Annotated in this window: 204 protein-coding genes, 2 tRNA genes, 1 other RNA gene and 1 pseudogene (1 of these 208 only partly in view); 96 read left to right on the top strand and 112 right to left on the bottom strand. The window is 64.3% G+C overall.

What is annotated here, in order from left to right; all coding sequences use genetic code 11:
* Together V6Z91_RS02610 and V6Z91_RS02605 are read right to left on the bottom strand one after the other, a co-directional pair.
* On the bottom strand, positions 1–1,426 hold the 5' portion of the coding sequence (locus V6Z91_RS02610) for a methyl-accepting chemotaxis protein (protein ID WP_338766333.1). 338 nt of this gene lie to the left of the window's left edge; only the first 1,426 of its 1,764 coding nucleotides appear in the window; its start codon is at positions 1,424–1,426; its stop codon lies off the left edge, out of view.
* Positions 1,427–1,659: 233 nt separating this feature from the next.
* A complete protein-coding gene (locus V6Z91_RS02605; RefSeq protein WP_338766330.1) occupies positions 1,660–3,252 on the bottom strand; it encodes an oligopeptide:H+ symporter in 1,593 nt (530 codons plus the stop codon).
* Between the two features lie 271 nt (positions 3,253–3,523).
* Between V6Z91_RS02605 and V6Z91_RS02600 the strand changes: the two genes are divergently transcribed.
* The 4 genes from V6Z91_RS02600 (at position 3,524) to V6Z91_RS02585 (ending at position 9,390) form a co-directional block, all read left to right on the top strand.
* Positions 3,524–5,143, top strand: a complete 1,620-nt coding sequence (locus tag V6Z91_RS02600) for an alpha-glucosidase family protein (RefSeq protein WP_338766328.1) — start codon at positions 3,524–3,526, stop codon at positions 5,141–5,143.
* Positions 5,144–5,288: 145 nt separating this feature from the next.
* Positions 5,289–7,154 carry a glucokinase gene (locus V6Z91_RS02595; protein WP_338766325.1) on the top strand — a complete coding sequence of 622 codons (1,866 nt, stop codon included), beginning with the start codon at positions 5,289–5,291 and terminating at the stop codon, positions 7,152–7,154.
* A 417-nt stretch (positions 7,155–7,571) separates the two neighbouring features.
* Complete coding sequence (locus tag V6Z91_RS02590) at positions 7,572–8,108, top strand: PadR family transcriptional regulator (RefSeq protein WP_338766323.1); 537 nt, start codon at positions 7,572–7,574, stop codon at positions 8,106–8,108.
* A 49-nt stretch (positions 8,109–8,157) separates the two neighbouring features.
* The gene (locus tag V6Z91_RS02585; RefSeq protein WP_338766321.1) at positions 8,158–9,390 is read left to right on the top strand and encodes an MFS transporter; all 1,233 of its coding nucleotides are present in this window, start codon (positions 8,158–8,160) and stop codon (positions 9,388–9,390) included.
* Here V6Z91_RS02585 and V6Z91_RS02580 read toward each other — a convergent pair.
* The 4 genes from V6Z91_RS02580 to V6Z91_RS02565 all read right to left on the bottom strand — a co-directional run bounded on the left by V6Z91_RS02580 (position 9,374) and on the right by V6Z91_RS02565 (position 13,084).
* Positions 9,374–10,015, bottom strand: a complete 642-nt coding sequence (locus tag V6Z91_RS02580; RefSeq protein ID WP_338766318.1) for a hypothetical protein — start codon at positions 10,013–10,015, stop codon at positions 9,374–9,376. The genes V6Z91_RS02585 and V6Z91_RS02580 overlap by 17 nt on opposite strands.
* A gap of 15 nt (positions 10,016–10,030) precedes the next feature.
* Positions 10,031–10,672 carry a glutathione S-transferase N-terminal domain-containing protein gene (locus tag V6Z91_RS02575; protein WP_338766316.1) on the bottom strand — a complete coding sequence of 214 codons (642 nt, stop codon included), beginning with the start codon at positions 10,670–10,672 and terminating at the stop codon, positions 10,031–10,033.
* A 33-nt stretch (positions 10,673–10,705) separates the two neighbouring features.
* The gene (locus V6Z91_RS02570; RefSeq protein ID WP_338766314.1) at positions 10,706–11,209 is read right to left on the bottom strand and encodes a hypothetical protein; all 504 of its coding nucleotides are present in this window, start codon (positions 11,207–11,209) and stop codon (positions 10,706–10,708) included.
* Positions 11,210–11,293: 84 nt separating this feature from the next.
* Complete coding sequence (locus V6Z91_RS02565) at positions 11,294–13,084, bottom strand: thiamine pyrophosphate-requiring protein (protein WP_338766312.1); 1,791 nt, start codon at positions 13,082–13,084, stop codon at positions 11,294–11,296.
* Between the two features lie 273 nt (positions 13,085–13,357).
* On the opposite strand from V6Z91_RS02565, the gene V6Z91_RS02560 reads away from it, so the two are divergent.
* On the top strand, positions 13,358–13,531 hold the full coding sequence (locus V6Z91_RS02560; protein WP_175424636.1) for a hypothetical protein: 174 nt from the start codon (positions 13,358–13,360) through the stop codon (positions 13,529–13,531).
* A 338-nt stretch (positions 13,532–13,869) separates the two neighbouring features.
* On the opposite strand, the gene groL is transcribed toward V6Z91_RS02560, so the two are convergent.
* Together groL and groES are read right to left on the bottom strand one after the other, a co-directional pair.
* Entirely contained in the window at positions 13,870–15,516 is a 1,647-nt protein-coding gene (groL, locus tag V6Z91_RS02555; RefSeq protein ID WP_338766308.1) for a chaperonin GroEL, read from the bottom strand.
* A 42-nt stretch (positions 15,517–15,558) separates the two neighbouring features.
* Positions 15,559–15,849, bottom strand: coding sequence for a co-chaperone GroES (gene groES / locus V6Z91_RS02550; protein WP_338766305.1), 291 nt, complete (start codon positions 15,847–15,849; stop codon positions 15,559–15,561).
* Positions 15,850–16,104: 255 nt separating this feature from the next.
* Here groES and V6Z91_RS02545 point away from each other — a divergent pair, with 255 nt between their 5' ends.
* The 6 genes from V6Z91_RS02545 (at position 16,105) to V6Z91_RS02520 (ending at position 18,087) form a co-directional block, all read left to right on the top strand.
* The gene (locus V6Z91_RS02545; RefSeq protein WP_338766303.1) at positions 16,105–16,314 is read left to right on the top strand and encodes a hypothetical protein; all 210 of its coding nucleotides are present in this window, start codon (positions 16,105–16,107) and stop codon (positions 16,312–16,314) included.
* Positions 16,315–16,469: 155 nt separating this feature from the next.
* Entirely contained in the window at positions 16,470–16,706 is a 237-nt protein-coding gene (locus V6Z91_RS02540; protein WP_338766302.1) for a hypothetical protein, read from the top strand.
* Entirely contained in the window at positions 16,703–17,014 is a 312-nt protein-coding gene (locus V6Z91_RS02535; protein ID WP_338766299.1) for a cell division protein ZapA, read from the top strand. Before V6Z91_RS02540 ends, V6Z91_RS02535 begins: the two co-directional genes overlap by 4 nt.
* A gap of 46 nt (positions 17,015–17,060) precedes the next feature.
* Positions 17,061–17,241, top strand: a non-coding RNA gene (ssrS, locus tag V6Z91_RS02530) — 6S RNA.
* Positions 17,242–17,350: 109 nt separating this feature from the next.
* Positions 17,351–17,815 carry an EVE domain-containing protein gene (locus tag V6Z91_RS02525; RefSeq protein WP_338766297.1) on the top strand — a complete coding sequence of 155 codons (465 nt, stop codon included), beginning with the start codon at positions 17,351–17,353 and terminating at the stop codon, positions 17,813–17,815.
* Positions 17,785–18,087 carry a TfoX/Sxy family protein gene (locus tag V6Z91_RS02520; protein ID WP_338766294.1) on the top strand — a complete coding sequence of 101 codons (303 nt, stop codon included), beginning with the start codon at positions 17,785–17,787 and terminating at the stop codon, positions 18,085–18,087. The genes V6Z91_RS02525 and V6Z91_RS02520 overlap by 31 nt, the downstream gene beginning before the upstream one ends.
* Before the next feature lie 7 nt (positions 18,088–18,094).
* Here V6Z91_RS02520 and lgt read toward each other — a convergent pair whose 3' ends face one another.
* Together lgt and V6Z91_RS02510 are read right to left on the bottom strand one after the other, a co-directional pair.
* The gene (lgt, locus tag V6Z91_RS02515; RefSeq protein ID WP_338766291.1) at positions 18,095–18,916 is read right to left on the bottom strand and encodes a prolipoprotein diacylglyceryl transferase; all 822 of its coding nucleotides are present in this window, start codon (positions 18,914–18,916) and stop codon (positions 18,095–18,097) included.
* Positions 18,916–19,812 carry a LysR family transcriptional regulator gene (locus V6Z91_RS02510; protein WP_338766288.1) on the bottom strand — a complete coding sequence of 299 codons (897 nt, stop codon included), beginning with the start codon at positions 19,810–19,812 and terminating at the stop codon, positions 18,916–18,918. Before V6Z91_RS02510 ends, lgt begins: the two co-directional genes overlap by 1 nt.
* Positions 19,813–19,943: 131 nt before the next feature.
* On the opposite strand from V6Z91_RS02510, the gene ilvD reads away from it, so the two are divergent.
* A complete protein-coding gene (gene ilvD / locus V6Z91_RS02505) occupies positions 19,944–21,806 on the top strand; it encodes a dihydroxy-acid dehydratase (protein ID WP_338766285.1) in 1,863 nt (620 codons plus the stop codon).
* A gap of 510 nt (positions 21,807–22,316) precedes the next feature.
* Positions 22,317–22,628 (top strand): c-type cytochrome, encoded by a 312-nt coding sequence (locus V6Z91_RS02500; protein WP_338766282.1) that lies wholly within the window; start codon positions 22,317–22,319, stop codon positions 22,626–22,628.
* Between the two features lie 45 nt (positions 22,629–22,673).
* Here V6Z91_RS02500 and V6Z91_RS02495 read toward each other — a convergent pair whose 3' ends face one another.
* The 6 genes from V6Z91_RS02495 to folD form a co-directional block, all read right to left on the bottom strand.
* Positions 22,674–23,804, bottom strand: a complete 1,131-nt coding sequence (locus V6Z91_RS02495) for a branched-chain amino acid ABC transporter substrate-binding protein (protein WP_338766279.1) — start codon at positions 23,802–23,804, stop codon at positions 22,674–22,676.
* A gap of 117 nt (positions 23,805–23,921) precedes the next feature.
* Positions 23,922–25,046, bottom strand: a complete 1,125-nt coding sequence (locus V6Z91_RS02490) for a branched-chain amino acid ABC transporter substrate-binding protein (protein WP_338766276.1) — start codon at positions 25,044–25,046, stop codon at positions 23,922–23,924.
* A gap of 150 nt (positions 25,047–25,196) precedes the next feature.
* A complete protein-coding gene (locus V6Z91_RS02485) occupies positions 25,197–25,637 on the bottom strand; it encodes a hypothetical protein (protein WP_338766273.1) in 441 nt (146 codons plus the stop codon).
* Positions 25,634–26,059: a DNA polymerase III subunit chi gene (locus tag V6Z91_RS02480; protein ID WP_338766270.1), complete on the bottom strand. Its 426-nt coding sequence runs from the start codon at positions 26,057–26,059 to the stop codon at positions 25,634–25,636. Before V6Z91_RS02480 ends, V6Z91_RS02485 begins: the two co-directional genes overlap by 4 nt.
* Positions 26,060–26,207: 148 nt before the next feature.
* Entirely contained in the window at positions 26,208–28,292 is a 2,085-nt protein-coding gene (locus tag V6Z91_RS02475; protein ID WP_338766267.1) for a M3 family metallopeptidase, read from the bottom strand.
* 41 nt (positions 28,293–28,333) lie between these two features.
* On the bottom strand, positions 28,334–29,179 hold the full coding sequence (gene folD, locus V6Z91_RS02470; protein ID WP_338766265.1) for a bifunctional methylenetetrahydrofolate dehydrogenase/methenyltetrahydrofolate cyclohydrolase FolD: 846 nt from the start codon (positions 29,177–29,179) through the stop codon (positions 28,334–28,336).
* A gap of 478 nt (positions 29,180–29,657) precedes the next feature.
* Here folD and aceE point away from each other — a divergent pair, with 478 nt between their 5' ends.
* The 4 genes from aceE to V6Z91_RS02450 all read left to right on the top strand — a co-directional run bounded on the left by aceE (position 29,658) and on the right by V6Z91_RS02450 (position 36,453).
* The gene (gene aceE / locus V6Z91_RS02465; RefSeq protein ID WP_338766262.1) at positions 29,658–32,354 is read left to right on the top strand and encodes a pyruvate dehydrogenase (acetyl-transferring), homodimeric type; all 2,697 of its coding nucleotides are present in this window, start codon (positions 29,658–29,660) and stop codon (positions 32,352–32,354) included.
* A 21-nt stretch (positions 32,355–32,375) separates the two neighbouring features.
* A complete protein-coding gene (gene aceF, locus V6Z91_RS02460) occupies positions 32,376–34,049 on the top strand; it encodes a dihydrolipoyllysine-residue acetyltransferase (protein WP_338766260.1) in 1,674 nt (557 codons plus the stop codon).
* Positions 34,050–34,061: 12 nt separating this feature from the next.
* The gene (lpdA, locus tag V6Z91_RS02455; protein ID WP_338766258.1) at positions 34,062–35,915 is read left to right on the top strand and encodes a dihydrolipoyl dehydrogenase; all 1,854 of its coding nucleotides are present in this window, start codon (positions 34,062–34,064) and stop codon (positions 35,913–35,915) included.
* Positions 35,916–36,075: 160 nt separating this feature from the next.
* Positions 36,076–36,453: a lysozyme inhibitor LprI family protein gene (locus V6Z91_RS02450; protein WP_338766255.1), complete on the top strand. Its 378-nt coding sequence runs from the start codon at positions 36,076–36,078 to the stop codon at positions 36,451–36,453.
* A 32-nt stretch (positions 36,454–36,485) separates the two neighbouring features.
* Here V6Z91_RS02450 and V6Z91_RS02445 read toward each other — a convergent pair whose 3' ends face one another.
* Positions 36,486–37,478, bottom strand: a complete 993-nt coding sequence (locus tag V6Z91_RS02445) for a helix-turn-helix domain-containing protein (protein WP_338766252.1) — start codon at positions 37,476–37,478, stop codon at positions 36,486–36,488.
* A gap of 80 nt (positions 37,479–37,558) precedes the next feature.
* On the opposite strand from V6Z91_RS02445, the gene V6Z91_RS02440 reads away from it, so the two are divergent.
* From V6Z91_RS02440 to V6Z91_RS02430, 3 genes are all read left to right on the top strand, one after another.
* Positions 37,559–37,867 carry a DUF1272 domain-containing protein gene (locus V6Z91_RS02440; protein ID WP_338766249.1) on the top strand — a complete coding sequence of 103 codons (309 nt, stop codon included), beginning with the start codon at positions 37,559–37,561 and terminating at the stop codon, positions 37,865–37,867.
* A gap of 368 nt (positions 37,868–38,235) precedes the next feature.
* The gene (locus tag V6Z91_RS02435) at positions 38,236–39,123 is read left to right on the top strand and encodes a hypothetical protein (RefSeq protein WP_338766246.1); all 888 of its coding nucleotides are present in this window, start codon (positions 38,236–38,238) and stop codon (positions 39,121–39,123) included.
* 145 nt (positions 39,124–39,268) lie between these two features.
* On the top strand, positions 39,269–39,961 hold the full coding sequence (locus V6Z91_RS02430; RefSeq protein ID WP_338766243.1) for a hypothetical protein: 693 nt from the start codon (positions 39,269–39,271) through the stop codon (positions 39,959–39,961).
* A gap of 23 nt (positions 39,962–39,984) precedes the next feature.
* On the opposite strand, the gene V6Z91_RS02425 is transcribed toward V6Z91_RS02430, so the two are convergent.
* From V6Z91_RS02425 to V6Z91_RS02410, 4 genes are all read right to left on the bottom strand, one after another.
* Positions 39,985–41,220, bottom strand: coding sequence for an MFS transporter (locus tag V6Z91_RS02425; protein ID WP_338772149.1), 1,236 nt, complete (start codon positions 41,218–41,220; stop codon positions 39,985–39,987).
* A 195-nt stretch (positions 41,221–41,415) separates the two neighbouring features.
* A complete protein-coding gene (locus V6Z91_RS02420) occupies positions 41,416–42,738 on the bottom strand; it encodes a GH1 family beta-glucosidase (RefSeq protein ID WP_338766240.1) in 1,323 nt (440 codons plus the stop codon).
* Between the two features lie 199 nt (positions 42,739–42,937).
* The gene (locus tag V6Z91_RS02415) at positions 42,938–43,117 is read right to left on the bottom strand and encodes a hypothetical protein (RefSeq protein ID WP_338766237.1); all 180 of its coding nucleotides are present in this window, start codon (positions 43,115–43,117) and stop codon (positions 42,938–42,940) included.
* A 127-nt stretch (positions 43,118–43,244) separates the two neighbouring features.
* Entirely contained in the window at positions 43,245–43,805 is a 561-nt protein-coding gene (locus tag V6Z91_RS02410; RefSeq protein WP_338766234.1) for a TetR/AcrR family transcriptional regulator, read from the bottom strand.
* Positions 43,806–44,064: 259 nt separating this feature from the next.
* On the opposite strand from V6Z91_RS02410, the gene V6Z91_RS02405 reads away from it, so the two are divergent.
* From V6Z91_RS02405 to V6Z91_RS02395, 3 genes are read left to right on the top strand one after another with little or no spacing between them, the layout of a single operon-like run.
* A complete protein-coding gene (locus V6Z91_RS02405) occupies positions 44,065–45,174 on the top strand; it encodes an HlyD family secretion protein (RefSeq protein ID WP_338766231.1) in 1,110 nt (369 codons plus the stop codon).
* Between the two features lie 28 nt (positions 45,175–45,202).
* Positions 45,203–46,795 carry a DHA2 family efflux MFS transporter permease subunit gene (locus V6Z91_RS02400; RefSeq protein WP_338772148.1) on the top strand — a complete coding sequence of 531 codons (1,593 nt, stop codon included), beginning with the start codon at positions 45,203–45,205 and terminating at the stop codon, positions 46,793–46,795.
* Positions 46,796–46,811: 16 nt separating this feature from the next.
* Positions 46,812–48,263, top strand: a complete 1,452-nt coding sequence (locus V6Z91_RS02395; protein WP_338766228.1) for an efflux transporter outer membrane subunit — start codon at positions 46,812–46,814, stop codon at positions 48,261–48,263.
* A 21-nt stretch (positions 48,264–48,284) separates the two neighbouring features.
* Here the strand turns inward: V6Z91_RS02395 and V6Z91_RS02390 are convergent, their stop codons facing one another.
* On the bottom strand, positions 48,285–49,199 hold the full coding sequence (locus V6Z91_RS02390) for a LysR family transcriptional regulator (RefSeq protein ID WP_338766225.1): 915 nt from the start codon (positions 49,197–49,199) through the stop codon (positions 48,285–48,287).
* Between the two features lie 97 nt (positions 49,200–49,296).
* Between V6Z91_RS02390 and V6Z91_RS02385 the strand changes: the two genes are divergently transcribed.
* Complete coding sequence (locus tag V6Z91_RS02385) at positions 49,297–49,932, top strand: NAD(P)H-dependent oxidoreductase (RefSeq protein WP_338766223.1); 636 nt, start codon at positions 49,297–49,299, stop codon at positions 49,930–49,932.
* A gap of 59 nt (positions 49,933–49,991) precedes the next feature.
* Here the strand turns inward: V6Z91_RS02385 and V6Z91_RS02380 are convergent, their stop codons facing one another.
* Entirely contained in the window at positions 49,992–50,900 is a 909-nt protein-coding gene (locus V6Z91_RS02380) for a LysR family transcriptional regulator (protein ID WP_338766221.1), read from the bottom strand.
* Positions 50,901–50,996: 96 nt separating this feature from the next.
* On the opposite strand from V6Z91_RS02380, the gene V6Z91_RS02375 reads away from it, so the two are divergent.
* From V6Z91_RS02375 to V6Z91_RS02350, 6 genes are all read left to right on the top strand, one after another.
* Positions 50,997–51,596 carry a short chain dehydrogenase gene (locus V6Z91_RS02375; RefSeq protein ID WP_338766218.1) on the top strand — a complete coding sequence of 200 codons (600 nt, stop codon included), beginning with the start codon at positions 50,997–50,999 and terminating at the stop codon, positions 51,594–51,596.
* Between the two features lie 225 nt (positions 51,597–51,821).
* Positions 51,822–53,525 carry a hypothetical protein gene (locus V6Z91_RS02370; RefSeq protein ID WP_338766216.1) on the top strand — a complete coding sequence of 568 codons (1,704 nt, stop codon included), beginning with the start codon at positions 51,822–51,824 and terminating at the stop codon, positions 53,523–53,525.
* A 158-nt stretch (positions 53,526–53,683) separates the two neighbouring features.
* The gene (locus tag V6Z91_RS02365; protein ID WP_338766214.1) at positions 53,684–55,408 is read left to right on the top strand and encodes a methyl-accepting chemotaxis protein; all 1,725 of its coding nucleotides are present in this window, start codon (positions 53,684–53,686) and stop codon (positions 55,406–55,408) included.
* A 126-nt stretch (positions 55,409–55,534) separates the two neighbouring features.
* Positions 55,535–56,236, top strand: coding sequence for a hypothetical protein (locus V6Z91_RS02360; protein WP_338766211.1), 702 nt, complete (start codon positions 55,535–55,537; stop codon positions 56,234–56,236).
* A gap of 100 nt (positions 56,237–56,336) precedes the next feature.
* Positions 56,337–57,242, top strand: a complete 906-nt coding sequence (locus V6Z91_RS02355; protein WP_338766208.1) for a BON domain-containing protein — start codon at positions 56,337–56,339, stop codon at positions 57,240–57,242.
* Positions 57,243–57,366: 124 nt separating this feature from the next.
* Positions 57,367–58,209, top strand: a complete 843-nt coding sequence (locus tag V6Z91_RS02350; protein ID WP_338766205.1) for a PhzF family phenazine biosynthesis protein — start codon at positions 57,367–57,369, stop codon at positions 58,207–58,209.
* A gap of 174 nt (positions 58,210–58,383) precedes the next feature.
* Here V6Z91_RS02350 and V6Z91_RS02345 read toward each other — a convergent pair whose 3' ends face one another.
* Positions 58,384–58,713, bottom strand: coding sequence for a multidrug efflux SMR transporter (locus V6Z91_RS02345; protein ID WP_338766202.1), 330 nt, complete (start codon positions 58,711–58,713; stop codon positions 58,384–58,386).
* Between the two features lie 138 nt (positions 58,714–58,851).
* Here V6Z91_RS02345 and V6Z91_RS02340 point away from each other — a divergent pair, with 138 nt between their 5' ends.
* Positions 58,852–59,994, top strand: coding sequence for an L-dopachrome tautomerase-related protein (locus V6Z91_RS02340; protein WP_338766199.1), 1,143 nt, complete (start codon positions 58,852–58,854; stop codon positions 59,992–59,994).
* A 7-nt stretch (positions 59,995–60,001) separates the two neighbouring features.
* Here the strand turns inward: V6Z91_RS02340 and V6Z91_RS02335 are convergent, their stop codons facing one another.
* Both V6Z91_RS02335 and V6Z91_RS02330 read right to left on the bottom strand, forming a co-directional pair.
* Positions 60,002–62,068, bottom strand: a complete 2,067-nt coding sequence (locus V6Z91_RS02335) for a TonB-dependent siderophore receptor (protein ID WP_338766197.1) — start codon at positions 62,066–62,068, stop codon at positions 60,002–60,004.
* A gap of 176 nt (positions 62,069–62,244) precedes the next feature.
* On the bottom strand, positions 62,245–62,952 hold the full coding sequence (locus tag V6Z91_RS02330) for a PEP-CTERM sorting domain-containing protein (protein ID WP_338766194.1): 708 nt from the start codon (positions 62,950–62,952) through the stop codon (positions 62,245–62,247).
* 386 nt (positions 62,953–63,338) lie between these two features.
* On the opposite strand from V6Z91_RS02330, the gene V6Z91_RS02325 reads away from it, so the two are divergent.
* Positions 63,339–64,466 (top strand): acyltransferase, encoded by a 1,128-nt coding sequence (locus V6Z91_RS02325; protein WP_338766191.1) that lies wholly within the window; start codon positions 63,339–63,341, stop codon positions 64,464–64,466.
* A 10-nt stretch (positions 64,467–64,476) separates the two neighbouring features.
* Here the strand turns inward: V6Z91_RS02325 and V6Z91_RS02320 are convergent, their stop codons facing one another.
* The 5 genes from V6Z91_RS02320 to V6Z91_RS02300 form a co-directional block, all read right to left on the bottom strand.
* Positions 64,477–65,589 carry a hypothetical protein gene (locus V6Z91_RS02320; protein WP_338766188.1) on the bottom strand — a complete coding sequence of 371 codons (1,113 nt, stop codon included), beginning with the start codon at positions 65,587–65,589 and terminating at the stop codon, positions 64,477–64,479.
* 101 nt (positions 65,590–65,690) lie between these two features.
* A tRNA-Lys gene (locus tag V6Z91_RS02315) sits at positions 65,691–65,766 on the bottom strand.
* Positions 65,767–65,853: 87 nt separating this feature from the next.
* Positions 65,854–67,623: a GspE/PulE family protein gene (locus V6Z91_RS02310; RefSeq protein WP_338766185.1), complete on the bottom strand. Its 1,770-nt coding sequence runs from the start codon at positions 67,621–67,623 to the stop codon at positions 65,854–65,856.
* 9 nt (positions 67,624–67,632) lie between these two features.
* Positions 67,633–68,481 (bottom strand): spermidine synthase, encoded by an 849-nt coding sequence (locus tag V6Z91_RS02305; RefSeq protein WP_338766182.1) that lies wholly within the window; start codon positions 68,479–68,481, stop codon positions 67,633–67,635.
* A gap of 108 nt (positions 68,482–68,589) precedes the next feature.
* On the bottom strand, positions 68,590–69,108 hold the full coding sequence (locus V6Z91_RS02300; protein ID WP_338766179.1) for a glycine zipper 2TM domain-containing protein: 519 nt from the start codon (positions 69,106–69,108) through the stop codon (positions 68,590–68,592).
* A gap of 445 nt (positions 69,109–69,553) precedes the next feature.
* Between V6Z91_RS02300 and V6Z91_RS02295 the strand changes: the two genes are divergently transcribed.
* From V6Z91_RS02295 to V6Z91_RS02275, 5 genes are all read left to right on the top strand, one after another.
* Positions 69,554–69,952: a barstar family protein gene (locus V6Z91_RS02295; protein WP_338766176.1), complete on the top strand. Its 399-nt coding sequence runs from the start codon at positions 69,554–69,556 to the stop codon at positions 69,950–69,952.
* Positions 69,953–70,010: 58 nt separating this feature from the next.
* Positions 70,011–70,646 carry a phosphoribosylglycinamide formyltransferase gene (gene purN, locus V6Z91_RS02290; protein ID WP_338766174.1) on the top strand — a complete coding sequence of 212 codons (636 nt, stop codon included), beginning with the start codon at positions 70,011–70,013 and terminating at the stop codon, positions 70,644–70,646.
* Between the two features lie 18 nt (positions 70,647–70,664).
* On the top strand, positions 70,665–71,963 hold the full coding sequence (locus V6Z91_RS02285; protein ID WP_338766172.1) for an RsmB/NOP family class I SAM-dependent RNA methyltransferase: 1,299 nt from the start codon (positions 70,665–70,667) through the stop codon (positions 71,961–71,963).
* Positions 71,963–73,279 (top strand): mechanosensitive ion channel domain-containing protein, encoded by a 1,317-nt coding sequence (locus V6Z91_RS02280; RefSeq protein ID WP_338766169.1) that lies wholly within the window; start codon positions 71,963–71,965, stop codon positions 73,277–73,279. Before V6Z91_RS02285 ends, V6Z91_RS02280 begins: the two co-directional genes overlap by 1 nt.
* A gap of 101 nt (positions 73,280–73,380) precedes the next feature.
* Complete coding sequence (locus tag V6Z91_RS02275; RefSeq protein WP_338766166.1) at positions 73,381–74,577, top strand: fatty acid desaturase; 1,197 nt, start codon at positions 73,381–73,383, stop codon at positions 74,575–74,577.
* Between the two features lie 382 nt (positions 74,578–74,959).
* On the opposite strand, the gene rpmG is transcribed toward V6Z91_RS02275, so the two are convergent.
* The 4 genes from rpmG to V6Z91_RS02255 form a co-directional block, all read right to left on the bottom strand.
* A complete protein-coding gene (gene rpmG / locus V6Z91_RS02270) occupies positions 74,960–75,127 on the bottom strand; it encodes a 50S ribosomal protein L33 (RefSeq protein WP_050411857.1) in 168 nt (55 codons plus the stop codon).
* A gap of 12 nt (positions 75,128–75,139) precedes the next feature.
* Positions 75,140–75,376: a 50S ribosomal protein L28 gene (rpmB, locus tag V6Z91_RS02265; protein ID WP_008451488.1), complete on the bottom strand. Its 237-nt coding sequence runs from the start codon at positions 75,374–75,376 to the stop codon at positions 75,140–75,142.
* 208 nt (positions 75,377–75,584) lie between these two features.
* Positions 75,585–76,259 carry a DNA repair protein RadC gene (gene radC, locus V6Z91_RS02260; protein WP_338766082.1) on the bottom strand — a complete coding sequence of 225 codons (675 nt, stop codon included), beginning with the start codon at positions 76,257–76,259 and terminating at the stop codon, positions 75,585–75,587.
* A gap of 110 nt (positions 76,260–76,369) precedes the next feature.
* Complete coding sequence (locus tag V6Z91_RS02255; protein ID WP_338766080.1) at positions 76,370–77,383, bottom strand: IS110 family transposase; 1,014 nt, start codon at positions 77,381–77,383, stop codon at positions 76,370–76,372.
* Between the two features lie 365 nt (positions 77,384–77,748).
* Between V6Z91_RS02255 and V6Z91_RS02250 the strand changes: the two genes are divergently transcribed.
* The 7 genes from V6Z91_RS02250 (at position 77,749) to V6Z91_RS02220 (ending at position 84,627) form a co-directional block, all read left to right on the top strand.
* Positions 77,749–78,192, top strand: coding sequence for an FKBP-type peptidyl-prolyl cis-trans isomerase (locus V6Z91_RS02250; RefSeq protein ID WP_338766078.1), 444 nt, complete (start codon positions 77,749–77,751; stop codon positions 78,190–78,192).
* A gap of 2 nt (positions 78,193–78,194) precedes the next feature.
* The gene (ispH, locus tag V6Z91_RS02245) at positions 78,195–79,127 is read left to right on the top strand and encodes a 4-hydroxy-3-methylbut-2-enyl diphosphate reductase (RefSeq protein WP_338766075.1); all 933 of its coding nucleotides are present in this window, start codon (positions 78,195–78,197) and stop codon (positions 79,125–79,127) included.
* A gap of 319 nt (positions 79,128–79,446) precedes the next feature.
* Positions 79,447–80,376: a branched-chain amino acid ABC transporter permease gene (locus V6Z91_RS02240; RefSeq protein WP_338766072.1), complete on the top strand. Its 930-nt coding sequence runs from the start codon at positions 79,447–79,449 to the stop codon at positions 80,374–80,376.
* Between the two features lie 11 nt (positions 80,377–80,387).
* Complete coding sequence (locus V6Z91_RS02235; protein ID WP_338766069.1) at positions 80,388–81,605, top strand: ABC transporter ATP-binding protein; 1,218 nt, start codon at positions 80,388–80,390, stop codon at positions 81,603–81,605.
* A gap of 9 nt (positions 81,606–81,614) precedes the next feature.
* Positions 81,615–82,385, top strand: a complete 771-nt coding sequence (locus V6Z91_RS02230) for an ABC transporter ATP-binding protein (protein WP_338766066.1) — start codon at positions 81,615–81,617, stop codon at positions 82,383–82,385.
* Positions 82,385–83,152 carry an ABC transporter ATP-binding protein gene (locus V6Z91_RS02225; RefSeq protein WP_338766063.1) on the top strand — a complete coding sequence of 256 codons (768 nt, stop codon included), beginning with the start codon at positions 82,385–82,387 and terminating at the stop codon, positions 83,150–83,152. Before V6Z91_RS02230 ends, V6Z91_RS02225 begins: the two co-directional genes overlap by 1 nt.
* Before the next feature lie 105 nt (positions 83,153–83,257).
* Positions 83,258–84,627 (top strand): IS3 family transposase gene (locus V6Z91_RS02220; protein WP_338766060.1). Its coding sequence is split into 2 segments (ribosomal slippage): positions 83,258–83,741 and positions 83,741–84,627, totalling 1,371 coding nucleotides; the frame shifts between segments, so codons are not numbered across the junction.
* A 100-nt stretch (positions 84,628–84,727) separates the two neighbouring features.
* On the opposite strand, the gene V6Z91_RS02215 is transcribed toward V6Z91_RS02220, so the two are convergent.
* Together V6Z91_RS02215 and V6Z91_RS02210 are read right to left on the bottom strand one after the other, a co-directional pair.
* Entirely contained in the window at positions 84,728–85,693 is a 966-nt protein-coding gene (locus tag V6Z91_RS02215) for a threo-3-hydroxy-L-aspartate ammonia-lyase (RefSeq protein WP_338766057.1), read from the bottom strand.
* 189 nt (positions 85,694–85,882) lie between these two features.
* Positions 85,883–86,464: a phasin family protein gene (locus tag V6Z91_RS02210; protein ID WP_338766055.1), complete on the bottom strand. Its 582-nt coding sequence runs from the start codon at positions 86,462–86,464 to the stop codon at positions 85,883–85,885.
* Positions 86,465–86,678: 214 nt separating this feature from the next.
* Here V6Z91_RS02210 and V6Z91_RS02205 point away from each other — a divergent pair, with 214 nt between their 5' ends.
* The 3 genes from V6Z91_RS02205 to V6Z91_RS02195 all read left to right on the top strand — a co-directional run bounded on the left by V6Z91_RS02205 (position 86,679) and on the right by V6Z91_RS02195 (position 89,614).
* On the top strand, positions 86,679–87,545 hold the full coding sequence (locus V6Z91_RS02205; RefSeq protein ID WP_338766052.1) for a DMT family transporter: 867 nt from the start codon (positions 86,679–86,681) through the stop codon (positions 87,543–87,545).
* A gap of 10 nt (positions 87,546–87,555) precedes the next feature.
* Positions 87,556–88,254: a nitroreductase gene (locus V6Z91_RS02200; protein WP_338766049.1), complete on the top strand. Its 699-nt coding sequence runs from the start codon at positions 87,556–87,558 to the stop codon at positions 88,252–88,254.
* 190 nt (positions 88,255–88,444) lie between these two features.
* Positions 88,445–89,614, top strand: coding sequence for a serine hydrolase (locus tag V6Z91_RS02195; protein ID WP_338766047.1), 1,170 nt, complete (start codon positions 88,445–88,447; stop codon positions 89,612–89,614).
* On the opposite strand, the gene V6Z91_RS02190 is transcribed toward V6Z91_RS02195, so the two are convergent.
* On the bottom strand, positions 89,593–90,375 hold the full coding sequence (locus V6Z91_RS02190) for an IclR family transcriptional regulator (RefSeq protein ID WP_338766045.1): 783 nt from the start codon (positions 90,373–90,375) through the stop codon (positions 89,593–89,595). The two genes, V6Z91_RS02195 and V6Z91_RS02190, sit on opposite strands and share 22 nt — an antisense overlap.
* 117 nt (positions 90,376–90,492) lie before the next feature.
* Here V6Z91_RS02190 and V6Z91_RS02185 point away from each other — a divergent pair, with 117 nt between their 5' ends.
* The 8 genes from V6Z91_RS02185 (at position 90,493) to V6Z91_RS02150 (ending at position 97,321) form a co-directional block, all read left to right on the top strand.
* Positions 90,493–90,879, top strand: coding sequence for a diacylglycerol kinase (locus V6Z91_RS02185; protein WP_338766042.1), 387 nt, complete (start codon positions 90,493–90,495; stop codon positions 90,877–90,879).
* A 99-nt stretch (positions 90,880–90,978) separates the two neighbouring features.
* Positions 90,979–91,986, top strand: coding sequence for a sulfate ABC transporter substrate-binding protein (locus V6Z91_RS02180; protein WP_338766039.1), 1,008 nt, complete (start codon positions 90,979–90,981; stop codon positions 91,984–91,986).
* An 18-nt stretch (positions 91,987–92,004) separates the two neighbouring features.
* The gene (locus tag V6Z91_RS02175; protein ID WP_338766037.1) at positions 92,005–92,562 is read left to right on the top strand and encodes an alpha/beta hydrolase; all 558 of its coding nucleotides are present in this window, start codon (positions 92,005–92,007) and stop codon (positions 92,560–92,562) included.
* 24 nt (positions 92,563–92,586) lie between these two features.
* Positions 92,587–93,225: a peroxiredoxin gene (locus V6Z91_RS02170; protein ID WP_338766035.1), complete on the top strand. Its 639-nt coding sequence runs from the start codon at positions 92,587–92,589 to the stop codon at positions 93,223–93,225.
* A gap of 391 nt (positions 93,226–93,616) precedes the next feature.
* Positions 93,617–94,423: a sulfate ABC transporter permease subunit CysT gene (gene cysT, locus V6Z91_RS02165; RefSeq protein ID WP_338772147.1), complete on the top strand. Its 807-nt coding sequence runs from the start codon at positions 93,617–93,619 to the stop codon at positions 94,421–94,423.
* Positions 94,424–94,426: 3 nt separating this feature from the next.
* Positions 94,427–95,302 carry a sulfate ABC transporter permease subunit CysW gene (cysW, locus tag V6Z91_RS02160; protein ID WP_338766033.1) on the top strand — a complete coding sequence of 292 codons (876 nt, stop codon included), beginning with the start codon at positions 94,427–94,429 and terminating at the stop codon, positions 95,300–95,302.
* Between the two features lie 16 nt (positions 95,303–95,318).
* Complete coding sequence (locus V6Z91_RS02155; RefSeq protein ID WP_338766030.1) at positions 95,319–96,392, top strand: sulfate ABC transporter ATP-binding protein; 1,074 nt, start codon at positions 95,319–95,321, stop codon at positions 96,390–96,392.
* The gene (locus V6Z91_RS02150; protein WP_338766027.1) at positions 96,389–97,321 is read left to right on the top strand and encodes a CysB family HTH-type transcriptional regulator; all 933 of its coding nucleotides are present in this window, start codon (positions 96,389–96,391) and stop codon (positions 97,319–97,321) included. The genes V6Z91_RS02155 and V6Z91_RS02150 overlap by 4 nt, the downstream gene beginning before the upstream one ends.
* A 66-nt stretch (positions 97,322–97,387) precedes the next feature.
* Here the strand turns inward: V6Z91_RS02150 and V6Z91_RS02145 are convergent, their stop codons facing one another.
* From V6Z91_RS02145 to V6Z91_RS02115, 7 genes are all read right to left on the bottom strand, one after another.
* Complete coding sequence (locus V6Z91_RS02145) at positions 97,388–97,684, bottom strand: hypothetical protein (RefSeq protein ID WP_338766024.1); 297 nt, start codon at positions 97,682–97,684, stop codon at positions 97,388–97,390.
* A gap of 278 nt (positions 97,685–97,962) precedes the next feature.
* Positions 97,963–100,344, bottom strand: a complete 2,382-nt coding sequence (locus V6Z91_RS02140; RefSeq protein ID WP_338766021.1) for a TonB-dependent receptor — start codon at positions 100,342–100,344, stop codon at positions 97,963–97,965.
* Positions 100,345–100,595: 251 nt separating this feature from the next.
* Positions 100,596–101,642: an aldo/keto reductase gene (locus tag V6Z91_RS02135; RefSeq protein ID WP_338766018.1), complete on the bottom strand. Its 1,047-nt coding sequence runs from the start codon at positions 101,640–101,642 to the stop codon at positions 100,596–100,598.
* Positions 101,643–101,660: 18 nt separating this feature from the next.
* The gene (locus V6Z91_RS02130; protein ID WP_338766015.1) at positions 101,661–102,704 is read right to left on the bottom strand and encodes a quinone-dependent dihydroorotate dehydrogenase; all 1,044 of its coding nucleotides are present in this window, start codon (positions 102,702–102,704) and stop codon (positions 101,661–101,663) included.
* A 65-nt stretch (positions 102,705–102,769) separates the two neighbouring features.
* On the bottom strand, positions 102,770–103,510 hold the full coding sequence (locus V6Z91_RS02125; protein ID WP_338766012.1) for an arginyltransferase: 741 nt from the start codon (positions 103,508–103,510) through the stop codon (positions 102,770–102,772).
* A 76-nt stretch (positions 103,511–103,586) separates the two neighbouring features.
* The gene (gene aat, locus V6Z91_RS02120) at positions 103,587–104,315 is read right to left on the bottom strand and encodes a leucyl/phenylalanyl-tRNA--protein transferase (protein ID WP_338766010.1); all 729 of its coding nucleotides are present in this window, start codon (positions 104,313–104,315) and stop codon (positions 103,587–103,589) included.
* On the bottom strand, positions 104,312–104,884 hold the full coding sequence (locus tag V6Z91_RS02115; RefSeq protein WP_338766008.1) for an NUDIX hydrolase: 573 nt from the start codon (positions 104,882–104,884) through the stop codon (positions 104,312–104,314). Before V6Z91_RS02115 ends, aat begins: the two co-directional genes overlap by 4 nt.
* A gap of 173 nt (positions 104,885–105,057) precedes the next feature.
* Between V6Z91_RS02115 and V6Z91_RS02110 the strand changes: the two genes are divergently transcribed.
* Together V6Z91_RS02110 and V6Z91_RS02105 are read left to right on the top strand one after the other, a co-directional pair.
* Positions 105,058–105,134, top strand: a tRNA-Met gene (locus tag V6Z91_RS02110).
* Positions 105,135–105,252: 118 nt separating this feature from the next.
* Complete coding sequence (locus V6Z91_RS02105; protein WP_338766006.1) at positions 105,253–105,933, top strand: hypothetical protein; 681 nt, start codon at positions 105,253–105,255, stop codon at positions 105,931–105,933.
* A 181-nt stretch (positions 105,934–106,114) separates the two neighbouring features.
* Here the strand turns inward: V6Z91_RS02105 and V6Z91_RS02100 are convergent, their stop codons facing one another.
* The 19 genes from V6Z91_RS02100 to V6Z91_RS02010 form a co-directional block, all read right to left on the bottom strand.
* Positions 106,115–107,125 (bottom strand): MerR family transcriptional regulator, encoded by a 1,011-nt coding sequence (locus tag V6Z91_RS02100; RefSeq protein ID WP_338766003.1) that lies wholly within the window; start codon positions 107,123–107,125, stop codon positions 106,115–106,117.
* A gap of 79 nt (positions 107,126–107,204) precedes the next feature.
* Positions 107,205–108,119 carry a DNA-3-methyladenine glycosylase 2 gene (locus tag V6Z91_RS02095; RefSeq protein WP_338766001.1) on the bottom strand — a complete coding sequence of 305 codons (915 nt, stop codon included), beginning with the start codon at positions 108,117–108,119 and terminating at the stop codon, positions 107,205–107,207.
* Positions 108,116–109,000, bottom strand: a complete 885-nt coding sequence (locus V6Z91_RS02090) for a DMT family transporter (RefSeq protein ID WP_338765999.1) — start codon at positions 108,998–109,000, stop codon at positions 108,116–108,118. Before V6Z91_RS02090 ends, V6Z91_RS02095 begins: the two co-directional genes overlap by 4 nt.
* A 250-nt stretch (positions 109,001–109,250) precedes the next feature.
* The gene (locus V6Z91_RS02085) at positions 109,251–110,285 is read right to left on the bottom strand and encodes an XdhC family protein (protein WP_338765997.1); all 1,035 of its coding nucleotides are present in this window, start codon (positions 110,283–110,285) and stop codon (positions 109,251–109,253) included.
* Positions 110,286–110,297: 12 nt separating this feature from the next.
* A complete protein-coding gene (locus V6Z91_RS02080) occupies positions 110,298–110,711 on the bottom strand; it encodes a surface-adhesin E family protein (protein WP_338765994.1) in 414 nt (137 codons plus the stop codon).
* Complete coding sequence (locus tag V6Z91_RS02075; protein ID WP_338765991.1) at positions 110,711–111,757, bottom strand: M48 family metalloprotease; 1,047 nt, start codon at positions 111,755–111,757, stop codon at positions 110,711–110,713. Before V6Z91_RS02075 ends, V6Z91_RS02080 begins: the two co-directional genes overlap by 1 nt.
* A gap of 199 nt (positions 111,758–111,956) precedes the next feature.
* Positions 111,957–112,406 carry a dUTP diphosphatase gene (dut, locus tag V6Z91_RS02070; protein ID WP_338765988.1) on the bottom strand — a complete coding sequence of 150 codons (450 nt, stop codon included), beginning with the start codon at positions 112,404–112,406 and terminating at the stop codon, positions 111,957–111,959.
* Positions 112,407–113,639 carry a bifunctional phosphopantothenoylcysteine decarboxylase/phosphopantothenate--cysteine ligase CoaBC gene (coaBC, locus tag V6Z91_RS02065; RefSeq protein WP_338765985.1) on the bottom strand — a complete coding sequence of 411 codons (1,233 nt, stop codon included), beginning with the start codon at positions 113,637–113,639 and terminating at the stop codon, positions 112,407–112,409. It lies immediately after the preceding gene.
* 28 nt (positions 113,640–113,667) lie between these two features.
* Positions 113,668–114,177 carry a signal peptidase II gene (gene lspA, locus V6Z91_RS02060; protein ID WP_338765983.1) on the bottom strand — a complete coding sequence of 170 codons (510 nt, stop codon included), beginning with the start codon at positions 114,175–114,177 and terminating at the stop codon, positions 113,668–113,670.
* Positions 114,178–114,431: 254 nt separating this feature from the next.
* Positions 114,432–117,308 carry an isoleucine--tRNA ligase gene (gene ileS / locus V6Z91_RS02055; protein WP_338765981.1) on the bottom strand — a complete coding sequence of 959 codons (2,877 nt, stop codon included), beginning with the start codon at positions 117,306–117,308 and terminating at the stop codon, positions 114,432–114,434.
* A gap of 70 nt (positions 117,309–117,378) precedes the next feature.
* Positions 117,379–118,350 (bottom strand): bifunctional riboflavin kinase/FAD synthetase, encoded by a 972-nt coding sequence (locus V6Z91_RS02050; RefSeq protein WP_338765978.1) that lies wholly within the window; start codon positions 118,348–118,350, stop codon positions 117,379–117,381.
* A 155-nt stretch (positions 118,351–118,505) separates the two neighbouring features.
* Complete coding sequence (locus V6Z91_RS02045) at positions 118,506–119,735, bottom strand: tetratricopeptide repeat protein (RefSeq protein ID WP_338765975.1); 1,230 nt, start codon at positions 119,733–119,735, stop codon at positions 118,506–118,508.
* Positions 119,736–119,911: 176 nt separating this feature from the next.
* Entirely contained in the window at positions 119,912–120,343 is a 432-nt protein-coding gene (locus V6Z91_RS02040) for a biopolymer transporter ExbD (protein ID WP_338765972.1), read from the bottom strand.
* 62 nt (positions 120,344–120,405) lie between these two features.
* Positions 120,406–120,834, bottom strand: coding sequence for a biopolymer transporter ExbD (locus V6Z91_RS02035; RefSeq protein WP_338765969.1), 429 nt, complete (start codon positions 120,832–120,834; stop codon positions 120,406–120,408).
* Between the two features lie 4 nt (positions 120,835–120,838).
* Positions 120,839–121,783: a MotA/TolQ/ExbB proton channel family protein gene (locus tag V6Z91_RS02030; RefSeq protein ID WP_338765966.1), complete on the bottom strand. Its 945-nt coding sequence runs from the start codon at positions 121,781–121,783 to the stop codon at positions 120,839–120,841.
* 84 nt (positions 121,784–121,867) lie between these two features.
* Positions 121,868–122,527, bottom strand: coding sequence for an energy transducer TonB (locus V6Z91_RS02025; RefSeq protein ID WP_338772146.1), 660 nt, complete (start codon positions 122,525–122,527; stop codon positions 121,868–121,870).
* Positions 122,528–123,392: 865 nt separating this feature from the next.
* Positions 123,393–124,925 (bottom strand): SpoVR family protein, encoded by a 1,533-nt coding sequence (locus tag V6Z91_RS02020; protein ID WP_338772145.1) that lies wholly within the window; start codon positions 124,923–124,925, stop codon positions 123,393–123,395.
* Positions 124,926–124,933: 8 nt separating this feature from the next.
* A complete protein-coding gene (locus V6Z91_RS02015; RefSeq protein WP_338765963.1) occupies positions 124,934–126,202 on the bottom strand; it encodes a YeaH/YhbH family protein in 1,269 nt (422 codons plus the stop codon).
* A gap of 162 nt (positions 126,203–126,364) precedes the next feature.
* Positions 126,365–128,287 carry a PrkA family serine protein kinase gene (locus V6Z91_RS02010; protein WP_338765960.1) on the bottom strand — a complete coding sequence of 641 codons (1,923 nt, stop codon included), beginning with the start codon at positions 128,285–128,287 and terminating at the stop codon, positions 126,365–126,367.
* Between the two features lie 574 nt (positions 128,288–128,861).
* On the opposite strand from V6Z91_RS02010, the gene V6Z91_RS02005 reads away from it, so the two are divergent.
* Entirely contained in the window at positions 128,862–129,875 is a 1,014-nt protein-coding gene (locus V6Z91_RS02005; protein ID WP_338765957.1) for an adenosine deaminase, read from the top strand.
* A gap of 231 nt (positions 129,876–130,106) precedes the next feature.
* On the top strand, positions 130,107–132,638 hold the full coding sequence (locus V6Z91_RS02000) for an FtsX-like permease family protein (protein ID WP_338765955.1): 2,532 nt from the start codon (positions 130,107–130,109) through the stop codon (positions 132,636–132,638).
* 160 nt (positions 132,639–132,798) lie between these two features.
* Here V6Z91_RS02000 and V6Z91_RS01995 read toward each other — a convergent pair whose 3' ends face one another.
* A complete protein-coding gene (locus V6Z91_RS01995) occupies positions 132,799–133,797 on the bottom strand; it encodes a response regulator (protein ID WP_338765953.1) in 999 nt (332 codons plus the stop codon).
* A complete protein-coding gene (locus tag V6Z91_RS01990; RefSeq protein ID WP_338765950.1) occupies positions 133,794–135,068 on the bottom strand; it encodes a HAMP domain-containing sensor histidine kinase in 1,275 nt (424 codons plus the stop codon). Before V6Z91_RS01990 ends, V6Z91_RS01995 begins: the two co-directional genes overlap by 4 nt.
* A 123-nt stretch (positions 135,069–135,191) precedes the next feature.
* Between V6Z91_RS01990 and V6Z91_RS01985 the strand changes: the two genes are divergently transcribed.
* From V6Z91_RS01985 to V6Z91_RS01975, 3 genes and pseudogenes are all read left to right on the top strand, one after another.
* Positions 135,192–135,593 (top strand): group II truncated hemoglobin, encoded by a 402-nt coding sequence (locus tag V6Z91_RS01985; protein WP_338772144.1) that lies wholly within the window; start codon positions 135,192–135,194, stop codon positions 135,591–135,593.
* A gap of 15 nt (positions 135,594–135,608) precedes the next feature.
* Complete coding sequence (gene rmuC / locus V6Z91_RS01980) at positions 135,609–136,868, top strand: DNA recombination protein RmuC (protein WP_338765947.1); 1,260 nt, start codon at positions 135,609–135,611, stop codon at positions 136,866–136,868.
* A gap of 10 nt (positions 136,869–136,878) precedes the next feature.
* A pseudogene (locus V6Z91_RS01975) lies at positions 136,879–138,429 on the top strand (acyl CoA:acetate/3-ketoacid CoA transferase); the annotation flags it as partial.
* Between the two features lie 48 nt (positions 138,430–138,477).
* Here V6Z91_RS01975 and V6Z91_RS01970 read toward each other — a convergent pair.
* The 5 genes from V6Z91_RS01970 to V6Z91_RS01950 all read right to left on the bottom strand — a co-directional run bounded on the left by V6Z91_RS01970 (position 138,478) and on the right by V6Z91_RS01950 (position 146,877).
* Entirely contained in the window at positions 138,478–138,882 is a 405-nt protein-coding gene (locus tag V6Z91_RS01970; protein ID WP_338765944.1) for a hypothetical protein, read from the bottom strand.
* A 297-nt stretch (positions 138,883–139,179) separates the two neighbouring features.
* Entirely contained in the window at positions 139,180–141,054 is a 1,875-nt protein-coding gene (glp, locus tag V6Z91_RS01965; RefSeq protein ID WP_338765941.1) for a gephyrin-like molybdotransferase Glp, read from the bottom strand.
* A gap of 1 nt (position 141,055) precedes the next feature.
* A complete protein-coding gene (gene moaA, locus V6Z91_RS01960; protein ID WP_338765939.1) occupies positions 141,056–142,168 on the bottom strand; it encodes a GTP 3',8-cyclase MoaA in 1,113 nt (370 codons plus the stop codon).
* Positions 142,169–142,208: 40 nt separating this feature from the next.
* The gene (gene chrA / locus V6Z91_RS01955; protein WP_338765937.1) at positions 142,209–143,540 is read right to left on the bottom strand and encodes a chromate efflux transporter; all 1,332 of its coding nucleotides are present in this window, start codon (positions 143,538–143,540) and stop codon (positions 142,209–142,211) included.
* Between the two features lie 46 nt (positions 143,541–143,586).
* Positions 143,587–146,877: an Rne/Rng family ribonuclease gene (locus V6Z91_RS01950; RefSeq protein WP_338765935.1), complete on the bottom strand. Its 3,291-nt coding sequence runs from the start codon at positions 146,875–146,877 to the stop codon at positions 143,587–143,589.
* A gap of 609 nt (positions 146,878–147,486) precedes the next feature.
* On the opposite strand from V6Z91_RS01950, the gene V6Z91_RS01945 reads away from it, so the two are divergent.
* The 4 genes from V6Z91_RS01945 to V6Z91_RS01930 are packed head-to-tail and all read left to right on the top strand — an operon-like array spanning position 147,487 to position 150,619.
* Positions 147,487–148,509: an RluA family pseudouridine synthase gene (locus tag V6Z91_RS01945; protein ID WP_338772143.1), complete on the top strand. Its 1,023-nt coding sequence runs from the start codon at positions 147,487–147,489 to the stop codon at positions 148,507–148,509.
* Between the two features lie 46 nt (positions 148,510–148,555).
* Positions 148,556–149,218, top strand: a complete 663-nt coding sequence (locus tag V6Z91_RS01940; RefSeq protein ID WP_338765933.1) for an HAD-IIIA family hydrolase — start codon at positions 148,556–148,558, stop codon at positions 149,216–149,218.
* Between the two features lie 25 nt (positions 149,219–149,243).
* Positions 149,244–149,618, top strand: a complete 375-nt coding sequence (locus tag V6Z91_RS01935) for a Rieske 2Fe-2S domain-containing protein (RefSeq protein ID WP_338765931.1) — start codon at positions 149,244–149,246, stop codon at positions 149,616–149,618.
* Entirely contained in the window at positions 149,615–150,619 is a 1,005-nt protein-coding gene (locus tag V6Z91_RS01930) for a S49 family peptidase (RefSeq protein ID WP_338765929.1), read from the top strand. The genes V6Z91_RS01935 and V6Z91_RS01930 overlap by 4 nt, the downstream gene beginning before the upstream one ends.
* Before the next feature lie 316 nt (positions 150,620–150,935).
* Here V6Z91_RS01930 and V6Z91_RS01925 read toward each other — a convergent pair whose 3' ends face one another.
* On the bottom strand, positions 150,936–151,151 hold the full coding sequence (locus V6Z91_RS01925) for a hypothetical protein (RefSeq protein ID WP_338765926.1): 216 nt from the start codon (positions 151,149–151,151) through the stop codon (positions 150,936–150,938).
* Positions 151,152–151,337: 186 nt separating this feature from the next.
* Between V6Z91_RS01925 and V6Z91_RS01920 the strand changes: the two genes are divergently transcribed.
* Together V6Z91_RS01920 and V6Z91_RS01915 are read left to right on the top strand one after the other, a co-directional pair.
* Positions 151,338–152,054: a 16S rRNA pseudouridine(516) synthase gene (locus V6Z91_RS01920; protein WP_338765924.1), complete on the top strand. Its 717-nt coding sequence runs from the start codon at positions 151,338–151,340 to the stop codon at positions 152,052–152,054.
* A gap of 79 nt (positions 152,055–152,133) precedes the next feature.
* Positions 152,134–153,135, top strand: a complete 1,002-nt coding sequence (locus V6Z91_RS01915) for a NosD domain-containing protein (protein WP_338765922.1) — start codon at positions 152,134–152,136, stop codon at positions 153,133–153,135.
* Positions 153,136–153,172: 37 nt separating this feature from the next.
* On the opposite strand, the gene V6Z91_RS01910 is transcribed toward V6Z91_RS01915, so the two are convergent.
* The 6 genes from V6Z91_RS01910 to V6Z91_RS01885 all read right to left on the bottom strand — a co-directional run bounded on the left by V6Z91_RS01910 (position 153,173) and on the right by V6Z91_RS01885 (position 164,943).
* On the bottom strand, positions 153,173–155,200 hold the full coding sequence (locus tag V6Z91_RS01910; RefSeq protein WP_338765920.1) for a glycosyltransferase: 2,028 nt from the start codon (positions 155,198–155,200) through the stop codon (positions 153,173–153,175).
* Between the two features lie 355 nt (positions 155,201–155,555).
* Positions 155,556–158,171, bottom strand: a complete 2,616-nt coding sequence (locus V6Z91_RS01905) for a rhamnan synthesis F family protein (protein WP_338765918.1) — start codon at positions 158,169–158,171, stop codon at positions 155,556–155,558.
* A 1-nt stretch (position 158,172) separates the two neighbouring features.
* Complete coding sequence (locus V6Z91_RS01900) at positions 158,173–159,267, bottom strand: glycosyltransferase (RefSeq protein WP_338765916.1); 1,095 nt, start codon at positions 159,265–159,267, stop codon at positions 158,173–158,175.
* A 205-nt stretch (positions 159,268–159,472) separates the two neighbouring features.
* Positions 159,473–161,842 carry a glycosyltransferase family 2 protein gene (locus tag V6Z91_RS01895; protein ID WP_338765913.1) on the bottom strand — a complete coding sequence of 790 codons (2,370 nt, stop codon included), beginning with the start codon at positions 161,840–161,842 and terminating at the stop codon, positions 159,473–159,475.
* A complete protein-coding gene (locus tag V6Z91_RS01890) occupies positions 161,823–163,877 on the bottom strand; it encodes a glycosyltransferase family 2 protein (protein WP_338765910.1) in 2,055 nt (684 codons plus the stop codon). Before V6Z91_RS01890 ends, V6Z91_RS01895 begins: the two co-directional genes overlap by 20 nt.
* Before the next feature lie 7 nt (positions 163,878–163,884).
* On the bottom strand, positions 163,885–164,943 hold the full coding sequence (locus V6Z91_RS01885) for a DUF4214 domain-containing protein (RefSeq protein ID WP_338765905.1): 1,059 nt from the start codon (positions 164,941–164,943) through the stop codon (positions 163,885–163,887).
* A 532-nt stretch (positions 164,944–165,475) separates the two neighbouring features.
* On the opposite strand from V6Z91_RS01885, the gene flhB reads away from it, so the two are divergent.
* The 8 genes from flhB to motD all read left to right on the top strand — a co-directional run bounded on the left by flhB (position 165,476) and on the right by motD (position 173,950).
* Complete coding sequence (gene flhB, locus V6Z91_RS01880) at positions 165,476–166,621, top strand: flagellar biosynthesis protein FlhB (RefSeq protein WP_338765903.1); 1,146 nt, start codon at positions 165,476–165,478, stop codon at positions 166,619–166,621.
* A 34-nt stretch (positions 166,622–166,655) separates the two neighbouring features.
* The gene (gene flhA / locus V6Z91_RS01875) at positions 166,656–168,806 is read left to right on the top strand and encodes a flagellar biosynthesis protein FlhA (RefSeq protein ID WP_338765901.1); all 2,151 of its coding nucleotides are present in this window, start codon (positions 166,656–166,658) and stop codon (positions 168,804–168,806) included.
* A 124-nt stretch (positions 168,807–168,930) separates the two neighbouring features.
* Positions 168,931–169,335, top strand: coding sequence for a hypothetical protein (locus V6Z91_RS01870; protein ID WP_338765898.1), 405 nt, complete (start codon positions 168,931–168,933; stop codon positions 169,333–169,335).
* Positions 169,298–170,710 carry a flagellar biosynthesis protein FlhF gene (gene flhF, locus V6Z91_RS01865; RefSeq protein ID WP_338765895.1) on the top strand — a complete coding sequence of 471 codons (1,413 nt, stop codon included), beginning with the start codon at positions 169,298–169,300 and terminating at the stop codon, positions 170,708–170,710. The genes V6Z91_RS01870 and flhF overlap by 38 nt, the downstream gene beginning before the upstream one ends.
* Positions 170,703–171,527, top strand: a complete 825-nt coding sequence (locus V6Z91_RS01860; protein WP_338765890.1) for an antiactivator of flagellar biosynthesis FleN protein — start codon at positions 170,703–170,705, stop codon at positions 171,525–171,527. The genes flhF and V6Z91_RS01860 overlap by 8 nt, the downstream gene beginning before the upstream one ends.
* Before the next feature lie 15 nt (positions 171,528–171,542).
* The gene (locus tag V6Z91_RS01855) at positions 171,543–172,274 is read left to right on the top strand and encodes an RNA polymerase sigma factor FliA (RefSeq protein WP_338765887.1); all 732 of its coding nucleotides are present in this window, start codon (positions 171,543–171,545) and stop codon (positions 172,272–172,274) included.
* Entirely contained in the window at positions 172,256–173,002 is a 747-nt protein-coding gene (locus tag V6Z91_RS01850; protein WP_338765884.1) for a flagellar motor protein, read from the top strand. Before V6Z91_RS01855 ends, V6Z91_RS01850 begins: the two co-directional genes overlap by 19 nt.
* 162 nt (positions 173,003–173,164) lie before the next feature.
* On the top strand, positions 173,165–173,950 hold the full coding sequence (gene motD / locus V6Z91_RS01845) for a flagellar motor protein MotD (RefSeq protein ID WP_338765881.1): 786 nt from the start codon (positions 173,165–173,167) through the stop codon (positions 173,948–173,950).
* Positions 173,951–174,098: 148 nt separating this feature from the next.
* Here the strand turns inward: motD and V6Z91_RS01840 are convergent, their stop codons facing one another.
* From V6Z91_RS01840 to flgA, 3 genes are all read right to left on the bottom strand, one after another.
* Entirely contained in the window at positions 174,099–174,566 is a 468-nt protein-coding gene (locus V6Z91_RS01840) for a flagellar protein FlgN (protein WP_338765878.1), read from the bottom strand.
* Positions 174,567–174,575: 9 nt separating this feature from the next.
* Positions 174,576–174,881 carry a flagellar biosynthesis anti-sigma factor FlgM gene (flgM, locus tag V6Z91_RS01835; RefSeq protein ID WP_338765875.1) on the bottom strand — a complete coding sequence of 102 codons (306 nt, stop codon included), beginning with the start codon at positions 174,879–174,881 and terminating at the stop codon, positions 174,576–174,578.
* 156 nt (positions 174,882–175,037) lie between these two features.
* The gene (flgA, locus tag V6Z91_RS01830; protein WP_338765872.1) at positions 175,038–175,739 is read right to left on the bottom strand and encodes a flagellar basal body P-ring formation chaperone FlgA; all 702 of its coding nucleotides are present in this window, start codon (positions 175,737–175,739) and stop codon (positions 175,038–175,040) included.
* 151 nt (positions 175,740–175,890) lie between these two features.
* On the opposite strand from flgA, the gene flgB reads away from it, so the two are divergent.
* From flgB to flgL, 11 genes are all read left to right on the top strand, one after another.
* A complete protein-coding gene (gene flgB / locus V6Z91_RS01825; RefSeq protein ID WP_338765869.1) occupies positions 175,891–176,307 on the top strand; it encodes a flagellar basal body rod protein FlgB in 417 nt (138 codons plus the stop codon).
* 22 nt (positions 176,308–176,329) lie between these two features.
* On the top strand, positions 176,330–176,734 hold the full coding sequence (gene flgC / locus V6Z91_RS01820) for a flagellar basal body rod protein FlgC (RefSeq protein WP_338765866.1): 405 nt from the start codon (positions 176,330–176,332) through the stop codon (positions 176,732–176,734).
* Between the two features lie 14 nt (positions 176,735–176,748).
* Positions 176,749–177,435: a flagellar hook assembly protein FlgD gene (locus tag V6Z91_RS01815; RefSeq protein ID WP_338765863.1), complete on the top strand. Its 687-nt coding sequence runs from the start codon at positions 176,749–176,751 to the stop codon at positions 177,433–177,435.
* Between the two features lie 41 nt (positions 177,436–177,476).
* Entirely contained in the window at positions 177,477–179,009 is a 1,533-nt protein-coding gene (locus tag V6Z91_RS01810) for a flagellar hook protein FlgE (protein ID WP_338765860.1), read from the top strand.
* A 28-nt stretch (positions 179,010–179,037) separates the two neighbouring features.
* Positions 179,038–179,781: a flagellar basal-body rod protein FlgF gene (gene flgF, locus V6Z91_RS01805; protein WP_338765857.1), complete on the top strand. Its 744-nt coding sequence runs from the start codon at positions 179,038–179,040 to the stop codon at positions 179,779–179,781.
* A 183-nt stretch (positions 179,782–179,964) separates the two neighbouring features.
* A complete protein-coding gene (flgG, locus tag V6Z91_RS01800; RefSeq protein ID WP_338765854.1) occupies positions 179,965–180,747 on the top strand; it encodes a flagellar basal-body rod protein FlgG in 783 nt (260 codons plus the stop codon).
* A gap of 20 nt (positions 180,748–180,767) precedes the next feature.
* The gene (locus V6Z91_RS01795) at positions 180,768–181,418 is read left to right on the top strand and encodes a flagellar basal body L-ring protein FlgH (protein ID WP_338765852.1); all 651 of its coding nucleotides are present in this window, start codon (positions 180,768–180,770) and stop codon (positions 181,416–181,418) included.
* A 1-nt stretch (position 181,419) separates the two neighbouring features.
* Positions 181,420–182,526, top strand: coding sequence for a flagellar basal body P-ring protein FlgI (locus V6Z91_RS01790; RefSeq protein WP_338765849.1), 1,107 nt, complete (start codon positions 181,420–181,422; stop codon positions 182,524–182,526).
* 18 nt (positions 182,527–182,544) lie between these two features.
* Positions 182,545–183,477 carry a flagellar assembly peptidoglycan hydrolase FlgJ gene (gene flgJ, locus V6Z91_RS01785; protein WP_338765846.1) on the top strand — a complete coding sequence of 311 codons (933 nt, stop codon included), beginning with the start codon at positions 182,545–182,547 and terminating at the stop codon, positions 183,475–183,477.
* Between the two features lie 92 nt (positions 183,478–183,569).
* Positions 183,570–185,477 (top strand): flagellar hook-associated protein FlgK, encoded by a 1,908-nt coding sequence (gene flgK / locus V6Z91_RS01780; RefSeq protein WP_338765843.1) that lies wholly within the window; start codon positions 183,570–183,572, stop codon positions 185,475–185,477.
* Between the two features lie 17 nt (positions 185,478–185,494).
* On the top strand, positions 185,495–186,718 hold the full coding sequence (flgL, locus tag V6Z91_RS01775) for a flagellar hook-associated protein FlgL (protein ID WP_338765841.1): 1,224 nt from the start codon (positions 185,495–185,497) through the stop codon (positions 186,716–186,718).
* Here flgL and fliR read toward each other — a convergent pair.
* The 13 genes from fliR to fliF form a co-directional block, all read right to left on the bottom strand.
* A complete protein-coding gene (gene fliR / locus V6Z91_RS01770) occupies positions 186,715–187,542 on the bottom strand; it encodes a flagellar biosynthetic protein FliR (RefSeq protein ID WP_338765839.1) in 828 nt (275 codons plus the stop codon). The genes flgL and fliR overlap by 4 nt on opposite strands.
* 9 nt (positions 187,543–187,551) lie before the next feature.
* Complete coding sequence (fliQ, locus tag V6Z91_RS01765; protein WP_338765836.1) at positions 187,552–187,821, bottom strand: flagellar biosynthesis protein FliQ; 270 nt, start codon at positions 187,819–187,821, stop codon at positions 187,552–187,554.
* Between the two features lie 8 nt (positions 187,822–187,829).
* Positions 187,830–188,585: a flagellar type III secretion system pore protein FliP gene (fliP, locus tag V6Z91_RS01760; protein ID WP_338765833.1), complete on the bottom strand. Its 756-nt coding sequence runs from the start codon at positions 188,583–188,585 to the stop codon at positions 187,830–187,832.
* Positions 188,575–189,240 (bottom strand): flagellar biosynthetic protein FliO, encoded by a 666-nt coding sequence (fliO, locus tag V6Z91_RS01755; RefSeq protein WP_338765830.1) that lies wholly within the window; start codon positions 189,238–189,240, stop codon positions 188,575–188,577. The genes fliP and fliO overlap by 11 nt, the downstream gene beginning before the upstream one ends.
* Entirely contained in the window at positions 189,237–189,653 is a 417-nt protein-coding gene (fliN, locus tag V6Z91_RS01750) for a flagellar motor switch protein FliN (RefSeq protein WP_145875257.1), read from the bottom strand. The genes fliO and fliN overlap by 4 nt, the downstream gene beginning before the upstream one ends.
* A 14-nt stretch (positions 189,654–189,667) precedes the next feature.
* Complete coding sequence (fliM, locus tag V6Z91_RS01745) at positions 189,668–190,651, bottom strand: flagellar motor switch protein FliM (protein ID WP_131144338.1); 984 nt, start codon at positions 190,649–190,651, stop codon at positions 189,668–189,670.
* Positions 190,652–190,687: 36 nt separating this feature from the next.
* A complete protein-coding gene (fliL, locus tag V6Z91_RS01740) occupies positions 190,688–191,206 on the bottom strand; it encodes a flagellar basal body-associated protein FliL (protein WP_338765816.1) in 519 nt (172 codons plus the stop codon).
* Between the two features lie 169 nt (positions 191,207–191,375).
* Positions 191,376–192,563 carry a flagellar hook-length control protein FliK gene (locus V6Z91_RS01735; protein WP_338765813.1) on the bottom strand — a complete coding sequence of 396 codons (1,188 nt, stop codon included), beginning with the start codon at positions 192,561–192,563 and terminating at the stop codon, positions 191,376–191,378.
* A 17-nt stretch (positions 192,564–192,580) separates the two neighbouring features.
* Entirely contained in the window at positions 192,581–193,021 is a 441-nt protein-coding gene (fliJ, locus tag V6Z91_RS01730) for a flagellar export protein FliJ (RefSeq protein ID WP_338765811.1), read from the bottom strand.
* A 34-nt stretch (positions 193,022–193,055) separates the two neighbouring features.
* Positions 193,056–194,465 carry a flagellar protein export ATPase FliI gene (gene fliI, locus V6Z91_RS01725; protein ID WP_338765808.1) on the bottom strand — a complete coding sequence of 470 codons (1,410 nt, stop codon included), beginning with the start codon at positions 194,463–194,465 and terminating at the stop codon, positions 193,056–193,058.
* Between the two features lie 240 nt (positions 194,466–194,705).
* Positions 194,706–195,473: a flagellar assembly protein FliH gene (locus tag V6Z91_RS01720; RefSeq protein ID WP_338765805.1), complete on the bottom strand. Its 768-nt coding sequence runs from the start codon at positions 195,471–195,473 to the stop codon at positions 194,706–194,708.
* 85 nt (positions 195,474–195,558) lie between these two features.
* On the bottom strand, positions 195,559–196,557 hold the full coding sequence (gene fliG / locus V6Z91_RS01715) for a flagellar motor switch protein FliG (RefSeq protein ID WP_338765802.1): 999 nt from the start codon (positions 196,555–196,557) through the stop codon (positions 195,559–195,561).
* Entirely contained in the window at positions 196,550–198,265 is a 1,716-nt protein-coding gene (gene fliF / locus V6Z91_RS01710; protein WP_338765800.1) for a flagellar basal-body MS-ring/collar protein FliF, read from the bottom strand. Before fliF ends, fliG begins: the two co-directional genes overlap by 8 nt.
* A 275-nt stretch (positions 198,266–198,540) precedes the next feature.
* On the opposite strand from fliF, the gene fliE reads away from it, so the two are divergent.
* Positions 198,541–198,882 (top strand): flagellar hook-basal body complex protein FliE, encoded by a 342-nt coding sequence (gene fliE, locus V6Z91_RS01705; protein WP_338765797.1) that lies wholly within the window; start codon positions 198,541–198,543, stop codon positions 198,880–198,882.
* Between the two features lie 191 nt (positions 198,883–199,073).
* Here fliE and V6Z91_RS01700 read toward each other — a convergent pair whose 3' ends face one another.
* From V6Z91_RS01700 to V6Z91_RS01635, 14 genes are all read right to left on the bottom strand, one after another.
* Entirely contained in the window at positions 199,074–199,832 is a 759-nt protein-coding gene (locus V6Z91_RS01700) for a flagellar regulator YcgR PilZN domain-containing protein (RefSeq protein WP_338765795.1), read from the bottom strand.
* Positions 199,832–200,188, bottom strand: coding sequence for an EscU/YscU/HrcU family type III secretion system export apparatus switch protein (locus V6Z91_RS01695; RefSeq protein ID WP_338765793.1), 357 nt, complete (start codon positions 200,186–200,188; stop codon positions 199,832–199,834). The genes V6Z91_RS01700 and V6Z91_RS01695 overlap by 1 nt, the downstream gene beginning before the upstream one ends.
* Positions 200,178–201,323 carry a flagellar hook-length control protein FliK gene (locus tag V6Z91_RS01690; protein ID WP_338765790.1) on the bottom strand — a complete coding sequence of 382 codons (1,146 nt, stop codon included), beginning with the start codon at positions 201,321–201,323 and terminating at the stop codon, positions 200,178–200,180. Before V6Z91_RS01690 ends, V6Z91_RS01695 begins: the two co-directional genes overlap by 11 nt.
* A 109-nt stretch (positions 201,324–201,432) precedes the next feature.
* Positions 201,433–201,765: a flagellar protein FliT gene (locus V6Z91_RS01685; RefSeq protein ID WP_338765789.1), complete on the bottom strand. Its 333-nt coding sequence runs from the start codon at positions 201,763–201,765 to the stop codon at positions 201,433–201,435.
* Positions 201,766–201,796: 31 nt separating this feature from the next.
* Positions 201,797–202,258, bottom strand: coding sequence for a flagellar export chaperone FliS (fliS, locus tag V6Z91_RS01680; protein WP_338765787.1), 462 nt, complete (start codon positions 202,256–202,258; stop codon positions 201,797–201,799).
* Between the two features lie 25 nt (positions 202,259–202,283).
* The gene (gene fliD / locus V6Z91_RS01675) at positions 202,284–204,938 is read right to left on the bottom strand and encodes a flagellar filament capping protein FliD (RefSeq protein ID WP_338765785.1); all 2,655 of its coding nucleotides are present in this window, start codon (positions 204,936–204,938) and stop codon (positions 202,284–202,286) included.
* A gap of 174 nt (positions 204,939–205,112) precedes the next feature.
* On the bottom strand, positions 205,113–205,481 hold the full coding sequence (locus V6Z91_RS01670; protein ID WP_338765782.1) for a flagellar protein FlaG: 369 nt from the start codon (positions 205,479–205,481) through the stop codon (positions 205,113–205,115).
* Positions 205,482–205,593: 112 nt separating this feature from the next.
* On the bottom strand, positions 205,594–207,048 hold the full coding sequence (locus V6Z91_RS01665; RefSeq protein WP_338765779.1) for a flagellin: 1,455 nt from the start codon (positions 207,046–207,048) through the stop codon (positions 205,594–205,596).
* A 479-nt stretch (positions 207,049–207,527) separates the two neighbouring features.
* Entirely contained in the window at positions 207,528–208,982 is a 1,455-nt protein-coding gene (locus tag V6Z91_RS01660; protein WP_338765776.1) for a flagellin, read from the bottom strand.
* Positions 208,983–209,294: 312 nt separating this feature from the next.
* Positions 209,295–210,749 (bottom strand): flagellin, encoded by a 1,455-nt coding sequence (locus V6Z91_RS01655; protein WP_338765774.1) that lies wholly within the window; start codon positions 210,747–210,749, stop codon positions 209,295–209,297.
* Entirely contained in the window at positions 210,700–210,981 is a 282-nt protein-coding gene (locus V6Z91_RS01650; protein ID WP_338765772.1) for a hypothetical protein, read from the bottom strand. The genes V6Z91_RS01655 and V6Z91_RS01650 overlap by 50 nt, the downstream gene beginning before the upstream one ends.
* Positions 210,982–211,001: 20 nt before the next feature.
* Positions 211,002–212,579 (bottom strand): GGDEF domain-containing protein, encoded by a 1,578-nt coding sequence (locus tag V6Z91_RS01645; RefSeq protein ID WP_338765770.1) that lies wholly within the window; start codon positions 212,577–212,579, stop codon positions 211,002–211,004.
* A 137-nt stretch (positions 212,580–212,716) separates the two neighbouring features.
* Positions 212,717–213,364 carry a response regulator transcription factor gene (locus V6Z91_RS01640; RefSeq protein ID WP_338765768.1) on the bottom strand — a complete coding sequence of 216 codons (648 nt, stop codon included), beginning with the start codon at positions 213,362–213,364 and terminating at the stop codon, positions 212,717–212,719.
* 12 nt (positions 213,365–213,376) lie between these two features.
* Positions 213,377–214,828, bottom strand: coding sequence for an ATP-binding protein (locus V6Z91_RS01635; protein WP_338765765.1), 1,452 nt, complete (start codon positions 214,826–214,828; stop codon positions 213,377–213,379).
* 53 nt (positions 214,829–214,881) lie between these two features.
* Between V6Z91_RS01635 and greB the strand changes: the two genes are divergently transcribed.
* From greB to V6Z91_RS01620, 3 genes are all read left to right on the top strand, one after another.
* Positions 214,882–215,442 (top strand): transcription elongation factor GreB, encoded by a 561-nt coding sequence (greB, locus tag V6Z91_RS01630; protein WP_338765763.1) that lies wholly within the window; start codon positions 214,882–214,884, stop codon positions 215,440–215,442.
* Positions 215,443–215,574: 132 nt separating this feature from the next.
* Complete coding sequence (locus V6Z91_RS01625) at positions 215,575–216,207, top strand: transposase (RefSeq protein ID WP_338765760.1); 633 nt, start codon at positions 215,575–215,577, stop codon at positions 216,205–216,207.
* 112 nt (positions 216,208–216,319) lie between these two features.
* Positions 216,320–217,345: an IS110 family transposase gene (locus V6Z91_RS01620; RefSeq protein ID WP_338760468.1), complete on the top strand. Its 1,026-nt coding sequence runs from the start codon at positions 216,320–216,322 to the stop codon at positions 217,343–217,345.
* 367 nt (positions 217,346–217,712) lie between these two features.
* On the opposite strand, the gene V6Z91_RS01615 is transcribed toward V6Z91_RS01620, so the two are convergent.
* The 4 genes from V6Z91_RS01615 to V6Z91_RS01600 all read right to left on the bottom strand — a co-directional run bounded on the left by V6Z91_RS01615 (position 217,713) and on the right by V6Z91_RS01600 (position 221,978).
* Positions 217,713–219,995, bottom strand: a complete 2,283-nt coding sequence (locus V6Z91_RS01615; protein WP_338765757.1) for a bifunctional (p)ppGpp synthetase/guanosine-3',5'-bis(diphosphate) 3'-pyrophosphohydrolase — start codon at positions 219,993–219,995, stop codon at positions 217,713–217,715.
* A 64-nt stretch (positions 219,996–220,059) separates the two neighbouring features.
* Positions 220,060–220,263 carry a DNA-directed RNA polymerase subunit omega gene (rpoZ, locus tag V6Z91_RS01610; RefSeq protein WP_107143459.1) on the bottom strand — a complete coding sequence of 68 codons (204 nt, stop codon included), beginning with the start codon at positions 220,261–220,263 and terminating at the stop codon, positions 220,060–220,062.
* A 110-nt stretch (positions 220,264–220,373) separates the two neighbouring features.
* The gene (gene gmk / locus V6Z91_RS01605; protein WP_338765745.1) at positions 220,374–221,015 is read right to left on the bottom strand and encodes a guanylate kinase; all 642 of its coding nucleotides are present in this window, start codon (positions 221,013–221,015) and stop codon (positions 220,374–220,376) included.
* Positions 221,016–221,087: 72 nt separating this feature from the next.
* Positions 221,088–221,978 carry a YicC/YloC family endoribonuclease gene (locus V6Z91_RS01600; RefSeq protein ID WP_338772142.1) on the bottom strand — a complete coding sequence of 297 codons (891 nt, stop codon included), beginning with the start codon at positions 221,976–221,978 and terminating at the stop codon, positions 221,088–221,090.
* 124 nt (positions 221,979–222,102) lie between these two features.
* Here V6Z91_RS01600 and V6Z91_RS01595 point away from each other — a divergent pair, with 124 nt between their 5' ends.
* The 5 genes from V6Z91_RS01595 to hemW all read left to right on the top strand — a co-directional run bounded on the left by V6Z91_RS01595 (position 222,103) and on the right by hemW (position 226,633).
* Positions 222,103–223,086: a serine/threonine-protein kinase gene (locus tag V6Z91_RS01595; RefSeq protein ID WP_338765742.1), complete on the top strand. Its 984-nt coding sequence runs from the start codon at positions 222,103–222,105 to the stop codon at positions 223,084–223,086.
* A gap of 4 nt (positions 223,087–223,090) precedes the next feature.
* Complete coding sequence (locus V6Z91_RS01590) at positions 223,091–223,981, top strand: PP2C family serine/threonine-protein phosphatase (RefSeq protein ID WP_338765739.1); 891 nt, start codon at positions 223,091–223,093, stop codon at positions 223,979–223,981.
* Between the two features lie 12 nt (positions 223,982–223,993).
* Entirely contained in the window at positions 223,994–224,728 is a 735-nt protein-coding gene (gene rph / locus V6Z91_RS01585) for a ribonuclease PH (RefSeq protein WP_338765736.1), read from the top strand.
* Between the two features lie 82 nt (positions 224,729–224,810).
* Entirely contained in the window at positions 224,811–225,395 is a 585-nt protein-coding gene (gene rdgB / locus V6Z91_RS01580; protein WP_338765733.1) for an RdgB/HAM1 family non-canonical purine NTP pyrophosphatase, read from the top strand.
* Positions 225,392–226,633: a radical SAM family heme chaperone HemW gene (gene hemW / locus V6Z91_RS01575; RefSeq protein WP_338765730.1), complete on the top strand. Its 1,242-nt coding sequence runs from the start codon at positions 225,392–225,394 to the stop codon at positions 226,631–226,633. The genes rdgB and hemW overlap by 4 nt, the downstream gene beginning before the upstream one ends.
* Positions 226,634–226,638: the final 5 nt, after the last annotated feature.

Here is a 226,638-nt window from a genome sequence, read left to right as displayed (position 1 = left end):
CCTGGTCGATGCCGGCGCTCTGCTCGCGGCTGGCGGCGGAGATTTCCGACATGATGTCCGTCACGCGCTGCACGCTGCCCACCACTTCGTTCATCGTGGCGCCGGCCTGGCCCACCAGCTGCGTACCCACGCCCACCTTTTCCACGGAGTCGTCGATCAGCGCCTTGATTTCCTTGGCGGCGGTGGCGGATCGGTGCGCCAGGTTGCGCACTTCGCCCGCGACCACGGCGAAGCCGCGGCCCTGTTCACCGGCACGCGCCGCCTCGACGGCCGCGTTCAGCGCCAGGATATTGGTCTGGAAGGCGATGCCGTCGATGACGGAAATGATGTCCACGATCTTCTTCGCGGAAGCATCGATCGCGCCCATCGTATCGACCACCTGCGCCACCACGGCGCCGCCCTGGGCGGCCACGGTGGAGGCCGAGGCGGCCATGGCGCTGGCCTGCTGCGCGTTCTCGGCGTTCTGGCGCACGGTCGACGTCAATTCTTCCATCGACGACGCGGTTTCCTCCAGCGAGCTGGCTTGCTCCTCGGTGCGCGAGGACAGGTCCTGGTTGCCGGCGGAAACTTCCGCGGCGGCCGTGGCGATCGTGTCGGTGCCGGTGCGCACTTCGCTCACGATGGCTGCCAGCTTGTCGCGCATATTGCGCATGGCGAACAACATGCTGCCGGTGTCGCCGGCCTTCACTGGCACGTCCACGGTCAGGTCGCCATCGGCGATGCGCGCGGCGATCGCGGCGGCGGCATCCGGTTCTCCGCCCAGTTGCTTGAGCAGCGTGCGGGTGATCATCCACGCCGCGGCAATGCTGACGGCGATCGCCACAGTGGCCAGGATCAGCATCAGGCGCACGGCGGTCTGGTAGGAGGCCTTCGCGGCATCGGCGTCTTCCTTGTTCGACTTCGTTTCCAGCTGGATCAGTTCGTTCATGGCCTTCTGCCATTCGATCTGCACCGGGCGCACCTTGTCCATCAGCAGGGCGGTGGTCGCCTCGGCCTGGTTCGCCAGGCCCAGCTTTTCCGCTTCCGCCATCAGCGGCAGCGCCGTCTTTTCCTGCTCCTTGATCCTGGCCAGCAGTGCCTTCTCCTCGGCCGTCGTGTCGGGCGCCTCGAATGCTTTCTCCAGCGCCGCCAGCCTGTCGGCATAGTTTTTTTCCAGCACGCGCAGACGTTCCGCCTCGGGCCGCATGCGTTCCATGTCGCTGAGCAGGCCGAGGTTACGCAGGATGATCGCGCGCTCCATCAGGCTGTCCTGGAGCGCCCCGATGTTCGAGATCTGTATATTGTTGACATCGGTGATGTTGTTGACGCGCCCCTGCATCTCGCGCATCTTCAGCAAGCCCGCGCCCACGATGATCAACAGCAGGGCGAGCACGATTGCATAGCCCAGCGCCAGCCGGGTGCCGACTTTCATATTTTTCAGATTCATGGTTGTCCGTTCGGTGTCGAGGACCGCGGGGGGAGGGCGATCGGAAGCCGGCGGCGCGAGGATTGGGCGGTTGCCGGCGGCACATGCTGTTAGTGCCGTTGGGCAATTATAGGGAACTCCGCCGCGAAAGGAACGAGTTTGTTGCGTGGATGCCGCAGGAAAGACACATATTGCGTGTCACGACAACCGATACTCGTGCGTGTGCAGCAAGTACCGGTGGCCCGGGTTGGCAATCAGGCCATGGCGGCCTGGGTTCGGTAGTTGTCGACCATCTTGTAGCGGCGCGCGTACAGGCCGAACACCACCGCCGTCAGCGCGGCGAAGCCGGCAAAGAAGAACATCTGAAACGCGACGACGGACAACCCCGTATCGCCGATGTGGCCCAGTACCGCGTCGTTCTTCACGCTCGCGTTCACGATCAGCACCCACAGGTTGCCGACAGTGACCGCCAGCGTCCAGAAACTCATGATCGATCCCTTCATCGACGCCGGCGCCTGGCTGTATGCGAATTCCAGGCCGGTGGCCGATACCAGCACCTCGCCCATCGTCAGCAGGGCATAGGGCAGCAGCTGCCAGAGGATCGACATCGGCGTGCCGGCATCCATCGAGACCTGGATCCAGCCGATCACCAGCCACGACACGGCGGAAAAGGCAATGCCCGCCGTCATGCGGCGCAACGCCGTCGGCTCGAAGCCCAGCTTGTTCAGCAACGGGAAGATCACCAGGTTGTTGAACGGGATCAGGAGCATCACGAGGGCCGGGTTCACGGCCTGCATCTGCGCCGGCAGCACCTGGAATTCCCAGCCGAACAGGTTCAGCACGGGGCTCGTCATCGAATTGGCTTGCACGATCCAGGTAGAAGCCTTCTGGTCGAACAGCGACCAGAACGGCGTGACCAGGGCGAACACGACGAGGATGCGCAGCACGGCGCGCACGCCTTCCACCGCTTCGTCGGGATGATGGCCGCGCGCGCGCTCCAGCTGCATCGCGGTGCCGATGCCGCCGAACGCCAGCAGCAGCACCAGCGCCGTGCAGGCGGCGATCACGAAGCCCCACGAGAACGACATCAGCAGCGAGACCACGGCACCGATTGCGCCGATGATCGCCACCACGAGGCCGGGCCGCCCCTGGCCGGGTTGCCTGGCCAGCAGCGCCGTGCGCGCCACCCGCGTCAGCGAGTGCGGGCTGGGCGGCGCCGGCGGCACGTGCACGTACTTCTTGTTCCCCAGCCAGAAGATCAGGGTGGCGAAGGCCATCAGAAGGCCCGGAATGCCGAAGGCGACCGCCGGCCCGTAGTTCTTCAGGAACAGCGGCATCAGCAGCGAGGCGAAGAAGGAGCCGAAGTTGATGATCCAGTAGAAGGCGTCGTAGACGACCTTCGCGCGCTTCTTGTTGGTCTGGTTGAACTGGTCGCCCACGAAGGCCGAGACGAGCGGCTTGATGCCGCCGGCACCCAGCGCGATGAGGAACAGGCCGGCATAGAAGCCCGTCAGGTTGTCCTCGAAGATCGCCAGGCAGGCGTGGCCCGCCACGTAGACGAGGCTGAGCCAGAAGATGGTGTTGTACTTGCCGAAGAAGCGGTCGGCCAGGAAGCCGCCCAGCAGGGGGAAGAAATACACGCCGATCACGAACGTGTGGAACACGTGCTTGGCCTCGCTCGTGCGGTCTTCCATCGGAATGAACAGCAGCAGGGTGCTGATCAGGAAAGGCGTCAGGATATTGCGCATGCCATAGAAGGAAAAGCGTTCGGCCCCTTCGTTGGCGATGATGTACGGTATCTGGCGCGGCAGCGGGCCGTTGCCCGCTTCGTGGGTGGCGTTTGCCATGGATAACCCTTCTTGAATTGTGGGATGGACGCGATGCTATGCCGAACAGGGCCGCGCTGGCAATGGGCCAAAGTGGACCGTGTCGATCGATCACTATTCAATCTGATGTAGTTTGACTACGGTTGAGTGATCGTACTTTTTGTCGATCGTTATCTAAGTCATTGTTTTATATGGTTGGCGCGCGACTACGTTGTGGCTCCGATCCGTTGAAGTATTTATACGCTTGCTGTATATTCTCTACAATAAGCCCGTCAACCTCATCGGAAAACCCATGACCAAGCCTACGTCCCCTACCTGGTGGCAGGAAGCCATCATCTATCAGGTGTACCCGCGCAGCTACCTCGACACGAATGGGGACGGCGTGGGCGACTTGAACGGCATTACCGACCGCCTCGACTATATTGCGCAACTGGGCGTGGACATCGTGTGGATCTCGCCGTTCTTCAAATCGCCGATGAAGGACTTCGGCTACGATATCGCCGACTATTGCGACGTGGACCCGATGTTCGGCACGCTGGCCGACTTCGACCGCCTGATCGCCAAGGCCCATTCAGTCGGCGTGAAGATCATGATCGACCAGGTGATGAGCCACTGCTCCGACCAGCACCCGTGGTTCGTGGAAAGCCGTTCGAGCCGCGACAACCCGAAGGCCGACTGGTTCGTGTGGTCCGACCCGCTGCCGGACGGGAATCCGCCGAACAACTGGCTGTCCATCTTCGGCGGCTCGGCATGGCAATGGGATTCGCGCCGCAAGCAGTACTACATGCACAACTTCCTCACCAGCCAGCCGGACCTGAACTTCCACAACCCGGAAGTGCAGCAGGCCATGCTGGACAGCCTGCGCTTCTGGCTGCAGCGCGGCGTGGATGGCGTGCGCCTGGACGCCGTCACCTTCCATTTCCACGACAAGGAACTGCGCAGCAACCCCGTCGCCACGGTGCGCGACACGGCGACGGTGACGGACGTGAACCCGTACGGCATGCAGGCCCACGTGTACGACAAGTGCCGCCCGGAGAACGTGGCGTTCCTGCGACGCGTGCGCCAGGTGCTCGACGAATTCGGCGCCGTGTCGATCGGCGAGGTGGGCGCGGACGACGCGCTGGCCTTCATGGCCGAATACACGGCCGGCGGCGACAAGCTGCACATGGCCTACAGCTTCAACCTGCTGACGGAAGACCATTCGGCACGCCATATCCGCACCCAGGTGGCGGAATTCAACCGCCGCGTGAAGGATGGCTGGGCTTCCTGGTCGGTGGGCAACCACGACGTGCCGCGCGTGGCCACGCGCTGGGGCAAGGGCAAGGACCCGGCACAGTTCGGCAAGCTGGCGCTGGCCATGCAGCTGTCGCTGAAGGGCACGCCCACGCTGTACCAGGGCGACGAGCTGTCGTTCACCGAGGCCGACGTGCCGTATGAACTGATCCAGGACCCGTACGGCATCACGTTCTGGCCCGAGTTCAAGGGGCGCGACGGCTGCCGCACGCCGATCGCCTGGACCGATGGCGATCATGGCGGCTTCACCACCGGCAAGCCATGGCTGCCGGTGGCGCCCGAGCACATTGCCGCGGCGGCTTCGGTGCAGGAAGGCGACCCGCAGTCGCCCTTGAACTTCGCACGGCGCATGATCGCCTGGCGCCGCACCATGCCGCAGCTCACGCGCGGCGACATCGAATTCCTGGACGCGCCGGAACCCGTGCTGGCCTTCCGCCGCACGCTGCCCGGCGAACGTGCCGTGCTGTGCGTGTTCAACCTGGGCGCGGAAGCGGTCACCTTCACGCTGCCGCAGGCGAAGGGGGCGCAAAAGCTGGAAGGGCCGGGGTTGCCGGGCGAGATCGAGGATGGCGTCGTCACGCTGCCCGTATCCGGCGGGTGGTACGGCTACGAAGCATGAAGCCGGGCCGGCGCTTTTTCGGCGCGCCGGTTTCAGGTATGCTGCGGCTCGCGCGCGAGTAGTGCCAAAGCGGTGCCAAAGCGGTGCCAAGGCGGCGCCGGGGCGGCGCCGGGGCGGCCGCAGCGACAAGCAAAAAGAGAGCGAGATGAGACAATTGGAAGTGGAACAGAAACTGGGGCGTGCCGCGTTTGCCGATGGCCCACGGCTGCTGGCCGACATCGGCGCCACGCACGCGCGCTTCGCACTGCAGACGGCGCCCGGCGAATACCAGGCGGTGCGGGTGCTGCAGTGCGACGACTACACCGGCATCGTTCCCCTCCTGCGCAGCTATCTCGCCGACCATCCGGACATCAACCTGAATCACGGCGCGCTGGCGCTAGCCAACCCGGTGCACGGCGACTACATACGGATGACGAACCGCGACTGGCAGTTCTCCACCGATGAAGTGCGCCGCGAACTGGGCCTGCATACGCTGCTGGTGGTGAACGACTTCACCGCGCTGGCGATGGCGATCCCCGGCTTGAAGCCCACGGACCTGATGCAGGTGGGCGGCGGCGCGCCGGCGGCCAATTCCGTCATCGGCGTGCTCGGCCCGGGCACGGGCCTGGGCTGCTCCGGCGTGATTCCCACCGTCGACGGTTTCGTCACGCTCGGCTCCGAAGGTGGCCACAACAACTTCGCCCCGGCGGACGAGCGCGAATACGCGATCCTGCAATACGCGTGGCAGACCTGGTCGCACGTGTCGAACGAACGCCTGATTTCCGGCCCCGGCATGGAGATCATCTACCGCGCGATCGCGCGGCGCAACGGCCTGCAGGTGCGCGACCTGACATCCCAGCAGATCATCGCCGGCGCCCTGAAGGATCGCGACGCGCTGTGCCTGGAAGTGCTCGAGTGCTTCTGCGCGATGCTGGGCGGCGCGGCGGCCAACCTGGCCGTCACGCTCGGTTCCTTCGGCGGCATCTTCATCGGCGGGGGCATCGTGCCGCGCATGGGCGAGTGGTTCAGGAGCTCGCCGTTCCGCGCCCGCTTCGAAGCGAAGGGGCGCTTCTCCTCGTACCTGGCGGAGATTCCCACGTATGTGATCACCACGCCGAATCCGGCTTTCTACGGCGTGGCCACGATCCTGTCGGAACACCTGCGCGGCCGCAGCGGCGCCAACACGCTGATGGAGCGCGTGCAGAACCTGCAGCGCGAGCTCACGCCGGCCGAGCAGCGCGTCGCGCAACTGGTGCTGGAACAACCTCGCCTCGTGCTGAACGAGCCGATCGCCGATATCGCGCGGCTGGCCGAGGTGTCGCAGCCGACCGTGATCCGCTTCTGCCGCTCGCTGGGCTTCACGGGCCTGGCGGACTTCAAGCTGAAATTCGCCAGCAGCCTGACGGGCGCGATCCCCGTGCGCCACAGCCAGGTGCGCAACAGCGACAGCACGCACGACCTGTCGGCCAAGGTGATCGACAATACCGTGTCGGCGATCCTGAAGTTCCGCGACCAGCTGGACGTGCGCGCGCTGGACCGTGCCATCGCCCTCGTGGCCAAGGCCAAGAAGGTGGAGTTCTACGCGATGGGCAATTCGCGCGTGGTGGGGCTCGACGGCCAGCACAAGTTCTTCCGCTTCCGCATTCCCACCGCCTCGTACGGCGACTCGCACCTGCTGTCGCTGGCGGCCGAGCTGCTGCAGCCGGGCGACGTGGTGATCGCCATCTCGAATTCGGGCCGCCTGCCGGAATTGCTGGACGCCGTCGACACGGCCCGCGCCGCCGGGGCCGACGTCATCGCCATCACGACGAGCCAGTCGCCGCTGGCGAAGAAGGCCAACGTGTGCCTGGCGGTGGACCACAGCGAGGACAGCACCACGTTCCTGTCGATGATCTCGCGCATCCTGCAACTGCTGCTGATCGACATCCTCACCGTGGGCATTTCGCTGGACGAGCAGAACAAGGCGCTGGTACTGGAAGGGAAGGGCGCCGCGAACGGGCAGCGCCTGCAGATCTCGCACCTCGACAGCTGATTTTTTTTCCGCTCCACGAAAAAACGCCGGGTCACCCCGGCGTTTTCATTTCCAGCCACGGCCTCAATAGCCGCGCCACGTCTTCTGCACCGGCGCGCGCCGCAGCATCCGCGCCTGCACCTTTTTCCATAGGAAGCCGGCTATGGCCATCATGATCATCTTGCGCATACATCCTCCTGTCGGTTGGTTTCATTGCACCACGGCATGGCTCGATGCGCCGCGGCGATGAGCCAACCATACCGCAAATAAAAAATTGTAAGCGCGGCAATAAGAGCGGCCGAGCCCATGTCCCTCTCGTGCCACGTCACTTGGTGCCAGGCACCGCGAGACACGAGCTCAGCCATGAAAAATTCTTCTTGCACTTCTCCGTAGAACGTTTACGATATATCTCAATACGATATATCTTAAGGAGTCCACATGTTTCACAAGTTCCAACATCACGTCTTCCACTCGCACGAACACCACCACCACCGCGGCGGCCAAGGCGGCCATGGGGCGGGTCGCGGGCCGCGCAGGTTCGATGCGGGTGCGATGCGCTACGTGGTGCTGCAATTGATCGCGGAAAAGCCGCGCCACGGCTATGAAATCATCAAGGAGCTGGAAGGCCGCGTCGGCGGCGGCTATGCGCCCAGCCCAGGGGCCATCTATCCGCTGATGGCGATGCTGTACGATATGGGGCACGTGTCGATCAGCACCGAGGGCAACAAGAAGCTGCATTCGATCACCCCGGAAGGGCAGGCCTTCCTGGACGAGAACCGCCAGATGGTCGACGCGTTGATGGGTCGGCTGTCCGAACCCGGTTCCGGCGGGCGCGACGATCTGCGTTCGCTGATGCATGAGCTCAAGCATGCCGTCATCGAAAAGGGCCGCGACCCGGCCGCGCCGGCGACGCGCGCCGAGCAGATTTCCGCGATCCTGCGCCGCGCGGCGGACGAGATTCGGCAATTGCCTTGACCGCATGGCGGGTGCTCGCCACCCGCCATCCCAACAAGAAGAAAAGCCTATGACCACGACCCTTCCCCCGGCGCGCGAGCGCCTTGTGCTGTGGCTGCTGGCGCTCACGCAATTCACCGTGATCATGGATTTCATGGTGATGATGCCGCTGTCGCCCCAGCTGATGCACGCGTTTTCCATCACCCCGGCGCAGTTTTCCGGCGCCGTCTCGGCCTATGCGTGGTGCGCCGGCGCGTCCGGCCTGCTGGCTGCGGCCTATATCGACCGCTTCGACAGGAAACGCCTGCTGTTGACGGTATTCATGCTGTTCAACCTGTCCAACCTGGCCTGCGCGCTGGCGCCCAGCTTCCAGGTGCTGGTGCTGTCGCGCGCCTTTGCCGGCCTGACCGGCGGCGTGCTGGGCGCGATCGGCATGGCCATCATCGGCGACCTGATTCCGCCGCAGCGGCGCGGTGCCGCCACCGGTGTCGTCATGACGTCGTTCAGCATAGCCGCCATCGCCGGCGTGCCGCTGGGCGTGGGCCTGGCCGCGCGCTATGGCTGGCAGTCGCCGTTCTTCCTGCTGGTCGTGTTTTCGCTGGCGATCTGGCTGCTGGCCGCGGGCGTGCTGCCGGCGCTGGGGACTCACCTGGGCCAGCGCGTGCCGCTGGCACGCGTGCTGCCGGACCTGGCGGCACTGCTGCGCGTGCCGGCGCACCTGCGCGCCTTCCTGCTGACGTTCCTGACCATGCTGTCCGGGATGTTGATCATTCCGTTCATCTCTCCGGTACTGGTGGGGAACCTGGGCGTTCATCCCGGCGACATCATGTGGATCTACCTGGCTGGCGGCCTGGCCACCTTCTTCACGTCGCGCCTGATCGGCACCTGGTCCGACCGCGCCGGCAAGCACCGCGTCTACCGCGTCACGGCGCTCTGGTCGATTTTGCCGATGCTGGGGATAACGCACCTGCCGCAACTGCCGTTGCTGGCATTGATCGCGCTGTTCCCATTCTTCATGGTCGCCATGTCCGGCCGCAACGTGCCGCTGCAGGCGTTGATGACGACGGTGCCGGAACCGCAGCGGCGGGGCGCCTTCCTCAGCGCGAACGCGGCGGTGGCGCAGATCGGCACCGGCCTCGGTGCGCTGCTGGGCGGATCGTGGCTGCACACGGATGGCGCCGGCCATATCGCCGGCTACGGCATCAACGGCTGGGTGGCGGCGGCGCTGGCGCTGTTCGCGTTCTGGTGGGCGGGGCAGGTGCAGCCGGTTCCGGCACCCGCGCCGGTCACGAACCCGGCTTGACGACGGCGTCGAGCAGGCGCTGCGCTTCCCTCAGCACGGGGGAAGCGACCTGGTCGCGGTCGATGTCGCCGAACGTGCCGTCGCGCACATGCAAGCCGTCCGCGGCCAGCAGCGACAGGCGGATACTGCCAAGCGTCGGCGCCGCCGCCCGGTTCTTGACGGTGCCGCGGGCGGCCAGCGGGATCGCCGCATGCACCAGCAGCTTGGCTTGCCGGGCGACGTCGTCCGGCGCGCCTTCGAAGACGGCCACGCGGCCAGTATGGTGGATGTAGCGCACGCTGCCGTCCGCATAGGCGGCCAGCACGTCCAGGCCGCCTTCGAGGGGCACCTCGACGACCACGCCCAGCAATTCGCGCGACGCGACGGGCTGGCCGGCGGCGCGCAGCCATTGCCAGGCCAGCAGCCGCACGCGGCTTTCCTCGGCGGGATCTTCGCCGATGGTCTGCACCACGCGCGGATCGGGTGCGGCGCCGAACAGCGAGGCTGTCTCCGGACCCTGCTTCACCAGTTGCGGATCGTCGCAGAACAGCATCTGGTACAACTGGTTCAGTTCGTCCTGCTGGTAGGGCAGGATTGGGGCGGCGTGCCGGCGCGACGTCAGCGCGGCGAGGAGTTTCTTGAACATGGCGTGATTGTACTGTTACTGCGCCTCGTCGAGCAGCCAGCCACGCAAGCCTTCGTGCCCGACGGCGCGGCGCCACGCGGGCCGGGCGGTGACGAGCCGTGCCAGCCGCTCCAGTTCCGGCCATTCGGTGGCCGGCTTCGGCATCGCGCGCGACCAGCGCAGGTACATGCATAGCTGGTAGTCGGCCGTGCTGAAATGTTCGCCCAGCAGGTATGGGCCATGCGCGGCCAGGTGCGAGGCGATGCGTTCGAAGCCTGCCTCGAGGGTGCGGCGGATCGGTGCGCGGCTTTGCTCGTCATGGGCATCGAGCCCCAGGTCCTGCGGGTAGAACCACAGCCGGAACGGGCCGCCGAGCGAGGTGGCGAGCGCCACGCTCCACTGCAGCCACGCGCCCCGGTCGGGCGCCCCGGGGGCGGGCGCCAGGCCGGCTTCCGGGTGGCGTTCGGTCAGCAGCATCAGGATGGCGGCCGATTCGCGGTGTGCCAGGCCGTCGATGTCCAGGGTGGGCACGGTGCCCTGCGGGTTCAGGCGCAGGTAGTCTTCCGTGCGGGGCACGTCGAGATCGACGTTCACCAGCCGATGGGGCGCGCCCGTGTCGTGCAGCGCGGCGTGCACGGCAAGGCTCGCCGCGCCAGGGGAGTAGTACAGGGTGTACATCGGTCTCGTTCTCCGTTCCGATCCAGGGGATGTTCAGCGGGCGGCCCGTTCCATCGGCCGTTGTTCGGTGCGCCAGCGTGCCAGCGGCAGCAGCGTTTGATCGTCCTCGACGAGGATCTCGCCATCGGCCGCGCCGACCAGGAAGCTTTGCCAGGTCACGGCGGCCTCGGGCCGGTTCTCCACGAAGCTCAGCTGGTGGTACTGCCTGCCGTCCACCGCGCGCAGCGCCGGGTCGAAGGGGATCACGGCGCCGCGCACCTTGCCGCCTGACGCGGTCTCGATCTGCCTTGCCCAGGCTTGCAGCTCGGGCAGTGCCATCAGGCGCGCCACGGCCTGGTCGCGGGTCAGCGCCTGCCTCGGCGCGGCAGGGGCCGAAGTGACAGGAGCGGCAGGAGCGGCAGGCGTGGTGGTGGCCGGCCGCGCCGGCGCATTGCCGGGCCCCACGTGCTGCGGATACAGGTACCACGCCCCGAATGCGGCGGCCAGCAGCCCGGCCAGGGCGCCGGCGAAGGCGGGGAGGTGGGAGGATTTGCTCATGCGGCGCTCTTGGTATCCATTCTGTCCATGTGGCGCCCATGGTAATCGAAAGCGCGGCGTGGCGGCGCCCTCGCCGGAGCGGGACTAGTCCTTCCTGGGCGGGAACCACGACTCCCATGTCTCCTTGATACTGGCGCGCACCGTCGCCAGCGCGTCCGGATCGCCCTTCAGCAGCGCCTTGAAGTAGGCGGCGGCCTGCTTGGCCGGCACGTCCGGCGGCAGCGGCGGCACGTGCGGGTCCGTCACCATTTCCAGCACGCAGGGGCGATCCGACGCGAGCGCCGCTTCCCAGCCGGCCGCCACCGCGTCCGGGCTGTCGATGCGGATACCTTTCAGGCCCAGGAGTTGCGCGTATTGCGCATACGGGAAATCGGGCATGACCTGCGAGCTTTCGAATTTCGGATTGCCACCCATCACGCGCTCTTCCCACGTGACGAGGTTCAGGTCGCGGTTGTTGAGCACCATGACGACGAGCTTGCCGTTGCCCCAGCGCGGCCAGTACTTGGCGATCGTGATCAAGCCATTGATGCCGTTCATCTGCATGGCGCCGTCGCCCACCAGCGCGATCACGTGCCGGTCCGGATACGCGAACTTGGCGGCGATCGCATACGGCACCGCGCAACCCATCGTGGCGAGGCCGCCGGAGACGCTGGTCATCATGCCGCGGCGGATCTTCACGTCGCGCGCGTACCAGTTGGTGGCCGAGCCGGAATCGCCGACCACGATGCACCCGTCCGGCAGCCGCGGCGACAGTTCCCAGAACACGCGTTGCGGGTTGATCGGGTTGGCGTCGTTCATGGCGCGGCCTTCCAGCACGCGCCACCAGCGCTCCACGTTGGCGCGGATATCGTCCTGCCACTGCCGGTCGGTCTTGCGCAGCAAGAGCGGGATCAAGGCGCGCAGCGTCTCGCGTGAATCGCCGATCAGGTTGAACTCCATGGGATAGCGCACGCTGGCGCGCCGGGCGTCGATGTCGATCTGCACGCCGCGCGCCTGGCCTTCCTTCGGCAGGTGCTCGCTGTAGGGGAAGTTCGAGCCGACCATCAGCAGCGTGTCGCATTCGCTCATCATGTCATGGCTGGGCTTCGTGCCGAGCAGGCCGATGGCGCCGGTGACGAACGGCAGGTCGTCCGGCACGGCGGCCTTGCCCAGCAGGGCCTTGGCGATGCCGGCGCCGAGGATGTCGGCCACCTCGATCAGTTCGTCGGTCGCGTGCAGGGCGCCGGCACCGGCGAGGATCGCTACCTTCTTGCCCTCGTTGAGGATGCGCGCGGCCTGCTCGAGCGCCTGCTGCGACGGCACGTGGCTGCGGGTGAGGGCACCGATGCCGGAGACCACGGTGCCATGCTCGCGCGGCGGCCTGGGCACCGCTTCCAGGTCCTGCACGTCGTTCGGGAAGATGATGCAGGTGACCGCGCGCTCTTCCTTGGCGATGCGGAAGGCGCGATCGATCAGGTGGCGCACCTGGGCCGGGTCGGTGGCCATGTGCACGTATTCGTGGGCCACGTCCTTGAACAGGGCGGGCAGGTCCACTTCCTGCTGGTAGTCGCTGCCGATGGACATGCGCTTTTGCTGGCCCACGATGGCGACCACGCCCTGGTGATCGAGCTTGGCGTCGTACAAGCCGTTCAGCAGGTGTACGGCGCCCGGGCCGGAGGTGGCCAGGCAGACGCCGACTTCGCCGGTGAATTTGGCGTGCGCGGTGGCCATGAAGGCGGCCATTTCCTCGTGCCGCACCTGGATGAATTCGATGGTTTCCTGCCGGCCGAAGGCGCCCATGATGCCGTTGATGCCGTCGCCGGGATAGCCGTACACGCGCCGCACACCCCATTCGCCCAGGCGTTGCAGGAGGAAGTCGCCTACCGTATCTGCCATGTCGCTCTCGCTCGTCTTGTCCAAACGGCATGATAAAACCGCGACCGCCGCGTTGGCGCACGCAAGCAGTGCAGTGCAGCACGCGCGCGGTTCCGGGCAGGATTTTTGGCGGTCTGTCGCCAGGGAAAAGGCCGCTTGATGCGGCGCAAAAGCGTATCGTGCAAGCGTCTGAAAACGTTGTTCAAGCGGGACGTTTCGCTTAAAAAAACAGCAGAGGGATCGAAAAGCGGGTGTATATTGAATCCACAACAACCACGGAACAGGAGACGCAAGATGGATATGGAACCGGACGACCGCACCGGGCGCTATGTTGGCTTCGGTATCAGCCTGGGTGCAGCGATCGGCTGCGCGATCGGTGTTGCAATGGGTAACTTCGCGATGGGCATTGGCCTCGGTGTCGGCGTCGGCAGCGCCGTCGGCGCGGGCCTGGCGCGACGTCGGCCCTGAGCATCACCACCTGCGATGTGCTTGGACGGCTGCTGCGGCAGCCGTTGTTGTTTGTGCCGGTCCCGACCAGCGAGTCAGGCGGGCATGAGTCCCCCGAAGCAGGAAAATGAGCAGGAAAATGGGGACGAGGAAAATGGGGACGCGAGGAAAATGGGGACGTACCCCATTTTCCAGGAAATATTGCTCAGAAAATGGGGGTGGAGCAGGGGTTTCGCGGAGCATGCTCCGCGCCCGCGGAACGGTAAGAGCCTGCGGGCTCCTACTCTCCGGACCATTCACCATAAAAAAGGCCGCTTCCGGGGAAGCAGCCTTTTCAGATGTATCGGCTAAGCCGGCAATTACATCATGCCGTCCATGCCACCCATGCCACCCATACCGCCCATGCCACCCATGCCGGCGGCAGGCTTGTCTTCCACCACTTCGGCGACCATGCAGTCGGTCGTCAGCATCAGGCCGGCGATCGATGCGGCGTTTTGCAGTGCCGAGCGGGTGACCTTGGCCGGATCCAGCACGCCCATTTCGACCATGTCGCCGTAGGTGCCGTTGGCGGCGTTGTAGCCGTAGTTGCCGGTGCCGGACAGCACGGCGTTCACGACCACGGACGACTCTTCACCGGCGTTCTGCACGATCATGCGCAGCGGCTCTTCCATCGCGCGCAGCACGATCTTGATGCCGGCTTCCTGGTCGGGGTTGTCGCCCTTGATGTTCAGGGAAGCGCGAGCGCGCAGCAGGGCAACACCACCGCCCGGCACGATGCCTTCTTCCACGGCAGCGCGGGTAGCGTGCAGTGCATCTTCCACGCGGGCCTTCTTCTCTTTCATCTCGACTTCGGTCGCGGCACCCACCTTGATCACGGCAACACCGCCGGCCAGCTTGGCCACGCGCTCTTGCAGCTTTTCACGGTCGTAGTCGGAGGTCGCTTCTTCGATCTGCACGCGGATCTGCTTGACCCGGCCTTCGATGCCAGCGGCTTCGCCGGCGCCGTCGATGACGATCGTGTTTTCCTTGCCCACTTCGATGCGCTTGGCCTGGCCCAGTTCGGCCAGCGTGACTTTTTCCAGCGTCAGGCCGACTTCCTCAGCCACCACCTGGCCGCCGGTCAGCACGGCGATGTCTTCCAGCATGGCCTTGCGACGGTCGCCGAAGCCAGGAGCCTTCACGGCGCAGGTCTTCAGGATGCCACGGATGTTGTTGACCACCAGGGTCGCCAGCGCTTCGCCTTCGATGTCTTCGGCGATGATCAGCAGCGGACGGCCAGCCTTGGCAACTTGCTCCAGCACCGGCAGCAGGTCGCGGATGTTCGAGATCTTCTTGTCGAACAGCAGCACGAACGGGTTTTCCAGGACGGCGACTTGCTTTTCCTGGTTGTTGATGAAGTACGGCGACAGGTAGCCGCGGTCGAACTGCATGCCTTCCACGATGTCCAGCTCGTCGTTCAGCGACTTGCCGTCTTCCACGGTGATCACGCCTTCCTTGCCCACTTTTTCCATTGCTTCAGCGATGCGCTCGCCGATCGAAGCATCGGAGTTCGCCGAGATCGCGCCAACCTGGGCGATTTCCTTCGAGGTGGTGCACGGCTTGGCGATGTTCTTCAGTTCCTCGACGGTGGCGGCCACGGCCTTGTCGATGCCGCGCTTCAGGTCCATCGGGTTCATGCCGGCGGCCACGAACTTCATGCCTTCGCGCACGATCGCTTGTGCCAGCACGGTCGCGGTGGTGGTGCCGTCACCGGCGTTGTCGGAGGTCTTCGATGCGACTTCCTTCACCATCTGCGCGCCCATGTTCATGAGCTTGTCTTTCAGTTCGATTTCCTTGGCGACCGAGACACCGTCCTTGGTCACGGTCGGGGCGCCGAACGAGCGCTCCAGCACCACGTTGCGGCCTTTCGGGCCCAGCGTTACCTTGACCGCGTTGGCCAGAATGTTCACGCCTTCAACCATCTTGGCGCGCGCTGCGTCGCCGAAAATCACTTCTTTAGCTGCCATGTAAAATTCTCCTGAATCTGTTCAAAAGGGGACGGCGTCGTATTACTTGTTGACGACGGCCAGGATGTCTTCTTCGCGCATCACCAGCAGTTCTTCGCCGTCAACCTTGACAGCCTGGCCGGAGTACTTGCCGAACAGAACTCGGTCGCCGACTTTCACTTCCAGTGCACGCACGGTGCCGTTGTCGGCAACCTTGCCGTTGCCCACTGCCAGCACTTCACCCTGGTCCGGCTTCTCGGCGGCGGCATCAGGGATGATCAGGCCCGACGCGGTCTTGGTTTCCTGGTCCAGGCGTTTGACGATGACGCGATCGTGCAAGGGGCGAAGGTTCATACAAAAACTCCTTATGTACAGTGAGGTTGTGATCTTTGTTAGCACTCTCGGCTAACGAGTGCCAACAATTATAGGGATGGTGATATTTGATTTCAAGAGAATTCATATTGGAAAAACGTCTAAGCGGCCGGCTTCGCGCAACAGGCGGTCGATCGGCCTCTTTGTGTTTTGACAAAGCCGCGCCGCAGGCGCAAACTGTCCGTTCGCATTCGTCGGCATTCGACACCCCAGCGGTCGGTTCGAACGCATGGCTCGATGTCGTTGGCGATGTCGGTTGCGATGTCGATTGCGATGTATTTCCGTGGTTACTCCAACCTTAGCGAGGCTGCGATGTTCCAGACGAAATTACCGAGAGACTTCCACGCGCCGGAGTGGGTGCGCGTGGCCATCAACGTGGCGGCCGGCGCGGCGCTCGGCGTGCTGTTCGGCGGCGCAATGTTGCTGGTCATCGGCGCGATCACCTAAGAGCGCTAACGTACATGCCGCCGCCCCCAAGCGGCCATCCCGGCTGTCGCCGCCATCGACCCGTGCGGCGACTTTGCCGGCCATTAAGATGTAATTAAGTGTAGAAGGTTGCCGATTCGGTTGACCCCGTTATCGCGCAGCCCTATAGTGGCGGGATGATTGCAGATTTCCAAGAACTTTCCGACAAGATCGAGCAGTTGGCCGAGCTGACGCAGTCATTGCGTCGCGAGAATGCGCAGCTGCGCCAAGCCAATGCGGCGCTTGTCGCTGAAAATCTCGGCCACCAGAAGCGGCTGGCCGAAGCGCATGCACGCGTGTCGGCGTTGCTGGAACATATCCCCCCGCTGGAGTCGGCGGACGCCAACCCCGAGAAAGAGGACCTCCAATCATGAGCAACGTGGACGTCAACATCCTGGGCTCGTCGTACCGCCTCGTCTGCAAGGACGGTGAAGAACGCGCGCTGCGCGAGGCCGCCGCGCTGCTGGACAAGAAAATGACCACCATTCGCGACACCGGCAAGGTGAAGGGCAACGACCGCATCGCCGTGATGGCCGCGCTGTCGATGGCGGCCGAGTTCCTGACGGCGAAGGCGCCGGCCGGGCCGCTGTCCGAAATCTCCCTGCTGGAGGTGCAGCACAAGATCGCCGCGATGCACCGCATCCTCGACAGTGCGCTGACCCCGCAGGAAAATCTCTTCTGACGCACGATAGGACTTTCCCTCGATCGGTTTGAGGAGTAAACTACGCGTCACCCTGCGGTGTTCGAGAAGTGCCATATATTCCTTGAACCATTTACACGCATAGGTTGCGGAAAATTGTTTGGCGGGAGTGAGCGTCGCTAGTCCGATGAACCCGAAGTTGAACTGACTGTGACCGCCTTGAACCGTAAGGTTCAGGATGCCGGCATGACGGCACAGGCGGGGCCTTATTCAATAGAGAAGCGGTTGCATGCATCGCAAGGTGCGCAACCGTTTTTTTTACGTCCGCACTTTACGTCCGCTTTTACGTCTGTCCATATCGAACGCGGGAGACAATCCATGCCGAAGCAATACTGGTTGATGAAGTCCGAACCCGATGACGTCAGTTTCGACGACGTGCTGGCGGCGCGGGACCAGACCACGTCGTGGTACGGCGTGCGCAACTACCAGGCCAGGAACTTCATTCGCGACGGCATGCAGGTCGGCGACGGCGTGCTGTTCTACCACTCCAGCTGCGCGGTGCCCGGCATCGCCGGTATCGCGGAAATCGCCAGCACGCCCTATCCCGATGCCACCCAGTTCGATCCGAAGAACCCGTACTACGATCCCAAGGCCACGCCGGAACACCCCCGCTGGATCGGCATCGACGTCAAGGCCGTGAAGAAGGGCCGCTACGTGGACCTGAAGCAATTGCGCAGCCACCCGGAATTGGAGAACATGCGCCTGCTGGCCAAGGGCAGCAGGCTTTCCGTGATGCCGGTGGAGCCGGCGGAATGGCGCTTCATCCTGAAGCTGATCGGGTGATGGACGAGGCGCCCGTCAGCAGCCTGCGCGGCCTGGGCCCGAAGTCCGGTGCGGTGCTGGCCCGCGTGGGCATCCACGGCGCGCGGCAGTTGCGCGAGCACGACCCGTTCGAAGTCTATCGACGCTTGAAGGAAGCGGTGCCGGGAACGTCGCTGAACATGCTGTATGCGCTCCTCGGGGCGATCGAGGGCCGGCACTGGCAGGACATCCAGCGCGAGCGCAGGACCGAGATCCTGCTGCGCCTGGAGCAAATGGGGCTGGCGCCCCGCTGATGCGGCCCTACGCCGCCGCCGGGGCCGTGCCCCGGACATTGCGGCGGTACGACCACACCAGCATGGCGATGGCCGCCACGATCATCGGCAGCGACAGCACCTGGCCGGAGGTGATGGGCAGGCCCAGCACGGTGGTTTCCCAGTCCGGCGTGCGGAAATACTCGGTGAAGAAGCGTGCGCACCCGTACAGCAGCGTGTACATGGCACCCACCGCCAGGCGCGGGCGGGCATGGCGCGCGAACAGCCACAGGATGATGAACACGAGGATGCCGTCCACCAGCATCTGGTAGATCGGCGAGGGGTGGCGCGGCAGCGCATCCACGTTCGGCCAGATCATCGCCCATGGCAGGTTCGGGTCCGCCACGGGGCGGCCCGGCAGTTCGGCGTTGATGAAGTTGCCCAGGCGGCCGGCGGCATACCCGAGCGGCACCATCGGCGCGATGAAGTCGTACACGTCCAGCAGGTTGCGCCGGGCCTTGCGGGCCCAGAACCACATGGCGACCAGCACGCCGAGGAAGCCGCCGTGGAAGCTCATGCCGCCGTGCCAGACCTTGAAGATCTCGATCGGATTGGCGAAGAAGTACTCGGGGCGGTAGAACAGCACTTCGCCCAGGCGGCCGCCGATCACCACGCCCAGCATGCCGTAGAACAGCATGTCGTCCAGGTCCTGGTTCTTCCAGCCCAGGGCGGCGATGTGCGGCTGCCTGATGCGCACGCGGCCCAGCACGATGAACAGCGTGAACGCCAGCACGTACATCAGGCCATACCAGTGAATCGCGACGGGGCCGATGTGGAGGGCGACGGGGTCGGGCATCGGGTGGATCAGCATTACAGTCTCTTTCTCATCAAATCCAGGAAGCCCTTGAGAACGGGCGAGGTATTGTCACGGCGCCAGGCCAGGCCGGTCTCCACGAGAGGCGTGGTCTGCGCCAGCGGCCGGTATTCTACTCCCGGGCGCCGCAGGTTGGAGACCGATTGTGGCACAAGTGCGATCCCCATGCCGGCCGAGACGAGGCTGACGATCGTCTGCATCTGGATCGCTTCCTGCCCGATCGTGGGCGTGATGCCGGCGGCGCGGAACACGGCCAGGATCGCGTCGTACAGGCCGGGCGAGATCGGGCGCGGGAAGATGATCAAAGGCAGCGGCGGCAGCGTGCGCAGGTTCGCCTCGTGCTTGCCGCGCAACTCCGGCAGGTCGGCCGGCGACGCGAGGATCAGCGGCTCGGTCAGTACGGGCAGGTATTCCAGCTCGGCCCGGGCTTTGTCCGGCAGCGGCGGGATCAAGAGGCCGGCGTCGACGCGGCCGTGCATCAGTTCCTCCAGTTGCAGGTCGGACGTTGCTTCCTGCAGCGTGATGTGCACCTGCGGAAAGGCGGCGCGATAGGCGCGCAGCGAAGGGGGCAGCACGCTGTAGTCGGCGGAGGAAACGAAGGCCAGCACCAGCTTGCCCGTGGCGCCCGAGGCGGCGCGCTTGACGAGGTCCGGCAACTCGCCGGCCTGCGCCAGCAGCCGCCGCGCTTCCGGCAGCAGCGCCTCGCCGGCCGCGGTGAGCGCCACGCCACGGCGGTTGCGGTCGAACAGCAGGGCGCCCAGCATGTCTTCCAGCGCGAGGATCGTTTGCGACAGCGGTGGTTGCGTCATGTGCAGGCGCCGGGCCGCGCGGCCGAAGTGCAATTCCTCGGCCACGGTGACGAAATAGCGCAGCTGGCGAAGTTCGATATTCATCCGTGTTCAGTGATAGCTATAGTGAATCACAGACCATTAAATCATATATTTGACAACTAAGGCGAGACGGCGCAAGCTGGTGCACTTTCACGCGTTACCGCGCCTTACCGAACAAGTCTGAGGAGACAGTCATGCCTACCTACCGTTCCTACACCACCACCCAGGGCCGCAACATGGCCGGCGCCCGCGCGCTGTGGCGCGCCACCGGCATGAAGGATGGCGATTTCACCAAGCCGATCATCGCCGTGGTGAACTCGTTCACGCAATTCGTGCCCGGCCACGTGCACCTGAAGGACCTGGGCCAACTGGTGGCCCGCGAGATCGAGGCGGCCGGCGGCGTGGCCAAGGAATTCAACACGATCGCCGTCGACGACGGCATCGCCATGGGCCACGGCGGCATGTTGTATTCGCTGCCGTCGCGCGACCTGATCGCCGATTCGGTCGAGTACATGGTCAACGCCCACTGCGCGGACGCGATGGTGTGCATCTCGAACTGCGACAAGATCACCCCGGGCATGCTGATGGCCGCGATGCGCCTGAACATCCCGGTGGTGTTCGTGTCCGGCGGGCCGATGGAAGCGGGCAAGGTGCTGAAGGTCGTCAACAACGACAAGAAGATCATCAAGCTGGACCTGGTGGACGCCATGATCAAGGCCGGCGACAGCACGGTGTCCGATGCCGACGTGGCGGAGATCGAGCGCTCGGCCTGCCCGACCTGCGGTTCCTGCTCCGGCATGTTTACCGCGAACTCGATGAACTGCCTGACCGAGGCGCTGGGCCTGTCGCTGCCGGGTAACGGCACGATCGTGGCCACGCACGCGGACCGCAAGGAACTGTTCCTGCGCGCCGGCCGCCTGATCGTGGAAATCACCAAGCGCCACTACGAAGAAGACGATTACTCGGTCCTGCCGCGCAACATCGCCAGCAAGGCGGCCTGGGAAAACGCCATGGCCCTGGATGTGTCGATGGGCGGTTCCACCAACACCGTGCTGCACCTGCTGGCCGCCGCGCACGAGGCCGAAGTGCATTTCACGATGGCCGACATCGACCGCATCTCGCGCAACGTGCCATGCCTGTGCAAGGTGGCGCCGATGACGGACAAGTACCACATCGAGGACGTGCACCGCGCCGGCGGCATCATCGCCATCCTGGGCGAGCTGGCACGCGCCGGCCTGCTCGACACGTCGCTGCCGACCGTGCACTCGAAGACGCTGGGCGAGGCGATCGAGAAATACGACATCAAGCGCAGCGATGATCAAGCTGTACATCAATTGTTCCGCGCCGCGCCGGGCGGCGTGCCCACGCAGGTGGCGTTCTCGCAATCGGAACGCTACGACACGGCCGACCTGGACCGCGCCACCGGCTGCATCCGCGACCGCGAGCACGCGTACTCGCAGGATGGCGGCCTGGCGGTCCTGTACGGGAACATCGCCGAGAAGGGCTGCATCGTGAAGACGGCCGGCGTGGATGAAAGCATCCTGAAATTCTCCGGCAAGGCGCGCGTGTTCGAAAGCCAGGACGCGGCGGTCGAAGGCATCCTGGGCGACACGGTGCATGCCGGCGACGTGGTCATCATCCGCTACGAAGGCCCGAAGGGCGGCCCGGGCATGCAGGAAATGCTGTACCCGACGTCGTACATCAAGTCCAAGGGTCTCGGTAAAGCGTGCGCGCTGTTCACGGACGGCCGCTTCTCCGGCGGTTCATCGGGTCTCGTGATCGGCCACGCCTCGCCGGAAGCGGCCGAGGGCGGCGCGATCGGCCTGGTGGAAGAGGGCGACATGATCGACATCGACATCCCGAACCGCACGATCAACCTGCGCGTGACGGCCGAGGAACTGGCGCACCGCCGGGCGAACATGGAAGAACGCGGCGCGGCCGCCTGGCAGCCGGTCAACCGCGTGCGCGCCGTCTCGCAGGCTCTGCGCGCCTACGCCGCGCTGACCACGTCCGCCGACCGCGGCGCCGTGCGCGACCTGTCCCAGCTGAAGCGGTGAAGCCATAGGGTGGCGGAGCAGTGCTCCGCCACACCCTCCCACTACTAGCGGTTGAGCTCGTGTCTCTCGGTGCCAGGCACCGAGGGACACGAGCTCGGCTGTAGCCTTATTTGCGTTTCGAGGCGCCGAAACGGCCGTCGACCCGGTCCTTCCGCCGCTTCGTGTCGACATCGTGCGCCTTGCGCTTGTCCAGCCCAGCATCGGTTCGACGAACTCGAACCAGATGAAGGCGGCCACCATCAGCCCCACGATCCACCACCACGACAGGTCGGAGAAACGCCAGACTTCGAAAAAGCGCAGGGCAGACAGTGCAAGAATGGCAAGGATGATGGGCATGGCGAACTCCGGTGACAGGCCATGGTACTTACATTAGTTACGTATGGCAACAATTTAGGGCCGCCGCCCGGGTCAACGGAATACCCGAGCGCTTCGTTGTGGCAATAGACGCTATACGTACCTGCTGATGGGAAAAGCGTTAGAATCACCAGCGGATTTTATTTGGAGAAATCGATGAAACGTTTCGTAATCGGTGCAATGGTAGTGGGCTCGGCTTTCGTGTCGCAGGCGGCAATGGCGAACGCAGACCTGGCGAAGGCAAAGAACTGCATGGCGTGCCACGCCGTTGCGAACAAGCTGGTGGGGCCGGCCTACAAGGATGTGGCCGCCAAGTACGCGGGCCAGAAGGATGCGGAAGCCAAGCTGGTGACCAAGATCATCAAGGGTGGTTCGGGTGTGTGGGGCGCGATCCCGATGCCTGCGAACCCGCAGGTGAGCGAGGCGGATGCGCGCACGCTCGCCAAATGGATCCTGGCGCAGAAATGATCTTCTGCGCAGCGATGTGAAAAACCGGGCAGTGCCCGGTTTTTTTTATTTCACGACCTCGATCAAGGTCTTCTTCCCACCACGGAAGGTGAACAAGGTCAGCGCGCCATCCTTGATGTCGCCGAACTGGTCGAAGGCGATCGTGCCGGTAATGCCCGGGTAGCTCACCTTCGCCAGGCTCGGCAGGTACTGCTTCGGATCGGCCGACTTGGCCGCCGCCATCGCGGTCGCCATCGCCATCACCGCGTCATACGAATACGGCGCGTAGATCTGCAATTCCTGGCCGTAGCGCTTGCGGTAGCGGCCGGCGAATTCTTCCATCTTCTTTTGCTGGGCCGGCGTCACGCCGCCTGCCTCCGCGCAGACGATCGAATCGTCGCCCGCCGTCGGGCCGGCCAGTTTCGGCATCGCTTCCGTGCAGATGCCGTCACCGCCCATCAGCTTCGTCTTGATGCCCAGTGCCTTCATCTGGCGCAGCAGCGGGCCGCCCACCGAATCCATGCCGCCGAAGAAGACCAGGTCGGGGTTCTTCGACTTGATGCTGGTGAGGATCGCGTTGAAGTCGGTGGCCTTGTCGTTGGTGAATTGCTTGTCGACGATCTGCGCGCCTTTTGCGCCCTTGACGAACTCGGTAGCCACGCCCATGCCGTAGGCGGTGCGGTCATCGATCACGGCGATGCGCTTCGCGCCCAGCTTCTCGACCGCGTACTTGCCCAGCGTGCCGCCCAGCTTCAGGTCGTTCGCCACCACGCGGAACGTGGTGTTGAACTTCTGCCGCGTGTAGACCGGGCTGGTGGCCGATGCCGAGATCTGCGGAATGCCGGCGTTGTAGTAGATGCGCGAGGCGGGGATCGAGGTGCCCGAGGTCTGGTGGCCGATCACGCCGTTGACCTTGCTGTCCGCCAGCTTTTGCGCGGCCGCCGTGGCCTGCTTCGGCTCGGCCGCGTCATCCTCGGCCATCAGCACGAATTTGACGGGCTTGCCGCCGATCTGGAAGCCCTTGGCGTTCAAGTCTTCCACGGCCATGCGCGCGCCGTTCGACGTGTCCGTGCCCAGGTGGGCGGACTGGCCCGACAGCGGGCCGACGTAGCCGATCTTGACCACTTCCTGCGCCATCGCGCCAGTCGATGCCGCCAGCGCGGCGCCAATGGCGAGGGAAATCAGCTTTTGTTGCATATGCGTTTTACTCCAATCCTTATGCGGCCATCATATATGAGCCGCTGAAAAAACAAAGGCCGTCCACCAGGGACGGCCGCGGGAGGTGTTGGACACCCCGTCTCCCGTTGTTATCGGTTATTTCACGACTTCCATCTTCGTCTTCTTGCCGCCCGTGTACGTGAACAGCGTGAGCGCGCCATCGTTGATGTCGCCGTACTGGTCGAACGTGATCAGGCCGGTCACGCCCTGGTACTTAACCTTCTTCAGGAATGGCAGGTACTGCTTCGGATCGCTCGAGCCGGCATCCTGCATCGCCTGGGCCAGGGTCATCACGGAGTCGTACACGTACGGTGCGTACAGCTGCACTTCCTGGTTGTACGCCTTCTTGTAGCGGGCCCGGAACTCGTCCATGTTCTTCTGCAGTTCCGGCGGCACGCCACCGGCTTCGGCGCAGGTGACCACGCCATCGGCCGCGGCCGTGCCGGCCAGGCGCGGCAGCGCGTCCGTGCAGACACCGTCGCCGCCCATGAACTTGGCCTTGATGCCCAGCGCCTTCATCTGGCGCAGCAGCGGGCCGCCGACCGCGTCCATGCCGCCGAAGAACACCAGGTCAGGGTTCTTCGCCTTGATGCTGGTGAGGATCGCGTTGAAGTCGGTGGCCTTGTCGTTGGTGAACTGCTTGTCCACGATCTGGGCACCCTTGGCGCCCTTGATGAACTCGGTTGCCACGCCCATGCCGTAGGCGGTGCGGTCGTCGATCACGGCGATCTTCTTGGCGCCCAGCTTCTCGACGGCATACTTGCCCAGCGTGCCGCCCAGCTTGGAATCGTTCGCCACCACGCGGAACGTGGTATTGAATTTCTGCTTCGTGTAGACGGGGTTCGTGGAAGCCGGCGACACCTGCGGAATCCCGGCATTGTAATAGATGCGCGAGGCCGGCACCGTGGTACCGGAGTTCAGGTGGCCCACCACGCCGTTGACCTTGGCATCGACGAGCTTCTGGGCCACGGTCGTGCCCTGTTTCGGGTCGGCGCCGTCGTCTTCCAGGACGAGCACGAACTTGACGGGCTTGCCGCCAATCTTGATGCCCTTCGCGTTCAGGTCATTGACCGCCATGTTCGCGCCGTTCTCGTTATCCTTGCCGAGGTGCGACTGGGGGCCGGAGACCGGGCCCACGTGGCCGATCTTGACAATCTCCTGCGCGCCCGCCGAGCCCGCGAAGGCGAGGGCGATGGCAACTGCGATGAACTTCGTCTGCATACTCGTCTCTCCAATGTAGGTAATGGATGTCTCGTGAACATCATCTGGCGAGAAGGTACAACAAATTTTTCAATTGGCAAAGACGCAAATGACGTTTGTTGCAGGGCGCACCGGGAGAGGGCGTCCATGCACCAGCCGGGGCTGGCTTTTTCACCCTTTTTGTGCCCGCAATGACGCCAGTTCCTCCTGCACCGCCGTCGTTACCACTTCGGCGACCGATTCGCCGAGGCCGGTGCGCAGTTCGGCGGCCAGGGTTTGCAGCACCCCCTCCAGGCGCTCGGCGACCAGCGCGTCCACGCGCGGCGCCAATTGCTGGAGGATACGGTCGGCAAGCGCCTGTTCGATGGCGGCCAGGTCGATGGCGGGCGCAGCGGGCACTGCTTCCTCCGGCTCGGCGGGAATGACAAGGTCGATTTCCGGGGGCGGCACGAGGACCGACACCGGGACCGCCGCCGCCGTGCCGGTGCGCCAGACGGCCGGCTTGCACGGCGCGGGCGCCGGCGTCGCGACGGGCACGGGGGCGGCAGGAACCTCCTGCAACACTTCGGTCAGCACGGGAATGCCGGCATCGAACGGCGCGGAGGTGCTCATGGCTTGCCCACGTTGAGGTGGGCGGGCTTGAAGTCCTGCCGTTTATAGGAGACGAAGCGGATGCGGCCGGCTGCCGCGTCGTCTTCGTCGGCGGCGACCACTTCGATCAGACGCGGGAAATTCTCGAACTGCGCCGGCGCGCGGCGCGCCAGGTTCACCAGCAGGTCGGCCTGCGGCAGCTCCACGTCGTCGCTGTCGGCCAGCACGATGGGCGTATCCGGCGCCAGCGGGTCGTTCGCGTGCACATGGGGCAGGAAATCGACATCCGACACGGCCCACAGCGCCGCATCGAAGCGGGCCAGCTGGGCGCTGTCTTCCGTCATCACGACGATGCGGTTCTTCGCGCCGTAGGCTTTCCGCACCAGGCGGCAGGCGTAGGCGATCTTGTCGGGGACGTTGGTGTGGAAATCGATGCGGGTCATGGCCGCTATTGTAGCGCGGCCAAGCGCGGCAAACCCGCGAGCCGAACCCCGGTGACAGGCACCGCCCGGTGACAGGCACCGGGTTTTTTGAAATGTTTCCGGAAAACCGGTGCCTGTCACCGGTGTTGCCGCTGTCGCGCTGTTGCGGTTATGCAGCCATGCCGCTGTGGCGCAGCAGGGCGTCGATCTGCGGCTCGCGCCCCCGGAACGCCGTGAACGACTCCAGCGCCGGCCGCGAACCGCCGACCGACAGGATCTCGTGCAGGAACTTGCGGCCCGTGTCCACTACGCGCTGGTCGGCGCCTTCCAGCCCGGCCGCTTCCTCGAAGGCCGCGTAGGCGTCGGCGGACAGCACCTCGGCCCACTTGTAGCTGTAGTAGCCGGCCGCGTAGCCGCCGGCGAAGATGTGGCCGAACGAGTTCTGGAAGCGGTTGAACGACGGCGGGACGATCACGGCGAAGCGCTTGCGCACGTCGTCGATCACGTCCTGCACCGAGCGGCCCGACTCCGGGTCGTAGTCGTAGTGCAGGTGCATGTCCAGCAGCGAGAATTCCACCTGGCGCAGCGTCTGCAGGCCGGACTGGAAGTTCTTCGCCGCCAGCATCTTGTCGTACAGCGCGCGCGGCAGCGGCTCGCCCGTCTTCACGTGCGCGGTCATGTGCGACAGTACGTTCCACTCCCAGCAGAAGTTTTCCATGAACTGCGACGGCAGTTCCACCGCATCCCATTCCACGCCGGCGATGCCGGACACGCCCAGTTCCTCGACCACCGTCAGCATGTGGTGCAGGCCATGGCCGAATTCGTGGAACAGCGTGATCACTTCATCGTGCGTGAACAGCGCGGGCTGCACCTTGCCGTCGATGACGGCCGGTTCCGTGAAGTTGCAGGTGAGGTAGGCGATCGGGGTCTGCAACTGGCCGCCTTCCACGCGGCGGCTACGCGCATCGTCCATCCACGCGCCGCTGTTCTTGCCCGGGCGGGCGTACAGGTCCAGGTAGAACTGGCCCACCAGGTCGCCATCGCGCTCGATGCGATAAAAGCGCACGTCCTGGTGCCACGTGGGCGCCTCGTCCGGCAGGATCATCACGCCGAACAGGTTCTGCACCAGCTTGAACAGGCCGTCGATCACTTTATGTTCGGGGAAGTACTGCTTCACTTCCTGCGCCGAGAATGCGTAGCGATGCTGCTGCAGTTTTTCGGAAGCATAGGGCAGGTCCCAGGCGTTCAATTCCGTGAGCCCCAGGTGCTCGGCCGCGAACGTGCGCAGTTCCTCCAGGTCCTTCTCGGCATACGGGCGGGCGCGCTTGGCGAGATCTTCCAGGAAGCCGATCACCTGCTCGGGGCTCTGCGCCATCTTCGGCACCAGCGACACCTCGGCGAAGTTCTTGTAGCCCAACAACTGCGCCTCTTCCGCGCGCAGCTTCAGGAGCGTGACGATGTTGGCGCTGTTATCCCACTTCTCACGCTCGGAAAATACGTCGCCCAGCTCGGATGCCTTGGTCGCGTTGGCGCGGTAGACCTTCTCGCGCAGCGCGCGGTTGTCCGCGAATTGCAGGATCGGGTAGTAGGACGGGAAGTGCAGCGTGAATTGCCAGCCCTGCTTGCCTTCCTTCTCCGCCAGCGATTTCGCGGCGTGCTTGACGTCGTCCGGCAGGCCGGCCAGTTCCGCCTCATCGGTGACGAGCAGTTTCCAGTCGTTCGTGGCATCGAGCACGTTTTCAGAGAAGCGCGTCGACGTGGCCGCATGTTCTTCCTGGATCGCCGCGAAGCGTTCCTTCTGCTCCGGCGGCAGCTCGGCGCCGCCCATCCGGAAGTCGCGGATCGCGTTTTCCACGATGCGCTTGCGTGCGGGGGACAGGGTGGCGAATTCCGGCGAGGCCTGCAGCGCCTTGTACTTGGCGAACAGCGCCTCGTTCTGCGCCAGCTCGGTCCAGAACTCGGTCACCTTCGGCAGGTTCTCGTTGTAGGCGGCGCGCAGTTCCGGCGTGTCCGCCACATTGTTCAGGTGACTGACGATGCCCCAGGCACGGCCGAGCAGCTCCGTGGCGTTTTCCAGCGGCGTCACGAAGTTGTGCCACGTCACCGGGTCCACTGGCGCTTCCAGCTGGGTTACCACTTCCCGGTTCTTCGCGAGCAGCTCGTCGATGGCCGGCGTCACGTGTTCCGGCCGGATCGCGTCGAAACGCGGCAGGCCGCCAAAGTCCAGCAGGGGGTTGTCAGTCGTCATCGTCATTCCTATGGTTGGCGAGCCGTGCCCGGCTCATTCAATACTATTCAGCCGCGTTCGGCCGATTCGATGGTGTTCATCAACAGCATCGTGATCGTCATCGGACCCACGCCGCCCGGTACCGGCGTAATGTGCGCGGCCACTTCCTTGATGGCGGCAAAATCCACGTCCCCGCACAACTTGCCATTATCGTCGCGATTCATGCCCACATCGATCACGATTGCGCCCGGCTTCACCATGTCGGCAGTCAGCGTGTTGCGGCGGCCGACGGCCGCCACGATCACGTCCGCCTGTTTTGTATACACGGACAGATCCGGGGTCGCGCTGTGACAGATGGTGACGGTGGCGTTGGCCTGCAAGAGCAGCAATGCCATCGGTTTGCCGACCGTGTTGCTGCGGCCGATTACCACGGCATGCTTGCCGCGCAGGTCGAAGCCGGTCGACTCGATCAGTTTCATGCAGCCGTACGGCGTGCAGGGACGGAAGCCGGCCAGGCCGGTCATCAGTTCACCGGCCGACAGCACGGAGTAGCCGTCCACGTCCTTCGACGTGGAAATCGCCTCGATGACCTTGTGCGGATTGATGTGCTTGGGCAGCGGCATCTGGACCAGGATGCCGTGGATAGCCGGGTCCTCGTTCAGGGCGGCGATACGGTCGAGCAGCGCCTGTTCGGTCAGGTCGGCGTCGTATTTTTCCAGCACGGAGTGGATGCCGACATCGCCGCAAGCCTTCACCTTGTTGCGCACATAGACCTGGCTGGCCGGGTCTTCGCCCACCAGGATCACGGCCAGGCCGGGTTGCCTGCCTTGGGCGGTCAGTGCGGCGGCGCGCGAAGCGATTTCGGCGCGCAGTTTTTGGGAGAGGGCGATTCCGTCGATCAGTTGGGCAGACATGGTGATTGGCTAATGGTGGGATGAAAGACCGACATTATAAAACGGCGGGAAAGGAGGCGGCTCTTCCCGGCGCCCCGCGTGATATGGGCAAAGGTGTTGCAAGTTTCCTACGCCAGCTGATCCGGCGCCGAGCGTCGAACCGGCGAGAAGGCGCTGGAAGTGTGACCGATGGTGCAGTGCGGCGCGGCTTCCCGATTCGTGCGAGCGCCGCGGCCCACCACTCTGCGGCGTACGCCATCGACTGCTCAATCCGATGATTTTTATCTCTTCATTAACACGCTGGTGCCAGCATTCATGCGGCATCGCAGCATTCCGTCATAGGGAAATTTCACATTATAAAATCCTCTTTCGTATTTTGAAAAAGCGGAATTTCACTGTTAGAATCCCCACACTTCGTAAAGTCTTGGTAAATAATCACCCCTCGCGTCCGCCACGATCGAAGATCGGTCCGGGCCAAATCACTTAGGAGACTAGATAGATGTCAGCTCAACTTGACCAGGTCACGGCCCAAACCGCCAACGATCCGGACGCACAGGAAACCAAGGAATGGCTCGAGGCGCTCGAGGCGGTCCTGGAAAATGAAGGACCGGACCGCGCGCACTACCTGATGGAACGCCTGGTCGACCTGGCCCGCCGCCGCGGCGCCCAGATCCCGTTCTCCGCCACCACCGCCTACGTCAATACCATCCCCGCCCACCTCGAAGCACACTGCCCCGGCAACCTCGAATACGAGGAGCGCCTGCGCTCGTGGATGCGCTGGAACGCGATGGCGATGGTCGTGAAGGCCAACCGCGCCGATGGCGACCTGGGCGGCCACCTGTCCTCGTTCGCCTCGCTGGCGAACATGCTGGGCATCGGCTTCAACCATTTCTGGAAAGCCCCGTCGGAAAACCACGGCGGCGACCTGCTGTACATCCAGGGCCACTCGTCGCCCGGCGTGTATGCGCGCGCCTTCCTGGAAGGCCGCCTGACCGAGGAGCACCTGCTGAACTTCCGCCGCGAAGTCGACGGCAAGGGCCTGTCGTCGTACCCGCACCCGAAACTGATGCCGGACTTCTGGCAGTTCCCGACCGTGTCGATGGGCCTGGGCCCGCTGATGGCGATCTACCAGGCGCGTTTCCTGAAGTACCTGCACGCGCGCGGCATCGCCAATACCGACGGCCGCAAGGTGTGGGCCTTCTGCGGCGACGGCGAAATGGATGAACCGGAATCGATGGGCGCGATCGGCATGGCCGCGCGCGAGATGCTGGACAACCTCGTCATCGTGGTCAACTGTAACCTGCAGCGCCTGGACGGCCCGGTGCGCGGCAACGGCAAGATCATCCAGGAACTGGAAGGCGAATTCCGCGGCGCCGGCTGGAACGTGGTCAAAGTCATCTGGGGCCCGGGCTGGGACGAACTGCTGGCCAAGGACAAGGAAGGCATCCTGCAGCGCGTGATGATGGAAACCGTCGACGGCGAATACCAGAACTACAAGGCCAAGGATGGCGCCTACGTGCGCAAGCACTTCTTCGGCAAGCATCCGAAGCTGCTGCAAATGGTCGCCAACATGAGCGACGACGATATCTGGCGCCTGACCCGCGGCGGCCACGACCCGCACAAGATCTACGCCGCCTTCAAGGTCGCCCAGGAAGCCCAGGGCAAGCCGACCGTGCTGCTGGTGAAGACCGTCAAGGGCTTCGGCATGGGCAAGTCGGGCGAGGCGCGCAACACGGCGCACCAGACCAAGAAGCTGGACGACCAGGCAATCCGCGAAATGCGCGACCGCTTCAACATCCCAATTCCGGACGACAAGCTGGCCGAGATTCCGTTCTTCAAGCCGTCCGACGACGCGCCCGAGATCAAGTACCTGCATGAGCGCCGCAAGGCACTGGGCGGCTACCTGCCGGCCCGCCGCGTGAAGGCCGACGAAACCCTGGTGGTGCCGCCGCTGGAGGCATTCAAGTCCGTGCTGGAACCGACCGCGGAAGGCCGCGAGATCTCCACCACGCAGTCGTTCGTGCGTATCATCACCGCGCTGCTGCGCGACCAGAGCCTGGGCCCGCGCGTCGTGCCGATCCTGGTCGACGAATCGCGTACCTTCGGCATGGAAGGCCTGTTCCGCCAGATCGGCATCTTCAACCAGCAGGGCCAGCTGTACGAGCCGGTGGATAAAGACCAGGTGATGTACTACCGCGAAGACAAGGCCGGCCAGATCCTGCAGGAAGGCATCAACGAAGCGGGCGGCATGAGCTCGTGGATCGCCGCGGCAACGTCGTACTCGACCAACAACCGCGTGATGCTGCCGTTCTTCACGTACTACTCGATGTTCGGCATGCAGCGCGTGGGCGACCTGGCCTGGGCCGCGGGCGACATGCGCGCCCGCGGCTTCCTGATGGGCGGTACCGCCGGCCGCACGACGCTGAACGGCGAAGGCCTGCAGCACGAAGATGGCCACAGCCACCTGTTCGCCGCGGCGATCCCGAACTGCCTGCCGTACGACCCGACCTTCGGCCACGAACTGGCGGTGATCGTGCATGACGGCCTGCGCCGCATGGTGACGGAACAGGAAGACGTGTTCTACTACATCACCATCATGAACGAGAACTACGCTCATCCAGGCCTGAAGCCGGGCCAGGAAGAGGGCATCCTGAAGGGCATGTACCTGCTGCAGGAAGGTTCCAAGGACGCCAAGGAGCGCGTGCAGCTGGTGGGCTCCGGCACGATCCTGCGCGAATCGATCTTCGCCGCCGAGCTGCTGGAGAAGGACTGGGGCATCGCCGCCGACGTGTGGTCCGCTCCGTCGCTGACCCTGGTGGCGCGCGACGGCCAGGACGCCGAGCGCTGGAACCTCGTGAACCCGACCAAGGAACAGCGCGTACCGTACGTGACCGGCCTGCTTCAGAACACGCAGGGTCCGATCATCGCCACGACCGACTACATGCGCCTGTACGCCGAGCAGATCCGCGCGTTCATGCCGAAGGGCCGCACCTACCGCGTGCTGGGCACCGATGGCTTCGGCCGTTCGGACAGCCGCGCCAAGCTGCGCGAGTTCTTCGAGGTGAACCGTTACTACATCACGGTGGCCGCGCTGCGTTCGCTGGCCGACGAAGGCAAGATCGACATCTCCGTCGTGGAGCAGGCGGTCGCCAAGTACGGCCTGAACCCGAACAAACCCAATCCGGTGACCCAATAACGAGAATACGGAGCAAACGCTATGAGCATTGTGGAAGTCAAAGTCCCGGATATCGGTGATTTCAAGGAAGTCGAAGTCATCGAGCTGATGGTGAAGGTCGGCGACACGATCAAGGTCGACCAGTCGCTGATCACCGTCGAATCGGACAAGGCGTCGATGGAGATTCCATCGTCCGCCGCCGGTGTCGTCAAGGAATTGAAAGTGAAGGTCGGCGACAAGGTGGCCGAAGGCACGCTGCTGTTGCTGCTGGAAGCGGACGGCGCGGCCGCCGCGCCGGCTTCGGCCGCTGCTGCTCCGGCCGCGGCACCTGCCGCCGCCGCGCCGGCACCAGCTCCCGCGCCCGCCCCGGCTCCGGCCGCGGCCGCCGGCCCGGTAGAGGTGAAGGTTCCCGACATCGGCGACTTCAAGGAAGTGGAAGTGATCGAAGTGATGGTCAAGGTCGGCGACACGATCAAGAAGGACCAGTCGCTGATCACCGTCGAATCGGACAAGGCATCGATGGAAATCCCGTCGTCGCAGGACGGCGTGGTAAAGGAAATCAAGGTCAAGGTCGGCGACAAGGTGGCCGAAGGCTCGCTGGTGCTGATCGTCGAATCGACGGGCGGCGCTGCCGCCGCTCCTGCTGCTGCCGCTGCCGCGCCGGCACCTGCTCCGGCGGCGGCCGCGGCACCTGCGCCCGCACCGGCTCCGGCCGCTGCGCCGGCATCGGCACCCGCTGCTGCTCAGGCAACAAGCGCGGCCAGCACCGGCGTCTCGGGCAAGCTGGCCCACGCCTCGCCGTCCGTGCGCAAGTTCGCCCGTGAACTGGGCGTGGATGTTTCGAAAGTGCCGGGCACTGGTCCGAAGAACCGCATCACCCAGCAGGACGTGCAGAACTACGTGAAAGGCGTGATCGCCGGCGCAGCCGCTGCCCCGACCGCCGCTCCCGCCGCCGCCGGTGGCGGCGCGGGCCTGAACCTGCTGCCGTGGCCGTCGCTGGACTTTTCCAAGTTCGGCGAGACGGAACTGCAGCCGCTGCCGCGCATCAAGAAGATCTCCGGCCCGAACCTGCACCGCAACTGGGTGATGATCCCGCACGTGACGCAGTTCGAGGATGCCGACATCACCGACCTGGAAGCGTTCCGCGTCGAGACCAACAACGCCAACGCGAAGAACAAGGATGCCGCCAAGCTGACCATGCTGGCCTTCGTGATCAAGGCATCGGTCGCCGCGCTCAAGAAGTACCCGGCGTTCAACTCCTCGCTCGATGCGAAGGGCGAGAACCTGATCCTGAAGAAGTACTACAACATCGGCTTCGCGGCCGATACGCCGCAAGGCCTGGTGGTGCCGGTGGTGAAGAACGCCGACCAGAAGAGCGTGTCGCAGATCGCCCGCGAAATGACGGAACTGTCGCTGGCGGCCCGCGAAGGCAAGCTGAAGCCGGCCGACATGCAGGGCGCCACGTTCACGATCTCGTCGCTGGGCGGCATCGGCGGCTCGCACTTCACGCCGATCGTGAATGCGCCGGAAGTGGCGATCCTGGGCCTGTCGAAAGCTTCGATGAAGCCCGTGTGGGACGGCAAGCAGTTCGCGCCGCGCCTGATGATGACGCTGTCGCTGTCGTACGATCACCGCGTGATCGACGGCGCGTCCGGTGCCCGCTTCGCTGTCTACCTGGCCGAAGTGCTGGGCGACATGCGCAAAGTGCTGCTGTAAGGAGCCCGCCACATGAGCATCGTTGAGGTAAAAGTACCGAATATCGGCGACTTCAAGGAAGTCGAAGTCATCGAGATCATCGTCAAGGCCGGCGACACGATCAAGGTCGACCAGTCGATCGCCACCGTGGAATCGGACAAGGCATCGATGGAGATCCCGTCCACGCACGCCGGCGTGGTGAAGGAATTGAAGATCAAGGTGGGCGACAAGGTGAGCGAAGGCTCGCTGCTGTTGTTGCTGGAAGAAACCGCCGGCGCTGCCGCTTCTGCACCGGCAGCGGCACCGGCTGGCGTTCCCGCATCGCCCGTGGCCCAGCCCGCCGAAAAGGGCGAGGCTCCCGGCCAGGCAGCCCCAGTGTACGGCGGCCCCGCCGTCGCGGCGCCCGCCTCGTCTCCCGCCTCGTCCGGCCCGGCGCCTGCCGCCGGCTCGTACTCCGGCAATGTCGACATCCAGTGCGACATGATGGTGCTGGGCGGCGGCCCCGGCGGCTACTCGGCCGCCTTCCGCGCCGCGGACCTGGGCTTGAACACCGTGATCGTCGAACGCTACGCCACGCTGGGCGGCGTGTGCCTGAACGTGGGGTGCATCCCGTCGAAAGCGCTGCTGCACCTGGCTGCCGTGATCGATGAAACGTCGCATATGGCCAAGCATGGCGTGAAGTTCGCCAAGCCCGAAGTCGACATCGACGAAGTGCGCAAGTACAAGGAAGGCGTGATCGGCAAGATGACCGGCGGCCTGGCCGGCATGGCCAAGGCGCGCAAGACCCAGGTCGTGCAAGGCGTGGGCCAGTTCGTCAGCCCGAACCACATCGAAGTGACGGGCCCGGACGGCACGAAGAAGGTCGTGCAGTTCAAGCAGGCGATCATCGCCGCCGGCTCCTCGGTCGTGAAGCTGCCGTTCATTCCGGAAGATCCGCGCATCGTCGATTCGACTGGCGCGCTGGAACTGCGCTTCATCCCGAAACGCATGCTGGTGATCGGCGGCGGCATCATCGGCCTGGAAATGGCCACCGTGTACTCCACGTTCGGTGCGCGCATCGACGTGGTCGAGATGATGGATGGCCTGATGCAGGGCGCCGACCGCGATGCCGTGAAGATCTGGCAGAAGTACAACGCGGCCCGCTTCGACAACATCATGACCAAGACGAAGACGGTGGGCGTGGAAGCGCTGCCCGAAGGGATCAAGGTCACGTTCGAAGCTGCCGAAGCCGGCGCCAAGGCACCGGAACCGCAGATCTACGACATGGTGCTGGTGGCCGTGGGCCGCAGCCCGAACGGCAAGAAGATCGCCGCCGACAAGGCCGGCGTGCAGGTGACCGACCGCGGCTTCATCAACGTCGACAGCCAGATGCGCACCAACGTGCCGCACATCTTCGCCATCGGCGACCTGGTGGGGCAGCCGATGCTGGCGCACAAGGCCGTGCACGAAGGCCACGTGGCCGCCGAAGCGGCCGTGGGGCAGAAGTCGCACTTCGATGCATCCGTGATTCCGTCCGTCGCCTACACCGATCCGGAAGTGGCATGGGTCGGCCTGACGGAAGACGAAGCGAAGGCCAAGGGCATCAAGGTCGAGAAGGGCCACTTCCCGTGGGCCGCCTCGGGCCGCGCCGTGGCCAACGGCCGCGACGAAGGCTTCACGAAAGTGCTGTTCGATGCGGAAACCCACCGCATCGTCGGCGGCACCATCGTGGGCACGCACGCGGGCGACATGATCGGCGAGATCGCGCTGGCGATCGAGATGGGCGCCGACGGCACCGACATCGGCAAGACGATCCACCCGCACCCGACCCTGGGCGAGTCGATCGGCATGGCCGCCGAAGTGTACGAAGGCGTGTGCACGGACTTGCCGCCGGTGCGCAAGCGCTGATCCTTCATCGCCGTTGCATCCCAACGCCACCTCCGGGTGGCGTTTTCACAACGGGGACTGTCCCCGAACTTTTACAACACATCCTGTTGTAAAAAATCGGGGACAGTCCCCGTTGTCATCAAACGACAATGCCCGCACTTCATTTACACAGGAGCCATGCATGAAGACCATCGCCATCGCAGCTGGAATGTTCTTGCTGACGGCGTCCACCGCCTGGGCCGTGGATTGCGCCAAGGCGGTCGCCACGCCCGACCTCAACGAATGTGCCGCCCAGGAGCAGAAGGCGGTCGAGGCCAGGCTGAACAGTACGTATCAGAAGGTGCTCAAGGCGCTCGAGGAGCGCGACGAGAACCATGTGGAAACGCGCAAGAAGTTTGTCGCGGCCCAGCGCGCATGGATCAGGTTCCGCGAAGCCGATTGCAGCGCCGCTTACCAGTACTACATCGACGGCTCCATGCGCAACCTCGTGCACATCGGCTGCATGCAGAAGCGCGCGGAGCAACGGATCAAGGAGCTGGACGCCTTCCTCGGACCGTAAGCGACAACGTGCCCATCCTCTGGCGCGGGGCCTCAGCCGAAGCGCGCCCGATAGTCGCCCGGCAGCACTCCCAGGCGCTGCGTGAACGCTCGCCGCAGGTTGTATTCGCTGCCGTGGCCGCTGCGCCGCGCGGCTTCCTTCACCGTCATCCGCGGCCGCTCCAGCAACTGGCACGCCGCTTCGAGCCGCAGCCGGGCCAGTAACTGCGCCGGCGTAACGTCGGCCTCCTGCCTCAGCCGGCGGTGCAGCGTGCGCACGGAGAGCGCGCAGGCCGCGGCCATCTGTTCCACGTCCAGTTCCTTCGCGAGCCGCGGCCGCAGCCATGCGGTCAGCTGCCCGGTGACGCCTTCGGGCACCGCCTGCGCCAGCAGCTCGGCGCTGAATTGCCGCTGCCCGCCCGGCCGTTTCAGGAACAGCACCATGCGCCTGGCGACCGCCAGCGCGGCGGCGCGGCCCAGGTCTTCCTCGACAAGGCTCAGCGCCAGGTCCATGCCGGCGCTGATGCCGGCGGAGGTGCGGAACTTGCCGTCGCGGACGTGGATGGCATCGTCCTGGACGTCGATCGAAGGGTGTTCGGCCCGCAATGCGTCGACATCCTGCCAGTGCGTGACGGCGCGGCGCCCGTCGAGCAGGCCGGCCCTCGCCAGCACGAATGCACCGGTACACACCGAGCAGCAACGCGCCACGTTCGCACTGGCGCCCGCGACCCAGCGCAGCACCGCCTCGCCATCGGCCGTTGCTGCCGACGGCAGTGCCGCGCCGCCGCCGCCCGCCACCACCAGCGTGCCGCCTGCCAGCGCGCGGCGCGGCAGCGGCGCGGCCAGCATCGCGACGCCGGCCGACGAGGCGATGGCGCCGCCGCCATGGGCGACCAGGTGGATGCGGTAGGGCTCGGGCAGGCCGGCGTCGCGCGCTTCGTCGTTGGCGCTGGCAAAGACCTGGATCGGCCCCGTGGCGTCGAGCAGCAAGAAGCCGGGGAATACCAGCAGCCAGATATCGATGGGTCGTCGGGGATCATTGCGCATGTGGCAGATATTCATCCTTCGTTGTCATTCCTGTCAATCGCGGCGGGCCCAGAATGCCGGTGATGAATGAAGGAGAAGCCATGCTCGAACTGCGACCCACCTGCGAACACTGCAACAAGGCACTGCCGCCCGACGCGACGGATGCGCGCATCTGTTCCTACGAATGCACGTTCTGCGCCGGGTGCGTCGACGGCCTGTTGCACAACGTTTGCCCGAACTGCGGCGGCGGCTTCGTGCCCCGGCCCGTGCGGCCGGCGCGCAACTGGAAGAACGCTAATTACCTCGGCAACGACCCCGCGCGCACGGCGCCGAAGTACCGGCCGGTGGATGCCGCCGCGCACGCGGTATTCGCGGCGGCGATCGCGGACATCGCGCCCGAGCGGCGGTGAGATACCGCCGCTACTGCGCGATTACGCCAGCTGGCAGTGGAAGCGCCCATCGGCGCAGGCGCAGGTGAGCCGGAAGCGCCCGCCGCTGTAATAAGCCGGATGGCGCTGGGACATTCCCAGCGTGCCCGTTGCAATGCTGTCGTGGAAAACCGCCAGTTTTGCCACCCTTCCAGTTTGGCAGCATCGACGCCCAGCTTCCCTAGGGCTACGGTCTTGCATTTGGATTTGCCAATGATATACTCCATGCTGGCGTGACCGCGCCTGCCTGTCCACCGAGGGTAAATCCACAGAGAAGGTCTTCAAACCATTTAATTTTTCTGCGCGCACGCGACAAGGTGGACGTCTAGTGCCATGCGCGGGAGAATACAATGAGCAAGACCCCTCTGACCCTGCTCGAGCGCAAGCTCCGTGAACAAGCCAAGAAGCTAGTGCGCGGTGGCGATGACTCCTGCTATATGCAAGTGTTGGATCGCCTGGCGAAGGAAAATCGCTTCCTCGGCAGTGATCAGCTTCGACGAATGGCGCAAGCTGAGCGCTGCGCATATTCCCTTGGCGGTGCCCAAATGCTGCCATGTCTTCCTGCCAGTGGCTGCGTTTACCGCATTAAGATCGGACAAAGTGTCTGGTCTCTCCATGTTTCGACCTCAGGTCCCCAGCTTTGGCTCGAGGACCGTCCTCCTGCATTTTTTTCGGACCGCTCGAATCGTTCTGATCTTGGATTGTTCCAGGTGCTTCTAAAAGCGAGTGAGATGTCTCGATATCAGGCCGGTTTTCCGGCGCACGGTTGGGTTGTGACACGTTATGGCTCTTATCGTCAACAAACCGCTGAGTTCTTTTCGGACGATGACGCAAGGTCGCTTTCCTACCACTTTGGAATCCCGATCGGGGGGAGCTTTCGCTACGGTGAACAACGTGAATTCTCCGAGCTATGTTTCCTTAAGAGCCCTGCATTTGCAGCACTCAGGGCCGCGATTCGAAGCGGCGCAGTTGCCCTGCCAGATCAGACACAATGGTCCTGTGGCCTTAGTCCTTTATGGGAACATCTGATCGCCATGGCGGACCACGATTTCCGGGATGTTGAACGCATGGCGGACTGGTACTTCAAGCATGCGTCCTATGAGCAAATCAGGAATATTGGTCAGGTCGCGCATTGGGGGCAAGTAACTGAATCGCAGCAAGGCTGGAACGGATCGTCTACCCCATTTGTCGAGTATTTCCGCACAGCTGTGCGGCAGCGCCGGGCGCCGAAAAATTAACTGCGGCCTGAGGCGCATTGAAGCGCGTGTGTACCGGCGCGCTTCTCCCACCTAAGGGGCGGCATTCGTGCGTTGCGGTGGCGGAGCAAGGGGTAACATGAGGCGCTCTACGTCTCCGCATGCTTTTCCATCCTGAAAGGCTCGCATGAACACGCGCTTCCTTGCAATACTGCTTGCCGGCCTTGTGCCGGTCCTTGCCTCGTTCGCCAACGATGCCGCCGCCCAGGCGTCCGTCGAGCAATCCCGGCAGTCAAGCCGCGCGCTGGTCACCAACCAGCCTTACAGTGCCATCCAGACAGTGACGGTGCGCCGCCTGCTGGAGGATGGCGACGAGTTCACTCGGCAGACCGTGACAAGGCTGTACCGCGACAGCGCGGGCAGGACGCGCCGCGACACACTCGACAGCGACGGTGAGCTCGATCACTCCATCATCAGCGGTGCCGACGGCGTACGCATCTTCCTCGATCATCGGAACGAACTGGCGCAGGAGCGCGAGGCGCGGCCCCAGCCGCTCATGCAGGACAACCTGACGCCAGCCTCGGCAGGCAAGGCGCCGACTGTGGTGGAGCAACTGGGCCAGCGCGACATCGAAGGCGTGGCGGCGACCGGCCGCATCGCCCGCACGCAGGTCGGCAGGGAAGGCGAGGACATCGAGGTGACCAACGAAACCTGGTACTCGGAAGAGATGGGGATGGCGCTGTACCGCAAGCACAGCGACCCGCGCTACGGCGACTCGATCATCGAAATATCGGACCTCGACCGCAGCGAACCCGACCCCGCCCTGTTCGAGGCGCCGGAAGATTACAAGCTGCTGACCTCGCACTTCCGCCGGAACTGACCGGCGCTCGCGCGAAGGAGACCTCAGCCCTCCTTGTGATGAAACGGCGCAAACCAGGTCACGAGGAACGACGGTATCGTGGCCGCCATCACGAACCAGAAATAATCCACATAGCCCAGCCATTGCTGCAGGTGGCCGGACACGGCGCCCGTGACCATCATGCACAGTCCCATCAGGCCGGTGCCGAACGCGTAATGGGTGGTGCTGTACTTGCCCGGCGCCAGCTGCTGCATCAGGTAGATCATGAAGCCCACCGAACCGAAGCCGTAAAAGAACTTCTCGATCGCCACGCCGGCGCTGATCGCCACCAGGTTGGTCGGCTGGTACATCGCCATCAAGAGGAAGGTCACGTTCGGGATATTGACGGCGCAGCACAGCAGGAACAGCGTGGGCTTCAGGCCGCGCCTGGCGACGAAGAAGCCGCCCAGCAGCGAGCCGACCAGCACCGCCACCAGCCCGTAGGTGCCGTACACGATGCCCAGTAGTTCATTGGACAGTCCCAGGCCGCCCTTGGCCACCGGGTCCACCATGAAGAACGGACCGATCTTTTCCAGCAGGCCGATCGACAGGCGGAACAGGAAGGCGAAGCCCACCATCAGCCACACGTCGCGTTTCTGGAAGAAGGTGACGAACGAGTCCCACAGGATATGCAGCGCCTGCCCGACGGAGGTGGGGGCGTTTTCCGCCTTCGAGCCTTCGGGCATCGTGCGCACGTGCCAGACGGCCATCACGATCGTGATGGCGGCCACGATGAAGAACACGATGCGCCAGCTGTCGATCCACGCCTCGCCGAACACCTTGGGGTCGTGGCCGAACACATTGGTGTGCAGCCAGCCGGACAGGTACACCATGCCGCCCGAAGCGACGATCGGCCCGATATTCCACGACAGGCTCTGGATACCGCAGTACAGCGACTGCGTGCGCGTATCGAGCGCCGTCACGTACACGCCGTCCGAGGCGATGTCCTGCGTGGCGCCGATGAACGACAGCACGATGAACAGGGCGATCATGATCGCCATGTAGCCGGGCAGCGACATCGCCAGCGCCACCAGGCCGAAGCCCACGCCGATCGTCAGCTGGGCGCACAGCACGAAGAACTTCTTGGTGCGGTACATTTCCACGAACGGGGCGAACAGCGGCTTGATCGTGTAGGCCAGGATCAGGTAGCTGGCATATTCGGCCGCCTTGCCGTTGTCCATGCCCAGATTCTTGAACATGATCGCGGTCACGCTGGTGAGCATCACGTAGGCCAGCGCCATCGTGAAGTAACCGGTCGGCACCCACAGCAGCGGGCTGGCCGTGCGCGCCGGTGCGGCGGTGCCGGCCGCGGGAACGGTGCCGGGCGTGGCGGCTTTCGTGTTCATGTCGTCTCCTGTCTTGGTCGTCACGATCGTGTTCATGATTGCGGCGGCTATGCTGCCGCCGTCAGGTGATGATAGCGCGAACAAACGTCCTTATCGGCGCTGCATGTCGATGAATTCGCGATACCACAGCGCGCTGTCCTTCGGGGTGCGCTTCTGCGTCGCGTAATCGACGTGGATGATGCCGAAGCGCTTGGCGTAACCGGAGTTCCACTCGAAGTTGTCGAGGAGGCTCCAGAGGAAGTAGCCGCGCACGTCCACGCCCTGGTCCATCGCCGCCTTCAGCGCGGCGAGGTGGCGCTCCACGAAGTCGATGCGCTTCGCGTCCGGTACGCGGCCGTCGACCACCTGGTGGTCGGGATTGGCCATGCCGTTTTCCGTGATGTAGATCGGCGGCAGGTCGTACTCGCCCTTCAGCTTCACCAGCAGCTCGGTCAGGCCCTGCGGGTAGATTTCCCAGCCCATGTCGGTGGTGCCCAGGGCGGCCGGCGCCTGGCGCGGCGGCGTTTCCGCGCTGGCGTAGGAGCGGAAGTAATAGTTCACGCCGAGGAAGTCGATCGGCTGGCGGATGATCTCGAGATCGCCTTCCTGCACTTCCGGTGCGTTGGCGCCATGGCCGCGCAGCGCGTACGCGGGGTAGTGGCCCTTGAAGATCGGGTCCATGAACCATTGCACCGAGCGCGCGTATTCCCATTCGGCCAGGTCGCGGTCGGCCTGGCTGTCGGTCGCCGGATCGGCGGTCCACTGGTTCAGCACGATGCCCAGTTGGGCGGAAGCGCCCACGGCGCGCATCGATTTCATTGCCAGGCCGTGCGACAGCAGCAGGTGGTGCGATACCTGCACGGATTGCTTTGCGTCCGCCACGCCCGGCGCGAACTGGGCGTTACCATAGCCCAGGTTCGCCGTGCACCACGGCTCATTGTGCGTTGCAATCGTTTTCACGCGATTGCCGAACCGGCGCGCCACTTCCGCCGCGTACTCGGCGAAGCGGTAGGCGGTTTCCCGGTTCAGCCAGCCGCCTTCGTCCTGCAAGCCCTGCGGCAGGTCCCAGTGGTACAGGGTCACGTGGGCCGCAATGTTCTTTTTGTCCAGCTCGTCCAACAAGCGTTCGTAGAACGCGAAGCCGGCCTCGTTCCAGGCACCCTTACCGGCCGGCTGCACGCGCGCCCATGCCATTGAGAAGCGGTAGGCGTCCACGTGCAGGTCCGCCATCAGTCCCACGTCTTCCGCGTAGCGGTGGTAATGATCGCAGGCGACGTCGCCGTTGGTGCCGTCGATCACCTTGCCTGGGGTGTGGCTGAACGTATCCCAGATGGACGGCCCCTTGCCATCGGCGGTCGCGGCGCCCTCGATCTGGAACGCGCTGGTGGCCACGCCCCAGGTGAACGAAGGCGGAAATTGCAGTTTGTCGGTCATTGTCTTAATCGGCTTGGAAGAGGTGGGAGCAGAAAGCATGAAAACGATTTCATGCACCGCTGGACATTAGACCGCAAGGAGATTTGGGTGTCAATTACAAAAAAGCTGCTCATGAACACGTTTTTCACCAATAAAAAAACCGGGGCAGTTTCCTGCCCCGGTCGGGTGTTTCACTGGCGGCCTGGCGGCCCCGCGTCGTTCAGCTCGCGATGAAGCGCGGCGGAATTTCCATGCCGGCACTGGCGGCTGCAGCGTAGGCGCGCAGCTCGTCGATGGCCAATTCGAGTTGTTCCTGGCTGGGATTGGCTTGGAAACCGCGGATGCGTTCATTCAGCGCGGCGACTTTCTGCGTCCATTCCAGCCTGTCGATCTTGCTCATACAGCCTCCCTGCAAATTATGTTCTTGAGGAATCTTCAGGAAACAGTATCCCTCAGCGATGGCACGGTCTCCGTGCGCCAGCGCACAGTGCGCCGGTCACTAAGGATGAGTTAGCATTGCCTTCCTGTCAAGCCTTCGCACCGTTGAGGAACAGGTCGACCCGCTGCTCGACCAGCAGGGCGTCGGCAGGGGCCGGCGCGTGGCAGGCGAACAGGAAACGCTTGAGCAAATCTCCCATCAGGCAGTTCAACAGGTGCACGGCCAGCTGGTCGGCAGGAATGTCGCGCAACTGGGTGCGCACGTCGGGCCGGGAAAAATAGCGCTGCAGGGCCTGCCGCGTCTGCTGGGGGCCAGATTCGAAGAAGGCTTCGGCCAGCTCGGGATCGTGGTGCGCCTCGGCGATCACCATGCCGTGCAGCTTGACGGCCACGCCGGACGACATCAGCTCATGCATCCGCAGGCCGAAATCGATGAGCACTTCGCGGATCGGGCGCTGGTTCGTCTCCAGGTCTTCCATCGTTTCGAAGTAGACGGCGCGGCCCGACTTGAGGATCTCGCGGAACAGGCCGCTCTTGCCGCCGAACTTCACATAGATCGTGCGCACGGCCACGCGGGCCCGGCGGGCGATCATGTCCAGGCTCACCTTCGAATAGCCTTTTTCCAGGAACAGCTCGGCGGCGGCGCTCATCAGCTCCTGGGTACGCGCCTCCGTCTCGCTGGCACGTGGGCGCCCGGCGCCGCGGTTGGCGAGAGGGCAGGGGGAATCAGCAGTAATTTGCTCGTCAGACATTGGGCGGGACATGATCAAGGCGGCAACTACGCCAGAGGCTAACAGATGGCAGCACTTTATTCCACCTAGAAATGAAATGCAACCGTTTCATTTCTTGACACCGAGATTGCTTTGAAGAATAATGCGCAGACTTCCTTTCATTTCTCGGAGCGTTTCCATGTCTAACCAGGCAGAACAAAAAGTGCTCGGCGCCGCGCCGCAAGCGGCCGCGCCGGCGAAGAAGCCGAATCCGCGCGTGCTGATCGTGGCCGGCCTGATCGCCGCGGCAGCCATCGGCGCGGGCGGCCGCATGTGGTACCGCAGCGCGCATTTCGTGGAAACGGAAAACGCGTACGTGGCCGGCCACGTGCATCCCGTGTCCGCGCGCATCGCCGGTACCGTCACCAGGGTGCTGATCGACGATAACCAGTATGTGAAGGCGGGCGCCGTGATCGCCGAGCTGGATCCTTCCGACCAGCGCGTGAAGGTCGAGCAGATCCGCGCCCAGATCGCCAGCGCCGAGACGCAGGTGCTGCAGGCCGACGCCGAGGTGGCGCAGGTGAATGCGCAGGCGAGCGCCGCCGCCGCGCAAGTGAAGCAGGCCGAGGCGCTGCTGGTGCGCGCGAAGCAGGACGCGGAGCGTTATGGCCAGCTGTTCACGAGCCAGATGAAGGCCGTGTCGAAGGCCGAGGTGGATGCGGCCAACGCCGCCCGTGCCAGCGCCGTCGCCGACGTGGCCGCGCGCAAGGATAGTGCCACCGCCGCCAAGGCGCAGATCGCCGCCGCCGCGTCCGCGCGCGACGTGCTGAAGGCGCAGATCGACGTGCTCAAGGCGCAGCTGAAGGAAGCCGAGCAGCAACTGTCGTACAACACCATCGTGGCGCCGGTGTCCGGCCGCGTGGGCAAGCGCAGCATCGAAGTGGGCCAGCGCGTCTCGCCGGGCCAGCAATTGGCGGCCCTGGTGCAGGACGATGTGTGGGTTACCGCCAACTTCAAGGAAACGCAGCTGGCCGACATGCATGTGGGCCAGCCGGTGCACATCAGCGTCGATGCGCTGCCGGGCAAGGAATTGACGGGCAAGGTGGACAGTTTCTCGCCCGCCTCGGGCAACCAGTTCGCCCTGCTGCCGGCCGATAACGCCACCGGCAACTTCACCAAGATCGTGCAACGCGTGCCCGTGAAGATCACGCTCAAGCCGGAAGACCAGAAGGCGCTGGCCGGCCGCCTCGTGCCCGGCATGTCCGTGATTGCCGAAGTGGCGATCGGCGAAACGGCGCAAGCTCACTGATCGCGGTGAACGTATGAGCACGCAGACTATGACCGGCAATCCCGCGGGCGCGCCAGCCATGGGCCAGGCGGCGGGTGCTGTCTCGGGCCGCACCTGGATCGCCGTGGCCGCCGGCATGCTGGGCGCGTTCATGGCGGTGCTGGATATCCAGATCACCAACTCCTCGCTGAAGGATATCCTCGGCTCGCTATCGGCCACGCAGGAAGAGGGTTCGTGGATCTCCACCGCCTACCTGGTGGCCGAGATCATCGTGATCCCGCTCACGGCCCTGCTGACGCGCGTGTTCTCGCTGCGCGGCTACATGATGGGTACCACCGGCCTGTTCCTCGTGTTCTCCACGCTGTGCGGCTTCGCCTGGAACCTGGAGAGCATGATCGCCTTCCGCATGGCGCAAGGCTTCACGGGGGGCGCGCTGATCCCGATGGCGATGACGCTGGTGATGACCAAGCTGCCGCCAGCCAAGCGCGCCGCGGGCATGGCCCTGTTTGGCCTGACCGCCACGCTGGCGCCGGCCATGGGCCCCACGCTGGGCGGCTACCTGTCCGAGCTGTACGGCTGGCCGTCGATCTTCTACATCAACTGGGTACCCGGCGTGCTGCTGATGGGCGGCATCGCCTATGGCCTGGACAAGGAAAAATGGCAGCTCGACAAGCTGTGGAATGCCGACTGGCTCGGTATCGCCTTCATGGCCGTGGGCCTGGGCTGCCTGACGATCTTCCTCGAGGAAGGCAACAGCAAGGACTGGTTCGATTCCGCCTTCATCGTCACCTTCGCCGCACTGGCGCTGGTGGGCCTGCTGGGCTGGGTCGTCACGAGCGCGATGCGCGAGCAGCCCTTCGTCAACCTCGGGCTGTATGGCCAACGCAACTTCCTGGTCGCCACTGCCCTGTCCGCGGTAATGGGCATGGGCCTGTACGGTTCCTCGTTCCTGCTGCCGCTGTACCTGGGCCAGATTGCCGGTTACTCGCCGATGCAGATCGGCGAAGTGATCATGTGGGTGGGCTTGCCGCAGCTGTTCATCATGCCCTTCGTGGCCAAGCTGTCGAGCAAGATCGACAACCGCATCCTGTGCTCGTTCGGCCTGCTGCTGTTCGGCGGCTCGTGTCTGATGAATGCGTACATGGACGCCACCACGGGCTACGACCAGCTGATGCTGTCGCAGATCATTCGCGCGCTGGGCCAGCCGTTCGTCATGCTCACGCTGTCGAATTTCGCCATGAACGGCATCGCGCCGAAGGACATGCCGTCGGCATCGAGCCTGTTCAACATGACGCGCAACCTGGGCGGCTCGATCGGCATCGCGCTGCTGGCCACCGCGCTGTCGACGCGCGAGCACTTCCATTCGGCGCGCCTGGGCGAATCGATCACCAGCTTCTCGCTGGCCACGCAGCAGCGGCTGGACCAGATGACGCAGGCGTTCATCGCCCAGGGCTTCGACCCGGCCAACGCGGCCGACAAGGCCTTGAAGGCCGTCGACGGCATCGTGCGGCGCGAAGCCTATGTGATGGCCTACAACGACGGTTTCTTCATCGTCGGCGCCATCCTGCTCTCCTGCATCGCCATCCTGTGGCTGTCGGATAAAGTGAAATCGCCTTCCGGCGCCGGTGGCGGCGGTCATTGAAAACAAAGGTAAGACCATGATCAAGCAAAGCATTACCGTGGCGGTCGCATCCGCCGTGCTGTTCCTCTCCGGCTGCGCCACCGTCGGTTCCGACTTCAAGGCGCCGGCCAACGTGGCCGACGCGGCCTTCCGGCACGCCCAGCCGGGCGCGGACAGTGCCGCGCGCCTGCCGCGGCAATGGTGGAGCGTGTTCGGCGACGAGACCTTGAACCGGCTGGAAGGGCAGGCGCTGGCCGACAGCCCGACCGTGAAGGCGGCCGCGCAGCGGCTGCTGCAGGCCGAGGCGCAGCTGGGCGTGACCCGCGCCAGCGAAAGGCCACAGCTGAACGTGAATGCCGGTGTGTCGAACTCGCGCACGTCCGCCAACACGTCGCAGGGCATCGCGCTGGGCCGCCGCGCCATCGACGGCAACAATTATTCGATCGGCTCCACGTTCTCGTACGAGCTGGACCTGCTCGGCCGCGTGCGGCGCGCCGTGGAAGCGGCCGACGCGCAGGCACTGGCCGCGCAGGCCGACCGCGACGGCGTGATGCTGCTGCTCACCTCGCAGGTGGCTACCACGTATTGGCAATTGCGCGGCCTGGACGCGGAAATCGCCATCCTGCGCGGCGCGCTGGACACGCGCCGCGAAACCGAGGAACTGGTCAACGCGCGTTTCGACGCCGGCCTGTCCAACGAGCTCGATACCTCGCGCGCCAAGATCGAACGGGCCAACGCGGAAGCCGACCTGGAAGAGGCGCAGCGCGAGCGCAACACACTGGAACACGGCCTGGCCGTGCTGCTGGGCGCTTCGCCGTCGTCGGCCGTGCTGTCGGCGGCGGACGCAAAGCTGCCGCCGCCGCCGGCGATTCCCGTCGGCCTGCCGGCGAGCCTGCTGGCGCAGCGGCCCGACCTGGCCGAGAGCGTGGCGAGCCTGAAGGCGGCCAACGCCAATATCGGCGTGGCCGAAGGCGCGCTGTACCCGTCGCTGAGCCTGACCGGCAACTTCGGTTTCGCTTCCGAGAGCTTGTCCGAGCTCGCGAAGGGCGGATCGCGCACGTTCAGCTTCGGCCCGCTGGCGCTGTCGCTGCCGGTCCTGGACGGCGGCCGCAACAAGGCCAACCTGGCGCTGGCGCAGGCCCGCTATGACGAGGCCGTGGCCAACCACCAGAACAAGCTGTTGACGGCCCTGCGCGAGGTGGAAGACGCGCTGTCCGATGTGCAGCAGCGGCAGCAGCAGGGCAAGGCCCAGGCAGTGTCGCGCGAAGCGGCGGCGCGCGCCTACCAGGTGGCGCGCGCCCGCTACGAGCGCGGCCTGTCGACTTACCTGGACGTGACGGATGCGCAGCGCAGCGCGCTGGCCGCCGACCGCGCCGCCGCGCAGATCGACACGCAACGCTTGCTGGCCGCGGTTTCGGTGGCGCGGGCGCTGGGTGCGGGCTGGCAGCCCGAAGGCAAGCTGGCGGACCTGGCGCAGGCGCCGAAGTAAGGGGGCAGGCGCGCAGTGACGCTACGTTGCGCTCCGGTCGACCAGCAGGTCGATCAGCGCGCGCGCCGGCGGCGAGAGCCCGCGGTGCGGCGCGTAGACGAGCGAAAAGGCGCGCTTGCGCCCGGCCAGGGCCGGCAGCACCTGCACCAGGCGGCCGGCCTCGAGTTCCCGGGCGGCCATCAGCTCCGCGCAGATCCCGATGCCGAGGCCCTGCGCGGCGAGCGAAACGACGCCCATCACATCGTCCGACACGGTGATGGCGGGCGCGGCGGGTTGCCAGTCGACGTCCTTGCCGTCGACCCGCAGCAGCCAGGGAATCACGCGGCCCGTGCTCGGGCGAACGAAGGCGATGCAGCGCTGGCGCTGCAAGTCGTCGAACGTTTCCAGCGGCCCCGCCTTGCGCACATAGTCGGGCGAGGCCACGAGGATCATCGGGCCATCCTCGAGCGTGCGGGCGACCAGGCTGCTGTCGGGCAGCGGCCCGGAGCGGATCGCCAGGTCGTATCCCTCGGCCGCCATGTCCACGTTGCGGTTGGTGATGTTCAGTTCGACCTGCACCTGCGGGTGGCGGCGGGCAAATTCGGCCAGCATGGGCGGCAGGCGGCAGTGGCCATAGCTGGTGGGAACGGAAAGGCGCACGCGGCCCGTCAGTTCGGCACGCGGCGTGCTGCCGCAAATCGCCTGCTCGGCTTTTTCCACCAGGGCGAAGGCCTGGCGCGCCTCGTCCACGTAAAGCCGACCTGCATCCGTGAGGCTCTGGCTGCGGGTCGTGCGCCGCAGCAGTTGCGTGCCCAGCCGCGCTTCCAGGCGGGCGATGGCGCGGCTCAGCACGGAAGGTGTCGTTGCCAATACCACGGCGGCATTGGTCAGCGAACCTTGCTCGACGACGCAAAGCAGGGCCTCCACATCGGCCAGGTGATCGAAACGGCGGGCCATTTTATCCTCTCAAGAACAAATACTTTGCTATTGCCCGAGTTTATCCGCCTCGCGGATATAAATACAATCAACTCATTCACTCATGAAGGAATCCACCATGGAATTACTGGACAAACTCCACTGGCGCTATGCCACCAAGAAGATGGACCCAAGCCGCGCCGTGCCGGCCGATAAAGTCGAGCGCATCATCGAAGCGGCCCGGCTGGCGCCCACGTCGAGCGGCTTGCAGCCGTATGAGATCCTGCTGGTGACGAACCAGGACATCAAGAAGCGCATCGCCGAAGTGGCGTGGAACCAGCAGCAGGTCGTCGACGGTTCGCACCTGCTGGTGTTTGCCGCCTGGGACGACTACACGGCCGAGCGCATCAACCACATGTTCGACCTGACCAACGACATCCGCGGCTTCAAGAACGAAGGGTGGGAAAACTATCGCCAGATGCTGCTGTCCACCTACCCGCAGCGCGGCGCGGAAGTGAACTTCAGCCACACGGCGCGGCAGGCCTTCCTTGGCCTGGGCGCGGCGCTGATCGCGGCCGCGTTCGAGGAAGTGGACAGCGTGCCGATGGAAGGCTTCGACCCGGCCGCCGTCGACGACATCCTCGGCCTGCGCGCGCGCGGCTTGAAGAGCGTGGCGCTGCTGCCGCTGGGCTACCGCGCCGATGAAGGCGACTGGCTGAAGGACCTTCCGAAAGTCCGCAGGCCGCGCGAGCAGTTCGTCACGGAAGTGGCCTGATTCCAACACCGGTGACAGGCTCCGGTTTTCGGGAAATGTTGCCGAAAAATCGGAGCCTGTCACCGGTTCCTGGGTACGGGCTCGTCTAAGGGGCCGAAGCGCTCCAGCAGGAAATCCACGAACGTCGTCTGCTTCGGCGTCGCCCGCCGGTCCCGCGAATACACGAGGTGCATCGGGCGGGGCGTGGGCAGCCAATCCTGCAGCAGCGGTACGAGCCGGCCGGCGGCGATGTCGTCGGCCAGGATCAGTTCCGCCTGCATCACGATGCCAAAGCCCGACAGCGCGGCCATCCGCAAGGCGGCCGTGCTGTTCGCGCGAAAGCGCCCTGGCCGCACCAGCCGGCCATCTTCCTCCCCCTTCAATTTCCACCTTGCCTGCGGCAGCCAGCCGGTGAATTCAAGGCATTGGTGTTCCTTCAAGTCCGCCGGCGTACGCGGCGTGCCGTGCCTTGCCAGGTACTCCGGCGCGGCGCAGATCGCCATCGCATATGGCCGCAGCGGCCGCGCCACCAGCGAGGAATCGGGCAGGGGCCCGATCCGCACGGCCAGATCGAAGCCTTCTTCCACCAGGTCCACCGTGCGGTCGTTCAGGCTCAGGTCCACCGTCACGTCCGGATGGCGTTCCAGGTAATCCGTGATCGCGGGGCTCAGCCACTGGGCGCCGAACGACACGGGCGCCGTCACCTTGATCAGGCCGCGCGGCGCGGCGCGCATGGCTTCGGCCACCGATTCCGCTTCGCCGATCTGCGCGAGGATGGCACGGCACTGCTCCGCATAGCGGCGGCCGATTTCCGTCAACGCCTGGCGGCGCGTGGTGCGCGCCAGCAGCGCCGCGCCGAGCATCTGCTCGAGCGCACGAATGTGTTTGCCGACCATCACGGCCGACATGCCGCAGCGCTGCGCCGCACCGGCGAAACTGCCGGCGTCCACGGCGGCGAGAAAGACTTCCATGCTGCGCAGCTTATCCATTGCTAACCTGTGGTTTGGAATATCCGTCATGCTAGCGCATTTATTCCTGTGGTGACGGAGACCATACTGGCTGCTCATTCAACAATGGGAGCGGATATGAAAATCATCGTCATCGGTGCGGCAGGCACCATCGGCAAGGCAATCGTGGAACGGCTGGGCCAGCGGCACGACATCATCACGGCGGGCCGTTCCAGCGGCCAGCAGCCGGTGGCCATCGAGGAGTACGCCAGCGTGCAGGCATTGTTCGCGCGCACCGGTCCCGTCGATGGCGTAGTGGTGGCGGCCGGTGGCCTGCACCTGGGGCCATTCGCCGACATGACGCCGGAGCAGTTCCGCGTGGGGCTGGACAGCAAGCTGATGGGGCAGGTGCACGTGGCGCTCGCCGCCCAGCACGCGCTCAACGACGGCGGCTCGATCACGCTGACTTCGGGCATCGACGCCTACCACGCGATCCGGCACGGCGCGAATGCGATGGCCGTCAACCTGGGACTCGAGGGCTTCGTCGCCGGCGCCGCGCTGGACCTGAAGCGGGGCGTGCGCGTCAACCTCGTCGCGCCCACCGTGCTGACCGAGTCGGTGCCCCTGTACGGCCACCTGTTCCCCGGCTTCGAATCCGCCGACGGCAAGCGCGTCGCCCTCGCATACGAGCGCAGCGTGGACGGGCCCGAAACCGGCAAGGTCTACCGCGTGTACTGACGGCCGAGCCCGTGTCTCGGCAGTATCGCGGTCGCGTCGTCATCCGTGTACGCAAGAAACCGGTGACAGGCTCCGATCAAAATGAAAGTTGCAGGAAAACCGGTGCCTGTCACCGGTTCGTACAGTTGAGCCTGTGTCACTCGGTGCCTGGCACCGCGAGACACGGGCTCAACAGTGGGCAGGGCAGGATTACAATGGCCTTTCTCTTATCACCAGGCGAAGTCCATGAAAAACCTCCTGCTCCCGATGGTGCTGGCCGTATCGGCGGCGACGGCGATGGCCGATCCAGCCGCTCCGGCCGGCGTGGCCGAATTGACGAAGATGACGCAGCGCTTCGAGCCCGTCGAACTGAAGGCCGACACGTCGATGCTGTCCGCCGGCGACCGCAAGGCGATCGCGAAACTGATCGAGGCGGCGCAGATCATCGATACCCTGCAACTGCGCCAGCGCTGGGTGCACAACGAGGCCGTGTGGGCGGCGCTGAAAAACGACACGTCTCCGCTCGGCAAGGCGCGCGCCGAGTACTTCTGGCTGAACAAGGGACCGTGGTCGAACCTGGATGGCAACGCCTCGTTCCTGCCCGCGCAGGTGGGCGGCATCGCCATCCCGCCAAAGAAGCCGGAAGGGGCGAACTTCTATCCGGCCGGCGCCACGAAGACGGCGCTGGAACAGTGGATGAACAGCCTGCCGGCCGCCGAGAAACAGCAGGCGCAGTGGTTCTTCACCACGATCCGCACCGGCAAGGATGGCAAGTTCAAGATCGTGAAGTACTCCGAGGAATACAAGCCGGAGCTCACCAAGCTGTCCGCCCTGCTGAAGGAAGCGGCGGCCGCCACCGACAATGCGTCGCTGAAAAAATTCCTCGCGCTGCGCGCCGAAGCCTTCCTCACCAACGACTACCTGCCGTCCGACTTCGCATGGATGGACCTCGATTCCGTGGTGGACGTGACGATCGGCCCCTACGAAACGTACAACGACGAGCTGTTCGGCTACAAGGCCGCGTTCGAAGCCTATGTGAGCATCCGCGACCAGGCCGAGACGGCAAAGCTGGACTTCTTCGCCAAGCACATGCAGGAGATCGAGGACAGCCTGCCGCTCGATCCGCAGTACCGCAATCCGAAGGTTGGGGCGGTGGCACCGATGGTCGTCGTCAACCAGGTATTCGGCGCCGGCGACGGCAACATGGGCGTGCAGACGGCCGCCTACAACCTGCCGAACGACGAGCGCATCATCAGCCAGCGCGGCTCCAAGCGCGTGATGCTGAAGAACGTGCAGGAAGCGAAATTCAAGGCCACGCTCACGCCGATCGCGAAGCTGGTGTTGCGCCCGCAGGACCGCAACGACCTCGACTTCAACTCCTTCTTCACGCACATTCTTGCGCACGAGATCACGCACGGCCTGGGGCCGCACAGCACGCAGGGCGGCAAGTCCACGCCGCGCCAGGACCTGAAGGATACCTACTCGACGATCGAGGAGGCGAAGGCCGATGTGACCGGCCTGTATGCCCTGGTGACGATGATGGAGAAGGGCCAGCTGAAAGACACGCTGGGGCAGGGCGAGGCCGCCGAGCGCAAACTGTACACCACGTTCCTCGCCTCGGCCTTCCGCACGCTGCACTTCGGCCTGTCCAGCTCGCATGCGCGCGGCATGGCGATCCAGGTGAACTACCTGCTGGACAAGGGCGGCTTCGTGGCCCATGCCGATGGCACCTTCTCCGTGGACTTCGGCAAGATCCGGCAAGCCATCACGGATCTCGACCGTGAATTCCTCACGATCGAGGCCACCGGCGACTATGCCCGCGCCAGGGACATGATGGCGAAGTACGTGGTGATCCGCCCCGAAGTCGGCCGCGCACTGGACCGCATGAAGGCGATTCCGAACGATATCCGCCCGTCGTTCCCGACGGCCAGGGCCCTGCTGGCCAGATAGCCGTGGTGGCGGGCGCGTGCCCGCCCGATGGCGCCTGTTGGCGCCTCCCCACAGCCGGTTTGCGCTGTCGCAAGCCGGCTTTACGCAAGGAAATTCCAGCCGCGCTCCGGTGATAACGTCATCGCGTTTCCTCCTCACAATTTCAACAGGAAAAGCGCATGAATATCACCAATATCGGCTCCCGCCTGGCGCTGGGGTTCGGCCTCGTCTTCCTCCTGCTCGTCGTCGTCACCGCGGTCGGCGTCCACCGCGTGGATTACATCGACACAGTCCTGACCCGGGTGTCGGACGTCAACAACGTCAAAGGGCGCCACGCCATCGATCTCCGTGGCAGCGTGCATGACCGCGCGATCGCCCTGCGCGACGCGGTGCTTGCCCAGGACGAGAAGCCGGCCATGGCGAAGATCGATGCCGACGCCGCGCTGTATGCGAAATCGGCCGCGCCGCTGGACGAGCTGCTGGGCGCCCGGGCCGACACCACGGCGGCCGAGCGCGAGGCGCTTGCCGCGATCAAGCAAGCCGAGGCGCGCACGCTGCCGCTGATCGCGAAGGTGATCGCCCTGCGCCAGGCCAACAGTTTGCCCGAGGCGGCGGGCGTGCTGCAGCAACAGGCGTCGCCCGCATTCGACGCCTGGCTGGCCGCCGTCAACCGCATGATCGACTTGCAGGAGAAGACGAGCGCCACGCAAGCCCACTCCGCCCGCGAAGTGGCGCATGGCTTCCTCGTGCTGATGGTGAGCCTTGCCGTCTGCGCCAGCGCGATCGGCGCGGCGGCCACCTGGCTGATCCACCGCGGCCTGCTCCGGCAGCTGGGGAGCGAGCTGAGCCACGCATCGGCTATCGTGGCCGCGATCGCGGCCGGCAACCTCGCGGTGGCGATCGATACCCGCCCGGACGACAAATCGAGCCTGCTGCATGCGCTGCGCGGCATGCGCGACAGCCTGGTCGACATCGTCAGCCAGGTGCGCCAGGGAACGCAGACGATCGCCACCAATTCGCGCGAGATCGCGGCCGGCAACCAGGACCTGTCGCAGCGCACCGAAGCCCAGGCCGGCAATATCGAGGAGACCGCCGCGTCGATGGAAGAGCTGACCGGCACCGTCAAGCAGAACTCCGATCATGCGCGGCAGGCGAACCAGCTGGCGCTGTCGGCCTCGGAAGTGGCGACCAAGGGCGGCGAGGTAGTGGCCGAGGTGGTCAAGACGATGGCCTCCATCGATGCCTCGTCGAAGAAGATCGTCGACATCATCGGCGTCATCGACAGCATCGCTTTCCAGACCAATATCCTGGCGCTGAACGCGGCCGTGGAAGCGGCGCGCGCCGGCGAGCAGGGCCGCGGCTTCGCCGTGGTCGCCACCGAGGTGCGCAACCTGGCCCAGCGCTCGGCCGGCGCGGCCCGCGAGATCAAGGCGCTGATCGATGATTCCGTCGAGCGCGTGGACGTGGGCGCCCGGCTGGTCGACCAGGCCGGCGCCACGATGGCCGAGATCGTGACGAGCGTGCGGCGCGTCACCGACATCATGGGCGAGATCTCCACCGCCAGCATCGAGCAGACGGCCGGCATCGAGCAGGTCAATTCGGCGGTGGCCGAGATGGACCAGGTGGTGCAGCGCAATGCCGCACTGGTGGAGCAGGCGGCCGCCGCGGCGTCGTCGCTGCAGGATGAGGCGGCGCACCTGTCGGACGTGGTATCGGTGTTCAGGCTGGCCGAGACCGGGGCCGCACCGGCGGCCCCGTGCCTGGCGACGCCGAAGGCGCAGCGGCCGGCCGTCACCCCGCCGAACCGGAAGCGTGCCGAGCCGCCCGCGGCGCGCCCTCGCGCGCCGGCAAGGAAAACCGTCAATGCCGCGGTACAGCCGGACGACGCCTGGGAAGAATTCTGAGCAACAGCCGTTGAGAGAGCGGCAAAGTTGGCACTTTCAGTAAGGAAATATTTTGTAACAGGGGCCGTTTGCCGGTAACAAATTTCCGCCCGGCATGTATAGTGATTCTTCCCGATGGAGTTCCTCATGCCGACGTTTTTCCGCCCCTTCCTCGCTCCCTTGCTGCTGTCCCTGACCGCTGCTTCAGCCCATGCCGCCCAGCTGACCACGCTGGAAACGCGCTGGCTCAATGCCGCCGCGCCGGTGCTCGGCTATGCGAAGACGCTGAACCTGCCGATCGACGTCATCGTGCAGCCGAAGGCAGGCCCGAACGACGTACCGCTGGCGATGGGGTTCAAGGATGGGCGCTGCAAGCTGGTACTCTCGATGCGCGGCAACCCGAATGCGGAAACGGTCCTTGCCGACGTGCCGGATGCGCGGCGCGACGTACTGATCGAGGCGATGACGGCGCACGAGGTGGGCCATTGCTGGCGCTACGCGCAGGGCAGCTGGCACCTGTTGCCGGCCGGCTTCACCGAAGCGGGCCAGGAATTCGCCGACAATCCGGAATTGCTGGAAATGTCGAAACAGATGCGGCAGACCCGCCGCGAGGAAGGGTTCTCCGACCTGGTGGCGCTGGCCTGGACGCAGCAGCGCCATCCCGACCAGTACGCCCATGTGTATGCGTGGATGCGCAAGGTGCGCGACGACCAGCCGACGGCGCACGGTTCCCATGACACCCGTGCCTGGCTGGAGCTGGCCCCGCGCGGCAGCGCGTTCGCCGCCGATACCGGCCCGTTCGAGCAAGCGACGGTGCTGTGGCGCAAGGGATTGCTTACGCTTGAGTGATTTTCTGACAACAAGTCCCGACCTGTGTACGGCCGCGCACAGAAGGATGGGCTGCGGTAGCGTTTAATCGACCGTGCCAATCATCTTAAGGGGACTTATCATGAAAAAAGCCGCATTCATCACGCTGGCACTGGTCAGCGCATTTGCCACCGCCCAGTCGACGAACAATGCCGCTTACAAGTCGGCGCACGACAAGGCCGAAGCGAACTACAAGGCAGCCAAGAAGCAGTGCGACGCACTGAAGGATAACGCCCAGGACGTGTGCGAGGAAGAAGCGAAAGTCGCCCGCGCCCAAGCCGAACGCGATGCCGTGGCCCAGCACAAGAACACGGGCAACGAACTGCAGCGCGCCGAGCGCAAGCTGGCCGAAGCCAAGTTCGAACTGGCCCAGGAAAAATGCGACGACCTCTCCGGCGACGCCAAGGATTCCTGCCAGGCCCAGGCCCGCTCCATGAAAGCCAATATGGCCGCGACGACGGCTGGCGACGGCCGCACCGCCGTACTGGTCGATAACGGCACCGGCGCCGCCGTGGCCGGTACTGGCGCCGCCGTGGCCGGCAGCGCCGCCGCTGCCGCCGATCGCGCGGGCGACCGCACCGCCGCCGCGCTGGACCGCGCCGGCGACCGCACCGCCGCCGCTACGGCGAACGCCCGCGAAAAAGCTTCCGACTTGGCCCAGAACGCCAAGGAAAAGACGTCGGACCTGGCCCAGACCACGAAGGAAAAGACTTCCGACATGGCTCAGTCGGCGAAGGAAAAGACCGCCAGCGCCACCGGCACCGCGCAGGCTGCGATGTCCGACACGATGATCACGGCGAAGGTCAAGGCCGACATGGCTGCCGACAAGACCGTGAAGGCCACCGACGTGCACGTGGAAACCCAGAAGGGCGTGGTGATGCTGAGCGGCTTCGTGCCGTCGAAGGCCGAGGCTGACCGCGCCGTGGAACTGGCCAAGGGCGTGCAGGGCGTCACGGACGTGAAGAGCTCCATCCAGGTCAAGAAATAGAAGTAATCGGCCAGGCTGTAACAACTCCGGACTGGCCCGCGCAAGCGGGCCTTTTTTACGCCCGCCGGCGCCATTTCGGCCTCCCTTCATCGTCGGGCTATACTCCCGCCCAGGAGGATGGCCAATGATCGAGCAAGTGAAACGGGTGGCGGCGTTCTGCGCCGGCGAGGCCGGCGGCAACCCAGCCGGCGTGTGGACCGGTGCCGTGCTGCCGCCGGAGGCGGTAATGCAAACGGTGGCCGCCGAAGTCGGCTACTCCGAAACCGTGTTTGCCGCGCGCGATGGCGAGTCCTGGCGCGTGCGCTACTTCTCGCCCGAATCCGAAGTGCCGTTCTGCGGCCACGCCACGATCGCGCTGGGCGCCGTGCTGGCGCTCGAGCACGGCGCCGGCACCTTCCCGCTGCAAACCAATCACGCCCGCGTGACCGTCGAAGGCAAGGCGGCAGGCGGTGCCATCTCCGCAAGCCTCGTGTCGCCGCCCGCGACCGGTGCCGCGGCGCCGCAGGCGATCGTCGACGAAGCGCTGGCCCTGTTCGGCTACACCCGCGCCGACCTCGATGAGCGCATCCCGCCGGCGCTGGCAAACGGCGGGGCCGGCCACCTCATCCTGCCGCTGAAGACCCGTGCTGCGCTGGCCGCGATGCGGTACGAGCTCGATGCGGGCCGCGTCCTGATGCGCCGCGAAGGCTGGGCCACGATCGCGCTGGTGCATGCCGAATCGCCGCGGCGCTTCCACGCCCGCAATCCCTTCGCTTCCGGCGGCGTCTACGAAGATCCCGCGACCGGCGCCGCGGCCGCCGCGCTGGCGGGCTACCTGCGCGAGATCGGATGGCCCGAGCGGGACATCGACATCGTGCAGGGCGAGGACATGGGCGTGCCCTGCCACCTGCACGCGCAGGCGTTGCCCGGGCGGGGTGCAGCGGTGCGCGTTTCGGGCCTGGCGCGGCTGATCGGAGAGGACGCCTGATTTCCGCCGGGATCAGCCGCCTGGAACATCCGCCTGACGGAACGCGCGCGGCACGGCTACGTCGCGCGCCCACAACAGGGACACAACAGGGACAGTCCCCGATTTTTTACAACGGTTCGGCTGGGCATCACGTTGGGCACGCCGGCGAATGGAGCAAGGTGGGCTCAGGGCTCGTCAATGCGACGTCGTCTTCGAAAACAGCTGCATGACCAGTACGCCAGCCACGATCAGGCCGATGCCCGCGAGCGCCGGCAGGTCGAGGCGCTGCTTGAACAGGAAATAGCCGGCGAGGGTGATCAGCACGATGCCGGCGCCCGACCAGATCGCATACACCACGCCCATCGGGATCGTGCGCAGCGTCAGCGACAGCATGTAGAACGCCACACCATAGCCCACCACCACGAGCGTGGACGGCACCGCGCGCGTAAAGCCTTCGGAAGCCTTCAGGGCCGATGTCGCGATCACTTCGGCGACGATGGCGATCGCCAGGTACAACCAGTTCATGGACACTCCTTGCAGGGGAAAGCCGCACTGTAGCACCCTGTTCCGCTACCTTGCCGCAACATCGCCTTCGCATGGCATCATCGCGTACCGTGCCGCCGCAGTTATCCATTCGCTTCACCCGCCCCGAGAGGAAATCCGATGCCTTCGCCGTTCCGTGCCCGCCTCGTTCCCGTCCTTGCCGCCATCTCGCTGACCCTTGCCGCTGCACCCGCTTTCGCCTGGAACGGGCCGGTCGAAAAGGGCGTCAGTCTTGAAAAGGTGGCCGATTTCGGCCACCAGGTCACCGGCGTCACGGTGGCGGAGGACGGCCGCATCTTCGTCAATTTCCCGCGCTGGACCGAGGATTCGCCCGTCTCGGTGGCTGAGGTGAAGGATGGCGCGATCGTGCCGTTCCCCAATGAGGCATGGAACGCCTGGCGCAACGCCCGCAAGGACGAGCTCTCGCCCGGCGAGCACTGGGTGTGCGTGCAGAGCGTGGTGGCGGACAGGCAGGGCAATGTGTGGGTGCTGGACCCGGCCGCCCCGGCGCAGGGGCCGATCGTGCCGGGCGGCCCGAAGCTCGTGCGCGTGAGCCTGGCGTCGAATGCCGTGCTGCAGAACATCCGCTTCGACGAAAGCGTGGCAACACAGGGCTCCTACCTGAACGACGTACGCTTCTCGCCGGATGGCAAATGGGCCTACATCACCGATTCGGGCGTGCGCGGCGCCATCGTGCTGGTGGACCTGGGCACGGGCGAGGCAAAGCGGCTGCTGGACGGCGACCCCTCCACGCAGCCGAAGAAGGGCCTGGTGGTGACGGCTGACGGCAAGCCGCTGCGCCGGCCCGACGGCAAGGGCATCGAATTCGCCGCCGACGGTATTGCGCTGTCGCCCGATGGCCAGTACCTGTACTGGCAGGCGATCAAGGGCGACACGCTGTACCGCATCGCCACCCGCGTGCTGGCCGAGGAAGGGTGGCGCGGCGACGATATTGGCGCAAAGGTGGAAACCGTGGGCCGCAACGGCGTGGCGGATGGCCTGCTGATCGACCGCGGCGGGCGGCTCATGTACATCACGTCGCCCGAGGACGATTCGGTCAAGGTGCGCAACCTGCAATTGCCCGGCAGCGCGCCGCGGCTGGTGATCCGCGACCCGCGGCTGCGCTGGCCAGACACGTTCAGCCAGGGCCCGGACGGCAGCGTGTACGTGACCACGTCGCGCATCCAGGATTCGGCGTTCTTCAAGCCCGGCGCGCCGATCGCGTTGCCGACGTCGCTGTGGCGGCTGAAGAACGGCAGGTGAGGCTCCGTTACAGGTCCACCTTCAGCCGCGCCACCACGCTGCGCTCCGCGCCGGGCTGCACGTACAGGTTGCCCCACGACGAGACGTAGTACAGCCGGTTGGCCAGGTTGTGCACGTCGACCGAGAGGCGGGTGCGGCCGTTGATCTGCCAGTAGCCGACCAGCTTGAACGTGGTGTAGGCAGGCAGCGAATACGTGTCTGCGTTGTTGCCCGAGCGCTCGCCGGCGTAATTCACGCCGGCGCCGACGCCGTAGCGGCCGCCGCCGGGCAGGCGGTCTTCGCGGATCGCCAGCAGGCCGGCGCTGTACTCCGGCACGTTGGCCAGGCGCGTGCCGGCGGCCAGCGTCTTGTCCTTCGTGACCCGCGCATCATCCCAGGCGAAATTGCCCGTCACGCGCCAGTGGCGGTCCAACTGGCCGTTGACGTCGGCCTCGAAGCCCGTGCTCTTGATTTCGCCAGCGGCCACGGAGTAGCCGGGAACGTCGCTCGCCGTCAGCACATTGGTCTTCGTGATGTCGTAGACCGCCAGCGTGGCGCCCAGCCGGCCGTCTGGCGTATTCAGTTTCCAGCCGGCCTCGTAAGAGGTCGAGCGCTGCGGGTCGAAGGCCCGGCCGGCGATGTCGGTGCCGTTATTGCCGCGGAAGGATTTGCCGGCCGAGACATACAGCGAGCTCCAGGCGTTCGGCAGGAACGTCACGCCGGCGCGGGGCGTGACGGCGCTCTGCTCGCGCTGCGTGAACGTCTTCGCCACGCGGTTCTCCAGCGACTGGCTGTACTCGTCCCAGCGCAGGCCGGCCAGCAGTTTCCAGCGGTCCGACAGGCTGACCTGGTCTTGCGCGAACACCGCCTTCACGCGCTGGCGCTCGTCGGTGCTGGTGGTGCGCGTGGTCAGTGGAGGAGCGGTCGCGCCGTACACGGGCGTGTAGATGTCGATCGGGTAGTTCGCCGAGCGCAGGATTTCCGTGTTCATCCACAGGCGTGACGCTTCCGCGCCGACCAGCAGGGTATGGCCCACGCCGCCCGTGGCGAACTTGCCTTCGAGCTCGGCCTGCAACGCCGTGTCCCGCGAGGGCAGCGTGCGCCAGGTGGCCTGCCGGTTCAGCGTGCGGTTGTCGGCGGCCAGCGAGGTCGCTTCCGTGTATTCGCCCTCGAAACGGCTTTCCTTGTAGCTGGCGCCGACGCGCAGGCGCCAATCGTCCGACAGCCGGCGTTCGAGCGTGGCCTGGTGCGTGTCGCTGGAAAGGTGCAGGTTCTCGTCGCCCGGCTCGTTCAGCACGCGGTCGCGCGGCAGCGTATCGAGCACGCCGCGCACATTGATCACGCCCCGGTCCAGCGGCGTGTTGGCGCGCAGGAATTCCGATTCCAGGTTCAACGTGGTGCGGCTGTCGATCACCCAGGTCAGCGCGGGGGCCACGAGGTGGCGCTTGCTGTGCAGGAGCGAGGAGCGCGAGCTGCCTTCCTCGGCCATCACGTTCAGCCGGTAGGCAACGGAATCGCTCAGGGCTCCCGTGCTGTCCAGCGTGGCGCGGCGCAGGCCGTTGCTGCCGAGGCTCACCTCCGCCACGTTCGCCCCCGTGAACTGCGGTTTCTTCGTGACGATATTGATCGTGCCGCCCGGTTCGCTGCTGCCATAGATGGCACCGGCCGGGCCTTTCAGGAATTCGAAGCGCTCGACGGTGGCGGTGTCGCGCGGCGGATTGTAGCCGCGCGAACCGGGAAAACCGTTGACGAGGTAGCCCATGTCCGTGCTGGAAAAGCCGCGGATGGCGAAGTTGTCCCACGTGCCGCCGAAGTCGTTCAGGCGCGCAATGCCGCTGACGTAGTCGACCGTATCGGCCAGGCGTGTCGCGCCCAGGTCTTCGAGCTGCGCGTTGCCGATCACGCGCACCGATTGCGGCACTTCGGTCAGCGGCGTCTCGGTGCGGGTGGCGCCACGGCTGTGCTGCGGGTTGTAGGTGGCGCGCTCGGCGGTAACGTTCACCTGCGGCATCGCCGGCTCGGTATCGTCGGGGTTCTGGGCCAGGGCCAGTGGCGCGGCGGTGAGCAGGCTCAGGGCGAGAAGGCGGGAAGACATGCAGGCTTTCGGTTCGGGATGAAAGGGCTGCACTATAAATGCGAATGGTTCGCATTTGCAAGGATGGGAGCGAAAAAAATGGCCAGCCGCGCAGGCTGGCCGAGGGGAGGAGGTAATCGGTTAACAGCGCGCGCAGTGGTACGGGCCGCGCACTGTTTCGTGCTGCGGTGCGTACCTTACTTGCGCTGCCCGTTGCGGCGCAGGCGCCAGCCGAGGCCGGCCAGGCCCAGCGTCAGCAACGCCACTTGCGACGGTTCCGGCACCGCGCTGACGTTGGCGTAGGCCGAGGCGGTATAGCCGATCTCGCCATTGATGGCTTCCGCCCCGGACGAGAACGTGATGGACAGGGTGCGCGCATCGCTGCTGCCGAGGTAGCTGATCATATAGTCGCGCAGCTCGACCTCTTCCGTAGTCCAGTAGTCGGCAAATACGGCGGCGTTGCTGCTGCCGTAGCGCTCGTCGTCGATGGTGCCGGCGACGCTCGCGTCCGCATACACGACCAGCTTCGTGTTGGCGGTCAGCGTGAAGGAACTGTCCCAGCCGAAGGTACCGAACAGCTGGCCCTGCGTGCCGACGTGGTTGGCACTGGCGTTGGCGACGCCGCCGGCAAAGCTGACGGTGGAACTGCCATGCGCGACGTTCGTCGCCACACTGCCTTCCTCGGTCAGGTAGTCCAGCGGGTCGGGGATGCCGTTCTGCTGGAAGCCGGCCATCAGCACGAAGCCGGTGTCCTCCAGCGTCAGCGCGGCGGTCACGCCGTCGTTCAGGTCGAGATCGATCACTTCATAGCGGAAATTGCCGATCTGGGCGGTGGCCGTGGCGTCGGCCTGCGCGGCCATGGGCAAGGAAAGGGCGAGTGCGGCAGCGATAGCGGAGAGTTTCATGCAGGCTCCATGATGTTGGTAGAAGAACAGCATGCTACCCAAGTCGTTGTTTTTAATTTAAGTCTTTTCTAGGGTGATTTGTCGTAGAAGTTTCACGGCTACCGGAAGGAGCAGCCGTCTTGTCGATATTGCATGCGACGCTGTCCGGCTAACTCGGCTATTCTCTCGTCCTTTATCAAAACGTCACGGACATCAGGAAAGCGCTGATTTAGCCATGGCGGCGATCTTAGCCCTGAGAAAACGTGCCCAGCTGCGCCGCATGTCCCGCCATACCTCGGTATGACGAGGCATCTGCATCTTGCTGGACACGTTTTTCAGGACTGATCTCATCCACCAGCAATAAATCAGCGCTTCCCTGCGGCCCGGACGAGCTGCAAAGGAAGCGGATGGACGGAACAAACCTGGGGACGCGTGAAGCGGGCAAATCGGAATTCGGATTGATCAACCTGCTGAAGGCAGTGGCGGCGCAGCTGATCGTGCTGCATCACCTCGCTTTCTATGGGCCGATGGCGGACCATGTCCGCCCCGTGCTGCCGGAGTTGATCGACTGGCTGGGCGACAGCGCCCGCATCGCCGTGCAGGTATTCCTCGTGATCGGCGGCTTCCTGGCCGCGAAATCGCTCGCTCCCGCCGGCCGCCCCGGCCTGGCCAATCCCCGCGGCGCCATCTGGCGGCGCTACGTGAAACTGGCGCCGCCTTTCCTGGCGGCGACGTTGCTCGCTGCGGTGGCCACTGCATGGGCCGCGGCGTGGATGACGCACGACTCGATTTCCGACCCGGCGACCCTGGCGCAGCTGTGTGCCCACGCCGTGCTGCTGCATGGGGTGCTCGGCTACGAGGCGCTATCGGCGGGGGCGTGGTATGTGGCGATCGACTTCCAGCTGTACGCGGCACTGGCCGCGCTCTTGTGGCTGGGCGGGCGCATTGCCGGCGGCCGCGACCTGCCGTGGCTGATGCCGGCGCTCGTCGCGGTCGGCATCACGTTCTCGCTGCTGTATTTCAACCTCGACAGCGACTGGGACGACTGGGCGCCTTACTTCTTCGGCAGCTATGGGCTCGGGGTGATGGCATGGTGGGCGGGCGAGCGCGGCCGGGGCGCGCGCGGCGTCCTGCTGCTTGCGCTGCTGGGCGTGCTGCCCGTGCTGGCGGCGCTGGTGCTCGAGTTCCGCAGCCGGGTGGCGCTGGCGCTTGCCGTGGCATGCGCGCTGTTCCTGTTCGGTCGGCTGCGCACCCGGTCGGCCGGGCATCTCTGGTCGGCCGTGAACGGGCTGGCCCGCGTGTCGTATGCGATCTTCCTGGTGCATTTCCCCGTGTGCCTGGTCGTGAACGCGGCATTTACGCGCTACCTGCCGGCCGAGGCGGCATGGCAGGGCGCGGGCATGTTGACGGCGTGGGTGGCGAGCCTGGCCGCGGGTACCGTGTTCCATCGCTGGGTGGAAGTCCCGCTGGGCGGGGTGATTGCCGGGCATGCGCGCTCCCGGCAGGGCGTGCGTTCCGCCTATGTGAAAGCGTGAGGTTGCTGGTTCAGTCCCGCTTGAAGCGCCGCTTCAGGCGGCGAACGAGCTCGGGGAGATGAACCACGACGCCCTTGATCTCGACATCCTTGACGGTGACGACCTTGCCGACCAGCGGCTCGGTATCGGGTTTCGCGGGCGCCGGCGGCGATGCCGGTAGGGCGGGCGGGGGCACCTGCTTGAGCAGGTAGTTTTCCACGCGCAGTGCCTCTATCGTCTGGTTCTTAGCTTCCAGCACCGCCGCGCCCAGCTGAAGCTGGCTTTGCAAGTGCAAGATGTTTGCGTTCATCTGCATCGCCGCGATATCCGATGAAGTTTGCAGCTGCTGCCGCAGCCCGGCGTTGCTCGGTAACTGCAAATAGGCCTGCAGCGCGTCGCGCAGCGTTTGCAGTGCCTCGTCCGGGTCGGTTGGGGTCACGCTGAAAAGGATGCGGTGCGCTTCGTGGCTCAGGCCGATATCCGCCTCGATGCCCAGGTCGGCGAGAAACTGACCGAAATAGACGAGGTACTGCTGGCACGCTGTTTCAATTTCTGGTGGGAACTCGAAGATGTTCACCAGCGTGTTCGGACCGGCTTTGAGGCGCAAGCGAGCTTCGACCTGGTTCATTAGTTCGGCAATGCGAGGTAGCCAGCGATCCAGTTCGTCCTGGACCGTGCCGTTCAGGTCCGCGATCGGCCAGATGAAGCCGAAATCGTTGGTGACGATATCCTCCTCGGCGTAGCACACCAACCCTTCGTAGTTCGCGGCATCTGTGACCGCCAATATCTCCTGGGTGTATTGATTGATGCTCCATGGGCGGGCCCAGTCTTCCGGCTCGAACCGGAATGGCAAGCTGATCGATGGCTCGCTTGCCCGCCAGCTTGCATCGATGACTTCGACACAGTCGATCTCTTCACACCAGTCGGATTCGTACGGAAGCGAAAGAAGTTGAAATTGTGCCGTCAAGTCCCCGATCGGGCAGTCCATCAGGAATCGGTAATCCGGATTTCTGTTGTCATCCTCAATGCCGCCAGTAATCCTTTCCCCGCGCGACTCGCTGCCCCACGAAATAGGGAAGAGTGTGCCGTCGATGATCAGGCGCTTAGATTCGGGCGATGATACGGATTCGAGCGTGACGTGCATGGCAATACTCTCCGAAAATCGTTATCGATGTCCTAGTATTGCATGCTGAAGATAAAAAACAAAAAAGCCAACCGCGAACGGTTGGCTTCCCTGTTTCATTCTGGTAGGCCGTGCGGGGCTCGAACCTGCGACCAACGGATTAAAAGTCCGCTGCTCTACCAACTGAGCTAACGACCCGAAAGAGGCCACATTATATACAGCTCATTCCGCTCTGCCAAGTCCTTCGAACGGAAAGTTGGCGAAGGGGCAGGGCAAGGCAGCCGATCACGAGAATGACGCCGTCGCCTTCAGCACTTCCTCGGCCGTGGTGGCGCCCTCGATCACTTTCCAGGCGCCCGCCAGGCGCAGCGGCTTCATGCCGTCGGCCACCGCCTGGCGGCGCAGCGCGGCAATGTCGGTTTCTTCCTGCACCAGCTCGTTGAACGCGGCGCTCACGGTGAGCAGCTCGTAGATGCCCGTGCGGCCGCGGAAGCCCGTCTGCCGGCACTCCGGGCAACCGACCGGGCGATACACCTGCGCCGGCTTCGGCAGGTCCCAGGGGCCGCCGATGCCTTGCCAGATCTCGTCCGGCAGGTCGCCGTCCGGCGTCTTGCACTCGGTGCACAGCGTGCGCACCAGGCGCTGGGCCATGATGCCGATGACCGTCGCCTCCAGCAGGTAGTGCGGCACGCCCAGTTCCAGCAAGCGCATCACGGCCGATGGCGCATCGTTCGTGTGCAGCGTCGACAGCACCAGGTGGCCGGTCAGGGCGGCCTGGATCGCCATCTCGGCGGTGGCCAGGTCGCGGATCTCGCCGACCATGATGATGTCCGGGTCCTGCCGCATCAGCGCGCGCACGCCGTCGGCAAACGACAGGTCGATGCCCGGCTGCACCTGCATCTGGTTGAACGAGGGCTCCACCATCTCGATCGGATCCTCGACGGTGCATACATTCACTTCCGACGTGGCCAGTGCCTTGAGCGTGGTGTACAGCGTGGTGGTCTTGCCCGAGCCGGTGGGGCCGGTGACGAGGATGATGCCGTGCGCCCGCTTCGTGAGCGCATCCCAGCGCGCCGCGTCGTCCGGCGGGAAGCCCAGTTCCGGCAGCGTCTTCACGACGACCTCGGGATCGAAGATGCGCATCACGAGTTTTTCGCCGAACGCCGTCGGCAAGGTCGAGAGCCGCAGTTCGATTTCCTGGCCGCCGTCGGTGCGCGTCTTGATGCGGCCATCCTGCGGCCGGCGCTTCTCGATCACGTCCATGCGTCCCAGCAGCTTGATGCGCGCCGTCATCGCGATCATCACCACGGCCGGCACCTGGTACACCTGGTGCAGCACGCCGTCGATGCGGAAGCGGATATTGCCGATGTCGCGCTTCGGTTCGAGGTGGATGTCGGAAGCGCGCTGCTCGAAGGCGTATTGCCACAGCCAGTCGACGATATTGATCACGTGCTGGTCGTTGGCGTCCACCTGACGGTTGCTCTTGCCCATCTCGACCAACTGCTCGAAGTTGTTGCGCAGGGCGAGATCCTGGCCAGTGGACTTGTTGGCGTCGCGGATCGACTTGGCGAGCGAGAAGAATTGCGACGTGTATTGCGCGATGTCGAGCGGGTTGGCGATCACGCGCCTGATCTGGCGGCGCGATACCTTGGCGATCTCCGGCTCCCATTCGAGCGAAAAGGGGTCCGCGGTGGCCACGGTGAGCGTGTCGGCCGTGATTTCCACCGGCAGGATGTTGAAGCGCGCGGCGTAGCTGGCGGACATCACATCGGCCACGCGCGTGAAATCCACCTTCAGCGGATCGATGCGGTACAGCGGCAGGTGGGTGCGGCGGGCCAGCCATTCGGTCAGCACGTCCAGCATCAGCTGCCGGTGCGGCGGCTGCGCCGACAGGATCTTGCAGTGCGCCACGGCGCACAGCGGATGCATCGCGCCGGCGGTGTTGCGCAGGATGCCTTGCGCCTGCGTGTAATAGGCCTTGGCGGCGGCTTTCTCGACCAGGCCGTCGGCCAGCAGCCAGCTGAAGATCTGTTGCAGGTCGAGTGCCTTCGCCATGGCCGTCGGTCAGCTATCCAGGCTGGCCGCGAGGCCCTTGACCCAGGATTTCGCGGGCAGCCTGGTCTGCTCGTGGATCTCCTTGGCGCGCGCTTCCAGCGCAGCAAGGGTGGACGGGTCGAACTTGTGCGCGCGCTTGAATGCCAGCGCGACCACGTTCCCGTCGTGCACCTCCGGCAGGCTCACCACCTGCGCGAACGCGTATTTCATCGCCTTGATGTTCTTCGCGTAGCTCGGATGGTCGCCGAACAGGTTCACGGTGAGGATGCCGTCGTCGGCCAGGCAGGCGGCACAGGCCGCATAGAATTCGGCCGAATCGAGCACCGGGCCGCGCGCGGTGGCGTCGTACAGGTCCACCTGCAGCGCATCGAAGGTGCCATGGTTTGCCGCGTCGTTCACGAAGTCCAGCGCATCCATTTCCAGCACGTGCAGGCGCGCATCGTTCGGCGGCAGCTTGAACATGCCCTGGCAAATGGCGATCACGTGGGGGTTCAATTCCACCGCGGTCACCTGCGCCTCGGGGAACGTCTTGTAGCAGAACTTGGTCAAGGTGGCCGTGCCCAGCCCCAGCTGGGCGATGTGGCGGGGTTCGGCGTTCCACAGCATCCAGGCCATCATCTGCTGCGCATATTCGAGCTCCGGCCAATCGGGCTTGCGGATGCGCATCGCCCCCTGCACCCACTCGGTGCCGAAGTGCAGGTAGCGCACACCTTCCTGCTCGGAGAGCGTGACGGGGGCGAACCTGGGCTTGTAGCGGGCAGGCTTTTCCGGCGCCAGCTTGCGCGCGGCCGTTTTGACGGCAGCTTTTGCCGGCCGGGACGATTCTTCTTTTTCGATGGATTTACGTTTGATCAGCATGGTGGATTCCGAAGGAGCCTCATTATCCCGCGCCGCTTTGCCCGGTAGCAAGCGTGCAAATGCAAACTGCCGGCCCGGGGGCCGGCAGTTTGACGGGATCGAAACGATTTACTGGATCGGTTCGACGGAAACGCGCAGGCGCACGCGCTCGCCCGGGTCTTCCGACATATAGCTGGTGTAGTTGCGGCCGCGGTAGTCGTACACGACTTCATAGCCGGTCGTGCGCGATTCCCAGCGGTCGACGGTGCGGCACTGCTTCACGGCCTGTTCCTGCACGCCGCCCGGCGCCGCGTTCTGGTTTTCGACACGGTCGCCCACCACGGCACCGGCGATCGCACCGGCGGCAGCCGCCGCGGTGCGGCCGCTGCCGCTGCCGACCTGGCTGCCCAGCAGCGCGCCGGCGATGCCGCCGACGATGGAGCCGCCCACGCCGCGCTGCTGCGGTTGCTGGACCTGCACGTACTCCGTGCGGCATTCCTGCTGCGGGCGATTGATCCGCTCGACCTGCGGCGTCACGCGCACGACACGGGCGTAGTCTTCGAAATCGGCTGCCTGCACGGCCGGCAGGGAACCGAGCAGCATGGCCGACACCATGAGTTTCATTGGCAACTGAGCTTGCAGCTTCATTTGAGGTACCTCGTCAGGTGATTGTCTTTTTATCTGTATGGAACGGGAAAATATGAATTATCCGATTCAATGGTAACGCCGGCGCGCGACTGAAATCTGGGCTTATGGCAACAAAATGTAACCCGTTGGGCAGGGCGGCGATGCAGCGGCCGCGTCAGGGAAAGGCCAATGGAGCAGGGCGCGCATTGTCAGCAAGGCATCTTAAATCGCGCTGAAAATGACCGGTTTTTAACAAATCTTGCGCGCACTGCCACATTAAAGTTGATTCATGCTGTACAACACGTTACCCTTACACTCTAGGGATCGAATTGACGGAGAGAAACGCGACTAGCGCTGCCGGTGCAGCGGCATGCCGCGCCACGTGTATTGCACTGGTCGGCTTGCCTTGTATAGGTGCCTTCAATATAAAACACATACCGTACAACAGGTCGATTTTGAGGGAAAAATGAGTTTGTTCTTAACCGTGCCGCCCAACCTCGTTCAGTCCATCAGGGCATTTAGGATCGCTGAACTGCAAGAGGAGGCCGGCCGCCTGGGCCAGCATTTTTTGTATGCGCATTGCCATGCCGGCCAGACGAAGCAGCAAGTGCTGGGCATCATCGCCGAATCGTTCAGGTTTCCCAAGCCCTGCGGCAAGAATTTCGATGCGCTGCGCACCACGCTGACGGAAACGCTGTTCCATGCCGGCACGCAACCTGGCTTCGTGATCGTGCTGGAACAACTGCCCAATACCCAGAAATTCGACCGCGAAGCGCGTGAAACCCTGCTTGACGTATTCCGCGACGCCGCCGACTGGTGGGCCGAGAAGAAGGTGCCGTTCCGCGTCTTTTATTCGTTCGAATAAGGCCCGGCCGGCCCGCGGCCCGTTGGTCCGCTCTGCGGCTGCGGGTACAATGTCGGCCATGAAAAATATCGTCATCCTCATTTCGGGCCGCGGCAGCAATATGGAAGCCGTCGTCCGCGCCGCCGAAGCGGAGCAGTGGCCGGCGCGGATCGCCGCCGTCATCAGCAACCGTGCCGACGCGAAGGGCCTGGAATTTGCCGCCGCGCGCGGCATTCCCACGGCCGTCGTGCCGAACAAGGAATACCCGAGCCGCGAGGCATTCGATGCCGCGCTGCAGGCCGTCATCGACCGGTTCGCGCCGGATCTGGTGGTGCTGGCCGGGTTCATGCGCATCCTCACGCCCGCCTTCGTGGAACATTACGCAGGCCGCATGCTGAACATCCACCCGTCGCTGCTGCCGCTGTTCCCGGGCTTGCACACGCACGAGGCAGCACTGGCCGCGGGCCATGCCGAACATGGCGCCACCGTCCACTTCGTCACCGCCGAGCTGGACCATGGCCCCGTGGTGGACCAGGTGTCGGTGCCGGTACTGCCCGGCGACACGCCGGAGACCCTGGCGGGCCGCCTGCTGGTGCAGGAACACGTGCTGTACCCGCGCGCCATCCGCTGGTTCGTCGAAGATAAACTGATTGTCGAGAACGGCCAGGTGTACGGGCCGCATCGCCCGCATCCATCGGCAGCGTTGCCGAACTAATTCATCACCAGGATTCCCATGAGATTGCCACCAGCAGTGCTCGCCAGCGCCGAAGAGGTGCTGCGCGAGATCTTGCGCTTTACCGCGCCGGCGGACACGACCCTGTCCCGCTACTTCAAGGACCACCCCCGCCTCGGCGGCCGCGAGCGCGGCGCCATCGCCGAGTGCGTGTACGCGGTGCTCCGTAACAAGAATTTCTTTACCGAGTTTTCCGAGCCGAACGGTGGCGCCACGATGCGCCGCCTGATGCTGCTGGGCATGGCAGACGCCGTCGGCATCGACGCGCTGCCGGGGCTGACGGCCGAGGAAACCGAATGGCTGAAGCGGATGAAGGACATCGACCGCTCGCTGCTGCACAAGTCGCTGCGCACCAATATGCCGCTGTGGCTGTGGGAAAAGCTCGTGGCGCAATACGGCGAAGCCGAGGCGCTGCAACTGGCCGATGCGCTCAATACGCCGGCGCCGCTGGACCTGCGTGTCAACGCGCTGAAGGCGGACCGCGACAAGGTCATCGCCGAACTGGCCCAGGCGCCGATCGCCGCCAACCCCACGCCGTATGCCCCGCTGGGCCTGCGCGTGCTGAAGAAGCCGGCATTGCAGAACCTGCCGCTGTTCAAGGAAGGCGCGATCGAAGTGCAGGACGAAGGCAGCCAGGTGCTGGCCCAGATCCTGGGCGCGCGCCGCGGCGAGATGGTGGTGGACTTTTGCGCCGGCGCCGGCGGCAAGACGCTGGCACTGGGCGCGCAGATGCGCAACACGGGGCGCCTGTATGCGTTCGACGTGTCGGAAAAGCGCCTGGCCAAGCTGAAGCCGCGGCTGGCCCGCTCCGGCCTGTCGAACGTGCACCCGGTGGCGATCGCCCATGAACGGGATGCGAAGATCAAGCGCCTGGCCGGCAAGATCGACCGCGTGCTGGTCGACGCGCCATGCTCGGGCATGGGCACGCTGCGCCGCAATCCGGACGTGAAATGGCGCCAGCCTGTCGAGGCGATCGCCGAGATGCACGCCAAGCAGGTAGCGATCCTCGATGGCGCCGCGCGCCTGGTGAAGGGCGGCGGCCGCCTCGTGTATGCGACGTGCAGCCTGCTGAACGAGGAAAACGACGCCGTGGCGCAGGAATTCGTCGCCACCCACCCCGACTTCCAGCTGGTGCCGATGCACCAGGTGCTGGCCGAGCAAAAGATCGACCTGGAAATGGGCGACTACCTGAAGCTGCTGCCACACAAGCACCAGACGGATGGCTTCTTCGCTGCCGTGTTCGAGCGCAAGCCGATGCCGAAGGCGGCGCCGGCGGAAGACACGGAAGACGAGGCCTGATGAAGCAGATTCCGCTGTCGGCGCTGTGGAACGACCTGCTGGGCGACCTGCGCGATCCGGGACTGATGTGGCAGCTGGGCGCGCTCGCGCTGTCCGTCGGGCTGGGCTGGACGCTGTCGCGCTTCGTGCTCGCGCGGCTGGCGCAGCGCGCCGAGCGCACCGGCGTGGCGCGCTTCGGCGTGGAAAGTTTTGCCCGCGTGGTCGGGCCGCTGGCGATCGTCTGCCTGCTGTGGCTGTCGCAGATCGTGTTGCAGCGCTGGTACCACGTGAACCTGCTGAAGGTGGCGCTGCCCATCTGGGGCTCGCTGGCGGTGATCCGCTTCACGTTCTACCTGCTGCGGCGGGTGTTTGCCCGCCACGGCCAGATCGGCGCGGCGATGCTCACGTTCGAAAAGATCTTCCAGCTGCTGGTATGGGTGGCGTTCGCGCTGTACATCACCGGTTATTGGGACGATATCTATCGCTACCTGGATCACCGGGAGCTGCACCTTGGCAAGAGCAGGGTGACGATCGCGGAAATCCTGCAGGGACTCGTCTCGGTGGTGGTCACGCTCGTGCTTGCCATGTGGGCCGGCGCGGCGCTGGAAGAGCGCCTGATGGGCGTCGATACGCTGCACGGCAATGTGCGCGTGGTGCTGGCGCGGATCGGGCGGGCGCTGCTGATCGTGTTTGCCGTGCTGTTCAGCCTGAACCTGGTGGGCATCGACCTCACCGTGCTGTCCGTGTTCGGCGGCGCGCTCGGCGTCGGCCTCGGTCTCGGCTTGCAGAAGATCGCCAGCAACTATGTTTCCGGTTTCATCATCCTGCTCGACCGCAGCCTGCAGATCGGCGACATGATCACCGTCGACAAGTTCAGTGGCCGGGTGGCGCGCATCAACACGCGCTACACCGTGCTGCAGGGGCTGGACGGCGTGGAGTCCATCGTGCCGAACGAAATGTTCGTCTCGAGCCCGGTGCAGAACACCACCTTGTCGAACAAGGAAGTGTGGATCGGTACCAAGGTGTCGGTGGCTTATGACACGGACCTTGATTTCGCGCTGAAGTTGCTGGAAGAAGCGGCGGCATCGGTGCCGCGGGTATTGAAATCCCGCCCGCCGGGCGCCACCTTGTTGAACTTCGGGGCGGACGGCCTGGAATTGCAGGTGGGTTTCTGGATCAACGACCCGGAAAACGGCCGCGGCGGTGTCACGTCCGATGTCAATCGCGCAATCTGGAAAGCATTGAAAGACCATCGGATATCGGTGCCGTTCCCGCAGCGCGAGATGCGGATCATCGGCCAGTTGCCGGTCCCGGAAATACCACATGACGTTCGGTAATCGGTGCGCATGTCATGGACGAATCCGCGTACAATGGATGGTAACGTCTGCTGGCGTTGCGCAAGATTTCCGCGCGCTTGGAAATCATTTAAGAGAATGGATTGAGCTTGAACGCTGTTTTGGACTTCCTGACGCATGGCATCACTGGTCTGTCTAACTGGCAAACCGTCATCTATACGCTGATCGTCACCCACATCACGATCGCGGCCGTCACGATCTACCTGCACCGTCACCAGGCGCACCGCGCGCTGGATCTGCACGCGATTCCGAGTCACTTCTTCCGCTTCTGGCTGTGGCTGACTACCGGCCAGGTAACGAAGCAGTGGGCGGCCGTGCACCGCAAGCACCACGCGAAATGCGATACCGAGGAAGATCCGCACAGCCCGGTCACCAAGGGCATCAAGAAAGTGTTCTGGGAAGGCGCAGAGCTGTACCGCGCGGAAACCAAGAACCAGGAAACGCTGGACAAGTACGGTCACGGCACGCCGGACGACTGGATCGAGCGCAACCTGTACACGAAGTACAGCTGGCAGGGCGTGGCGCTGCTGCTGATCCTGAACATCATGCTGTTCGGTGCGAAGGGCCTGACGGTGTGGGCCGTGCAGATGCTGTGGATTCCCGTCACTGCCGCCGGCATCATCAACGGCATCGGCCACTACTGGGGCTACCGCAACTTCGACTGCTCGGATGCAGCCACTAACATCATTCCGTGGGGCATCATCATCGGCGGTGAAGAGCTGCACAACAACCACCATACGTATGCGACGTCGGCCAAGCTGTCGTCCAAGTGGTACGAGTTCGACATCGGCTGGGGCTATATCCGCATGATGGAAATGGTGGGCCTGGCGAAAGTGAAGAAACTGCCGCCGAAGCCGAAGTTCGCGCCCGGCAAGCTGAATGCGGACATCGAAACGCTGCAAGCCGTGATCGCCAACCGCTACGACGTGATGGCCAAGTACGCCAAGTCGGTCAAGCATGCGTGGGACGAGGAAGTGGAGCACCTGAAGCACAAGGCGCAGCTGGAGTCCGGCTTCCTGAAGTCGGCCCGCAAGCTGATGCAGCGCGAACCGGCCAAGCTGGAAGCGGCGCAGAAGGAACACCTGGTCGAGCTGTTCCAGCACAGCAAGGCCCTCGAGACGATGCACAATATGCGCGTCGAACTCGGCGTGATCTGGGAACGCTCGCACTTCAGCCGCGAAGAGCTGGTGCACAAGCTGCAGGACTGGTGCCAGCGCGCCGAAGCCTCCGGCATCAAGGCGCTGCAAGATTTCTCGCTGCGGCTGCGCAGCTACGCGTAACCCCCCGCGTCACCTCACCAAAACGGCCCTTCGGGACCGTTTTGGTTTCTCTTTTGGAACATTTCCCAGCACCGGGGTCGGACCCCGATCCTCGGGCAACATTCCGCGCTGGAAAGCTGTTGTAAAAATTCGGGGACTGTCCCTGTTGTACCTACGCGACATCCGACCGTGCCACGGCAGGCAATGTCGGGGCCTCGCGCCGCCGCGTCGTGCGCACCATGCCGGCAGGACTGTTTCCAGAAATTGGGGTCTGATGCCCGGTTTCGGGAAATTATTCGGTCAGGGAACGTCGTGGAAATTGGGCAGCCATGCTGCCGCTCCATCCTGTCCAGGCAACAAAAAAGCCGCTCGAGAGCGGCTTTCTTGATGGAGCGAGGATCAATTACTTGATCTTCGTTTCCTTGTACGTCACGTGCTTGCGTGCCTTGGGATCGAACTTCATGATCTCCATTTTGCCAGGCATCGTGCGCTTGTTCTTGGTCGTGGTGTAGAAGTGACCCGTACCAGCGGTCGATTCCAGCTTGATTTTGTCGCGGCCAGTTTTTGCCATGATAGCTCCCTATTAGACTTTTTCGCCACGAGCGCGCATGTCGGCCAGGACGGCGTCGATGCCGACCTTGTCGATCACGCGCAGACCGGCGTTGGACAGACGCAGGGAGACCCAGCGGTTTTCCGATTCAACAAAGATGCGGCGATTCTGCAGGTTCGGCAGGAAACGACGCTTCGTTTTGTTGTTTGCGTGGGAAACGTTGTTGCCGACCATCGGCTTCTTCCCAGTGACTTGGCATACACGTGCCATGTTGCACTCCTAAGATAACTTCCAAAATTGGAAAAACAGGAGTGTATCCAAAAACCTCAGGTTTATCAATCACTTGTGAAAAACAATTGTGTCTCAAGCACGCGATAAAATTTAACATTTGCAACGAGCGCCCACCCGTGACATGAAGCATGCCGCCGAAGTCCTTGATATCTAACGGTAAACGCCCGGCGGGGCAGGGAGGTGATTGTCAAATCTGGCCGTTTTCCGCGAAAGAATGAACCCGATGCCCTGCCACAACAAAATGGTCCAGGATGCGAATGTCGACGAGGGCCAGCGCCTGCACGAGCGAGCGGGTGAGCAGTACGTCGGCCTCGCTGGGATCGGGCAGGCCGGATGGATGGTTATGGGCCAGCATCACGCTGGCGGCATTGCGCGCCAGCGCCTCGCGCACCACTTCGCGTGGATAGACGCTCGTGTGCGTGAGCGTTCCGCGGAACAGTTCGCGGGCGGCGATCAGGCGGTTGCGCACGTCCAGGAACAGCACGTGGAAGGATTCATAGGGCCGCCCGGCCATCGCGAGGCGCAGGTAATCCTTGGCGGCCTGTGGCGAGCACATCGATTCGCCGGACAGCATCTCGTCGCCGATCGCCCGCCGCGCCAGCTCGATCACGGCGTTCAGTTGCGCATATTTCGCCGGGCCCAGGCCCGGCACCTCCGTAAAATCCTTCAGGCTGGCGCGCAGCAGCGCATGCAGGGAGCCGAAGTGCCGCACCATGTCGTGCGCGAGGTCGACGGCGTTCTTGCCGCGCACCCCCACGCGCAGGAACACGGCCAGCAATTCGGCATCCGACAATGCCTGCGCGCCTTCGCGGATCAGCCGTTCGCGCGGGCGCCGGTGAACGGGCCAGTCAGAGATGCTCATGCCGCCTCCATGGCTGTGGTCGGATCGCCATTATGAAAGCCGCCACTGCCGGCCATGCTGATATGAAATAAAGCCCGCGTGCCAATTACGCCCGGGCTCGTGTCATGGGGTCAGATACCGTGTTCACCCGCAAGCCTTTTGCCCATGTGATTCGGGTCAAATGGCTTTCCTGAGCGGACGACGCCGTACATCTGGTGCACGAGCTTGCGCATGACGGCAGCGATGACAGCCATCTTAGCCATGCCTGTTGACTGCAGCCGGTTTGCAAATTCCCTTAACAGCGGGTTCTTTCTGATCGCTGTAAGTGCTGGCATGTATAGGGCTGCCCGCAGGTCGCGACAGCCCATTCTGGTAATGGTAGTCCTACCCCTCACCGAGCTGCCTGATTGCCTCTGGCGTGGCGTCACCCCAATGTAGGCCGCCAGTTCCTTGGCGCTGCCGAAGCGCCGCAGGTTCCCCACACGACCAAGTACCTTGGCCGCGGTCCCGCGGCCAAGGCCTGGGATCGACTCAATCAGCTCAGCATCGTGCCGGAGATCCGGATGCCGATCGATGTGATCATCGATATCGTTCTCCAGCTGCTTGATTTGTTTGTCCAGCCAATCCAAGTGCGTCTTGGCGTGAGCTGCCACCTCGGTCTGGTTTGCAAACTCAAGTGCTTCGATACGATTGGCCTGTTGCTGTCGAATGTCTTTCAACGATGCCAGATGCTCGTTCCAAGCCCTCAATTGCCGCTGCTCGTGCGAAGGGGCCTGCCAAAGCGCTGGGCTCATCGCTGCGCAGTATCGCGCAATGAGAGTTGCATCAGCTTTGTCGTTTTTGTTTCGGATGATTAGACTCTGGCCAAATCCTTTGATGCTGGCAGGATTGACGACGCTGACCTTCATGCCCATGTCGCTCAATGCCAGGGCAACAGGCTCGCTGTACACGCCTGTCGATTCCATGCAAATATGGACCGCATCGAGCGTAACATCCTGATTCTTCAACCACTTTATCAGCTCTGCGTAACCGTCCCTGTTGTTCGGAAGCACTTTGCTCTTGAGCTTCCCATTCTTTAGCAACGCTATATCCAGTTTGCTTTTGCTGACATCAATTCCTACTACTGGCGTGCCTACGAAATTCATTTGTTGACCACCCTCGTATGCAGGCTCGAAGCCTAAGATACCGTCCGGACTTAACAATGAAAAACAGGCAGAGGCGCCAATCTGACCCACAGGCTCTTGGCCTTAGACACCATCGACATCACTCTGCCTGGCCGTTTCCTTCAGCGGTAATTTTGCCAAAGATCCGACGGGATCATCATACGAGGCACCTTGACACGAGCTCGAGCGCGGTATCGTCGCATCAAGGCGAGGCATCCTGGAACGGCTCGAACGTGGTATCGGCAGCATCGCGACAGGAGCCCGGCCATGCCCGCAGCCGTACAGCGCGGCCCAAGCTGGCTTACAATACCGGTTTGCCTGTTCCTGGCCTCATCTTCGCTCCCATCATGTCGAACGTCGTCACTCCATCCGCGTATCTCACCCTGCACTACCGCCTGGCCCAGCTGGACGGCACCGATATCGTCTCCACCTTCGGCGGCAACCCGGCCACGCTGATGCTCGGTTCCGGCCAGTTGGCGCCGGTACTGGAAGAGCTGCTACTCGGCCTGCCGGAAGGCACGCACAAGACCTTCGACCTGGAACCGGGCGTGGCTTTCGGCCCGCGCAACCCGGACTTGATCCGCCCCGTCTCGCGCACCACGCTGGACGAGAACTCGGTGCCCGGCGCGGAATACCGTGTGGGCGACCTGGTCGACTTCGCCGCCCCGGGCGGCGGCCGTTTTTCCGGCATCCTGCGCGAACTGCGCGAAGATGCCGCCATCTTCGACTTCAACCACCCGCTGGCCGGCCAGCCGGTGCGCTTTGAAGTGAACCTGATCTCCGTCCTGTGACCATGCAAACCGATAAAGAAATCCTCCTGGCCCAGCCGCGCGGCTTTTGCGCGGGCGTGGACCGCGCCATCGAGATCGTCGAGCGCGCGCTGCAACAATTCGGCGCGCCGATCTACGTGCGCCACGAGATCGTGCACAACGCGTATGTCGTCGAAGACCTTCGTGCAAAGGGCGCGATCTTCATCGAGGAGCTGGACGATGTCCCGGCCGGCAACACCCTGGTGTTTTCGGCGCACGGCGTGTCGAAGGCCGTGCGGGCCGAGGCGGAAGCGCGCGGCCTGTCCATCTTCGACGCTACCTGCCCGCTGGTGACGAAAGTGCACGTGGAAGTGGCCAAGATGCGCAAGGGCGGCTGCGAGATCATCATGATCGGCCACGATGGCCACCCGGAAGTGGAAGGCACGATGGGCCAGGCCGAGGAAGGCATGCACCTGGTGGAAACCGTGGAGGACGTGGCGAAGCTGCAAGTGAACAATCCCGAGCATCTGGCCTATGTCTCGCAAACCACGCTGTCGGTGGACGACACCGCCGAGATCATCGAGGCACTGAAGGCGCGCTTCCCGGCCATCCAGGAACCGAAGAAGGGCGACATCTGCTACGCCACCACGAACCGCCAGGAGGCGGTGAAGTTCATGGCGCCGCAGGTCGAGGTGGTGATCGTGGTCGGCAGCCCGAACAGCTCGAACTCGAACCGGCTGCGCGAAGTGGCCCACAAGATGGGCACGCCCGCCTACATGGTCGACCGCGCGGACCAGATCGATCCCGCCTGGCTGCAAGGGTACCAGCGCATCGGCGTCACGGCCGGCGCCTCGGCCCCGGAAGTGCTGGTGCAGGCCGTCATCGACCGCCTGAAGGAGCTTGGCGCGAAGAGCGTGCGCCCTTTGGCTGGCGTGGAAGAAAACGTCACCTTCCCGCTCCCGAAAGGCCTGGCCTGAACGGCATATGTTATAAACTGAATATTGTTCAGCGTCGCCGCCATTTTTCCGCGCTAAGTTTTCGGCGGGAATCGTTATGATGGCGAGCACATCAGTAAAACGGCCGATCGGACTTCTTTTTGACCGGCTTCCGGGACGCGCGCGAACGTAGTACGATGCGCCCCGTTGTGCGCGCTGGACATGCACACGATGGCATTGGCATTTGCATTGGCATAATGCGGCGGCACCGCGGGGCTATCCTCCGGGTGCCGTTTTTGTTACGGGGCGGGGGGCGCCATGCGCCTTGCCGCCGTGATGGTCGGGCAAACCAAAGGAAGCGATGGATACCTTCATCCAACAAATTATCAACGGGCTCGTGCTCGGCAGCATGTACGCGCTGGTCGCGCTCGGGTACACGATGGTGTACGGCGTGCTGAACCTCATTAACTTCGCCCATGGCGACGTGCTGATGGTCGGCGCCATGATCGGCCTCACGATCCTCAACCTGCTGGGTGTCCACTTCCCCGAAATGAACGGCTGGCTGCAACTGGGCATCGCCATCCTCGGCGCCATCCCCGGCTGCATCATCGTCAACGTGCTCATCGAACGCATCGCCTACCGCCGCCTGCGCAATGCGCCGCGGCTGGCCCCGCTGATCACGGCGATCGGCATGTCGATCCTGCTGCAGACGTTCGCCATGATGATCTGGGGCCGCAACCCGCTGCCGTTCCCGCAACTGCTGCCCTCGGACCCGATCGCGATCGGCGGCGCCGTGATCAGCGTGACGCAGATCCTGCTGCTGGCCCTGGCCGCGCTGTCGATGTGCGCGCTGGTGGTGCTGGTCGAGAAAACCAAGATGGGCCGGGCCATGCGCGCCGTGGCCGAGAACCCGCGCGTGGCCGGCCTGATGGGCGTGGATTCGAACCGCGTGATCGTCTACACGTTCGCGATCGGCGCCGCGCTGGCGGCCGTGGCCGGCGTGATGTGGGGCGCCAACTATGCGTCGATCCAGTTCGCCATGGGCACGATCCCCGGCCTGAAGGCGTTCTGCGCCGCCGTGCTGGGCGGCATCGGCAACATCTATGGCGCCATGATCGGCGGCATCGTGCTGGGCATTATCGAGAGCCTGGGCGCCGGCTATATCGGCGACCTGACCGGCGGCTTCCTCGGCAGCCACTACCAGGACATCTTCGCGTTCATCGTGCTGATCCTCGTGCTGACGGTGCGCCCGTCCGGCATCATGGGTGAACGCGTGGCCGACCGCGCTTAAGGAGACCGACGATGGCACTGCTCGATTTCGATACCGCGCGCAACCCGAAGAAGGCATACGCCAGCATGGCCTTGCTGCTGGCGGTGATGCTGGTCTTCCCCTTCGTCGCCCAGCACTACGGCAACTCGTGGGTGCGCATCGCCGACCTGGCGCTGCTGTACATCATGCTGGCCCTGGGCCTGAATGTGGTGGTCGGCTTTGCCGGCCTGCTGGACCTGGGCTATATCGCGTTCTACGCGGTGGGCGCCTACCTCACGGGCCTGCTCGCATCGCCCCAGTTCGCCACGCTGCTGGAATCGATCATCATGCTGCACCCGGCGTTCGGCGAAACGCTCGTGGCGATCCTCGGCGAGGAGATCCGCACCAACGGCATCCACCTCTCCGTGTGGTTCATCGTGCCGATCGCGGCGGCGCTGGCGGGCCTGTTCGGCGCGATCCTCGGTGCGCCCACGCTCAAGCTGCGCGGCGACTACCTGGCCATCGTCACGCTGGGCTTCGGCGAGATCATCCGGATCTTCATGAACAACCTGAACGATCCGATCAACTTCACGAACGGCCCGCAGGGCATCAACCTGATCGACCCGATCAGGGTGTTCGGCGTGGACCTGGCCGGCGAGCAAGGCTCGGGTGCGATGGTCGCGATCGGCCCCTGGCAGATCCCGTCCGTGAACGCCTACTACTTCCTGTTCCTGGTGCTCACCATCGCCACGATCTTCATGACCTCGCGCCTGCAGCAGTCGCGCCTGGGCCGTGCCTGGGTCGCCATCCGCGAAGACGAGATCGCCGCCAAGGCAATGGGCATCAATACCCGCAACGTGAAGCTGCTGGCGTTTTCGATGGGTGCCTCGTTCGGCGGCGTGGCCGGCGCCATGTTCGCGTCGTTCCAGGGCTTCGTCTCGCCGGAATCGTTCTCGCTGACCGAATCGATCGCCGTGCTGGCGATGGTGGTATTGGGTGGCATCGGTCACATTCCTGGCGTGGTGCTGGGCGGCCTGCTGCTGGCGGCGCTGCCGGAAGTGCTGCGCCACGTCGTGGAGCCGGTGCAGATGCAGTTGTTCGGCAAGGTGCTGATCGAGGCCGAAGTGCTGCGCCAGCTGCTGTACGGCCTGGCGCTGGTGCTGATCATGCTGGTGCGGCCAGCGGGACTCTGGCCTTCGCCCAAGCACGAGGATCGCCCGGACGGCGACTCGGACACGAAGAAGCAGGCAACCGGCGTCGTGGCAGCGTAAGGAAGACACATGAACGAAGAAGTCATTCTGAATATCCAGGGCGTCAACAAGCGTTTCGGCGGGCTGCAGGCGCTCACCGACGTGCGCATCAACATCAAGCGCGGCCAGATCTATGGCCTGATCGGCCCGAACGGTGCCGGCAAGACCACGTTCTTCAACGTGATCACGGGTCTGTACCAGCCCGACACCGGCACGTTCGAGCTGGCCGGCAAGCCGTATTCGCCGTCCGCGCCGCATGCGGTGGCCAAGGCGGGCATTGCCCGCACCTTCCAGAACATCCGCCTGTTCGGCGAGATGACGGCGCTGGAAAACGTGATGGTGGGGCGCTACGTGCGCACGCACCAGGGCGTGTTCGGCGCGGTCTTCCGCCACAAGGCGGCGCGCGAGGAGGAAAAGGCGATCCGCGTGCGCGCCCAGGAATTGCTGGACTTCGTCGGCATTGGCCAGTTCGCCAGCCGCACGTCGAAGTACCTGTCGTACGGCGACCAGCGCCGCCTGGAGATCGCTCGCGCGTTGGCGACCGACCCGCAGCTGCTGGCGCTGGACGAGCCGGCCGCCGGCATGAACGCCACCGAGAAGCTGGCGCTGCGCGAACTGCTCGTGAAGATCAAGGCCGAAGGCAAGACGGTGCTCCTGATCGAGCACGACGTGAAACTGATGATGGGCCTGTGCGACCGCATCAGCGTGCTCGAATACGGCAAGCTGATCGCCGAGGGCCTGCCGCATGAAATCCAAAGCAACCAGGCTGTCATCGACGCCTATCTGGGAGGGTCGCATTGATGGTGGCAACTGATATGGCGGCGGCCGGCAAGGCGGCCGTCGATCCCGCGAAGAACGTCTTGAAGATCGCCGGCCTGCACGTCGCCTATGGCGGCATCAAGGCCGTCAAGGGCATCGACCTGGAAGTGAACGAGGGCGAACTCGTGACGCTGATCGGCGCCAACGGCGCCGGCAAGACCACGACCCTGAAGGCAATCACCGGCACGCTGCCCGCCTGCAAGGTCGAGGGCACGATCACCTACCTGAACGCGCCGATGAAGGGCATGCAGAGCTTCCATCTCGTCGAGAAGAAGCTGGCGATGGTGCCGGAAGGGCGGGGCGTCTTCACGCGGATGACGATCCTGGAAAACCTGATGATGGGCGCCTATACGCGCAACGACAAGGCGGGCATCGATGCCGACATCGCCCGCTGGTTCGACATCTTCCCGCGGCTGAAGGAGCGCGCCAACCAGCTGGCCGGCACGCTGTCCGGCGGCGAGCAGCAGATGCTGGCCATGGCGCGCGCGCTGATGTGCCACCCGCACCTGCTGCTGCTGGACGAACCGTCGATGGGCCTGTCGCCGATCATGGTCGACAAGATCTTCGAAGTGATCCGCGACGTGTCGAGGCAGGGCATCACGATTCTCCTCGTGGAGCAGAACGCCAAGCTGGCCCTGCAAGCCGCGCACCGCGGCTACGTGATGGACTCCGGCGCGATCACGATGACCGGCAACGCCGACGACATGCTGCACGACCCCCGCGTCAAAGCCGCCTACCTGGGCGAATAGTTGCGAAAAACCGGTGACAGGCACCAGGTTTTCTGAAATGTTTCAGAACACCGGTGACAGTGAACTGACCCCCAAAAGTTGGACACCAACTTTTGGGGGTTTTTCATGGCGAAGTACAGTGTGCAGTTCAAGCAGCAGGTGGTCGACCGGTATCGAGCCGGGCCGCTAGGCTGCGTTCGTTTGGGCAGAGAGTTGGGCGTGGACCCTAGTCTGGTCCATCTGTGGGTCAGGCTATACGAGACCCATGGCAAGGCAGGCTTGGAGAAGAAGCACTACAGCCACACCGCCGAGGGCAAGCTGGCGATATTGCGGCACATGTGGAAACATGAGCTGTCGTACTTCGAGACGGCGGTGGCCTTCAATGTGCGTCATCCCTCCAGCATCGGCCAGTGGGAGCGCTGTTATCATGGCGGTGGTATAGAGGCGCTACGTCCTCGACCGCGCCAGAGACCGAAGAAAATGCCCACATCCAAGCCCCCCGCACCGCTGACGCCTGTCAGCGAAGAAACCAAGACCCTTGAAGAGCTTCTCGAGGAAGTGAACTACTTGCGGATGGAGAATGCCTACTTAAAAAAGCTGGGGGCCTTGGTTCAGGAGCAGCGGACGCAGCGTGCGACAGTGCGCAAAAAGCGAAAGTAGTCACTGAACTGAGGCAGCAATTCCCCTTGGCTGGCCTGCTGAAAGTGGCAGGCCTGGCACGTAGCACCTACTACTATCAGCAGCAAGTGGCAGAGCAAGGCGATAGGGATGAGGCCTTGAAAACGCGTGTCCAGGACGTCTTTGACGCCCATTCCGGGCGCTACGGCTATCGCCGTGTGACCGCCGAGATCCGAAAGGCTGGGCAGAAGGTCAACCACAAATGCGTACAGCGCTTGATGAGCGATCTCGGCTTGAAATCCTTGGTACGACCGAAGAAGTTTCGCACTTACAAGGGCGAAGTGGGCGAAGTAGCAGATAACCGCTTGGAGCGTAATTTCGAAGCTGCAGCCATGCACGAGAAGTGGGTAACCGATGTCACTGAATTCAAGGTCGGTGGGGAAAAACTGTACCTCTCGCCGGTCATGGACCTGTGCAACGGCGAGATCATCGCCTTCGAGATGAACACCCGACCAGTGCTGAGCTTGGTTACCAATATGCTGAGAAAAGCACTGCGAAAGCTCGGCAAGGACGACAAGCCAGTGCTGCATTCAGACCAGGGATGGCACTATCAAAAGTCAGCTTACCGACAGGCGCTGAAGGGGAGCAATGTCGTGCAGAGCATGTCGCGTAAGGGCAATTGCCTCGACAACGCTGCGATGGAGAGCTTCTTTGCCGTACTCAAGACCGAGTACTTCTATCTGCAGAAATTTGCCAGTATCAAAGAGCTGAAGAAGGGCCTGGCGAAGTACATCCATTACTACAATCACAAGCGCATCAAGCTCAGGTTGAACGGGCTGAGTCCTGTGCAGTACAGAACTCAGCTCCAAGCAGCCTAGCTACAGACCGTCCAACTTTTTGGGGTCACTTCACAGGCACCGGGTTTTTTGAAACATTTCCCGAATACCGGTGCCTGTCACCGGTTTTTTTGCAATACTTTTAGCCGACCAGCTCGGCGAACCGCGGCAAGTCCACGTTGCCGCCACTGATGATCACGCCGACCTTCTTGCCGCGCAGTTGCTCGCCCATGGCCCGGGCGGCGGCCAGGCCCAGGCAGCCGGTGGGTTCGACGAGCATCTTCATGCGGCTCGCGAAGAAGCGCATTTCCTCGACCAGTTGGGCATCCGTCGCGGTGAGGATATCGTCCACGTCCCGGCGCAGGATCGGAAAGGTCAGGTTGCCCAGGTGCTGTGTCTGGGCGCCGTCGGCGATCGTCTTCGGCGTGTCGATGTGGACGATGCTGCCGCCGCGGAACGAGCGCTGGCCGTCGTTGCCCGCCTCCGGTTCCACGCCGTACAGCTTCGTTTTCGGCGACAGCACGCGCGTCGCCAGCGCCGAGCCGGACAACAGCCCGCCGCCGCCCAGCGGCATGAACAGGTAATCGAGCTCGCCCACTTCCTCGAACAACTCCTTTGCCGCGGTGCCCTGGCCGGCGATCACGTCGGGGTGGTCGTAGGGTGGAATGAGCGTCAGGCCGTGCCTGGCCGCGAGATCACGGCCGATCTGCTCGCGATCCTCGGTATAGCGGTCATAGGTGACGACCGTGGCGCCATAGCCGCGCGTCGCGGCCACCTTCGCGGCCGGCGCGTCGAGCGGCATCACGATCGTGGCGGGAATGCCCAGCAAGCGGGCCGACAGCGCGATCGCCTGTGCATGATTGCCCGACGAGAACGCGACTACGCCCGCCTTGCGCTGCGCCGCGTCGAACCGGGCGAGTGCGTTGAAACCGCCGCGGAACTTGAACGCCCCCATGCGCTGCAGGTTTTCCGCCTTGAAGTACAGTTCGGCGCCAAGTTGCTCATTGGCGGTGCGCGACGTCAGCACGGGCGTTCGATGCGCGTGCCCCGCGATCCGGCCGGCGGCGGCCACCACGTCGTCGTAAGTGGGAAGCATGGGTTCGGTCATGGTCTGTCCTTTCAGTGTCGAATATTGACAGATTATCTGATTTTGGAAAATTCGTGTATATCGCACTCAAAAAAAAGCCCCGAACCGAGGTCCGGGGCATGCGAAGGACATCCGCTGAGAGGATCCACGGATGCCGAGGAGACCTGATACAGCGATGCTTTCAGTGCGCCGGCATGGCCGGCACGGGTATTACGCGGCAGCGGCAGCGGAGTTGGCCGCTGCGGCCGGTGCGGATTTCACGGCGGCGGTAAACTGGTTCACGGCGGCGTTCACGTTCGCTTCGTAAGCCTCGGCGGCTTGCTTGGCGGTGCGGGTGAACTGCTCGTAGCCGGCGTTGGCGCTGCCCAGGGCGGACTTGAACAGGGCGACGGCGTTTTCGGTGCCGGCCGGGGCGTTCTTGCTCACTTCATCGACCAGCGAAATCACCTTGCGGTTGGTTTCCAGGATCTGTGCTTCGGCAGCTTTCGAGAACTCGGAAGCGGTGCCCGATGCGATCTGGGCCAGGTGGCGGCTGTATGCGATGGCTTTCTCGGCGTTCGGCTGGGCGCGGGAAGCGGTCACCGAGAAGAACTCTTGCGGATCCTTGGCGGCCAGCAGCTGCTTCGCGGTGGCGGAGGTATCTTCCAGCGATGCTTTGGCGGCGGTCAGGTTCAGGTCGACGAGCTTTTCAACGCCTTCGAACGTCTTGTTCGTCAGGGAGGAGAAAATCGCGAATTGGCTTTCGAAATTCGCCTTGGTCGCATTGGAAAATTGCTCAGGAATCGAAAACATGTAGTTCTCCAGTAAGGATAATCGTTGATGAAAGCTTGGCTGTGGTCTACGACAGCTATTGTGCAACGCAACATGCCTAATTTTACGGCTGCTCAAGATTAAGTCAAGCGAAATTTGTGCATTGCACAAGAGCACGAAACCGTTGTGCAAGACAACTCGGCCAGGGCCGGCCGCGGTGCCTGCCCGCCAAACTCGGCCGTGTTAGACTGCCGGGATGTCCCTTCTCCTGTCGCCGATTCCCTTATTCTTTGTTTTCCTGTGGAGCACAGGGTTCATCGTGGCGAAATTCGGACTGCCCTATGCGCCGCCGCTCACGTTCCTGCTGGTGCGCTACGCGTGCGCGGTGGCCGTGCTGGCGCCGCTGGTCTGGCTGCTGAAGGCTCCCTGGCCGAAGGGCAGGGCCGGGCACATCGCCGTGTCCGGCCTGCTGCTGCACGGCGGTTACCTGGCCGGCGTATGGTGTGCCATCAAGCTGGGCATGCCGGCGGGGCTGTCTGCGCTGATCGTGGGCATGCAACCGATCCTGACGGCGTTCGCGGCACCGCTGATCGGCGAGCGCGTCACGCCGCGCCAGTGGCTGGGCCTGGCGTTCGGGCTCGGCGGTGTCGCCTTCGTCGTGTATGCGAAGATCACGCTGACGGGGCTGTCGTGGCAGGCCATCGTGCTGTGCCTGGGCGCGCTGCTGTCGATCACGGCAGGCACCTTGTACCAGAAGCGTTGGTGCCCCCAGTTCGACTTGCGCACCGGCACGGCGATCCAGTTTTCCGCGTGTTTCCTTGCCACGCTGCCGTTCGCCGTGGCGTTCGAGTCGTTGACGCCGGCATTCGCGTCGGTCGAATGGACGCCGCGTTTCCTCGGCGCGCTGGCATGGTCGGTGTTCGGCCTGTCGATCGGTGCGATCTTCCTGCTGTTCGCGCTGATCCGCCGCAGCGACGCGACACGTGTGACGAGCCTGTTGTACCTGACCCCGCCGACGACCGCGCTGATGGCGTGGCTGATGTTCGGTGAAGCGTTCAGCCCGCTGGGCGTGGCCGGCATGGCGCTGGCCGTGACGGGGGTGTTCTTCGTGGTCCGCAAATAAAGGAAATGACATGATCTCCAGTCCCGAACAGCAGACAGTGGATGCCGCCATCACTTCACGCCGCTCGATCCGCGCTTTCCTGCCCACGCCGGTGGCGCGCGAGGATATCGTTGCAATCCTCGAAGTGGCCAGCCGCGCTCCGTCCGGCACCAACACGCAGCCGTGGAAAGTGTATGTGCTGACCGGGGCGGCGCGCGACCGCCTGTGCGCGCGCATCACGGGCGCCTACCGCGACCCGGAGCAGAACCGCCGCCACCAGGAAGAGTATGCCTACTATCCGCGCGAGTGGAAGTCGCCCTACATCGACCGTCGCCGCAAGGTGGGTTGGGACCTGTATTCCCTGCTGGGACTGGCGCGCGACAACAAGGAGGGCATGGCGGCCCAGCACGCCCGCAATTTCAATTTCTTCGATGCGCCGGTGGGCCTGATCTTCACGATCGACCGTATCATGGAACAGGGCTCGTGGCTTGACTATGGCATGTTCCTGCAGAACGTGATGGTGGCCGCGCGGGCCCGCGGGCTGGACACTTGCCCGCAAGCAGCCTTCACACAATTCCATTCGATCATTGCAGAAGAGCTCTCATTGCCCGACAATGAAATGGTGGTGTGCGGGATGGCGCTGGGTGTTGCCGATCCATCAAGGATCGAAAATTCCCTGGTGACCGAACGCGAACCGGTCGAACGGTTCGCCACGTTTATGGAAGGGTAACGTTTCGTTGCAGCGGCGCCTCAAGATTGCTGATTGCGCTATCTGACTGATTAACTTTTGTGCTCAACAATGTGAAATCTTGTTGTGCGGGATCAGGCTTTTGCTACACTGCAACGTATCGTTGAAAACATCGGCAAATGCGCGGCAAATGCGCGTCCAGCGCGTTTCCGCTGCCGACCTGGGGAATCTCATGTACAAAGTTATCGTAGCCGCCTTGATCTCCGCCTTGTGCATCTCGGTGCCGGTGACTGCCGTGCAGGCAGCCGATGGGGTCAGGAAAACCGCGGTCAAGAAGGCAGCCGCGAAGAAATCGGTCAAGAAGAAGTCCGTCCAGCGGGCGGGCGTGCGCCGCAAGGCCGTCGCCGCGCCGGACAGGATGGTGCGCCGTGTGATCACCGTGCGCGGCAAGAAGAAGGTCGTGTTCCAGCGCGTGATGGCCGCGGCGCCCGTCGTGGCCGCGCGCCCGACGATGGGCGACCTTGCCGGCCTGAACCTCACGCGCGACCCGCTCGACCTGAAATCGAACGTGGCGCTGGTTGTCGACCAGGCCAACGCCGAAGTGCTGTTCGAAAAGAACGCCCATGTGGCACTGCCGATCGCCTCGATCACGAAGATGATGACCGGTCTCGTGGTCGTCGAGGCGAACCAGGACATGGACGAGATGCTGACGGTGACGGAAGAAGATGTCGACCGCGCCAAGTTCTCCAGCTCGCGCCTGAAGGTGGGCGACCAGCTGACGCGCCGTAACATGCTGCATATCGCGCTGATGAGCTCGGAAAACCGTGCGGCCTCCGCGCTCGGCCGCAATTATCCGGGCGGCTTGCCCGCCTTCGTGGCGGCGATGAACGCCAAGGCGCGGGCGCTGGGCATGACGGACACGCACTATGCCGATTCCACGGGCCTGTCCAAGCAGAACGTGGCGAGCGCGCGCGATCTGGCCAAGCTGGCGATGGCCGCCTACGAACATCCGATCCTGCGCGAATTCTCCACCGATCCGAAAGCGATCGTCGAGCGCAATGGTCGCCCGGTGCAGTTCGGCACCACGAATGGCCTCGTCGTGCCGACGTCCGGCTGGCAGATCGGCCTACAGAAAACGGGTTTCATCAATGAGGCGGGCCGCTGCGTGATGATGCAGGCCGTGATCGAAGGGCGTGCCGTCATCATGGTGCTGCTCGATGCGAAGGGCAGCGCCGCGCGCGTGGCCGATGCGATGCGCATGAAGAAATGGCTGACGGCCTTGAAGCCGATGCCGTTCTCCGACGCGACTCCCGCCGCCGGCACGGCAGGCACCACCATCACGGCCGGCGGCACGTTCGGCGCCGGCGCCGCGGCAATGACTCAGTCCGCCGCCGGCATGTAACCCAGGGTGGCGGAAATCTGGTTGGCGGTGTTGACCAGGTCTTCCAGCCATTCGTCCTGCAGGCGGTCGGCCGGCGCCGAGATCGACAGGCCAGCCACCAGCTTGCCGCTGTCGTCGCGAATGCCGGCGGCCATGCAGCGCACGCCCAGTTCCAGTTCCTCGTTGTCGCGCGCATAGCCGCGCGATCGCACCAGCGACAATTCGCGCTCCAGCTTCGCCAGGTCGGTGATCGAATTCTTGTTGTGCCCCGCCAGCCCCGTGCGGGTGGCATAGGCACGGATCGCCTTCGGCTCGTCGACCGACAGGAACAGCTTGCCCGTGGACGTGAGATGCAGCGGCCCGCGGCCGCCGATCGCACGCACCACCTGCATGCCGGAGCGTTCCGAGAACGCGCGGTCGATGTACACGATTTCGTCGCCCTGGCGTACCGACAGGTTGATCGTCTGCTGGGTTTTCTTGTGCAACGCGCGCATGAAATCGAGCGCCGCTTCCCGCACCGACAGCCGGCTCTTTACGATATTGCCCAGCTCCAGCAGGCGCATGCCCAGCCGGTAGGTTCCCGGTTCGATACGGTCGACAAAGCGCGTCAGCACCAGGTCGTTCAGGATCCGGTGTGCCGTCGATGGGTGCAGGCCCGATTCCTTCGATAAATCCTTCAGGCTCACAGGATCCGGGTACTTGGCCAAGGCGTCGAGCAGGCCCACCATGCGTTCGATGACCTGGATGGTCGTTTTTTGTTCTGGAACGGATTCGATTTTCATGATGTGGTTGGTGCAGTGCAGTATGTATCCAGGTCTTTATACCATGATGTGAAAAAATTGGGAATTGCATCGAGACGTGGCCGCTATAATGGCGCACCTCTGTTCAAGCGACTTTTCATGACCCAGCCCCTCAGCGAATTCAAGAGCCGCAGCGGCCTGAAACGCATCCTCTCCGCCATCCATTACTCGCTCGACGGCCTGAAGACGGCGTGGCGTTATGAACACGCTTTCCGCCAGGAGCTCGTCCTTTTCTTTTTTGCAGCCTTGCTCGCGCTGGCGTTGCCCGTCTCCGCCTTCCAGAAGCTCGTGCTGGTGGGCGTGCTGGTCCTGGTCCTCATCGTCGAGCTGATCAATTCCGCCATCGAAGCCGTGGTCGATCGCATCTCGCTGGAACGCCACCCCCTGTCGAAGAACGCCAAGGACTTGGGCAGCGCGGCCGTGCTGCTGGCCTGCCTCCTTGCGGCCGCCACTTGGGGCGTGGTGCTGTTCAACCGCTTCTGGTGACCTTCATATAAGCTTTTGGTATAAGGAAGGGACGAAAACTTCGTTCTCTTTCATAAGCTCAGCAGCTAATCTGCGAACTCCAATCATTAGGGGAATCAGATGCTGTCCAAAAAACTTTCCACGCTGGCTGCCGCAGTTGTCACGACCCTTGCCGTATCGCTGACCGCCCACGCGGCCGAAGTCACGCTGCTGAACGTTTCCTACGATCCGACGCGTGAGCTGTACCAGGACGTCAACGCCGCCTTTGCCAAGGATTGGAAGGCGAAGACGGGCGACGACGTGAAGATCAAGCAATCGCACGGCGGGTCGGGCAAGCAGGGCCGCTCCGTGATCGACGGGCTGCAGGCCGACGTCGTCACGCTCGCACTGGCGTACGACATCGATGCGATCGCCGAAAAAGGCCTCGTCAGCAAGGACTGGCAAAAGCGCCTGGCCAAGAATTCCACCCCTTACAGCTCCACCATCGTGTTCCTGGTGCGTAAGGGCAACCCGAAAGGCATCAAGGACTGGGCCGACCTGGTCAAGCCGGGCGTGCAGGTGATCACGCCGAATCCGAAGACCTCGGGCGGTGCGCGCTGGAACCACCTGGCCGCCTACGGCTACGCGCTGCGCCAGCCCGGTGGCAACGATGCCACGGCGCGTGAGTACCTGAAGAAGCTCTACAAGAACGTGCCGGTGCTGGACTCCGGCGCGCGCGGCGCCACCACCACCTTCGTGGAGCGCGGCATCGGCGACGTGCTGATCGCCTGGGAAAACGAAGCGCTGCTGGCGATCAAGGAACTGGGTCCGGACAAGTTCCAGATCGTGGCGCCCTCCGTCTCGATCCTGGCCGAACCGCCCGTCGCCGTGGTCGACAAGGTCGTCGACAAGCGCGGCACCCGCAAGGTGGCCGAGGCTTACCTGAGCTTCCTGTACACCGACGCTGCCCAGGAACTGATCGCCAAGAACTACTACCGCCCGACCGTGGAAAAGGAAGCGAAGAAATACGCCGCCCAGTTCCCGGCCGTGAAACTGTTCACGATCGAAGACGTGGCCGGCGACTGGACGAAAGCCCAGAAGACGCACTTCGCCGATGGCGGCGTGTTCGACCAGATCTACCAGAAGTAATCGACAAGGAGAGGGCGCATGCCGGGCAAGCTTTCGCAACTGCGCGTGCTGGTGGCACCGGGCCTGCACAACAGCGGCCCCGAGCACTGGCAAAGCCGCTGGCAGCGCCTGTATCCCGCCTTCGAGCGGATCGAGCAGGATGACTGGAGCGATCCGATCCTGCCGATCTGGAGCGCGCGGGTGGACGAGGTGCGGCAGCGCGACCGGCGCCCCACGCTGATCGTCGCCCACAGCTTCGGTTGCCTCGCATCCGTGCACAGCGTGGCGCGCGACCCTGCCAACATCGTCGGCCTGCTGCTGGTGGCGCCGGCCGACCCCGAGAAGTTTGGCGTGGCCGAGCTGCTGCCGCGCCCGCCGCTGCCCGTGCCGTCCACCATGATTGCCAGCACCAATGACCCGTGGATGCCGCTCGAGCGCGCGCGTCAGTGGGCCGAGCGCTGGGACAGCGATTTTGTCGACGCCGGCCCTCTTGGGCACATCAATGCCGAGTCGGGGCTGGGCGACTGGTTGCCGGGCCAGCGCCAGTTGCAATTGTTGGTTGATCGGGCGCACAATGTAAAACCAATGCAATATTGATCTTTGTCTATTACGGAGACTTCCATGACGCTACGCCTCGGCGACACCGCACCTGACTTCGAGCAGGATTCTTCCATCGGCCGCATCAAGTTCCATGAATGGGCGGGCGATTCCTGGGTGGTGTTGTTCTCGCACCCGGCCGACTTCACCCCCGTCTGCACGACGGAACTGGGCCTGACCGCGAAGCTCAAGCCCGAGTTCGACCAGCGCAACGTGAAGGCGATCGCACTGTCCGTCGACCCGGCCGATTCGCACAAGGAATGGATCAAGGACATCGAGGAAACCCAGAAGACCGTCGTGGGCTTCCCGATCATCGCCGACGCCGACAAGAAAGTGGCCACGCTGTACGACATGATCCACCCGGAACAATCGGCCACCGCCACCGTGCGCTCCGTGTTCGTGATCGACCCGAACAAGAAGATCCGCCTGCAGCTCACCTACCCGATGAGCACGGGCCGCAATTTCGACGAAATCCTGCGCGTGATCGATGCCCTGCAACTGACGGACAAGCACACCGTGGCCACGCCGGGGAACTGGAAGGATGGCGACGACGTGATCATCCCGCTGACCGTGCAAGACCCCGAAGTGATCAAGCAGAAGTACCCGAAGGGCTTCACCGCCCCGAAACCGTACCTGCGCCTCACGCCGCAGCCGAACAAGTAATCGGCTCCGCTCCACGACAAACCCGGGCTTGCCCGGGTTTTTTGTTCCGACGCAACCGCAGCGCTGGCACCCTGGCTCACCCTGGTGTCGGACACCTTCAGGTGTACGACACCGGTTTTCCCCAGCGGCAACCACGTTGCTCGAAAATGGGCTCAGACCCCGATTGCAGTAAATATTTCGTGCGCGAACGCCTCGCCAGCCCGCATGGTTGCGCCATATCAGCAGAGGCATCTAAGCAAATGACAAAAGGTTAGTTTGGTTTATAACGCCCAGATGCGAGACTTCGGCCTCATTATCCGAAAATGTAATAAGAGGGGCCACCATGTCTGCAGTACTGCCGGTTGCGCAACCGGTGCCGTTCGAAGCGAGAAAGCGGGCGCCGTACCGGGTGATGCCGGGCTTTAAGCTCTCGCTGGGCTTCACGATCTTTTACCTGACGCTGATCGTGCTGATTCCATTGTCGGCACTGTTCCTGAAGACGTTTACGCTGACGTGGGAGGCCTTCTGGAGCGCCGTTACGTCCGAGCGCGTGATGGCTTCCTACCGGCTGACCTTCGGCGCCTCGCTGATCGGCGCGGCCATCAACGTCGTCTTCGGCGGCATCGTCGCCTGGGTGCTGGTGCGCTACCGCTTCCCGGGCAAACGCATCGTCGATGCGCTGGTCGACCTGCCGTTCGCGCTGCCGACCGCGGTGGCGGGCATCACGCTGACGGCGCTGTATTCGTCGAACGGCTGGATCGGCCAGTTCGTCGAGGGCACGCTGGGCATCAAGGTCGCGTTCACGCCGCTGGGCGTGGTGCTGGCCCTCACATTCATCGGCCTGCCATTCGTCGTGCGCACCGTGCAGCCCGTGCTGGAAGATGCCGAGCGCGAGCTGGAGGAAGCGGCCGCCTCGCTGGGCGCCTCGTCGTGGCAGACATTCACCAAGGTGGTGTTCCCCACCGTGATGCCATCGCTGCTGACGGGCTTCGCGCTGGCCTTCGCGCGCGCCACCGGCGAATACGGTTCGGTGATCTTCATCGCCGGGAACATGCCCATGGTCTCCGAGATCACGCCGCTGTTCATCATCACCAAGCTGGAACAGTACGACTACACGGGCGCCACCGCGATCGCCGTCGTGATGCTGGTCGTGTCGTTCATCATGCTGCTGGCCATTAACCTGCTGCAGGCCTGGGCCCGCGGCAAGTCGGGGAAATAAGAAATGAGTGGAACTTCCCACCGGGGCGAACTGCCCTCCGTATCCGAAATGCTGGAACCGCGCTGGGTGCGCTATGCGCTGATCACCGTGGCGCTGGCGTTCCTGACGCTGTTCCTGTTCGTGCCGCTGATCGCCGTCTTCGTCGAGGCGCTGAAGAAGGGCACCGAGGTCTACCTGGAATCGATCCGCGAGGACGATGCGATCGCCGCGATCAAGCTCACGCTGCTCACCGCCGCGATCGCCGTGCCGCTGAACCTCGTGTTCGGCGTGGCCGCGTCGTGGGCGATCGCCAAGTTCGAATTCCGCGGCAAGAGCTTGCTGCTGACGCTGATCGACCTGCCGTTCTCCGTGTCGCCGGTGATCTCGGGCCTGATCTACGTGCTGCTGTTCGGCGCCCAGGGCTGGTTCGGCCCGTGGCTGGCCGAGCACGACATCAAGATCCTGTTCGCCGTGCCGGGCATCGTGATCGCGACGATCTTCATCACCTTCCCCTTCGTGGCGCGCGAACTGATCCCGCTGATGCAGGCGCAGGGCAGCGAGGAAGAGGAAGCGGCCGTGGTGCTGGGCGCCTCGGGCTGGCAGACGTTCTTCCGCGTGACGCTGCCCAACATCAAGTGGGGCCTGCTGTACGGCGTGATCCTGTGTAATGCCCGCGCGATGGGTGAATTCGGCGCCGTGTCCGTGGTCTCGGGCCACATCCGCGGCGAGACCAACACCATGCCGCTGCAGGTCGAGATCCTCTACAACGAATACAACTTCGTCGCGGCCTTCGCCGTCGCCTCGCTGCTGGCGCTGCTGGCGCTGGTGACCTTGGCACTGAAATCCTTTATCGAATGGCGCCTGCACGAATCGCGCAACGCCGACGCCAACGACAACTAAAGTACCGGAGCAAGACATGACGATCGCAGTCAAGAACATCAACAAGCGTTTCGGCGACTTCGTCGCGCTGAACAACGTGTCGCTGGATTTCCCGGCGGGCGAATTGACCGCGCTGCTGGGTCCCTCGGGCTGCGGCAAGACCACGCTGCTGCGCTGCATCGCCGGCCTGGAACACCCGGATTCGGGCCAGGTCCTGCTCGACGGCCAGGATGCTTCGGACCGCCACGTGCGCGAGCGCCAGGTGGGCTTCGTGTTCCAGCACTACGCGCTGTTCAAGCACATGACGGTGTTCGAGAACGTGGCCTTCGGCCTGCGCGTTAAGCCGCGCGGCGAGCGACCGTCGGAAGACCAGATCCGCAGGAAAGTAAAAGAGCTTCTCGAGCTGGTGCAGCTGGACTGGCTGGCCGACCGCTATCCGCCGCAGCTCTCCGGCGGCCAGCGCCAGCGTATCGCGCTGGCGCGCGCCCTGGCCGTGGAGCCGCGCGTGCTGCTGCTCGACGAACCGTTCGGCGCGCTGGACGCCAAGGTGCGCAAGGAATTGCGCCGCTGGCTGCGCCGCCTGCACGACGACCTGCACGTGTCGTCCATCTTCGTCACGCACGACCAGGAAGAGGCGCTGGAAGTGGCCGACCAGGTGGTGTTGATGAACAAGGGCACCGTGGAGCAGATCGGCACGCCGGACGAGGTGTACAACCACCCCGCGTCACCGTTCGTGTACGGCTTCCTGGGCAATGTGAACGTGTTCCATGGCCGCGTGCACGAAGGGGTGCTGGCCAGCGAAGGCGTGCAGCTCGACGTGCCGGACCATACCCGCGTGCGCGATGCGAAGGGCACCGCCTACGTGCGACCGCACGAGATGGAAGTGGACCGCTACGAAGCCGGCGCGGAAGGCATCGTCGTCAAGCTGCGCCGCGCCCACGCGATCGGGCCGCTGGCCCAACTGGACCTCGAACGCGCCGACAATGCGCAACTGATCGAGGCAACGATTTCCAACGAGCGCTTCCGTAACTTGGCACTGAAGGAGGGCGAGACCCTCGTGGTGCGGCCGAAGCGCCTGCGCGTGTTCGTCGACGAAGGAGCTTCCATATGAATTTCCAGCAGCTGCGTTCCATCCGCGAGGCGGCCCGTCGCAACTACAACCTGACCGAAGTGGCCAATGCGCTGTTCACGTCCCAGCCGGGCGTGAGCCGCCAGATCCGCGAGCTCGAGGATGAGCTGGGTGTCGTGATCTTCGAGCGCAACGGCAAGCGGTTGACGGGCCTGACCGAACCGGGCAAGGGCATCCTGAAGATCATCGACCGCCTGTTGATCGAAGCGGAAAACCTGCAGCACGCCAGCATGGAATACAAGGGCCAGAGCACCGGCACGCTGACCGTGGCGGCCACGCACACGCAGGCGCGCTACGCGCTGCCGAAGGCCGTGTCGCACTTCCGCAAGACCTTCCCGGACGTGCGGATCGCCCTGCAGCAGAGCGCTCCCGAGCACATCGCCGAATGGGTGTTGTCCGGCAAGGCCGATATCGGTATCGCTACCGAGGGCCTGTCGCAGTTCCCCGACCTCGTCTCGTTTCCGTGCTATCGCTGGAGCCACCTGATCGTGGTGCCGGAAGACCACCCGCTGCTGGCGCGCACGCCGGTGCGGCTGGAAGACCTGGCCGAGTTCCAGCTGATCACGTACGACGTGGGCTTCACGGGTCGCGGCCACATCGACGACGCGTTCGACAAGGCGGGCGTACGGCCGGACATCGTGCTGACCGCGATGGACTCGGACGTGATCAAGCAGTACGTGGCGCTGGGCCTCGGTGTCGGCATCGTCGCCTCGATGGCCTTCGACCATGGCCGCGACAAGGGCCTGCGCGCGATCGAGGCATCGCACCTGTTCGCACAGAACACCACGCGGCTCGCCGTGCGGCGGGGCGCCTACCTGCGGCAGTATGCGTATGAATTCATCGCGCAGTTCGCGCCCGAGTTGAAGCGGGGGGATATCGAGCAGGCGCTGCTGGGCAGCGAGGCGGCGTAATGGCCAAGGGTTTCAGCAGCAATCGCAGCAAATGAACCCGGCCTTCGCCGGGATTTTTTTTGCCGATTACCAGCCGAGAATCATCCCTCGCAGTATCAACAGCAGAGCACCGAAGCTGGCTGCATAGATAACCAACACGAAGAGCAGCGCAACTCCCGCGCTGTACAGGCATGTCTTCGCGGCTTCATTGCTGATCTGGGGCACGCAATAGAAGGGTAGCGGCAGGATGGCGATCACCAGAGGAATTGCCAGTGACGTCATATTGATCGACAGGATGCCGAAGCCGAGGAAACCAACGAGTATCAACAGGCATAGATGCCATGTGATGAACTCGGAGCGGTCATGTTGAGGGGCAGCAGTCATGCATTGATCTCCACGGTTGATTAATCGGGCATATCCCGCCACACATGTTGCTGGCATCGGCACCGGTGCGGGTTGACAGCTGTCAGCCTTGCACTTGTCCTACGGTGAAAAGCGTACATGCCGGCTACCTGCACAATCCCGCTGGCGCCAAAGCACTGGTGTCGGACACTTTTTTCTGGGCGGTTTATCCAGAAAAAGGTGTGCGACACCAGCAGCCGTTCCCGGAAAAAAAAATCCCGCTCGATGAGCGGGATTTTTCGTTGAAGCAGCCGGAACGCTTACCAGCTATACCCCACCTTCGCATAGAAGAACCGCCCATTGAACCCGGCCGGCGAGAAGTTCGAATACGGGTAGATGCCGTTCGTGTTCAGGTTCGCGACGCTCGTCGTCTTGTCCGGGTAGCTGTCCGTCACGTTGTCGATGCCCGCGGTCACGCGCCAGTTCGTGACGAGGCGCACGGTGCCCGACACGTCCAGCACCCATTGGCGGCCGTAGGTCTGGTCGTTTGCCGGGTTGTTCTGCGGGACGGTGAACTTGCCGTACTGCGTGGCCAGTGCACGGGCGCTCCACGTGCCCGCCGTGTAGTCGGCGCCCAGGCTGAACTTGTCCTTCGGCGAGCCGACGGTATTGCGCAGCACCGTCTGGCGGTCGATCAGCAGCAGGTTGTTGGCCGTGAGGATCGCCGGGTTGGCGGCCACGTTCTCGACTGTCGTCTTGTTGTGGTTGTAGGCGGCCGTGAAGTCGATGCGGTCGCGGTTGGCCAGGTTCCACCGGTAGGTGCTGACCAGGTCCACGCCGGTCGTCTTGGTGTCGATCGCGTTGGTGAAGTAGCGGCCTGCGCCTACCTGCACACCCTGGGCAGCGAGCACGTTGCGCAGCGCCTGCGGCAATTGCAGGTTGGCCGACAGGGCGATGCGATCGTCCACGAAGATGCGGTACACGTCCACCGTGGTGTTGAAGTTGCGGGTCGGCGACCACTGTACGCCGATGCCGTAGTTGCGGGCTTTCTCGGCCTTCAGCGGCGTGGCGCCCAGCGCCTGCGCGGCGGCGCTGCCGACCGCGAACGTGCCCGTCTCGATCGGCGTGTTCACACCGTTGACCACAGCGAAGTTGGTCGTGGTGATCGTGTAGAACTGCTGCGCCAGCGATGGCGCGCGGAAGCCGGAGGACGCGGTGCCGCGCACGGAGAGCTGGTCGTTGAACGCGTAGCGCGCGGAAGCCTTGGCCGACGTTGTGCTGCCGAAGTCCGTGTAGTGCTCGTAGCGGGCGGCCAGCGCGCCGGACAGCTTCGGCGTGACCTGCGCTTCCAGGTTCACGTAGGCGGACTGGTTGCTGCGGCTGTTCTTGCCGGCGTTGACGGGCCGGAAGCCGGAGAAGCCCTGCGAACCGGAGCCCGTGTAGGACGCGGCATCCCCGGCGTTGATCTCATAGTCTTCGTGGCGGATTTCCACGCCGGTGGCCACCGTCAGCGGGCCGGAAAAGGCCGCGACCTGGATCTCGCGCGCCAGGTCGAAGTTGGCGACCGATTGCGTGTTGGTCAGCTTGCCGAGGTGGAAGTGCGTGGGGCTGTTGGCGCCCAGGTCCTGGTTGACGGTGTTGTCGATGTCGAGCCAGAAGCTGTTGCGGCCCCAGTCCAGGCTTGCATCCCAGCGCCAGCCACCCAGGTCGCCGCGCACGCCGGCCACGATCGAGGAATCGGTCGATGTGCTGTTCTGCAGCGGCAGGAAGCCTTGGGGGAACAGGGGCGTGCGCTGGGCGCCGCCGTTCAGCGCGGTGCGCCACGTTGCCGCCGCTTCGGTATCGCGCTCGCCATACTGGCCGAACGCGTAGAAATCGGTGTTCTCGCCCAGCTGGTACTGCGTGTTGAAGAATACATTGCGCGGCTTGGTATCCGAATCGCCGTAGCGCTGGGTGATCTTGCCGTACAGGGGCTCGGCCGGGTTGCGTGTGTCCGGCCCGGCGCGGTTGGTCGGATTGCGGTCGGCGCCTTCGGCGGCCAAACGCAGCCAGCCCTTGTCGCCCAGCGCGAAGCCGGCGGAAGCCTTCAGCGACACCTGTTCGCCATCGCCTTCGCCATACCAGCCGGTGCCGATCTCCACGTCGCCGCCGTTCGGGCCCTTCTTCAGGATGATGTTGACCACGCCGGCGATCGCATCGGAACCGTATTGCGCCGAAGCGCCGTCGCGCAGCACTTCGATGTGGTCGATGGCGGCCAGCGGGATCGCGTTCAGGTCCACCGGCGCCGAGCCGCGGCCGGCGGTGCCGTTGACGTTGACGACGGCCGAGGCGTGACGGCGCTTGCCGTTCACCAGCACCAGCGTCTGGTCAGGCGCCAGGCCGCGCAACTGCGCCGGACGCACCGCATCGGAAGCGTCGGCGCCGGAAGGGCGCGGGAAGTTCATCGACGGCAGGAGGCGCGACAGCACGGTGGCCAGCTCGGTCGAACCGGTGGCCTGCAATTCCTTCGCGCCGATGATGTCGATCGGCGATTCGGAATCGGCCATGCGGCGGTTCTTCGCGTAGGTGCCCGTCACGACGACGGTCTGCAATGCTTCGGTGGGAACTTGCTGCAGCTGGGCGCTGGCCGGAGAGCAGATGGCTGCAACGGCGGCGGAGATCAGGGTGAGGGCGAGGGGAGACTTCTTGAGGCGTGTGGTCATCGTTTTTATTGGTCAGTTGACGATCACGCTATGTTAATCGGTCGGTCTCATGCCACGAACGATTGAGTTGGGGTTTGCTTATGCTTCAGCCGCATAAGCGAAAAGCTGTAGCGCATGAGTACTGGTGGCTGGACAGGGGGTTCGCGGAGCTTGCTCCGCGCCTGTCCAGCGGCGATGGCTTGCAAGCCATCGCTCCTTCCGCACACTTTTTCCGGATGAGGCACCCGGAAAAAATGTTCGACACCAGTGGTTCACTGCCCCGGATTCGTGATCCGCGTGTGGATCGCGTCGATCCCTTCCAGCACGTGCTGCGGCAGCGTGACACTATAGGCGTCGATGTCTTCCTTCAACTGCGCCAAGGTGGTGGCGCCGATGATGGTCGAGCCGACGAACCAGCGGGAATAGCACCAGGCGAGCGCCATCTGCGTGGGCGTCAGGCCGTTGTCGCGGGCGAGCTTCGTGTACTGCGCCACCGCTTCCAGCACGGATGGGCGCAGGTAGCGCGGGCTCCACGTTTGCGGGAAGATCGTCAGGCGGCCGTGGGCCTTCGGGTCGTCGTGGTACTTCGCCGTCAGCTGGCCGAATGCCAGCGGGCTGTAGGCCAGCAGGGTCACGTCTTCGCGGAAGCACGTCTCGTCCAGGAAGCTCGTCTCGAAGTGGCGCGCCGTCAGGTTGTACAGGTTCTGGATCGTGGCGATGCGGGGCAGGCCCTTCATCTCGGACTGCTTGATGAATTCGCACACGCCCCAGTTCGACTCGTTCGACACGCCGATGTGGCGGATCTTGCCTTCGTCGATCAGCTTGCCCAGCGCGGCCAGCGTGTCCTCGATCGCCACCGACGCTCGCTCGTTCTTCGGGTCGAACGCGTTCGAGCCGAAGATCGGCACGTTGCGGCTCGGCCAGTGCAGCTGGTACAGGTCGATGTAGTCGGTCTGCAGGCGCTGCAAGCTCGTCTCGACTGCTGCGCGCAGGTTCTTCTCGTCGAAGTTCTGCTCGCCGCCGCGCACCCAGTGGATGTTCGGGTTCGGGCCGGCGGCCTTGGTGGCCAGCACCAGCTTGTCGCGCATGCCCGTCTTCTTCAGCCACGTGCCGATGTAGCGCTCCGTCAGGCCTTGCGTTTCGGCGCTCGGCTGCACCGGATACATCTCGGCCGTGTCGATGAAGTTGATGCCGCGCTCGATCGCATAGTCGAGCTGCGCATGCGCATCGGCCTCGGTGTTCTGCCGGCCCCACGTCATGGTGCCGAGGCAGATCTTCGTCACGTCGACATCGGTACGGCCCAGTTTGATCTTTTCCATGAACTCCTCGAATGTACGTCAGGGTTTGCGGATGGCGTCCGCGCAATCGCGAACGAGCGCCGGGCCAGCGTAAATCAGGCCGCTGTACAGCTGCACGAGCTGGGCGCCGGCATCGATCTTAGCCTTTGCGTCGATTCCGCGCATGATGCCTCCCACGCCGATGATCGGCAGCGCGTCGCCCAGCTCTGCCTTCAGCAGGCGGATCACGCGGTTCGACGGTTCGAACACCGGCGCACCCGACAGGCCGCCCGCCTCCGCGCCATGCTGCATGCCTTCCACGGCGGTGCGCGACAGCGTGGTATTGGTGGCGATCACGCCGTCGATGCGGTGGCGCACCAGTGCGTCGGCAATGTTCTTGACCTGGTCTTCGTCCATGTCCGGCGCGATCTTCAGCGCCAGCGGCACATAGCGCTTGTGCTGGTCGGCCAGGCGTTGCTGCGCATCCTTCAGCTGGCCGAGCAGGCCATCGAGTTCCGAGCCGCCCTGCAGCTGGCGCAGGTTCTTCGTGTTCGGCGACGAGATGTTCACCGTCACGTAGCTGGCGTACGGATACACCTTCTGCAGGCAGTGCAGGTAATCGTCCGCGGCGCGTTCGATCGGCGTATCGGCGTTCTTGCCGATGTTCAGGCCCAGCACCCCTTCGCCCTTCTGGTAGAAGCGCGACGACTGCACATTGGAGACGAAGGCATCCACGCCGCCGTTGTTGAAGCCCATGCGATTGATGATGCCGTGCGCGGCGGGCAGGCGGAACATGCGCGGCTTCGGGTTGCCGGGCTGGGCGCGCGGCGTTACGGTGCCAACCTCGATCGAGCCAAAGCCCAGGTCGGCCAGCGCGTCGATATAGGCGCCATCCTTGTCCAGGCCGGCGGCCAGGCCGACCGGGTTCTTGAACAGCAAGCCCATCACGGTGCGCGGGTCCGGCTTCGGCGCGTGCACGATGGCGCGCATCAGGCCCAGCTTGGACAGGCGTTTCAGGTTGTCGAGGGTGAAATGGTGGGCGGACTCGGCGTCCATGGAAAACAGCGCCGGACGCGCGAGGGAATACAGGAATTTGTCGGACATGGAGGGGCAATCTAGGGGTGAACTGCAATTGCCCGGTATTTTACCTTGCCGGAAAGCCTACTCGCTCAACCGTCGGCCTGGCGCGGCATTACCGCCCACACCCCCTTGCGGCGCGCTTCCAGCGGCTGGAACTTGATCTTGTAGCTCATCTTGGGACTTTCCTCGATCCAGTAGCCCAGGTACACATAGGGCAGGCCCAGTTCGCGCGCCTGCTGGATCTGCCACATCACGTTGTAGGTGCCGAACGAGGCACTCGGCACCTCGGGGTCGAAGAAGGTGTAGACGGAAGACAGGCCGTCGGACAGCACGTCGATGATCGACACCATGCGCAAGGTGCCGTCCGGCTCGCGGAATTCCACGAGGCGGGTATTGACCCGGCTTTGCAGCAGGAATTGCGCATACTGGTCGCGGCTGTCCTGATCCATGCCGCCCCCGGCGTGGCGCGTGCTCTGGTAGCGCAGGTACAGGGCGTAATGCTCGTCCGAGAACGACAGCGTGGCGACGCCGGTGCGCAGGTTGCTGTGCCGGGCCCAGGCACGGCGCTGGCCGCGCGTGGGCGCGAACTCGCCGGCCACCACGCGCACGGGGATGCATGCCTGGCAACCGTCGCAATACGGGCGGTAGGTGAAGATGCCGCTGCGGCGGAAACCGTTGCGCACCAGTTCGGAATACACGTCGGCATTGATCAGGTGCGACGGCGTGGCGACCTGCGAGCGGGCCTGGCGTGTTTCCAGGTAACTGCAAGGGTAGGGCGCCGTGGTGTAGAACTGGAGCGCGGCAAAGGGTAGGTCGTTCAGCTGCGTCATGCAGAACCTGTCGGGTCAATGGCGGTTGTTCGTATCATAGCGCGTTCACAAGATCGCTGTGTGCGCGGGCACACCGTCAAGAGCCTGCAACCACGGGCGGTATCGGCCGCCAGTCGCGAATCCGGGGCCTGGCGATGGCCCGTTTCAGGTGCAGGAGGAAATCGCTGCGCGGGATCGGCCGCGCGCCCAGCGAAGCCAGGTGGCCGGTCTCCTGCTGGCAGTCGATTAACTCCACGCCGTGCAGCTTCAGGAAATGCACGAGGTAGGCCAGCGCCACCTTCGAGGCGTCCGACACGCGGGCGAACATCGATTCGCCATAGAACATCCGCCCGATCGAGACGCCGTAGGCGCCACCCACCAGCTCGCCATCGAGCCACACTTCCGAGGAATGGGCGAAACCCAGGCCGTGCAAGCCCGTATAGCCGCGGACGATGTCTTCCGAGATCCACGTGCCGGGGCCGTCGCGCCGCGGCGCCGCGCAAGCGCGCATCACTTGCTCGAAGGCGCTGTCGAAGCGCACCTGCCACCGCCCGTCCGTGCGGCCGCTTTTTTCCACTTTCTTCAACGTTTTCGTCAGGCTGGCGGAAACCTTGAACTCGTCCGTGTGCAGCACCATGCGCGGATCGGTGCTCCACCACAGGATGGGCTGGCCTTCGGAAAACCACGGAAAGATGCCGCGCTGGTAGGCGGCCAGCAAGCGCTCGGGCGACAGGTCGCCGCCAGCGGCCAGCAAGCCGGGCGCCTCGGTCGTGAGCGCTTCGGAAACGTCGGGAAACGGGGTATGGGCGCCGAGCCAGGGGATCATGAGTCGCCGCGCATGGGGCGCGTGATGTCCTGCGTGTGGAAACCGTAGCTGCCGCCTTCCAGCATCCTGGCGCGATCGGCGAAGAAGTATTCCAGCGTGGTGCGGATCGTGGGGAAGGCCAGCTCGTCCCACGGGATCTCGCTTTCCGTGAACATTCTCACATCGAGGCTTTCCTCGCCCGGCGCGAAGTCGAGGTCGCGCAGCGTGGCCAGGTAGAACATGTGGACCTGGTGCACGTGCTTCACGTTTAGCAGGGCAAAGAGCGGGCCCAGTTCGATGTTGGCGCCCGCTTCCTCCTGCGTTTCCCGCTCGGCGGCATCGGCCGTGGTTTCATTGTTTTCCATGAAACCGGCCGGCAGCGTCCAGTAGCCGTAGCGCGGCTCGATCGCCCGCCTGCACAGCAATACGCGCACTTCGCCATCGCGTTCCCACACGGGGACCGTGCCGAGCACCATCTTCGGGTTCTGGTAGTGGATCGTGGCGCAGTGGGTGCATACGTAGCGGGGGCGGTTGTCGCCGGCCGGAACCATCAGTTCGACCGGGTTGGCGCATTCGGAGCAGAATTTCATACGGGTGGGCTAGCGGTTGTCGTTTGCCTACTTTACACCGTTTGCCGGCCCGCGCGGAACTGGCGCCACGGTATTGCCGCGTGCTGTTGACGTATATATCAGGTCTATCATGCGGAAAACGCGGATAAATATTGCCTAAGTCTGCGAAAGCCCGTATAATTCATTTCATCAGACGCGGGGTGGAGCAGTCTGGCAGCTCGTCGGGCTCATAACCCGAAGGTCACAGGTTCAAATCCTGTCCCCGCAACCAGAATTCCAGGAAACGCCATCGTTATCGAAACCGATACGGTGGCGTTTTTTATTGTCGTTGCAGATTTCCTCACAGCGACAATTCGGCTGACCCCACCGTTATAATTGCCATTTTACAAATGGCGACGACTATCATGATAAAAGCGGCGCGAGGTCCATCCTCGCCGGTGGGTCTTGTCCTTGTCGTGATACTTCACCTGCTTGCGCTTTACCTGCTGTCGCAGGACCGCGGGCGCGTAGAAAAGGCGCCGATAAATCGTTATTCCCAACTCCTGTTTCTTCTCGCTCCCCACCAGCGCCCATCGGTAAAGCCACCGGAGGCGCCTTCCCACACTGCCGCGCATATCCCGACGCGGTCTTCCAACGTTCCGGCCTTGGTGGCACCGATAACCCCCGCAGCCATTGCGCCGCCGATTCCCGCCGAGAAACCGGTAGTTGCCGGACATCCCGATCCATTCGCAGAACCCGCCCGTTTCAATATCGACGACCTCGTCAAGCAGGCGGGAAAGGCCGACCGCGAAACCCGGCCGGTGAATGAAACCACGGTCCCCGGCCCAGCCGCCGATTCAGTCGAGGCAATCATGACGAAGGCCTTTAATGAGGCAAAACTGGCTGTGCCTTTAAAATGGTATGAGGCTGCGCGCATTGAATTGTTAAGCGCCCCGAACGATCCCAAGAAGATTTACCAGGTGAAGACGGCATTCGGGACGTACTGCCTGTCCTACCCGAGCATGTACGAAGAGGTTGGCGATCGGCAGCCGAAAGTGTCGAGCTGCCCCAGGCGATTCGGTAAGGGCTAAGAGCGCCTAACAAAACCCCATGGCTGCGTTGCAGCGTCTCGCCGTACAGGTGTACTGTCTCGCCGCGCCTTGCCCTGCGGGTTTTGTTAGGCGCTCTAAGTAGCGGAGGTCACGCCGAAATCTGGCTTGAATATGCCAGGTTTCGGCATGACCAGGGCGACATGCGCCCCCGCTCGCCGACTCAGGCTCGTGCGTGCACCATGCGCAGCCAGGCCATCAGCTCATCCGTCAAGCCCCGCGCAACGCGCAACACCGGTTCGTTCGCCAACGCGGCGCGGAAACGCTCGAGCGTCTCAGGATTATCCCCGACCATATCCTGGAACAGCGAGAACTTGTGTTGAGCGACTTTCTTCGATTCCGGCATTTTTCCCTCCGGATCGATATGGAACTGCTCGCGGATTGCTTCGAACAGCGGGAACCATTCCTTTCCGCGCGTTCGATGATGACGGCGCATGCGCTCGAGTTCAACGGGCAGCAGATATTTTGCCCATGCATCGAGTTTTATTTCGCTGATTACCTCGGCGATATAGTCGTGCATCGCCACGCTGATACCCGTGCTTTGCTGGATGGCCGGCTCATTCGCGTGCATTGCATCGAGCCGCGCGATGATCGAGGCGTTGCCGCCAGTATCGCGCTCCAGCATCGTCATCCAGCGGTGGCCCAGTTGTTTCGCGTCGAGACTGCCTGGCGTGGCACCGGCTTTCATTGCCTCGGCGACTTCGGAAACAAGGGCAGCCCATTCGGCACGGCAGCTTGCGTCATTCACGATGCGCAAGTTCGCCAATTCTTCCTTGGAAAAATATTTGTCGTACATATTCATTTGCTCCAGTGTGGTCAGCCATTCGGCCAATTCCGGTTGTTCGCCCCGCGCCAGGCGGGCATGCAATTGCAGCAAGTGCGCGTGCATGCGTGCCGACTCGTTGATTCGTTTTTGCAGGGCGGCCAGCTGGCGCTCGACGATGGTCAGCGCGGAAGCGCCGGAATGGGCCAGGAAGGATCCGATGTCGGCCAATGGCATGCCGAGCTGGCGCAGCGCCTGGATTTGCTGCAGGCGGGCAACGTCGTCACGGTGGTACAGCCGGTAGCCGGCATCGGTGCGGACCGAAGGGCGGAGCAGCCCGATGTCATCGTAGTGGTGCAGGGTGCGGACGGTCAGGCCCGCGTGTTTCGCCAATTGTCCAATCTTCAGCATCGTCAGCTCCTCTTCGGTAAGGCCATCGTGAGGCCTGACGTTGCGTGAGGGTCAAGCAATATTGGACAAGCAACATTGGTCAAGCGGTATCGTCGGGCGGGGCCAGGCTGGCCCATAGGTGAGCCGCCGCCATCGTACGGTGTGGTTGATATTGTTGCAAGATCTGCTCGGCGCGAACCATATCCGGCCTCGCCTCATCGCCGGCCAGGCGTTGCAGCGCTGTGCGTACCGCCACGTCGCCATGCAGGGAGCAGTCGGGATAGCCATAGCCCCGCAGCAGGCCGTAATTGACGGTCCACGGGCCGATGCCCTTCACCGCCAGCAGCTTCTTGCCGATCTGCTCGATCGTATTGCCGGGGCCGGGCTCGAGATCGAGTTCGCCGCTGGAGACGAGGTGGGCGAAACGGAGCAGCGTTTCGGCCTTGGCGCGGGAGAATTTGCGCGTGGTGAGCTCGTCGAGCTCGAGACGGGCGGCGTCCGACGCTTCCGGATAGCACCACAGCCCGCACGAATGCGGGCGCCCGGCCTGCTGGATGAAGGTGCGGCGCAGCGCGATCGCGAACGACAGGTTGATCTGCTGGCCGATGATGGCCCACGTCAGCGCCTCGAACACGGTGGCCGATTGCACGATCCGCAAGCCCGGCTGCCGCTGTACGAGCGGGCCGAACAGGGGATCGGCGGCGGCGAATGCACAGAACGGGGCGGGGTCGATGCGCAGCCCGAGAATGCTGTGGAAAGCTGCGTCGGCGCGGCGCTCCAGCGCCGGCGCGGGCTTGCCGTCGAGCTCGGCGGTACAGAGCGCTGCCGCCGGCGTGAAGTCGACGGCCAGCAGGACGGGCACGCCGTCGAGCATCACGCCTTTGCGCAAGCCATCCTGGCGCACCTGCTCGGCAACGCTCTCGGTATCGCGGCGGTGAAAGGCCAGCACGTCGCACAGGCGGTAGTCCGGCGGCAGCGCAATGGTGCGGCGCAGAGTCGCGCGCGGCGGGTTCATGCGACGCTGGCCTTGCGGCCGAAGTCCGGCCGGTAGCCGGTAACGAGCGCGGTGCCCGCGATGACGATGCCGGCACCGAGCACGGTATGCCACCCGACCACTTCATGCAGGAAGAGCGCACCCCACAGGATGCCGAACAGGGGGCTGATGAACGTGACGGTCAGCGCGGAAGTCGCCCCCACGTCGCGTATCAGGCCGTAGTACAGCAGGTACGCGACGCCGCTGCACAGCACGCCCAGCGCGATGGCGGCAGCCATGATCCCGGTGGTTGGCTCGCCCGGAGCGGGGAAGAACAGCAGCGATGGCAAGACCATCAATGCCGCCGTCCACATGCTGCCGTGCGCGTTGGCGAACGGCTCCACGGCCGGGGCCGCCTTGGCATAGGTGCTGGCGATGCCGTAATTGAATGAGGCGAACAGGGCTGCGGCAATGGCGAGGGCTGCGCCCTCGCGCGCGCTGGCATGGTCGAACCCGACCAGCAGCGCCACGCCGGCCGTGCCGAGCGCGATGCCCAGCAAGACGCGCACGCTCACCATCTGCCGCCGCCACACGGCGCCGATCAGCGCGCCCCACATCGGCGCCGTGGCATTGAGCACGGCGAGCACGGAGGCCGACAAGGTCCGCGCCGACCAGGCGAACAGCAGGAAGGGCAGTGCCGAGTTGAAAAAGCCCAGTACCACGTAGTGCTTCCAGTGGCGACGCCAGTCGAGCGGCTTCTTCATCAGGAGCGCGATCGCCGCCAGGAACAGCGCCGCGAACATGACACGGTATTCGATCAGCACGGCCGGCCCCAACACAGGCGCGGCAATGCGCATGAACAGGAAGGAGCCGCCCCAGATGGCGGCCAGCAGGATAAGGCGGAACAGGTTGGCGGTGGACATGGTTTTTATCGATATTGTTCGGCTGCCGCCCGCGCGGGTGCAAGCCCAGCCCCGGTGACAGGCTCCGATTTTGGAGAAACATTTCCTGAAACCGGGGTCTGACCGCGGTTCTGGGAAATATTTCCCGAAATCCGGAGCCTGTCACCAGTTGTCGGAGTACGCCACCTGTTTCTTGCTTTCAGCCCCCGTGACAGGCTCCGATCTGGAGGAAATATTTCCCGAGAACCGGAGCCTGTCACCGGTTGTCGGGTTACGCTACCTGTCTCTTGCTTTCGAGGTCGACGAGGCAGGCGTTCGTGCCCGGCGCCTCGAGGGCGGCAGCGTGGTTGACCTGGAGGGTGGCTGGCACGCCGTTCTTCACCGCCGTCATTTCAGCCAGGATCGAGATCGCGATTTCCGAAGGCGTCTTGCTGCCGATGTACAGCCCGATCGGCCCGTGCAGCCGCGCCAGCTGAGCTTCGGTCAGGTCGAATTGCAGCAGGCGCTCGCGCCGCTTGGCATTGTTGGCGCGCGAGCCGATCGCCCCCACGTAGAACGCGTCGGACTTCAATGCTTCCATTAAGGCCAGGTCGTCCAGCTTCGGATCGTGCGTCAGCGCGATCACGGCGCTACGCCGGTCGAGCTGCATGTCGATCACCAGGTCGTCCGGCATGGCATGCACGAGCCGCACCTCGGGCAAGGTCCAGCCCGAGCGGTATTCCTCGCGCGGGTCGCAGACGGTGACGTGGTAATCCATGGCGGTGGCGATCTGCGCCACGAAGCGTGACAGCTGGCCGGCGCCGATGATGAGCAGCCGCCAGCGCGGGCCCTGCTGGGTGATCAATTCGGTTTCCGTGCGCACCAGCACATTGCCGGCCACCGCCCTGTCCAGCTCGACCGCGCCGGTGCGCAGGTCCAGGCGGCGCTCCACCAGCTGGTGCTGCTCCAGGCGTTCGAGCAGTTCGGCGATCCGGCTGCGCTTGGACAGGGGCTCGAGCGCCAGTTCGATGGTGCCGCCGCACGGCAGGCCGAAGCGGTGGGCTTCGTCCGCCGTGATGCCGTAGCTGACGATCTCGGGCACTTCGCGCGTGATGCCTTCGCGCCGCACGCGGTCGATCAGGTCGTCCTCGATGCAGCCGCCGGAGACGGAGCCGACGACACGGCCGTCGTCGCAGATCGCCAAGGTGGCGCCGACCGGCCGCGGGCTCGAACCCCAGGTGCGGATCACGGTGACGAGTTCGCAGCGGTGCCCGGCCGCGACCCACGCGGCGCTGGTTTTCAATACTTCGAGATCGATGCTGTCCATTGCCGGACTATACTACGGCGCCGTTTTCCCTGCCGGCGCCCGCCCGCACACGGTGTTCATCGCCGTAGCATAGCGCGTGCCGGGTTCCACCTGCTCGGCGTCGAAGGCCTCGAACTTGTAGGTGCCCACCGCTTCACCCTTGGCCATCGCCTCGGGGTAGAAGGTCTGCGAGCGAAGCGTCATGCTGCGCTCGGCGCAGTCGTACAGGTGCAGCGCCTTCACGGACAGGTATTGCTTGCCGTCGGGCGCCGTCTGTGGCTTCTTGAACGATTCCAGCGTCCACGCGCGGCGGCCGGCATCCTCCTTGCGGATCGATGCCTTGTCGATGTAGACCCAGCTGTCCTTCGTGCTGCCGGCCTTGCTCCACGTGACGGCGTGCGCCATCACGGGCAGGGCACAGAGGGCGATGAGGAAGGCCGGGCGCATCACGGCACCAGCGGCTTCTTCGCGGCCTGCTTGGCACGGATCTCGGCCACGATCTTGTCCATCGCGGCCAGCCGCGGCGCGATGTTCGGGTGCACGGCCATGTAACCGTTCGGTACCGATGCCGGGTATTGCGCCGCCAGCCGCTGCCAGAACGCCTTGTAGCGTTCCACGCCGTAGTTGGCGCGCGCCAGCATGTACAGCGCCAGCGTGTCGGCCGCCACTTCCAGGTTGGCCGCCAGCGGCTTCACGTTACCGGCGCCGGCGAGCTGCGCCTGGTCCGGCTGCACGCGCGTGACGTTGTCGATGATGGCCGCCACGGCGGCCGTGTTGCGCGACACGGCCGGGTGGCCCAGCACGTTGTGCGCGATATCCTTGGCGAGCACGTAGGCGATCGCTTCGTCGTTGCCGGCGAAATTGATCATGCCGCGGGTGATGGCGATGCGGCCGCCGTCGGCATAGGAATTGACGTTGTCGGCATTGCCCAGGTCGACGCGCATGGCGCAGGCACGCGTGACGGGCACCTTCAGGATCTGCGTCTGACCATCGCGGCCGACCGTTATCGACAGCTGCGTGCGTCCGGAAACGAGGGGTGCGAAGACTCCGGCGGCGGCCGTTTCGGCGCCCGTGCCGGTGGGCAGCGCGCGGCCGTCGGCGGCCACCAGCACATCGCCCTTGCGCAGGCCGGCGCGGGCCGCGCCGCTGCCCGGCAGCACGCCGGAGACGCGCAGCGCATCGTCGTAACCCAGCACGGCCGACGCCGCATCGGCGTATTCGCCGGGGTAGGACCATTTGTTCTTGGCGGTGAAGCCGAGCAGGCCGCGCGCCGCCGTGCGGCACAGGTCCACGTTATTGATCAGCAGCGGCGCGGCCACGCGGTAGAGGCGGTCCTGCTGGGTGACCATCTGGTCGAGCGCCGTGCGCGCCGCCTGCATGCGCGGTGTGACGAGCGGCGCTTCCGCGGCGGGCGCTCGCCCGGGTTCGGCGACGGGAGGAGAAGAGGTGGAAAGCGGTACCGTGGTGCAGGCCGACAGCAGCAGGGCCGCCATGGCTGCGCACAAGGCCGATGCGCGGTGAGGGATTGAATGAATGCGCGATGTGACGCGTGCCGCGGTTCCTGCCATGGTTCCTTCCTGTCTTATTATTGAGAGCCCCTTACAAAACCTCCATGGCTGCGTTGCAGCGTCTCGCCGTACAGGCGTACTGTCTTCGACGCCGCGCCTTGCCCTCAGGGTTTTGTCAGGCGCTCTAATGCTTGCCGGTGCTGCCGAAGCCTCCTTCGCCCCGCTCGCTGGCACCGAATTCTTCCACCACGTTGAAGCCCACCTGCAGCACGGGTACGACGATCAGTTGGGCCAGGCGCTCCATCGGTTGCAGCGTGAAAGCATGCTGGCCACGGTTCCACGTCGAGACCATGAGCTGGCCCTGGTAGTCGGAATCGATCAAGCCTACCAGATTCCCCAAAACAATGCCGTTCTTGTGACCCATGCCGCTGCGCGGCAGGATCATCGCCGCGTAGCCGGGATCGGCGATGTGGATCGCCAGGCCGGTGGGCACCAGCACGGTCTGGCCAGGCTCGATCGTGAGCGGGCTGTCGAGGCAGGCGCGCAGGTCGAGGCCGGCGCTGCCCGGCGTGGCGTAGGCGGGCAGCAGGTCCCGCATGCGCGGGTCGAGGATCTTGACGTCGATGGTTTTCATTTATTGGAACAGCGAGTGCTTGTTGATGCGTTTGGAAATTTCGGAAATCAGCTGGCGTGCCAGCGTCAGCTTGGGGGCCTGCGGCAGGATCGTGTGGCCCTGGTCGTCGAACAGCACGATCGTATTGTCGTCCTGGCCGAAGGTGTGGTGGCCGATATTGCCCACCAGGAGCGGGATGCCCTTGCGTTCGCGCTTGGCCGCGCCGTATTCCAGCAGGTTCTCCGATTCGGCCGCGAAGCCCACGCAGTAGGGATGGCCGGCCAGCGTGGTGCGGGCGGCGATGGTGGCGAGGATGTCCGGGTTCTGTTCGAAGCGCAGTTCCGGGCCTTTTGCCCCGTCGCCGCCACCTTCGGTCTTCTTGACCTTCTGCGTGCTGGGGTTGGCGACCCGCCAATCCGCCACCGCGGCCACCGCGATGAACACGTGCTGGCCGTCGATGGCGCGGTTCACCGCGTCCATCATCTGCTGGGCGGTTTGCACGTCCACGCGCGTCACGCCGTGCGGCGTGGGCAGCGCGGTCGGGCCGGAAATGAGCGTGACATCGGCACCGGCTTCGCGCGCCGCGCGCGCCACCGCATAGCCCATCTTGCCGGACGAAAGGTTGGTGATGCCGCGCACCGGATCGATGGGTTCGAACGTGGGGCCGGCCGTGATGAGGATGCGCTTGCCCGCCATGACCTTCGGCTGGAAGGCGGCCACGATCTCGTCGAGCAGTTGCTCGGGTTCGAGCATGCGGCCCATGCCCACTTCGCCGCACGCCTGCTCGCCGGCGGCCGGGCCGAGGATGCGGATGCCGTCGTCGCGCAGTTGCTGCGCATTGCGATGCGTGGCGGGGTTGGTCCACATTTCCACGTTCATCGCGGGCGCGACGAGCAGCGGTACATGGCGCGGCCGGGCCAGGCACATGGTCGACAACAGGTCGTCGCAGGCGCCGTGCGCCAGCTTGCGGATGAAGTCGGCGGAGCAGGGCGCGATGACGATCGCGTCCGCGTCGCGGGTCACATCGATATGGGCCATGTTGTTGGCCACGCGCGGGTCCCACTGGTCGGTGAAGACGGGCTTGCCGGACAGCGCCTGCATCGTTACCGGCGTGATGAAGTGAGTGGCCGCGTCGGTCATCACCACCTGCACCGAGGCACCTTCCTTTGTGAGGCCGCGGCACAGTTCCGCCGCCTTGTAGCAGGCCACGCCGCCGGACAGGCCGAGGACGACCTTCTTGCCGATTAATTCCATATGCGTTCCATGCTGTCTCTTCAGGGGATTAACGGTTCACCCGGCGCAGCTCATCGAGGATGAACAGCGCGGCGCCGATGCAGATCGCCGTGTCGGCGATGTTAAAGGCCGGGAAGTGGCCCAGGCCGCGCCAGTGGAAGTCGAGGAAGTCGATCACGTGCCCGTGCACCAGCCGGTCGATCACATTGCCGATGGCCCCGCCCAGGATCAGCGCAAGCGCCCAGCAGAACAGCCGCTGGCCGGCATGCTTTTTCAGCAGGTAGATGATGTACACCGCGGCACCGATGCCGATCGCGGTGAAGAAATAGCGCTGCCAGCCGCCCTGGTCATGCAGGAAGCTGAACGCCGCGCCCTTGTTATAGGCCAGCGTGAGGTTGAAGAAGCTCGTCACGTACAGATCCTCGCCGTACGCGAACAGCTTTTCGATAGTGATCTTGGTCAGCTGGTCGACCAGGAGGATGATGGCCGCAATGCCGAGCCACGGGGTCAGGCTGCCGCCGGAAGGCTTGCTGGAGAAGGTTTTCTTGGATTTTGCCATTGTTCTTGTCGAGTCCGTGGAACCGCCGGGAAAACCGGTGACAGGCTCCGATGTTCAAGCAACATTTCGCGAACCGGCGACAGGCACCGGGTTCATGGAAACGTTTCAAAAAACCCGGTGCCTGTCACCGGGGTTCGGGAAATATTTCAAAAAACCCGGTGCCTGTCACCGGTTGTGAAGAAATGTTTCAAAAAAACCGCTGCCTGGAAGGAGAGATGGCTTGCAGGCCATCTCCGCAATGCAGGGGTTTGCCATCAGGCGAAGCGGCGGGCTTCGCCGGTGCCGAACAGGTTGCTGTGGCAGCGCCCGCACAGGGTCGGGTGCTCGGCGTGCGCGCCGACGTCGGCGCGGTAGTGCCAGCAGCGCTCGCACTTCAGCGCCGTGGAAGCCGCGACGTTGACTGCCTCTTCGCCGTCGTTCGCCACTTCGACGGCTTGCGCCAGCGAGGTGATGAAGACGAACTTCAGGTCGTCGTCCAGGCTGGCCAGGGCACGGAACTTCTCGCCGGCCGCCTTGATCTCGAGCTCGGCCTGCAGCGACGAGCCGATGGCGCCGGAAGCGCGCAGGTCTTCCAGCTGCTTCGTCACGTCGGCGCGCACTGCCAGGATCGTCGCGTACTTGGCCAGCAGGCTTTCGGCGTCGGCGATTGCCGGCAACTGCCAGAACGTCTGCGTGTAGATCGTTTCGTCCGACGCCACATACTGCTCGCCTTCCGCGAACACGGCCCACGCTTCTTCCACCGTGAACGGCAGGATCGGCGCCAGCATGCGCAGCAGGCTTTGCGTGATGTGCCACAGCGCGGTCTGTGCCGAGCGGCGCGCCTTGGAATCGACGGCCGTCGTGTACAGGCGGTCCTTCAGGATGTCGAGGTAGAAGCCGCCCAGGTCTTCCGAGCAGTAGTTCTGCAGCTTCGACACCACCGGATGGAATTCATACTGTTCGTAGTGCTTCTCGATCGACTGCTGCAGCACGGCCAGGTTGGCCAGTGCATAGCGGTCCGTTTCCAGCAGCTCTTCGATCGCCACCGCATTGGCCTTCGGATCGAAGTCCGAGGTATTGGCCAGCAGGAAACGCAGCGTGTTGCGCAGGCGGCGATACGATTCCGTCACGCGCTTCAGGATCTCGTCGGAGATCGACAGCTCGCCCGTGTAGTCGGTGGAGGCCACCCACAGGCGCAGGATGTCGGCGCCCAGCGTGTCCGAGATCTTTTGCGGCGCCAGCGTGTTCCCCAGCGACTTCGACATCTTCTTGCCTTCGCCGTCGACGGTGAAGCCGTGCGTCAGCAGCGCCTTGTACGGCGGGCGGCCGTTCAGCATCGAGGAAGTCAGCAGCGACGAGTGGAACCAGCCGCGGTGCTGGTCCGAGCCTTCCAGGTACAGGTCGGCCGGGAAATGCGACTGCTCGGCATGCGAGCCGCGCAGCACCGTCTGGTGCGTCACGCCCGAGTCGAACCACACGTCCAGCGTGTCCTTGTTCTTCACGTAGTGCGCGGCGTCGTCACCCAGCAGTTCGGCCGGGTCGAGCGCGAGCCAGGCGTCGATGCCGCCCTTTTCGATGCGCTGCGCCACCTGTTCCAGCAACTCGGCAGTACGCGGGTGCAGTGCGCCCGTTTCCTTGTGCAGGAAGAAGGCCATTGGCACGCCCCACTGGCGCTGGCGCGACAGGGTCCAGTCCGGCCGGTTGGCGATCATGCCGTGCAGGCGCGCCTTGCCCCAGTCTGGGAAGAAGCGGGTGGCGTCGATGCCTTCCAGTGCGGTTTCGCGCAGCGTGGAGCCGCCATCGATCGGCTGCACGTCCATGCCGGCGAACCACTGCGAAGTGGCCCGGTAGACGATCGGCGTCTTGTGGCGCCAGCAGTGCATGTAGCTGTGGTCGAACATCTTCAGCTCGAACAGGGCGCCCGCCTCGCGCAGCGCGTCGCAGATCGGCCTGGAAGCTTCCCAGATCGTCATGCCGCCGAACAGCGGCAGGGTCGACACGTATTTGCCGTCGCCCATCACGGGCGTCAGGATCTCGTCATCCTTCATGCCATGCTGGCGGCAGGACACGAAGTCTTCCAGGCCGTAGGCAGGCGCGGAGTGCACGATGCCGGTGCCGGAATCGGTCGTCACGTAGTCGGCGAGGTAGACCGGCGAATAGCGGTCGTAGAACGCGTCGCGCGCATGCAGCGGATGCTTGAAGCGGATGTTTTCCAGCTTCGCGCCCGTGGTCGTGGCGATCACCTTGCCTTCGAACTTGTAGCGTTGCAGCGCGGCTTCGACCAGGTCCTGCGCCAGCAGCAGCAGCAGGGGCGCGCCGTCGCGCGACGTTTCGACCAGCGCGTACGTCACTTCCGGATGCACGTTCAGTGCCTGGTTCGACGGGATCGTCCACGGCGTGGTGGTCCAGATCACGACAAAGCCGTTGGTGGTCGGCAGCGCCGGCAGGCCGAAGGCGGCAGCCAGTTTTTCCGGTTCCGCGAACGGGAAGCCCACGTCGATCGCCGGGTCGCGCTTGTCCTGGTATTCCACTTCCGCCTCGGCCAGCGCCGAGCCGCAGTCGAAGCACCAGTTCACCGGCTTCAGGCCGCGGTACACATAGCCCTTTTCCAGCAATTTGCCGAGTGCCCGCAGCTCGTCGGCCTCGTTACCGTGGGCCATCGTCATGTACGGGTTTTCCCACTCGCCCAGCACGCCCAGGCGGATGAAGCCGGCGCGCTGGCGGTCGATCTGCTCCAGCGCATACGCCCGCGCCTTGGTCAGCACCTCGGCCGTCGGCAGGTTCTTGCCGTACTGTTTTTCGATCTGGATCTCGATCGGCATGCCGTGGCAATCCCAGCCCGGCACATAGGGCGCGTCGAAGCCGGCCATCGTGCGCGATTTGACCACGATGTCCTTCAGGATCTTGTTGACGGCGTGGCCCAGGTGGATGTCGCCATTGGCGTAAGGCGGGCCGTCGTGCAGCACGAACTTGGGACGGCCCTTGGCGGCCTTGCGGATGCGCTGGTAGATCTTCTTGTCCTGCCATTGCTTGACCCAGTTCGGTTCGCGCTTGGCCAGGTCGCCGCGCATCGGGAACGGGGTTTCGGTCATGTTGACCGGGTACTTGCTGGCGGGCTTCGCCTCTGCCTTCTTTGCTTTGTTGTCGGACATGGTAATTCTTGGATAGGTAAATCGGTGAGCGGCGCTTTTCACTGCTCCGGATGCTGGATATGGCGCGCGCTCAAATTCGGTCGGTGGCGGTCACGGCGCCGCTGCGTTCGCGGAAGTAGGCGCGGGCTTCCCGTGCGTCCCGCTCGATCGCCTCGGTCAAGGTCGGCAGGTCGATGAATTTTTCCTCGTCGCGGATCTTGTGCAGGAATTCCACCTTGACGCGCTCGCCGTACAGGCTCTGCGCGAAATCGAAGATATGCACCTCGAGCAGCACGCGGCCAGCGTCTTCCACCGTGGGGCGCACACCCAGGCTGGCTACCGCGGGCAGCGGCGCGTCGGTCACGCCGTGCACCTGCACGATGAAGATGCCGGACAGGGCAGGGCGGTGAGGAACGCGCAGGTTCAGTGTGGGATAGCCCAGCGTGCGGCCCAGCTTCTGCCCGTGGATCACATGGCCGGAAATTGCATACGGGTGGCCCAGCAATTGTTCGGCCTGCGCGAAATCACCGGCGGCCAGGGCCGCGCGCACCGCCGAGCTGGAAATGCGTGTGCTGCCGTTCATCACGGTAGGCAGCGTCTCCACCTCGAACCCGTAGCGTTTGCCCGCTTCCTGCAACATCTGCACATTGCCGGCGCGGCGGGCGCCGTAGCAGAAGTCGTCGCCCACCATCAGCCACTTCACGTGCAGGCCATCGACCAGCACGCGCTCGGTGAATTCCTGCGGGGTAAGGGCCGCGAAGCTGTCGGAGAAATGTTCGACGATCACGCGGTCGATGCCGTTGGCGTCCAGCGAGGCCAGCTTGTCGCGCAGGTTGGCGATCCGGGGCGGAGCCTTCGCCGGGTCCTTCATCTTGTTGGCGAAGAATTCGCGCGGATGCGGTTCGAACGTCATCACGGCCGCTTCCAGGCCGAGGCGCGAGGCGGCGGTACGCACGTGCGCCAGCAAGGCCTGATGGCCGCGGTGGACGCCGTCGAAATTGCCGATCGTGAGGGCGCAGGGTGCACGGGACGCTGCGTTGGGAAGTCCGCGAAATACCTTCATGGATATGGAATTCTTTGCCTGAACCACGGATTATACGGCGGTTTTACAAATTCACATGGGAAATGCCGCAGCGCACCAGAGCGCGGCGCCCGTGGCAATAAAAAAGCGCCGCCTGCACGGGGCAGGGCGGCGCTTTGCCGAGTGTGCTGCGCGGCTTACGCGGCAATGTTCGGGTTGTTGATGTACATGGTCCAGTAACGGGCCAGGTCGGCCTCGCCGGCGGTACCTTTCACGTCCTTCAGTGCGGAGACTGCTTGCTGCTTCTTGCCGGCGTTGAACAGGGCGATGCCGTAGTGCAGCTTCATTTCTTCCGGACGGCGCGCGGTGCCGAACTTCATGGCCTGGTCCATCAGGGCGATGCCCTTGTCGGCCTGGCCGGCGGACACGAGCGCATAACCCATGTTGAACAGGCCGTCCGCATCCTTCTCCTTGATGAGATTGGCCTCGTGGGTGGCCTGTGCAGCCTGGTTGTCCGCCAGGGTCTTGTTGGCCAGGTCCTTCAGGCGCTGGTGACGGCCGGCGTCGGCGCCGGTGCCCAGGGCACCCTTCTTGTAGCCGGCGTCGATGATCTTGATCGCTTCCGGCGCGTTACCCGCCTGCAGTGCCAGCTGGCCCATTTCCATGAACTCGGCAGGCTTGCTCAGCTGGCCCAGGGCCAGGCGCAGGCGCAGCACGTCCAGGTTCAGGGTGCGGGAGAAGCCCGTCTTGCCCTGGACGCGGTTCAGCAGGTCGGCCCAGTAGCTCTGCTTCGGGTAGCTGGCGGCCAGCTTCTCGATGGTTTGCACATAGCCGTTCTTGTCGTTCTGCTTCAGCTGGATGTTGGCCAGCATCTGCAGGCTCTGCTCGGTCTGCTTGCCCGACTTCAGCTGCGCGATCGCTTCATTGTTGCGGCCGCTGATGAAGTAGGTCTGCGTCAGCAGCTGCTGCATCTGCGTATTGTTCGGGTTGTCCTTCAGCACTGCCTGGATGGCGGTGATCGCTTTCGGGTAATCCTTGGCGCGGTAGTACATGCCGGCCAGGCCTTCGTTGAACTTCGGACGCTCGGCGGCCGGCAGGCGCGACGACGCGAGCAGGGCTTCGAAGGCCTTGATGGCGGTGGCGTTATCGCCGGCCGTGCTGGCGGCGGCGGCGCGCACGCGCTCGATCTGGTACTTCTCGAATTCAGTCTTGTTGTTGACGGCGTCCGCTTCTTTCAGCTTCGCGAGCGCCTCCTTGGCCTTCTTGCCGCTCAGCAGGCGCTGTGCTTCCTGCAGGGGTTTGCCCACTTCGGCACGTACCGCATCGGCAGCATACGCGGCAGGCACCAGGCCGGCCAGGGGAGCTGCTGCGCTAAAACCGATGGCGGCCATCACCAGGCCGAGATGGGCGAGACGGAACTTGGACATAAGCGAGGTATCTTTCATCAAAAAACAAGAACAGGCAGCATAACCCGCCTATCGTGGAAAATAAAGGGTTGTACTCTTCAGTTTCGCGGGGGCTCCGCACAAACAAAAATCGCGGTACCGAGGTACCGCGATTTTCATGGGGGAGCTTCGACACGTGTCCAGCAGCTTGCAGGCTATTACTGGAACTGCTCGTTGCCGACCAGGCCAATCTTCGTCACGCCCAGACGCTGTGCCGCAGCCATCACGCCGGCAACGGCGTTGTACTCGACCAGCTTGTTGGGACGCAGGTGCACTTCCGGCTGGTCAGCCTGTGCCGCGACGTTCATCAGCTTCTGTTCCAGCGTTGCGCGATCCGGAACGACCTGGCCGTCCCACAGGATCGTGCCGTCGAAGTCAACGTCGATCTGCACGACCACCGGTTCCGCCGTCGATGGCGGTGGGGTGCCCACCGGCATGTTCAAGTTCACCGAGTGGTTGGCCTTGGGGATCGTAATAATCAGCATAATGATCAGCACCAGCATCACGTCGATGAGCGGTGTCATGTTCATTTCCATCATTGGTTCCGGATCCGCTGCTGACGCGCTACCCGAACCGACATTCATACTCATGGGTGTGTTCCCTTTCAAAGACTGCCCGGCCAGTACATTGCTGGACCGGCCGGGCAGGGGCCTTACATCTTGTCAGGCGGTTCGGTGATGAAACCAACCTTCTGGATGCCGGCACGCTGGGTCGTGAAGATCACGCGGCCGATGGACTCGTACTTGGCTTCCTTGTCGCCACGCACGTGCACTTCGGGTTGCGGCACCTTCACGGCCTCGACCTTCAGAAAATCGAACAACTCATTCGTGTCCGCCATTTTCTTTTGATTCCAGTAGATGTCACCATCCTTGTTGACGACGATGTTGACATTCTCCGGCTTCGTTTGGATCGCCTGGTTGATCTCTGCCGGCAGAGTGATCTTCTGCAGTTTGAGAACGACCGGGCTCGTGATCAGGAAGATGATCAGCAGAACCAACATGATGTCCACGAGGGGCGTCGTGTTGATTTCCGACATGACTGTTTCTTCGCCTCCGGTATCGGAGCCTACGGACATCGACATGGTATTAGCCTACTTTTTTGGCAGCGCGTGCGGAGTCAGCGGTCGACATGGCGCCGGAGATCAGCACGGAGTGCACGTCAGCCGAGAACGAACGCACTTCTTCCATTGCGGACTTGTTACGACGCACCAACCAGTTGTAGCCCAGAACGGCCGGAACTGCGACTGCCAGACCGAATGCCGTCATGATCAGTGCTTCACCCACCGGACCTGCAACCTTGTCGATCGACGCGTTACCGGTCATACCGATGTTGGTCAGTGCACCGTAAATACCCCACACGGTACCGAACAGACCGATGAACGGTGCGGTCGAGCCGACGGTTGCCAGGAACGACAGGCCATCCTGCAGGCGGGACTGCACTTTGTCGACAGCGCGCTGGATCGACATCGTCACCCAGGTCGACAGGTCGATCTGCTCCAGCAGGGCGCCGTCGTGGTGGCCGGATGCCTTGGTGCCGGTTTCAGCGATGAAGCGGAACGGCGAGCCTTCAGCCAGCGTGGCGGTACCGGCGGAGATCGACGAAGCTTTCCAGAACTTGGCCTGGGCTTCTTTTGCCTGACGCATGATCTTGGCCTGGTCGATCAGCTTGGTGATCAGGATGTACCAGGTACCGATCGACATGATCGACATGATGATGATCGAGCCGCGTGCCACCCAGCCCGAGTTCCACACAGCCTTCGGGCCGAACGGGTTTTCCACTTCTTCTTTATTGCCGGCACCGCCATGGGCGCCTTCGGCTGCCGCAGGCGCGGCTGCGTCAGCCGCTGCCGGAGCTGCTGCGTCGGCTGCCGGTGCTGCTGCCGCATCCGCTGCCGGAGCTGCCGCAGGTGCGTCAGCGGCGGCCGCGGCAGGAGCGTCGGCCATCGCCGGCGCGCTGACCAGGGCGGATGCTGCGGTCACCGAGAACAGCACAGCGGCCAGTACAGCGGACAAACGGGTATTCTTAAACATGCTTCCTCCAAATTTATAAAAGATCAGTTCGCTGAACGTAACGACAACGAAAATTACTAGGTGAGACGGTGGGGTCGTCTCGGGTTATTCCAGCGTCCAGACGTATTGCATTTGCATCCACGCTTGTTCCGGTTTGCCGTCAACCATGGTCGGCTTGAACTTGCACTTGCCGATACCTACCACAGCAGCCTTATCAAGATCCCTAAAGCCACTGGATTTCACGATCTTGGAGTCGGCGACGCGGCCGTCGACTCCAATCAGGAACGATAAGGTTACCGTGCCCGTTTCTTCGTTACGCAGCGACGACTTCGGCCATTCCGGTTTCGCGCAGGTGCTGAAGTCAGCCACTGCAGGAACACGTACGGACTGGGCCGGAGGCGCTGGCGGTGCCGGAGGTGCCGGCGGCGCAGGCGGTGCCAGTTCCCGCGTCGGCGGAGCCTGGTTCGTCGCGTTCGCGATCACGTTCTGCTGCGGCGGCGGCTGCTGCACGTTCACTTCGACGGGCGGAATGAACGGCGGAGGCGGTGCTTGCATTTCCGGAGGCGGCGGCGGTGGTGGCAGCTCCTTCGGTGGAGGTGGGGCGACCTCTTCGATGATCTTGGTCTCCACCGGTTCCATCATCTTGGTGAACACCTTCTTGCCCAAGCCAGTCACGATCCCGTAAGCAGCCAAAAGGTGCAAGGCCACCACTACCACGACCCCGGTATAGTTCTTTTTGACCTTCCCGTTATCACTAAAATTCATGCCTGCTTTCTCCAATACCTACTCTACTTGAACCCCAAAATAGCGACACAAAGCTACAGCCGCATCCGGGACGTCGGCGAATTATACATACGATTTCTTCATTGTACATAGAATTTTGGGCTCAAAAAAATGGTTAATTTTCATGCCCTTAGGTGCATCCTTGCACCAATCTGGCGCCCGTCTGAGGGCACCGCTGACCAATGCTGTGCAAGCCATATAAACGGTGCCATGAAGTTTTCCGAATGCGAAAAAAACAAAATTTTCTGCAGGCGATCCCCCCTTCTGGCTGTGTAAAATTTGGTATGAGAAATTGCTATTTCTTAATAATGGGAGCGTTATCTCGGACACTTCAGTATATGCAAATCCGGCGCCCGTGGAGCATGCGCATGCAAAAAAAACAAGCTTGAAACTTCACTACAGAAAAAGCAGCTCAACCGTTCGGAAATGTAGGGCCGGTCCAGCCGGTCGCGAAATGCGGTCAGACCAGTGGTTGCGCTACCATATTTTAGCTGGTTCGCCGCCGAAATCTAGGGGGGACCCCGCGAAAAGCTGGAAAATCCTGCAATCCAACCCGTGCCGCCGAATTTTCGCTCAGCCATATTGAGCGGATGAGCGGTCGCGTTAGGCGAGGCGACACCCACCCTCTTGTCCCTGACGCCGGCTTGCCCATTGCTGCGTGGATGTGAGCCCGGCATGAGCACCGGTAAAAAGTGTAATCATGTCCCGGCGTGCCGGCACCGGGTTTTCGATCAGCTTGATGAGAGATCCAGGGCTGGCCTGGCGAAGGCGGGATTGCGGGCAGAATGGCACCGCGGGGGGCAGGGAAACTTCCGGCAGCCGCTGCCGGCTGCCGGATGGGGGGAACTCAGATCAGGCGACCGCGCTTTTCGCGCTTGCACTCCAGCGTGCTGATCAACTTGCCTTCCGGCGAGACCGTGTCCAGGTGGACGTCGAAGCCCCACAGCCGCGCGACGTGCTTGAGCACCTCGTGTGCCTGCTGGTTCAAGGGGCGGCGGTTGAACTGGGTGTGCCGCAGCGTGAGCGCGCGGTCGTCCCGCGTGTTGACGGACCAGACCTGGATGTTCGGTTCGCGGTTGCCAAGGTTGTACTGGTCGGCCAGTTGCTGGCGCACGTAGCGGTAACCCATCTCGTCGTGGATCGCCGAGACGGACAGCTTCTCGTTGCGGTCGTCGTCCAGTACCGCGAAGAAGTGGAAATCCCGGATCAGCCGCGGCGACAGGAACTGCGCGATGAAGCTTTCATCCTTGAAGTTGCGCATGGCGAAGTCGAGCGTCTTGCGCCAGTCGCTGCCGGCAATGTCCGGGAACCATTCGCGGTCCTCGGCCGTCGGGTTCTCGCAGATGCGGCGGATGTCCGTCATCATCGCGAAGCCGAGCGCATACGGGTTGATGCCGTTGTAGTACGGGCTGTGCACCGGCGGCTGGTAGACCACGTTCGTATGGCTCTTCAGGAATTCCATCATGAAGCCGTCGCCGATCACGCCTTCGTCGTACAGCTGGTTCAGGATCGTGTAGTGCCAGAAGGTGGCCCAGCCCTCATTCATCACCTGGGTTTGCCGCTGCGGGTAGAAGTACTGCGAGATCTTGCGCACGATGCGCACCAGTTCGCGCTGCCAGGGTTCCAGCAGCGGCGCGTACTTCTCGATGAAGTACAGCAGGTTCTCCTCGGGCTCGGGCGGGAAGCGGGAGGGGGCCTGCGCCACTGCTTCCTCTTCCGGCTTTTTCGGCACCGTGCGCCACAGCTCGTTGATCTGCGATTGCAGGTAGGCTTCGCGCTCCTTCTGGCGCTGCTGCTCCTTGGCGAGCGACAGTTTGGCCGGCCGCTTGTAGCGGTCCACGCCGTAATTCTGGATCGCGTGGCAGGAATCGAGCAGCAGCTCGACGGCATCGATGCCGTGCCGCTGTTCGCATTCGGCGATGTAGTTCTTGGCGAACACCATGTAATCGATGATCGCCTCGGCATCCGTCCAGGTGCGGAACAGGTAATTGCCCTTGAAGAAGGAGTTGTGGCCGTAGGCGGCGTGGGCGATCACCAGCGCCTGCATCGTCAGGCTGTTTTCCTCCATCAGGTAGGCGATGCAGGGATTGCTGTTGATGACGATCTCGTAGGCCAGGCCCATCTGGCCGCGCTTGTAGCCCTTTTCGGTGGACAGGAAGTGCTTGCCGAACGACCAGTGGCTGTACGAGACGGGCATGCCGACGGACGTGTAGGCGTCCATCATCTGCTCGGCCGTGATGATTTCCAGCTGGTTCGGGTAGGTGTCGAGGCCGAAATTCTCGGCCACGCGCTTGATTTCCTCGTGCGCCTGTTCGATCAGCTCGAACGTCCATTCCGACTGCTCCGGCAGCGCACGAGGATGCGGCGGGCGTTTCATCATCTGGTTCATTATTTGGGCTGCTTCTTGAACAGTTCGCGGAATACCGGATAAATATCAGCCGGCGTGACAATCTTCTGCATGGCGAAGTGCTGGTGGTGGTCCGGCACCTGCGCATATTGTTCCCACAGGTTCTGCGGCGGGCCGTCGGTGATTTCCACGTAGGTGTAGTACTGCACCTTCGGCATGATCGTGTTGGTAAGCAGCTGGCGGCACAGCACCGAGTCGTTGTCCCAGTTGTCGCCGTCCGACGCCTGGGCGACATAGCTGTTCCACTGGCCCGCGCCGTAGCGCTCGTCGATGATCTTGTTCAGCAGGTTCAGCGCGGAGGACACCACGGTGCCGCCCGACTCGCGCGAATGGAAGAACTCGTGTTCGTCCACCTCGGCCGCCGCGGTGTGGTGGCGGATGAAGACCACTTCGATCTTGTCATAGACCCGTTTCAGGAACAGGTACAGCAGGATGAAGAAGCGCTTCGCCGTATCCTTGCGCTGCTCGTCCATCGAGCCCGACACGTCCATGATGCAGAACATCACGGCCTGCGTCATCGGCTTCGGCACCTTGATGCGGTTGCTGTAGCGCAGGTCGAACGGATCGATGAACGGGATCGCCAGCAGGCGCGTGTGCAGGTGGTGGATTTTCTTCTTGAGCTCGACGACGCGGAAGTCGTCCAGCGGGACATCTGCCAGCAGCAGCGCTTCGAGCTCCTGCTCGGCCTCCGCGAGCTGCCGGCGCGAAGGGCCGCCCACGGCGATGCGCCGCCCCAGCGCGCCGCGCAGCGAACGCAGCACGTGGATATTGCTGGGCGTGCCGGACACGGTGTAGCCGGCACGCTGGCTCTTGAAATCGGTGGTTGCCGTGAGCTGCGTCTTGACGAGGTTCGGCAGTTCGAGGTCTTCAAAGAAATAATTCATGAATTCCTCGCGCGACAGTTCGAAGATGAAGTCATCCTCGGTGGTCTGGTCGCTGTTGCCCGCCTTGCCGCGGCCGGAACCGCCGCCGCCCTTGGGCCGGGCGATCTGGTCGCCCTTCTGGTATTCCTGGTTGCCGGGATTGACGACTTCCCAGACGCCGCCATGGGCGTGCCCGAAGGTGGGCTCGTTCACGTCCTTGACGGGAATCGAGACCTTCTCGCCATTTTCGATGTCGGTGATCGAACGGCCCTTGATGGCGCGCCCGACCGCGTCCTTGATCTGGGCCTTGTAGCGCCGCAGGAACCGCTCGCGGTTGACCGCGGACTTGTTCTTGCCTTGCAAACGACGGTCGATGAGGTAAGCCAAAGATTCCTCCTTAGTGGGGCCTTGCCCGACCTGCCGCGCGCTTCAACGCAAACTGCTGCCGCGCGCGACGGTCATGCAAGGCCCCGATACGTCTGTAGGCCGGGAGCGTGGCTCAACCGGATAGCTGATGAAACCCTTCGGCCTATTATGGCACTTTGAGCCTTACGACGATTTCCGTACGCGCAGATACCACTCGCACAGCAGCCGCACCTGCTTGGCGGTGTATCCTTTTTCCACCATCCGGGCCACGAAATCGGCGTGCTTGTTCGCATCCTCGGCGCTGGCCTTGGCGTTGAACGAGATCACCGGCAACAGTTCTTCCGTATTCGAGAACATCTTCTTCTCGATCACGCTGCGGAATTTCTCGTACGACGTCCAGGCCGGGTTCTTGCCACCGTTGTTGGCGCGGGCGCGCAGGCCGAAGTTGACGATCTCGTTGCGGAAATCCTTCGGATTGCTGATGCCGGCCGGCTTCTCGATCTTCTCGAGCTCTGCATTGAGCGATTCGCGGTCGAAGCTCTCGCCCGTATCCGGATCGCGGTATTCCTGGTCCTGGATCCAGAAGTCGGCGAACGTCACGTAACGGTCGAAGATGTTCTGGCCATATTCGGAGTAACTCTCCAGGTAGGCCGTCTGGATTTCCTTGCCGATGAAGTCCACGTAGCGCTGCGCGAGGTGCTCCTTGATATAGGAGAAGTATTTTTGTTCCGTCTCCGGCGGGAACTGCTCGCGCTCGACCTGCTGCTCGAGCACGTACAGCAGGTGCACCGGGTTGGCCGCCACTTCGGTCGAGTCGAAGTTGAACACCTTCGACAGGATCTTGAACGCGAAGCGCGTCGACAGGCCGTTCATGCCTTCGTCCACGCCGGCATAGTCGACGTATTCGTGGATCGACTTCGCCTTCGGATCGGTATCCTTCAGGTTCTCGCCATCGTAGACGAGCATCTTGGAGAAGATCGACGAGTTTTCCGGCTCCTTCAGGCGCGACAGGATGGCGAACTGCGACATCATGCGCAGCGTGCCCGGCGCGCACGGCGCTTCGGCCAGCGACGAGTTGCGCAGCAGTTTCTCGTAGATCTTGATCTCGTCCGACACGCGCAGGCAATACGGCACTTTCACGATGTAGATACGGTCGAGGAATGCCTCGTTGTTGCGGTTGTTGCGGAAGCTCTTCCACTCCGATTCGTTCGAGTGCGCCAGCACCACGCCGTCGAAGGGGATGGCGCCGAAGCCTTCGGTGCCCTTGTAGTTGCCTTCCTGGGTGGCCGTCAGCAGCGGGTGCAGCACCTTGATCGGCGCCTTGAACATCTCCACGAATTCCATCAGGCCCTGGTTCGCCAGGCACAGGCCGCCGGAGTAGCTGTAGGCGTCCGGATCGTCCTGCGCGTAATCCTCGAGCTTGCGGATATCGACCTTGCCGACCAGCGAGGAAATGTCCTGGTTGTTCTCGTCGCCCGGCTCGGTCTTCGAGATCGCGATCTGCTTCAGGATCGACGGGTAGCGCTTGACCACGCGGAACTGGTTGATGTCGCCGTTGAATTCATGCAGCCGCTTCACTGCCCACGGGCTCGGAATGCTGCGCAGGTAGCGGCGCGGGATGCCGTAATCCTCTTCCAGGATCACGCCGTCCTCGGCCTCGTTGAACAGGCCGAGCGGCGATTCGTTCACCGGCGAACCCTTCAGGCAGTAGAACGGCACCTGTTCCATCAGGGATTTGAGTTTTTCGGCGATCGACGACTTGCCGCCGCCAACCGGGCCCAGCAAATACAGGATCTGCTTGCGTTCCTCCAGGCCCTGGGCGGCGTGGCGGAAGTAGGACACCACCTGTTCGATCACTTCCTCCATGCCGTAGAACTCGCGGAAGGCGGGATAGATCTTGATGACCTTGTTGGCGAAGATACGGGACAGCCGGGTATCGTTGCGCGTGTCGACCAGCGTCGGCTCACCGATCGCAGCCAGCATCCGCTCCGCCGCCGTCGCGTAGGTCAGGTGATCCTTCTTGCAAAGCTGCAGATATTCGGAAAGGGACATTTCCTCTTCCCGGGTGCGCTCGTACCGTGCTGCGTAAGTGTCAAAGATGGTCATGTGCATGTCCTCTGATGTAAGCCTGCTAGTTACGGGGGGCCGTCGATCCTGCGTCGCCATCGCGAAGCCGCCATGTGGCGAGGCGGGGCGGTTCGTCAGGCTCCCTTACCGTGGTCGGCAGTCGTCGTGCAAGGCTGTCGGCCTGATCCTTTTGATCGTGTGTGTGCTGCTCCTTGATTGTCCGGTACCTTCGGCTTCTGACTTTGGCGTGCGTTGCGCGCGCCGTGAGCCGAGTTTTCTTATTTGCCGCGCTGTGGAAGGGTGCCGGCCTGCGTGTGTGTGCGCCGAAACGCATCTTACGCTTGTGAAATTGATTATTGCGCTATTGGTGCAGGAAGTCAAAAGGTTATCCAGCATCGTCAATTTCTTCTCCAAGACCCTGATCCGCAAGGACAAACGTGCGCACGGTTGATGCCTCTCACGGCATTGTTGCCATTACCTTCACGCTTGACGTCACAGTAGCATGGTTGTTAAAGCCGTGCTGAACGCCATGCAAACCGTGCGGAAGGAGAGGGCATGAAAAAACATTTGATCTTGCGCTAAGATGCCGCCTATCAGCGAACAAAGGAACCCCATGAATACTCAACTCCGTCACATCGTGCAGAACATGCCGAAAGCCGAACTGCACATCCACATCGAAGGTTCGCTGGAACCCGAACTGATTTTCGCGCTGGCGCAGCGCAATAACGTGCAGCTCGCGTATCCATCGGTCGAAGCCCTGCGCGCCGCCTATGCCTTCAAGGATTTGCAGTCGTTCCTCGATATTTATTATGCCGGCGCCAGCGTGCTCCTGAAGGAGCAGGATTTTTATGACATGACCGCCGCCTACCTGGCGCGCGCCAAGGCCGATCACGTGCGCCACGCCGAAATCTTCTTCGATCCGCAAACGCACACTTCGCGCGGCGTGCCGATCGGCGACGTGATCAATGGCATCCACCGCGCCTGTGCCGACAGCGACGTGTCCGCCACGCTGATCCTGTGCTTCCTGCGCCACCTCTCCGAGGATGATGCGCTGGCCACGCTGGAGGCGGCGCTGCCGTACCGCGACAAGTTCATCGGCGTGGGCCTGGATTCCTCCGAAGTGGGCCACCCGCCGGAAAAATTCACGCGCGTTTTCGCGCGCGCCCGCGAGCTGGGCTTGCACCTGGTGGCGCACGCCGGCGAGGAAGGCCCGCCGGAGTACATCTGGTCGGCGCTGGACGTGCTGCACGTCGAGCGCATCGACCACGGCGTGCGCTGCCTGGAAGACGCCGCGCTCACGCGCCGCATCGCCGCCGAAAGGATGGCGCTGACGGTGTGCCCGCTGTCGAACATCAAGCTGCGCGTGTTCGACACGATGAAGGAGCATAACCTGCTGACCCTGCTGGACGCGGGCGTGGTCGTCACCATCAATTCCGACGACCCGGCGTATTTCGGCGGCTACCTGAACGAGAACTTCCTGGCCGCGTTCGACTCGCTGCCGCTGGGCCTGCAGCACGCGCACGACCTGGCGAAGAACGGCTTCGCCGCCTCGTTCCTGCCGGCGGAGCAAAAGCAGAAGTTCCTCGATGAGGTGGATGCCTATTTTGCGGCGTTCGATGTAGTCTAGTGCGGTGAATCGGACATTCGTTGATCAACGAATTTCTGACTCGGCACACTTAGCCAGTGCCGGCATTTGACCCAAGGCCGATGCCGGGGCGAAGCAGGAATTTCAGGGAGCACTGCTCCTTGATCAGCGTAGCGGTGCCGGCCTGGCAGCCGGCATTCCTGCCGGATCCCTGGGGGCCTCGTCCGCGGTAGCTCTCCAGGCTTAACGAGAACCCTGTTTACTTACACACCCATGTTCCTCCAAGCCCTCCGCATGACCGCGCGCGACTGGCGCGCGGGCAAGCTGCGCTTCCTGCTGGTCGCGCTGATCGTCGCCGTGTCCGCGCTGTCGGCGGCCGGCTTCTTCATCGACCGCCTGCGCGCCGGCCTGGACCGCGATGCGCACCAGTTGCTGGGGGCCGATCTCGTGATCGCCGGCGACCAGCCGCTGCCCGCCGCGTGGCGCGAGGAAGCCACGCGCCGCGGCCTCGTGCTGGCCGACACGGCCATCTTCCCCAGCATGGCCCAGGCGGGCGAGGGCGAGGCGGCGCAATCGGTGCTCGGTTCGCTGAAGGCCGTCAGCGCCGGGTATCCGCTGCGCGGCCGCCTGAAGGTGACGACCGATCCGGACCAGGCCAACGACAACGTGGGCACTCCCACGGCCGATATCCCGGCGCCCGGTACCGCATGGGTCGACGTGGCGGTGCTGCGCGCGCTGAACGCCAGGGTGGGCGACGAGGTGCGCGTGGGCGACGCCACGTTCCGCATCGCCCAGCTGATTGCCGCCGAACCGGACCGCGGCACCGGGTTCGCCAATTTCGCGCCGCGCGTCATGCTGCGGCTCGACGAGCTGGCCAAGACCAACCTGGTGCAGACGGGCTCGCGCATCACCTACCGCCTGCTGGCGGCGGGCGAAGGGCCGGACGGCCGTGCCGCCGTGGCGCGATACGCCGAATGGCTGCGCGGCGAGATCGGCGCCGGCAAGGCGCGCAATATCCGCATCGACACGCTGGAAGAGGGCCGCCCCGAGATGCGCGAGACGCTGGAGCGGGCCGACCGCTTCCTGTCGCTCGTCGGGCTGCTGTCGGCGATGCTGGCCGCCGTGGCGGTGGCGATGGCGGCGCGCCGCTTCATGCTGCGCCACCTGGATGCCTGCGCCATGCTGCGCTGCCTGGGCCTGACGCAGAACCAGGTGACGGCCATCTACCTGATCGAATTCCTGCTGGTGGGCCTGGTGGGCAGCCTCATCGGTGTGCTGGTCGGCTTTGCCAGCCACTTCGTGCTGCTCGAGCTGCTGGGCCGCCTGGTGCAGGCCGAGCTGCCGCCCGTGTCGATCAAGCCCGCCCTGCAGGGACTGGCGACCGGCATGCTGCTGCTGGCCGGCTTCGCGCTGCCGCCGATCCTGCAACTGCGCAATGTGCCGCACAACCGCGTGATCCGCCGCGAGCAGGCGCCGCCGCAGCCGATGGCGCTGGCCACCTATGGCCTCGGTCTGGCCGCCTTTGTCGTGCTGCTGCTGTGGCAGGCGGGCGACCTGAAGCTGGCGCTGTACACCGCGCTCGGCTTCGTCGGCGCGTTCGGCGTGTTCGCGCTGGCCGGCTTCGGCGGCCTGGCGGCGTTGAAATCGCTGCGCACCTCGCTGAAGCATCCGGCGTGGCGTTTCGCCGTCACGTCGCTTCAGCGCCGCCCTGGCGCCACCGTGGTGCAGGTCGTGTCGCTGGCACTGGGCCTCATGGCGCTGCTGGTCCTGACGATCGTGCGCGACGACCTGATGACTTCCTGGCGCAACGCCACCCCGGCGGATGCGCCGAACCACTTCGTGATCAATATCCAGCCGGACCAGAAGGAGGAAATCGCCGCGAAGCTGCGCGCCGGCGGCGCGCACGAAGCGCCGCTGTATCCGATGATCCGGGGCCGCCTGGCGGCCGTCAACGGCAAGCCGATCACGCCGGCCACGTACCCGGAGGGGCGCGCGCGCGGCTTGGCCGAGCGGGAGTTCAACCTGTCGACGATGGCCGAGCTGCCCTCGCAGAACCGGATCACGGCCGGCAAATGGTACGGCGACGCACCCGGCAGCGCCGAGGCTTCCGTCGAGGAAGGGCTGGCGAAAACGCTGGGCCTGAAGCTGGGCGACACCATGCGCTTCGATATCGCCGGCTCGCCGGTGGAAGCGAAGATCACCAGCCTGCGCAAGCTGGAATGGGGGTCGATGCGCGTGAACTTCTTCGTCATCATCAATCCGCGCGCGATGGAGGATACGCCGCAGACGTGGATCACCGCCTTCCACCTGCCGAAGCAGTTCACCGCGTTGGGCACGCGGCTGTCGCGCGACTATCCGAACCTGACCGTGATCGACGTGGGCGGCGTGCTGCGCCAGATCCAGTCCGTGCTCGACCAGGTGATCCAGGCGGTGGAATTCCTGTTCGGCTTCACGCTTGCTTCCGGCCTGCTGGTGCTGTACGCGGCGCTGATGGGTTCCCAGGATGAGCGCACCCGCGAGTCGGGCCTGCTGCGCGCGCTGGGCGCGACCCGCAGCCAGCTGTCCCGCGCGCAGATGATCGAATTCCTGCTGGTCGGCTCGCTGGCCGGCCTGCTGGCCGCCACCGGCGCCGCCGCCATGGGCTGGGGCCTGGCGAAGTACCAGTTCAAGTTCGACTGGGTGTTCAGCCCGGCCGCCTGGATGGCCGGCGTGGCCGTGGGCGCGCTGTGCGCGGCGATCGGCGGCTGGCTGGGCTTGCGCAACGTGCTGCGGCAGCCGCCGTTGCAGACCCTGCGCGAGGCATAGGCGGCAGCCCTGGTGTCGAACATTTTTTCCGGGCGCCGTTCCCGGAAAAAGTGTACGACACCGGTTCTCCCCTGAAGCAATCGCCGGCAGGCGAACACCGGTGTCGCACACCTTTTCCGGATAACCCGCCCGGAAAAGATGTCCGACACCAGCCCGTGGCTCAGGCCGCCAGCACCCCCTGCCGGGCGTTGAGAAATTGTTCGAACGGCGCTGGCGGCGCTGCCAGGTAATGTTCGGGAAAGTCGAACAGCGCCCAGTAATACTTCTCGCGCCCCATGCATACCTGTGGCGCACGGCAGTGGCGATGCCATTCGTCGCCCGCCTCCGTCGAATACATGCCGTCGCCGGGCGGGAAGAACGGCAGCACGCGCCGTTCGGACAGCGCCAGCAGCAGCGAGTGCGGCGCATCGTTGTCGCGCGCCACCTCGTATTGGGCACACATGCCCTGTTCCGTCTCGATCACCATCAGCTTGGCGCGGCCGTAGCGGTCGAAGAACAGGATGCCGGCCGGGCCGGGGTACAGGTAATGCTCCACGAAGCCGTGACGGCGGTACAGGTCCTGCATCACGGCTGCCATCGCCTGGCAGCGCAGGAAGCTGTAGTCGTGCAGCGCCAGCATGTCGGCCAGCGTTTGCGCGTAATCGAGGAAGAAGGCGCGCTGCATATTGCCGATCTCGACTTCCAGCCGGTCGAGCGCGTCATCGTCGCTCTTCTTGATGTAGCGGTCGATCAGGCCGCGGTTGAACGCGTCCACCGCGATCTTTTCATCCGCCGCGCCCGTGAACAGGATTTTCTTCGTGGGCAGGTGCTGCAAGGCTTCGCAGAATTCCACGCCATTCATCTGCGGCATCGAGTAATCGACCACGAGCACGGAGGGAATCGTGAAGCGCAGCGGCTGCTCGCACACGCGGTGGATGCGGCGCATGTCCACCGCCACGTTCGGCTGGTCGGGCGACTGGTTCAGGCTGTCGAAATCCACGTGCAGCGGCAAGTCTTCGCGCCGGGTGCTGCGCGCGAACCAGTCCAGGGCCACCGTCGTGTCGTGAAAGGTCTTGCTCGGCAGCAGCGGGTCGAGCTGGAACGACAGGCTTTTCAGGAACGAGTCGCTGTCGTCCACCAGCACGACCGTGGTCGGATGGGAAAGGATGGGAAGTCTCATGAGTCACCTGCTTGCTTGGCGCTGCGCTGGACGGGAAATTCAAGCACGAAAATCGAATAGGCGTGCTCGCGGGAAACGCAGCGGATTTCCGCGTTCCACGCGCGCATGATCTGGCGGCACAGGGCCAGGCCGATCCCCGTGCCATTGTGGGCCGGGTAGGCATAAAAGCGCTGGAAGATCAGCGGTAGCCGGCGCGCCGCGATGCCGCACGCCGTGTCGATGAACAGCAACCTGGGCGACTTGCGGTTGCCGTCGACGACGATGCGCACCCGCCCCTTGCCGGCGCGGTGGATCGCCTTCAGCGCATTGCGCAGCAGGTTGAGCAGGATGACGACGGTCAGCTCGTGCTGGCCGGCGAAGCGGAAATTGCCGCGTACCTCGACCGTGACGGCCTCGCTCTGCTCCGGGCTGGTGAACGGATAGCGGCGCAGCACGGCCTGCACCGCATCGGCCATCGATACCGTCTCGAACGGTTCGTGGCGCCGCCGCACGGCATTGGCCGACAGCAGGAACAGGTCGATCAGGTGGTTCATGTGGCGCACTTCGTACTGCACGCGACCCATCGCCTGGCGGACATCCTCTGGTTGCCCGGCGGGCAGCGCCTGGAGCATGCGCGTCAGACCCCGCACGTTCGCTTCCATGCTGGCCAGCGGCGTGCGCATCTCGTGCGCCACGGCGCCCAGTCCTTCGCCCAGGCCGGCCATTTTTTCCTGTTCCAGCGCCACCCGGGAAAAGCGCGCAATGCCCAGCACAAGGATGATCATCGCGTGCACCGGCAGTTGCTCCAGCACGCCGTCCGACAGGATCACGTGCCCCTGGCCTTGCACCGCGACGCCCAGGCAGGCCAGCACGATGCCGGCCGCATAGCAGCGCAAGGCAAGCCCGGTCGGGAAGTGAAACAGTCCCACGATCATCACCGTCAGGCATTGCGTCCATGCGCTGGAGGCCCCGTTCATCATGAACATGTAGGCGGCGAAGAAAGGCAACTGCCAGGTGAGCGCTACCGGAACGTACAACTCGCACCACCGGGTACGGTAGCGCGCGGCCGCAATGCCGGCCGCGCCCAGCGCAGTGCCCAGCAGGCGTGCCGCCGGGCTTTCGTAGTGTTGCGGGAAGACCCACGTGAACACCACGAAGTAGAGGGGGTGGAGGATGACGCTGAGCCAGCCCAGGAGAAACGCCTGGATGGCCGCACGCTCGCCGCCGCGGTGGCGCCGCACCAGCCGGCCGATGAAGCTGCCGGCCGCACGTTCGAAGGCATCGTGACGCATGGCTGTGTGAATGGCTCGAGACAAGCAACCATCTTCCTATCAAACCCAGCCATGTTGAGCGGTATCGCAACGGCGATTGATTTGGATCAATCGGCTTACGTGCAGTGCGCTATCATGGCAACTATGACTGAATCACGCACCGAATCACGTACCCTCTTCGAAGTCATCGGCGGCGCCGACAAGCTCCGCGAGATGGTCGACCGTTTCTACGACCTGATGGAGCTGGAGCCGGAATTCGCCGGCATCCGCGGCATGCACCCGCCGTCCACCGATGGCTCGCGGGACAAGCTCTACTGGTTCCTGACCGGCTGGATGGGCGGCCCGGACCTGTACCAGGAACAGTTCGGCCACCCGCGGCTGCGCGCCCGCCATTTGCCCTTCCCGGTGGGCAGCAGCGAGCGCGACCAGTGGCTGCGCGCCATGGCATGGGCGATGGAAGACGTGGGCATTCCCGAGGACCTGCGCCTGCGCTTGATGCAATCGTTCTATCAGACGGCCGACTGGATGCGCAATAAAGCGGACTGAACCAGCCTTAGCATCATGGAAATCTATGCCTTGCTGGCGCTGGCCGTCGCCATCCTCGTCCTCCAGGTCGTCACCCTGTTGCGCGGCAATGGCGCCAGGGACGCGAACGACATCGGCGAACGGCTCGAACGCGTCGAGCGCGAAGTGCGCATGCAATTGCAAACCACCGCCCAGGCGCAGCGGCAGGAGATGGGCCACACGCTGGCGCAGTCGCATGCGGCCACGGTGCAGCAGCTCGATGCCATGCGCCGCCAGATCGAGGTGCTCACCGAATCGAATGCGCGCCGCATGGCCGAGGTGCGCGTCACGCTGGAAACGCGCATCCGCGACTTGCAAACCGATAACTCGGCCCGGCTGGAGGAAATGCGCCAGACGGTCGACGAGAAACTCCACGCCACGCTGGAATCGCGGCTGACCGAGTCGTTCAGGCAAGTCTCGGAGCGCCTGGAGCGCGTGCACCAGGGGCTGGGCGAAATGCAGCAGCTGGCGCTGGGCGTGGGCGACCTGAAACGGGTGCTCACCAATGTGAAAACGCGCGGCACATGGGGCGAGGTACAGCTTGAAATGCTCCTCGAACAAGTGCTGACGCCCGATCAATATGCTAAAAACGTGGAAACGGTGGCCGGCACCAACGCGCGGGTCGAATTCGCGTTGAAACTGCCGGGCCAGAAGGACGGGGCGGCACCCGTGTGGATGCCGATCGACGCCAAGTTCCCGAAGGAGCAGTACGAGCGCCTGCTGGAGGCGGCCGAGCGGGCCGATGCCGATGGCGTGGCGCTGGCCGGCCGCGAGCTGGAGCGGGCCGTGCGGGTGGAAGCGAAGACCATCGCGGAAAAATACCTGTGCCCGCCGCAGACGACCGATTTCGCGATCCTGTTCCTGCCCACCGAAGGGCTGTACGCGGAAGTGATGCGCCGCCCGGGCCTGGCGGACGAATTGCAGCGGGTGAACCGCATCAGCATCGCCGGGCCGTCCACGCTGTCGGCCCTGCTGAACAGCCTGCAGATGGGGTTCCGGACGCTGGCGCTGGAAAAACGCTCGTCCGAAGTGTGGCAGGTGCTGGGCGCCGTGAAGACGGAGTTCGCCAAGTTCGGCGACGTGCTGGCGGCGACCAGGACCACGCTCGAGCGGGCGGCGAAGAACATCGAGTCGGCGGAAGTGCGCAGCCGCCAGATGGCAAGGAAATTGAAATCCGTCGAGGCGCTGCCGGCCGAGGCGGCGGAACTGTTGCTGGGCCGGCAGGTCGAACACGAACTGGACGCGACGGACAACTGAGGAGGCCGCCATGCCGAGCCATCGCAACAAGGTCGTCAGTGCGCAGGAGGCGGTCGGCAGGATACGCGATGGCGACACGGTCGCCACCGGCGGCTTCGTCGGCGTGGGCTTCGCCGAGAACATCGCCGTGGTGCTGGAACGGCGTTTCACTTCGCAGGGCACTCCCCGCGACCTCACGCTGCTGTACGCGGCCGGCCAGGGCGACGGCCGCGAGCGCGGCCTGAACCACTTCGGCCACGAGGGCCTGGTGAAACGCGTGATCGGCGGCCACTGGGGCCTGGTGCCGAAGCTGCAGCACCTCGCCATCGAGAACCGCATCGAGGCCTACAACCTGCCGCAAGGCGTGATCAGCCAGCTGTTCCGCGACACGGCCGCCGGCAAGCCCGGCCTGCTCACGCACGTGGGGCTGGGTACCTTCGTCGATCCGCGCCACGGCGGCGGCAAGGTGAATGCCCGCACCGTCGAGAATCTGGTTGAACTGACGACGATCGGCGGCCACGAATGGCTGTTCTACAAGGCCATCCCCGTGAACGTGGCGATCATCCGCGGCACCACGGCCGACAGCGCCGGCAACGTGACGATGGAGCGCGAAGCCCTCACGCTCGAAGCGCTGGCGATCGCCATGGCCGCGCACAACAGCGGCGGCATCGTCATCGTGCAGGTCGAGCGCCTGGCCGCCTGCGGCACGCTGCCGCCGCGCCAGGTGCGCATCCCCGGCATCCTGGTCGATTGCGTGGTCGTCGCCGAGCAGCCGGAATACCACATGCAAACCTTCGGCACCCCCTACGATCCCGCCTTCGCGGGTGAGCTGCGCGTGCCGCTGGACAGCTACGCCCCCATGCCGCTATCGGCCCGCAAGGTGATCGCGCGCCGCGCGTTGCTGGAGCTGGCCGACGGCGACATCGTCAACCTCGGCATCGGCATGCCCGAGGGCGTGGCCGCGGTGGCGGCCGAGGAAGGCATGCTGGACCGCTTCACGTTGACGGCCGAGCCGGGCGTCATTGGCGGCATGCCGGCGGGCGGCCTGGACTTCGGCGCCACGGTAAACCCCGACGCCGTCATCGACCAGCCGTACCAGTTCGACTTCTACGACGGCGGTGGCCTCGACGTGGCGATCCTCGGCCTGGCGCAGGCCGACCGGCACGGCAACCTGAACGTGAGCAAGTTCGGCCGCAAGCTGGCCGGTGCCGGCGGCTTCATCAACATCAGCCAGAGCGCCCGCAAGGTGGTATTCATCGGCACGTTCACGGCCGGCTCGCTCGAAGTGGCGATCGGCGATGGCGGCCTGCGCATCGTGCGGGAAGGCGAATCGCGCAAGTTCGTGCACGAAGTCGAGCACCGCACCTACAGCGGCGCCGTCGCGCTGGAGCGGGGGCAGGAGGCGCTGTTCGTCACGGAGCGGTGCGTGTTCCGCTTGACGCCGCAGGGGCTGGAGTTGTGCGAGGTGGCGCCGGGTATCGATATCGGGCGGGATATCCTGGCGCGGATGGATTTTGTGCCGCGCATCGCGGCGGAGGTGAAGGTGATGGATGCGCGCTTGTTCGGGGAGGGGGCGATGGGAAGCGAGAATGCGCGGTGAGCGGCTCGCAAGCAAGACCGCGGATCCGCATCAACGCACCGCTCCGTCGAGGTCTAACGTCTGCTCGGTGAAAGCGGCCTGGAACACGGCTTCGATCCGTGCCAGTTCCTCGTCGGTAAGTTCCTCGAACTGTAACCGCTTGCCTTTCGAAAGTGTCCCGTTGTTCTGGTACAGCAGCTTGATCAACATGTCGAGGCGTGCATTAGGCATGTCCACTACATCGCGGATCGATAACTTGGCCTGGTCATAGCCGCGGATGAACATGATTTCGGTGACGAGTTCGGTATTGATCGTCTGTTCCACCGCATGCAGCAGGTATGCGGCTTTCCACATAGGCCAGGATGCGGGGAGTGCCCAGTCTGGCGAAGGACTGATCAAGGACATCAAGATTGAAATCGTCGTACTTGAGGGCGAACACAAGGTGATCGAACGCATCGTCACCGGGCCAGTAGTTCGGTTGAAAAATTTCCTGCACTAGCCCTGGCTCGGTTACATCCGAAGGCGCACGGGCACCGATGTACGACTCGTGCGACAATGGGAATGCAGTAAGGCCCAGCTCCCTGATGAGCCACGTATATCCCACCGGCCGGTCAGGCATATTCATTGTAATTCCCGTACCAATACCGTTTAAACGCCTTCGGTCTCCCATAAAAACGTTGGAACAAATCCCAAAACGTTAAAAAATTCGCGCTTTTGCATAGAAACGTGAAAACCGGACCAGCGTACCCAGGCCTAAACCAGCCCCTCGAACATCAACACCTCGACTAGGTCCCCAGCCGTTATATTGCCGCGCTCATCCGGCAACACGACGATGCAATTGGCCTCGGTCATCGAGCGCAGGATGCCCGACCCCTGGGCGCCGGTGATGCGCACTTCGCGCGTGCCGTCCGGCGCCACGGAGAGGATGCCGCGCTGGAATTCGGTGCGGCCCGGCCGCTTGCGGATGGCTTGGGCGGAGCGCGCCTGCACCAGCAGGTCGGCCGGGGCGTCGGCACCCATCATGCGCAGCAGGGCGGGGCGGGCGAAGAAGTAGAACGAGACCATCACGGCCACCGGATTGCCGGGCAGGCCGAACAGGAAGGCGTCGTGGCCATCCGCGCCGATCCGGCCGAAGGCCATCGGGCGGCCGGGGCGCATGCCGATCGTCCAGAATGCCACCTCGCCCAGGCGCGCCATGATATCGCGCGTGTAGTCGGCGGCGCCGGCCGACACGCCGCCCGACGTCACGATCGCGTCCGCGCTCTGGCAGGCGTCGCGCAGCGCCGCTTCCAGCGCGGCCGGGTCATCCTTCACGATACCCATGTCCACCAGCTCGCAGCCCAGGCGCGTGAGCATGCCGAACAGCGTGTAGCGGTTGCTGTCGTACACGCAGCCTTGCGCCAGGGGTTCGCCAACCGAGCGCAATTCGTCGCCGGTGGAGAAAAACGCCACGCGCAGCCGGCGCCGTACGGGCACCTCGGCCATGCCGAGCGAGGCGATCAGCCCCAGGTCGGCGGGGCGCACGATCTTGCCGGCCGGGAGCGCCGCGCGGCCTTCCATCAGGTCTTCGCCCTTCAGCCGGCGATTGTCGCCCGGGCGGATGCTGCGCGGGGCGATGGTCACCCAGTCATCCTCGACGCCGGCCGCATGTTCCTGCGGCAGCACCGTGTCGCAGCCTGAAGGCATCACCGCGCCGGTCATGATGCGCAGGCACTGGCCGGGGCCGGGTACCAGGCCGGACGGGCGGCCGGCGAAATCGGTACCGATCACTTTCAGCTTGGTCGCATGGTCCGGCGACAACTGGGCGCCGTCGAAGGCGAAACCATCCATCGCCGAATTGTCGTGGGCGGGCACGCTGATCGGCGAGATCACGTCCTCGGCAAGCACGCGGCCCAGGGCGGCGCGCAGCGCCACCATTTCCACGCCGCGCACGGGGCGCACGAATTGTTCGATGACCTGTCGCGCGCGCCGCACGGGCATTGCGCCGGGATCCAGGTCCGCGGTGAGTTCCTGCAGGCTTTGCGCGCGGTCTTCGCGCGCCAGTTCGTCCAGCGTATTGATGTTGCGGAATGCGGCGGCGTCGTTGAACAGCACTTCGGCCACCTTCAGGCCGTCGTGCCAGCCATCCATCTTGCGGCCGCCGGCGGCCAGGTAGGCGTCGAGCCGGGGCAGCACGGCCGTCTTCATCAGCGCAAAGACGGGATGCGGCTGCTTGCGCGCGGCGCCGGCGTCATCGGCTTCCATCGTCACGGCCATGGCCAGGTCGGCATCCTGCGCGCGCAATGCCTCGCGCAACCGTTGCACCAGGTCTTCCGGCACGAAGGGCGAGTCGCACGGCACGGTGGCCAGCAGGGGCGTCGCGCAGTGGCGCAAGCCCGTCTGCAGGCCGGCCAGCGGCCCCTCGAAACCTGCCAGCTCATCGGGCAACACCATGGCGCCTAGCGCCGCATAAGTGTCGCCGTTGCGGTTGGCGCTGATCGTCACCGCCGCCACCTGCGGGGCCAGGCGGCGCAGCACATGCGCCACCAGCGTCGCGCCGCGGAACGGTTGCAGGCCCTTGTCCACATGGCCCATGCGGCTGCCGCGGCCGCCCGCGAAGATGAGGCCGCTGACGTCGTCGTCTCTCAAATCACCCTCCGATATAGGACATTTCGACCTTGCGCCCGCGGCTGCCCGGCAATCCGTCCGTATTGATCGTGCGCAGTTCCGAATAGCGATCGCCGCGGGCCTGCCACAGGGCGCCGATCGCCCCGGCCAGCTCTTCGTCGCTGCGGCCTTCGCGCAGCAGGGCACGCAAGTCGTGGCCCTGGGTAGCGAACAGGCAGGTGTACAGCTTGCCCTCGGTGGACAGGCGGGCCCGCGTGCAGTCGCGGCAAAACGCCTGCGTCACGCTGGAAATGACGCCGATCTCGCCGCCGCCATCGGCATAGCGCCAGCGCGCCGCCGTTTCGCCCGTGTAGTTCGGGTCGGCCTGCACCAGCGGCAATTCGGCGCCGATCCGGCGCACGATCTCGGCCGAGGGAATCACATCCTTCATATTCCAGCCGTTCGAGGCACCCACGTCCATGAACTCGATGAAGCGCAGGATGTGTGGCGAGCCGTGGAAGTGTCGCGCCATCGGCAGGATTTCCTGCTCGTTGGTGCCGGCCTTGACGACCATATTGACCTTGATGGGCCCCAGGCCCGCCGCGTGGGCGGCTTCGATGCCGTCCAGCACGTCGGCGACGGCGAAGTCCACGTCATTCATGGCGCGGAACGTCGCGTCGTCCAGGGCGTCCAGCGATACCGTTACCCGCTGCAGGCCGGCATCCTTCAGCGCCTTCGCCTTGCGGGCCAGCAGCGAGCCGTTCGTCGTCAGCGTCAGGTCGAGCGGCTTGCCGTCAACGGTGCGCAGCGCGGCCAGCATCTCGATCAGCCGTTCGATATTCTTGCGCAGCAGGGGTTCGCCACCCGTGAGGCGGATCTTTTCCACGCCGTGGGCCACGAACTGGCGCGCCACGCGCGTGATTTCCTCGAACGTGAGCAGCGAGGAGTGGGGCAGGTACTGGTAATCCTTGTCGAACACTTCCTTCGGCATGCAATACACGCAACGGAAGTTGCAGCGGTCCGTGATCGAGATGCGCAGGTCGCGCAGGGGCCGCGCCAGGCGATCGCGCACTTCCCCGGTGGGCGCTTCGATCGACGCCGGGATCGCCGGCGGCCGGCTGCGGCCATCGGACAGGATGATGATCTTTTCGGTCATTTACTCAACTATGCTCATCGAGCGGATTAACTGGGCAGTATTATTTAAACTGCACTAAGGCATTGATTCCAAAGGCGTAATGTAGCACGAGGCCGACGATCGCACAGCCCGCGAGCAACTTTACGGGGCCCGTTTGCCACCGCAACAACGCCCAGGCGGCCACCGCGGCGATCGCCACCGCGGCCCAATCCCACTGCCCCCCGCCATGGAACACGTGATTGCCGAAGAAAACGGCCAGGCTGGCGATCACGCCGACCACGGCGGCCGAGATGGCCGTCAGCGGCGCCGTCATGCGGATATTGCCGCGCGTGGCTTCCACGAGTGGCCCGCCGGCCAGGATGAAGATGAACGAGGGCACGAACGTGAACCAGGCGGCGACAAACGCGCCCGCCATGCCGGATGCGACCGGGTTGCCCAGCACCAGGTGTGTCCAGCCGCCGACGAAACCCACGAAGGCGTTCACCATGATCAGCGGGCCGGGCGTGGTCTCGCCCAGCGCCAGGCCGTCGATCATCTGTGCCGCCGTCAGCCAGCCGTGGGTTTCCACGCCGCCCTGGTAAACGTACGGCAGCACCGCATAGGCGCCGCCGAACGTGAGCAGCGCGGCTTTCGTGAAGAACCAGCCCATCTGCGCGAGTGGATTGGTCAGGCCCGTCAGCGCTGCCACGGCCAGCCAGCTGGCCGCCATGATGGCCACGCCCAAGGCGGAGGCGGCGGCAAGCTTGCCCCATGTGAAGCGGGCATGCGGCGGCGTTGGCGTATGGTCGTCGATCACGGCGCCCCGGAGCGTCGATGATGCCTTCGTGTGGCCGGGTGCCCCCGGCATGAATGCTTCCGGCCGCTGCCGCGCGCCGAGCCAGCCGAGCACGGCCGCGCCCAGCACGACCGCCGGGAAGGGCACGTCCAGCATGATGGCCAGGAAGGCGGCACAGGCCAGGCCTGCGAGCAGGGCATTCTTCAGCGTGCGCCGCCCGATGCGCCACGTGGCAGCGAGCACGAGCGCCACGACGGCTGGCTTGATACCATACAGCACCGCCGCGATGGCGGGCAGGTGGCCGAACGCGAGGTAGATCCAAGCCAGCCCCATCAGGATCAGCAGCGAGGGCAGCAGGAACAGCACGCCGGCCGCGATGCCGCCGCGTGCCCGGTGCAGCAACCAGCCGATGTAGACGGCCAGCTGCGTGGCCTCCGGCCCCGGCAGCAACATGCAATAGTTCAACGCATGCAGGAAGCGCTGCTCGGAAACCCAGCGGCGCCGCTCCACGAGCTCGGCATGCATCATCGCGATCTGGCCGGCCGGGCCGCCAAAGCTGATGAAGCCCAGCTTCAGCCAGTAGCGCAGCGCGGTAGAGAAAGAGGGGGCAGGGGGCATGGCGAAAAAAAAGGGAAGCCGTGGCTTCCCTTTTCAATGGCTGCGATCAGCGTCGGGTATCCACCTGCACCAGCGGCTCGTCGGAGACTGGCGGGGCGGGCTTGCGGGTGCGGCGTACCCGGACCGGCGGCTCTGCGTGTGCCGCCGCTTCCTGGGCGGCCCGCAGCTTGGCCGGATCGGTCGCGGCCATCTGCAGGCCTGCAGCCGCCAGGACCGCCTGCAGGTCTGTCGCTGCCGGGGCAGGAGCAGGAGCAGGAGCAGGCTGCGCGGCCGGGGCAGGAGCAGGAGCAGGCTGCGCGGCCGGCGCGGCGACCGGTATCGGCTGGGTTGCCACGGCTTCGGCGGAAACCGCCTCTACCGTTGCAATCTCGGCGGCGGCCGGCACGACGACCGCGGTTTCCACGACCGGCAACACATCGGCGGCGGCGGCGGGCGCGGTGGCCGGCGTTTCCTGGGCCGGTGCGTGGGGGGCGGCCGGCGGCAGCGGTTCGGCGGCCGGAGCCTGCACGATTTCCGCTTCGGCCGGTTCGATGGCGACGGGGGCCGGCGCTGCGGCAGCGGGTGCCTGCTGAGCCACCACTTCCGCCGGGGCCGCTTGCGCAGTTACGGGCGGCAGCGGTTCGGCGGCCGGTGCCTGGACGATTTCCGCTTCGGCCGGTTCGATCGCCACAGGTTCCGCCTCGACAGGCAGGGTTTCGGCAGCCTGGGCCGGCTGCACCGCTTCCGCGGCCGCCGGAGCCACCTCGGCCGCAGCCGTGCGCTGGGCCGGTTCCACGGCAGGGGCATGCTCGACAGCCTCGATCGCGGCAGCGGCGGCAGCCACCGGCTCCGGCTGGGCCGGCGCCTTCGGCGCTTCGACCGGTGCGGCCGCTGCTTCGCGGGCGCCGGCTTCGGCATCCTCGGCCACGACGGTGGCGGTGACGGACTTGATGGCGTCGCCCTCGGCAGCGGCGAACTCGTCGCCTGCCTCCATCACTTCGCCTTCGGCGCCTTCACGCTCGCGGCGATTACGGTTGCGGCCGCCACGACGGCGGCGGCGGCGCGGTTCGTCGCCGCCTTCACCCGCTTCCAGCTCATCGCCTTCCGGTCCCGTGTTGCCGGTCGATTTCACCAGGCCGGGAGCTTCGGTGGCGGGCGCAACAGGAGCCGCCGCCGTGCCGGTGCCGACCGGGCCGACGCCGGCCGCGGCCAGCGCCAGTTCCTCGGCTTTCGCTTCGGCCGGCTGGGCTTTCGGTTCGCGCGGCTCGCGCGGCGGGCGGGCTTCGCGCGGTTCGCGCTGCGCTCGCTCGGCCCGTTCCGGGCGTTCCGCGCGTTCGGGGCGCGGCGTCACGGCAGCTTCGGCGGTCTCGGCCTTGTCCACGGATTTCTCCAGGCCTTTTTCCACGCCTTTTTCCAATTTTTCACGCGGTTCGCGCGGTGGGCGCGGCGGACGGGCCGGGCGGGCTTCCGCAGCCGGTTTCACGGCCTCCTCGCGTGGTTCCTTGGGACCGCGTGGCGGACGGGCGCGCGGTGCACGGGCGTTCTTGTCGGCGCGCTCGGCCGGTGCGGCGGCGGCCGGCTTCGTCACGATGGCCGGGGCGGCCGGCGGAGCCGGTTCCTCGGTCTTGCCGGTGAAGAAGGAGACCAGCTTGGCGAAGAAACCTTTTTCGGCCGGTGCCGGGGCGGCCACCGGTGCCGGTGCGGCCGGCTGTACCGGCGCGGGCGCCGGGGTGCGGTCCACCATCGGGGCCGGCTGGCTCGGCGTGATCGTCTTGACGACGGCTTCCTGGCGCGGCTTCTGCTCTTCCTTCTGGCGCTTGGCGAACGACATGTCCGTCTCGGCCTGCTCGGCCATCGTGTAGCTGGCGGCCACGTCTTCCAGGCGCGGATCGTCGTGCTTGATGCGCTCGAGCTTGTAGTGCGGCGTGTCCAGGTGCTTGTTCGGCACCAGGATCACGGTGATGCGGTGGCGGTTCTCGATCTTGAGCACCTCGCCGCGCTTCTCGTTGAGCAGGAAGGCGGCCACGTCGACCGGCACCTGCACGTGGATGGCGGCGCTGTTTTCCTTCATCGCCTCTTCCTGGATGATGCGCAGCACCTGCAGGGCGGACGAGTCGGTATCACGGATATGGCCGGTGCCAGAGCAGCGCGGGCAAGTCACGTGCGAGCCTTCGGACAGCGATGGGCGCAGGCGCTGGCGCGACAGTTCCATCAGGCCGAAGCGGGAGATCTTGCCCATCTGCACGCGTGCACGGTCATGGTGCAGCGCGTCCTTCAGGCGCTGTTCCACTTCGCGCTGGTTCTTCGACACTTCCATGTCGATGAAGTCGATCACGATCAGGCCGCCCAGGTCGCGCAGGCGCAGCTGGCGGGCCACTTCCTCGGCCGCTTCGCAGTTGGTGTGGAAGGCGGTGGTTTCGATGTCGGAACCGCGGGTGGCGCGGGCCGAGTTGACGTCCACGGAAACCAGCGCTTCGGTGTGGTCGATCACGATGGCGCCGCCGGAAGGCAGGGGCACCGTGCGGCTGTAGGCCGTTTCGATCTGGTGTTCGATCTGGAACCGGGAGAACAGCGGCACGTCATCGCTGTAGCGCTTCACGCGGTGCACCATGTCGGGCATCACGTGGCTCATGAACTGGTGCGCTTGTTCGTAGATCTCGTCCGTATCGATCAGGATCTCGCCGATATCCGGCTGGAAGTAGTCGCGGATCGCGCGGATCACGAGCGACGATTCCTGGTAGATCAGGAAGGCGCCGGAGGCGGCCTTGGACGCGCCTTCGATGGCACGCCACAGCTGCATCAGGTAGTTCAAGTCCCACTGCAGCTCTTCCACGGTGCGGCCGATGCCGGCGGTGCGGGCGATCACGGACATGCCCTGCGGCAAGTCCAGCTTGTCCATCGTTTCGCGCAGTTCCTGGCGTTCCTCGCCTTCGACACGGCGCGAGACGCCGCCGCCGCGCGGGTTATTCGGCATCAGCACCAGGTAGCGGCCGGCCAGCGAGATGAACGAGGTCAGCGCCGCGCCCTTGTTGCCGCGCTCTTCCTTTTCCACCTGGACGACGATTTCCTGGCCTTCGCGCAGCGCATCCTTGATGGTGGCGTTGCGTACGTCGATGCCTTCACGGAAATAGCTGCGGGCCACTTCCTTGAACGGCAGGAAACCGTGGCGGTCTTCGCCATAGCTGACGAAGCAGGCTTCGAGCGACGGTTCGATGCGGGTGATGACGCCTTTGTAGATATTGGACTTGCGTTGCTCGCGTCCGGCGGTTTCGATGTCGATGTCGATCAGTTTCTGTCCATCGACAATGGCTACGCGCAGCTCTTCCTGCTGCGTAGCGTTGAACAACATGCGTTTCATTTTTTATTTGACTCCGCGACCCTTCGGCCAAATGCGCCGCCCACGCTCGTGAGGCATGAGCGGCAACCGTACAAGGATATACGCGGGAACTAAGGAGGCTGCGGGGAAATGCCTCGTCGTGCGGCAGCGCGCAGGCGCAGCTGCCGCAGTGGGCGCATGAGGCCGATCGTCATGCCGAGTTCGCACCACCTGCAACTCATCCTGTCCGGCCGATTGCGATGAAAAAATCGCAACGGAAGGCCGCGGAGAATGCGGGCGTGCGCAATTGGTCGAGCCAGGCCATCTTGTGTGGTGCCTGGCGAAAACGGCAAGCGTTATCAGCTCCATCAAACCGGCAAGCAACGACTCTGTGCTTGCTTGCCGGATTCATCCTAACGATCCAGCCAATCTAATTCCAACATCCGCCCACCAACCCGATGACAACAGTGGTCGCCACCCTGATCCGTGCACGCATGTGCGTATACGTTTATTTCCGCTGAATGAGCAATTAAGCGAGGCCAGCGGATGCGCCCCTGTGTAAAATCGTGGTTTTCTTCTTACACAAAGCAACAGCGTGCAAGCACTACATCGAGCGCTGCATCGCTACGGCGAATTGATTATATATTCAAAATGAAGGACTTAGAGAGATTTTCTGGGAAGACAACCCAAAAGGGCCGGCAAAACAGCGCCGATGCTTCCCCCCAAACAGTCCTGCCACAAGCACAATTCGTGACGATCGGCGAAGAAGAGGCCGGACAGCGCATCGATAACTACCTGTTGCGTATTTGCAAAGGCGTGCCGAAGAGCCACGTCTACCGTATCCTGCGGTCGGGCGAAGTGCGCGTCAACAAGGGCCGCATCGACCAGCTGTACCGCCTGGTAGCGGGCGACGTGGTGCGCATTCCGCCGGTGCGGATCGCGGAGAAACCGGACAATGCAGTACCCGCCGCCGAATTTCCCGTCATTTTCGAGGATGCCCACCTGCTCGTGGTCGACAAGCCGGCCGGCGTGGCCGTGCACGGCGGCTCCGGCGTGTCCTTCGGCGTGATCGAGCAATTGCGCGCTTCCCGGCCCGATGCGAAGTTCCTGGAGCTGGTGCACCGGCTGGACCGGGAGACTTCCGGATTGCTGTTGCTCGCCAAGAAACGTTCGGCGCTGACCAGCCTGCACGAGCAGATGCGCGACGGCGAAACGGACAAGCGCTACCTGGCCCTGGCCGTGGGCGACTGGAAGAACAAGCGCCAACACGTCAAATTGCCGCTGCACAAGTACACGACGGGCGACGGTGAGCGGCGCGTGGCCGTGCAGGCCGACGGCATGGCCTCGCACACCGTCTTCACGCTGCTGAAGAAATATGCGGAATTTGCGCTGCTGGAGGCGGAACTGAAAACGGGCCGCACGCACCAGATTCGCGTGCACCTGCAGTCGACCGGGTTTCCGATCGCCGGCGACGACAAATATGGCGACTTCGCGCTGAACAAGGCCTTGCAGAAGCGGCCGGTGCCGCTCAAGCGCATGTTCCTGCACGCGCACCAGATCACGTTCCGCCATCCCGACAGCGGGAAAATCATGACCCTGAACGCCCCGCTTGCCCCCGAATGCGAAAAATTCTTGGTAAGCTTGGGCCAACCCGATAACTCTGCTCTGCAATAAGCGGACATGGCAACAATCAAAACAGGAGCCGGCCCGGCCGGAGCACATGGCAAGAAAGCAATTTGACCTGATCGTCTTCGACTGGGACGGCACGCTGATGGACAGCACGGCAACGATCGTGAAGAGCATCCAGTCGGCTGCGCGCGACCTGGGCCTGCCGATTCCGTCCCGCGAGGCCGCTTCGCACGTCATCGGGCTGGGCCTTTCGGAAGCCATGCAGCGGGTACTGGGCCCGGATGTGGATCCGAAATACTATCCGCGCATGGTCGAGCGCTACCGCTTCCATTACCTGACGAAGGATCACGAGCTCACGCTGTTCGATGGCGTGCCGGATTTGCTGGCCGACCTGTCGCAGGAGGGTTACTTCCTCGCCGTGGCCACCGGCAAGAGCCGGGTGGGCTTGAACCGCGCGCTCGATGCGGCCAAGTTGCTGTCCACCTTCCACGCCACCCGCTGCGCGGACGAGACGTTCTCCAAGCCGCATCCGGCCATGCTGCAGGAATTGACGCGCGAACTGGGCCAGGACCTGCGCCGTACGGTGATGATCGGCGACACGACCCACGACCTGATGATGGCGCAGAACGCCGGTTCGGCGGGCATCGCTGTCGAATATGGCGCCCACCCGGTCGACCAGCTGCACGCCTGCCGTCCGCTGTTCTCGGCCAGGAGCGTGCCGGAGCTGCACCAGTGGCTCAGCGCGAACGCGTGATGACGCAGAGGGATACAATCTTGCCGTGAGCACCGATATACTGATTTGCGCCGCCGACGCGGTGCCGGACGGCGGCAAGGGCGTGCGCTTCGCCGTGCAGGCTGGCGGCCAGCCGGCCACCGCCTTCGTCATCCGCCATGGCGGCAAGGCCTATGCTTACCTGAACCGGTGTGCGCACGTGCCGATCGAGCTCGACTGGAATGAAGGTGAGTTCTTCGAATCCAGCGGCCTGTACCTGATGTGCTCGACGCACGGCGCCGTGTATATTCCCAGCAACGGCCAATGCGCCGGCGGCCCCTGCCGCGGCGGCCGGCTCCGGCCGGTGGCGCTGGCCGAGCACAACGGCAACCTCTACTGGCAACCGGACGATTACATCCGCCCACCGACCACAGTTTTATGAGCAACGAAATCAAAGACACGCCGGGCAGCGCATCGCCCGAATCTCCCCGTACGGATGTGCCACCCATCAAGTGGGAGCGCGAAGTGCTGGAGAAGCTCGTGTTCGCCACGATCAAGGAACAGCGCGCCAACCGCCGCTGGAGCATCTTCTACAAGATCGTGATGCTGCTGCTGGTGTTCTTCGCGATCGCCAGCTATTTCGAGGTCGACCTGCTCGGCGGCGAAGGGGAAGTGGGCCGCCACACGGCGCTGATCGAGATCGAAGGCGATATCGAGACCGAAGGCAGTGGCGCGGCCTCGGTCGTCATTCCCGCCTTGAACAAGGCGTTCTCGGACGATGGCTCCGTCGCGGTGGTGCTGCACATCAACAGTCCCGGCGGCAGCCCGGTGCAGGCCGGCATGATCGTCGACGAGATCCGCCGGCTGCGCCAGGGCTACCCGGAAAAGCCGCTGTACGTGGTGGTCGATGAGATCTGTGCCTCGGGTGGCTATTACATCGCCTCGGCGGCGGACAAGATCTTTGTCAACAAGGCCAGCATCATCGGCTCGATCGGCGTATTGATGGATGGCTTCGGCTTCACCGGTGCGATGGAAAAGCTCGGCGTCGAGCGGCGCCTGCTCACGGCGGGCGCGAACAAGGGTTTCATGGACCCGTTCAGCCCTCAATCGGAAAAGCAGAAGCAGCATGCGCAGGAAATGCTCAACGAGATCCACCAGCAATTCATCGAGGTCGTGCGCGCAGGCCGCGGCAAGCGGTTGCAGGAAACGCCGGAAACGTTCTCCGGCTCGTTCTGGACTGGCGCCCGTGCAATCGACATGGGCCTGGCCGACGAACTGGGCAGCGTGGACAGCGTGGCGCGCGACGTCGTGAAAGCCGAAGACATCATCGACTACACCCAGCACGAAGGCTTGCCGGAGCGGGTGCTGAAGAAATTCGGCGCGGCGGTAGGGCAGGGTGCCGTCAAGGCCGCGGTGGCGACCGGCGTGCCGGTTATCCGATAATGCTGGGATCGCGCGTGAACTTCCCTGTATGGCCGCGATCGCAAGCTTGAAAACGAATGCAGATGGCGTATAGTGATCGTAAGTTCTTGAACGGAGGGCGTCTATCCTTACAAGCCGTCAATATCCGATCGCGTGGTATTCGATCGAAACGCCTCGCGTAACGAACCTGTCGATCGCATCGAAGCGAACCTGAGAGAATTTAATTCCTCACTGCTCCCGACCGGGAGAGAGAACGGCGGCCACTGGCCGCCGTTCTCGTCACGAAGCGCCGATTTATTGCCGGCGGATGAGGGCCAAGATCGCCGCCATGAATAAATCAGCGCTTCCATGGCGGCACTGGCGCTTCGATCTCGCTCTGAAAGCCGCCGTCGCGTAGCCAGTCGTGCAAGCCCTGGGTTTTCGTGGCGAACCAGCGCGCCTGCGGCATCAGCGCCATTTCGGCGCTGTTACGGCAACGGGCCATCAGCAAGTCGGTGGCGAAACGGGCAGCGGCCTGGCGGGCAATGTCGGAGCGGCTTTCGAGGGTGATCATGGCGGGCCTCCTTGGCAAATCGATCGTATCGGGATCGCGGATACTTTCTTAACGAAACGTAGGAACGATGGGCTGCGGTTCAGCAAATTCCTACACGCGTTTCAGTGTATCAACGGCTAGCCCGGGCGACTTGACATTCCTCAACTACCGGGTGGGACAGCCTTGCAATCCGGTAGAATGCTGCTCATGAGTAAATTATCGCTGGATCGCATTCTCCAATCCCAAGGTTTCGGCACCCGCAAGTACTGCCGCGCGCTGATCGAAGACGGCGAAGTGGCCGTCAACGGTAGTGTCGTCGACGATTACAAGGCGTCCATCGAAACGGACGGGCTGGTACTGACAGTGTTCGACGAGGAATGGCGTTACCGCGAGCGCGTCTACATCGCGCTGTACAAGCCCGCCGGGTACGAGTGCTCGCGCAAGCCCAGCCATCATCCCGCCGTGCTGACCCTGTTGCCGGAACAATTCACGTGGCGTGACGTGCAACCCGTCGGCCGCCTCGACCACGACACGACGGGCTTGCTGCTGATCTCCGACGACGGCCCCTTCATCCATGCCCAATCCTCGCCGAAGCGCCACGTGCCGAAGGTTTACCAGGCCACGACCGCGGAACCGGTCACGGACGCGCTGGTGGAGCACCTGCTCACGGGCGTGCAGCTGCACGACGAGCCGGCGCCACTCGCTGCGCAAGTCTGCGAAAAGAAGGGCGAGCACCAGCTCGAGATCGTGCTGGAGCAGGGCAAGTACCACCAGGTCAAGCGCATGCTTGCCGCCGCCGGCAATCACTGCAGCGCACTGCACCGGTCGGCCATCGGCGGGTTGCAGCTGGCCGACCTGGGGCTGAAGGAGGGGGAGTGGTGTTATCTGGAGGGGGAGCAGCTGGCGTTGCTGGCGCCGGCCTGAGTGATCGAGTCAATGCCATCTCGGTCCAGATCTCGCCAGCTGGTTTGTCGTTACCGTAACTCACACCGAGGATTGCAGGATGATGATCTTTTCTCTGGCGGCAGTTGCTGCGTTATCCGCGCCCGGAGCGCCGGCCTGTTCTCCCGTGACCTATGCCGCGCTGACCGCCCCCGCGCGGGCTAATGAAAAGCCTTTCGATTTGTCCTGCAGTGTCACCCTCGAAAAGGGAGACAATATCTATCGCCGGTTGCGCCTTGCAGGACCTTCGGCGTCGCGCGTCCTCATCGACTGCAACGGCGGTGCCATCGGTTACGACGGCATGGTTGCCGAGCTGCGCCGCCGGGGAGGGGCCGAGCTCTCTCCGTTTGCGGTGCCAACCGTTAAAATCGTGTCCTTGCGAGAGGGAGCGACATGGAGCCCCCCGGTCGACATAGTCATACGCCGGTGCACCATATATGGTGCGACGCAGATCATGGGAATGGAAGGTTCCCAGTTGCTTTCGCCATCCAGGGAAAAGAATTTCACCAGTATCGCCCAGAAGAATGCGCCAGGCAGGATTACCATCGCCGACAGCGCACTCGTTTCGTATTGGCATGTTCCGCTGTACATTGGAGCCGGTGCGAACGAAGTGACGTTAGTCCATTCCGAAGTGAAGGGTGTCGGGGACCTGGGCATATATCTGGATCATGAATCCGCCCGCAACCGCATCATCGGAAACACGTTCACGATACGGCCGAAGCGGGAAATGATCGCGGTCGATGGGTCGGCCTACAATGTCATCAGTGGCAATCGCATCCAGTTGAGCGAACACGACGGCGTGTATTTGTACAGGAACTGTGGAGAGAATGGCGTCGTCCGCCACCAGACACCAAGCAATAACCGGGTCATGGACAACACGTTCGTTATTCCCGAGGGATCAAAGCTGCAGCCCGTTGTCGTCAACTCCCGCTCCGCGGCAGCCAAAAAACAGGCGTATTGCCACCTCGACGATGGCTTCCCATTTGGCAGCAGCAAGGACGACAACGACAACGGCGTCGCGAATACGGTAGAGAATAACCGTGTCATCACGGAGGCACGCTGAGTCTTCCGACCGCCGGCGTCATGCTCGTGCCGCGATACTACTGTTCCGGCATCGATGCCTTGCCCGTTGCCGGGGCGCTTTTTTCCGTGCTGTCGCCTAGCGCCCGGGTGATGATCGACATTGCAAACGGTGTGAGCAAGGTGCGCCATTTGCGCTTCTCCGCGCGCAAGCTGAGCTCCGTCATAAAAGGGGCTCCGGGTGCCACCCAAGGGTCAGCCAGGAGACTCAGCAGCCTGCTGCGGCGGATGGCAAAAGTGTTCGCCGTTATCGCCTGGACCGTTCGGCACAGACCTGCACCCCCTCCGATGCTGGCATCGGCGATTGCCAGCCCTTGGTAAAGCTGCCTGTATCCCGCAGGGTCAGCCGGATCGTCATAGCTGATGCCCGCCGCTGCAACCTTCAACCGCGAATCGAGCAGCTTCGCTCCGACCAGGGCGATTTCCGTGCGCAGGGCTTGGGACGCAAGCTCCCTGAGCCAGGCTTCCGTGCTGCCGGCAGGTAGTGCATGCTCCAGCCAGATACAGACATCGCCTTTTGCGGCGGGAAGCAATGCCTGTATATACTTTTCACGGCGTGATTCGATGTTCTCCAGCGCATCGGCGTCCTCGATGTTGCCAGCAAGTATTTGCATGCGCGGCCATTGAAGCGCCGAAATCGCGTCGATGACTTTCCGGACGCCAGGATCGGTCCTTGCAAAGGGCATGAGAACGGTGATGGAGGGCGGTGGAACGGGAAGCGGCCAAACCACGCGGCAGAACACGCCCTGTACGGCTGGTTCGCATGCCGCAGCCGAGCCGATTGCGCGCAGGTGGTCACGCAGCGCCTTGTGCATGGCAACCACCGCGTAGCTCTTCTCCGAATTGGCTAGCGCAGTCGAGCCCGGAATTGCCCGCCAATGGTACAGAACCCGGGGGATATGCTTGATCTGCGCGGAAGTAAGCGCACGGCTGACGCGCAGCGCCAGGTCGTAATCCTGCGACCCTTCGTAACCAGGGCGGAACCCGCCAAGCGTGCGCACGATCTCCGTGCGAAACACCCCAAGATGGCTGATACAGTTTTGCCCGAGGAGCAGCTCCGGATCCCATCCTGCCTTGCGATAGGGCGCATAACGCAGGCCATTTTCGTTGCATTTGTCTTCGTCCGAAAAAATCATGCCGACGTCGGGATTTTGCGTAATGACATTCGCTACCTCGAGCAGGGCGTCGCGATGCAGCAGATCATCGTGATCCAGCAATGCAATGAACTCCCCGCTCGCGAGCGCCAGAGCCGAATTCGAAGACCTGCAGATGTGTCCGTTCTTTTCGCGGAAAACAACCCGGACGCGGTCATCGTGTGCGGCGTGTTTTTCCAGGATTTTCCTGATCGCTGGATCAGGTGATGCGTCATCCGCAATGCAGAGCTGCCAACGGGAATACGACTGCGCTCTCACCGAATGGATCGCGGCCTCCAGAAAAACCGGAGGGGGATTGTAGACAGGCATCAGGATTGAAATGACAGGGCCGTCGCGGCGAACGTTCGCCGCGACGGCAGGCGCTCCATCATTCTGCGCCTGCCGGAAATAGCTGGCTTCCGTATGGAGCACCGCTGGGCCGTGACCAAGCTCCTGTCCGGTGGTCGATTCCCGGACGCGAATAGTCAGTCGCTCGCGATCGTACCATTCGCCTGGCAACACCATTTGAAAACCGTGCTTGCCGGAGCCATTCCCCATTGCGAGCAGGTCCGGGCGGTACAGGATGGCCTCCAGCGTGACATGCCCTGCATCTTCCGCTTCGACATCGACGGAAACGGTGCGTGATGGACTGGCTCTATCGATTACCCAGCCCTGCAGCAAGCCGTCGGCGTCAATGCCGAAATCCCCATGGATCAGGGAATCTTTCGACAAGCAAAGTGTTATCGGATTCCGGTTGAGCTGGAACAGTTGGCCTTCGCAGGAAGCTTGCACGCTGAAAGCATGCGGTTTCCCATCGTAGAAGCTGATGGGAATCTGGAACGTGAAAGCGTGTTTTCCGTCGCCGATTCCCGCTGCCTGCAGGTCGAGGCGGAATTCCTCGGCCGATTTGCCCATCACTGTTCGGCCATCGATCGCGCAATGGACCTCGAGCCTCGCTTGCGGGCACGTTGTACACCACGCCCAACCGGTAATACCGCTGGCATTGCACGTATCGACATGGCCGTGGACCGTCGTCACTGGCAGCCCCCAGACGGGTGCGAATCGCATCGACGGACGATCGACACCCGTCTCGACCGCGCGGCAGTGGGAAGGAAAAAGCCGAGACTTTTCATCATGTTGTGTATAGCGTCGTTATTGTGGTCGCATCCATGTGCTTTGTCCCGCCTGAGGGGCGTCCTGTCTTCGCACGCGGCACGAACCGGCGACAACCGCGACCGGCAATCCGCGCACCGCCGTAGCCCCGCGCGGTTCACCAGATCAATTGCCCGGCTGCCGCCTGCGCGAACTGGCGTCGGCGCTCTTCGAGCCGGGCAGTCAGATAATCGTGGATGGGAACCGTCGAGGGCTGGATCGTGTGGTTCAGCGGCGCGCCCGGATCGATTGGCGCCCCGGCAATACGCCCGCCACCGCTTGTCGCGGCGTGACCGAACATTCGCTCGACGAGGTGTGCCAGTGCGCCGTCATTTGCTCCAGTTTCCGGAGCGAAATGAGTCATGGTCAAGCTGCCGAGCGGATTCAGGAAACGGGGGCGCAACCAGAACATCGTACCGGCGAAGAACCCCTCGTCCATCGGCGGTGCAAGCAGCGTGCTGGCAAGCTGTCCTCCATCATGGTAGGGGTAGCCGGCCAATGGCTGCAGATATGGGGATGGGCCGACCATTGCCAGTGTCGGGTCGGTGCGGAACGCATCGAGAATGATGTCGACGCGTTGGGCGCTCCCAAGGAGAGCGGCAAGGGCTTCGTCGCGCCAGAGGTCGCCGAGCTTGGCCAGCAGCCTTCCTTGCTGATAATAGCCGCGCTTGGTCTGGATCTTCAGGACGGCATCATAGTCTTTGTCCACGATGAGTGGCAGGACGTCGAGGAATGGCGCGATATCCCGGCCGCGGTTCACTGCCTGGTAGAACAGCGCTTCCGGATAAACCGCTCGGACGGACGCGATGATTGCACGTACGCCCCAGTCCGGCAGCGTTACGATCAGGTCAAAGGGTTCCGTGATGTGCGCCAGCTTTTCCAGGAGTTCAGGCACGAGGTCGCGGTAGTAGAGGTGTGCTACCACTGCGATGCGATGGCTACGCTGGCGCAACGCGTCGCCGATCTGTTGTAGTTGTGTCTGCCGATATGCCTCTTCCTCTTCGGTCAGAGGGTAATCCTGCAATGCCGGTTGGGCCATCATTTCCTTCGCCGCGCGCTTGAGCAGGTCGAGCATCGCGTCCGGCGGGCAAGGGTCGGCCCCCGGCCTCGGCAAGCGGTTTTCCAGCATGCCGTAGTGGGAAAAATGCTGGATTGGATCGATGTTCATCTCGCGAATATCTGGATACATGTTCAGATAGTATTCAGGGTCCACCAACTTGCCGGCACGGATGATTTCGGCACGTCGCTCTGCCACTGCCCATGCGGAATCGAGCCATGCGAGCAGGAAGTCGAGACTCGGCTTGCCCGCATGCAGCCAGAGCCGCCGGGCGGCCAATTCGTAGGCTCCAAATCCCCCAGCATTGCCGCTATCCGCCGCATTGATCGAATCCAGTGCTTGGGCAAACTCCGCCTTACCGGCCGTCGACCGCCCATGCCGCAATACTGAGCGGGCGATTGTTTTCGATGCCGCCGCGGCATGCCAAATGCTGCGTGCAAAGGCTACTGGATCGCCCGGTGCGGTAGTGCAGATCTCGTCGATCGCGCACACGCGCTGCAGGAACGCCGTGGCGTCGCTCGTGAGACTGTCATGCTGCAAATACGCGTCCAGCATGAAACGGCGCAGGAGCCCCGCGCCGTGAAGGAAGGATGCGCGGTCGAAGCGATCTTCCAGCATGTCATCGAGCGACGGAAACAGGTCGAGGGGCTTGTACACGGCATCGCCGAGCACGACGACAGGCTTGTCGAAGTAGAGGGCCTCGAAACCAACGGAACTATTTACCGTCACGACAAAGTCCGCGAGCGAGATCAGGCGGGCATTCGGGATGGGCTTCGGGTGATCGCACCAGACGACATATTTCCACCAGCGGCGCAGTGCCGCGCGTGCCACCGCGTTCGCCGTGGCCGCGCTATGCCGCTGTTCGGAAGCCGGATGGGGCTTGACGAGTATCGTATAGCCCTTGTCAGCAAGCTTTGGAACCACATCCAGGACTGCTTCTTCCACTGTCCTGTACGGCGAAAAGCGCAGCAAGTTTGCATCATCGAACAGTTGCAGCGGCAGGAAGACGATCTTTTCCTCGCTGGTCAATCGCGAGCTGATGTCCGCCGGGAGGGGCAGGAACTGTTCCTCGTAGCCCAGGCTTTCCACGTTGTGGGAATACGCCATTAATGCTTCATGGCGCGACATGGGCCTGTTCCCCACAATCTCGCTCAATTCGGCAACCGTCAATTTCGGCACGACGCCTGATCCGTTCGTGCCGAAAGGGTCGATTGCAAGGCTCTCCATGAACGGGGGACGCGTGCATCCCAACTCCATGCCGATCCTGGTCACCGGCCGCTCTTTGACGAAATGGCGAATCGCCCCGTTCTCGCCCCAGTTGACGATAATCTCAAACGGGAAGATATTCCACACCCGCCGGAGGACCCTGAGATAGTCTTCGGTCACCTCGCCAGTACCTGCCATCAGGTCCAGCCAGGTCGACATCCCAGCTTGCTGCCAAGGCAACATATGGGCCTTGAACATCTGCTCCTCTTCCTCGGTCGCGCTGATCAAGCGCTCGCCATGGGTCGACAGTGCCGGCTCACCCAACATGTCCAGGGTTGCCTTGTTGCCGAACATGCGCACGTCGTAGGCGGAACCGGCGGCCAGCAGGGGAAGAAGCTTGCGCGACACGCCTTGAAAGTGCGTCAGGCTGTTTCGAATCGGGAACGGTTCGATATAAAGCAGGATTCGCATGTCAGCTCACAAAGGACCGGAGGCCATCGATGCCATCGTTGGCACCGAGGAAAGCGAGATTGCGCTGGACGAGTGCCGACCTGGCCTCGGCATCGAGCGGGGCGGAGAGTGCCTCGTACCAGGCGTCGGTGGTAGAAACAAGCGTGATGTGCGCATCGCCGACAGCGGCCATGTCGGGAATCGGCGTTGCAATCAGCCGGCATCCACCGATAGCCGCTTCCAGGAACTTGACCCGTGACTTGCAAGCATTGAAAGCAGTGGTCTCGAGTGGCGCGATGACCGTGGCGCACATGCTCATGAGTGAAGGCAGGCGCAGGAAACTCGTCGCGGGCGCAGTGGTCACGTTGGGCAGCGAAGCAAGCCCTCGCGGTACCTGGACTGGTCCCACGATCAGGAGATTGAAGTCCGGATTCTCGGACAGGACACGATGCAAGACCGCCCCGACGATGGGGAAATCCTTGTCGTGGCTGCGCGTTCCGGAAAAATAGCCGATGCTGGTCGGCGGTCGCCTTATGAATGGGGTGCGCAGTTCGGCATGCGGACCGACAATCGATTCCGGCAGGAAGTTCGGCACCACTTCAACCTGTGCGCCGGGATTGAATTCGCGTACCCGCTCGGCCAACGGTGCGGTCGACGTGGTGACCTTGTCGAACTGCCTCAATCCGGCAAGATTACCGGCAAATGCTTCGATGGCGCGTTCCTCGCTCAACGTGCCGTTCTTGACAGCGGAAGAGATCAGCGCGATCTCGGCCGTGCCAAAGATCAGGTCGTCGTAATCGGCAATCAATGTCGCGCCTTGCCGGCGCAATGCCTGGAGGATCTGGGCGAAGTTGTCACGCGCCATGTTCGGCCGGTGAAATACATACACGTCATGCCCAAGGCTTGGCATTTCGAAGAACTGGGATGCGGATTTGACCGTGCACCAGTGCCCCTCGGCGGCAAGTTTCTCCGCCGGATGATAGCAGCGGTAGCGCACCGATGGATCCAATATCGGCCGAGTGGCGTGCCGCGTTTCACTGACGAAGCAGATCGACCTGCGAGTCGACAGGCTGGGCGTGTGCTGGCTGGTGGCAGTCTTCGAATCCAGGAGATTCATCTTTCAAACGGTTTCATAGGTGAGAAAGGAGGTGTGTACAAGGCAGCGGCAACCGCCGGCTGCCTTCGGATCGTAATCGTAGCCGGGCGCAAGCGCGCGCGGCCTCGCTTCGTCCTGGCTGCGAAACGCGCAGTTGCCGGCCAACTCCACCGCAACTATATCCTGCCAGGCGGGAAACTGCGGTCGCGCAGCGCGGTGTACCTCATCACCCTGCATTGAAATCGACCAGCGCTCCTGTGCGGGGCACGCGCGGGCGTGGTGGCAGCGCAAGGCCGCCGAAGGCGTGGCTGTTCGGATCGAGGCTCAAGCTCGGATGGTAGGCCGGGTCCTGCAACAGCAGGGGACCCCAGCGCCGGCGCAACTGTTCGGTTTCACGGCGCGCGCGCGCGCGCTTCTGCGGCGTATCTTCGTTTCCCCGGCTGGCCGATTCGGCGTGCAGCAGTTTGGCGTGCGGTGTCCAGATGATAGCCTTGCCGGAAGCGCGCATCCTCAGGCACAGATCGACGTCGTTGAACGCGACGGGGAACGCCAGCGCGTCCATGCCGCCCAGCTCCAGGTAATCCTGCCTGCGCAGAAACAGGCAGGCGGCCGTGCAGCCGCTCACCCGGTGAACCAGCTGGTTGCGCCCGTGGTCACCCCAGTCGGCATCAGCCAGCAGATTGCCGAAATGCCCGGCGGCGTTGCCCACGCCTACCAGCACACCGCCGTGCTGCACCATGCCGTTCGGCCATAGAAGCTTGGCGCCGACGGCACCGACACCGGGCCGCGACAACTGGGCAACGATTTCCTCCAGCCAGCCGTCATGCAAGGCTTCGATGTCATTGTTGACGAGCCCGACGATATCGCCGGTTGCGAGCGCGACAGCCCGGTTGTTCAGGTCCGCATAGTTGAACGGACCGGGCATCGGCATGATGCGCACGCCATGCTGCGCGATTTCGGCGAAATAGTCGTGTGTCGCCTGCTCGACCGAGCCATTGTCGATGACGATGATCTCCAGACTGGGCCAGGCCGTGAACCGTTCGATACTGTCGATGCAGCGCTTCAGCAGGTCTGCGCGGTCGCGCGTTGGAATGACGAGGCTGACTATCAGCTCCCGCGCGCCGGGTGGCAATGCCGCGCGAACTCGGCGGGAAGGCATGGCCAAGTCCGGTGCAATGCGATCTGACACGTCCAGCGCGACGGCCGGTTCCATGGCCCGGATCGCCCGCGCGGCAGCCGCGGCACGGCCGGCACGCTCCTGTTCCGTGAACGGGGAGTTGACCTGGTACAGCACGCGCGGCACGTGCACGATCGCCTGCTCGCCGTGCGCCCATGCGCTCGCCAGCGACGACCAGGCAAACTGCGCCTGGCTGTCCGGCCTGGGCAGGACTTGCGCGACGGACCGGTGCACGAGCAGCAGCTCCAGCGGATAATCAGTAGCCAATGCATAGTCGGGATCCCAGGCGGGCTTGAACCACGGCGTGCCGTCCTGCTCGCTATCGGTGTACACCACCCGGGCATGCGGCAATGCGAATCCTGCCAGCGCATGGGCGAGCGCGGCCGGAGCAAGTGTATCGCCGGCGCGAATGCAAGCAATGACGTCGCAGCCTGCCGATAGCGCCTCGGCCAACAATGCGGAAAAGGGGGACGCGGTAAAGACACGGATGGCGACCCCCTGCCGTTCCAGGCTTGCCCTGGTGCGCTCGATTGCCCTCGCATCCGGCTCGCCGGTAATGAGAACGGCGGTCCTGAACGAGGCAACGGCTGCCGGCAGCGGCTCGGGCGGTGCCTGGTCGAAGCGGGCCGACCATTGCGGCCATGCGTTCATCGGCAGGCTGCGCGGGACACGGCGCTCGTACATGGCCGCAAGTTCAAGGGTCAGTTTGTCCGTATCGGCGGGCAAGAGCGCGGCCATGCCGTCGAGCGCGCAGCACGCCAGTACCGGGCTGCCGTTCAGTTCAACGCCATTGTCGTCCATTACGCGCACCGAGTGCGTCCGGCCGTCCGCCAGCGTAGCCGGTAACGCCAGGTCGAATCCATGCGCGCCTTCGACATACGCGCGTGCCGCCGGCAGCATCAGGTCCGCCGTGGCTTGCGCCACCATTTCCTCGCCAATGTAGGCGCGCACGGTGGTCGTGCTGCGCGGGTCGAGAGGATCGACTGCCCAGCCGAACAAGCGCAGGCCGCCGTCTCCCCAGACAAGACTGAGCGCGGGCGGCGGAGGGACTGTCGCATCGTCCAGCGCGAAACTGCCAGGGAGCATGACGTCCAGGTTGGCGACGCGTGCCGAAAGAATACCCGCCATGCCCTCGGGAAGGGACTTGAGATCGGCAACGAATCCGTGGCACACATCGGCATTGGGGTGCAAGGCGGTGAAGGTCTGGGCGAGGTCGGTACGCGCAACGTCCGCCGTGGCGGATACGCGCGGCACGCCGTCGAGACAGATCTCCACTACGACCCGTGCGTGGGGCCGCCCGCGATCGAGGGCCCAGCCGTACAGGAGGCCATTGCAAAGGCCTTCGATTGCGCCATGCCAGCGCCGGGCTGAGGAGTCCGGGGGAAGGTCGAGGGACACGTCAGTTTTCATCGCTTCCATTTTTCGAATTCATCAGGCGGTCATCGTACCTGGCTTGACCATGCCAGTTCGCAAGCCAGGATGCGGGATCGAAAGTGTCGTCGAGCGACACGACGCGCAGCCTGGTCGGCAGGCCTGCCGGGTCATCGGACAGCACGATACCGCAGCCGGCCGCCTGGAGCACGCGCACGTCGTCCAACAAGGGAAGGGCATCGCCACTGGCCGGAACATGGTCGACCACGCCGGTGTGCCACAGTGCTTCGCTGCAATCACCGAACACGAGCAAGCGCAGCTGCGAACCGGGCTGGCCGGCGATCGCCCTGGCAAGCGCGAGTGTATGGTGCACCCCGCGCGCCGAGGTACCGTGGCGCCAGACGGCGATGCGCTGGCAGGAGGCCCGCAGTGCCGGGAGCACGGCCGGCAAGGGCTTCTTTGCCACCGTGTTCGGCAGGGCCGCGGTGGCTTGCGCGGCTTCGGCCTTGCGCAGCCACGCGGCGGCGCCGGACCGCGCCAGCCCGGTGCGCAGTGCGAGGCGCGCCTTGCGGAGCGGGTCATCGCGCCGGAATGCCGCGAATTCGGGATAGAACGATGGATACCGTGCCTTTACCACGGTGCGGTTTTGCGCCACGCGAAGCGATTTCTCGGCGCGGAACGACACGGTGCCCGCATGCGCGACGAAGACGCCGGTCGCCTGCACATGGCGCCAGCCGGCGGTGCGCGCCCGCATGCACCAGTCGACTTCCTCGCCGTAGCCGCGCACGAGGGCGGTGCCGTCGAGCATGCCGACCCCGTCGAGCACGCAGCGGCGGATCAGCATCGTGAAACCGCAGCACGATGGGAGTTCGATATCGCTGCTGCCGCCGGCCGCGTGAACCACCGCGGCCGCGCCGTCCAGTGCGGCAAGCTCGCGCGCGTCGGGTGCCGGTGCGGCCTGGCTCATGACGGGGAAGCTGCTGATCTCGCCGTTATTGGTCCACGGCGTGACGGAAGCGATATCGGGCGCGGCATACAGCGCGCTGGCGAGCCGGTCGATCCAGTTGCCATGCACCTGTGTGTCGGCATTGAGCAGCAGCACGTCATGGTCGGGGAATTCGCGCATGCCGCGGTTCGTCGTTTCGATGAATCCAAGATTGCATGGATTGCGCAGCAGCTTGATCCGCCCCGCCGCGGCCTGCTTGTCGAGCCATGCCGACAGTGCCGGCTCGGGGCTGGCGTCATCGACCACCACCACGCGGGCAGGGGTGGCGTTGGCGTTCAGGCTGGCAAGCACACTGTTCAGGCACGCCTGTACCAGAGCCAGTTCGCGATAGACGGGAATGACGATCGAGACCGGTCGCGGTCGCGCGCCATCTTCCGCCGGAGCGCGTGCCTGCATGGTCGGCGGCTCATAGAACGCCAGGGGTGATCCCGGCAGAAGTTGTTGTTGTCCGTCGGGCTCCACCAGGGTCAGGGACCAGACGGCGCCGGGCCGCGGGCAGGCCAGCCGGAAGCGGCTGCCGTCGGCTGGCACCTCGAGGCGAAATTGCCGGGTTTCGTCCGAGAGCAGCAGTGTGGCGCGCGGCGCCGTGCCGCCCTGGAACACCATGCCGCCCTGGAACACCATGCCTTCGATGGCGTCGCCTGCTTTCCAGCACGCGCCAGTGTGAGCGACGCCAGCCGCGCGCAGCAGTGGCAGCAGGCTGGCATGCTTGCCTTCGCGGCAGCGGGCGGGAAGGAAGGCGGGGCCGAGGCTGGCCACGTCGGCGCGGCCGCCATCCTGCAGCCAGCTCTGCAGCATCGCGTCTTGCAGCACGGGATTTTCGGCGTCCGACAGCCATGCCGCGTGCCATGCGCGCGCGGCCAGAAATGGGTAGCCGGTCTGCAGCACTTTCGCGCGCAGCATGGCGGGAATGCTTTTCTGGGGAAAGCGCCGGCAAACGTACTCCGCGGCCACCAGCGCATCGGCGAGGTGGCCTGCCTTGAACATTTCCAGCGCCCGGGTCAGCAGTGCATCGTCGCGCAAGCGGGGCGTGCAGGTCGACAGGAAAAAGGGGGCGGGGCCCCCTTTCATTGGCATGAGACTGTTATCCCAGATCGATGCCCTCCACGACGGTGACCGAGCCGATCACGTTCACCTCGCCCGACGCGGGGTCGGCAGCGGCCATTGCAATCCCCGCCGCGACCTCGCCGCGCGTGGCAGCGGCCGTGTTGAGCAAACTGGACCAGTATGTCAGGCCACCCGCATCCGCCGCTCGACCGAGGCCGTTCAGGTAAAGCGATTCGACGAACTGTTCATTGGTCAGGCCGCCTCCAGTGTACTCCGCCGACGTCGTGAAGAAGTTCCCGATCTGGCCGATCCACACGCCCGCATCCGCCTGGTCGAACCAATACTCCAGGCCGCCCGCATCGGCCGTTCGGCCAAACAGTGCCTGGTACAGGTTCGCCACGGTTGCCTGCGCCATGTCATCCGCGAAGATCAGCGCGTCGCCACCATCGAGCTGGACGTACTGCACGTTCGAAATGTCGACGGCAAGTCCGCTGGTATTGTTGACAATAGCTACCGTGCCGGTCCCTTCGGTAATCGTGAAGTCTTCGTCGGTCCCCGCTGTCGCAATGATCGTGTCGCCGCCACCCGCGACGATGCTGCTGCCTTGCGCCGCGGTGACGATCGTAAAGCCCGTGCCGGCATTGATCGTGTCGCCGTTGCCGGCCACGACCTGGGTAGCCATCGCGTCGAGGATCGTGATGTTGTCGTTTCCAGCCGTCCCCGCGATGAACCGTTCGATCGGGTCGCCCGGCGCGCCCTGCACCGCGCTCGCGGAGAGATCCTGTCCCGCGGTCGGTACCGGGACATTGAATGTGGCGTTTACGCCGGCCGCACCCTGGAACAGCACGACGGGAATGTCGGAGGCGACAGTCACATTGGTGACGGTGAGGTCGGAAACGGTCACGAACGCGAGCTCCGTGCCCGGAGCAACGGTAACGATCTGGTTGTCCGTGGCGGCAACCTGTTCCGCGGCGATTACCGTATCACCGCCGGAAATCACCAGCGACATGATGCTGTCGATCGTGGCCGAGTTGAAGACTTCCGGTGAGGCCGTGGTCAAGGCGTTCGTCACGTCGGTCTGATTGGTTTCGTACATGAGAGACCCACTCCTAAAAAAGTTGAAGATGCCCCGGCAGCGAACCGGGTCTTGTCAAACGGACCCGGTGGCAAAACGCGGTCCGCTATTCGAATCATCTATTTCATCCACTCTTCGAGCTGCGCGGCGTTTACTTGCCAGCCAGGCCGAGCTGCACGGGTACAACCCTGTGTTCAAGTCTCGGCGACTTGATCCGAGTGGGAAGGGTGCCACGTTTTCTCACCGACGAGGAATCGTGTTCCAATCGTGCCGAAGGTGTCGCACATTATCCTCAGCCATTGTTGTGGATACACGTCAACTACTGAATGCATACCGAGAATCTACATTCGGATCGGCAACATTTCCAGCCGGAACGTCCTATACGATCAAAAATCGGCCTTTGCGAGGTGATCCTCGCGTTTCCTTTCTGAAAAGTGTTGCGCAGTTGAAACACCAAACAGCTCCGCGTTTCCCCCGCTGTTTCGATCTTCGTTCTCCGCCACCTTCCCCGACAATGCTTCCTGAATCATAGCGAGGCATTCCGGAGCACCCGATGGCAGAAGACAGCGAAGCCGAAAAGACAGAACCAGCGTCAGAGAGGCGCCTCCAGCAGGCGCGTGAGGAAGGCGACGTTCCCCGCTCGCGCGAAGTCGCGACGTTCACCGTGCTCATGGCCGCGGGGGCCGGCCTGTACATCTTCGGCTCCACCATGGCGCGCCAGCTGTCGGCCACGCTCGCATCCGGCCTGTCGCTCACACGCGAACAGGTGTTCGACATGGACGTGCTGGGCCACCGCATCCTGGCCGACGTGGTGCAGGTGCTGGTCACCTTCCTGCCGCTGGGCCTGGCCGTGATGCTGGTGGCGATCGCCTCGCCGGTGCTGGTGGGTGGCTGGCTGTTCACAGCCAAGGGCTTCATGCCCAAGTTCAGCAAGCTCAATCCGATCAACGGCATCACCAACATGGTGTCGAAGAATGCGCTGGTCGAGCTGGTCAAGGCCATCCTCAAGACGATTGTCGTGGGCGCCGTCGCCTACATGGTCGTGATGCGCTACAAGGACGCGATTTTCGGGCTGCCGACCGAGCCGGCCAACGAAGGCTTTGCCCACATGCTGGACATGCTGGCGATGAGCTTCCTGATCCTCGTGGCAGCGCTGGGCTTCATCGCCCTCATCGATGCGCCGTACCAGATCTGGCATTACGCGAACAAGATGAAGATGACGCGCCAGGAAATGATCCAGGAATCGAAGGAGTCGGACGGCAACCCGCAGATCAAGGGCAAGATCCGGCAGATGCAGCGCGAGATGGCGCGCCGCCGCATGATGCAGGACGTACCGACGGCCGACGTGGTGGTCACCAACCCGACCCACTACGCGGTGGCCCTGAAGTACGCCGATGGCTCGAAGGGCGCGCCGAAGGTGGTGGCGAAGGGCACGGACGCGGTGGCCGCGAAGATCCGCGAGCTGGCCAAGGAAAACAAGGTGGCAATCCTGGAAGCGCCGGCGCTGGCCCGTGCGCTGCACAAGCACACCGACATCGGCGACGAGATCCCGCAGCGGCTCTACGCGGCCGTGGCCGAGGTGCTGGCCTATGTGTACCAGCTGCGCGCCTACCGGCCGGGCGGCCATTACCCGGACCGGCCGACGAAGCTGGACGTGCCGGCCGACATGGACCCGAACAACGCCAAGCCGGCGCAGTAACCGGCAACGACACAGGTAAAGAGGGAAGAACACGATGCAAGCGCTCAAGATGCCCGGCTGGATGAACAATGTCACCGGCGGGAATGTCCAGACCCTGGCCGCGCCGATCCTGATCATCATGCTGCTGGCGATGATGATCCTGCCGTTGCCGGCATTCATCCTCGACCTGTTCTTCAGCTTCAATATCGCCATTTCCGTGATCGTGCTGCTGACCGCGCTGTACACGGTGAAGCCGCTGGACTTCATGGCCTTCCCGATCGTGCTGCTGCTCACGACGATGCTGCGCCTGGCGCTGAACGTGGCTTCCACCCGCATCGTGCTGACCGAGGGGCACACCGGGCCGGACGCGGCCGGCAAGGTCGTCGAGGCCTTCGGCCACTTCCTGATCGGCGGCAACTACACGGTCGGTATCGTGGTCTTCATCATCCTCACCATCATCAACTTCGTGGTGGTGACGAAGGGCGCGGGCCGGATTGCCGAGGTGGGCGCCCGCTTCGCGCTGGACGCGCTGCCCGGCAAGCAGATGGCGATCGACGCCGACCTGAACGCCGGCCTGATCGGCGAGGCCGAGGCGAAGAAGCGCCGCAGCGAAGTGTCGATGGAAGCCGAGTTCTACGGCGCGATGGACGGTGCCTCGAAATACGTGCGCGGCGACGCGGTCGCCGGCATCCTGGTCACCGTGATCAACATCGTCGGCGGCCTGCTGGTGGGCCTGATCATGCACGATATGGCGTTCGGCGACGCGGTGCGCACCTACACGCTGCTGGCCATCGGCGACGGCCTGGTGGCGCAGATTCCCTCGCTGATCGTTTCTCTGGCGGCCGGTGCCGTGGTGTCGCGCGTGGCATCCGAGAAGGATATCGGCGCCCAGCTGGTCGGCCAGCTGTTCGCAAAGCCGCAGGTGATGTATATCACCGCCGCCATCATCGGCGGCCTGGGCCTGATCCCGGGCATGCCAAACCTCGTGTTCCTGCTGCTGGGCGGCGCGCTGGCCGGTGGCGGCTACCTGCTGGCCAAGCGTGCCGGTGCGGCCGAGGAGGGCGGCGGCATGGCCGGCCCGGCCGGTCCGGGCGCCGCGCCGGGCGGCGCACCCTCGGGCGGCCCCTCGGCGGCCGGGCAGGGCGGCGCCGCGGCCGAGAGCGAAGAGGCCACCTGGAACGATGTGATGGCCGTCGACACGCTGGGTCTCGAAGTGGGCTACCGCCTGATTCCGCTCGTGGACAAGGCGCAAAGCGGCGAGCTGCTCAAGCGCATCAAGGGCATCCGCAAGAAGTTCGCGCAGGAAGTGGGCTTCCTCGCTCCGCCGGTGCACATCCGCGACAACCTGGAACTGAAGCCATCGGCCTACCGCATCACCCTGAAGGGCGTGGAGGTGGGCACCGGGGAAGCCTTCAACGGGCAATTCCTGGCCATCAACCCCGGCATGGCCAGCGGCACGCTGCCGGGCCTGGCCACCACCGACCCCGCCTTCGGCCTGCCGGCCGTGTGGATCGACGCCAGCCTGCGCGACCAGGCGCAGGGCATGGGCTTTACGGTCGTCGACGCGGGCACCGTCGTCGCCACGCACCTGAACCACCTGATCACGTCGCATGCTTCCGAATTGCTGGGCCGCGGCGAGGTGCAGGCACTGCTCGATCACCTGGGCAAGGAAGCGCCGAAGCTGGTGGAAGACCTGGTGCCGAAGACGATCTCGCTGTCGGCGCTGCAGAAGGTGCTGCAGAACCTGCTGGCGGAAGGCGTGCACATCCGGGACATGCGCACCATCATCGAGGCGCTGGCCGAGCACACGGCGCACACGCAGGATCCAAACGAATTGACGGCGCTGGTGCGTATCGCGCTGGGCCGGGCGATCGTCCAGCAACTGTTCCCGGGCAATGGCGAACTGTCCGTGATGACGCTCGACAACCGCCTGGAGCGGCTGCTGATGCAGGCGCTGGCCCAGGGCGGCGTCGATGGCGCCGGCATCGAGCCGGGTCTGGCCGATACGATCGCCCAGCAGGCTGCCCAGGCCGCCATGCAACAGGAAGCGCTGGGCGTCAACCCGGTGCTGCTCGTGCCCGGCCCGCTGCGGCCGCTGCTGTCGCGCTTCCTGCGCCGGGCGCTGCCGCAGTTGAAGGTGCTCTCGCATGCCGAGATTCCGGAATCGAAGACGATCCGGGTGACGGCGCTGGTCGGTAACACCTGATCCGCCACGCTTGGTGCCGCACACCTTTTCCTGCGGAAAAGGTGTGCGGCACCGGTTTTCCCGGCCGGAGTCTGCAGCGCAACCGCTACGGCTCGCCGGTCCCGGACTCCGGATGAGAACACCGGTGTCGTACACCATTTTCCGTAAGAAAATGGTGTACGACACCAGACGTATCAGGCGTTGCTGGCCGGCGCTGGTCGGTAACACCCGATCCGCCACGCTCGGTGTCGCACCTCTTTTCCGCAGGAAAAGGTGTGCGACACCGGTTTTCCCGGCCGGTCTGCAACGCAACCGCTACGGCTCGCCGGTCCCGGACTCCGGAAGAGAACACCTCCGAAGGAAAATGGTGTATGACACCAAGCGCGCCAGCGCCGCTGGCCTCTTCTTGAATTACACCCCTTTTCCCCGCCTGTTCCCCCGATGCTTTCTCCACGGCATCGTCAATAATTTCACCATCAAGAAAACTCTGTGCATGGCGAACAGGAGCAGCAATGAACGTCAAGAAATTTACCGCGCCCACGTCGCGTGAGGCGCTGCGGAAGGTGCGCGAAGCGCTGGGGCCGGATGCGGTGATCCTGTCGAACCGCCCGATGGATGGCGTGGTCGAGATCCTGGCCTTGGCCAACGACGACGCCGCCTCGCTGGCCAGCCCGGTGGACGATGCGCCGCCGGCAGCGCCGCACCTGGAGCTGGACGACGGCTTTGCCGCCGCGCCGGCGCCGCGCCCACAGGCATCGTTTGCTGCACGTCCCGCCGCGCCGATGAGCCGGCCCGCGCCGGAGCCCGTGATGGCTCCGCGCCCGAGCCCGGCGGCAGCCGCGCCGATGGCGCGCGCCCCGTTCGCCCAGGCGATGCAGGCCGCGCCGCAACCGGTGCAGCCGGCGCTGGACATGGCGAGCATTACGGCGCTGGTCGCCGAGGCCGTCACTTCCGCCAAGGCCAATGCCGCCGCCGAGATGCACGGCATGATGAGCGAGCTGCGCGCCATGCGCGGCATGATGGAAACCCAGCTGGCCGAATTGTCGTGGGGCAGCGCGCAGCAGCGCGAGCCGCACAAGGGCGCCGTGCTGCGCGAGTTGCTCGCTGCCGGCTTCTCCACCACGCTGGCGCGCCGCCTGATCGACAAGCTGCCCGCCGGCCGTGGCGCCGATGAGGCGCTGCGCTGGATCCGTAGCGTGCTGGCGCGGAACATCGCCGCCATCGCCAACGAAGACGCGCTGATCGAGCGCGGCGGCGTGTTCGCGCTGGTGGGCCCGACGGGTGTCGGCAAGACCACCAGCACGGCGAAACTGGCGGCCCGCTGCGTGATGCGCCATGGCCCGGAAAAGCTGGCGCTGATCACCACCGACGCCTACCGTATCGGCGCGCACGAACAGCTGCGCATTTACGGCAAGATCCTCGGCGTGATGGTACATTCGGTCAAGGATGAGGCCGATCTGCGCATCGCCCTGAAGGAGCTGCGCAACAAGCACACGGTGCTGATCGACACGGTCGGCGTCAGCCAGCGCGACCAGATGGTCACCGAGCAGGTAGCGATGCTGCAAGGCACCGATGTCGACGTCAAGCGGCTGCTGTGCCTGAACGCCACGTCTACCCAGGAAACGCTGACCGAGGTCGTGCGCGCCTACCAGGGCAGTGGCCTGGCCGGCAGCATCATCACCAAGCTGGACGAGGCCGCCTCGCTGGGCAATGTGCTCGACGTGGTGATCCGCCAGAAGCTGCAACTGTTCTATGTGTCGAATGGCCAGCGCGTGCCGGAAGACCTGCACCTGGCCCAGCCGGCCGAGCTCGTGGAGCGCGCGTTCCGGCTGAAGAAGGATACCAACCAATTTTCGGACGGCGACCTGCCGATGCTGATGGCGGCCGCCGGCAACGATGCAATGCGCGAGGTGCACCTTGGGTAACTTCAACTTCGATCAGGCGGAGGGACTGCGCCGCATGCTGGCGGGCCCGCCGCGGCCCCGCATCGTCACCTTCCTTTCCGCGACGCCGCAAGACGACAAGGGCGCCATGCTCGTCAACCTGGGCGCCTCGCTGGCACGGGCCGGCAACGACGTGGTGGTGGTCGATGCCTGCGCCAGCGCGCATGGCGTGGCTTCACGCCTCGGCGTGGACAATGGCGCTAGCCTACTCAACGTGGCGCGCCAGGAATGCGCGCTGAACGAAGTCATCCACGCGGTGCCGCAGGGCTTCAATGTGGTGTCCATGACGCGCGGCGAACCGAAGAGCGGCCCGCAGGAAGCGCGCCGCCTCGCCAAGGCGTTCGACGTGCTGGCGGCGCAGGCCGGCATCGTGCTCGTCGACGGCGAATTCGATGGCGAAGCGTTCCCGGTACCGGTGATGGCCAGCTCGGAAATCGTGGTCCAGGTATCGAACAGTGCCACCTCGATCACCAATGCCTACATGATGATCAAGCGCCTGAACCATGAGCTGGGGCGGCGGCCGTTCGGCATCGTCGTCACGGGTGCTTCCGAAAAGGAGGCCCGGGTCGTTTACGATAATATGGCACAGGCGGCAAGCCGTTACCTGGCAGTGAATCTCGTTTCGATGGGGTCAGTGCCGGCCGATGAGTATCTGCACCGCGCGGCGCGCCTGGGTCGCGCCGTGGTGGACGCGTTTCCGCTGGCTGGCGCCTCGGTAGCGTTTCGTCAACTGGCGGGGCGGTTTGCGCTGGCCGCGCCGGCGCAGATTGCAGGGGGCGGCCACACCATGCAGCACTGAAAAGAATAGAGATTTATGTACACGGTCAAAGGGAAGGTGAACAAGGATTCGCTGCTGTCGGAGCATATGCCCCTCGTGAAGCGCCTTGCTCACCACATGAAGGCAAAGTTGCCGCCCAGCGTGGAAGTGGATGACCTGGTACAGGCGGGCATGATCGGCCTGCTCGACGCGATCAACCGCTACGAGGAAACGCACGGCGCCCAGTTCGAAACCTATGCGGTGATGCGCATCCGGGGCGCCATGCTCGACGAATTGCGCAGCAGCGACTGGATGCCCCGCACGCTGCGGCAGGACATGCGCAAGGTCGAGAACGCCATGTCGGTGCTGCAGCAGAAGCTGGGCCGGCCGCCATCGGAATCCGAGGTGGCCAAGTCCCTCAAGCTGTCCCTCGAGGATTACCAGCAGATGCTGGGCGAGGGCGGCGGCCACCAGCTCCTGTACTACGAAGACTTCAAGGATGAAGAGGGCGATGGCAGCTTCCTCGACCGCTACGCGCACGACGAAGAGGCAGACCCGCTGCGCGCCCTCATGGACACCAATTTCCGCCAGGCCGTCATCAATGCCATCGATGTATTGCCGCCCCGCGAGAAACTGTTGATGGGCCTGTACTACGAAGAAGAATTGAACCTGAAGGAAATCGGCGCCGTCATGGGCGTTTCCGAATCACGTGTCTCGCAGTTGCATACCCAGGCGGTGTCCCGGCTGCGCGCCACATTGCGGGAGGGTGCATGGACTGGTCCAGCGTAGCGGGGCTCCTGCTGGCGCTGGCCGGGCTGATCGTGGGCCAGGCACTCGAAGGCGGTAACCCCTCGTCGCTGATCCAGCCGGCGGCATTCGCGATCGTGGTCATCGGCACCTTCGGTGCCGTGCTGCTGCAAACGCGGCCGGCCACCCTCAAGCGCGGTATCCAGATGACGCGCTGGGTCTTCCGGCCGCCGCCGGACAGCCGCATCCTGCTGGCCCGCGACATCCAGGCCTGGAACCAGACCGTGCGCCGCGAAGGCCCGCTGGCGCTGGAGCGCCACATGAACAGCGCGCGCGACGTGTTCCTGGCCAAGGGCCTGCGCATGATCATTGACGGCATCAACCCCGACAAGCTGCGCCAGCTGCTCGATACCGAAATCACGGCCTATGAAACGGCGCAGCGCCAGGCGGTGCGCATCTGGGAATCGGCGGCCGGCTATTCGCCCACGATCGGCATCCTGGGCGCCGTGCTGGGGCTGATCCACGTGATGGAAAACCTGCAGGACCCGTCGCGGCTGGGGCCGGGCATCGCCGTGGCGTTCGTCTCCACGATCTATGGCGTGGGTCTGGCGAACCTGTTCTTCTACCCGATCGCCAACAAGCTGAAGAACATCGTCACCGCCCAGGTGCACCAGCAGGAAATCGCCGCCGCGGTGTTCCACGACATCGCCAGCGGCGACTTCTCGCGCATCATGGACGAGCGGATCTCCACGCTGATGCAGGAGTATTAGTGTCCTGAATCACAAGTTCGTTGAAGATACATTTGACGAAATCGGTTCGAGACAAGGCGGAAATGCACGGCAAGGCCGTGGCCTTTCCGTGCATTTTCAACGCAGTATCGGGCCGATTCTCGTCGGATTTATTCAACGAATCTGGGATTTAGGACACTAACCATGAGCTTCCAGTACCGCCGCGCGCGCCGCCCGTTCGATGAAGAGCCGGAAAACCACGAGCGCTGGCTGATCTCGTACTCGGATTTCATCACGCTGCTGTTCGCGTTCTTCGTGGTGATGTACGCGATCTCGTCGGTGAACATCGGCAAGTACCGGATATTTTCCGATGCGCTGGGCGAGGCGCTGGGCGGGCAGGGTGCCAACGTCAAGCCGAATACGGAAGTGCTGAACCAGCCGATCCCGAACCCGAACCTGAAGAAGCGGCAGGAAATGATGCGGCAGGAGCGCGCCTCGCTCACCAAACTGGCCCAGGACCTTCAATCGACGATGGCGCCGCTGGTCAAGGAAGGCAAGGTGCGCGTGACGCAGAACAGCCGTGGCGTGTCCGTGGAAATCAATGCCAGTGTGCTGTTCGACCCGGCCGAGGCGCGGCTGACGCCGGAATCGCAGGAAGCGCTGACCGCCGTGGCCGAGGTGCTGAAGAACGACCCGCACGCGATCCAGGTGGAAGGCCATACGGACGACCAGCCCGTGCGCAATATCTATCCGTCGAACTGGGAATTGTCGTCGATGCGCGCCGCCACGGTGGTGCGGCTGTTCATCGAATCCGGCGTCGCGCCGACGCGCCTGACGGCCGTCGGCCACGCGTCGAACCATCCGGTGGCCTCGAACGAAGACCCGATCGGGCGGGCGCGCAACCGGCGCGTGGCGATCACCATCTTGTCGACGTTGCCGGATACGGAGACGGAGATTCCGACGGAGCCGGCGGGGCCGGCACCTCAATAGAAAACCAGTGTCGCGCACATTTTTCTGCGAAAAATATGCCCGACACCGTCATTTCATGCTTCAGCAACTGCGGCTTGCGCATCGGTGTCAGACACTATTTCCCTCGGGGAAATGGTGTCTGACACCGGTTTTCTTTTGAGCCAACTAGTCAGCCTGCCAGGAACCCGCGCGACGTCGTGGTCGTGGTGGTCAAGCCGCTCGGCCCGTAGACATTGCCGCCCGGGCTCGGTGGCCGCAGGGCTTGCAGGGCGCCCTGGGTATGCGACAGCTGCTTGTTGATCAGCGTGCCGTTCAGCCGGTTCAATTCCTTCGCCTCGCGCGTGTGCGCGAGCACGTCGTTCCACAGCGCCTTGTCGTCCGGCGAGCCGTGGGCGCACAACCACTCTTCCATGCCTGCCTCGTGCGGCTCGAAGCCCGCCTGGCCCAGCGCCGCATGGCGCTCCGCGGCGAGTGCGCCCATGCGGTTGATCACCTCGGCTTTACGGGGTGTCAGCGCGGTGAGCCTGTCGATGTCGGCCGCCACCAGGGATTGCTGCTCTTCCTTCAGGAGGCCGAGCAGGTCGGTCAGCAAATGCTGCTCTTCCAGCAGCATCGATACGGGGGCGCCGTCATGCATGGTGTTGCCTTAACGTTGGCGGGAATGCAGCAGATCCTTGACCGTGTCCAGCAGGCCGTCCGCCACTTTCTCCGAATTGACCTGGAACTGGCCATCGGCGATGGCCAGCTTGATACGTTCCACTTTCTTCGTGTCGAAGACGCCGCCGTTGCTGCTCGTGGCCATGGCCTGGCCCTGGGCGGACAGCTTGACGCTTTCCGAACCTGCTTGCGTGGAAGCTGTTTCCGCCGCTTTCTCGGCGTTGCGGGCATTGCTCGTGGTCGACGTCGCGGTCGCCGGCAAGCCCGTATTCTTTACTGAATCGTTGATTTTCACAGCATCTTCCTCGTCTGGTGGGAGCCGGCACAGATCCGTGTACTCCGCGCTTTTTACCAATGCACGAGTTTCTTAACGGCTGCGCCATTGCAAACTTTAGCGTGGCGCGCCGCAAATTTGGATCAATCAGTGTGGCAATCGTTGCGCCGCCCCGTTTCAGAACGCCACCTCGACCTGCCCGCCCGCCCGGGCAATCCCTGAAACGCTGCGCCCGCCTGTCGTGCGTACCTGCACGACCTGGCCCTCGGCGGCATTGGCGATCGCCTTGCCTTCTGCGGTGATCCGGAAGCCCGAGCCGGTCGTGACCAGCTTCACCATCTGCCCGTTGAGTACCACGGGCTGGCTGCGCAGCGTATCGAGCCTGACCGGCGTGCCTGCCGAAATCGAAACATTGCTGCTGCGCCCGATCACTTGCGCCTTGTCCGTGGCGATGCTGGCTGGCAACGTCGTCAGGTCGCCCTGCTGCGTCGCCAGTTGCGACTCCAGGATGGGCTGGCCCTGTGGCAGGGGCGCGGCCGCGGCGATGTAATTACCCAGCACCGAAACGTTCGCCTGAATATACACGGTCCAGGCCGACGGTGCAGCACAGCGCACGCCCACCGTGGTTTTTCCCCACGCCTTTGTGCCGGGCATCAGGAATGCCTCCGGGGCTGGGCAGTGAGCCAGCGTCATGCGCGTATCGACATTGCCGACGGTGATGGTGACTTTGCCGGGCAGCCCGGCGCTTTGCACTTGCAGGAACTGGTCGACCGTGCGCTTGATCGCGGCCGGGTCCATGGCCGCCGCATGGGCGGCCGGCGCCAACATGGCGAGCGAGGCCAGGGCGGTGGAAGCAAGAGCGAGGGGCAGCGATTTCATGGTACGTCCGTGGTGCTGTGATGCCGCCATCTTACGCGCGCGCGCCGCGGCGAAAGCGGCGAACAGCGTGGCAAAGTCCGTGCTTATTCCCCGATCATTTGCCGTACAGCATCCGTAACATGGCATCTGTCACCGATGGAAGGATGCCGTCATGCTGGGAAAACTCGACAATCACCTGCGCTTCAACGAACTGGCCCTGAGCCTGCGCTCCACGCGCCAGAGCGTGTTGGCGTCCAATATCGCCAATGCCGACACGCCGAACTACAAGGCACGCGATATCGACTTCACGAGCGCCCTGCAGAACGCGCTGGCCAATACGAACGCGAACGGCACGCTGAAGACGACCGCGGCGCGCCACTTCCCGACCCCGGCGCCGGACGGCAGCACGCTGGCCGACGGCACGCCGCTGCTGTACCGCGGCGTGGTGCAGGGTGCCGTGGACGGCAATACGGTGGACATGGACGTGGAACGCAACCAGTTCGCCGACAACGCGCTGCGCTACGAGGCGGGCGTAAATTTCATCAACAGCCAGATCAAGGGCCTGCTCACGGCCATCCAGGGCCAGTAACAGATAACCTCGGGAGAACGCCATGTCGCTGTTCAGTATTTTCAATGTTTCCGGTTCGGCCATGAGCGCCCAGTCGCAGCGCCTGAACGTGGTGGCCAGCAACCTGGCCAATGCCGACAGCGCCACCAGCGCCAGCGGCGAAGCCTACCGCGCCAAGCAGGTGGTGTTCGAGGCCACGCCGTCGGCGGACAACACGGCCACCGGCGTGAAGGTGCAGCAGGTGATCGAAGACCCGTCGCCGATGCGGCAGGTGTACGACCCGAAAAGCCCGCTGGCCGACGAAAACGGCTATGTGACGATGCCGAACGTGAACGTGGTCGACGAAATGGTCAACATGCTGTCGGCCTCGCGCTCCTACCAGAACAATGTCGAAACGATGAACGCGGCGAAAAGCATGCTGCTGAAAACCCTGACCATCGGTCAATAACCGGAAATACCATCATGGCCGTCATCACCACGCCCAGCGCCGCCTCCAACACCGTCTCGCAGTCCCTGATGGACTCGATGAACACTAAGTCCACCACCGGCAACCAGATCTCGGCCGAGCAGGACAAGTTCATGACCCTCCTGATCACGCAGCTGAAGAACCAGGACCCGCTGAACCCGCTCGACAATGCCCAGGTCACCAGCCAGCTTGCCCAGCTGAACACGGTCACCGGCATTAACAAGCTCAACGACACGCTCGACACGCTCAAGAGCGACCTGGCCGCCTCGCAGTCCGCCCAGGCCGTGAACATGATCAACCACGGCGTGCTGGCCGCCGGCACCACCATGCAGGTGGCCGAGGGCAAGGGCATCTTCGGCATCGAACTGGGTTCCTATGCCGACACGGTACAGCTGGACATCAAGAACAGCAGCGGCAAGGTCGTGCACTCGCTCACGATGAACAATGTCGAGGCCGGCGTGCTGCCGCTGGCGTGGGACGGCAAGCTGGAAGACGGCAGCACGGCCGCCGACGGCAACTACACGCTGGCGCTCACGGCCACGGCCGGCGGCAACACGCTGACCGATGCCAAGGCGCTCACGTTCGGCACCGTGGCCAGCGTGTCCACCGGGCCGACCGGCGCGAAACTGAACGTCCCTGGCCTCGGGCAGTTAACGATGGACCAGATCAAGCAAGTGCTTTAAGCAACTCGGCAAGCAACACCGAATCTCATTCAGAGGACACCATGTTCCAGCAAGGTCTCAGCGGCCTGAACGCCGCCTCCACGCAACTCGACGTCATCGGCAACAACGTCGCCAACGCCAGCACGGTCGGCTTCAAGAGCACCGAAGCGCAATTCGCCGACCTGTACGCGAATTCGCTGAACGGCATCAGCGGTCGCAATCCCGGCATCGGCGTGACGGTGGCCCGCCTCGCGCAGCAATTCTCGCAAGGTAATATCGAGACGACGAACAATCCGCTGGACATCTCGATCAATGGCGGCGGCTTCTTCCGCATCGTGCAGGACGGCGCCGTCGCCTACAGCCGCAACGGCCAGTTCCTGCTCGATAACACGGGCACCATCGTCAACGCGCAGGGCGCGGCGCTGACGGGCTACCTGGCCAACCAGGATGGCCTGATCCTGCAGGGCGCGCCGGTGCCGTTGCAGATCGACTCGGCCGACCTGGCGCCGGTGCAGACCACGCAGGCCAACTTCCAGATCAACCTGTCGTCGAACTCGGCCACGCCGACCGTGCAGCCGTTCGACGCCGGCGACCCGCGCACGTACAACAAGCAGACCGTGATCCCGGTCTACGATTCGCTGGGCAACGAGCACACGATGGGCATGTACTACGTGCGCACCGGCGGTAGCACGTGGGATGTCTACGTGGCCAACGACGGAGTGCAGATAAATTCCCAGGAAGTGATGCGCAGCGTGGTCACCAACCAGTCTGTGATCAATGCCCGCAGCGCCTACAACACGGCGGTGGCGTCCAACGATGCCAACGCGATCGTGGCGGCACGCCAGGCCTACGCCACCGCGGTCGGCACCGCCGTCACCGCCGCCGCCACCGCCGCCGGGGCATCGCCTGCCGCGCTGGCCCAGATCGCCGCCCTGTATGCTCCGGCCACCAGCGTGGGCAACGTGGCCAGCAATACGCCGGACACGATCGATGCGGCCTTCGCCGGCGCCGTCAATGTGCCGGCGACCCGCGCCGGCACGCTGATCTTCACGAAGAACGGCCTGATCGACGCGGCCGCCATGCAGGCGGCCGGCACCACGCTGCCGTTCAACGTGACCTTGCCGGTGTTCCCCGACAATGGCGCCATCCTGGAAATCCCGATCGCCGTCACGTTCGACGGCAGCACCCAGTACGGCACCGCCACGAGCGAGAAGAATTCCACGCAGGACGGCTATTCGTCCGGCAGCCTGCAGCGCTTCGCCGCCGACGAGAACGGCGTCATCATGGGGCAGTACAGCAACGGCAAGTCGCGCGCGCTGGGCCAGATCGTGCTGGCCGATTTCGCCAGCGTGGACAACCTGACCCCGCTCGGCAACAACGCTTGGGCCGAAAGCGCCGCTTCCGGCGTGCCGCAGGTGGGCGTGCCGAACGCGGGCGGCATGGGCCAGCTGCGCGCCTCGTCGGTGGAAGCGTCGAACGTGGACCTGACCGAGCAGCTGGTGGACATGATCACCGCCCAGCGCGTGTACCAGGCCAATGCGCAGACGATCAAGACCGAGGATTCGATCCTGCAAACCCTGATCAATCTCCGATAAATCCCGTTGACACCTTGAGGAGCAGTCCATGGACCGCCTGATCTACACGGCCATGACCGGCGCCAGGCACATCCTGGACCAGCAGGCCACCACGTCGAACAACCTTGCCAATGCGACCACGGTGGGCTTTCGCGCCCAGTTGGACGTGTTCCGCGCCGTGCCCGTCGTTTCCGAAGGCATGCCGACCCGCACCTTCGTGGTCGACAACACGGTCGGTTCGGACTTCCGGGCCGGGCCGCTGGAAACCACCGGCCGCTCGCTGGACGCGGCGATCCGCGGCCAGGGCTGGTTCACCGTGCAATCGCCGGATGGCTCGGAAGCCTATACCCGCAACGGCAGCTTCAAGATCAGCGAGAACGGCCTGCTGCAAACCGCGAACGGCCTGACCCTGCAGGGCGAGAACGGGCCGATCGCGATCCCGCCGAACACGGAAGTGTCGATCTCGGCGGATGGGACCGTGAGCGGCATCGACGCGAGCCAGGTGCAGGCCGGCCCCAGCAACATCATCGGGCGCCTGAAGCTCGTCAATCCCGACGTGGCCGGCCTGGTGCGCGGCGACGACGGCCTGTTCCGCCAGCAGTCCGGCGAGCCGGCCGCCGCCGATCCTGCGGTGCGCGTGGCGGACGGCTGCCTGGAACTCTCCAACGTCAACCCCGTCGATGCCATGGTTAACATGATCACCCTGGCAAGGTCGTTCGAGACGCAAATGAGCCTCCTGAAGAACGCCGAGAATAACGCTGCGAAAGCCGCCCAGATCCTTGCTTTGAACTGATCCCCCCCATCGCATAATGCTTTCGGACACATCGAATAAGCTGCTGCACGTTGCATTTCCAGCCTGCGATGCTCGCCGTACCTCTCGTACGGCTGCGCTTCTCGGCTGAAACTGCCGCCGTTCGCGACGCTTCTTCGACATGCCCTTCGTGGATGAAAGCCCTAGCGGGCAGGGAGAAAGCAGATGATACGTTCGCTCTGGATTGCCAAGACCGGCATGGAAGCGCAACAAACGCAGATGGATACGGTGGCGAACAACCTCGCCAACGTCAGCACCAACGGCTTCAAGAAATCGCGCGCCGTCTTTGAAGACTTGCTGTACCAGACCGTGCGCCAGCCGGGCGCCAGTTCCTCGCAGCAGACCCAGCTGCCATCCGGCATGCAGCAGGGTACCGGCGTGCGCCCCGTGGCGATCGAACGCATCCACACGCAGGGCAACCCGCAAGCCACCGGCAACGACAAGGACCTGATGATCAACGGTAACGGGTTCTTCACCGTGCTGCTGCCGGACGGTACCACCGGCTACACGCGCGACGGTTCGTTCCAGCGCGACGCCAACGGCCAGATGGTCACCTCCAGCGGCTACGCGCTGCAACCGCCCATCACGATCCCCATCGATGCCGACGAAATCAACGTGGCCAAGGATGGCACCGTGACCGTGCAACTGCCGGGCCAGGCCGCCGCCCAGCAGATCGGCAACCTGCAACTGGCGTCGTTCATCAACCCCACGGGCCTGGAATCGATCGGCGAAAACCTGTACCTGGAAACGGGCGCCTCGGGCGCGCCGCAGGCCAATGCGCCGGGCGCCAACGGCCTCGGGCAGATCCTGCAGGGCTATGTCGAAGTCTCGAACGTCAACGTGGTCGAGGAAATGGTCAACATGATCCAGACGCAGCGCGCCTACGAGATCAATTCCAAGGCCATCACCACCTCGGACCAGATGCTGCAACGCTTGTCGCAACTCTAAGGCAGCCGCAAGGATTCATCATGAAGTATTCCGTCTCCGTCCTTGCCGCGCTCCTGCTGGCGGGCTGCGCCAGCGAACCGACCTCGATCGTGGCCGGCCCCACCACGGCGCGGCCGATCCCGCCGGTGCCCGTGGCCACGCCAGCCAATGGCGCGATCTACCAGGCGCACACGTTCCGGCCCGTGTTCGAGGATCGCCGCGGCCGGCTGGTGGGCGACATCATCAATGTCGTCATCACCGAACGCACCACGGCCAACAAGAACGGCACCAGCTCGGCCACCCGCACGGGCGCCGTCAACGTGGGCATTCCGGGACCGCTGCAAGGCCGTTTCGGCCCGCGCATCGGTACCGAAACGGACAACAACTATGCCGATTCGGCCGCGCAAACGGCGAGCAACGCCTTCACCGGCACGCTGGGCGTGACGGTGGTGGAAGTGCTGCCGAACGGGAACCTGGTGGTGGCCGGCGAGAAGCAGGTCGCCATGGACAAGGGCACGGAATTTATCCGCATTTCCGGCGTGGTGAATCCGGACACGATCGGCGCCGGCAATTCGGTGCCGTCGACGGCGATCGCCGATGCCCGCGTGGAATACCGCACCAATACGCACCTGGACCGCGCCGAGCTGACGTCGATGGCGTCGCGGTTCTTCTTAAGCCTGCTCCCGTTCTGACATGAAAAAGCTCCTCATCGCCATCGCCCTGGGCGCCGCCATGCTGGCGCCGGCGGCCCAGGCCGAGCGCCTGAAAGACCTGGTCGGCATCGCCGGCGTGCGGGAAAACCAGCTGATGGGCTATGGCCTCGTGGTGGGCCTGGATGGCAGCGGCGACCAGACGACGCAAACGCCGTTCACGATCCAGAGCGTGGCATCGATGCTGCAACAGCTGGGCGTGACCTTGCCGTCCGGCAGCCAGCTGCAACTGCGCAACGTGGCGGCCGTGATGGTCACGGCTTCGCTGCCCGCGTTCGCCCAGCCGGGCCAGCAACTGGACGTGACGGTCTCGTCGCTGGGCAATGCGCGCAGCCTGCGCGGCGGCACCCTGTTGATGACGCCGCTGAAAGGCGCCGACGGCCAGGTGTACGGCATGGCGCAGGGCAACCTCGTGGTGGGCGGCGTCGGCGCCCAGGCACCGGGCGGCGGCGCGGCGACTGTCGTGAACCACCTGTCGGTGGGCCGTATCAGCAATGGCGCCACCGTCGAGCGCGCCGTGCCGACGGCGCTGGGCGAGGGCGGCCAGATCCGCCTCGAATTGAAGAATGCCGATTTCGCCACCACCAGCCGCGTTGTCACGGCCATCAACAACCGCTTCGGCGCCGGCGTGGCCTACGCGCTCGACGGCCGCGTGATTCGCGTGACGGCGCCGGCTGCCTCCGACCAGCGCGTGGCCTTCATCGGCCAGCTCGAGGAGCTGAACGTGCAACCGGCCACCTTGCCGGCCAAGGTGATCATGAATGCGCGCACCGGCTCGGTGGTGATGAACCAGTCCGTGACGCTGCAGGCTTGCGCGATCTCGCACGGCAACCTGCAGGTGTCGGTAGCGGCCGATACGCAGGTCAGCCAGCCAGGGCCGCTGTCCGGCGGGCAGACGGCCGTCACGCAGCCGGGCAGTGTCGACATCCAGCAGGCGCCGGGCAAGGTCCTGCAATTGCAGGCTGGTGCCCAGCTGGCCGACGTGGTGAAGGCCTTGAACGCCATCGGCGCCTCGCCGCAGGACTTGCTGGCGATCCTGCAGGCGATGAAGGCGTCCGGCGCGCTGCGCGCCGAACTCGAAATCATCTGATCACGGGGAAACCGAGCCATGATCCGCCAGACCAGCACGCCGACCGACCTTTCCGCCAACCTTGCGCTCGACAGCAAGGGCTTGTCCGAATTGCGCCAGGGCGCCAAGGCGGGCTCGCCGGAAGCACTGAAGGCGGCCGCCACGCAGTTCGAAGCCATGTTCGTCAACATGATGTTGAAGAGCATGCGCGACGCCACGCCGCAGGAAGGCATGCTGGACAATTCCCAGACGAAGATGTTCACCACGATGCTGGACCAGCAGACGAGCCAGAACATCGCCAAGAAGGGTGTAGGGCTGGCCGACGTGCTGGTGCGGCAATTGACGAAGACGACCGGCATCGGCGCCACCGAGGCGGAGACCGGCTTGCCGGAAGGCGGTTTTACGCGGGCCATGCTGGATGCCGCCAAATTGCAGCGCTCGATCGACGCGGCCGGCGGGAATGCCGCGAGTGGCGCGGGTACGGCAAGTACCGTGGCGGCGAGCACTTCGCGCCATGCGCACGTGCGCGCCTTCTCCGACAAGCTGGCGAGCCATGCCGAGGAAGCCAGCCGCGCCACCGGCATTCCGGCCAAGTTCATGCTGGGCCAGGCGGCGCTGGAAAGCGGCTGGGGCCGCCGCGAGATCAAGGGTGCCGATGGCAGCAACAGCCATAACCTGTTCGGCATCAAGGCCGGCGGGGACTGGAAGGGCAAGACGGTGGACGTGGTGACCACCGAATACGTGAATGGCCGGGCACAGCGCAAGGTCGAGCGTTTCCGCGCCTACGACAGCTATGCGGACAGCTTCAAGGATTACGGCAAGCTCATCACCAACAATCCGCGCTACGAAAAAGTGCTGGCCAGCGCCGGCGACCCGGCCGCGTTCGCCCGCAACCTGCAGAAGGCGGGCTACGCCACCGACCCGAACTACGCCGCCAAGCTGGCGGCCATTATCAACAAGACACTGGTGTGACGGTGCGCGTCCGGAGCACGATAGCCGTTCGGCAACTCAAGTTCCTCCGCTCATTGCCGTAAACTAGCCAGACGAACGAAGAGATTCCAGGCATGAGCAACCTTCTCAGCATCGGCAAGACGGGCCTGATGGCGGCGCAGACGGGCCTCGCCACGACCGGCCACAACATCACGAACTCGAGCGTGCAGGGCTATACGCGCCAGGGCGTGGTGCAGTCGACCTTGCCGCCGCTGCGCGAGGGCGTGGGCTATGTGGGCACGGGCACCCAGGTGGCCCAGATCAAGCGCTACTACGACGATTTCCTGAACAAGCAGGTCTTGAACGCGCAGGCCACGCAGGGCTCGGCCGACGCGTATCTCGACCAGATCAGCCAGGTCGACAATATGCTGTCGGATGCCACGATCGGCCTGTCGCCGGCGCTGCAGGAATTCTTCCGCGGCGTGCAGACGGCCAACTCGACCCCGTCGCTGCAATCGTCGCGGGTCTCGATGCTGTCGTCCGCCGAAACGCTGGCGTCGCGCTTCCATGAAGTCTCGGGTCGCCTGCAGGAATTGCAGGATGGCGTGAACACGAATATCACGAACACGGTCAACGGCATTAATTCGTATGCCGCCCAGATCGCCAACCTGAACAACCGCATCACGTCGCTGACGACCGATCCGCTGAACCCGCCGAACGATCTGCTGGACCAGCGCGACCAGCTGGTGCGCGAGCTGAACCAGCAGGTGAAGATCACCGTCCTGCCGTCGGACAACAATATGCTGAACATCACGTTCGGCTCCGGCCAGCCGCTCGTGGTGGGCACCAGCCACCTGGAGATGGCGGCGGTGCAATCGCCGACCGATCCGGGGCGGCTCGTGGTGTCGTATCCGGCCACCGGCCGCAGCACGATCATCGCCGACGACACGTTCGCCGGCGGCGCGCTGGGCGGGCTGATGGATTTCCGTCGCGAGTCGCTGGACCGCGTGCAGAACGAGATCGGCCAGGTCGCCGCCGGCCTCACGCAGGCGTTCAATGCCCAGCACCGGCTGGGGCAAGACCTGAACGGCGACCTGGGCGGCGATTTCTTCACGCCGCTGAAAGGGTATGTGGGCTACGACGCGCGCAATTCGCCGCTCAGCACGGCCGAGCTGGATGCGTCGATCACCGATGCGACCGCGCTGACCGGCCTCGATTACGAGGTGAACTTCGGCGGCACGCCGGCCCGCTACACGGTGACCCGGTCGGACGGCCAGGTGACGACGATCGCCGACCCGGCCGTGCCGCAGGAAATCGACGGTGTCACCTACACCTTCACCGGCGCGCCGCAGGATGGCGACCGCATCCAGGTGCGCCCAACGTACACGGCTGCCGCGAGCTTCGACGTGGCGATCACCGACTACCGCAAGATCGCCCTGGCCGCGCCGATCGCCACGTCCACGCCGTCGACCAACAGCGGCAGCGCCACCATCAGCCCGGGGACGGTCAGCGAGGCATACCTGGCCAATCCGCTTACGGCGCCGTTCACGCTGACCTATGACGGCACGAGCGGCACGTTCACCGGCCTGCCGGCTGGCGCGACGGCGGTGACCGATCCTTCGACCCGCATCACCACCGTCAACTACAACGGCATTTCGTTCGCCATTTCCGCTGGTGCCAGGAATGGCGACCAGTTCACGGTCGGCCCGAACACGAATGGCGTGGGCGATGCGCGCAACGGCGTGCTGCTGGCCGGCCTGCAGACGCGCAATATTTTGAATAACGGCACGGCCACGTTCCAGGGCTCCTACGCCGCCACGGTGAACTTCGTGGGCAACAAGACGCGCGAGGTGCAGGTGGGCAGCGCCGCCGCCGAAACGACGGCGAACCAGGCGATCGCCGCCCAGCAGAGCGTATCGGGCGTGAACCTGGACGAAGAGGCGGCAAATCTGCTGCGCTACCAGCAGGCTTACCAGGCCGCCGGCAAGGTGATGCAGGTGGCAGGCCAGTTGTTCGACACGCTGCTGTCGATCGCACAGTAAGGACGAGAGGTTTTATCATGGCAATTCGTATCAGCACCCAGATGATGTACGACCGGAATGTGTCGCAACTGTCGAACCTGCACGGCAATATGCTGCGCACGCAGATGCAACTGTCCACCGACCGCCGCGTGCTGACGCCGGCCGACGATCCCGTGTCCTCGGCACGCGCGCTGGAAGTGACGCAGTCATACGAGTTGAACGAGCAATATGTGCTGAACCGGCAAAGCGCCTCCGCTTCGCTCGTGCAGGTCGACTCGACGCTGGAAACCGTCAACGACATCCTCGATAACGCGCTCGTGGAAGTGGTGCGGGCGGGTAACCCCGGCCAGAGCCAGTCGGACCGCGATGCAATCGCCGTTGCGCTGGAAGGCCACCTGGCCGACCTGCTCAGCCAGGCCAACACGGCCGACGGCTCGGGCGGCTACCTGTTCTCGGGCTACAAGACCAACACGCAGCCGTTCGCCTTGACGGCCGACGGCGCCGACTACTACGGCGACCAGGGCCGGCGCGAGCTGCAGGTCGGTTCGGGCCGCCAGATGGCGATCAGCGCCACGGGCAGCGAGATCTTCCTTGAAAACCCCACCGGCAACCGGACGTTCCAGACCGGCGCCGACCCGGCCAACACCGGCACCGGCGTGATCTCGCCGGGCACGATCGTCGGCACGACGCAACCGATCAATTACGAGATCAACTTCACGAAGGATGCCACGACGGGCGCGGTGGAGTTCTCCGTCACGAATACCGACGACGGCAGCCAGGTGATGCCGCCGACCGCCTTCAAGTCGGGCGAGCCGATCGTCTTCGGCGGCATGTCGTTCGATATCACCGGCGCACCGGCCAATGGCGACAAGTTCACCATCGAACCCTCCCGCAACCAGTCGGTCTTCACCACGATCCGCGACGTCGTCAAGGCGCTGCGCAACCCCGGCTCCGGTCCGACCGCCGGCGCCGAGCTGACCAACGCGCTGAACCGCGCCAACCAGAACCTGCAGAACGCGCGCGACAACGTGCTGTCCGTCCGCGCTTCCGTGGGCGCGCGCGAAAACGAACTGGAAACGCTGGACTCTTCCGCCTCGGCGCTGCGCATCCAGTACTCCGACCAGATCACCAACCTGATCGGCCTCACCACCGAAGGCCAGATCGAAGCCGTCTCCCGCTTCCAGCAACAAACCACCAGCCTCACCGCCGCCCAGCAAACCTTCCGCAGCGCCACCCAGCTGTCGCTGTTCAACTACATTTAACGGGGCGCGGGCGGCGCCAGCCGCTTCGGCACTTGTCCTTCGCCTTGCAGGGCGCGGGGGATCAGTTGGGCCTTGGCGGCGCCCTGGCCCAGCAGGTTGACGAGCGGGGCGGCCAGGTAGGGGAGGGCGATCATCAGCACGAGGAAGCCGGCGCCCAGCGTGATGGGGAAGCCGATGCCGAACAGGTTCAGCTGCGGCGCGGCGCGCGTGAGGACGCCCAGGGCGACGTTGGTGATCAAGAGGGCGGCGACGATCGGCAGCGCCAGTTGCACGCCGGCGGAAAAGATCTTGGCGCCCCACAGGGCCAGTTCCCAGAAGCCACCGCCGTGGAACATGCGGCCCGAGATGGGCAGCGTGAAGAAGCTTTCGGCCAGTGCTTCCAGCAGCCACAGGTGCACGTTGGCGACCAGCAGCGACATCGTGGCGATCCAGACGAGGAATTGCGAGATGGCCGACGAGCGGCCCTGCGACATCGGGTCGAAGAAGCTGGCGAAGCCCAGGCCCATCGTGAGGCTGCTGATCTCGCCCGCCATCTCGACGGCGGCGAACACCAGCCGCATCGAAAAGCCCATCATCACGCCGGTGATGAGTTCCTTCGCCAGGATCAGCATGCCTTCCCACGATGCCGGGTCGGTCGCGGGCACCGCCGGTACCAATGGGGCGATGGCGATCGCCACCACCACGCCGAAGCCGAGCCGGGCGGTGCGCGGCACGCGCGCATTGCCGAACACGGGGGATGCCGCGATCAGGCCGAGGATGCGCGTCAGCGGCCAGATGAAGCCGGCGATCCAGGCGTTGATCTCGGCAAGCGTCAGGACCATCATGGCCTGGAACTAGCTGACCAGGCCCGGGATGCCGCCGAAGACTTCGCGCATGTAATCGGTCATCACGCCGATCATCCATGGCCCCGCCACCACGAGCGCGACGAACACGCCGACCAGCTTGGGAATGAACGACAGCGTCGACTCGTTGATCTGCGTGGCGGCCTGGAAGATGGAGACGATGAGGCCGATGCCGAGCGCCACCAGCAGCAACGGGGCGGCGACCATCAGCGTCACTTCCATCGCATGGCGGCCTATCGTCATCACGGTTTCGGGAGTCATTGCAGCCTCTAGTAGAAACTCTGGGACAGCGAACCCAGCAGCAGTTGCCAGCCATCGACCAGCACGAACAGCATCAGCTTGAACGGCAGCGAGATCACGGCCGGCGACATCATCATCATCCCCATCGCCATCAGCACCGACGCCACCACCATGTCGATGATGAGGAAGGGGATGAAGATCGCGAAGCCGATCTGGAACGCCGTCTTCAGCTCGCTGGTGATGAAGGCCGGTACCAGGATGCGCATCGGCACGTCCTCGGGGCCTTGCAGTGCCGGGCTGCGCGAGATCTTCACGAACAGCGCCAGGTCCGCTTGCCGCGTTTGCTTCAGCATGAACGTCTTCAGCGGTGCGGCGCCCCGTTCGATCGCCTGCTGCATCGTGATCTGGTTGGCCTGCAACGGCTGATACGCTTCCGTATAGATGCGGTCGAACGTGGGCCCCATCACGAAGAACGTCAAGAACAGCGCGAGCCCGACCATCACCTGGTTCGGCGGCGCCGTCTGCGTGCCCATCGCCTGGCGCAGCAGCGACAGCACGATCACGATGCGCGTAAAGCCCGTCATCATCAGCAGCACCGCCGGCAGGAACGTCAGCGATGTCATCAGGATCAGCGTCTGCAGCGTCAACCCGTACTGGGTGCCGCCGCCGGGCGCTGGTGCGCTCGTGAACGCGGGGATCGTGGGTTCCGCCACCGCCAGCAGCGGCAGCCCGAGGGCCATCAACGGCAGCGCACGGACAGCATGGATTACCGACTTACTTGCCATTGCGCTTTTCGATCGTTTGCTTGAACCATTCCGAGAAATTGGTCGCGGGCAGCGCGTGCTGCCGCGCCAGGTCGGCGGGATCGGCTTCCTGCCGCGGCATCGTGGCCAGCGCGTTCATGCGCCCCGGCGACGCGCCGACGACGATCCACTGGCCCCCCACCTCGACGACGAGGATCCGCTCGCGGGCACCGACGGACAGCGCGCCGACCAGCTTCACCGTATTGCCGCCGGTGACGGTGCGCGGCCCGAAGCGTTTCAACGCCCAAGCCAGGCCGAGCAGGATCGCCAGCACGAGCGCCAGCGATACAACCGTCTGCAGCAGGCTGCCCGCCGCGGACGGCGGCGAGGGCAGGGCGGCCGGCGTGGCCGAGCGCGCGCCGGCGATGGCCGCCTGCTGCTCGGGCGTCGCGACCGGCGGTGCGACGGGGCCGGGCGCCGGTGCCTGTTCGGGCGACACGACGGTGGCCGGCTCGCCCGCTTTCACGGGCGCGACGGCGCGATCGGTGGGATTGGTGATGACGGGCGCGGAGGAAGGGGCAACAGCGGTTGCACCCGCAGGGGCAACCGCGGGCGCTTGCGCCAACGAAATGCCGGGCGACAGCGTGCCGGCCAGCAGCAGGCCTGCCAGCCCGGCGGATACGGAGAAACGCTTCATTTATTCAGTTTTCGGATGCGTTCGGAAGGCGTGATGATGTCCGTGAGGCGGATACCGAACTTGTCGTTCACCACCACCACTTCGCCCTGCGCGATGAGGCAACCGTTCACCAGCACGTCCATCGGTTCGCCCGCCAGGCCGTCCAGCTCCACCACCGAACCCTGCGCCAGTTGCAGCAGGTTCTTGATGGCGATCTTCGTGCGGCCCAGTTCCACCGTCAGCTGGACGGGAATGTCGAGGATGAAGTCGATGTCGTTGTGGGTTTCCGTCTTGGTGGCCGTCTTCGAGAAATCCTTGAACACGGCCGCCGTCGCGGCTTCCTTCTGCAGCGCCTCGGCTTCCGCCTTCGCCTGCTCGGCTATCGCTGCGCCCCAATCGTCGTCGAGGCTTTGATCGTCTTGATTGTCCGCCATGATGCTCTCCTGCTTCACTTGCTTAGATTGTCGCTATTGGCGAGCAGCCGCTCGACCTTCAGCGCGTATTGTCCGTTCAGCACGCCGTACGTGCAATCGAGCACCGGCACGCCATCCACCGTGGCTTCGATCGTTTCCGGAATGTTCAGCGGAATGACGTCGCCCACCCGCATGTTCAGGATCTCGTCGAAGCTCACCTTCGCCGTGCCCAGCCGCGCCACCAGTTCCACCTCGGCGATCTGGATCTGCTGCGTCATCAGGCGGATCCAGCGCTTGTCCACTTCCAGCGCCTCGCCCTGCAGCGAGGAGGTCAGCGCATCGCGGATCGGCTCGATCATCGAATACGGCATGCAGAAGTGGATCTGGCCGGACACCGAGCCCAGCTCGACCGTGAAGGTGGAGGCCACCACCACCTCGTTCGGCGTGGCGATGTTGGCGAACTGCGTGTTCATCTCGGAACGGATGTACTCGAACTCGACGGGGAATACCGGCTCCCACGATTTCGTGTAAGCCTCGAACACGATGTCCAGGATGCGCAGGATGATGCGCTGTTCCGTCGCCGTGAAATCGCGGCCTTCCACACGGGTGTGGAAGCGGCCGTCGCCGCCGAACAGGTTGTCGACCAGCAGGAACACGAGGCCCGGATCGAACACCATCAGTGCCGTGCCGCGCAGCGGCTTCATGTGCACGAGGTTCAGGTTGGTCGGCACGACGAGGTTCCGGATGAACTCGCTGTACTTCGACACGCGCACCGAGCCCACCGACACTTCCGCGCTGCGGCGCAGGAAGTTGAACAGCCCCACGCGCAGCAGCCGGGCAAAGCGCTCGTTGATGATCTCGAGCGTGGGCATGCGGCCACGGACGATGCGCTCCTGCGTGGCCAGGTTATAGGTTCTGACTCCCGCGACTTCCTCGGGCGCCGCGACGTCGTCCTGGTCGCCGTTGACGCCCTTCAAGAGGGCATCGACCTCTTCCTGGGAGAGAAAATTATCCGCCATGATTCTGAAGGATACCTATGGTTGGTTGCTGGATGCTTATTGGATAATGAATGAGGTAAACAGTACTTCGGTCACTTCCTGCTCGTCGCCCCGGTCCTGGAACGGTTCGTTTACCTGCTCCATGATTTCCTTCGCCAGTTGGGACTTGCCCTCCGGCGTATTGATTTCCGATGCTTTCTTGGAGGATAGCAGTAACAGGATGCGGCTGCGCACCTTCGGCATATTGTTCTTGATGACCTCGGATTGCTCGGCGTCCGCTACCTGCAGGGTGAAGGCCAGTTGCAGGTACTGCTCGCCTTCTTCCGGATTCAGGTTCACGGTGAACGGCTCGACGGGCACGTACACGGGAGGACCTTCATCCTGCTTCTTCTTTTTCTTCTTCGGCTTGACGTCTTCCTCGTCGTGCTCGGCGGCGGCGCCCTTGTCCTGCAGCAGGAAGTAAGCGCCCGCACCGCCGCCAACCAGCACGAGCACGAGCACGGCGATCAGGATGATGACGAGCTTCTTGTTGCCGCCACCGGCGGGTGCCGCTTCTGCCTTCGGGTCAGCTTTCATATTGGTTTTTGCTTTCAATGTTGCACTTGCTGGAACGAACGATGCGCCATTATGGCATTATCGGCAGAGGCGGCGCGTCGGCATACGCGGAACAGCGGGCCAAAGACCCGCCTGCTCTGCAATATCGAAACCATGGGTATGCGATGGTGCGGCGGCAATACCGCGCCAATCAGGCGAATGTGTCGACGGCGCCCAGCACCGCGCGGCGGATGACCGGCTGCGCCTCTTCCTGCTGTCCCGAATCGCCGCCATTGCCGGCATTGCCATTGCGGCCGCCGCTGCCGCCGCGCGCCTGCTCGGCGAACGCCTGCTGCTGTTCCTGCGACCCGGCCGACACGGTAGCATTGCCCAGCGCGATGCCGGCTTCGCTCATCATTTCGCGCAGCTTCGGCAGCGCATTCTCGATCGCCTGCCGGGTTTCCGGCTGGTGCGCCGTGAACGTGGCGGTGGCGGAATCGTTCGAGACGTTCAGCACCACTTGCAGCGGCCCGAGATCCGGCGGGTTCAGCGTCAGCGAAGCGCTCTGGTCGCCGCCGGCCACCATCCACACGACCTTCTGGCCCAATTGCTGTTCCCAGGCATTCGTGCCCACGCGGGCCTGCAACTGGTTCGCGGCCACGGCGTTGGCGGCCTGCATCGCGCCGGCCATGGCTTGCGCGACAGGTTGCGCAACGGGCTGCGGCGCGGGCGCCGCCTCGGCAAGGCGTGCGGCAAACGACTCGGCCTGCTGGTCGGCCACGAGCGCCGCGTCGGTGCCCGCCTTGAGCAGGCGGTTCGCACCGGCCTGGTCGGCCAGCGCATCCTGCAATGCCGTGGTGCCTTCGGCCCCGGCCTTGCCGGCCCGCGCGTCGGCAGCGAGGTTGGCCAGCGTGGCCCTGCCGGCGGCGTCGGCCTGCATGGCCGCCAGCGCGGCGGCATCCGTGCCCGTCGCCGCTGCCGTGTCCGGCTTGACCTCGGTCTTGCCGGTCAGTTGGCCGTAGGCGGCCAGCATCGCCAGCATGCCGGCGGCCGGGTCGGCCACGGAGGCGGTGTCCTCGGCGGACTCGGCCGTTTCTTCGGCCGGGGTCGACTCGGTGGTGGCGGGCTTGGCGGCGGCATCGGTGGACGCCGGCGCCTGTGCGTCATCGGCCTGGCTGGCGTTGTTCGCGTTCTGGGCCTGCGCCGGCTTTGCCGGCTGGGCGTTCTTTGCCGGCGCTTTGGTCTGCGGGGCAGGGGCCGGCTGTTCCGGCGCCGCGCGAACGGGCGCGCGCTCGATTTCCAGCGTCAAGGCTTGCTTGAAGTCGTTGTTGGGCAGCGGCGCGCTCTTGGCCGGCTGCGGCTTGTTCGGTTGCTGGTTCTGGATGGATTGGGTCTGCATGGGGCGCCTGGAGGGTATTAACGGCGGAAGAAGGCCTGGCGCGACGCATGCTCGTCCATCGCCTTCTGGTCGCGCTTGGCCTCGAGCTTTTGCAGCTTGGCGTCTTCGCGGTCGCGCAGGGTGGAATAGGACACGCGTTTGCGTTCGGCCGCCTGCCACGTGGTTTTTTCCATGTCGCCGCGCTTCCTGGCGTGCCGCAGCACTTCTTCCTGGCCCTGGATCGCACTGTCGAGCTTGTCCATGAACGCCTGGAAGTTACGGTAAGCCATCGGCGTGATGCCGGCTTGCTGGCTTGCCTGGAACTTGCGCAGGTATTCATCGCGATAGCCGATCAGCATGTTCAGCTTCTCTTCCGCGTCGTTGATGGCTTTCAAGGCCGCGCCCAGGCGCTTGGCCGCGTCGTCCGTCTCGGTCTGCGCCAGGTCGATCAGGGTATTGAGTTGGTTTTTCGAGGCCATGATGGGAAATTATACGGAGCGCTCAACCGGTCAATCAGTCGAACAGCGTGGCCAATTGCCCCAAGCTCTCGGCCATGTCGACCCGTTCCGTGATCTTTTGTTGCAGGAAATGCTCGATGCGGTCGTGCAGCTTGATCGCCTCGTCGATCTTCGGGTCCGTACCCGGGGTGTAGGCACCCACGGCGATCAGGTCGCGACTGCGCTCGTACACGGAGAACAGCTGCTTCAGGCGGCGCGCCTTGTTCTGGTGGTCGTGCGACGTGATCGAGTGCATGGCCCGGCTGATCGATTGCTCGATGTCGATGGCGGGGTAGTGGCCCGCCTCGGCCAGGCGGCGGTTCAGCACGATGTGGCCATCCAGGATCGCGCGCGCCGAGTCGGCGATCGGGTCCTGCTGGTCGTCGCCTTCGGTCAGCACGGTGTAGAACGCCGTGATCGAGCCGCCGCCCAGTTCGCCATTGCCGGCGCGCTCCACCAGCACGGGCAGCTTCGCGAACACGGAGGGCGGATACCCCTTGGTGGCCGGCGGTTCGCCGATCGCCAGGGCGATCTCGCGCTGCGCCATCGCATAGCGGGTCAGCGAGTCCATGATCAGCAGCACGTTCTGGCCCTTGTCGCGGAAATGCTCGGCGATCGCGGTCGAGTAGGCCGCGCCCTGCATGCGCATCAGCGGCGGCGTGTCGGCCGGCGCGGCCACCACCACGGAGCGTGCCAGGCCTTCCTCGCCCAGGATGTGTTCGATGAATTCCTTGACCTCGCGGCCCCGTTCGCCGATCAGGCCCACCACGATGATGTCCGCCTCCGTGTAGCGCGCCATCATGCCGAGCAGGACGGACTTGCCGACGCCGGAACCGGCGAACAGGCCCATGCGCTGGCCGCGGCCCACGGTCAGCATGGCGTTGATGCAACGGACGCCCACGTTGAGTGTTTCGACAATCGGTGCGCGCCCCAGCGGGTTGGCGGGACGCACGTTGATCGGCGCCGAGTCGTTCGTCTGGATCGGGCCCAGGCCGTCGAGCGGGCGCCCGGCTGCGTCCACCACGCGGCCCAGCAGTTCCGGGCCCACCGGCAATTGCCGTGCGCGGTCGCTGGTGCGGCGGCGCGGGTGCGTGACGGTGCCCGGCTTGGGGATCGATGGTTCGATGGGAAACACGCGCGTGCCGGGCACGATGCCTTCGACATCGCTCTGCGGCATCAGGAACAGCCGGTCGCCCTCGAAGCCGACGACCTCGGCCTCGACCTTGCCGCCGGCCGGCAGCGGCACCGTGCAGGCGGCACCCACGGCGAGGCGCAGGCCGACCGCTTCCATGACGAGGCCGGCCACCCGCGTGACGCGGCCGGAGACCTGCATGGGCTCCACAAAGTCCAGCAGCGTGCCGCAGTCGCGCAGGTAGGAACGCCAGCGGTTGGCGTGCTTTTCTGGGCCTTGTACTTGAGTATCCATGTTTGCTTACCCCGCCGACCTGATACCGGTTGCTGCAAAGTCCAGCAGCGTGCCGCAGTCGCGCAGGTAGGAACGCCAGCGGTTGGCGTGCTTTTCTGGGCCTTGTACTTGAGTATCCATGTTTGCTTACCCCGCCGACCTGATACCGGTTGCTGCGAAGTCCAGCAGCGTGCCGCAGTCGCGCAGGTAGGAACGCCAGCGGTTGGCGTGCTGCTCGGGGCCTTCTACCAGGGCGTCCATTTAGTCGGTCTCCAGCCAGTCGAGGTTCTTGCCCACCGCATGCGCCAGGCGCGCCCAGCGCGCCTGCACCTGGGCATCGATCTGGTTGCTCGGCGTATCGATCTTGCAGCCGCCCCGTTCGATCGACGGGTCGTCGCTGATGATCCAGCCGCTCTTGTCCAGCTCCTCGCCAATGGCGCCGCGGATGATCGCCGCATCGTCGGGATTGAGGAACAGCACCGCGGGCTTCTGCATCGTCGGCAGGTAGGCGATGGCGTCCTGCACGATGGGGATGATCAATTCCGGCTTGGCGGGCAGCGCCTGCTTGAGCATGTTGCGGGCCAGGTGCAGCGCGAGGTCGAGCACGTCATTGGCGATCAGCTGGTCGGCGCCGCGCAGCGCCTCCGAGAAACTGGTCGCCAGGTTCGCCAGCGGGGCGAGCGCCCCCTTCAGCGCTTCCTCGCCTTCGCGGATCGCCTCGTCCTCACCGGCCCGGTGGCCTCCCGCGTAGCCGTCCTGGTAGCCCTGCTGGCGTGCCTCCTCGCGGATGGCTTCCAGCTCTTCCACGGTCGGGTAGACGGGGGGCGGCGGGGCGTTCATGGCGCGCTCGTACTCGGCCTGGCGCGCGGCGGCATCGGCCGCCTGCTGCTGCGCCAATTGCTCGGCGCGCGCCCGCGCCTCGGCCTCTTCGCGCTCCCGCTGCGCCAGCGTGCTGGGTCGCAGGTCACCGAACGATTTCAGTTCCCAGCGCTGGAATGCAGGCTGTGCATCTTTCGGAAAATTAGCCAAGCGTTACCTCTTCAACAACGGAAAACCGGTGACAGGCACCGGGTTTTTCGAAATATTTCTAAAAGTCGGGTGCCTGTCACCGTTGTTAGACGAACGAATCCTCTCCCTTGCCGCCCAGGACGATCTGTCCCTCGTCGGCCAGGCGCCGCACGATCTGCAGGATGCCCTTCTGCTGCGTTTCCACCTCCGATAGCCGCACCGGCCCCTTCGATTCCAGGTCCTCGCGCATCATCTCGCTGGCGCGCGCCGACATGTTCTTGAAGATCTTCTCGCGCAATTCCTGCGAGGCGCCCTTCAGCGCGATGATCAGCATTTCCGACTGCACTTCGCGCAGCAGCAGCTGGATGCCGCGGTCGTCGATGTCGATCAAATTGTCGAACACGAACATCTCGTCCATGATCTTCTGCGCCATGTCGTTGTCGTAGTTCTTGATGTTTTCCATGACGGAGTTTTCCTGCTCCCCGCTCATGAAGTTCAAGATCTCGGCCGCGGTGCGCACCCCGCCCAGCGTGGACTTCTTGATGTTCTCGTTACCCGAGAGCAGCTTGGTCAGCACGTCGTTCAGCTCGCGCAGGGCGGCTGGCTGCACGCCGTCCAGCGTGGCGATGCGCAACACCACGTCATTGCGCAAGCGGTCTGTAAAGTGTCCCAGAATTTCGCAAGCCTGGTCGCGCTCCAGGTGCACGAGGATAGTCGCGATGATCTGCGGGTGCTCGTTGCGGATGAGCTCGGCCACGGATTGCGAGTCCATCCACTTCAGGCTTTCGATGCCGGAAGCGTCCTTGCCGCCCAGGATGCGCGACAGCAATACGGACGCCTTGTCGTCGCCCAGCGCCTTGGTCAGCACCTGGCGGATGTATTCGTCCGAGTCCAGGCCCACGGTGGAAGCGGCGGCCACCTCGTCGCGAAAGCCGTCCAGCACGTCGACCACCTGCTCGTGCGGCACGTTCTTCATCGTGGCCATCGCCGCGCCCAGCTTCAGCACCTCGCGCGGGCCCAGGAATTTCATCACTTCCGCCGCTTCGGCTTCGCCCATTGCCAGCATCAGGATGGCTGCCTTTTGCAGCCCGGTATTTTCAGTCATTGTTGCCTATCCATGCTTTGATCACGTTGGCGACGATCCGTGGGTCTTCGTTGGCCAGTTTCTTGGCCAGTGCCAGGTTGTCGCGGTAAGTCCGTGCCGTGGTTTCTTCCAGCGCGGCCAGTTCCTGGGCGCGGATTTCCTCTTCCGTCGGGCCGGCCGGTTCCGCGACGATTTCTTCCTCCGGTTCGGGCTCGGGCGCGTTGATTTCGTCGATCTTCTTGAACACGGGGCGCATCATCGGGCGCACCACGCGCAGCAGGATGTACAGCAGGATCAGCGCCACGATCAGGAACTTGGCGATCTCGGCCGCCAGCGGCAGGTTCGCTGGGTCGCGCCACCAGTCGAGCGCGGGCGCGGCCGGCTTGTCGATGCCGTCGAACGGCACGTTCGCCACGCTCACCGAGTCGCCGCGGTCCTGGTTGTAGCCCATCGCTTCGCGCACCAGGCTGTTGATCTTCGCCATTTCCTCGGCGGACAGCGGGCGCACGGTTACCTTGCCGTTCGCGTCGACGATGCGGCGGTAGTTGACCACCACGCCCACCGTCATGCGCTTCAGGCCGGCGATGGCTTTCTGCTCGTAGCGCACCGTCTTGTCGACCTCGTAGTTGGTCGTCGATTCCTTGTGGCCGGGCAGGGTGCCGGGTGCGCCCGCGCCGACCACGCCGGGCGGCGCTGCCTCGCCGGGCGGCGTGGTTTCCAGCGGGGCGGTGGCCGTGCCGGGCGGCTGGTTGGACAGGGCACCCGGCACGCCGTTCGGGTTGGCGTTCGGGTTGCCCGTCGTCTCGCTGCTCTGCTGGCTGCGGATCGCCGACGGCGCCGGCGCCGAGTTCGGCTTGTACGATTCGGCGGCCTGCTCGACGGCGGAAAAGTCCACGTCGGCCACGGCCTCTGCGCGCACATTGTCTTCGCCGACGATCGGTTTGACGATGTTCTCGACCTGCTTGATGATCTGCTTCTGCAATTCCTGCACGTACTTCAGCTGCGTCGCATCGAGGCTCTTGATCGCCGTATTGCTGTCCTTGTTCTGGTTCGACAGCAGGTTGCCCTGCTGGTCGACGACGGTCACGTTGGCCGGCGTCAGGTCCGGCACGCTGGAGGCGACGAGGTGCACGATGGCGCTCACCTGGCCCGGATCGATCGAGCGGTTCGGGTGCAGGGTCAGCACCACGGAAGCGGTGGGGTGCTGCTGCTCGCGCACGAACACGGAAGGCTTCGGCATGGCCAGGTGCACGCGGGCCGCCTGCACGCTGCCCAGCGATTCCACGGACTTGGCCAGCTCGCCTTCCAGCGCGCGCTGGTAGTTCACCTGTTCCAGGAACTGCGAGATGCCGAGCTTCTGGTTTTCCATCAGCTCGAAGCCCACGTTGCCGCCTTTCGGCAAGCCCTGGGACGCCAGGCGCAGGCGCGTGGCGGCCACTTGCTCTTCCGGAATCAGGATCGCATTGCCGCCTTCGCTGAACTTGTACGGCACTTGCATCTGGTCCAGCGCGGCCGTGATGGCGCCGCCGTCGCGGTCGGAATAATTGGCGAACAGCACGCGGTATTCCGGCTGGCTCTGCCACAGCCAGATCATGGCGATCACCGCGATCACGGCGGCCACGGCGCCGCCGCGGATGATGTTCTTTCCGAGCGGGGTCTTGTAGAACGGGGGACGCGCGTCGCCGGCGGCGGGGGCGTCGAGGTCGAGTTGTTCGGCGGCTGCGGCCATGGATGTATTTCCGGGAACGTTGGATATCGGCGGCCCGGACTCAGCGGGCATGTACCACATTATCGGTTCGCGGCCTGTTCATCGATCCGTGGAAAAGAGGGCCGTTTCGGGGCCTGCTCGCCGCCGCCGCTGGCGGTCCTGGCTGATATTCTGCGAGGGTAGAAAAAGCATCCGGCCCCTGCGCTGGATCCTTTAGGTATTGTAGCGCGGCAACCATCGTTTTGCCTGGTTTTGTTCCGCTACAGCAACAGTGCACCAACCGAGCGGAGTCCACCATGCGCACAGGCGGTATCGACAGCAGCCAGATCCAGTCCATGATCGCCCAGCTGAAGGCGGCAGCAACGCGCCCGCAGGCCACGCCGCCGGCGATCCAGACCGAGCAGCCGGCCGCGAAGGTCGACTTTTCCAATGCCCTGAAGGGAGCGCTGGACAGCGTGGCGGAAAGCCAGAACAAGGCGCAGGCCATGTCGCGGCAATTCCAGCTGGGCGACGATTCGGTGAACCTGTCCGACGTGATGATCCAGATGCAGAAGGCCAGCATCAACTTCCAGGCCACCGTGCAGGTGCGCAACAAGCTGGTACAGGCTTATACGGACATCATGAACATGCAGGTGTAAGCGGAAGAAGACCGGTGTCGAACACCTTTTCCGCAGGAAAAGATGTTCGACACCAGCGGATTCGCAGTCCGCGGCGTCGATTTATTGGTGTCGGACACCCTTGCGGTGTCGGACACCGGTTTTCTGCCGAGGCAATCTTCCAGGCCACTTCCTAGCCGAGCCAACCGCATACGCCTCAACAGCTACAGCGATCATCCAATCCCGTTGATCCGGGCATTCCTCTCCCGCTCCAGCTTCGTGATATAGCGCTGCACGGCCGCGGCGGCGCCGCGCCCCATGTCGATGAACTGGCAGCCCAGCCGCCGGTTCGGCTTGTTGTTCAGCAGCGTCATGTCGAGCATGTTGCGGATCTGCAGGTTCGTCGTGATATTGCCCAGGTCTGGCAGTTCGATACGGCACTCGGCGTAGTCGCGGCCGATCGTATCGCCCAGCACGAACTGGTTGTCGAGGATGGCGATGCCGCCCACGCTGATGTCGGCCAGGGGGAACACGCCCACGCCGCCGCCCAGCTCGGGCGGCAACGGGATCGAGACGCGCACGGGGTTCGTCAGCGGCGTGGCCATGCGGTAGTACTCGCGCCGTTGCAGGCGGATCAGGCTGGCCGGCACGGCCATTTTCAGCGCCGGCTTGCCGTCGTGCAGGGAAGGGTGCAGGCTGTCGCTGCCGAAGAAGATGCGGATCTTGTCGAGGGACGTTTCGAACGATACGTCGCCCGAGAGCAGGGCCCGCTCGTAATCGGGATCGAGCGGGCGGTCGATCAGCACCGTGTCGGCATCGCCGTCGACGGCCAGGATCGCGGTGGTGTAGACGGCGCCGCCGTCGCGCGCGGCCACGCGTACTTCCTGTTTCTTGTCGGAGATCGCGCGCAGCAGCGCGATGACTTCCCGGCGCGATCCTACCTCGAAATCGTGCCAGTTTTCGGTATCCGTGTCCGCAATGAAGGGTTGCATCAGGGTTCGCCAGAGGTAGATGTGGAAGGGGGGAGGGCGGCTTCGGTATCGGGGGCTGGCGGTGGCGCCGTGCCGGATTTTTTTGCCGCCTCGATATGATAAAGCCAGGCCAATAGTTCCGCAATGACACGGTAGAGCGCCGGCGGGATTTGCCGGTCGAGGTCGATATCCATCAGCAGCGACACGAGTTCCTTCGACTCGTGCACGTACACGCCGGCCTCGGCTGCCACGGCGATGATCTGCTCGGCCACCAGGCCGCGGCCCTTGGCGACGACCTTCGGCGCCCCCTCGCCGTTCTTGTAGGCGAGCGCGACGGCGCTCTGCAGTGGGCGCTTGGGCGGATCGTCACGACGCATCGCTGTCGCCTTTCGCGGGCGCCGCCGGCGCCTCCGCACCGATCGACAGGGTCGACAGCGGCAAGCCCGCCGCGTCCAGCGCGCGCTGCAATTCGCCGGACCAGGCGCGCAACTCGGCGGCGGTATCGTCGGAATCGGACTGCATCGTCAGGTGCACCTGATCGCCCACCAGCGTGACGCTGGCAGCCACCTTGCCCAGCAGCGGCAGGTGGAAGCGTACGCCGCTCCGCCAGACCGGCTGCTCCTCCGCTTCGCCGCGGCCGCGCGAGCGCCCCTCGTTCTCCTCGCGCTCCACTTCCCACTGCATGCGCTGGCCCGGCCATGCCTCGCCGTGCCACTGCACCTTGCCCTGTTCCTGCGCGTGCAGTTGCAGGTTGATCATGTGCGCGGCCGAAAGGTCGGGCCCTCCCATCGCGCGCGCCATCGCGTCGGAGGTGGCGCCCTGCATCATGCGCTGCATCTGCGGCTCGCGCGCCAGTTCCTGCAGGCTGCGCTTGCCTTCGGCCCATTCGGCCACATGCGACTCGTAGAACAGTCCCGATTCGCCCAGCACGTTTTTCAGCGCGCCTTCCAGGCGGCCGGGATCGGGCACGCCGGCAGCGACCAGCGCCTGCTTGCCATGGATGACAACCGGTGCGCCGGGGGCCGTGTAAGCCTGCGTCAGCGCGCTGGCGATGGCGCGCGCGGCCGGGCTCAGCGTGGCCTGGGCGGAAGTATGGTCGAGGGTGGGGAGCTGGTCGGCGGGAACCAGCGGCGCCTTGTTGAGCAGTACCGCGGCCGAGCTCATCGGCCGGGTTTGCGCTGCGCCCGTTTCGCCGGGCGCGGTGTACACGGTAGCCAGCTGGGCCTGTTCAGTGCCCACCTGCAGCAGGGGGCGGGGGTGCGCGGCCACCACGTTCAGGGCGACCTGCGCGCCGACCTGGGTGCCGCCGGGCAGCATCATGCGCGCGTTGGTATCGGCCACGCGCACCAGGTAGCTGCCGTCCGGGATCTTCGCCAGCACCTCGCCCGCCACGGTCTTGCCGACCATCGGCGCCAGGTTCCGCTGGAACGCGGCTTGCCGCGGATCGGCGACCGCCTGGCCGCCGCCCGGCACGAGGGGCCGCAGCCCGGCCGAATCGAGCCGCGTCTGCACTGCTCAGGTTCTCCCGATAATGTTCATGAAATGCGGTTCATGAAATGCGGTTCATGAAATGCGCTGCATGCAATGCCGCTTGGATGCAACGCCGTCAAGGCAAGGCGGCTCAAACGCCGCCGTAAGCATTGGCGAGGCGCCGCTCGGTGCCGGTACTGTTGATCAGTTTCGCCAGTTGCGCCATCCACGGCGTGATCAGGTCGCGCACCTTGCGGTCGTCGTCCAGCATCTGCTTGATCAGCGTGGCCTTGCGCGTGCGCTGCTCGCCTTCCAGGCGCACCATGCCTTCCGTGGCCTTGAGCACCGCCACGTGCGCGTTCATGCGCTGTTCCAGGTCCTGCAGGTGCTCCCAGTCGGAAGCATTGGCGGCGGCCACCATCTGGCTGGTCAGCTCGCCCATCGCCGCGTACACCGACAGCACGTCGTGATTGGTCATCGTCATCGAAGGTTCTTGCCTGTCTCAGTAGCCGGAATCAGTAGCCGGAAAAAGCGGGGAATTGCTTGTGATTGGCGACGGGCGCGCCGCCCGCCGGCGCGGCAGGCACTTCGTCGCCGATCTGCTTCCACGTCTCGCGCAGGTCCGTCAACAGGCCGCGCACCTCGTCCAGGATTTCAACCTGGTTCTGCAGGTTCGCGGTCAGCAGGCGGGCGCTCATGTATTCATACAGCGCGTCCAGGTTTCGCGCGATTTCGCCGCCCACTTCCTTGTCCAGGCTGGCCTTCAAGCCATTGTCGATGATCTGGATGGCATGCGAAATCGCCTTGCCTTTCCCTTCGATATTGCCGGCCTTCATGTGGTTGGCGGCATTGATCAGCGCGACGATCGCGCCGTCGTACAGCATCACGATCAGCTTGTGCGGCGAGGCCGCGGCGACACCCGTCTCCAGGCCGACCTTGGCATAGGCGTTGACGCCGCGTTGAGGACTTCCGAACATGGTTCTCTCCTTGCTTCTTGTTGCTTCACATATTGGAGGACAGGGCCGCCAATTGCTGGGTCAGGTAACTGGACGTGGTCTGCATGTTTGCCAGCATGACGTCCAACGCGCTGTACTGCTTGCGGTAGCGGGCTTCGATGCCGGCCAGCTTGTCCGAGAACGCGTCGCGCTGCTTTTCCACGTCCTTGATCGATTTGTTGATGCCATCCGTGCGGCTGGTGATCTGGCCGGTCTTGCCCAGCATGGTCGTGGCAAGGTTGTTCAGCTGGTAAGCATAGCCTTGCGAGAAACTGACCGTGCCGCGCGGGCCGGTGGTGCCGCCGGTAATGTCGATCTTCAGGCCCTCGACATCGGTACCGGCCAGGCCGGTCATCGTCTGACCCGAGCCGACCACCGGATGGCCGCCCAGCGTGCCGGCCACGTCCACGCCCGCGACCGCCGCAGCGCCGCCGAACAGGCTGTCCACCGTCGTGCCGCTGGTGGAGCTCAGCGAAATATTCGACAGGGAGCCGTACTTCGCCGACGCGACGACGAGCTTGCCGTTGCTGTCGATCGATGCGGTGACGGACTTGCCATCGTTCGAGAACGTCGATATGCCATTGATCGACGACTGGATCACCTTGGCCAGCTCGGCCGGCGTGTAGGTGCCGGCCGGGATCGTCACCGTCGCCGTGTTCTTGCTGTCGCTCGGCGTCGTGTCGTTCAGCGTAACGGCCCACGTCGTGTTGGCGGCGATGGTCGTGCTGGCAGGTACTGCCGCGCCGCTCGTCAGCGAGCCTTGGGAAGCCATCTGGGTGATCGACAGGTCGTACGTGCCCGGCTTCGTGGCGGCCGTGGACGACGAGAACGACACCAGGTTGTCGGTGGTGTTGCCGACCGCGCCGAACAGGGCGCCGATATCGGCGAAGTTCTTGTCGATCGCCTTCTGGAACTTGCTCGAGTCGAGCGACAGCGTGCCATCCTTGGCAAAGCTGATGCCCACCTGGCCCAGGTTGCTGAATGCGCCCGTCAGGCCGGTGATGTTGGACGTCATCATGCGCCGGATCTGCGACTGGATCGACGTCGCGGTGGCATCGCCCTGCAGGGCGCCGGCCGCCTTGGTTTCCGAGTTGTAGCCGGTCAGCTTCTTCAACGTGCCGTTTAGGTCGTTGTAGGCCTTGACGAACGCTTCCACATTGGTCTTCACCTGCGAGGTATTGCGGCTGACGGCGAGCGTGCTCGACCCGGTCTGGGTGACGGTCAGCGTAACGCCCTGGATCGCTTCGCCCACATTGTTCGACTTGCTCGTGACGGCGATGCCGTTGACGGTCAGCTTGGTATCCTGCGCGGCGGAAGTCTGGGTCATCTTCTGCGCGCCGCCCGGATCGTAGCCCAGCAGGTCGGCCAGCGCGGCATCGGGCGGATCGGTGTCCGTGCCGGACAGCGAAATCTTCATCGACGCGTTCGCACCGGTGGCGTTCGACGTGAACACCAGGTGATACGGCTTGTCGCTGCCGTCCGACACGATGGTCGCGGTGACGCCGATATTGGCCTTGTTGACGGCGTCGCGAATGCCTTCCAGCGAATTGTTGGTGGAATCGATCGTCACGGTGCCGGAGGCGATGTTGGCATCCTGGGTGAACCCGCCGCCCAGGTAGGTGCCGCCGGTGCCGGCCGTCAGGCCGGCGGCGGCAGGGTTGCTGCCGGCGACCGTGATCGGGCTCGCCGTCGTCGAACTGAGCGAAATGCCGCTGACCGCCGTCACGCTGGACCCCACGTTGGCTTGCGCGGCGCTCTTGCCGATGCCGCCCGTCACGCCGCCCGACACCACTTCCTCGATCTGGAGGTTGGCGCCATCGGCGCGGGAAAATTTCAGGTCGCCGCCCGCCGCGCTGCCGCTGAAGGAGATGCCGGCGTTGGTCAGTGCCGTGAGCACGGTCGACGGCCCGGCGAGCGCCGCGTCGATCGATGCCGCCGTGACGCCGGCACCGGCCGCCGCGCCCGCCGCTTGCGCGCCGATTTCCACGCCGCCGACTTTCAGCGCATAGGTGCCGCCGCCTGCCGTGGACACATCGCCGAAGCCGCCGAACAGGGCAGCATCGCTCGTCGTCGCCGTGGCGGTGGCCGTCACGCCGGTCGTCGTGCTTTTCGCATTGATGGCCTCGGCCAGCGCGCGCGCGCTGGTGGTGGTGCTGTCGGTGGCAATGGCCGTGCCGTTGATCGTCAGCGAGCCGTTGCTGATGCCGCTCGCGGCGATATTGCTGGCGAGCTTCGTGCCGGGCAGGCCGAAGCCGCCGCTGACACTGCCGAACTGGAAGGAAAGGGTGGTCTTGCCGCCCAGGCCGATCGCCGACTTGTTGCTGGCGATGCCGGCCGTGGTCAGCGTCTGCGCCTGCGCCAGCTGCGTCACGTTGACCTTGTAGTTGCCGGCGACGGCCTTGGACGAAGCCGATGCGGAAAAGATGTCCTTGTTGCCTGGCGTGGCGCTGAGCGCGTTGAAGTCGGTGGCCTTGGTCAGCCCGCCGAGCGCGGTCTGGAAGGCGCCCACGGCACCCGACAGCGAACCGTAGGCCGACAGCGTGGCCTGGTACGAGGCGGTCTTTTGGTCGTACTTGGCCAGCGGTTGCTGCTCGACGGTCATCAACTGGGAGACGATGCTGTTGACGTCCAGCACGCTGCCGGTAGTGGTGATGGTTGCCACGGCTTTGCTCCTGAGAAAGCGATAATGTAGGTCATTATCGGCAGAATCAAACGAGACTTGAGAGGGGGAAATAACACCCAGTTTCGGCGATGGAACCGATGGTAGCCGAAAGCGGGCGGAGCCGACGCCCGGGTAGGGTCGGCTCCAGGTAGTTCGATACGGGCGCGGGCGGCGTCAGGCTTGCTGGCGGATCAGCAGGCCGAAGGCCTTGTCGAGCGACTTGGCGATCTGCAGCGCTTCCTCGGTGGGCATCTGCCGCACCACTTCCTTGGTGTGGGTATCGATGACCTTGACGATGGTGCGCTTGCTCTCCTCGTCGATCTCGAAGCTGATGCTTTGCTCGTGCACCGACTCGTTGAGCTTGCTTACCGCGGCGGCCAATTCGTCTTTCGGCGTGCTGTCCGGCGCGCCTGCCGTCGCTGGTTTCGTTTCCGCCGCCGGTTTGGCGGCGACGAGCGGCCGCGCGACGGACACGGTGGCATTTTCGGCGGCGAGAACACGCTCCGGCCGGGCTGAGAAAGTGCCGAGCTTGTCGATTGTCATGATGGCTCCTGAAATGGCAAAAATTCCCCGACCGGCAAAACCAGGCGGGGAACCGCAAAATACGATCCGTGATCGGCCGGCGCAAAGCCGGCCGGGTCACGCGTCGAAGCGATTAGCGCAGGAGGCTCATCACGCCGTTCGGCAGCGAGTTCGCCTGGGCCAGCATGGCGGTACCGGCCTGCTGCAGGATCTGGCCACGCGTCATGGCGGCCGTTTCCGCGGCGAAGTCGGTATCGACGATACGGCTCTTCGATGCCGACAGGTTCTCCGTCGTGGTCGACAGGTTCGAGATTGCCGAGGCAAAACGCGACTGCAGTGCACCGAAGGCGGCGCGCTGGGTGTTCACGGTTGCCAGTGCCGCGTCGGCGATCTTGATCGCTGCCTGGGCACCCTTGAAGTCGGAGATGTCCAGCGATGCGACGGACTTCAGGCTCGACGTGCCGCTGCTCGACAGGCCGGACGCGTCGGTCACCTTGAAGGCGCCTTCCGAGTCATAGGTGATCGTGCCGTTGGCGATCGTCGAGGCATTGTTCGCCTTCATGTCGTTCGCCGCGGTCAGGCCGCCACCGGCCTGGTACGTACGTGCATCGAAGGTCGTGTTGGCCGTGGCGCGCGTGTTCTTCAGGTCGATGTTGGCGCCGGTGGCGTGCGTCAGCTTGATGCCTTTGTTGGTGGCATCGTATTCGGCCGTGACGCCGGTCTTGGCCGCCTGCGCGTTGATGGCGTTAATGCCCGCGGCGTAGTCGGAAGCGGTGTCGCCGGTGCCGGCCACGCTGAAGTTGATCTTCACGGCGTCGGTCGTGTTGTCGCCCTTCAGTTCGAACGAGAAGTCTTCGTTGCCGCTCATTTTGACCAGCACTTCGGTTTTCGCCGACGCGGTCACGCCGGTGTTGGCCGTCTGCGCGTTCACCTTGGCGGCGATCGTCTGCGCGGTATCGGCACTGGTCGTGGTGATCTGGGTAGCACTGCCGCGCACGCCCGACACGTCCACCGTACCGGAGCTGGCCACGCTGGAAGTCGAGGTCGCCGCGGCGGCATCGGTCGCCAGGTTGTTGTTGCCGTAGGTGCTGGTCAGGAAGTTCGAACCGGTGGACGTGATCAGCTGGTTGGCATCGGCGCCGACCTGGAATTTCGCGGTCCCCATCGAGCCATCGAGCAGGTTCTGGCCGTTGAACGACGTGGTTTGCGCGATACGGTTCAGTTCAGACGACAGCTGCGTCACTTCGGTCTGCAGGGCCTTGCGGTCCGATGCGGAGTTCGAGGCGTTCGACGACTGGACAGCCAGTTCGCGGATACGCTGCAGGATGTCGCCGGAGGAGGACAGTGCGCCTTCGGCAGTCTGCGCCATCGACACGCCGTCATTGGCATTGCGGGTCGCTTGCGTCATGCCGCGGATCTGCGAGCTCATACGATCGGAGATCGCGAGGCCTGCGGCGTCGTCTTTCGCGCTGTTGATACGCAGGCCGGACGACAGGCGCTGCAGCGAGGTGGACAGGGCAGACTGCGATTGCGACAGGTTGCGCTGCGAGTTCAGGGATGCGACGTTGGTGTTGATTGGGGAAGCCATGGCATTACTCCAGACAGGTACTTCAATTCGGCATTTGCTCTTCCACTTTGGCCCGCCACGCTGTTCCTGTGACGATCAAGCCGCTGTTGAGTCAAATTACGGTTTCCGTACGGGAACCTTGAGGATATTTTCGTGAGGAAATTATTTTTTCTAAGGCTAAAGTTTCCGGCCGGAGGTGCGCTTACACGACTACTCAGCAATAAACTTGAGGGGTGAATAGGAGATATATTTTCGGCGCCGGTCGTGCGCGGCCGGTCTTGCGCCGACGCGCTGTCACCCAGGATTGTGGAAGTTTCGCCAAGCCATCGGCCTCAGGCGCCCCTGCGCCCTGGCGACGGGCGAACGATCCAGCCTCCCGCCCGGGCGCGTGGCAGCGCCAAAGAAAAAGCGCTGTTCCCCAAGCATTGGCGAACAGCGCCAAAGAAAAATCCCCGGCTGGTTGCCCAGCCGGGGATGTCGAGGGATTATGGATGTGCTGATTAGCGCAGCAGGCTCATCACGCCGTTCGGCAGCTGGTTTGCCTGTGCCAGCATGGCGGTACCGGCCTGCTGGAGGATCTGGCCACGGGTCATCGAAGCCGTTTCCGCGGCGAAATCGGTATCGACGATGCGGCTCTTCGATGCCGACAGGTTTTCCGTCGTGGTCGACAGGTTCGAGATCGCCGAGGCGAAGCGCGATTGCAGTGCACCGTAGGCGGCGCGCTGGGTGTTCACGGTTGCCAGTGCCGCGTCGGCGATCTTGATCGCTGCCAGCGCACCCTTGAAGTCGGAGATGTCCAGCGAAGCGACCGACTTCAGTGCCGACGTGCCGCTGCTCGACAGGCCGGAAGCATCGGTCACCTTGAAGGCGCCTTCCGAGTCGTAGGTGATCTGGCCGTTGGCGATCGTGGTGGCGTTGTTCGCCTTCATGTCGTTCGCCGCGGTCAGGCCGCCACCGGCCTGGTACGTGCGGGCATCGAAGGTCGTGTTGGCCGTGGCACGGGTGTTCTTCAGGTCGATGTTCGCGCCGGTAGCGTGCGTCAGCTTCAAGCCCTTGTTGACGGCATCGTATTCGGCCGTGATGCCGGTCTTGGCCGACTGCGCGTTGATGGCGTTGATGCCCGCGGCGTAGTCCGAAGCGGTGTCACCGGTGCCGGAAACGCTGAAGTTCACCTTCACGGCGTCGGTCGTGTTGTCGCCCTTCAGTTCGAACGAGAAGTCCTCGTTGCCGCTCATCTTCAGCATCACTTCGGTCTGCGCCGTGGCGGTCACGCCGGTGTTGGCCGTCTGCGCGTTCACCTTGGCGGCGATCGTCTGCGCGGTATCGGCACTGGTCGTGGTGATCTGGGTGGCGCTGCCTCGCACGCCCGACACGTCCAGCGTACCCGAGCTGGCCACACTGGAAGCCGAGGTCGCCGCGGGGGCATCGGTCGCCAGGTTGTTGTTGCCGTAGGTGCTGGTCAGGAAGTTCGTGCCCGAAGCCGAGATCAGCTGGTTGGCGTCGGCGCCGACCTGGTAGTGCGCGGTGCCCATCGAACCGTCGAGCAGGGTCTGGCCGTTGAACGAGGTCGTTTGCGCAATACGGTTCAGTTCCGAGGACAGCTGGGTCACTTCGGTCTGCAGGGCCTTGCGGTCCGATGCGGAGTTCGATGCGTTGGACGACTGGACGGCCAGTTCGCGGATACGCTGCAGGATGTCGCCGGAGGAGGACAGTGCGCCTTCCGCGGTCTGCGCCATCGACACGCCGTCATTGGCGTTGCGGGTCGCTTGCGTCATGCCGCGGATTTGGGAGTTCATGCGGTCCGAGATCGCCAGGCCGGCGGCGTCGTCTTTGGCGCTGTTGATGCGCAGGCCGGACGACAGGCGTTGCAGCGAGGTCGACAGGGCGCCTTGCGAGCCCGACAGGTTACGTTGCGAATTCAGGGAAGCGATGTTGGTGTTGATGACCGATGCCATGATGACTCTCCAAAACTGTACTGCTGATCCGGCGATTTGCTCTGTCCACTTTGGCCCGCCACGCTGTTCTTGTGACGATCAAGCCGCTGTTGTTTTGGGTAACGGTATCCATACGGAAAGCTTTAGCCTGCTTTCCGAGGGAAAAATTCAGGCACGGACCCTCAAGTTGTGCCGGAGCGCGCGTCCTGTCGGCGGTTTTCGGCGAACCTTTAGCGAGGAATTGAGGGGTGTTTTGCCCTCATTTCGACATTTTGAAGGGCAAAAAAAATCCCCGGCCATGGCCGGGGATCTTGTTCTTGCATCAAGACGGGATTAACGCAGCAGGCTCATCACGCCATTCGGCAGCTGGTTTGCCTGCGCCAGCATGGCGGTACCGGCCTGCTGGAGGATCTGGCCACGGGTCATCGAAGCCGTTTCCGCGGCGAAATCGGTATCGACGATGCGGCTCTTCGATGCCGACAGGTTTTCCGTCGTGGTCGACAGGTTCGAGATCGCCGAGGCGAAGCGCGATTGCAGTGCACCGTAGGCGGCGCGCTGGGTGTTCACGGTTGCCAGTGCCGCGTCGGCGATCTTGATCGCTGCCTGCGCACCCTTGAAGTCGGAGATGTCCAGCGAAGCGACCGACTTCAGTGCCGACGTGCCGCTGCTCGACAGGCCGGAAGCATCGGTCACCTTGAAGGCGCCTTCCGAGTCGTAGGTGATCTGGCCGTTGGCGATCGTGGTGGCGTTGTTCGCCTTCATGTCGTTCGCCGCGGTCAGGCCGCCACCGGCCTGGTACGTGCGGGCATCGAAGGTCGTGTTGGCCGTGGCACGGGTGTTCTTCAGGTCGATGTTCGCGCCGGTGGCGTGCGTCAGCTTCAAGCCCTTGTTGACGGCATCGTATTCGGCCGTGATGCCGGTCTTGGCCGACTGCGCGTTGATGGCGTTGATGCCCGCGGCGTAGTCCGAAGCGGTGTCACCGGTGCCGGAAACGCTGAAGTTCACCTTCACGGCGTCGGTCGTGTTGTCGCCCTTCAGTTCGAACGAGAAGTCCTCGTTGCCGCTCATCTTCAGCATCACTTCGGTCTGCGCCGTGGCGGTCACGCCGGTGTTGGCCGTCTGCGCGTTCACCTTGGCGGCGATCGTCTGCGCGGTATCGGCACTGGTCGTGGTGATCTGGGTGGCGCTGCCTCGCACGCCCGACACGTCCAGCGTACCCGAGCTGGCCACACTGGAAGCCGAGGTCGCCGCGGGGGCATCGGTCGCCAGGTTGTTGTTGCCGTAGGTGCTGGTCAGGAAGTTCGTGCCCGAAGCCGAGATCAGCTGGTTGGCGTCGGCGCCGACCTGGTAGTGCGCGGTACCCATCGAACCGTCGAGCAGGGTCTGGCCGTTGAACGAGGTCGTTTGCGCAATACGGTTCAGTTCCGAGGACAGCTGGGTCACTTCGGTCTGCAGGGCCTTGCGGTCCGATGCGGAGTTCGATGCGTTGGACGACTGGACGGCCAGTTCGCGGATACGCTGCAGGATGTCGCCGGAGGAGGACAGTGCGCCTTCCGCGGTCTGCGCCATCGACACGCCGTCATTGGCGTTGCGGGTCGCTTGCGTCATGCCGCGGATTTGGGAGTTCATGCGGTCCGAGATCGCCAGGCCGGCGGCGTCGTCTTTGGCGCTGTTGATGCGCAGGCCGGACGACAGGCGTTGCAGCGAGGTCGACAGGGCGCCTTGCGAGCCGGTCAGGTTACGTTGCGAATTCAGGGAAGCGATGTTGGTGTTGATGACCGATGCCATGATGACTCTCCAAAACTGTACTGCTGATCCGGCGATTTGCTCTGTCCACTTTGGCCCGCCACGCTGTTCTTGTGACGATCAAGCCGCTGTTGTTTTGGGTAACGGTATCCGTGCGGAAAGCTTTAGGCCTTTTTTTGAAGAATTTGTTGGAAATCGACGTACGAAGCTTACTGTTGAGCAGGAATTCGCCGAATTTGCTGGCAAAAGAAAAAGCCCGGCGGGCCGGGCTCATCAGGGACGTGGCAACAGGGTTCAGTCGGCGACAACGACGCGATTCTTGCCGGAACGTTTAGCCACATACATGGCCTGGTCCGCGCGCCGGACGAGGGCCGCCTGGTCTTCGCCCTGGCGGCGCAACGCCACGCCGGCCGAGAAGGTGATCAGGAGTTTTTCGTTCTCGTGCATGAAGAAATGCCGGGTCAGCTCGCGCTGCAGCCGCGTCATCGTGGCCACGGCCGCGTCGACGGTGGTTTCCGGCAGCATGATCAGGAATTCCTCGCCGCCGAAGCGGGCGATCACGTCCATGGAGCGCAGCGTGTCCTTGACCACCTTGACCAGGTGCTTCAGCGCGCTGTCGCCGGCGATGTGGCCGTAGGTGTCGTTGAGTTTCTTGAAATCGTCCAGGTCCAGCACGGCGATGCACAGCGGCGTGCCGCGCCGGTCCGCGCGGGCCGTCTCGCGCTCGAACACATCGTCGAGGCCGCGGCGATTCAGGCTGCCCGTCAACTGGTCTTCGCGCACCAGCTCGCTCATATGCTGCAACTGCATTTCCAGCGCCTTGATGCGTTCTTCCGCTTCCTGCACTTCCTGCCGCGCATTCACCATATTGTCGCGCGCCGCCAGCGCCTCGTTCTGCACCACGCGGGTCTCGTGCAGCACTTCGTCGAGGATCTGGTTCAGCTCGGTGATATCGTTCGCGTGGCTGATCTTTTCCGAGTAGGCGCCGATTTTTTGAGAAAAGTCGCCGGTCGAGGCCGCCACCTGGCCCAGGCGGTCGATGAAGGTCATCACCATGTTCTTCACGGTGGCCTTCACGTCCGCCACGCTGTGCTTGAGCTGGCTCTGCTTGAAGATCACGTCCTTCAGGCTGCGCGTGGCCGCCTCCAGCGCGCGCACGTCGAGGGGGCCGGCGATCAGCGCCTGCACCGCGTCGACCTGGCCGCGCAGCCAGGAATCGTCGTCGAGCAATTCGCTGACGTTTTCCAGCAGCAGGCGGAACAGGCGCAGCAGCAACTCCTGCTGCTCGGCCGTGTCGCCGTGCTTCAGCTCGATCTGGTAGCACAGCTGTTTCAGGCGCACGGCGATCTCGGACAGGTCGGCCTCGGTGTGCGCCTCCTTCGTCGCCGCGCCCAGCGCTTCGGCTTCCGCCGCCATCGCCGGCGCGTTCGACAGCAGCGAAGCTACCGCGAGCGTCAGCGTGCGGCTGAGCAGGTCGCGCAGCAGCCGCGTCTGCTCGCCTTCGTCCATGGGTGCCAGTTCGATGCCGCCGGCCTTCTTGACGGGCCGCTCGGCCAGCTGCGAGAGTGCGGTGGCATAGGCATCCCAGTCGCGCGTCTTCACGGCGCGGTTGAAGCGGCGGCCGAAGTCGGCCAGCTCGCCCGAGGCTTGCTCGGCCATCCGGGAGGCGAACCGGTTCAGCACGTTTTCAGGGCCCGGGTCGGCCGGGATGGCCACGACGGGCGGCGGCGCGGGAATGCCGGCAATCTCGTTGTAGATGTCCCGGTAAGCGTCCGGTGTCGGCGCGATGCGGCGCACGGCGAGGCGGCGGAACGCCTCCCGTGCGATTTCAGCCGGGTTCGCTTGCGCTGGACTTGGGGGTTTGCTCGACATCTGGCGTGCTGCCTTTACAAGGATTAACAACTAACATGCATGTTACGGCAACACGCGATTTGCCGAAGCACGAAGAAGGGGCATTAACATCCTTTATTTTCGGAACCAGAAGTTGCCCGATTTCATGCCGCGCATCGTCAGTCGATCAAGCCGTTCTTGATCGCATAATGCGTCAGCTCGGCGCTGTTCTTCAGCTTCATCTTGACCAGGAGTCGCGAGCGGTATTCGCTGACGGTCTTGACCGACAGCGACAGCTCCTTGGCGATCGCGCCCACCGTCATGCCCGAGGCGATCAGCGTGAGCGTCTGGTATTCGCGGTCCGATAATGCTTCGTGCGGTGCCGCCTCATGGTCTTCACCCACGTGGTTGGCCAGTTCCTGGGCCAGCGCGGGGCTGATGTATTTCATGCCGCCGGCGACCTGGCGGATGGCGTTGACGAGTTCCTTCGGCGCGCTTTGCTTGGTGAGATAGCCCGCCGCGCCGGCCTTGAGCGAGCGGATCGCGTACTGGTCTTCGCGGTGCATCGACAGCATCAGCACGGCCAGTTCCGGTTTTTCCTTCTTGATCTGTTTCAGCACCTCGATGCCGCTGCGGTCGGGCATCGAGATATCGAGCAGCACCACGTGACAGCCCGATTTGCGGAACAGGCGCAACGCGTCGCTGCCGTTTTCCGCCTCGCCGGCCACCACGATATCGCGCGTGTCGGCCAGGATCTGCTTCAGGCCCTCGCGCACGATCGCATGATCGTCGGCGATGAAGACCTTGATGGCTGCCTTGTCACTCATGTTGCGAGCTTCCTATTTCGTTGTTGCAGCCCGAATTGTAGCCGCTTCCGGTCCATCGCCCGGGCCGGCACGCCGGATGCGGATCGCCACCACGGTGCCGCCGCCGGGCGCGTGCGACAGGTTCAGCGTGCCGCCCAGCGCCCGGGCGCGCTCGGCCATGCCGCGCAGCCCGAAGGAGCCCGGCTTGGCCCGGTCGGCGGCGCGGATGCCGCGGCCGTTGTCCGTGATCTTTACGCCAACGTGCTGGCGGGTGCTGTGCAGCCGCACCGTGACGCTGGACGCGTGCGCATGCTTGGCGATATTGGTCAAGGCTTCCTGCACGATGCGAAACAGCGCGGTGGCCTGGTCGGGATCGAGTTCCACGTCCTTCTCGTTCGACTGGAAGGTGCAGGCGAGCCCGGCCTGGGCCGCGAATTCCTTCACCTGCCATTCGAGGGCAGCCACCAGGCCGAAATCGAGGATGGACGGGCGCAGGTCGAGCGTGATGCGGTGCACGGCATCGATGGTGCGGTCGGCCAGCTGGTCCACGTACGCCGCCTTCTGGGCCAGTACGGCATCGTCCTCCGGCAGGCGGGCCGCCAGCATGGCCAGCGCCATCTTGATGGCCGTGAGATTGCCGCCCAGGTCGTCGTGGATCTCGCGCGCGATGCGCGTGCGTTCCTGTTCCTTCACTTTTTCGATGTGGGCCGTGAGCTCGGCGAGACGGGCCCGGCTGGCGCGCACTTCCATCTGTTCCAGCTTGCTCTCGGTGATATTGGTCATGATGCCTTCCCACTGCACCGCGCCGCCGGGCAGCACGTGCGGCGTGGCGCGCAGGTTGATCCACTTGACGTCCTTCCACGCCTCGATCCAGATGCGGCCCTCCCAGTTCCAGCTCCACAGGGTGCCGGCCGAGGAGGTCATGGAGTCCAGGTACGACTGCCGGTCGTCCGGCAGCACCAGCTGGGCGAAACGTTCGGGGTGGGTCGCCAGCTCGGCCGCGGGCATGCCGAGCAAGGCGTGGCAGCCTTCGCTCAGGTAGGGAAAGGACACGCGGCCATCGGGCTCGCGGCGGAACTGGTATACGAGGCCCGGCGTGTGCGACACGATCGCGTCGAAGCGCGACTGCACGCGCTGCAGCGCCTCGGCCGCGGTCTCGTCCTCGGCGATTGCCAGCACGGCATCGCGCTCCTCGTGCCGTACCCGCTCCAGGCGCAGCGCCACGCGGTAGCGCGTGCCGTCCGCCCGGGCCAGCGCGGTGCTGACGATGGCGCCGCTGTCCAGGGCCGCGTCGAACTGCTCGCGGGGCAGCGCCGGCAGGATGGCGCTGGACGCCGTGCCATCCTCGTGGCCGCAGCCGTTGCGGGCGGCTGGGTTGGCATCGCGCAGGTGCAGCGTATCGGCATCGAACAGGAAGAGCTGGGACCGCGTGGCTTGCCAGAGGGCGTCGTGACAGGAGGCGTGGCTAAACCGGGCAAGGGGCATAAATGTGTACAATCGGTCCGTATTGGCAGGATGATACGTGAAACACCACCCCCATGAACAAAGCTTTTGTGAAAGAAACCGAGCAGGACGATGACGACGACGTGCAGCTGGCGCCGCCGATTCCGCCCGGTGCGAAGAACTACATCACCCCGTCCGGCTACCGCCGGATCAAGGACGAGCTGCTGCAGCTGATCGACGTGGAACGGCCGGAAGTCGTGAAGGTGGTGCACTGGGCCGCCTCGAACGGCGACCGGTCCGAGAACGGCGACTACATCTACGGCAAGCGCCGGCTGCGCGAAATCGACCGCCGCATCCGCTTCCTCACCAAGCGGCTCGACCTGGCCGAAGTGGTCGACCCCAGCGTGCACCACGGCAGCGACCAGATCTTCTTCGGCGCCACCGTCACCTACAGTAACCAGGACGGCGTGGAAAACACGATCACGATCGTCGGCATCGATGAATTCGACCCGCTGAAGGGCAAGGTCAGCTGGATCTCGCCGATCGCCCGCACCATCACCAAGGCCCGCGAGGGCGATACCGTCACCTTGCATACGCCGACCGGGGTGGAGGAGCTGGATATCCTGGAAGTGACGTATCCCGCGCCGGGGGAGTAGCCCGCAGCCTGGTGTCGCACACCTTTTCCCGCAGGGAAAAGGTGTGCGACACCGGTTTTCTCTTGAGCTCGCACAGTGTCGCGATGACTCGCTGCAAAGAAAATAGCGACACTTCCATCCTCGGAGACCAATATGTCGCGCCGCCCCCGCCTGCTCCTGTCCGGCGTTCCGCTACACATCATCCAGCGAGGACACAACCGGCAACAATGCTTTTTCAGCGACTCCGACTTCCTCGTCTATCTCGAATGGCTGCGAAAGCACGGTACGGCGATAGGGTGTTCAACGCACGCCTATGTCCTGATGTCCAACCATGTGCATATCCTGGCATCCTTCGAGGAGGTCATGCTGGCGCCAGAGATGATGCGACGCCTTGCCCAGCAATACACCTTGTATCTCAATCGGCGCCTCGGCCGCACGGGTTCCGTGTGGGAGGGCCGATTCTGGTCGCATCCGGTCCCAACGGAACGGTACTTCATGAAATGCCACCGCTACATCGAGGCGAACCCGGTTCGCGCCTTGATGGTTGATCACCAACAGCGCTATCGATGGTCGAGTTATCGGGGCAATGCCGGTTTCGACAAGGATCGCCTGCTATGCCCGCACGAGCTGTACCGGCGCCTGGGACTGAACGAAACAGAGCGGATCATGAACTATCGGCGACTGTCCGATTGCGAGCTGAGCGCCGAAGAGCTGTGGGAGATCCGTGGCTTGATGAACGCCCCGGCGCCGCGGGGAAGGCCGAGGAATCCGCCAGTCGAGAGGTGAACGTGGCGAGCTCAAGAGAAAACCAATGGGATGGACGCCCCCACCCTGAGACGGCATCGATGTGCCAAAGTGGAGCTGTCGAAGTTTCACTTAACCAGAGAGGGGCGTCACCATGAAGATTACGACATGCAGTATGGATCTGGCAAAGGAAGTTTTCCAATTCCATGGCGTTAATGCGAGCGGCAAGGTCGAGATGCGATGCCAGCTCCGGCGTGGCAAGGTGATGAGGTTTTTCTCTAACATGCCGCCGTGTCTAATTGGGATGGAGGCGTGTGGCAGCGCGCATTACTGGGCACGGCAGTTGCAGAGCCTGGGCCACACGGTCAAGCTGATAGCTCCGCAGTTCGTCAAGCCATACGTGAAGACCAACAAGCACGATGCAGCCGATGCCGAGGCAATCTGCGAGGCAGTGCAAAGGCCAAACATGCGCTTTGTGCCGATCAAGACTATTGAGCAGCAGGCGATTATCGCTGTTCACACGGCGCGTAGTGGGTTCGTCAAGCAGCGTACTGCTCAGGCCAACCAGATTCGCGGCCTGCTGGCGGAGTTTGGCCTCGTTGTCCCGAAGGGTTTGGCCGTGCTCAGGGAGCGAGTACCGGCACTGCTCGACGAAGCGAAGGATGAGTTGCCCGGCATTTTTCGCCAGACCATTCTGGAACTTCTCGATCACTTGAAGGTGCTGGATAGAAGAGTCAACGAATTCGAGCTGGAAATTCTGAAATGGCACCGCTCGAACCCGATGTCCAAACGGTTGGAGAAGATACCCGGCATAGGACCGATCACAGCCAGCGCTTTGGTCGCGGCGATCGGTAACGCGAGGAACTTCGCCAATGGCAGGCAACTCGCAGCGTGGATCGGCCTAGTACCCAAGCAGCATTCGACAGGCGGTCGCACGAATCTTCTGGGCATCAGCAAAAGGGGCGATACGTACCTGCGTACTTTGCTCATTCATGGAGCCCGAGCGGTGATCCAGCATGCAGTCAAAAAGGATCCAAGCAAGAGCGGCTGGCTTCACTCACTGCTTGGGCGACGGCACAAGAACGTTGCGGCAGTAGCATTGGCCAACAAGAATGCAAGGACTGTCTGGGCCCTATTGGCTCATGACAGAGAGTTCCGAGCCGATTACGCTGCCGCGTAATCGGCTCGGCTGAGGGCCTTCGCGGAGGGTAGCGGACAGTTTTTTGGAAGCGGAGCAGTACATTCCACCGATTGCACAAGCGATCAAGAAGTGATGGCAAACCAGGTAAGACCGTGGTCGGCTTAGCCCGCGCGACACCAAGCACCTTGAGTGCGTTAAACCGAGGGGGCGTCGACCAGCAAATCCCATCAGGGACAGTGGCATCAGCCACATCAAAGTCCGAATGTACGGGTGCAATCTTTACCTACAAACCATCACGAAAAGAAAGCTTGGCATACCGGGGGCGTCCATGTACGGTGTCGTACACCTTTTCTGGGGGCGTCGCCCAGAAAAAGGTGTACGACACCAAGCCGGAGACGCCGCGGGCTTACCCCCGCTCGCGGCTCACCCGATTGACGCCGCTGACCTTGCGCACATTGCGCAGCAGTCCGGCAAGATGCACGCGGTCTTTCACCTGGATGGTGAAGCGCAGCTGGTGCAGCACGTGGTCGTTGTCCTCGTCCATGCCCACGAAGGTGATGTTGCCGTCGGATTCGCCGATCTCCGCGGCCACGCGGGCGAGGATGCCTTTTTCGTTGTTGATCAACAGGCGAATGCGGCTGTCGAAGCGGCGGTTCAGTTCCGTGCCCCATTTCACGGCGATCCAGCGGTCCGGCTCCTTCTGGCGCTGGCGCCGGGCCACGCTGCAGTCCGAGGTGTGCACCTGCAAACCCTGGTCGCGCCGCAGCTGGCCGATGATCTGGTCGCCGGGGATCGGCAGGCAGCACGGCGCCAGTTGCACGGACACGCCTTCGCTGCCGTAGATCGTGACCGGATCGAGGTCCGCCGCCGAGTTGTGGTCGACCGGCACGGACGCCGATTCGCCGCCCAGCAGGCCGAAGATGTGGCGCGCCACGAGCGCCGCCATGCGCTTGCCGATGCCGATGTCGGCATACAGCTCGTCCATCGACTTGGCCGACGATTCGTTCAGCAGGCGTTCCACGAGCGGTTCGGGCAGGTCCGGCGAGATGTTGATCGCGGCCAGCGCCCCGTTCAGCAGCTGGCGGCCCAGGCCGATCGACTCGGGCAGGTTGATGGTGCGCAGGTGATGGCGGATCGCCGAGCGCGCCTTACCCGTGCGCACGAACGACAGCCAGCTCGGGCTCGGCCGCGAGCTCGGGTCGGTCACCACCTCGACGATGTCGCCGTTGCGCAGCTCGGTGCGCAATGGGGCGGGCTCGCCGTTGATCGTCACCGATACCGTGTGGTCGCCGATGCCCGTGTGGATCGCATACGCGAAGTCGATCGGCGTGGCGCCGCGCGGCATGGCGATGATCTTCGATTTCGGCGTGAACACGTAGACCGAATCGGGGAACAGGTCGACCTTCACGTGTTCCAGGAACTCGGCCGAGTCGCCCGTCTGCTGCTGGATGTCGAGCAGCGACTGCAGCCACGCGTGGGTGCGCTGCTGCATGTCGGTCATGTTCGCGTCGGTGTTCTTGTACAGCCAGTGCGCCGCCACGCCCGATTCGGCGGTGCGATGCATTTCCTGCGTGCGGATCTGGAATTCGACGGGCGTGCCGTACGGGCCGATCAGCGTGGTGTGCAGCGACTGGTAGCCGTTCAGCTTGCGGATCGCGATGTAATCCTTGAACTTGCCCGGCATGGGCTTGTACAGCGAGTGCAGCGTGCCCAGCGCCACGTAACAGTTCGAGAAGCTGTCGACAACGACGCGGAAACCGTACACGTCAAGCACCTGCGAGAACGTCAGGTGCTTCGAGCGCATCTTCTTGTAGATGCCGTACAGCGTCTTCTCGCGGCCGTACACCTCGGCGTGGATGCCGGCCATGGTCAGCGTGTTCTTCACCGAGTCGAGGATCTTGCCGACCACTTCGCGCCGGTTGCCGCGCGCCGCCTTCACTGCCTTGGCGAGCACGTGGTAGCGCAGCGGGTACAGGTGCGAGAACGACAGGTCCTGCAGCTCGCGGTAGATATTGTTCAGGCCGAGGCGGTGGGCGATGGGCACGTAGACTTCCATCGTTTCCTTGGCGATGCGCTGCTTTTTCGCGGGCGCCATCACGTCCAGCGTGCGCATATTGTGCAGGCGGTCGGCCAGCTTGATGAGGATGACCCGCACGTCCGACGCCATCGCCAGCAGCATCTTGCGGAAGTTCTCCGCCTGCGCCTCGATCTGGCTCTGGAATTCGATCTTTTCCAGCTTCGACAGGCCGTCCACCAGGTGCGCGACCGGCGCGCCGAAACGCTCGATCAACTCTTCCTTCTTGACGTCCTGGTCCTCCATCACGTCGTGCAGCAGCGCCGCCATCAGCGCCTGCGCATCGAGCTTCCAGTCCGCGCAGATCTCGGCCACGGCGATCGGATGCGAGATATACGGCTCGCCCGACTTGCGCACCTGGCCCAGGTGCATCTCGTCCGAGAACCGGTAGGCTTCCTTGACCTTCTTCAGGTCGGCCTCGGTCATGTACTCGGCCAGCTTCTCGGTCAGATGGCTGATCGTGGCCACGCCCGCCGGCGTCATCGGCGCCGCGAGGGAGGAGGTGGAAATGGCGGGAGGCTGGGCGGCATCGCCGTCGGGCCGCGAGGCGGCCGAACGGCGGCCCCGTGACGCGGGGCGATCGGTGATGCCGGATTCAGAGGAGTTCAGGTTCATGGTGTTCGCAGTGTAATTCAACTGGAGAACCTGTGGCGGTGCAGAGGAACCAACGGTTCCGTGATTACATCGGGACCTTCTTCAGCATTTCCAGTCCGACTTTGCCGGCAGCGATTTCACGCAGTGCCAGCACGGTCGGTTTATCTTTCGCTTCCACCTTGGGGGTGTGGCCCTGCAGCAGCTGGCGGGCGCGGTAGGTGGCGGCCAAGGTCAGCTGGAAGCGGTTCGGCACATTCTGCAGGCAATCTTCGATCGTAATACGGGCCATGGTAACTCCTGGGCAAATTCTGAAAGGGTCGGTTAATTTGTAACTGAGCGAGGTCACTGCGCAGGCCACTCAGTTACAACATATAGTCTTGTTGTTCGGCTTGGTGTGCCTCAGTCGTGCTGCTCGGCGTGGATGCCAAGTTGGGCAAACAGCGATGCATTGCGGGCCGCCTGTTGCGCAAATCGGCAACGGGCCGATCGGACGATCGCGCTCAGTTCGGACAAGGCGACCGGGAACTCTTCATTGATAATAACATACTCGAACTCGGGGGCGTGTGCGATTTCCCCACCCGCGGCCAGCAGGCGCCTCGTGATGACGTGGGGTTCGTCCTGGCCGCGCTTGTGCAGCCTTTCCTCGAGCGCCGCGATCGACGGCGGCAGGATGAAGATGCCGGCCGCCTGCGGGAACTGCTTCTTCACCTGGCGCGCGCCCTGCCAGTCGATTTCCAGCAGGATGTCGGTACCGGCCTTCATCTGTTCTTCGACGAACAGGCGCGACGTGCCGTAATAATTGCCATGCACTTCGGCCCACTCCAGGAACTCGCCGGCATCCGCGCGGGCCACGAAATCCTCGGCCGTCGTGAAGAAGTACTCGCGGCCGTGTTCCTCGCCCGGGCGCGGTGGGCGCGTCGTGGTGGAGATCGACAGCTTGATGGCCGGTTCCTGTGCCAGCAAGGCGTTGACGAGGGTAGACTTGCCGGCGCCGGAAGGAGCCGCAACCATGAACAGGCTGCCGGAGAAGTGTTGGTTCATTTGCAATCTCGAATCGCGGGCGGTGGCCCAAAGGCGTATTTTACCAAGGGCAACCGTTGTTTTGTAGCCGGCTTATTCCAGGTTTTGTACCTGCTCGCGCATCTGCTCGATCAGGAGCTTCAGTTCCATCGACGCGTCCGCCAGCTCCTTGACGGATGCCTTGGCGCCCAGCGTGTTGGCTTCGCGATTCAGCTCCTGCATCATGAAGTCCAGCCGCTTGCCGACCTGGCCGCCCTTCTTGAGGATATGCCGCGTTTCCGACAGGTGAGCGGACAGCCGGCCCAGTTCCTCGGCCACGTCGATGCGGATGCCGTACAGGATCACTTCCTGGCGAATGCGTTCCATTGCATCCTGGCGCGACAGCGCCGCGTTCGAGCCTTGCGAGGCCAGGCCCAGCGCTTCCTGCATGCGCTCGATGGCCTTTTGCTGGAACGAGGCGACCACTTGCGGAATCAGCGGCGTGATGCGCTTGACGATGCCTTCCATCGCCTCGATGCGCGAGATCAGCATCGCCTCGAGGGCGGCGCCTTCGCGCTGGCGGCTGCCCACGAAGGCTTCGACCGTTTTCGCCATCAGCGCGGCCACGTCGGCCTGCAGCGTTTCCTGGCCGATCTGCGCCTCTTCGACGACGCCGGGCCAGCGCAGCAGTTCGGCCACCGACATGGCATGCGCGCCGGCGAAATGCGTCGTCACCTCGTTCTGCAGGCGGGCCAGTTCGTTCAACAGGGGGACATTCAGGGCCTGGGTGCCCGCGCCGGCCGCCTTGCGGCCGAAGGAGAGCCTGATCTCGACCTTGCCGCGCGTGATCGCGGCCATGATGGCCGCGCGCAGGTCGGGTTCGAGGGCACGCAGGTCGTCGTTGATGCGGAATTGAAGGTCGAGAAAACGGGAATTGACGCTCTTGATTTCAATGGTCAGAGTTCCCGCCGCGCTTTCGCTGGTGGCAACCGCGTAGCCCGTCATGCTGGAAATGCTCAATGGATATCCCCGGTTTTGTCTTTACAATGCTTGGTTTTCTCAACACAATCCGGTCTTTGTTGCGCTCTCAGTTGCGCTCTTAGTTGCGCTAGTGTAGGCGAGGAAACGCATGGTTGCCAAGTTACCGGAAGGGCTGGAGTTAGCTGGATACCGCATTGTAAAGAAAATTGCGTCCGGCGGGTTCAGTATCGTCTACCTCGCCTATGACGCTCTTGGCAATGCGGTTGCCATCAAGGAGTATTTACCAAGCGCATTGGCATCGCGTCAAGAGGGAGAGCTGGCTCCGACCGTGGCACCGGCAAATCAGCCGCTGTTCCGGCTGGGCCTGAAATCGTTTTTCGAAGAGGGCCGCGCGCTGGCGAAAATCGCCCATCCGAACGTGGTGCGCGTGCTCAATTTCTTCCGCGCGAACGATACCGTCTACATGGTAATGGCGTATGAATCCGGCCACACATTGCAGGAGCAAATTGCGCGGCAGCGCGGCAGCGAGGCAAAATCAGCCGGCAAAATCGGCGAGGCATTTATCCGCCAGGTTTTCATTCAGATATTGAACGGCTTGCGCGAAGTGCATGCAAATGGCTTGCTGCATCTCGATTTAAAGCCGGCCAATATTTACCTGCGCAGCGACGGCACGCCATTGCTGCTCGATTTCGGTGCGGCCCGCCACGCGATCGATTCCGGCGCGTTGACGTTGAATCCCATGTACACCCCCGGTTTTGCCGCCCCCGAACTCACGTTCAAGACGTCGCCGCTCGGCCCCTGGACCGATGCGTATGGCATCGGCGCCGCGATGTTCACGTGCATGGCCGGCGCCCCGCCGCAGCCGGCCGAAGAACGGCGCAAGCAAGACCGGATGGCGGAGCATTTCACACAGCTGGCCGGGCGCTACTCGCCCGAACTCGTGCAACTGGTGCGCCGGGCACTGGCGCTGGACCCGTCCGCCCGGCCGCAAAGCCTGTTCGAGATGCAGAAGCTGCTGCGCGCGCCATGGGTTCCGGTGGCGCCGCCACGGCCGGCTGGGCGGCTGGCCCGCCTGCGCGCACTGGCGCGGCGCCTGCGGCCGGGGCGGCCCCTTGACACCCTGCAAGGCTGACACGATGCGCTTCTCCGTCTACCAGGAAAGCCATGTCGGCGGCCGCGACATGAACCAGGACCGCATGGGCTATTGCTACACGCGCGACGCGCTGCTGCTGGTACTGGCCGATGGCATGGGCGGCCACCCGCACGGCGAAGTCGCCGCCACGGTCGCGCTGGAGGCGATTTCCGCATTGTTCCGGCAGCAGGCCGGGCCATATGTGAAGGGGCCGGCACGGTTCCTGGAAGACGCCTGCCATGCGGCGCACCGGGAAATCCACCGGCACGCGGTGGTCCATGGCCTGGCCGACGTGCCGCGCACCACGATCGTCGCCTGTCTGGTGCAGCATGGCTCGGCGACCTGGGCGCATTGCGGCGATTCGCGTCTGTACCTGCTGCGCGGCGGGCGCGTGCTGGCGCGCACGCGCGACCATTCGCACGTGGAAAAACTGATCGGTGCTGACCTCGTTCCCGCGTCGGCGCGGCTCGCGCATCCGGACCGCAACAAGCTCTACAACTGCCTGGGCGCGGCGCGCCCGCCCCTGGTCGAGCTGTCGCCGCCGGCCCGGCTGGAGGCCGGCGACGTGATGTTATTATGCTCGGATGGCCTGTGGGCCGCGCTGCCCGAGGAACAGCTGGTGGCCACGCTGTCCACCGGTGCCCTGGCCAGCGCCGTGCCCGGCCTGCTGCGCGCCGCCTTGCGCAACGCCGGCCCCGGCGGCGACAATGCCACCGGCCTGGCGATCGCGTGGCAGGAAGGCCCGGATGTGCCCGGCGCCGGCTCCACGATCGTTTGCACGGAATCCGCCCCGGGCCCCCTGGCCGGCGCCGCCGATCCATTCGACGAAGCCGAGATCGAACGGGCCATCGCGGAAATCCGCGCGGCCATCGACAAGTCCTCCCAATTACTCTGACAGAAAGCCTTCATGACCATTGAAACCCGTCCCAGCGGCCGCGCCGTCGACCAGTTGCGCACCGTGCGCCTGACCCGCCAGTACACCAAGCATGCCGAGGGCTCCGTGCTGATCGAGTGCGGCGACACCAAGGTGATCTGCACGGCCAGCATCGAGGAAAAAGTGCCGGGTTTCCTGAAGGGCAAGGGGCAGGGCTGGTTGACGGCGGAATACGGCATGCTGCCCCGCTCCACGCACTCGCGCATGGACCGCGAAGCCGCCAAGGGCAAGCAGAGCGGCCGCACGCAGGAGATCCAGCGCCTGATCGGCCGCTCGCTGCGCGCCGCCTTCGACCTGGAGGCATTCGGCGAACGCACGCTGCACCTCGATTGCGACGTGATCCAGGCTGACGGCGGTACCCGCACGGCGTCCATCACCGGCGCCATGGTGGCCGCCCATGACGCGTTCACGAAACTGGTGGAGAAGGGCGCGATCCCGGCCGTGCCGGTCAAGCACTTCGTGGCCGCGATCTCCGTCGGCGTGTTCCAGGGCACGCCGGTGCTGGACCTCGACTACGTGGAAGACTCCGGCTGCGATACCGACATGAACGTGATCATGACGGAGGCGGGCCACTTCGTGGAAGTGCAGGGCACGGCCGAAGGCGCCGCGTTCGACCGCGCCACCATGAACCGGCTGCTGGACCTGGCCGAGGCGGGCATCGGCGACCTGATCAGGCTGCAAAAGCGGGAACTGGGGCTGGCGGAGTAGAATAAATGGGGACGGACCCCATTTTCCGAGAAACATTGCCGGGAAAATGGGGTCCGTCCCCATTTTTCAGGCAACATTTCCTATGACTCAAAAACTTGTACTTGCCTCCAACAACGCGGGCAAACTGAAGGAATTCAACGCGCTGCTGTCCACCGTGGGTTTCGAGGTGCATGCGCAGGGCGAATTCGGCGTGCCGGAGGCCGAGGAGCCGTTCCACACCTTCGTCGAAAATGCGCTGCAAAAGGCACGCCACGCAGCGCGGCTGACTGGCCTGCCGGCGCTGGCCGACGATTCGGGCGTGTGCGTGAACGCGCTCGGCGGCGCTCCCGGCGTCTATTCGGCGCGTTACGCCGGCGAGCCGAAGTCCGATGCGGCCAACAACGCCAAGCTCATCGCCGACCTGGCCCAGCACGAGGACAAGTCGGCCTATTACTACTGCGTGCTGGTGTTCGTGCGCCATGCCGATGATCCGCAACCCGTGATCGCCGACGGCGTGTGGCGCGGCGTGATCCAGGTCGAGCCTAGAGGCGAGGGCGGGTTCGGCTACGACCCGCACTTCTTCATCCCGGAGCTGGGTCTCACCACGGCGGAACTGCCGCCGGAGACGAAGAACCGCCTGTCGCACCGCGGTCAGGCCCTGCGTGCATTGGTAGAAAAACTGAAATGATCCCCATCAAACCCGCTGGCGCAGCAGCGAAGCCGGCGCGCACCATCGATGCCGCGGCCGGCGTTGCCGCGCAATACCTGCAACCGGGCGCGCTGAACCTGGCGGCGCTGCCGCCGCTGTCGCTGTACGTGCACTGGCCGTGGTGCGTGCGCAAATGCCCGTATTGCGACTTCAACTCGCACGAGGCAAAGGGCGACGTGCCGGAGAAGGAATACCTGGACGCGCTGCGCCTCGACCTGGAGATGGCGCTGCCGCTGATCTGGGGTCGCAAGATCCATACGGTGTTCATCGGCGGGGGCACGCCCAGCCTGATGTCGGCCGCGGCGCTGGACCGGTTGATGTCCGACCTGCGCACCTTGTTGCCGCTGGACGGCGCCGCCGAGATCACGATGGAAGCCAATCCCGGCACCTTCGAGCAGGAGAAATTCCGCAGCTACCGCGAAAGCGGCATCAACCGGCTGTCGATCGGCATCCAGAGCTTCAACGCAGGGCATCTGCAGGCGCTGGGCCGCATCCACGACGATGGCGAGGCCCGGCGGGCGGTGGAGATTGCGTTGTCCACCTTCGACAACTTCAACCTCGACCTGATGTACGCGCTGCCGCGGCAAACGCTGGAAGAGGCGCGTGCCGACCTGGCCACGGCGCTGTCATTCCAGCCGCCGCACCTGTCGCTGTACCACCTGACGATGGAACCGAACACGGTGTTCGCGAAGTACCCGCCGGAGCTGCCGGACGACGACACCAGTGCCGACATGCAGGATCTCGTCGCCGAGATGACGGCCGCCGCGGGCTACGGGCACTACGAAGTCTCGGCGTACGCGCGGCCCGGCCACCAGGCGCGCCACAACCTGAACTACTGGCAGTTCGGCGACTACCTGGGCATCGGCGCCGGCGCGCATTCGAAGCTGTCGTTCCCGCACCGCGTACTGCGGCAGGCGCGCTACAAGCAGCCGAAGTCCTATATGGAGCAGGTGGCGAATGGCACGCCGGTGCAGGACGAGCACGAGATCGCCCGCGCCGACATGGGCTTCGAATTCATGCTGAACGCGCTGCGCCTGCAGGAAGGCTTCGCGCCCAACCTGTTCACCGAGCGCACCGGGCTCGCGCTGAACACGATCGAAAAGCAGTTGAACGCGGCCGAGGCGAAGGGCCTGATCTACCGCGACCACACGGTGATCCGGCCGACGGAACTTGGGCACCGCTTCCTCAACGATTTGCAGCAGATCTTCCTCGCCTGACCGCC

Source organism: Massilia sp. METH4 (assembly GCF_037094685.1).
GTDB lineage: Bacteria > Pseudomonadota > Gammaproteobacteria > Burkholderiales > Burkholderiaceae_D > Rugamonas.
This window is presented reverse-complemented; position numbering and strand designations above follow the sequence as displayed.

Bases quoted from the DNA above. Each gene is read 5' to 3' on its own strand.
- V6Z91_RS02185 (WP_338766042.1), top strand. From the start codon at position 90,493: ATGACCCAGCCCCTCAGCGAATTCAAGAGCCGCAGCGGCCTGAAACGC.
- V6Z91_RS01990 (WP_338765950.1), bottom strand. From the start codon at position 135,068: ATGCGTCACGATGCCTTCGAACGTGCGGCCGGCAGCTTCATCGGCCGG.
- V6Z91_RS02130 (WP_338766015.1), bottom strand. From the start codon at position 102,704: ATGTCCGACAAATTCCTGTATTCCCTCGCGCGTCCGGCGCTGTTTTCC.
- aceE (WP_338766262.1), top strand. From the start codon at position 29,658: ATGTCAGCTCAACTTGACCAGGTCACGGCCCAAACCGCCAACGATCCG.
- aat (WP_338766010.1), bottom strand. From the start codon at position 104,315: ATGATCCCCTGGCTCGGCGCCCATACCCCGTTTCCCGACGTTTCCGAA.
- flgC (WP_338765866.1), top strand. From the start codon at position 176,330: ATGTCGCTGTTCAGTATTTTCAATGTTTCCGGTTCGGCCATGAGCGCC.
- dut (WP_338765988.1), bottom strand. From the start codon at position 112,406: ATGAAAACCATCGACGTCAAGATCCTCGACCCGCGCATGCGGGACCTG.
- V6Z91_RS02240 (WP_338766072.1), top strand. From the start codon at position 79,447: ATGGATACCTTCATCCAACAAATTATCAACGGGCTCGTGCTCGGCAGC.
- V6Z91_RS02480 (WP_338766270.1), bottom strand. From the start codon at position 26,059: ATGACCCGCATCGATTTCCACACCAACGTCCCCGACAAGATCGCCTAC.
- V6Z91_RS01600 (WP_338772142.1), bottom strand. From the start codon at position 221,978: ATGACGGGCTACGCGGTTGCCACCAGCGAAAGCGCGGCGGGAACTCTG.
- V6Z91_RS02390 (WP_338766225.1), bottom strand. From the start codon at position 49,199: ATGGCCCGCCGTTTCGATCACCTGGCCGATGTGGAGGCCCTGCTTTGC.
- V6Z91_RS02540 (WP_338766302.1), top strand. From the start codon at position 16,470: ATGATTGCAGATTTCCAAGAACTTTCCGACAAGATCGAGCAGTTGGCC.
- V6Z91_RS02105 (WP_338766006.1), top strand. From the start codon at position 105,253: ATGGCGACGACTATCATGATAAAAGCGGCGCGAGGTCCATCCTCGCCG.
- V6Z91_RS02510 (WP_338766288.1), bottom strand. From the start codon at position 19,812: ATGAATATCGAACTTCGCCAGCTGCGCTATTTCGTCACCGTGGCCGAG.
- V6Z91_RS02235 (WP_338766069.1), top strand. From the start codon at position 80,388: ATGGCACTGCTCGATTTCGATACCGCGCGCAACCCGAAGAAGGCATAC.
- flhF (WP_338765895.1), top strand. From the start codon at position 169,298: ATGAACGTCAAGAAATTTACCGCGCCCACGTCGCGTGAGGCGCTGCGG.
- V6Z91_RS02300 (WP_338766179.1), bottom strand. From the start codon at position 69,108: ATGAAGCTGCAAGCTCAGTTGCCAATGAAACTCATGGTGTCGGCCATG.
- groL (WP_338766308.1), bottom strand. From the start codon at position 15,516: ATGGCAGCTAAAGAAGTGATTTTCGGCGACGCAGCGCGCGCCAAGATG.
- V6Z91_RS02340 (WP_338766199.1), top strand. From the start codon at position 58,852: ATGCCTTCGCCGTTCCGTGCCCGCCTCGTTCCCGTCCTTGCCGCCATC.
- V6Z91_RS02155 (WP_338766030.1), top strand. From the start codon at position 95,319: ATGACGATCGCAGTCAAGAACATCAACAAGCGTTTCGGCGACTTCGTC.
- cysT (WP_338772147.1), top strand. From the start codon at position 93,617: ATGCCGGGCTTTAAGCTCTCGCTGGGCTTCACGATCTTTTACCTGACG.
- V6Z91_RS02545 (WP_338766303.1), top strand. From the start codon at position 16,105: ATGTCGTTGGCGATGTCGGTTGCGATGTCGATTGCGATGTATTTCCGT.
- V6Z91_RS02565 (WP_338766312.1), bottom strand. From the start codon at position 13,084: ATGGCAGATACGGTAGGCGACTTCCTCCTGCAACGCCTGGGCGAATGG.
- V6Z91_RS02425 (WP_338772149.1), bottom strand. From the start codon at position 41,220: ATGGCGCTGGCCTACGTGATGCTCACCAGCGTGACCGCGATCATGTTC.
- V6Z91_RS02205 (WP_338766052.1), top strand. From the start codon at position 86,679: ATGTCCCTTCTCCTGTCGCCGATTCCCTTATTCTTTGTTTTCCTGTGG.
- lgt (WP_338766291.1), bottom strand. From the start codon at position 18,916: ATGCTGATCCACCCGATGCCCGACCCCGTCGCCCTCCACATCGGCCCC.
- ileS (WP_338765981.1), bottom strand. From the start codon at position 117,308: ATGTCCGACAACAAAGCAAAGAAGGCAGAGGCGAAGCCCGCCAGCAAG.
- V6Z91_RS02385 (WP_338766223.1), top strand. From the start codon at position 49,297: ATGGAATTACTGGACAAACTCCACTGGCGCTATGCCACCAAGAAGATG.
- fliN (WP_145875257.1), bottom strand. From the start codon at position 189,653: ATGGCGGACAATCAAGACGATCAAAGCCTCGACGACGATTGGGGCGCA.
- V6Z91_RS02085 (WP_338765997.1), bottom strand. From the start codon at position 110,285: ATGGACAGCATCGATCTCGAAGTATTGAAAACCAGCGCCGCGTGGGTC.
- V6Z91_RS01995 (WP_338765953.1), bottom strand. From the start codon at position 133,797: ATGAGACTTCCCATCCTTTCCCATCCGACCACGGTCGTGCTGGTGGAC.
- purN (WP_338766174.1), top strand. From the start codon at position 70,011: ATGAAAAATATCGTCATCCTCATTTCGGGCCGCGGCAGCAATATGGAA.
- V6Z91_RS02210 (WP_338766055.1), bottom strand. From the start codon at position 86,464: ATGTTTTCGATTCCTGAGCAATTTTCCAATGCGACCAAGGCGAATTTC.
- V6Z91_RS01855 (WP_338765887.1), top strand. From the start codon at position 171,543: ATGTACACGGTCAAAGGGAAGGTGAACAAGGATTCGCTGCTGTCGGAG.
- gmk (WP_338765745.1), bottom strand. From the start codon at position 221,015: ATGAACCAACACTTCTCCGGCAGCCTGTTCATGGTTGCGGCTCCTTCC.
- V6Z91_RS01840 (WP_338765878.1), bottom strand. From the start codon at position 174,566: ATGCATGACGGCGCCCCCGTATCGATGCTGCTGGAAGAGCAGCATTTG.
- V6Z91_RS02225 (WP_338766063.1), top strand. From the start codon at position 82,385: ATGGTGGCAACTGATATGGCGGCGGCCGGCAAGGCGGCCGTCGATCCC.
- V6Z91_RS01685 (WP_338765789.1), bottom strand. From the start codon at position 201,765: ATGACGATGACCAATCACGACGTGCTGTCGGTGTACGCGGCGATGGGC.
- V6Z91_RS02585 (WP_338766321.1), top strand. From the start codon at position 8,158: ATGACCACGACCCTTCCCCCGGCGCGCGAGCGCCTTGTGCTGTGGCTG.
- V6Z91_RS02040 (WP_338765972.1), bottom strand. From the start codon at position 120,343: ATGAGTATGAATGTCGGTTCGGGTAGCGCGTCAGCAGCGGATCCGGAA.
- V6Z91_RS02450 (WP_338766255.1), top strand. From the start codon at position 36,076: ATGAAGACCATCGCCATCGCAGCTGGAATGTTCTTGCTGACGGCGTCC.
- V6Z91_RS02200 (WP_338766049.1), top strand. From the start codon at position 87,556: ATGATCTCCAGTCCCGAACAGCAGACAGTGGATGCCGCCATCACTTCA.
- V6Z91_RS01945 (WP_338772143.1), top strand. From the start codon at position 147,487: ATGAAGGACTTAGAGAGATTTTCTGGGAAGACAACCCAAAAGGGCCGG.
- V6Z91_RS02025 (WP_338772146.1), bottom strand. From the start codon at position 122,527: ATGAATTTTAGTGATAACGGGAAGGTCAAAAAGAACTATACCGGGGTC.
- V6Z91_RS02490 (WP_338766276.1), bottom strand. From the start codon at position 25,046: ATGCAGACGAAGTTCATCGCAGTTGCCATCGCCCTCGCCTTCGCGGGC.
- V6Z91_RS02045 (WP_338765975.1), bottom strand. From the start codon at position 119,735: ATGTCCAAGTTCCGTCTCGCCCATCTCGGCCTGGTGATGGCCGCCATC.
- V6Z91_RS02415 (WP_338766237.1), bottom strand. From the start codon at position 43,117: ATGAGCAAGATCGACAGGCTGGAATGGACGCAGAAAGTCGCCGCGCTG.
- V6Z91_RS02350 (WP_338766205.1), top strand. From the start codon at position 57,367: ATGATCGAGCAAGTGAAACGGGTGGCGGCGTTCTGCGCCGGCGAGGCC.
- V6Z91_RS02170 (WP_338766035.1), top strand. From the start codon at position 92,587: ATGACGCTACGCCTCGGCGACACCGCACCTGACTTCGAGCAGGATTCT.
- V6Z91_RS02370 (WP_338766216.1), top strand. From the start codon at position 51,822: ATGAAAAACCTCCTGCTCCCGATGGTGCTGGCCGTATCGGCGGCGACG.
- fliM (WP_131144338.1), bottom strand. From the start codon at position 190,651: ATGGCGGATAATTTTCTCTCCCAGGAAGAGGTCGATGCCCTCTTGAAG.
- V6Z91_RS02595 (WP_338766325.1), top strand. From the start codon at position 5,289: ATGAGACAATTGGAAGTGGAACAGAAACTGGGGCGTGCCGCGTTTGCC.
- fliE (WP_338765797.1), top strand. From the start codon at position 198,541: ATGCGCACAGGCGGTATCGACAGCAGCCAGATCCAGTCCATGATCGCC.
- V6Z91_RS02575 (WP_338766316.1), bottom strand. From the start codon at position 10,672: ATGTACACCCTGTACTACTCCCCTGGCGCGGCGAGCCTTGCCGTGCAC.
- V6Z91_RS02195 (WP_338766047.1), top strand. From the start codon at position 88,445: ATGTACAAAGTTATCGTAGCCGCCTTGATCTCCGCCTTGTGCATCTCG.
- rpmB (WP_008451488.1), bottom strand. From the start codon at position 75,376: ATGGCACGTGTATGCCAAGTCACTGGGAAGAAGCCGATGGTCGGCAAC.
- fliJ (WP_338765811.1), bottom strand. From the start codon at position 193,021: ATGGCCTCGAAAAACCAACTCAATACCCTGATCGACCTGGCGCAGACC.
- V6Z91_RS01920 (WP_338765924.1), top strand. From the start codon at position 151,338: ATGAGTAAATTATCGCTGGATCGCATTCTCCAATCCCAAGGTTTCGGC.
- V6Z91_RS02495 (WP_338766279.1), bottom strand. From the start codon at position 23,804: ATGCAACAAAAGCTGATTTCCCTCGCCATTGGCGCCGCGCTGGCGGCA.
- V6Z91_RS02395 (WP_338766228.1), top strand. From the start codon at position 46,812: ATGATCAAGCAAAGCATTACCGTGGCGGTCGCATCCGCCGTGCTGTTC.
- V6Z91_RS02215 (WP_338766057.1), bottom strand. From the start codon at position 85,693: ATGACCGAACCCATGCTTCCCACTTACGACGACGTGGTGGCCGCCGCC.
- V6Z91_RS01790 (WP_338765849.1), top strand. From the start codon at position 181,420: ATGAAAAAGCTCCTCATCGCCATCGCCCTGGGCGCCGCCATGCTGGCG.
- folD (WP_338766265.1), bottom strand. From the start codon at position 29,179: ATGTCTGCCCAACTGATCGACGGAATCGCCCTCTCCCAAAAACTGCGC.
- V6Z91_RS02405 (WP_338766231.1), top strand. From the start codon at position 44,065: ATGTCTAACCAGGCAGAACAAAAAGTGCTCGGCGCCGCGCCGCAAGCG.
- V6Z91_RS01970 (WP_338765944.1), bottom strand. From the start codon at position 138,882: ATGCGTTCGATCACCTTGTGTTCGCCCTCAAGTACGACGATTTCAATC.
- rpmG (WP_050411857.1), bottom strand. From the start codon at position 75,127: ATGGCAAAAACTGGCCGCGACAAAATCAAGCTGGAATCGACCGCTGGT.
- flhB (WP_338765903.1), top strand. From the start codon at position 165,476: ATGGCAGAAGACAGCGAAGCCGAAAAGACAGAACCAGCGTCAGAGAGG.
- V6Z91_RS02535 (WP_338766299.1), top strand. From the start codon at position 16,703: ATGAGCAACGTGGACGTCAACATCCTGGGCTCGTCGTACCGCCTCGTC.
- V6Z91_RS02365 (WP_338766214.1), top strand. From the start codon at position 53,684: ATGAATATCACCAATATCGGCTCCCGCCTGGCGCTGGGGTTCGGCCTC.
- flgJ (WP_338765846.1), top strand. From the start codon at position 182,545: ATGATCCGCCAGACCAGCACGCCGACCGACCTTTCCGCCAACCTTGCG.
- V6Z91_RS02005 (WP_338765957.1), top strand. From the start codon at position 128,862: ATGAATACTCAACTCCGTCACATCGTGCAGAACATGCCGAAAGCCGAA.
- V6Z91_RS02410 (WP_338766234.1), bottom strand. From the start codon at position 43,805: ATGAGCGCCGCCGCCGAGCTGTTCCTGGAAAAAGGCTATTCGAAGGTG.
- fliR (WP_338765839.1), bottom strand. From the start codon at position 187,542: ATGATGGTCCTGACGCTTGCCGAGATCAACGCCTGGATCGCCGGCTTC.
- V6Z91_RS02180 (WP_338766039.1), top strand. From the start codon at position 90,979: ATGCTGTCCAAAAAACTTTCCACGCTGGCTGCCGCAGTTGTCACGACC.
- fliL (WP_338765816.1), bottom strand. From the start codon at position 191,206: ATGAAAGCTGACCCGAAGGCAGAAGCGGCACCCGCCGGTGGCGGCAAC.
- V6Z91_RS01595 (WP_338765742.1), top strand. From the start codon at position 222,103: ATGGTTGCCAAGTTACCGGAAGGGCTGGAGTTAGCTGGATACCGCATT.
- V6Z91_RS02445 (WP_338766252.1), bottom strand. From the start codon at position 37,478: ATGCGCAATGATCCCCGACGACCCATCGATATCTGGCTGCTGGTATTC.
- V6Z91_RS02345 (WP_338766202.1), bottom strand. From the start codon at position 58,713: ATGAACTGGTTGTACCTGGCGATCGCCATCGTCGCCGAAGTGATCGCG.
- flgG (WP_338765854.1), top strand. From the start codon at position 179,965: ATGATACGTTCGCTCTGGATTGCCAAGACCGGCATGGAAGCGCAACAA.
- V6Z91_RS02440 (WP_338766249.1), top strand. From the start codon at position 37,559: ATGCTCGAACTGCGACCCACCTGCGAACACTGCAACAAGGCACTGCCG.
- rph (WP_338765736.1), top strand. From the start codon at position 223,994: ATGACCATTGAAACCCGTCCCAGCGGCCGCGCCGTCGACCAGTTGCGC.
- V6Z91_RS01850 (WP_338765884.1), top strand. From the start codon at position 172,256: ATGGACTGGTCCAGCGTAGCGGGGCTCCTGCTGGCGCTGGCCGGGCTG.
- V6Z91_RS02035 (WP_338765969.1), bottom strand. From the start codon at position 120,834: ATGTCGATGTCCGTAGGCTCCGATACCGGAGGCGAAGAAACAGTCATG.
- rdgB (WP_338765733.1), top strand. From the start codon at position 224,811: ATGACTCAAAAACTTGTACTTGCCTCCAACAACGCGGGCAAACTGAAG.
- V6Z91_RS02605 (WP_338766330.1), bottom strand. From the start codon at position 3,252: ATGGCAAACGCCACCCACGAAGCGGGCAACGGCCCGCTGCCGCGCCAG.
- V6Z91_RS02325 (WP_338766191.1), top strand. From the start codon at position 63,339: ATGGACGGAACAAACCTGGGGACGCGTGAAGCGGGCAAATCGGAATTC.
- V6Z91_RS02310 (WP_338766185.1), bottom strand. From the start codon at position 67,623: ATGGCGAAGGCACTCGACCTGCAACAGATCTTCAGCTGGCTGCTGGCC.
- greB (WP_338765763.1), top strand. From the start codon at position 214,882: ATGAACAAAGCTTTTGTGAAAGAAACCGAGCAGGACGATGACGACGAC.
- V6Z91_RS01695 (WP_338765793.1), bottom strand. From the start codon at position 200,188: ATGCGTCGTGACGATCCGCCCAAGCGCCCACTGCAGAGCGCCGTCGCG.
- fliS (WP_338765787.1), bottom strand. From the start codon at position 202,258: ATGTTCGGAAGTCCTCAACGCGGCGTCAACGCCTATGCCAAGGTCGGC.
- flgF (WP_338765857.1), top strand. From the start codon at position 179,038: ATGGACCGCCTGATCTACACGGCCATGACCGGCGCCAGGCACATCCTG.
- V6Z91_RS02075 (WP_338765991.1), bottom strand. From the start codon at position 111,757: ATGGCGGCCCTGCTGCTGTCGGCCTGCACCACGGTACCGCTTTCCACC.
- V6Z91_RS02175 (WP_338766037.1), top strand. From the start codon at position 92,005: ATGCCGGGCAAGCTTTCGCAACTGCGCGTGCTGGTGGCACCGGGCCTG.
- V6Z91_RS02295 (WP_338766176.1), top strand. From the start codon at position 69,554: ATGAGTTTGTTCTTAACCGTGCCGCCCAACCTCGTTCAGTCCATCAGG.
- ilvD (WP_338766285.1), top strand. From the start codon at position 19,944: ATGCCTACCTACCGTTCCTACACCACCACCCAGGGCCGCAACATGGCC.
- V6Z91_RS02140 (WP_338766021.1), bottom strand. From the start codon at position 100,344: ATGACCACACGCCTCAAGAAGTCTCCCCTCGCCCTCACCCTGATCTCC.
- V6Z91_RS02485 (WP_338766273.1), bottom strand. From the start codon at position 25,637: ATGAGCACCTCCGCGCCGTTCGATGCCGGCATTCCCGTGCTGACCGAA.
- fliO (WP_338765830.1), bottom strand. From the start codon at position 189,240: ATGAAGCGTTTCTCCGTATCCGCCGGGCTGGCAGGCCTGCTGCTGGCC.
- V6Z91_RS01615 (WP_338765757.1), bottom strand. From the start codon at position 219,995: ATGAACCTGAACTCCTCTGAATCCGGCATCACCGATCGCCCCGCGTCA.
- V6Z91_RS01700 (WP_338765795.1), bottom strand. From the start codon at position 199,832: ATGCAACCCTTCATTGCGGACACGGATACCGAAAACTGGCACGATTTC.
- V6Z91_RS02080 (WP_338765994.1), bottom strand. From the start codon at position 110,711: ATGCGCCCGGCCTTCCTCATCGCCCTCTGTGCCCTGCCCGTGATGGCG.
- V6Z91_RS01950 (WP_338765935.1), bottom strand. From the start codon at position 146,877: ATGAAACGCATGTTGTTCAACGCTACGCAGCAGGAAGAGCTGCGCGTA.
- V6Z91_RS02100 (WP_338766003.1), bottom strand. From the start codon at position 107,125: ATGCTGAAGATTGGACAATTGGCGAAACACGCGGGCCTGACCGTCCGC.
- fliQ (WP_338765836.1), bottom strand. From the start codon at position 187,821: ATGACTCCCGAAACCGTGATGACGATAGGCCGCCATGCGATGGAAGTG.
- moaA (WP_338765939.1), bottom strand. From the start codon at position 142,168: ATGACCGAAAAGATCATCATCCTGTCCGATGGCCGCAGCCGGCCGCCG.
- cysW (WP_338766033.1), top strand. From the start codon at position 94,427: ATGAGTGGAACTTCCCACCGGGGCGAACTGCCCTCCGTATCCGAAATG.
- V6Z91_RS02190 (WP_338766045.1), bottom strand. From the start codon at position 90,375: ATGAAAATCGAATCCGTTCCAGAACAAAAAACGACCATCCAGGTCATC.
- V6Z91_RS02330 (WP_338766194.1), bottom strand. From the start codon at position 62,952: ATGAAACTCTCCGCTATCGCTGCCGCACTCGCCCTTTCCTTGCCCATG.
- V6Z91_RS01735 (WP_338765813.1), bottom strand. From the start codon at position 192,563: ATGCAGACCCAATCCATCCAGAACCAGCAACCGAACAAGCCGCAGCCG.
- V6Z91_RS02355 (WP_338766208.1), top strand. From the start codon at position 56,337: ATGAAAAAAGCCGCATTCATCACGCTGGCACTGGTCAGCGCATTTGCC.
- V6Z91_RS02500 (WP_338766282.1), top strand. From the start codon at position 22,317: ATGAAACGTTTCGTAATCGGTGCAATGGTAGTGGGCTCGGCTTTCGTG.
- V6Z91_RS02435 (WP_338766246.1), top strand. From the start codon at position 38,236: ATGAGCAAGACCCCTCTGACCCTGCTCGAGCGCAAGCTCCGTGAACAA.
- V6Z91_RS02115 (WP_338766008.1), bottom strand. From the start codon at position 104,884: ATGAAATTCTGCTCCGAATGCGCCAACCCGGTCGAACTGATGGTTCCG.
- V6Z91_RS02145 (WP_338766024.1), bottom strand. From the start codon at position 97,684: ATGACTGCTGCCCCTCAACATGACCGCTCCGAGTTCATCACATGGCAT.
- chrA (WP_338765937.1), bottom strand. From the start codon at position 143,540: ATGCCCCCTGCCCCCTCTTTCTCTACCGCGCTGCGCTACTGGCTGAAG.
- V6Z91_RS02135 (WP_338766018.1), bottom strand. From the start codon at position 101,642: ATGGAAAAGATCAAACTGGGCCGTACCGATGTCGACGTGACGAAGATC.
- V6Z91_RS02125 (WP_338766012.1), bottom strand. From the start codon at position 103,510: ATGACGCAGCTGAACGACCTACCCTTTGCCGCGCTCCAGTTCTACACC.
- V6Z91_RS01635 (WP_338765765.1), bottom strand. From the start codon at position 214,828: ATGCCCCTTGCCCGGTTTAGCCACGCCTCCTGTCACGACGCCCTCTGG.
- V6Z91_RS01905 (WP_338765918.1), bottom strand. From the start codon at position 158,171: ATGCGAATCCTGCTTTATATCGAACCGTTCCCGATTCGAAACAGCCTG.
- rpoZ (WP_107143459.1), bottom strand. From the start codon at position 220,263: ATGGCCCGTATTACGATCGAAGATTGCCTGCAGAATGTGCCGAACCGC.
- V6Z91_RS01640 (WP_338765768.1), bottom strand. From the start codon at position 213,364: ATGAGTGACAAGGCAGCCATCAAGGTCTTCATCGCCGACGATCATGCG.
- V6Z91_RS01660 (WP_338765776.1), bottom strand. From the start codon at position 208,982: ATGGCATCGGTCATCAACACCAACATCGCTTCCCTGAATTCGCAACGT.
- flgA (WP_338765872.1), bottom strand. From the start codon at position 175,739: ATGAAATCGCTGCCCCTCGCTCTTGCTTCCACCGCCCTGGCCTCGCTC.
- aceF (WP_338766260.1), top strand. From the start codon at position 32,376: ATGAGCATTGTGGAAGTCAAAGTCCCGGATATCGGTGATTTCAAGGAA.
- V6Z91_RS01895 (WP_338765913.1), bottom strand. From the start codon at position 161,842: ATGGAAGCGATGAAAACTGACGTGTCCCTCGACCTTCCCCCGGACTCC.
- V6Z91_RS02255 (WP_338766080.1), bottom strand. From the start codon at position 77,383: ATGAATTTCGTAGGCACGCCAGTAGTAGGAATTGATGTCAGCAAAAGC.
- V6Z91_RS02250 (WP_338766078.1), top strand. From the start codon at position 77,749: ATGTCGAACGTCGTCACTCCATCCGCGTATCTCACCCTGCACTACCGC.
- flgB (WP_338765869.1), top strand. From the start codon at position 175,891: ATGCTGGGAAAACTCGACAATCACCTGCGCTTCAACGAACTGGCCCTG.
- V6Z91_RS01940 (WP_338765933.1), top strand. From the start codon at position 148,556: ATGGCAAGAAAGCAATTTGACCTGATCGTCTTCGACTGGGACGGCACG.
- V6Z91_RS02430 (WP_338766243.1), top strand. From the start codon at position 39,269: ATGAACACGCGCTTCCTTGCAATACTGCTTGCCGGCCTTGTGCCGGTC.
- V6Z91_RS01645 (WP_338765770.1), bottom strand. From the start codon at position 212,579: ATGTCGAGCAAACCCCCAAGTCCAGCGCAAGCGAACCCGGCTGAAATC.
- coaBC (WP_338765985.1), bottom strand. From the start codon at position 113,639: ATGGAATTAATCGGCAAGAAGGTCGTCCTCGGCCTGTCCGGCGGCGTG.
- V6Z91_RS02335 (WP_338766197.1), bottom strand. From the start codon at position 62,068: ATGTCTTCCCGCCTTCTCGCCCTGAGCCTGCTCACCGCCGCGCCACTG.
- V6Z91_RS02400 (WP_338772148.1), top strand. From the start codon at position 45,203: ATGACCGGCAATCCCGCGGGCGCGCCAGCCATGGGCCAGGCGGCGGGT.
- V6Z91_RS01985 (WP_338772144.1), top strand. From the start codon at position 135,192: ATGACTGAATCACGCACCGAATCACGTACCCTCTTCGAAGTCATCGGC.
- fliF (WP_338765800.1), bottom strand. From the start codon at position 198,265: ATGGCCGCAGCCGCCGAACAACTCGACCTCGACGCCCCCGCCGCCGGC.
- V6Z91_RS02150 (WP_338766027.1), top strand. From the start codon at position 96,389: ATGAATTTCCAGCAGCTGCGTTCCATCCGCGAGGCGGCCCGTCGCAAC.
- V6Z91_RS01910 (WP_338765920.1), bottom strand. From the start codon at position 155,200: ATGGGCAAATCGGCCGAGGAATTCCGCCTCGACCTGCAGGCAGCGGGA.
- V6Z91_RS01670 (WP_338765782.1), bottom strand. From the start codon at position 205,481: ATGACAATCGACAAGCTCGGCACTTTCTCAGCCCGGCCGGAGCGTGTT.
- groES (WP_338766305.1), bottom strand. From the start codon at position 15,849: ATGAACCTTCGCCCCTTGCACGATCGCGTCATCGTCAAACGCCTGGAC.
- V6Z91_RS02280 (WP_338766169.1), top strand. From the start codon at position 71,963: ATGAAGCAGATTCCGCTGTCGGCGCTGTGGAACGACCTGCTGGGCGAC.
- flhA (WP_338765901.1), top strand. From the start codon at position 166,656: ATGCAAGCGCTCAAGATGCCCGGCTGGATGAACAATGTCACCGGCGGG.
- V6Z91_RS01915 (WP_338765922.1), top strand. From the start codon at position 152,134: ATGATGATCTTTTCTCTGGCGGCAGTTGCTGCGTTATCCGCGCCCGGA.
- V6Z91_RS02380 (WP_338766221.1), bottom strand. From the start codon at position 50,900: ATGGATAAGCTGCGCAGCATGGAAGTCTTTCTCGCCGCCGTGGACGCC.
- V6Z91_RS01655 (WP_338765774.1), bottom strand. From the start codon at position 210,749: ATGGCATCGGTCATCAACACCAACATCGCTTCCCTGAATTCGCAACGT.
- V6Z91_RS02020 (WP_338772145.1), bottom strand. From the start codon at position 124,925: ATGATGAAACGCCCGCCGCATCCTCGTGCGCTGCCGGAGCAGTCGGAA.
- V6Z91_RS01925 (WP_338765926.1), bottom strand. From the start codon at position 151,151: ATGATCACCCTCGAAAGCCGCTCCGACATTGCCCGCCAGGCCGCTGCC.
- ispH (WP_338766075.1), top strand. From the start codon at position 78,195: ATGCAAACCGATAAAGAAATCCTCCTGGCCCAGCCGCGCGGCTTTTGC.
- V6Z91_RS02420 (WP_338766240.1), bottom strand. From the start codon at position 42,738: ATGACCGACAAACTGCAATTTCCGCCTTCGTTCACCTGGGGCGTGGCC.
- V6Z91_RS02000 (WP_338765955.1), top strand. From the start codon at position 130,107: ATGTTCCTCCAAGCCCTCCGCATGACCGCGCGCGACTGGCGCGCGGGC.
- V6Z91_RS01650 (WP_338765772.1), bottom strand. From the start codon at position 210,981: ATGAGCCCGGCCCGCCGGGCTTTTTCTTTTGCCAGCAAATTCGGCGAA.
- lpdA (WP_338766258.1), top strand. From the start codon at position 34,062: ATGAGCATCGTTGAGGTAAAAGTACCGAATATCGGCGACTTCAAGGAA.
- V6Z91_RS02580 (WP_338766318.1), bottom strand. From the start codon at position 10,015: ATGTTCAAGAAACTCCTCGCCGCGCTGACGTCGCGCCGGCACGCCGCC.
- V6Z91_RS01930 (WP_338765929.1), top strand. From the start codon at position 149,615: ATGAGCAACGAAATCAAAGACACGCCGGGCAGCGCATCGCCCGAATCT.
- V6Z91_RS01795 (WP_338765852.1), top strand. From the start codon at position 180,768: ATGAAGTATTCCGTCTCCGTCCTTGCCGCGCTCCTGCTGGCGGGCTGC.
- V6Z91_RS01810 (WP_338765860.1), top strand. From the start codon at position 177,477: ATGTTCCAGCAAGGTCTCAGCGGCCTGAACGCCGCCTCCACGCAACTC.
- V6Z91_RS02305 (WP_338766182.1), bottom strand. From the start codon at position 68,481: ATGCTGATCAAACGTAAATCCATCGAAAAAGAAGAATCGTCCCGGCCG.
- V6Z91_RS01890 (WP_338765910.1), bottom strand. From the start codon at position 163,877: ATGCCAATGAAAGGGGGCCCCGCCCCCTTTTTCCTGTCGACCTGCACG.
- V6Z91_RS01885 (WP_338765905.1), bottom strand. From the start codon at position 164,943: ATGTACGAAACCAATCAGACCGACGTGACGAACGCCTTGACCACGGCC.
- V6Z91_RS01590 (WP_338765739.1), top strand. From the start codon at position 223,091: ATGCGCTTCTCCGTCTACCAGGAAAGCCATGTCGGCGGCCGCGACATG.
- motD (WP_338765881.1), top strand. From the start codon at position 173,165: ATGAGCTTCCAGTACCGCCGCGCGCGCCGCCCGTTCGATGAAGAGCCG.
- V6Z91_RS02520 (WP_338766294.1), top strand. From the start codon at position 17,785: ATGGCGCTTCATCCTGAAGCTGATCGGGTGATGGACGAGGCGCCCGTC.
- fliG (WP_338765802.1), bottom strand. From the start codon at position 196,557: ATGACTGAAAATACCGGGCTGCAAAAGGCAGCCATCCTGATGCTGGCA.
- flgL (WP_338765841.1), top strand. From the start codon at position 185,495: ATGGCAATTCGTATCAGCACCCAGATGATGTACGACCGGAATGTGTCG.
- fliP (WP_338765833.1), bottom strand. From the start codon at position 188,585: ATGGCAAGTAAGTCGGTAATCCATGCTGTCCGTGCGCTGCCGTTGATG.
- lspA (WP_338765983.1), bottom strand. From the start codon at position 114,177: ATGGCAAAATCCAAGAAAACCTTCTCCAGCAAGCCTTCCGGCGGCAGC.
- fliI (WP_338765808.1), bottom strand. From the start codon at position 194,465: ATGGATACTCAAGTACAAGGCCCAGAAAAGCACGCCAACCGCTGGCGT.
- V6Z91_RS02475 (WP_338766267.1), bottom strand. From the start codon at position 28,292: ATGACGATGACGACTGACAACCCCCTGCTGGACTTTGGCGGCCTGCCG.
- V6Z91_RS01625 (WP_338765760.1), top strand. From the start codon at position 215,575: ATGTCGCGCCGCCCCCGCCTGCTCCTGTCCGGCGTTCCGCTACACATC.
- V6Z91_RS02090 (WP_338765999.1), bottom strand. From the start codon at position 109,000: ATGTCCACCGCCAACCTGTTCCGCCTTATCCTGCTGGCCGCCATCTGG.
- V6Z91_RS02230 (WP_338766066.1), top strand. From the start codon at position 81,615: ATGAACGAAGAAGTCATTCTGAATATCCAGGGCGTCAACAAGCGTTTC.
- rmuC (WP_338765947.1), top strand. From the start codon at position 135,609: ATGGAAATCTATGCCTTGCTGGCGCTGGCCGTCGCCATCCTCGTCCTC.
- V6Z91_RS02095 (WP_338766001.1), bottom strand. From the start codon at position 108,119: ATGAACCCGCCGCGCGCGACTCTGCGCCGCACCATTGCGCTGCCGCCG.
- V6Z91_RS02560 (WP_175424636.1), top strand. From the start codon at position 13,358: ATGGATATGGAACCGGACGACCGCACCGGGCGCTATGTTGGCTTCGGT.
- V6Z91_RS02360 (WP_338766211.1), top strand. From the start codon at position 55,535: ATGCCGACGTTTTTCCGCCCCTTCCTCGCTCCCTTGCTGCTGTCCCTG.
- V6Z91_RS02050 (WP_338765978.1), bottom strand. From the start codon at position 118,350: ATGAAGGTATTTCGCGGACTTCCCAACGCAGCGTCCCGTGCACCCTGC.
- V6Z91_RS01620 (WP_338760468.1), top strand. From the start codon at position 216,320: ATGAAGATTACGACATGCAGTATGGATCTGGCAAAGGAAGTTTTCCAA.
- flgK (WP_338765843.1), top strand. From the start codon at position 183,570: ATGAGCAACCTTCTCAGCATCGGCAAGACGGGCCTGATGGCGGCGCAG.
- hemW (WP_338765730.1), top strand. From the start codon at position 225,392: ATGATCCCCATCAAACCCGCTGGCGCAGCAGCGAAGCCGGCGCGCACC.
- V6Z91_RS01900 (WP_338765916.1), bottom strand. From the start codon at position 159,267: ATGAATCTCCTGGATTCGAAGACTGCCACCAGCCAGCACACGCCCAGC.
- V6Z91_RS02285 (WP_338766172.1), top strand. From the start codon at position 70,665: ATGAGATTGCCACCAGCAGTGCTCGCCAGCGCCGAAGAGGTGCTGCGC.
- V6Z91_RS02590 (WP_338766323.1), top strand. From the start codon at position 7,572: ATGTTTCACAAGTTCCAACATCACGTCTTCCACTCGCACGAACACCAC.
- V6Z91_RS02320 (WP_338766188.1), bottom strand. From the start codon at position 65,589: ATGCACGTCACGCTCGAATCCGTATCATCGCCCGAATCTAAGCGCCTG.
- V6Z91_RS02030 (WP_338765966.1), bottom strand. From the start codon at position 121,783: ATGTTTAAGAATACCCGTTTGTCCGCTGTACTGGCCGCTGTGCTGTTC.
- V6Z91_RS02010 (WP_338765960.1), bottom strand. From the start codon at position 128,287: ATGACCATCTTTGACACTTACGCAGCACGGTACGAGCGCACCCGGGAA.
- V6Z91_RS02600 (WP_338766328.1), top strand. From the start codon at position 3,524: ATGACCAAGCCTACGTCCCCTACCTGGTGGCAGGAAGCCATCATCTAT.
- V6Z91_RS01815 (WP_338765863.1), top strand. From the start codon at position 176,749: ATGGCCGTCATCACCACGCCCAGCGCCGCCTCCAACACCGTCTCGCAG.
- V6Z91_RS01665 (WP_338765779.1), bottom strand. From the start codon at position 207,048: ATGGCTTCCCCAATCAACACCAACGTCGCATCCCTGAACTCGCAGCGC.
- V6Z91_RS02525 (WP_338766297.1), top strand. From the start codon at position 17,351: ATGCCGAAGCAATACTGGTTGATGAAGTCCGAACCCGATGACGTCAGT.
- V6Z91_RS02570 (WP_338766314.1), bottom strand. From the start codon at position 11,209: ATGAGCAAATCCTCCCACCTCCCCGCCTTCGCCGGCGCCCTGGCCGGG.
- radC (WP_338766082.1), bottom strand. From the start codon at position 76,259: ATGAGCATCTCTGACTGGCCCGTTCACCGGCGCCCGCGCGAACGGCTG.
- V6Z91_RS02375 (WP_338766218.1), top strand. From the start codon at position 50,997: ATGAAAATCATCGTCATCGGTGCGGCAGGCACCATCGGCAAGGCAATC.